Origin of the sequence: Arthrobacter sp. SAFR-044, assembly GCF_051965175.1 — a bacterium.
GTDB lineage: Bacteria > Actinomycetota > Actinomycetes > Actinomycetales > Micrococcaceae > Arthrobacter.
In genome coordinates this window covers 68,572-286,823 of record NZ_JBQCMK010000002.1, presented here as the reverse complement: position 1 = coordinate 286,823, position 218,252 = coordinate 68,572, and the positions used below count along the sequence as shown (strand labels likewise).

Annotated in this window: 200 protein-coding genes, 3 tRNA genes and 1 riboswitch; of the genes, 123 read left to right on the top strand and 80 right to left on the bottom strand. The window is 65.5% G+C overall.

Going from position 1 to position 218,252, the window contains the following annotated elements:
* Positions 1-831 precede the first annotated feature (831 nt).
* The 12 genes from rplN to map all read left to right on the top strand — a co-directional run bounded on the left by rplN (position 832) and on the right by map (position 7,975).
* Positions 832-1,200, top strand: a complete 369-nt coding sequence (gene rplN, locus ACTHQS_RS04055) for a 50S ribosomal protein L14 (RefSeq protein ID WP_003803789.1) — start codon at positions 832-834, stop codon at positions 1,198-1,200.
* 3 nt (positions 1,201-1,203) lie between these two features.
* On the top strand, positions 1,204-1,566 hold the full coding sequence (rplX, locus tag ACTHQS_RS04050) for a 50S ribosomal protein L24 (RefSeq protein WP_440166294.1): 363 nt from the start codon (positions 1,204-1,206) through the stop codon (positions 1,564-1,566).
* Positions 1,566-2,147: a 50S ribosomal protein L5 gene (gene rplE, locus ACTHQS_RS04045; protein WP_018769138.1), complete on the top strand. Its 582-nt coding sequence runs from the start codon at positions 1,566-1,568 to the stop codon at positions 2,145-2,147. The genes rplX and rplE overlap by 1 nt, the downstream gene beginning before the upstream one ends.
* An 82-nt stretch (positions 2,148-2,229) precedes the next feature.
* Positions 2,230-2,628 (top strand): 30S ribosomal protein S8, encoded by a 399-nt coding sequence (gene rpsH / locus ACTHQS_RS04040; protein ID WP_440166290.1) that lies wholly within the window; start codon positions 2,230-2,232, stop codon positions 2,626-2,628.
* Positions 2,629-2,646: 18 nt separating this feature from the next.
* Positions 2,647-3,183, top strand: a complete 537-nt coding sequence (gene rplF / locus ACTHQS_RS04035) for a 50S ribosomal protein L6 (RefSeq protein ID WP_440166287.1) — start codon at positions 2,647-2,649, stop codon at positions 3,181-3,183.
* A 2-nt stretch (positions 3,184-3,185) separates the two neighbouring features.
* Positions 3,186-3,569 carry a 50S ribosomal protein L18 gene (gene rplR / locus ACTHQS_RS04030; RefSeq protein WP_236799106.1) on the top strand — a complete coding sequence of 128 codons (384 nt, stop codon included), beginning with the start codon at positions 3,186-3,188 and terminating at the stop codon, positions 3,567-3,569.
* Positions 3,566-4,282 (top strand): 30S ribosomal protein S5, encoded by a 717-nt coding sequence (rpsE, locus tag ACTHQS_RS04025; RefSeq protein ID WP_141159772.1) that lies wholly within the window; start codon positions 3,566-3,568, stop codon positions 4,280-4,282. The genes rplR and rpsE overlap by 4 nt, the downstream gene beginning before the upstream one ends.
* A 2-nt stretch (positions 4,283-4,284) precedes the next feature.
* Positions 4,285-4,491, top strand: coding sequence for a 50S ribosomal protein L30 (rpmD, locus tag ACTHQS_RS04020; RefSeq protein WP_009358731.1), 207 nt, complete (start codon positions 4,285-4,287; stop codon positions 4,489-4,491).
* Entirely contained in the window at positions 4,492-4,977 is a 486-nt protein-coding gene (gene rplO, locus ACTHQS_RS04015) for a 50S ribosomal protein L15 (protein WP_013601817.1), read from the top strand.
* A gap of 211 nt (positions 4,978-5,188) precedes the next feature.
* The gene (gene secY, locus ACTHQS_RS04010; protein WP_440166282.1) at positions 5,189-6,499 is read left to right on the top strand and encodes a preprotein translocase subunit SecY; all 1,311 of its coding nucleotides are present in this window, start codon (positions 5,189-5,191) and stop codon (positions 6,497-6,499) included.
* 5 nt (positions 6,500-6,504) lie between these two features.
* A complete protein-coding gene (locus tag ACTHQS_RS04005; protein WP_201302397.1) occupies positions 6,505-7,074 on the top strand; it encodes an adenylate kinase in 570 nt (189 codons plus the stop codon).
* A 73-nt stretch (positions 7,075-7,147) separates the two neighbouring features.
* The gene (gene map, locus ACTHQS_RS04000; protein WP_440166281.1) at positions 7,148-7,975 is read left to right on the top strand and encodes a type I methionyl aminopeptidase; all 828 of its coding nucleotides are present in this window, start codon (positions 7,148-7,150) and stop codon (positions 7,973-7,975) included.
* An 86-nt stretch (positions 7,976-8,061) separates the two neighbouring features.
* Here the strand turns inward: map and ACTHQS_RS03995 are convergent, their stop codons facing one another.
* The 3 genes from ACTHQS_RS03995 to ACTHQS_RS03985 form a co-directional block, all read right to left on the bottom strand.
* Positions 8,062-9,411: an ABC transporter substrate-binding protein gene (locus tag ACTHQS_RS03995; RefSeq protein WP_440166279.1), complete on the bottom strand. Its 1,350-nt coding sequence runs from the start codon at positions 9,409-9,411 to the stop codon at positions 8,062-8,064.
* A gap of 73 nt (positions 9,412-9,484) precedes the next feature.
* The gene (locus ACTHQS_RS03990) at positions 9,485-10,405 is read right to left on the bottom strand and encodes a carbohydrate ABC transporter permease (protein WP_440166278.1); all 921 of its coding nucleotides are present in this window, start codon (positions 10,403-10,405) and stop codon (positions 9,485-9,487) included.
* Complete coding sequence (locus ACTHQS_RS03985) at positions 10,402-11,361, bottom strand: carbohydrate ABC transporter permease (RefSeq protein ID WP_440166277.1); 960 nt, start codon at positions 11,359-11,361, stop codon at positions 10,402-10,404. Before ACTHQS_RS03985 ends, ACTHQS_RS03990 begins: the two co-directional genes overlap by 4 nt.
* Positions 11,362-11,576: 215 nt before the next feature.
* Between ACTHQS_RS03985 and ACTHQS_RS03980 the strand changes: the two genes are divergently transcribed.
* From ACTHQS_RS03980 to ACTHQS_RS03945, 8 genes are all read left to right on the top strand, one after another.
* Positions 11,577-12,569: a P1 family peptidase gene (locus ACTHQS_RS03980; protein WP_440166276.1), complete on the top strand. Its 993-nt coding sequence runs from the start codon at positions 11,577-11,579 to the stop codon at positions 12,567-12,569.
* A 171-nt stretch (positions 12,570-12,740) separates the two neighbouring features.
* Positions 12,741-12,962: a translation initiation factor IF-1 gene (gene infA / locus ACTHQS_RS03975; protein ID WP_009358723.1), complete on the top strand. Its 222-nt coding sequence runs from the start codon at positions 12,741-12,743 to the stop codon at positions 12,960-12,962.
* Positions 12,963-13,033: 71 nt separating this feature from the next.
* Positions 13,034-13,147 carry a 50S ribosomal protein L36 gene (gene rpmJ, locus ACTHQS_RS03970; protein ID WP_009358722.1) on the top strand — a complete coding sequence of 38 codons (114 nt, stop codon included), beginning with the start codon at positions 13,034-13,036 and terminating at the stop codon, positions 13,145-13,147.
* Between the two features lie 184 nt (positions 13,148-13,331).
* Complete coding sequence (gene rpsM / locus ACTHQS_RS03965) at positions 13,332-13,706, top strand: 30S ribosomal protein S13 (protein ID WP_028275004.1); 375 nt, start codon at positions 13,332-13,334, stop codon at positions 13,704-13,706.
* Between the two features lie 54 nt (positions 13,707-13,760).
* Entirely contained in the window at positions 13,761-14,162 is a 402-nt protein-coding gene (gene rpsK, locus ACTHQS_RS03960; RefSeq protein ID WP_018760435.1) for a 30S ribosomal protein S11, read from the top strand.
* A gap of 130 nt (positions 14,163-14,292) precedes the next feature.
* The gene (locus ACTHQS_RS03955) at positions 14,293-15,303 is read left to right on the top strand and encodes a DNA-directed RNA polymerase subunit alpha (protein ID WP_013601812.1); all 1,011 of its coding nucleotides are present in this window, start codon (positions 14,293-14,295) and stop codon (positions 15,301-15,303) included.
* Positions 15,304-15,371: 68 nt separating this feature from the next.
* Positions 15,372-15,932: a 50S ribosomal protein L17 gene (rplQ, locus tag ACTHQS_RS03950; RefSeq protein WP_440166274.1), complete on the top strand. Its 561-nt coding sequence runs from the start codon at positions 15,372-15,374 to the stop codon at positions 15,930-15,932.
* Between the two features lie 32 nt (positions 15,933-15,964).
* Positions 15,965-16,858: a tRNA pseudouridine synthase A gene (locus tag ACTHQS_RS03945; RefSeq protein WP_440166273.1), complete on the top strand. Its 894-nt coding sequence runs from the start codon at positions 15,965-15,967 to the stop codon at positions 16,856-16,858.
* A gap of 122 nt (positions 16,859-16,980) precedes the next feature.
* On the opposite strand, the gene ACTHQS_RS03940 is transcribed toward ACTHQS_RS03945, so the two are convergent.
* Entirely contained in the window at positions 16,981-18,648 is a 1,668-nt protein-coding gene (locus ACTHQS_RS03940) for a sensor histidine kinase (RefSeq protein WP_440166271.1), read from the bottom strand.
* 251 nt (positions 18,649-18,899) lie between these two features.
* On the opposite strand from ACTHQS_RS03940, the gene ACTHQS_RS03935 reads away from it, so the two are divergent.
* Positions 18,900-19,685: a response regulator transcription factor gene (locus ACTHQS_RS03935; protein WP_440166269.1), complete on the top strand. Its 786-nt coding sequence runs from the start codon at positions 18,900-18,902 to the stop codon at positions 19,683-19,685.
* Positions 19,686-19,693: 8 nt separating this feature from the next.
* Here ACTHQS_RS03935 and ACTHQS_RS03930 read toward each other — a convergent pair whose 3' ends face one another.
* The 20 genes from ACTHQS_RS03930 to ACTHQS_RS03835 form a co-directional block, all read right to left on the bottom strand.
* Positions 19,694-20,176, bottom strand: coding sequence for an Hpt domain-containing protein (locus ACTHQS_RS03930; RefSeq protein ID WP_440166268.1), 483 nt, complete (start codon positions 20,174-20,176; stop codon positions 19,694-19,696).
* 94 nt (positions 20,177-20,270) lie between these two features.
* On the bottom strand, positions 20,271-21,155 hold the full coding sequence (locus tag ACTHQS_RS03925; protein WP_440166266.1) for a type II secretion system F family protein: 885 nt from the start codon (positions 21,153-21,155) through the stop codon (positions 20,271-20,273).
* Positions 21,156-21,162: 7 nt separating this feature from the next.
* Positions 21,163-22,095, bottom strand: coding sequence for a type II secretion system F family protein (locus ACTHQS_RS03920; protein WP_440166264.1), 933 nt, complete (start codon positions 22,093-22,095; stop codon positions 21,163-21,165).
* 10 nt (positions 22,096-22,105) lie between these two features.
* Complete coding sequence (locus ACTHQS_RS03915) at positions 22,106-23,587, bottom strand: CpaF family protein (RefSeq protein WP_440166262.1); 1,482 nt, start codon at positions 23,585-23,587, stop codon at positions 22,106-22,108.
* Positions 23,587-24,780, bottom strand: coding sequence for an AAA family ATPase (locus ACTHQS_RS03910; protein ID WP_440166260.1), 1,194 nt, complete (start codon positions 24,778-24,780; stop codon positions 23,587-23,589). Before ACTHQS_RS03910 ends, ACTHQS_RS03915 begins: the two co-directional genes overlap by 1 nt.
* Positions 24,777-25,526 carry a Flp pilus assembly protein CpaB gene (cpaB, locus tag ACTHQS_RS03905; protein WP_440166258.1) on the bottom strand — a complete coding sequence of 250 codons (750 nt, stop codon included), beginning with the start codon at positions 25,524-25,526 and terminating at the stop codon, positions 24,777-24,779. Before cpaB (ACTHQS_RS03905) ends, ACTHQS_RS03910 begins: the two co-directional genes overlap by 4 nt.
* A gap of 28 nt (positions 25,527-25,554) precedes the next feature.
* Entirely contained in the window at positions 25,555-26,508 is a 954-nt protein-coding gene (locus ACTHQS_RS03900) for a pilus assembly protein TadG-related protein (protein ID WP_440166256.1), read from the bottom strand.
* Positions 26,505-26,894 carry a TadE/TadG family type IV pilus assembly protein gene (locus ACTHQS_RS03895; RefSeq protein WP_440166254.1) on the bottom strand — a complete coding sequence of 130 codons (390 nt, stop codon included), beginning with the start codon at positions 26,892-26,894 and terminating at the stop codon, positions 26,505-26,507. Before ACTHQS_RS03895 ends, ACTHQS_RS03900 begins: the two co-directional genes overlap by 4 nt.
* 135 nt (positions 26,895-27,029) lie before the next feature.
* Complete coding sequence (locus ACTHQS_RS03890) at positions 27,030-27,221, bottom strand: Flp family type IVb pilin (RefSeq protein WP_440166252.1); 192 nt, start codon at positions 27,219-27,221, stop codon at positions 27,030-27,032.
* Positions 27,222-27,479: 258 nt separating this feature from the next.
* Complete coding sequence (locus tag ACTHQS_RS03885) at positions 27,480-27,671, bottom strand: Flp family type IVb pilin (protein ID WP_440166250.1); 192 nt, start codon at positions 27,669-27,671, stop codon at positions 27,480-27,482.
* 262 nt (positions 27,672-27,933) lie between these two features.
* Positions 27,934-28,812 carry a type II secretion system F family protein gene (locus ACTHQS_RS03880; RefSeq protein WP_440166248.1) on the bottom strand — a complete coding sequence of 293 codons (879 nt, stop codon included), beginning with the start codon at positions 28,810-28,812 and terminating at the stop codon, positions 27,934-27,936.
* Between the two features lie 8 nt (positions 28,813-28,820).
* Positions 28,821-29,750: a type II secretion system F family protein gene (locus ACTHQS_RS03875; RefSeq protein WP_440166246.1), complete on the bottom strand. Its 930-nt coding sequence runs from the start codon at positions 29,748-29,750 to the stop codon at positions 28,821-28,823.
* A gap of 14 nt (positions 29,751-29,764) precedes the next feature.
* Complete coding sequence (locus ACTHQS_RS03870) at positions 29,765-31,225, bottom strand: CpaF family protein (RefSeq protein ID WP_440166244.1); 1,461 nt, start codon at positions 31,223-31,225, stop codon at positions 29,765-29,767.
* Positions 31,222-32,421 (bottom strand): AAA family ATPase, encoded by a 1,200-nt coding sequence (locus ACTHQS_RS03865; RefSeq protein ID WP_440166242.1) that lies wholly within the window; start codon positions 32,419-32,421, stop codon positions 31,222-31,224. Before ACTHQS_RS03865 ends, ACTHQS_RS03870 begins: the two co-directional genes overlap by 4 nt.
* Complete coding sequence (cpaB, locus tag ACTHQS_RS03860) at positions 32,418-33,146, bottom strand: Flp pilus assembly protein CpaB (RefSeq protein WP_440166240.1); 729 nt, start codon at positions 33,144-33,146, stop codon at positions 32,418-32,420. The genes ACTHQS_RS03865 and cpaB (ACTHQS_RS03860) overlap by 4 nt, the downstream gene beginning before the upstream one ends.
* Before the next feature lie 46 nt (positions 33,147-33,192).
* Entirely contained in the window at positions 33,193-34,248 is a 1,056-nt protein-coding gene (locus tag ACTHQS_RS03855) for a pilus assembly protein TadG-related protein (protein WP_440166238.1), read from the bottom strand.
* On the bottom strand, positions 34,236-34,643 hold the full coding sequence (locus tag ACTHQS_RS03850; RefSeq protein ID WP_440166236.1) for a TadE/TadG family type IV pilus assembly protein: 408 nt from the start codon (positions 34,641-34,643) through the stop codon (positions 34,236-34,238). The genes ACTHQS_RS03855 and ACTHQS_RS03850 overlap by 13 nt, the downstream gene beginning before the upstream one ends.
* Positions 34,644-34,726: 83 nt before the next feature.
* Positions 34,727-34,921 carry a Flp family type IVb pilin gene (locus ACTHQS_RS03845; protein ID WP_440166234.1) on the bottom strand — a complete coding sequence of 65 codons (195 nt, stop codon included), beginning with the start codon at positions 34,919-34,921 and terminating at the stop codon, positions 34,727-34,729.
* Between the two features lie 107 nt (positions 34,922-35,028).
* On the bottom strand, positions 35,029-35,211 hold the full coding sequence (locus ACTHQS_RS03840) for a Flp family type IVb pilin (protein ID WP_440166662.1): 183 nt from the start codon (positions 35,209-35,211) through the stop codon (positions 35,029-35,031).
* Between the two features lie 290 nt (positions 35,212-35,501).
* Entirely contained in the window at positions 35,502-36,167 is a 666-nt protein-coding gene (locus ACTHQS_RS03835; protein ID WP_440166232.1) for a prepilin peptidase, read from the bottom strand.
* A gap of 294 nt (positions 36,168-36,461) precedes the next feature.
* Here ACTHQS_RS03835 and rplM point away from each other — a divergent pair, with 294 nt between their 5' ends.
* Positions 36,462-36,905 (top strand): 50S ribosomal protein L13, encoded by a 444-nt coding sequence (rplM, locus tag ACTHQS_RS03830; protein WP_440166230.1) that lies wholly within the window; start codon positions 36,462-36,464, stop codon positions 36,903-36,905.
* Positions 36,906-36,943: 38 nt separating this feature from the next.
* A complete protein-coding gene (rpsI, locus tag ACTHQS_RS03825) occupies positions 36,944-37,447 on the top strand; it encodes a 30S ribosomal protein S9 (RefSeq protein WP_141159801.1) in 504 nt (167 codons plus the stop codon).
* Positions 37,448-37,796: 349 nt separating this feature from the next.
* On the opposite strand, the gene ACTHQS_RS03820 is transcribed toward rpsI, so the two are convergent.
* Complete coding sequence (locus ACTHQS_RS03820; RefSeq protein WP_440166228.1) at positions 37,797-39,518, bottom strand: glycosyltransferase family 39 protein; 1,722 nt, start codon at positions 39,516-39,518, stop codon at positions 37,797-37,799.
* A gap of 209 nt (positions 39,519-39,727) precedes the next feature.
* Positions 39,728-40,966 (bottom strand): glycosyltransferase, encoded by a 1,239-nt coding sequence (locus ACTHQS_RS03815; RefSeq protein ID WP_440166226.1) that lies wholly within the window; start codon positions 40,964-40,966, stop codon positions 39,728-39,730.
* A gap of 89 nt (positions 40,967-41,055) precedes the next feature.
* On the opposite strand from ACTHQS_RS03815, the gene ACTHQS_RS03810 reads away from it, so the two are divergent.
* A complete protein-coding gene (locus ACTHQS_RS03810) occupies positions 41,056-42,996 on the top strand; it encodes a DUF6541 family protein (protein WP_440166224.1) in 1,941 nt (646 codons plus the stop codon).
* A gap of 39 nt (positions 42,997-43,035) precedes the next feature.
* Complete coding sequence (gene glmM / locus ACTHQS_RS03805) at positions 43,036-44,397, top strand: phosphoglucosamine mutase (RefSeq protein WP_440166222.1); 1,362 nt, start codon at positions 43,036-43,038, stop codon at positions 44,395-44,397.
* Positions 44,398-44,459: 62 nt separating this feature from the next.
* On the opposite strand, the gene mscL is transcribed toward glmM, so the two are convergent.
* Genes mscL through coaA form a run of 3 tightly spaced genes read right to left on the bottom strand, consistent with a single transcriptional unit; the run spans position 44,460 to position 46,765 of the window.
* Positions 44,460-44,864, bottom strand: coding sequence for a large conductance mechanosensitive channel protein MscL (gene mscL, locus ACTHQS_RS03800; protein ID WP_440166220.1), 405 nt, complete (start codon positions 44,862-44,864; stop codon positions 44,460-44,462).
* Between the two features lie 24 nt (positions 44,865-44,888).
* The gene (locus tag ACTHQS_RS03795; RefSeq protein WP_440166218.1) at positions 44,889-45,764 is read right to left on the bottom strand and encodes a M15 family metallopeptidase; all 876 of its coding nucleotides are present in this window, start codon (positions 45,762-45,764) and stop codon (positions 44,889-44,891) included.
* A gap of 5 nt (positions 45,765-45,769) precedes the next feature.
* On the bottom strand, positions 45,770-46,765 hold the full coding sequence (gene coaA, locus ACTHQS_RS03790; protein ID WP_440166660.1) for a type I pantothenate kinase: 996 nt from the start codon (positions 46,763-46,765) through the stop codon (positions 45,770-45,772).
* A 105-nt stretch (positions 46,766-46,870) separates the two neighbouring features.
* On the opposite strand from coaA, the gene glmS reads away from it, so the two are divergent.
* Positions 46,871-48,763 carry a glutamine--fructose-6-phosphate transaminase (isomerizing) gene (gene glmS / locus ACTHQS_RS03785; protein WP_440166216.1) on the top strand — a complete coding sequence of 631 codons (1,893 nt, stop codon included), beginning with the start codon at positions 46,871-46,873 and terminating at the stop codon, positions 48,761-48,763.
* A 72-nt stretch (positions 48,764-48,835) separates the two neighbouring features.
* On the opposite strand, the gene ACTHQS_RS03780 is transcribed toward glmS, so the two are convergent.
* Positions 48,836-49,261, bottom strand: a complete 426-nt coding sequence (locus ACTHQS_RS03780; RefSeq protein ID WP_440166214.1) for a hypothetical protein — start codon at positions 49,259-49,261, stop codon at positions 48,836-48,838.
* A 298-nt stretch (positions 49,262-49,559) separates the two neighbouring features.
* On the opposite strand from ACTHQS_RS03780, the gene ACTHQS_RS03775 reads away from it, so the two are divergent.
* The 7 genes from ACTHQS_RS03775 to ACTHQS_RS03745 all read left to right on the top strand — a co-directional run bounded on the left by ACTHQS_RS03775 (position 49,560) and on the right by ACTHQS_RS03745 (position 60,228).
* On the top strand, positions 49,560-49,907 hold the full coding sequence (locus tag ACTHQS_RS03775) for a holo-ACP synthase (RefSeq protein WP_159631405.1): 348 nt from the start codon (positions 49,560-49,562) through the stop codon (positions 49,905-49,907).
* A 16-nt stretch (positions 49,908-49,923) separates the two neighbouring features.
* Positions 49,924-51,507 carry an NAD(P)H-hydrate epimerase gene (locus ACTHQS_RS03770; RefSeq protein WP_440166212.1) on the top strand — a complete coding sequence of 528 codons (1,584 nt, stop codon included), beginning with the start codon at positions 49,924-49,926 and terminating at the stop codon, positions 51,505-51,507.
* A gap of 69 nt (positions 51,508-51,576) precedes the next feature.
* Positions 51,577-53,835, top strand: coding sequence for a glycogen debranching protein GlgX (glgX, locus tag ACTHQS_RS03765; RefSeq protein WP_440166211.1), 2,259 nt, complete (start codon positions 51,577-51,579; stop codon positions 53,833-53,835).
* Positions 53,832-56,159, top strand: coding sequence for a malto-oligosyltrehalose synthase (gene treY, locus ACTHQS_RS03760; protein ID WP_440166209.1), 2,328 nt, complete (start codon positions 53,832-53,834; stop codon positions 56,157-56,159). The genes glgX and treY overlap by 4 nt, the downstream gene beginning before the upstream one ends.
* On the top strand, positions 56,156-57,946 hold the full coding sequence (gene treZ / locus ACTHQS_RS03755; RefSeq protein ID WP_440166207.1) for a malto-oligosyltrehalose trehalohydrolase: 1,791 nt from the start codon (positions 56,156-56,158) through the stop codon (positions 57,944-57,946). The genes treY and treZ overlap by 4 nt, the downstream gene beginning before the upstream one ends.
* Positions 57,943-58,983 carry an L-glyceraldehyde 3-phosphate reductase gene (gene mgrA / locus ACTHQS_RS03750; RefSeq protein ID WP_440166205.1) on the top strand — a complete coding sequence of 347 codons (1,041 nt, stop codon included), beginning with the start codon at positions 57,943-57,945 and terminating at the stop codon, positions 58,981-58,983. The genes treZ and mgrA overlap by 4 nt, the downstream gene beginning before the upstream one ends.
* 159 nt (positions 58,984-59,142) lie before the next feature.
* Positions 59,143-60,228, top strand: coding sequence for an inositol-3-phosphate synthase (locus tag ACTHQS_RS03745; protein ID WP_440166203.1), 1,086 nt, complete (start codon positions 59,143-59,145; stop codon positions 60,226-60,228).
* A 223-nt stretch (positions 60,229-60,451) separates the two neighbouring features.
* On the opposite strand, the gene ACTHQS_RS03740 is transcribed toward ACTHQS_RS03745, so the two are convergent.
* The 4 genes from ACTHQS_RS03740 to ACTHQS_RS03725 all read right to left on the bottom strand — a co-directional run bounded on the left by ACTHQS_RS03740 (position 60,452) and on the right by ACTHQS_RS03725 (position 66,097).
* Complete coding sequence (locus ACTHQS_RS03740) at positions 60,452-61,069, bottom strand: endonuclease domain-containing protein (protein ID WP_440166201.1); 618 nt, start codon at positions 61,067-61,069, stop codon at positions 60,452-60,454.
* Positions 61,070-61,558: 489 nt separating this feature from the next.
* Positions 61,559-63,235, bottom strand: a complete 1,677-nt coding sequence (locus tag ACTHQS_RS03735) for a formate--tetrahydrofolate ligase (RefSeq protein ID WP_440166200.1) — start codon at positions 63,233-63,235, stop codon at positions 61,559-61,561.
* Between the two features lie 107 nt (positions 63,236-63,342).
* Complete coding sequence (mshA, locus tag ACTHQS_RS03730) at positions 63,343-64,608, bottom strand: D-inositol-3-phosphate glycosyltransferase (RefSeq protein ID WP_440166199.1); 1,266 nt, start codon at positions 64,606-64,608, stop codon at positions 63,343-63,345.
* 76 nt (positions 64,609-64,684) lie between these two features.
* Positions 64,685-66,097 (bottom strand): family 4 glycosyl hydrolase, encoded by a 1,413-nt coding sequence (locus ACTHQS_RS03725; protein WP_440166197.1) that lies wholly within the window; start codon positions 66,095-66,097, stop codon positions 64,685-64,687.
* 90 nt (positions 66,098-66,187) lie between these two features.
* On the opposite strand from ACTHQS_RS03725, the gene ACTHQS_RS03720 reads away from it, so the two are divergent.
* Genes ACTHQS_RS03720 through tsaD form a run of 6 tightly spaced genes read left to right on the top strand, consistent with a single transcriptional unit; the run spans position 66,188 to position 71,426 of the window.
* Positions 66,188-67,279, top strand: a complete 1,092-nt coding sequence (locus tag ACTHQS_RS03720) for a carbohydrate kinase family protein (RefSeq protein ID WP_440166195.1) — start codon at positions 66,188-66,190, stop codon at positions 67,277-67,279.
* 56 nt (positions 67,280-67,335) lie between these two features.
* Positions 67,336-68,574 carry an alanine racemase gene (alr, locus tag ACTHQS_RS03715; RefSeq protein WP_440166193.1) on the top strand — a complete coding sequence of 413 codons (1,239 nt, stop codon included), beginning with the start codon at positions 67,336-67,338 and terminating at the stop codon, positions 68,572-68,574.
* Positions 68,571-69,158: a tRNA (adenosine(37)-N6)-threonylcarbamoyltransferase complex ATPase subunit type 1 TsaE gene (tsaE, locus tag ACTHQS_RS03710; RefSeq protein WP_440166191.1), complete on the top strand. Its 588-nt coding sequence runs from the start codon at positions 68,571-68,573 to the stop codon at positions 69,156-69,158. The genes alr and tsaE overlap by 4 nt, the downstream gene beginning before the upstream one ends.
* Entirely contained in the window at positions 69,152-69,823 is a 672-nt protein-coding gene (gene tsaB, locus ACTHQS_RS03705; protein ID WP_440166189.1) for a tRNA (adenosine(37)-N6)-threonylcarbamoyltransferase complex dimerization subunit type 1 TsaB, read from the top strand. Before tsaE ends, tsaB begins: the two co-directional genes overlap by 7 nt.
* 44 nt (positions 69,824-69,867) lie before the next feature.
* On the top strand, positions 69,868-70,338 hold the full coding sequence (gene rimI / locus ACTHQS_RS03700) for a ribosomal protein S18-alanine N-acetyltransferase (RefSeq protein ID WP_440166658.1): 471 nt from the start codon (positions 69,868-69,870) through the stop codon (positions 70,336-70,338).
* Entirely contained in the window at positions 70,335-71,426 is a 1,092-nt protein-coding gene (tsaD, locus tag ACTHQS_RS03695; RefSeq protein ID WP_440166187.1) for a tRNA (adenosine(37)-N6)-threonylcarbamoyltransferase complex transferase subunit TsaD, read from the top strand. The genes rimI and tsaD overlap by 4 nt, the downstream gene beginning before the upstream one ends.
* 106 nt (positions 71,427-71,532) lie before the next feature.
* On the opposite strand, the gene ACTHQS_RS03690 is transcribed toward tsaD, so the two are convergent.
* Complete coding sequence (locus ACTHQS_RS03690) at positions 71,533-72,684, bottom strand: glutamate--cysteine ligase (protein WP_440166185.1); 1,152 nt, start codon at positions 72,682-72,684, stop codon at positions 71,533-71,535.
* 374 nt (positions 72,685-73,058) lie between these two features.
* Between ACTHQS_RS03690 and ACTHQS_RS03685 the strand changes: the two genes are divergently transcribed.
* Complete coding sequence (locus ACTHQS_RS03685) at positions 73,059-74,507, top strand: glycoside hydrolase family 3 N-terminal domain-containing protein (RefSeq protein ID WP_440166656.1); 1,449 nt, start codon at positions 73,059-73,061, stop codon at positions 74,505-74,507.
* Positions 74,508-74,552: 45 nt separating this feature from the next.
* A complete protein-coding gene (locus ACTHQS_RS03680; protein WP_440166183.1) occupies positions 74,553-75,371 on the top strand; it encodes a shikimate 5-dehydrogenase in 819 nt (272 codons plus the stop codon).
* Between the two features lie 6 nt (positions 75,372-75,377).
* Here ACTHQS_RS03680 and ACTHQS_RS03675 read toward each other — a convergent pair whose 3' ends face one another.
* Positions 75,378-76,616, bottom strand: a complete 1,239-nt coding sequence (locus ACTHQS_RS03675) for a THUMP-like domain-containing protein (protein ID WP_440166181.1) — start codon at positions 76,614-76,616, stop codon at positions 75,378-75,380.
* Between the two features lie 54 nt (positions 76,617-76,670).
* On the opposite strand from ACTHQS_RS03675, the gene ACTHQS_RS03670 reads away from it, so the two are divergent.
* The 3 genes from ACTHQS_RS03670 (at position 76,671) to groL (ending at position 79,326) form a co-directional block, all read left to right on the top strand.
* Positions 76,671-77,051: a hypothetical protein gene (locus tag ACTHQS_RS03670; protein WP_440166180.1), complete on the top strand. Its 381-nt coding sequence runs from the start codon at positions 76,671-76,673 to the stop codon at positions 77,049-77,051.
* Between the two features lie 292 nt (positions 77,052-77,343).
* Positions 77,344-77,637 (top strand): co-chaperone GroES, encoded by a 294-nt coding sequence (gene groES / locus ACTHQS_RS03665; RefSeq protein ID WP_003805290.1) that lies wholly within the window; start codon positions 77,344-77,346, stop codon positions 77,635-77,637.
* Between the two features lie 78 nt (positions 77,638-77,715).
* Entirely contained in the window at positions 77,716-79,326 is a 1,611-nt protein-coding gene (gene groL, locus ACTHQS_RS03660) for a chaperonin GroEL (protein ID WP_255172786.1), read from the top strand.
* Between the two features lie 88 nt (positions 79,327-79,414).
* On the opposite strand, the gene ACTHQS_RS03655 is transcribed toward groL, so the two are convergent.
* Positions 79,415-80,017 carry a dihydrofolate reductase family protein gene (locus tag ACTHQS_RS03655; RefSeq protein WP_440166654.1) on the bottom strand — a complete coding sequence of 201 codons (603 nt, stop codon included), beginning with the start codon at positions 80,015-80,017 and terminating at the stop codon, positions 79,415-79,417.
* 70 nt (positions 80,018-80,087) lie between these two features.
* Between ACTHQS_RS03655 and ACTHQS_RS03650 the strand changes: the two genes are divergently transcribed.
* Positions 80,088-81,611, top strand: a complete 1,524-nt coding sequence (locus ACTHQS_RS03650) for an ATP-dependent DNA ligase (protein ID WP_440166177.1) — start codon at positions 80,088-80,090, stop codon at positions 81,609-81,611.
* A 14-nt stretch (positions 81,612-81,625) separates the two neighbouring features.
* Here ACTHQS_RS03650 and ACTHQS_RS03645 read toward each other — a convergent pair whose 3' ends face one another.
* Positions 81,626-82,600, bottom strand: coding sequence for a DUF389 domain-containing protein (locus tag ACTHQS_RS03645; protein ID WP_440166175.1), 975 nt, complete (start codon positions 82,598-82,600; stop codon positions 81,626-81,628).
* A 117-nt stretch (positions 82,601-82,717) separates the two neighbouring features.
* Here ACTHQS_RS03645 and ACTHQS_RS03640 point away from each other — a divergent pair, with 117 nt between their 5' ends.
* From ACTHQS_RS03640 to ACTHQS_RS03625, 4 genes are all read left to right on the top strand, one after another.
* A complete protein-coding gene (locus ACTHQS_RS03640; protein ID WP_440166174.1) occupies positions 82,718-84,796 on the top strand; it encodes an acyltransferase family protein in 2,079 nt (692 codons plus the stop codon).
* Positions 84,797-85,018: 222 nt separating this feature from the next.
* Positions 85,019-86,530, top strand: coding sequence for an IMP dehydrogenase (gene guaB, locus ACTHQS_RS03635; RefSeq protein ID WP_440166172.1), 1,512 nt, complete (start codon positions 85,019-85,021; stop codon positions 86,528-86,530).
* A gap of 126 nt (positions 86,531-86,656) precedes the next feature.
* Positions 86,657-88,156: a DUF222 domain-containing protein gene (locus tag ACTHQS_RS03630; RefSeq protein ID WP_440166170.1), complete on the top strand. Its 1,500-nt coding sequence runs from the start codon at positions 86,657-86,659 to the stop codon at positions 88,154-88,156.
* A gap of 27 nt (positions 88,157-88,183) precedes the next feature.
* The gene (locus ACTHQS_RS03625) at positions 88,184-90,094 is read left to right on the top strand and encodes an ABC transporter ATP-binding protein (RefSeq protein WP_440166168.1); all 1,911 of its coding nucleotides are present in this window, start codon (positions 88,184-88,186) and stop codon (positions 90,092-90,094) included.
* On the opposite strand, the gene ACTHQS_RS03620 is transcribed toward ACTHQS_RS03625, so the two are convergent.
* The gene (locus ACTHQS_RS03620) at positions 90,091-90,696 is read right to left on the bottom strand and encodes a hypothetical protein (protein WP_440166166.1); all 606 of its coding nucleotides are present in this window, start codon (positions 90,694-90,696) and stop codon (positions 90,091-90,093) included. The genes ACTHQS_RS03625 and ACTHQS_RS03620 overlap by 4 nt on opposite strands.
* Positions 90,697-90,745: 49 nt before the next feature.
* Between ACTHQS_RS03620 and ACTHQS_RS03615 the strand changes: the two genes are divergently transcribed.
* The 7 genes from ACTHQS_RS03615 to ACTHQS_RS03585 all read left to right on the top strand — a co-directional run bounded on the left by ACTHQS_RS03615 (position 90,746) and on the right by ACTHQS_RS03585 (position 101,768).
* Complete coding sequence (locus tag ACTHQS_RS03615; protein WP_440166164.1) at positions 90,746-91,882, top strand: GuaB3 family IMP dehydrogenase-related protein; 1,137 nt, start codon at positions 90,746-90,748, stop codon at positions 91,880-91,882.
* 108 nt (positions 91,883-91,990) lie between these two features.
* Positions 91,991-93,730, top strand: coding sequence for a glycerol-3-phosphate dehydrogenase/oxidase (locus ACTHQS_RS03610; protein WP_440166161.1), 1,740 nt, complete (start codon positions 91,991-91,993; stop codon positions 93,728-93,730).
* A 38-nt stretch (positions 93,731-93,768) separates the two neighbouring features.
* On the top strand, positions 93,769-94,257 hold the full coding sequence (locus ACTHQS_RS03605) for a PTS sugar transporter subunit IIA (RefSeq protein ID WP_440166159.1): 489 nt from the start codon (positions 93,769-93,771) through the stop codon (positions 94,255-94,257).
* Positions 94,258-94,337: 80 nt separating this feature from the next.
* Positions 94,338-95,228: an SURF1 family protein gene (locus ACTHQS_RS03600; RefSeq protein WP_440166157.1), complete on the top strand. Its 891-nt coding sequence runs from the start codon at positions 94,338-94,340 to the stop codon at positions 95,226-95,228.
* Positions 95,225-95,731, top strand: a complete 507-nt coding sequence (locus tag ACTHQS_RS03595) for a DUF3817 domain-containing protein (protein ID WP_440166154.1) — start codon at positions 95,225-95,227, stop codon at positions 95,729-95,731. Before ACTHQS_RS03600 ends, ACTHQS_RS03595 begins: the two co-directional genes overlap by 4 nt.
* 112 nt (positions 95,732-95,843) lie before the next feature.
* Complete coding sequence (gene guaA, locus ACTHQS_RS03590; protein WP_440166152.1) at positions 95,844-97,439, top strand: glutamine-hydrolyzing GMP synthase; 1,596 nt, start codon at positions 95,844-95,846, stop codon at positions 97,437-97,439.
* A gap of 129 nt (positions 97,440-97,568) precedes the next feature.
* Positions 97,569-101,768, top strand: coding sequence for an AAA family ATPase (locus ACTHQS_RS03585; protein ID WP_440166151.1), 4,200 nt, complete (start codon positions 97,569-97,571; stop codon positions 101,766-101,768).
* A gap of 11 nt (positions 101,769-101,779) precedes the next feature.
* Here the strand turns inward: ACTHQS_RS03585 and ACTHQS_RS03580 are convergent, their stop codons facing one another.
* From ACTHQS_RS03580 to ACTHQS_RS03570, 3 genes are all read right to left on the bottom strand, one after another.
* Positions 101,780-102,508 (bottom strand): RcpC/CpaB family pilus assembly protein, encoded by a 729-nt coding sequence (locus ACTHQS_RS03580; protein WP_440166149.1) that lies wholly within the window; start codon positions 102,506-102,508, stop codon positions 101,780-101,782.
* 128 nt (positions 102,509-102,636) lie between these two features.
* A complete protein-coding gene (locus ACTHQS_RS03575; protein ID WP_387557323.1) occupies positions 102,637-102,909 on the bottom strand; it encodes an FmdB family zinc ribbon protein in 273 nt (90 codons plus the stop codon).
* A 111-nt stretch (positions 102,910-103,020) separates the two neighbouring features.
* Entirely contained in the window at positions 103,021-103,641 is a 621-nt protein-coding gene (locus ACTHQS_RS03570; protein WP_440166147.1) for a 5-formyltetrahydrofolate cyclo-ligase, read from the bottom strand.
* Positions 103,642-103,745: 104 nt separating this feature from the next.
* On the opposite strand from ACTHQS_RS03570, the gene galU reads away from it, so the two are divergent.
* The 4 genes from galU to ACTHQS_RS03550 all read left to right on the top strand — a co-directional run bounded on the left by galU (position 103,746) and on the right by ACTHQS_RS03550 (position 106,505).
* On the top strand, positions 103,746-104,651 hold the full coding sequence (gene galU / locus ACTHQS_RS03565; protein WP_440166145.1) for a UTP--glucose-1-phosphate uridylyltransferase GalU: 906 nt from the start codon (positions 103,746-103,748) through the stop codon (positions 104,649-104,651).
* 4 nt (positions 104,652-104,655) lie between these two features.
* A complete protein-coding gene (locus ACTHQS_RS03560; protein WP_440166143.1) occupies positions 104,656-105,276 on the top strand; it encodes a GNAT family N-acetyltransferase in 621 nt (206 codons plus the stop codon).
* A 105-nt stretch (positions 105,277-105,381) separates the two neighbouring features.
* A complete protein-coding gene (locus tag ACTHQS_RS03555) occupies positions 105,382-106,299 on the top strand; it encodes a hypothetical protein (protein ID WP_440166652.1) in 918 nt (305 codons plus the stop codon).
* A 133-nt stretch (positions 106,300-106,432) separates the two neighbouring features.
* Positions 106,433-106,505, top strand: a tRNA-Ala gene (locus tag ACTHQS_RS03550).
* Positions 106,506-106,552: 47 nt separating this feature from the next.
* Here ACTHQS_RS03550 and ACTHQS_RS03545 read toward each other — a convergent pair.
* A complete protein-coding gene (locus ACTHQS_RS03545; RefSeq protein ID WP_440166142.1) occupies positions 106,553-107,629 on the bottom strand; it encodes a DUF2235 domain-containing protein in 1,077 nt (358 codons plus the stop codon).
* A gap of 191 nt (positions 107,630-107,820) precedes the next feature.
* Between ACTHQS_RS03545 and ACTHQS_RS03540 the strand changes: the two genes are divergently transcribed.
* From ACTHQS_RS03540 to ACTHQS_RS03530, 3 genes are all read left to right on the top strand, one after another.
* Positions 107,821-110,295, top strand: a complete 2,475-nt coding sequence (locus ACTHQS_RS03540) for a PEP/pyruvate-binding domain-containing protein (RefSeq protein WP_440166140.1) — start codon at positions 107,821-107,823, stop codon at positions 110,293-110,295.
* Positions 110,296-110,417: 122 nt separating this feature from the next.
* Positions 110,418-110,570 carry an LPXTG cell wall anchor domain-containing protein gene (locus ACTHQS_RS03535; RefSeq protein ID WP_440166138.1) on the top strand — a complete coding sequence of 51 codons (153 nt, stop codon included), beginning with the start codon at positions 110,418-110,420 and terminating at the stop codon, positions 110,568-110,570.
* A 108-nt stretch (positions 110,571-110,678) separates the two neighbouring features.
* Entirely contained in the window at positions 110,679-111,440 is a 762-nt protein-coding gene (locus tag ACTHQS_RS03530; RefSeq protein ID WP_440166136.1) for a Pr6Pr family membrane protein, read from the top strand.
* Positions 111,441-111,488: 48 nt separating this feature from the next.
* On the opposite strand, the gene corA is transcribed toward ACTHQS_RS03530, so the two are convergent.
* A complete protein-coding gene (corA, locus tag ACTHQS_RS03525) occupies positions 111,489-112,484 on the bottom strand; it encodes a magnesium/cobalt transporter CorA (RefSeq protein WP_440166134.1) in 996 nt (331 codons plus the stop codon).
* Positions 112,485-112,976: an Lrp/AsnC family transcriptional regulator gene (locus ACTHQS_RS03520; protein WP_440166132.1), complete on the bottom strand. Its 492-nt coding sequence runs from the start codon at positions 112,974-112,976 to the stop codon at positions 112,485-112,487.
* 170 nt (positions 112,977-113,146) lie between these two features.
* On the opposite strand from ACTHQS_RS03520, the gene ACTHQS_RS03515 reads away from it, so the two are divergent.
* Positions 113,147-114,394, top strand: coding sequence for an MFS transporter (locus ACTHQS_RS03515; protein WP_440166130.1), 1,248 nt, complete (start codon positions 113,147-113,149; stop codon positions 114,392-114,394).
* A gap of 20 nt (positions 114,395-114,414) precedes the next feature.
* Here ACTHQS_RS03515 and ACTHQS_RS03510 read toward each other — a convergent pair whose 3' ends face one another.
* Positions 114,415-114,918, bottom strand: coding sequence for an Lrp/AsnC family transcriptional regulator (locus ACTHQS_RS03510; protein WP_440166128.1), 504 nt, complete (start codon positions 114,916-114,918; stop codon positions 114,415-114,417).
* A 131-nt stretch (positions 114,919-115,049) separates the two neighbouring features.
* Positions 115,050-116,285 carry an MFS transporter gene (locus ACTHQS_RS03505; protein ID WP_440166126.1) on the bottom strand — a complete coding sequence of 412 codons (1,236 nt, stop codon included), beginning with the start codon at positions 116,283-116,285 and terminating at the stop codon, positions 115,050-115,052.
* Between the two features lie 98 nt (positions 116,286-116,383).
* Here ACTHQS_RS03505 and ACTHQS_RS03500 point away from each other — a divergent pair, with 98 nt between their 5' ends.
* A complete protein-coding gene (locus ACTHQS_RS03500) occupies positions 116,384-117,358 on the top strand; it encodes a LysR family transcriptional regulator (RefSeq protein WP_440166124.1) in 975 nt (324 codons plus the stop codon).
* An 87-nt stretch (positions 117,359-117,445) separates the two neighbouring features.
* Positions 117,446-118,396, top strand: a complete 951-nt coding sequence (locus tag ACTHQS_RS03495) for an N-acetylglucosamine kinase (RefSeq protein WP_440166122.1) — start codon at positions 117,446-117,448, stop codon at positions 118,394-118,396.
* On the opposite strand, the gene ACTHQS_RS03490 is transcribed toward ACTHQS_RS03495, so the two are convergent.
* Entirely contained in the window at positions 118,393-119,412 is a 1,020-nt protein-coding gene (locus ACTHQS_RS03490) for a pirin family protein (protein WP_440166120.1), read from the bottom strand. The two genes, ACTHQS_RS03495 and ACTHQS_RS03490, sit on opposite strands and share 4 nt — an antisense overlap.
* 239 nt (positions 119,413-119,651) lie before the next feature.
* Here ACTHQS_RS03490 and ACTHQS_RS03485 point away from each other — a divergent pair, with 239 nt between their 5' ends.
* The 6 genes from ACTHQS_RS03485 to ACTHQS_RS03460 all read left to right on the top strand — a co-directional run bounded on the left by ACTHQS_RS03485 (position 119,652) and on the right by ACTHQS_RS03460 (position 125,452).
* Positions 119,652-120,752 (top strand): ABC transporter ATP-binding protein, encoded by a 1,101-nt coding sequence (locus ACTHQS_RS03485; protein ID WP_440166118.1) that lies wholly within the window; start codon positions 119,652-119,654, stop codon positions 120,750-120,752.
* On the top strand, positions 120,752-121,480 hold the full coding sequence (locus ACTHQS_RS03480) for an ABC transporter permease (RefSeq protein WP_440166116.1): 729 nt from the start codon (positions 120,752-120,754) through the stop codon (positions 121,478-121,480). Before ACTHQS_RS03485 ends, ACTHQS_RS03480 begins: the two co-directional genes overlap by 1 nt.
* Entirely contained in the window at positions 121,477-122,223 is a 747-nt protein-coding gene (locus ACTHQS_RS03475) for an ABC transporter permease (RefSeq protein ID WP_440166114.1), read from the top strand. The genes ACTHQS_RS03480 and ACTHQS_RS03475 overlap by 4 nt, the downstream gene beginning before the upstream one ends.
* Entirely contained in the window at positions 122,220-123,182 is a 963-nt protein-coding gene (locus ACTHQS_RS03470; RefSeq protein WP_440166112.1) for an ABC transporter substrate-binding protein, read from the top strand. The genes ACTHQS_RS03475 and ACTHQS_RS03470 overlap by 4 nt, the downstream gene beginning before the upstream one ends.
* A 143-nt stretch (positions 123,183-123,325) precedes the next feature.
* Positions 123,326-124,546, top strand: coding sequence for a pyridoxal phosphate-dependent aminotransferase (locus tag ACTHQS_RS03465; protein ID WP_440166110.1), 1,221 nt, complete (start codon positions 123,326-123,328; stop codon positions 124,544-124,546).
* Between the two features lie 51 nt (positions 124,547-124,597).
* Entirely contained in the window at positions 124,598-125,452 is an 855-nt protein-coding gene (locus ACTHQS_RS03460) for a polyphosphate kinase 2 family protein (protein ID WP_440166108.1), read from the top strand.
* Between the two features lie 60 nt (positions 125,453-125,512).
* Here ACTHQS_RS03460 and ACTHQS_RS03455 read toward each other — a convergent pair whose 3' ends face one another.
* Both ACTHQS_RS03455 and xseA read right to left on the bottom strand, forming a co-directional pair.
* Positions 125,513-125,731: an exodeoxyribonuclease VII small subunit gene (locus ACTHQS_RS03455; protein WP_056334565.1), complete on the bottom strand. Its 219-nt coding sequence runs from the start codon at positions 125,729-125,731 to the stop codon at positions 125,513-125,515.
* A complete protein-coding gene (xseA, locus tag ACTHQS_RS03450) occupies positions 125,728-127,080 on the bottom strand; it encodes an exodeoxyribonuclease VII large subunit (RefSeq protein ID WP_440166106.1) in 1,353 nt (450 codons plus the stop codon). The genes ACTHQS_RS03455 and xseA overlap by 4 nt, the downstream gene beginning before the upstream one ends.
* A gap of 161 nt (positions 127,081-127,241) precedes the next feature.
* Between xseA and ACTHQS_RS03445 the strand changes: the two genes are divergently transcribed.
* From ACTHQS_RS03445 to ACTHQS_RS03435, 3 genes are all read left to right on the top strand, one after another.
* Positions 127,242-128,093 (top strand): hypothetical protein, encoded by an 852-nt coding sequence (locus ACTHQS_RS03445; RefSeq protein ID WP_440166104.1) that lies wholly within the window; start codon positions 127,242-127,244, stop codon positions 128,091-128,093.
* 9 nt (positions 128,094-128,102) lie between these two features.
* Complete coding sequence (locus ACTHQS_RS03440) at positions 128,103-129,182, top strand: 4-hydroxy-3-methylbut-2-enyl diphosphate reductase (RefSeq protein ID WP_440166103.1); 1,080 nt, start codon at positions 128,103-128,105, stop codon at positions 129,180-129,182.
* Positions 129,183-129,326: 144 nt separating this feature from the next.
* The gene (locus ACTHQS_RS03435) at positions 129,327-130,361 is read left to right on the top strand and encodes an AAA family ATPase (RefSeq protein WP_440166101.1); all 1,035 of its coding nucleotides are present in this window, start codon (positions 129,327-129,329) and stop codon (positions 130,359-130,361) included.
* A gap of 72 nt (positions 130,362-130,433) precedes the next feature.
* Here ACTHQS_RS03435 and ACTHQS_RS03430 read toward each other — a convergent pair whose 3' ends face one another.
* Positions 130,434-131,663, bottom strand: coding sequence for a DNA recombination protein RmuC (locus tag ACTHQS_RS03430; protein WP_440166099.1), 1,230 nt, complete (start codon positions 131,661-131,663; stop codon positions 130,434-130,436).
* Between the two features lie 90 nt (positions 131,664-131,753).
* On the opposite strand from ACTHQS_RS03430, the gene ychF reads away from it, so the two are divergent.
* Positions 131,754-132,839: a redox-regulated ATPase YchF gene (gene ychF, locus ACTHQS_RS03425; RefSeq protein WP_440166097.1), complete on the top strand. Its 1,086-nt coding sequence runs from the start codon at positions 131,754-131,756 to the stop codon at positions 132,837-132,839.
* 65 nt (positions 132,840-132,904) lie between these two features.
* Here the strand turns inward: ychF and ACTHQS_RS03420 are convergent, their stop codons facing one another.
* A complete protein-coding gene (locus ACTHQS_RS03420) occupies positions 132,905-133,429 on the bottom strand; it encodes a DUF805 domain-containing protein (protein ID WP_440166096.1) in 525 nt (174 codons plus the stop codon).
* A 220-nt stretch (positions 133,430-133,649) separates the two neighbouring features.
* On the opposite strand from ACTHQS_RS03420, the gene ACTHQS_RS03415 reads away from it, so the two are divergent.
* The 5 genes from ACTHQS_RS03415 (at position 133,650) to ACTHQS_RS03395 (ending at position 141,081) form a co-directional block, all read left to right on the top strand.
* Positions 133,650-135,410, top strand: a complete 1,761-nt coding sequence (locus tag ACTHQS_RS03415; RefSeq protein WP_440166094.1) for an ABC transporter family substrate-binding protein — start codon at positions 133,650-133,652, stop codon at positions 135,408-135,410.
* A gap of 278 nt (positions 135,411-135,688) precedes the next feature.
* On the top strand, positions 135,689-137,374 hold the full coding sequence (locus ACTHQS_RS03410) for a peptide ABC transporter substrate-binding protein (RefSeq protein ID WP_440166092.1): 1,686 nt from the start codon (positions 135,689-135,691) through the stop codon (positions 137,372-137,374).
* A gap of 125 nt (positions 137,375-137,499) precedes the next feature.
* A complete protein-coding gene (locus ACTHQS_RS03405) occupies positions 137,500-138,429 on the top strand; it encodes an ABC transporter permease (RefSeq protein WP_440166090.1) in 930 nt (309 codons plus the stop codon).
* Positions 138,419-139,363 carry an ABC transporter permease gene (locus ACTHQS_RS03400; RefSeq protein WP_440166088.1) on the top strand — a complete coding sequence of 315 codons (945 nt, stop codon included), beginning with the start codon at positions 138,419-138,421 and terminating at the stop codon, positions 139,361-139,363. The genes ACTHQS_RS03405 and ACTHQS_RS03400 overlap by 11 nt, the downstream gene beginning before the upstream one ends.
* Before the next feature lie 11 nt (positions 139,364-139,374).
* Positions 139,375-141,081, top strand: a complete 1,707-nt coding sequence (locus ACTHQS_RS03395; protein ID WP_440166087.1) for a dipeptide ABC transporter ATP-binding protein — start codon at positions 139,375-139,377, stop codon at positions 141,079-141,081.
* A 112-nt stretch (positions 141,082-141,193) separates the two neighbouring features.
* On the opposite strand, the gene ACTHQS_RS03390 is transcribed toward ACTHQS_RS03395, so the two are convergent.
* A complete protein-coding gene (locus ACTHQS_RS03390; RefSeq protein ID WP_440166085.1) occupies positions 141,194-142,096 on the bottom strand; it encodes an SGNH/GDSL hydrolase family protein in 903 nt (300 codons plus the stop codon).
* 262 nt (positions 142,097-142,358) lie between these two features.
* Here ACTHQS_RS03390 and typA point away from each other — a divergent pair, with 262 nt between their 5' ends.
* On the top strand, positions 142,359-144,287 hold the full coding sequence (gene typA, locus ACTHQS_RS03385; RefSeq protein WP_440166082.1) for a translational GTPase TypA: 1,929 nt from the start codon (positions 142,359-142,361) through the stop codon (positions 144,285-144,287).
* A gap of 201 nt (positions 144,288-144,488) precedes the next feature.
* A complete protein-coding gene (locus ACTHQS_RS03380) occupies positions 144,489-145,298 on the top strand; it encodes an endonuclease domain-containing protein (RefSeq protein WP_440166079.1) in 810 nt (269 codons plus the stop codon).
* 49 nt (positions 145,299-145,347) lie between these two features.
* Here the strand turns inward: ACTHQS_RS03380 and ACTHQS_RS03375 are convergent, their stop codons facing one another.
* Positions 145,348-145,587 (bottom strand): putative acetyltransferase, encoded by a 240-nt coding sequence (locus tag ACTHQS_RS03375; RefSeq protein ID WP_440166077.1) that lies wholly within the window; start codon positions 145,585-145,587, stop codon positions 145,348-145,350.
* 138 nt (positions 145,588-145,725) lie between these two features.
* Here ACTHQS_RS03375 and fdxA point away from each other — a divergent pair, with 138 nt between their 5' ends.
* From fdxA to ACTHQS_RS03360, 3 genes are all read left to right on the top strand, one after another.
* On the top strand, positions 145,726-146,052 hold the full coding sequence (fdxA, locus tag ACTHQS_RS03370) for a ferredoxin (RefSeq protein WP_013601705.1): 327 nt from the start codon (positions 145,726-145,728) through the stop codon (positions 146,050-146,052).
* 13 nt (positions 146,053-146,065) lie between these two features.
* A complete protein-coding gene (gene dapC, locus ACTHQS_RS03365) occupies positions 146,066-147,217 on the top strand; it encodes a succinyldiaminopimelate transaminase (protein ID WP_440166075.1) in 1,152 nt (383 codons plus the stop codon).
* 239 nt (positions 147,218-147,456) lie between these two features.
* Positions 147,457-148,743, top strand: a complete 1,287-nt coding sequence (locus ACTHQS_RS03360; protein ID WP_056334606.1) for a citrate synthase — start codon at positions 147,457-147,459, stop codon at positions 148,741-148,743.
* A 140-nt stretch (positions 148,744-148,883) separates the two neighbouring features.
* Here ACTHQS_RS03360 and galE read toward each other — a convergent pair whose 3' ends face one another.
* Entirely contained in the window at positions 148,884-149,897 is a 1,014-nt protein-coding gene (galE, locus tag ACTHQS_RS03355) for a UDP-glucose 4-epimerase GalE (protein WP_440166073.1), read from the bottom strand.
* A gap of 197 nt (positions 149,898-150,094) precedes the next feature.
* Here galE and ACTHQS_RS03350 point away from each other — a divergent pair, with 197 nt between their 5' ends.
* The 3 genes from ACTHQS_RS03350 to ACTHQS_RS03340 all read left to right on the top strand — a co-directional run bounded on the left by ACTHQS_RS03350 (position 150,095) and on the right by ACTHQS_RS03340 (position 153,122).
* Positions 150,095-151,705, top strand: a complete 1,611-nt coding sequence (locus tag ACTHQS_RS03350) for a hypothetical protein (protein ID WP_440166071.1) — start codon at positions 150,095-150,097, stop codon at positions 151,703-151,705.
* An 81-nt stretch (positions 151,706-151,786) separates the two neighbouring features.
* The gene (locus tag ACTHQS_RS03345; RefSeq protein ID WP_440166069.1) at positions 151,787-152,395 is read left to right on the top strand and encodes a TetR/AcrR family transcriptional regulator; all 609 of its coding nucleotides are present in this window, start codon (positions 151,787-151,789) and stop codon (positions 152,393-152,395) included.
* A gap of 115 nt (positions 152,396-152,510) precedes the next feature.
* The gene (locus ACTHQS_RS03340) at positions 152,511-153,122 is read left to right on the top strand and encodes a hypothetical protein (RefSeq protein ID WP_440166067.1); all 612 of its coding nucleotides are present in this window, start codon (positions 152,511-152,513) and stop codon (positions 153,120-153,122) included.
* Between the two features lie 27 nt (positions 153,123-153,149).
* Here ACTHQS_RS03340 and ACTHQS_RS03335 read toward each other — a convergent pair whose 3' ends face one another.
* Positions 153,150-154,007 (bottom strand): hypothetical protein, encoded by an 858-nt coding sequence (locus ACTHQS_RS03335; protein WP_440166649.1) that lies wholly within the window; start codon positions 154,005-154,007, stop codon positions 153,150-153,152.
* A gap of 22 nt (positions 154,008-154,029) precedes the next feature.
* Positions 154,030-155,052, bottom strand: coding sequence for a 2,3,4,5-tetrahydropyridine-2,6-dicarboxylate N-succinyltransferase (gene dapD, locus ACTHQS_RS03330; RefSeq protein WP_440166065.1), 1,023 nt, complete (start codon positions 155,050-155,052; stop codon positions 154,030-154,032).
* A gap of 51 nt (positions 155,053-155,103) precedes the next feature.
* On the opposite strand from dapD, the gene dapE reads away from it, so the two are divergent.
* Positions 155,104-156,240 carry a succinyl-diaminopimelate desuccinylase gene (gene dapE, locus ACTHQS_RS03325; RefSeq protein WP_440166063.1) on the top strand — a complete coding sequence of 379 codons (1,137 nt, stop codon included), beginning with the start codon at positions 155,104-155,106 and terminating at the stop codon, positions 156,238-156,240.
* An 83-nt stretch (positions 156,241-156,323) separates the two neighbouring features.
* On the opposite strand, the gene ACTHQS_RS03320 is transcribed toward dapE, so the two are convergent.
* The 4 genes from ACTHQS_RS03320 to ACTHQS_RS03305 form a co-directional block, all read right to left on the bottom strand.
* Positions 156,324-157,163, bottom strand: coding sequence for an amino acid ABC transporter permease (locus ACTHQS_RS03320; RefSeq protein ID WP_440166061.1), 840 nt, complete (start codon positions 157,161-157,163; stop codon positions 156,324-156,326).
* Positions 157,160-157,810, bottom strand: a complete 651-nt coding sequence (locus ACTHQS_RS03315; RefSeq protein WP_440166059.1) for an amino acid ABC transporter permease — start codon at positions 157,808-157,810, stop codon at positions 157,160-157,162. The genes ACTHQS_RS03320 and ACTHQS_RS03315 overlap by 4 nt, the downstream gene beginning before the upstream one ends.
* Before the next feature lie 85 nt (positions 157,811-157,895).
* Entirely contained in the window at positions 157,896-158,783 is an 888-nt protein-coding gene (locus ACTHQS_RS03310) for a glutamate ABC transporter substrate-binding protein (RefSeq protein ID WP_440166057.1), read from the bottom strand.
* Between the two features lie 69 nt (positions 158,784-158,852).
* Complete coding sequence (locus ACTHQS_RS03305; protein ID WP_026265670.1) at positions 158,853-159,608, bottom strand: amino acid ABC transporter ATP-binding protein; 756 nt, start codon at positions 159,606-159,608, stop codon at positions 158,853-158,855.
* A 104-nt stretch (positions 159,609-159,712) separates the two neighbouring features.
* Between ACTHQS_RS03305 and ACTHQS_RS03300 the strand changes: the two genes are divergently transcribed.
* The 4 genes from ACTHQS_RS03300 (at position 159,713) to ACTHQS_RS03285 (ending at position 162,653) form a co-directional block, all read left to right on the top strand.
* On the top strand, positions 159,713-160,495 hold the full coding sequence (locus tag ACTHQS_RS03300; RefSeq protein ID WP_440166054.1) for a TIGR00730 family Rossman fold protein: 783 nt from the start codon (positions 159,713-159,715) through the stop codon (positions 160,493-160,495).
* Between the two features lie 43 nt (positions 160,496-160,538).
* Positions 160,539-161,000 carry a DivIVA domain-containing protein gene (locus ACTHQS_RS03295; protein WP_440166053.1) on the top strand — a complete coding sequence of 154 codons (462 nt, stop codon included), beginning with the start codon at positions 160,539-160,541 and terminating at the stop codon, positions 160,998-161,000.
* Positions 160,997-162,253 carry a hypothetical protein gene (locus tag ACTHQS_RS03290; protein ID WP_440166051.1) on the top strand — a complete coding sequence of 419 codons (1,257 nt, stop codon included), beginning with the start codon at positions 160,997-160,999 and terminating at the stop codon, positions 162,251-162,253. The genes ACTHQS_RS03295 and ACTHQS_RS03290 overlap by 4 nt, the downstream gene beginning before the upstream one ends.
* Positions 162,254-162,485: 232 nt before the next feature.
* The gene (locus ACTHQS_RS03285) at positions 162,486-162,653 is read left to right on the top strand and encodes a DUF3117 domain-containing protein (RefSeq protein WP_009357720.1); all 168 of its coding nucleotides are present in this window, start codon (positions 162,486-162,488) and stop codon (positions 162,651-162,653) included.
* Positions 162,654-162,723: 70 nt separating this feature from the next.
* On the opposite strand, the gene ACTHQS_RS03280 is transcribed toward ACTHQS_RS03285, so the two are convergent.
* The gene (locus ACTHQS_RS03280) at positions 162,724-163,356 is read right to left on the bottom strand and encodes an O-methyltransferase (protein WP_440166049.1); all 633 of its coding nucleotides are present in this window, start codon (positions 163,354-163,356) and stop codon (positions 162,724-162,726) included.
* A gap of 227 nt (positions 163,357-163,583) precedes the next feature.
* On the opposite strand from ACTHQS_RS03280, the gene sigE reads away from it, so the two are divergent.
* The 3 genes from sigE to ACTHQS_RS03265 all read left to right on the top strand — a co-directional run bounded on the left by sigE (position 163,584) and on the right by ACTHQS_RS03265 (position 165,549).
* On the top strand, positions 163,584-164,198 hold the full coding sequence (gene sigE, locus ACTHQS_RS03275) for an RNA polymerase sigma factor SigE (RefSeq protein WP_159631489.1): 615 nt from the start codon (positions 163,584-163,586) through the stop codon (positions 164,196-164,198).
* Positions 164,199-164,205: 7 nt separating this feature from the next.
* On the top strand, positions 164,206-165,075 hold the full coding sequence (locus ACTHQS_RS03270) for an anti-sigma factor (RefSeq protein ID WP_440166047.1): 870 nt from the start codon (positions 164,206-164,208) through the stop codon (positions 165,073-165,075).
* 69 nt (positions 165,076-165,144) lie between these two features.
* Positions 165,145-165,549 carry a Sec-independent protein translocase TatB gene (locus tag ACTHQS_RS03265; RefSeq protein ID WP_440166045.1) on the top strand — a complete coding sequence of 135 codons (405 nt, stop codon included), beginning with the start codon at positions 165,145-165,147 and terminating at the stop codon, positions 165,547-165,549.
* Between the two features lie 5 nt (positions 165,550-165,554).
* Here ACTHQS_RS03265 and ACTHQS_RS03260 read toward each other — a convergent pair whose 3' ends face one another.
* From ACTHQS_RS03260 to ACTHQS_RS03250, 3 genes are all read right to left on the bottom strand, one after another.
* Entirely contained in the window at positions 165,555-166,712 is a 1,158-nt protein-coding gene (locus ACTHQS_RS03260) for an Mrp/NBP35 family ATP-binding protein (protein ID WP_440166043.1), read from the bottom strand.
* Between the two features lie 64 nt (positions 166,713-166,776).
* A complete protein-coding gene (locus ACTHQS_RS03255; RefSeq protein ID WP_440166041.1) occupies positions 166,777-167,469 on the bottom strand; it encodes a DUF1003 domain-containing protein in 693 nt (230 codons plus the stop codon).
* Positions 167,453-168,736 carry a magnesium transporter MgtE N-terminal domain-containing protein gene (locus ACTHQS_RS03250; RefSeq protein ID WP_026265667.1) on the bottom strand — a complete coding sequence of 428 codons (1,284 nt, stop codon included), beginning with the start codon at positions 168,734-168,736 and terminating at the stop codon, positions 167,453-167,455. The genes ACTHQS_RS03255 and ACTHQS_RS03250 overlap by 17 nt, the downstream gene beginning before the upstream one ends.
* Positions 168,737-168,813: 77 nt before the next feature.
* On the opposite strand from ACTHQS_RS03250, the gene ACTHQS_RS03245 reads away from it, so the two are divergent.
* Entirely contained in the window at positions 168,814-169,827 is a 1,014-nt protein-coding gene (locus tag ACTHQS_RS03245; RefSeq protein WP_440166038.1) for a general stress protein, read from the top strand.
* A gap of 116 nt (positions 169,828-169,943) precedes the next feature.
* Here ACTHQS_RS03245 and ACTHQS_RS03240 read toward each other — a convergent pair whose 3' ends face one another.
* Positions 169,944-171,518: an aminopeptidase P family protein gene (locus ACTHQS_RS03240; protein ID WP_440166036.1), complete on the bottom strand. Its 1,575-nt coding sequence runs from the start codon at positions 171,516-171,518 to the stop codon at positions 169,944-169,946.
* Between the two features lie 80 nt (positions 171,519-171,598).
* Here ACTHQS_RS03240 and ACTHQS_RS03235 point away from each other — a divergent pair, with 80 nt between their 5' ends.
* Complete coding sequence (locus ACTHQS_RS03235; RefSeq protein ID WP_440166034.1) at positions 171,599-172,447, top strand: PHP domain-containing protein; 849 nt, start codon at positions 171,599-171,601, stop codon at positions 172,445-172,447.
* 22 nt (positions 172,448-172,469) lie between these two features.
* Here ACTHQS_RS03235 and ACTHQS_RS03230 read toward each other — a convergent pair whose 3' ends face one another.
* The 4 genes from ACTHQS_RS03230 to thiE all read right to left on the bottom strand — a co-directional run bounded on the left by ACTHQS_RS03230 (position 172,470) and on the right by thiE (position 177,611).
* Positions 172,470-173,342, bottom strand: coding sequence for a DNA-methyltransferase (locus ACTHQS_RS03230; RefSeq protein WP_440151251.1), 873 nt, complete (start codon positions 173,340-173,342; stop codon positions 172,470-172,472).
* A gap of 8 nt (positions 173,343-173,350) precedes the next feature.
* Entirely contained in the window at positions 173,351-175,027 is a 1,677-nt protein-coding gene (locus ACTHQS_RS03225) for a DEAD/DEAH box helicase (RefSeq protein WP_440166032.1), read from the bottom strand.
* A gap of 292 nt (positions 175,028-175,319) precedes the next feature.
* Positions 175,320-176,825: an RNB domain-containing ribonuclease gene (locus ACTHQS_RS03220; protein ID WP_440166030.1), complete on the bottom strand. Its 1,506-nt coding sequence runs from the start codon at positions 176,823-176,825 to the stop codon at positions 175,320-175,322.
* Between the two features lie 39 nt (positions 176,826-176,864).
* Entirely contained in the window at positions 176,865-177,611 is a 747-nt protein-coding gene (gene thiE / locus ACTHQS_RS03215) for a thiamine phosphate synthase (RefSeq protein WP_440166029.1), read from the bottom strand.
* A 27-nt stretch (positions 177,612-177,638) separates the two neighbouring features.
* A riboswitch (TPP riboswitch) is annotated at positions 177,639-177,757 on the top strand.
* Between thiE and thiO the strand changes: the two genes are divergently transcribed.
* The 3 genes from thiO (at position 177,750) to ACTHQS_RS03200 (ending at position 180,116) form a co-directional block, all read left to right on the top strand.
* Positions 177,750-179,063: a glycine oxidase ThiO gene (thiO, locus tag ACTHQS_RS03210; protein ID WP_440166027.1), complete on the top strand. Its 1,314-nt coding sequence runs from the start codon at positions 177,750-177,752 to the stop codon at positions 179,061-179,063. (Overlaps the previous riboswitch by 8 nt.)
* Entirely contained in the window at positions 179,060-179,296 is a 237-nt protein-coding gene (thiS, locus tag ACTHQS_RS03205) for a sulfur carrier protein ThiS (RefSeq protein WP_440166025.1), read from the top strand. The genes thiO and thiS overlap by 4 nt, the downstream gene beginning before the upstream one ends.
* Before the next feature lie 4 nt (positions 179,297-179,300).
* A complete protein-coding gene (locus tag ACTHQS_RS03200; protein WP_440166023.1) occupies positions 179,301-180,116 on the top strand; it encodes a thiazole synthase in 816 nt (271 codons plus the stop codon).
* Between the two features lie 74 nt (positions 180,117-180,190).
* On the opposite strand, the gene ACTHQS_RS03195 is transcribed toward ACTHQS_RS03200, so the two are convergent.
* From ACTHQS_RS03195 to ACTHQS_RS03185, 3 genes are all read right to left on the bottom strand, one after another.
* Entirely contained in the window at positions 180,191-180,493 is a 303-nt protein-coding gene (locus tag ACTHQS_RS03195; protein WP_440166021.1) for a hypothetical protein, read from the bottom strand.
* Positions 180,494-180,569: 76 nt separating this feature from the next.
* Positions 180,570-180,794 carry a DUF3107 domain-containing protein gene (locus ACTHQS_RS03190; protein ID WP_440166019.1) on the bottom strand — a complete coding sequence of 75 codons (225 nt, stop codon included), beginning with the start codon at positions 180,792-180,794 and terminating at the stop codon, positions 180,570-180,572.
* A 62-nt stretch (positions 180,795-180,856) separates the two neighbouring features.
* Positions 180,857-181,522, bottom strand: coding sequence for a TetR/AcrR family transcriptional regulator (locus tag ACTHQS_RS03185; RefSeq protein ID WP_440166017.1), 666 nt, complete (start codon positions 181,520-181,522; stop codon positions 180,857-180,859).
* A gap of 85 nt (positions 181,523-181,607) precedes the next feature.
* Here ACTHQS_RS03185 and moeB point away from each other — a divergent pair, with 85 nt between their 5' ends.
* Entirely contained in the window at positions 181,608-182,807 is a 1,200-nt protein-coding gene (gene moeB / locus ACTHQS_RS03180) for a molybdopterin-synthase adenylyltransferase MoeB (protein ID WP_440166016.1), read from the top strand.
* A gap of 120 nt (positions 182,808-182,927) precedes the next feature.
* Here the strand turns inward: moeB and ACTHQS_RS03175 are convergent, their stop codons facing one another.
* Positions 182,928-184,253 (bottom strand): glutamyl-tRNA reductase, encoded by a 1,326-nt coding sequence (locus ACTHQS_RS03175; protein ID WP_440166015.1) that lies wholly within the window; start codon positions 184,251-184,253, stop codon positions 182,928-182,930.
* A gap of 158 nt (positions 184,254-184,411) precedes the next feature.
* On the opposite strand from ACTHQS_RS03175, the gene hemE reads away from it, so the two are divergent.
* The 10 genes from hemE (at position 184,412) to hemL (ending at position 195,488) form a co-directional block, all read left to right on the top strand.
* Positions 184,412-185,506, top strand: coding sequence for a uroporphyrinogen decarboxylase (hemE, locus tag ACTHQS_RS03170; RefSeq protein WP_440166013.1), 1,095 nt, complete (start codon positions 184,412-184,414; stop codon positions 185,504-185,506).
* A gap of 3 nt (positions 185,507-185,509) precedes the next feature.
* On the top strand, positions 185,510-186,958 hold the full coding sequence (hemG, locus tag ACTHQS_RS03165) for a protoporphyrinogen oxidase (RefSeq protein ID WP_440166011.1): 1,449 nt from the start codon (positions 185,510-185,512) through the stop codon (positions 186,956-186,958).
* A 287-nt stretch (positions 186,959-187,245) separates the two neighbouring features.
* Positions 187,246-188,082, top strand: a complete 837-nt coding sequence (locus ACTHQS_RS03160) for a hypothetical protein (RefSeq protein WP_440166009.1) — start codon at positions 187,246-187,248, stop codon at positions 188,080-188,082.
* Positions 188,083-188,190: 108 nt separating this feature from the next.
* Positions 188,191-188,892: a hydrogen peroxide-dependent heme synthase gene (gene hemQ, locus ACTHQS_RS03155; protein ID WP_440166007.1), complete on the top strand. Its 702-nt coding sequence runs from the start codon at positions 188,191-188,193 to the stop codon at positions 188,890-188,892.
* Positions 188,889-190,133, top strand: a complete 1,245-nt coding sequence (locus ACTHQS_RS03150; protein WP_440166005.1) for a ferrochelatase — start codon at positions 188,889-188,891, stop codon at positions 190,131-190,133. Before hemQ ends, ACTHQS_RS03150 begins: the two co-directional genes overlap by 4 nt.
* Positions 190,130-191,128, top strand: coding sequence for a hydroxymethylbilane synthase (gene hemC, locus ACTHQS_RS03145; protein WP_440166003.1), 999 nt, complete (start codon positions 190,130-190,132; stop codon positions 191,126-191,128). The genes ACTHQS_RS03150 and hemC overlap by 4 nt, the downstream gene beginning before the upstream one ends.
* 8 nt (positions 191,129-191,136) lie before the next feature.
* Complete coding sequence (locus ACTHQS_RS03140; protein ID WP_440166001.1) at positions 191,137-192,015, top strand: uroporphyrinogen-III synthase; 879 nt, start codon at positions 191,137-191,139, stop codon at positions 192,013-192,015.
* Between the two features lie 53 nt (positions 192,016-192,068).
* Positions 192,069-193,052 carry a porphobilinogen synthase gene (gene hemB, locus ACTHQS_RS03135; RefSeq protein WP_440165999.1) on the top strand — a complete coding sequence of 328 codons (984 nt, stop codon included), beginning with the start codon at positions 192,069-192,071 and terminating at the stop codon, positions 193,050-193,052.
* Positions 193,049-194,122: an LLM class flavin-dependent oxidoreductase gene (locus ACTHQS_RS03130; protein WP_440165997.1), complete on the top strand. Its 1,074-nt coding sequence runs from the start codon at positions 193,049-193,051 to the stop codon at positions 194,120-194,122. The genes hemB and ACTHQS_RS03130 overlap by 4 nt, the downstream gene beginning before the upstream one ends.
* Positions 194,123-194,156: 34 nt before the next feature.
* Positions 194,157-195,488: a glutamate-1-semialdehyde 2,1-aminomutase gene (gene hemL, locus ACTHQS_RS03125; RefSeq protein ID WP_440165995.1), complete on the top strand. Its 1,332-nt coding sequence runs from the start codon at positions 194,157-194,159 to the stop codon at positions 195,486-195,488.
* A gap of 143 nt (positions 195,489-195,631) precedes the next feature.
* Here hemL and ACTHQS_RS03120 read toward each other — a convergent pair whose 3' ends face one another.
* From ACTHQS_RS03120 to ACTHQS_RS03105, 4 genes are all read right to left on the bottom strand, one after another.
* Complete coding sequence (locus tag ACTHQS_RS03120) at positions 195,632-196,369, bottom strand: amino acid ABC transporter ATP-binding protein (protein WP_440165993.1); 738 nt, start codon at positions 196,367-196,369, stop codon at positions 195,632-195,634.
* Complete coding sequence (locus ACTHQS_RS03115) at positions 196,366-197,130, bottom strand: amino acid ABC transporter permease (RefSeq protein WP_440165991.1); 765 nt, start codon at positions 197,128-197,130, stop codon at positions 196,366-196,368. The genes ACTHQS_RS03120 and ACTHQS_RS03115 overlap by 4 nt, the downstream gene beginning before the upstream one ends.
* A gap of 33 nt (positions 197,131-197,163) precedes the next feature.
* Positions 197,164-198,114 carry a substrate-binding periplasmic protein gene (locus ACTHQS_RS03110; protein WP_440165989.1) on the bottom strand — a complete coding sequence of 317 codons (951 nt, stop codon included), beginning with the start codon at positions 198,112-198,114 and terminating at the stop codon, positions 197,164-197,166.
* 327 nt (positions 198,115-198,441) lie between these two features.
* Positions 198,442-199,152, bottom strand: a complete 711-nt coding sequence (locus ACTHQS_RS03105) for a 3'-5' exonuclease (protein ID WP_440165988.1) — start codon at positions 199,150-199,152, stop codon at positions 198,442-198,444.
* Between the two features lie 63 nt (positions 199,153-199,215).
* On the opposite strand from ACTHQS_RS03105, the gene ACTHQS_RS03100 reads away from it, so the two are divergent.
* The 3 genes from ACTHQS_RS03100 to ACTHQS_RS03090 all read left to right on the top strand — a co-directional run bounded on the left by ACTHQS_RS03100 (position 199,216) and on the right by ACTHQS_RS03090 (position 206,491).
* Positions 199,216-199,632, top strand: a complete 417-nt coding sequence (locus ACTHQS_RS03100; RefSeq protein WP_440165986.1) for an MGMT family protein — start codon at positions 199,216-199,218, stop codon at positions 199,630-199,632.
* A gap of 107 nt (positions 199,633-199,739) precedes the next feature.
* Positions 199,740-202,961: an ATP-dependent helicase gene (locus ACTHQS_RS03095; RefSeq protein ID WP_440166647.1), complete on the top strand. Its 3,222-nt coding sequence runs from the start codon at positions 199,740-199,742 to the stop codon at positions 202,959-202,961.
* Entirely contained in the window at positions 202,958-206,491 is a 3,534-nt protein-coding gene (locus ACTHQS_RS03090) for a UvrD-helicase domain-containing protein (protein ID WP_440165984.1), read from the top strand. Before ACTHQS_RS03095 ends, ACTHQS_RS03090 begins: the two co-directional genes overlap by 4 nt.
* A gap of 59 nt (positions 206,492-206,550) precedes the next feature.
* Here ACTHQS_RS03090 and ACTHQS_RS03085 read toward each other — a convergent pair whose 3' ends face one another.
* Positions 206,551-207,834: a macrolide 2'-phosphotransferase gene (locus tag ACTHQS_RS03085; RefSeq protein ID WP_440165982.1), complete on the bottom strand. Its 1,284-nt coding sequence runs from the start codon at positions 207,832-207,834 to the stop codon at positions 206,551-206,553.
* Between the two features lie 143 nt (positions 207,835-207,977).
* Here ACTHQS_RS03085 and nudC point away from each other — a divergent pair, with 143 nt between their 5' ends.
* The 3 genes from nudC to ACTHQS_RS03070 are packed head-to-tail and all read left to right on the top strand — an operon-like array spanning position 207,978 to position 211,802.
* Positions 207,978-209,000: an NAD(+) diphosphatase gene (nudC, locus tag ACTHQS_RS03080; protein ID WP_440165980.1), complete on the top strand. Its 1,023-nt coding sequence runs from the start codon at positions 207,978-207,980 to the stop codon at positions 208,998-209,000.
* 55 nt (positions 209,001-209,055) lie between these two features.
* A complete protein-coding gene (locus ACTHQS_RS03075; RefSeq protein ID WP_440165978.1) occupies positions 209,056-211,191 on the top strand; it encodes an ATP-dependent DNA helicase UvrD2 in 2,136 nt (711 codons plus the stop codon).
* Positions 211,188-211,802: a M48 metallopeptidase family protein gene (locus tag ACTHQS_RS03070; protein ID WP_440165976.1), complete on the top strand. Its 615-nt coding sequence runs from the start codon at positions 211,188-211,190 to the stop codon at positions 211,800-211,802. Before ACTHQS_RS03075 ends, ACTHQS_RS03070 begins: the two co-directional genes overlap by 4 nt.
* 87 nt (positions 211,803-211,889) lie before the next feature.
* On the opposite strand, the gene ACTHQS_RS03065 is transcribed toward ACTHQS_RS03070, so the two are convergent.
* Positions 211,890-213,335, bottom strand: coding sequence for a zinc-dependent metalloprotease (locus ACTHQS_RS03065; protein ID WP_440165974.1), 1,446 nt, complete (start codon positions 213,333-213,335; stop codon positions 211,890-211,892).
* A gap of 136 nt (positions 213,336-213,471) precedes the next feature.
* Between ACTHQS_RS03065 and ACTHQS_RS03060 the strand changes: the two genes are divergently transcribed.
* The 4 genes from ACTHQS_RS03060 to ACTHQS_RS03045 all read left to right on the top strand — a co-directional run bounded on the left by ACTHQS_RS03060 (position 213,472) and on the right by ACTHQS_RS03045 (position 218,252).
* Positions 213,472-214,683, top strand: coding sequence for a YlbL family protein (locus ACTHQS_RS03060; RefSeq protein ID WP_440165972.1), 1,212 nt, complete (start codon positions 213,472-213,474; stop codon positions 214,681-214,683).
* 140 nt (positions 214,684-214,823) lie between these two features.
* A complete protein-coding gene (locus ACTHQS_RS03055; protein ID WP_440165970.1) occupies positions 214,824-217,835 on the top strand; it encodes a UPF0182 family membrane protein in 3,012 nt (1,003 codons plus the stop codon).
* Positions 217,836-217,953: 118 nt separating this feature from the next.
* Positions 217,954-218,027 (top strand) — tRNA-Met (locus ACTHQS_RS03050).
* A 152-nt stretch (positions 218,028-218,179) separates the two neighbouring features.
* A tRNA-Met gene (locus tag ACTHQS_RS03045) sits at positions 218,180-218,252 on the top strand.

Below are 218,252 nucleotides of genomic sequence, written 5' to 3'. Positions count from 1 at the left end.
GTCATAGGTGAGCGGGCGTCGGGGTCGAGGGGCGACGGCGATGCGTGGCCTGGCGGGGGAGCGGCACCCTGGGCGGGCCGAAAGGCTGCCCTGCGTGACGCCGTCGTCCGTCCCGCCTAAGCGCCCCATCACTTATCACCGCTTTTCGGCGACGCCCCATCACTGTTTTCAAGAGAGTGAGCGGGCGTTGGCGGAACAGGGGCCATATGTGAGCGGGGGTGGGGAATATTGCTGTCATAGGTGAGCGGGCGTCGGGGTCGAGGGGCGACGGCGATGCGTGGCCTGGCGGGGGAGCGGCACCCTGGGCGGGTCGAAAGGCTGCCCTGCGTGACGCCGTCGTCCGTCCCGCCCAAACCCGTTATCACTTATCATCGCTTTTTTAGCGACGCCCCATCACTTCCTGTCGCCGGTACGCCTGGAGGTGATGGGGCGTTGGCTGTTTTGCTGCAGGAGGTGATGGCGCGTGGCCTGCGGGGGAGTGGCGCCCTGGGTGGGTCGAAAGGCTGCCCTGCGTGACGCCGTCGTCTGCCTTGCAGGGCAGGGGGAGGTGGTGATATGGGGGCCGGCGGAAAACGTGCTAGGATATTGAGTTTGTATGGCGCCTTTCGCGCGCCGTCATCAACCTCGTAAACAAGCGTGCCACAGCATAGTGCCCCTGTGCGCCCGGGATTCGTCCCGGACCGGGTGGGAGCAACTGCTTGCGGCACGGGCGTTTAGGCCTGGTCTGGCAAAATCCAGGCAGGTCAAGAGACACCCCGATCAACCGTTCCGCAAGGCTCATTCCGTAGCAAGACCACGGCCTGAGAACCGGCGCGACGCAAGGAGTAAATAGTGATTCAGCAGGAGTCGCGACTGAAGGTCGCCGACAACACGGGTGCTAAGGAAATCCTTACCATTCGCGTTCTCGGTGGATCCGGCCGTCGCTACGCAGGCATCGGTGACGTCATTGTCGCCACCGTCAAGGATGCAATCCCGGGCGGCAACGTAAAGAAGGGCGATGTGGTTAAGGCCGTCATCGTCCGTACCAAGAAGGAACGCCGCCGTGCGGATGGTTCCTACATCAAGTTTGACGAGAACGCAGCTGTGATCCTGAAGAACGACGGTGACCCCCGCGGTACCCGTATCTTCGGACCGGTTGGTCGTGAACTGCGTGACAAGAAGTTCATGAAGATCGTTTCTCTGGCTCCGGAGGTGCTCTAGTCCATGGCTGCAAAGATCAAGAAGGGTGACCTGGTTCAGGTCATCACTGGCGCCAAGGCTGAGCGCGGCGGCGACCGCGGCAAGCAGGGCAAGGTTCTGCGCGTATTCACCGACACCAACCGCGTGCTGGTTGAGGGTATCAACCGCGTCACCAAGCACACCCGTGTTGGACAGTCGCAGCGCGGCACCAAGACCGGCGGCATCGAGGTTGTAGAGGCCCCGATCCACATTTCCAACGTGGCCGTGGTTGACCCGTCGACCAAGAAGCCGACCCGCGTGGGCTTCCGCCTCGACACTGTGGAGAAGAACGGTGTCCAGAAGACCGTCCGCATCCGCGTGTCCAAGAGCTCCGGGAAGGACATCTAATGACTGAGACTCTCGAGACTCCGGCAACGAAGATCGTTCCTCGTCTGAAGACCAAGTACGCAGAATCCATCAAGGCAACGCTCCAGGATGAATTCAAGTACGAGAACGTGAACCAGGTACCCCGTCTGGTGAAGGTTGTTGTGAACATGGGTGTTGGAGATGCCGCCAAGGACTCCAAGCTGATCGACGGCGCTGTCCGCGACCTCACCCAGATCACCGGCCAGAAGCCGCAGGTTACCAAGGCCCGCAAGTCGATCGCACAGTTCAAGCTGCGCGAAGGCATGCCCATCGGTGCACACGCAACCCTGCGTGGCGACCGCATGTGGGAATTCGTGGACCGCCTGGTCACCCTCGCACTGCCCCGTATCCGCGACTTCCGCGGCCTCAGCGGCAAGCAGTTCGATGGCAACGGCAACTACACCTTCGGTCTGACCGAGCAGGTTATGTTCCACGAAATCGACCAGGACAAGATCGACCGCGTCCGCGGTATGGACATCACGGTTGTCACCACTGCCAAGACCGATGACGAAGGCCGTGCGCTGCTCAAGGCGCTGGGTTTCCCGTTCAAAACCGAAGCTTAATTAACTACATAAAAGGTCCGGCCGCTCCGCTCCCTGGAGGACGGAACGGCGGAAACCGTTATGAGGAAGGGCATGAGCCCACATGACAATGACAGATCCTGTCGCAGATATGCTTACGCGCCTGCGTAACGCAAACTCGGCATACCACGACTCCGTGTCTATGCCTTACAGCAAGCTCAAGGCACGCGTTGCCGACATCCTCAAGGCCGAAGGTTTCATCGCCGGCTGGAAGGAAGAGGAAGCTGAGGTTGGCAAGAAGCTGACCCTGGACCTCAAGTTCGGTCCGAACCGCGAGCGTTCCATCGCCGGTGTACGCCGCATCTCCAAGCCGGGTCTCCGCGTTTACGCGAAGTCCACCAACCTGCCTCACGTGCTCGGTGGCCTGGGTATCGCAATCCTGTCCACCTCTTCCGGCCTCCTGACTGACAAGCAGGCCGGCAAGAAGGGCGTGGGCGGCGAAGTCCTCGCGTACGTCTGGTAACGGGAAAGGAAGAGAATAATGTCACGTATTGGACGTCTCCCCATCACCGTTCCTGCCGGCGTTGAGGTCAAGGTTGACGGCTCTGTCGTCAGCGTCAAGGGTTCCAAGGGGGAGCTGACCCACACTGTGGCCAGCCCCATCGAGGTTGCCCTGGAAGACAGCACCCTGACCGTAACCCGCCCGAACGACGAGCGCGCCTCCCGTTCGCTCCACGGCCTGACCCGCACCCTGATCGCCAACATGATCCAGGGCGTCACCGCAGGCTACGAGAAGAAGCTTGAAATCGTTGGTACCGGTTACCGCGTTCAGGCCAAGGGATCTGACCTTGAGTTCGCTCTTGGCTACAGCCACCCGGTCAACGTTTCGGCTCCGGCCGGCATTACCTTTGCAGTAGAGGGACCGACCAAGCTCTCTGTCTCAGGTATCAACAAGCAGCAGGTCGGCGAAGTTGCTGCCAACATTCGCAAGCTGCGGAAGCCCGACCCGTATAAGGGCAAGGGCATCCGTTACGCCGGCGAAGTCATCCGCCGCAAGGTCGGAAAGGCTGGTAAGTAACCATGGCCATCTCCATTAACAAGAAGCGTACGAACAAGAGCAAGGCTGCTGGCCGCAGCCGTCGCCAGCTTCGTATCCGCAAGCGCATTTCCGGTACGGCTGTCCGCCCCCGCATGGTGGTCAACCGCTCCGCACGCCACGTATTTGTCCAGGTTGTCGATGACACCATTGGCCAGACCGTAGCAAGCGCGTCCACCCTGGAAGCTGACCTTCGTGCATTCGACGGTGACAAGACTGCCAAGGCCAAGCGCGTCGGCGAGCTCGTTGCCGAACGTGCCAAGGCTGCCGGCGTCGAGGCTGTTGTCTTCGACCGTGGTGGTAACAAGTACCACGGCCGGATTGCCGCCGTCGCTGACGGTGCACGCGAAGGTGGGCTGTCACTGTGACCGAAGCAAACAAGGAAAAGGACACTGTGTCTGCAGATCAGAAGGCGCCCGAAGCCGCAGCTGCTGAGACCACTGCCCCCGCTGCCGAGGACCGCCGTGGTGGCGCCCGTCGCGGCGAGCGTGGCGACCGTGGCCAGGGCCGCGGCGACCGCGGTGGCCGTGGCGGCCGCGACGGTGGCCGTGAAGCCGAAAAGAACCAGTTCGTAGAGCGCGTTGTCACCATCAACCGCGTTTCCAAGGTCGTCAAGGGTGGTCGTCGCTTCAGCTTCACCGCACTGGTCGTCGTTGGTGACGGTAACGGCATGGTCGGCGTGGGCTACGGCAAGGCCAAGGAAGTACCCGCTGCTATCGCCAAGGGCGTTGAAGAGGCCAAGAAGTCTTTCTTCCGCGTTCCCCGCGTTGGCAACACCATCCCGCACCGCGTTCAGGGTGAGGCCGCTGCCGGCGTCGTCATGCTGCGTCCGGCTTCCGCCGGTACCGGTGTTATCGCCGGTGGTCCGGTCCGTGCAGTACTGGAGTGCGTGGGCATCCACGACATCCTCTCCAAGTCGCTCGGTTCCTCCAACGCCATCAACATCGTGCACGCGACCGTTGATGCCCTGAAGCGCCTCGAAGAGCCGGCAGCAGTGGCAGCACGCCGCGGCCTGCCGCTGGACGAGATCGCTCCGGCAGCGCTGGTGAAGGCCCTCCTGGCTCCGAAGGCAGGTGTTTAGTCTTGGCTAAGAACCTGGTCCCCTCCGACGCTCAGTTGGAGATCACTCAGATCAAGTCCGCCATTGGCGGCAAGCAGAACCAGCGCGACACCCTGCGGTCCCTCGGCCTGAAGCGGATCGGACACACCGTTGTCCGCACCGCCGACGCCGTGACCGTTGGAATGCTGAACACGGTTCCGCACCTGGTAAAGGTAGAGGAGGCGAAGTAAATGGCAGAGAACACTGCTGATAAGGCGCAGGCTGCTGAGAAGCAGAACGCCCTGAAGGTTCACCACCTGCGTCCCGCGCCGGGTGCCAAGACCGCCAAGACCCGTGTTGGTCGTGGTGAGGCATCCAAGGGTAAGACCGCCGGCCGTGGTACCAAGGGTACGGCTGCCCGCTACCAGGTGAAGGCTGGCTTTGCCGGTGGCCAGTTGCCGCTGCACATGCGCCTGCCGAAGCTGCGTGGCTTCAAGAACCCGTTCCGGGTTGAGTTCCAGGTTGTAAACCTGGACAAGCTCAACGAGCTGTTCCCGGAAGGTGGCGCAGTCACCGTGGAGAACCTGGTCGAAAAGGGTGCCGTTCGCAAGAACCAGCCCGTCAAGGTGCTGGGCACCGGCGACATCACCGTCAAGGTTGACGTCACGGCCCACGCATTCTCGGCCAGCGCTGCTGAAAAGATTGCTGCAGCAGGCGGAAGCACCACCGCCCTGTAAGGGACGGCGCCAGCTGTTGAACTCCCGGTATCCGTGGGCTTATGCCCCGGATACCGGGAGTTTTTCTTATCCGCCGGGCGAACAATTCCCGCCATCCGGCGCATGCACGGCGGCCCGGATTGTTCGCCCGGCGCATAGACCCGTTAGACTCGGATGTCGGGATTTATCAAATTCCGTCACCCCACCCCTTATTGACACCACAGGAGGACGCTTGCTTAGCGCATTTGGCCGGGCCTTTCGCACGCCTGATCTGCGACGCAAGTTGTTGTTCACGCTGGGAATCATCACCATCTTCCGCTTGGGTGCTTTCATTCCCTCGCCAGGTGTGAACTACCAGAATGTCCAGCAATGCTTGCATAACGGTCAGACCGCCGGCGGGCTGTACCAGCTCGTCAACCTCTTCAGCGGCGGCGCGTTGCTCCAGGTGTCCATCTTCGCCCTGGGCATCATGCCCTACATCACGGCCAGCATCATCGTCCAGCTGCTCCGGGTGGTTATTCCCCGGTTCCAGCAGCTCTACGACGAGGGCGCGTCGGGCCAGTCCAAGCTGACCCAGTACACCCGCTACCTCACCATTGCGCTTGGCCTGCTCAACGCCACCACCCTGGTCTCCCTGGCCCGCTCCGGCCAGCTGCTTCCCGGGTGCCAGCTGCCAGTCATTCCCGACACCAGCATCATCACCACCGTGCTGATCATCATCACGCTGACGGCCGGCACCGGCCTGATCATGTGGATGGGCGAGCTCGTCACGGAGAAGGGCGTGGGCAACGGCATGTCGCTGCTCATCTTCACCTCCATCGCCGCACAGTTCCCCACCTCGCTTGGTGCCATCTGGACCTCGCAGGGCCCGGGAACCTTCTTCCTCGTCCTGGTGGTGGGCCTCCTGACGGTCGCCCTGGTGGTCTTCGTCGAGCAGTCACAGCGCCGCGTCCCGGTCCAGTACGCCAAGCGCATGATCGGCCGGCGCACCGTGGGCGGCACCAGCACCTACATTCCCATCAAGGTGAACATGGCCGGTGTCATTCCGGTGATCTTCGCTTCCTCCATGCTCTACATTCCCGGGCTGATCGCACAGTTCAACCAGCCCCGGAACGGCGAGCCAATGCAACCGTGGGTTGAGTGGATCAACAACAACCTCACCCGCGGGGACCACCCGATCTACATGGCGGTTTATTTCGTCCTGATCGTGTTCTTTACCTACTTCTATGTCGCGATTACCTTCAACCCTGAAGAAGTCTCAGACAACATGAAGAAGTACGGCGGCTTCATTCCAGGTATCCGCGCCGGCCGGCCGACCGCTGACTACCTGCAGTACGTGCTTTCACGGATCACCCTGCCCGGCGCCCTCTACCTGGGCTTCGTGGCATTGATCCCGCTGGTGGCACTCGTGCTGATCAACGCAAACCAGAACTTCCCGTTCGGTGGCACCTCGATCCTGATCATGGTGGGCGTTGGCTTGGAGACCGTAAAGCAGATTGATGCGCAGCTACAACAACGTCACTACGAAGGGCTTTTGCGATGACGAGAATGCTGATTATTGGACCTCCCGGTTCCGGAAAAGGAACGCAGGCGGAGCGGATTTCAGAACGCCTCGGCGTTGTGGCCATCTCCACCGGCGACATCTTCCGTGCCAACGTGAAGGGCGAAACCCCCCTCGGCGTCGAGGCCAAGAAGTACATGGACAACGGTGACTTCGTTCCGGACAGCGTGACCAACAAGATGGTCCGTGACCGCCTGAACGAATCCGATGTCGAGAACGGCTTCCTGCTGGACGGCTACCCGCGCACCACCGCGCAGGTTGATTACCTGGACGAGATCCTCGCCGACGGCGACGAGAAGCTCGACGTGGTCCTGCAGCTGACTGCCGACGACGAGGAGCTGGTACACCGCCTCCTGGGCCGGGCCAAGGAAACGGGCCGGAGCGACGACAACGAAGCCGTCATCCGCCACCGCCTGGACCTCTACCACGAGCAGACCGAAGCCGTGGTGGCCAAGTACGCCGACCGCGGTATCCTCACCAAGGTTGACGGGATCGGTCCCATCGACGAAGTCACCAACCGCGTGATGCAGGCCATCAAGGCCGCACAGGCAGCCTGACCCAAGGCGCCCGGTTTTATCGAGGCTCCTCCCGGCATCCGGGAGGAGCCTCAGCCATTTGAAAGGACACATCATGGCCTTCGGCCAGCCCCGCATCGAATTCAAGAACAACGCCCAGATGCGCACCATGCACGAGGCCGGCCTGGTCCTCAGCCGTGCACTGGATGCCGCCGTTGCCGCCGCGGTGCCGGGGGTCACCACCAAGCACCTGGACGACGTGTTCGCCGCCGTCCTCAACGAGGCAGGCGCGAAGTCCAACTTCCTGGGCTACCACGGTTTCCCGGCCACCATCTGCACGTCCGTCAACGAGGAAGTGGTGCACGGCATCCCGGGCAGCCGCGTCCTGCAGGAGGGCGATATCATCTCCATCGACGGCGGCGCGATCGTGGACGGCTGGCACTCGGATTCCGCGCGCACGGTGATCGTGGGAACAGCGGATCCCGAGGACCAGCGGCTCTCCGACGTGACGCAGGCTGCCATGTGGCGCGGGATCGCTGCACTGGCCAACGGCACGCACGTGGGCGACATCGGCGCCGCCATTGACGATTACGTCTCCTCAGTCCCCGGCAAGCCGCTGGGCATCCTGGAGGACTACGTGGGACACGGCATCGGCTCCGAAATGCACATGGCCCCGGACGTCCTGAACTACCGCACCAACCACCGCGGCCCCAAGATCAAGCCCGGCCTGTGCCTTGCGATTGAACCCATGCTGGTCAGGGGCAGCATTGACACCGCAGTCCTGGAGGACGACTGGACCGTGGTGACCACCGATGGCAAGCGATCCTGCCAGTGGGAGCACTCGGTGGCAGTGCACGAGAAGGGCATCTGGGTGCTTTCAGCGCCCGACGGCGGTGCGGAGCACCTGGTGCCCCTTGGCGTCACTCCCGTGCCGATCCCGTAAGGACGCCGGAAGGCAAAAGTAGGTCGCAGTAACTGTCGTTGTGGCGGTTCAAAACGACAGTTACTGCGACCCAGTTGGGGGAGTGCCTAGGACTTCAGCTTCGGCTTTACGTCCTTGTCGTAGATGCCCTGAAGGGTGGTCTTCAGGTCCGTCATGGTGGACTTGACGTCGCCCTGCTGGGTGAGGATCTTCGCGGCGGACTTCGCCATTTCCTGGTCGGCGCCCGGCAGGAACACCCGGGCGTTGTCCTGGACCTTGGTGACCGCGAGCTGGTCCATGGCGGTCTTGATCTGGGGTGTCTTGGCCAGCACTGCCGTCATGTCAGCCGATTTGCGGGTGGGCATGTAGCCGGTGGCGGCGGAGAACTCCGCAGTGCTCTCCGGCTGGGTGACGAAGTCCAGGAACATGCCGGCAGCGAGCTGTTCCTCCTTGGTGATGCCGCTGGGGATGCCCAGGCCTGCGCCGCCGGTGGGGCACACGTTGGTGGTCGCCTTCGGGCCGCCGGGCAGGAAGCCAACGCCCACGTTGAACTTTGCCGACTTCAGGATCCCCAGCAGCGAACCGGTGGACGAAATGGTGGTCGAGGTCAGGCCCGCGGAGAAATCGTCCGCGGCTTCCTTGGAGGAAACTCCGGCCCACTTGTCCTTGTAGATCGAGTCCTGGGCCCACTGCAGGGCCGCAACTGATTCAGGGGAGTCGCAGGTGATGTCCCATTCCTTGGACCAGCCACCGCCCCAGCCCCACAGCATGTTTTGCAGCGTCCAGCCTGCATACCCTGCCAGCGCGGGGTAGATGTAGGCGTACTGGGCGCCGGAGCTTGCCTTCAGCTTGGGAGCCCACTCAGCGAACTCCTGCCACGTCTTGGGCGCACGGTCCGGAAGGCCGGCCGCCGCGAAGTGGTCCTTGTTGTAGTAGAACAGCGGGGTTGACCGGCCGTAGGGAAGGGCCCACTGCTTGCCGTCGTACTTGTAGTCATTGACCAGTGACTGCTGGAAGTCGTCCATCTTCATGTTCAGCTGCTTGGTCAGGCTGTCCACCGGAATGATGCTGCCGTTGGTGTAGTAGCGGAACCACCAGACATCCGAGAGGACAACCACACCGGGGAGGCCGGACTTGGCTGCCTGCGCAGTCTGGAACTTCTGGGCGATTTCCTCGTAGTTGGCCCCGGCGGTGACCAGGTTGACGGCAATGCCCGGGTTCTTGGCCTGGAATTTCTCGATCAGGCTCTTCTCCACGTCCTGTGACTGTCCGGGGTGGCTGGACCAGAAGTCGATCTTTGCCGCCGGCTTCACGCCGCTGAAGTCGATATCGGCGGCCTGGGACGTGGCCTGGCCACCGCCGCTTGTAGAAGGTCCGCCGCATGCGGCCAGGGCAGCGGCAGAGGCGGTGGCCCCTGCCAGGCCCAGGAAGTGCCTCCGGTCCAGGTGAAGTGTCATGACAGTTCCTTTCGGTTGTTGCCTGCGGAATGGTGGAAGTACTTAGGGTGGAAGTACGACGGCGGCCGGCGGGTCAGCCGGTCACGCTGCCTTGGGTGAGGCCCGCCACTATGTAGCGCTGCAGCGCGGCGAAGATGATGAGGATGGGGACGATGACCAGGACAGCCCCGGCCATGAGGACGCCCCACCCGGCGGCGTTGCTCTCGTTGTTCTGCAGCAGCGTGAGGCCCACGGGCAGGGTCATGGTTTCCGGCCTGTCCGTGATGATGAGTGGCCAGATGTAGTCGTTCCATTCAGTCACGATGGTCACCAGGGCAACGGTGGCGATGGAGGGCACCGATACCGGGACCACGATCTGCCAGAGCCGGCGCCAGTGGCCGGCGCCGTCCATCTCGGCCGATTCAAGGATCGAGGCGGGCAGGGTGCGGAAGTGTTGGCGCAGCAGGAACGTGCCGAATGCGGTGCCAAGGCCGGGCAGGATGATGCCCCAGAGGGTGTTCTTTCCGCCGATCCCCGCTATCAGGATGAAGTTGGGCAGGATGGACACCTGCGGCGGCACCATGAGGGCCACCAGGATCAGCAGGAAGATGAAGTTCCGGAACGGGAAGCGGACAAAGACCAGGGCGTACGCCGTCAGGATGGCCAGCAGCACCTTGATGGTGGCCCCGGCCAGGGTGACGATGGTGCTGTTCAGGAAGAACCGGCCGAACGGAACCGTGGTCATGGCCGTCCGGTAGTTCTCCAGGTTCAGGCTTTCCGGAAGGATCTTCAGGTCCGTGGTGACGATTTCCCCCGACTGCTTGAAGGAGCTGAGCACCATCCACAGCAGGGGAAGGAACACCACCAGCGTGGCCACGATCAGTGGCAGGTAACCGCCCACCACGGTCTGGATAAGGTTCCGGCGGGAGAACGGCCGGTCGCGGCGAAGGCCTGGATCCGGTGGGGAGAGGGCCGGTGCGGCGGGGTCCGGGCTTACCGGTGATAGGGAGGTCACGAGTAATGCACCTTTCGTTCCACGAACCTCAGCTGGAGCACGGTGATCACCAGGAGGATGGCGAACAGGACCACCGAAATGGCCGCCGAGTAGCCGGCCCTGTTGTAGGCGCCGAAGGCCTGGAGGTATGCCTCGTAGATCAGGGTGCTGGTGCCGGCGCCCAGCGGCGTCATGATCCGGATGAGGTCGAAGGCCTGCAGGGAGCTCAGCATCGTGGTGATGAGGAGGAAGAAGGTGGTGGGGGACAGCAGCGGCAGCGAAATGCTGACGAAGCGCCTGAACCCGTTGGCACCGTCAAGGGACGCCGCCTCCATGACATCCTGGGGCAGGGACTGGAGCCCGGCGAGGTACACCACCGCGCAGTAGCCCAGGTTCTTCCAGACGTAGACCAGGATCACCATGACCAGCGACAGCTGGGGATCGTTGATCCACTGCGGGCTCTGCTGGCCGATGCCCCGGAGCAGCCAGGCCAGGACGCCATAGCCGGGATCGAAAATGAACAGCCACACCAGGCCAACGCCGACGCCGGAGAGGACATACGGGGCGAAGACGGCGGAGCGGGCGAACGTGGTGCCGCGGACCTTCGCGTTCAAGGCCAGCGCCACCAGAAGACCGAGGATCATTGAGCCGCCCACCGTGACCAGGGTGAACACTGCCGTCGTGCCCAGGACCTTCGGGGCATCGTTGCTGGTGAAGAAGGTGGCGTAGTTGGCGAGGCCCACCACCGTGGCGGTCGGGGAACCCAACGTCCAGTCCAGCGTGGAGTAGTACATGTTGCTGAACAGTGGGCGGTAGGTGAACACCGCGATGAGCACCAGGTTGGGCAGTGCCATGGCAAGGAAAACGAAGAAGTCGCGCCGGGTCCGGGCAGTCCACCGCCGTCGTGGAACCTTTGCTGAACGCCCCGGAGGCCTTTTCGGTTTGGTGGACGGGTGCGGGGCGAGTTGACGGGTCATGCGTTTCTCTCCCGGGTCGGGAGCCTGCTCGTGGCGGGCCCTGGCTTGATCTAGGGACTACTACACCAGACCGTCAGGGGCCTGAAACCCGCATATGCCCTTGTCAGGGGGCTGTTATCCAAGGCTTCGTCGCCCGTTAACGCTGTGTTGCATGCAGTCTCGCATAAAGTTCGCCCCTGCGGCAGGGGCGCGCCACCAGAGGGGAGAATAGGGGCATGGGAACCATTACCGATGTCCCGGGCATCCGCGTGGGCCAGGTCCAGAAGGACACCGCCGGCTGGCTGACGGGCGTCACCGTCGTCCTGCCGCCGCCAGGCACCGTGGGTTCGGTGGATGTCCAGGGCGGCGGCCCGGCCACGCATGAAACCGACGCCCTCGACCCGACCACCCTGGTCAGCACCGTGGACGCGGTGGTCCTCACGGGCGGAAGTGCGTACGGGCTCGCGTCCGCTGCCGGCGTCCAGCGCTGGTGCGAGGAAAACGGCCGCGGCTTCGCCGTTCCCGGGGGAGTGGTGCCCATCGTGCCCGCCGCCGCCATCTTCGACCTGGGCAGGGGAGGGAACTTCTCCGCACGGCCGACGCCGGACATGGGCTACGCGGCAACGGCCGCGGCGGCAGCGCAAAAGGAAGGGCACGACGTCGGCCGCGGCAACGTGGGTGCCGGCACCGGTGCCCTCATCGGCCGGGCGTACAAAGGCGGGGTAGGCACTGCTTCGGCCACGCTCGAGAACGGGGTGGTAGTCGGAGCAATCGCAATCGTGAATGCCCTTGGTCTGCCATTTTCCCTGTCGGGGAATCACGAACCCTCCGCGCGCTCGGTCGTTCCTCCCTTAGACGCGCGCTTCCGGGTTCCTGATTCCCCGTCACCGGGTGCCGCCAGGCCGCCCTTCAACACCACTCTTGTAGTCGTCGCTACCAACGCCGTTCTGGATGTTGCCGAATGTAAACGGACTGCCTCGGCTGCGCATGCCGGGATTGCCCGGGCTTTGAGTCCGAGCCATACCCTCGCCGATGGGGATACTGTTTTTTGTTTGTCTACGCAGGCCGTGGCACTTGACCGGTCGGACGACGCTGCGCGGCAGGTCAGTCTCATCACGCTCCAAAGTGCGGCAGCCGACGTCGTCCGTTTGGCGATCCTTGATGGCGTGGCCAGCGCGGAAGGCATCAGCACTCCCGCCGGCGAATATGGTGCGTACCCCGCACCGTAGGCTACTATGGCCGATTTAACTTTTACCGGCCAACAGGGTAGTGTTGCTTGTTGGTTGTCTGGACTGCCACGCCCTTTTGGGCCTGGAGACGGCAATCGATCCAACAAAAACGTTCGTGGTCATGCCCGGTGCTATCCGGCAGGACTGCGGCAACAACAGTTAGCGGAGGGTATGGCCAAGAAGGACGGGGTCATTGAGATCGAAGGCGTTGTGACCGAGGCGCTGCCTAACGCGATGTTTCGCGTTGAGCTCACCAACAAGCACATCGTTCTGGCACACATCTCTGGAAAGATGCGCCAGCACTACATCCGGATTCTCCCTGAGGACCGCGTAGTGGTGGAGCTGAGCCCGTACGACCTCACCCGTGGTCGTATCGTCTACCGCTACAAGTAAATTGCTGGGCAGCGGCAGTGCAAGCTGACTGCTGCTCCAGTTGACCAACTGCTACACGCAAAGGGAATGCCATGAAGGTCAAGCCGAGCGTCAAGCAGATCTGCGAAAAGTGCAAAGTGATCCGCCGTAATGGCCGGGTCATGGTGATCTGCGAGAACCCGCGCCACAAGCAGCGCCAGGGCTAATTTCCTTCCCTGAAGGAAATCCTGGGTTGCTAACCCACGCAAGTAAATAAAGGCAGCACAAGCTGATCTGGAACATTGAGCTCGAAAGAGTCCGGACAGCTAACCCCCGGTCGGAGGCTGGGGCCGCACGGAACGTGCGGGTGTACTGCCTACGACCTCCGGTTTATCAAGGAGTACTGCCACTATGGCTCGTCTCGCTGGCGTAGACATTCCCCGCGAAAAGCGGCTGGAAATTGCGCTTACTTACATCTACGGCGTGGGCAAGACCCGTGCACACGAAACCCTGGCTGCCACTGGCATCAGCGCTGACGTCCGCGTCAAGGACCTGACTGACGCCCAGTTGGTTGAGCTGCGTGACTACATCGAAGGCAACTACAAGGTTGAGGGTGACCTTCGCCGCGAAGTAGCAGCTGATATCCGCCGCAAGGTTGAAATCGGCAGCTACGAAGGTATTCGCCACCGTAAGGGCCTCCCGGTCCGCGGGCAGCGTACCAAGACCAACGCCCGTACCCGCAAGGGCCCGAAGCGCACGGTCGCAGGCAAGAAGAAGGCCCGTTAAAATCCCGGCCGGGATTTACGGAACTTTCCCCAATAACTTTCTGTAGGAGAAAAAATGCCCCCGAAGACTCGTGGCGCGGTTCGCAAGCCGCGTAAGAAGGACAAGAAGAATATCGCGCTTGGCCAGGCGCACATCAAGAGCACCTTTAACAACACCATCGTTTCCATCACGGATCCGAGCGGCGCTGTTATTTCCTGGGCTTCCTCCGGTGAGGTTGGCTTCAAGGGCTCGCGCAAGTCCACCCCGTTCGCTGCCCAGATGGCTGCCGAAGCCGCTGCCAAGCGTGCGCAGGAGCACGGCATGCGCAAGGTAGACGTTTTCGTCAAGGGACCGGGTTCCGGACGCGAGACCGCCATCCGTTCGCTGCAGGCCGCAGGCCTCGAGGTTGGCTCCATCCAGGACGTCACCCCCGCAGCGCACAACGGCTGCCGCCCGCCGAAGCGCCGCCGCGTCTAATTCTTTTCCGCAGCAGGAGCTTGCCCGCACCAGCGATGGTGCGGGCAAGCCCAGCGCGTTAAGTCTTCAGACCGAATTTCCACCACCTGTGTTGCGTCATATAGCGGATGCTCGCCGAAAGGAAACCTAAGTGCTCATTGCACAGCGCCCCACCCTCTCCGAAGAGGTCGTCTCCGAAAACCGTTCGCGTTTCATCATTGAACCGCTGGAACCGGGCTTCGGCTACACCCTCGGAAACTCCCTCCGCCGTACCCTGCTCTCCTCCATCCCCGGTGCTGCCGTAACCAGCATCCGGATCGATGGTGTGCTGCACGAGTTCACCACGGTTCCGGGTGTCAAGGAAGATGTCACCGAGATCATCCTTAACATCAAGAGCCTGTCGGTTTCCTCCGAGCACGACGAGCCTGTCGTGGCTTACCTGCGCAAGCAGGGCCCCGGAGTCGTCACCGCCGCGGACATCGCTCCGCCGGCCGGCGTCGAATTCCACAACCCGGATCTGCACATTGCCACGCTGAACTCGAAGGGCAAGTTCGAGCTCGAACTGACCATCGAGCGCGGCCGCGGCTACGTTTCGGCAGCTCAGAACAAGTCCGGCGACGCAGAGATCGGCCGTATCCCGGTTGACTCCATCTACTCGCCGGTGCTGAAGGTTACTTTCCGCGTGGAAGCAACCCGTGTTGAGCAGCGCACCGACTTCGACAAGCTGATTGTCGACGTCGAGACCAAGCAGGCAATCGCCCCGCGCGATGCCGTTGCTTCCGCAGGCACCACCCTGGTGGAACTGTTCGGTCTGGCCCGTGAGCTGAACACCGCAGCTGAAGGTATCGAGATCGGCCCGTCGCCCACCGACGCTGCCCTGGCAGCCGACATGGCACTGCCGATCGAGGATCTGGACCTCACCGTCCGTTCCTACAACTGCCTCAAGCGTGAGGGCATCCACACCGTGGGTGAACTCGTTGCCCGCTCCGAGGCTGACCTGATGGACATCCGGAACTTCGGTGCCAAGTCCATTGACGAGGTCAAGGCAAAGCTGGTTGAACTGGGCCTGTCCCTCAAGGACTCGCCTCCCGGTTTTGACCTCGCAGCACGCGCCGCAGCAATCGAAGAGGACGACGCCGCCTTCGGCGACGACGAACTCTAAACCAGACCTTGGCCGGCGGGCAGCACCATGGTGTGCCGCCCACGGCTTCCACATGAGGAGAAACAATTATGCCTACCCCCACTAAGGGTCCGCGCCTCGGCGGCGGCCCGGCTCACGAGCGTCTCATGCTCGCGAACCTGGCCTCATCCCTGTTCGAGCACAAGCGGATCACCACCACGGTGACCAAGGCCAAGCGCCTGAAGCCGTACGCAGAGCGCCTGGTGACCTTCGCCAAGCGTGGCGACCTGGCTTCCCGCCGCCGCGTCCTGGGCCTGATCAGCAACAAGGGCGTCGTCCACGAGCTGTTCACGGACATCGCGCAGGCTGTGGAGAACCGCGACGGCGGCTACACCCGCATCACCAAGATCGGCAACCGCAAGGGCGACAACGCTCCCATGGCTGTCATCGAACTGGTCCTCGAGCCGGTTTCCGCCAAGCAGGCCGTCGTAGCCGAGGCTACCCAGGCTGCCGCCAAGGCTGCTCCGGCCGCCGAGGAAGCTCCCGAGGCTGAGGTCGCCGAGACCGAAGCTGCTGAGGCTCCTGCTGCTGAAGAAGCTGCAACCGAAGAGGCTCCGGCCGCTGAGGAAGCTCCTGAGGCTCCCGCTGCCGAGGAGAAGGACGCGAAGTAATTCGCTGATTCTCTTCGCATAGACTTAGGTCTGTGAACCACCAAAAACCCGCGGCCCCCGTTCCAGGGGGCGGCGGGTTTTTGCGTATCCGGCTTGATCTTTCGTACGACGGCGGCCCGTTCAGCGGGTGGGCCCTGCAGCCTGGGCGCCGCACCGTCCAGGGCGTCCTGGAGGAAGCGATCCAGCTTCTGGTCCGGCGCCAGGTGCGCGTCACCGTTGCTGGGCGGACTGACGCCGGCGTGCACGCCCGCGGCCAGGTGCTCCACCTGGACCTGACCGAAGCCGAGTGGCTGGGACTGCCGCGCGGGCACGAACTGGATCCCGCCGTCGCTATGTTGCGCCGCCTCCGCGGTGCCCTGAACCGTGCCCTCGGCGACCTGCACGGGGCGGTGGAGGTGCACGACGTCGCGCTGGCACCCCAGGGCTTTGACGCGCGCTTCTCGGCCTTGTGGCGGAGGTACAGCTACCGGATCGGCGACGGGCCTGCCCTCTGGGATCCGCTGGAACGCTACTTCACGCTCTGGCACAAGAACCCGCTGGACGTGGACCTGCTCAACGCGGGCGCATCACAGTTGCTGGGCTTGCAGAACTTCCTGTCGTTCTGCAAGCCGCGTGAAGGGGCCACCACCATCCGGGAGTTGCAGCGGTTTGAGTTCCGGCGCGGCGAGGATGGCGTCATCGTGGCCACCGTCCAGGCCGACGCGTTCTGCCACAACATGGTACGCGCACTGATCGGGTCCGCCCTGTACGTGGGGGAGGGCACTGTGGAACCGGGCTGGCTGTACGAGCGGCTGCTGCTGCAGAAACGGGATGCAAAGTCTGTCCTTGCGGCCCCGCACCCCTTGGTGCTGGAGGAAGTGGCGTATCCGTCCGACAGCGAGCTCCTGGCCCGCGCCGAGCAGACCAGGGCCGTCCGGGAGTACTAACCCCAATCGACTGCTCCGTACCTGTCGTTTTCGGGCGTCAAAACGGCAGTGGGGCCCACGCCGGCGAGGGCCCCGGCCCGAGCTTGCGAGGGCTGGGAGCCGGTGGGGAGCAATCGATGGTTCTAAAACGAGGGCGGGGGACCCTCGGCGGGGAGCGTCACGATGAAGGTGCTGCCCTGGCCCTCGCCGCTCTCGCACACGATGCTGCCGCCGTGGCGCTCCACGATCATCCGCGTGATGGAGAGGCCCAGTCCGGCGCCGGGGATGGCCGCTTTTTGCGCCGACTCGGCCCGGAAGAAGCGGTTGAAGACCTTGGCCGCGTCGTCGTGGGATATGCCCATCCCGGTGTCGGTGACGCTCAGCCGCACCCACTGCCTGTCTGCTGTGGCGCTGATGCTGATCTTCCCGCCGTCGGGGGAGTATTTGATGGCGTTGGACACCAGGTTGTCCAGCACCTGCCCGATCCGGAGCGGGTCAGCATAAGCCCACAGGGGCGAGGGAACGTCTGCGGACATCTCCACATGGGACCGCTGCGCCGAGGCCTGCGCCGAGCTGAGGCTGGTTTCCACCAGGCTGGCCAGGTCGGTTCGTTTGGGGTGGACATTCAGGGTCGTGGAGGCCGAGGCGCTCAGGTCAGCGACCAGGTCCAGGAGTCGCTCCGCGTTGCGCTGGACCACCAGCAGGCGCTGGGCCAGGTGCGGCGGGAGGCTGTCCGCCTCGTCCAGCACCAGATCGACGTTGCCAACGATCGAGTTCAGCGGGTTCTTGAACTCGTGCGAGACATTGGAGATCAGTTCCTGGTTTGCGGCCAGGGACTCCACCCAGCCGGTGACATCGGTGTACACCACCACCGCCCCGGTGAGCCGGCCGTCCTCGCTTACCAGCGGACGTGCCGCGGTGGACACGGCGCGCTGCTCCGGGCCCTCGCCCGCCCAGACCAGGTAGTCGGCGAACGACTCGCCGGCCATGGCGCGGCTGATGGGCCGGCGGTCAGGGGGAAGCAGGGTGCGCCGGTCCTGGCCAAAGACCAGCTGGTGCCCTTGGCCGGGAATTGCTTCGTCGGCGCCGGTGGACCGGCGGAAGTTGCGCTGGCGGCTGTTGGACACCAGGAAGTGGCCGGAACGGTCGACGGCGGCAATACCGACGTCGGTGGCGTCCAGGACGGTTTCGAGCAGCTTCTCCCGTTCCCGGGTTGCGCGCAGCAGGTCCCGGAGCTCGCGGTCCTTGGCCGCGAGTTCGGCCTGCTGCTGCCGGAGGCTGACGCTCGCGAAGCGGATGGCCAGCGACACTGAAAGCATCATCACGGGGAAGAGGCCGGCGCTGGTGATGTCCGCCGCTGTAAGTGCCGGTAAATGTGCCCCCGCCGTGGGGAGCATGATCAGGAGCGGCCCAGCGAAGCTCAGTACCAGGCTGCTGCGTGCCAGCATGCCGGAGGCGGAGAGCCAGATCACGGGATATACCGCCAGCACCGCCAGGCCGGGCAGGAGCGGTGCCGCACCGTTCCGGAGGAGGCCAATGGCAGCGAAATCCAGGACGGGGATCAGGAGGTAGGGGCGGTGCGCCAGGCGTTCCCAGGGGACCAGGAGGCAGCCAAGGAACAGGATGGCGTGGAGGAGGATCCCGGCGACGTACAGCGGGCTGTGCATGAGCGAGGGCCAGGCGAAGGGCGTGGCCACCGCAATGACAACCACGATGAGGGTAAGGGGGAGCTGGCACAGTGCTACTTGCGTGCGGGTACCCAACCGGCGGAAGATGCGGCCCGGTGCACGGTGGAGCAGTGGCGCAACCATGTTTCTGACTCGTACCCCTTTACGTCCGGAAAGCAGGTGCCGTCGCGGTCCTTCAATTGCCCAGTTATCCGGCTCTTACCCAGTCCCACCAATATTGCACATGTCTTGTCATAATAATTGACTTTTCAATTTCCGGTGCGGATTCGGATGTTATCAGCACGGCTTACTAGTAGCGTATAAATGGTTGGAGCGGGATTGGCATTGGCGCTGGGCCGATGGGGGGCCATTCTTCGCCTGGCACAGGGATAGCAATGGACGATCTTGGTATAGCTGTAGTAATCGAAGATGACGCAGACGTGCGTAACCTCCTTGAAGGTGTATTGACCCAGGCGGGCTTCGAAGTGCATACGGCAGTTGATGGGCGGGCCGGGGTTGAGGTGGTCCGCAGCAAGCAGGCCAACGTTGTGACGCTTGATATTGGCCTGCCGGATATTGACGGTTTCGAGGTTTTGCGGCGGATACGGAATTTCAGCAATGCCTATGTGGTGATGCTGACGGGCCGGACCGACGAACCCGACCTTCTTTCCGCACTGAATGCAGGGGCGGATGACTATATCGCCAAACCTTTCCGGCCCAGGGAACTCCGGGCCCGGGTGGCAGCCATGCTGCGCAGGCCACGCCACGAGGTGACGGGGCACGGGTTGTCTCCCTCGCATGGAGGACAAGTACAGGCTGCTGCCTCCGCGCAACGGGAGCCGGGGGTCCTGCAGCACAACGGGCTCCTGCTGAACCACCGGACGCGCACTGTGGAAATCAAAGGTGAGCCGCTGGGACTGACCCGCAGTGAATTCGACCTGCTCCACGTGCTGCTGAAGGGCGGCGGTGCCGTGTGTACCAGGGCTGATCTGGTGCGGGCGGTGCGGGGTGAGTTCTACGACCGGGAAACGTACATCAGCGAGGCTGATGAGCGCGCCGTGGAGGTCCATGTGGGAAACCTGCGGCGCAAGCTCAAGGAGGACCAGTTGTCGCCGCGCTGGCTGCAGACAGTCCGCGGGGTGGGGTACCGGCTGGCGCCGCGGCGGCCGGACGACGCCTAACGGTTGCCTTAGCCCTTTTCCAGGATGTAAGTGGACTGGAGTTCGGACACGGTGCGTGCCCCGTCCCGGGCCACGCCGACCATCACGGCCTGGCCCTGGACAAAGTCGCCCCGCCGGATCAGGCCTTCGAGGAGTTCGGCGAGCTTGGCAAGCCGGATCCCTCCCACCATGGCGGAGCTGATCTTCAGGCTGATCACTGCGTCCAGGGCGGAGTCCTCATCCTGGCTGTCCACGGCTGTCCCCAGGCGGGCCAGGCGCAGGTCCCACATGGCGGCATAGTCACGGGCGAAGCGCTGGGCCAGCCCGGATCCTGCCAGTTCGTCTTCCAGTTCGTCCAGAACTGCTGCATCAATCAGTGGCAAGAGACCGGCCGCTTCCAGTGAGGGGCCCATGCCGGCCGACGGAATGGGAGCGGCAGGCAACGCGACCCCGGACAGCGGGGAGTCCGCAGCGGGGCTCTTTCCGCTGGAACCGGGATCTTGAGTCTGCATTGTTCAAGGCTACTTCCTGGAAAACCTTCGGCGTCCAATTTCTTATCATTCTGTGTAAACCTTGAGGCAACCTTGCCGCCGCCCTGAGTATCGTTTATTGTCCGCTGAAGGTCATTACGGTATTGATGACGGCCGGTCCCAAAATGGCGATGAAGAGGACCGGAAAGATGAAGAACAGCAGCGGGAAAAGGATCATCACGGGCAGTTTCATGGCCTTTTCCTCGGCCCGCTGGCGCCGCTTGACCCGCATGACCTTGGCCTGCACGCGGAGCACCCGGCTGATGGCGATGCCGTAGGTGTCGGCCTGCACCACGGCCTGCACAAAGCTCCGCAGTTCCGGGATGTTGGTCCGTTCCGCCAGCGCGACGTAGGACTCGCGGCGGCTGCGCCCAACCTGCATGTCCTGCAGGGTGCGGACCAGTTCCTCGGCCAGCGGGCCCTTGCCGTTGTCGCCGGCCCGGGCCATGGCGCCTTCGAAGCCGAGCCCTGCCTCCACGGAGATCAGCATCTGGTCCAGCGTGTTGGCCAGCTCGAGCTGCATCGCCTTCTGCCGCTCCTGGCCTTTGCTGTACAGCAGGAGGTCCGGGATGAAGTAGCCGAGGACCAGGACGAAGATCCCGGCGAGTTTCATGATCGGCGAGCTGCCGATGGAGGTCAGGTAGAGGCCAACGGCCGCACCTGCCAGGCCAAGACCGAGCTTGGACCCCAGCACCTTTCCCAGGGGCATCGAGGCGGGCCTGCCGGCCAGGGACAACAGCCGGTCCAGGAACGCAACGTACGCAGGGGGAGTGAGACGCCGTCCCAGGGCCTCGAGCCGCGGCGGCGCTCCGATGGGAGCAACCGTTACCGCGGGTGCGCCGCGCGAGAGCAGTTCGGAGACAGCCACGCGCCCCTGTTTTTCCACGGTCAGGACGGACCATGCCAGTGCCGCCACCGGGACACAGACCAGCAGGACGGAGAGGAGAACGATCAGGTTCATGGGGTCCTCAGAACTTCAGGTCGATGATCTTGCGCATCCAGAGGGCGCCGATGGTCATCAGGACAAAGGAGGCGCCGATCATCACCCAGCCCAGGGGATGGGTGAACATCGAGTTCATGTAGTTCGGGCTTACGGACAGGAGCATGGCCACGATGCCGAACGGCATGGCAATCAGGATGTAGGCGGAGAACTTGCCTTCGGCCGCAAGGGCCTTGATGTGCCCCTTAATCTCCGCCCGCTCGCGGATGGTCTCGTTGACCTGGTCCAGCACTTCCGCCAGGTTGCCGCCCACCTCGCGGTTGATCTGGATGGCTTGCGAAATCCAGATGAAGTCTTCGTTCTTCATCCGGTCGGCAGTGTCATTAAGGGCCGCGAGCAGGTCACGGCCCAGGCTGGTTTCGGTGATTACCCGCCGCATTTCCTCCGACGTCGGCTTCTGCGACTCAGCGGCTGCGGCGTCGATGGCGCGTAGAATGCTGTGACCGGCGCGCAGGCTGCCCGAGAGCAACTGCAGGGTGTCGCCAAGCTGACCATCGAAAGCGGTGCGGCGCTTGCCGGCCAGGAATCCGAGGACCAGCTTGCCCACGAAGGGTGCCAGCAGGGCGAGCAGCAGTCCCACCAGGGGCCCCACGGTTACGGTACCCACCAGCATTCCGACGCAGGCGCCGATGCCGACCAGCAGGAAGAATTCGGCCTGGCTGAGGCGCAGGCCGGCGTTCTCCAGTTCCGCGCGGGAGAACAGTTTGACGTTCCGGCCGGCGAGCAGCCGTTCGAAGGACCTGACGCTGGACAGTGCCAGGCGTGAGAGCGAGGACGGCGGCTCCGGTTCAAACGGACGACGGCGGTCCAGCGGCACTGAAGGTGCGCTCGGCAGGAGTACGGCTACTCCGAGCAGGCAGATGGCTGCCAGCAGGATGACGCTTCCGATGGCGATGATCATGGCCGCACTCCTACTTCGCGCCCGAAGACAACGGCCCGGCGAACACAGCCGGCGACACGTGGATGCCCAGGTCCTCGAAGCGGTCGATGAACCGCGGCCGGATGCCGGTGGCCACCGGCCTGCCCAGGAACCGCCCCTGCGCGTCCACGCCTGCGGAGTAGTCGAAGACAAAGGCGTCCTGGAGGGTGACGATGTCCCCTTCCATCCCCTGCACCTCGGTGACGTGGGTGATGCGGCGCGAGCCGTCGCGGAGCCTTGAGATCTGGACGATGAGGTTCACGGCGGAGGCGATCTGCTCGCGGATGGCGCGCAGAGGCAAGTCCATGCCGGCCATCAGCACCAGCGTTTCGAGGCGGGCCACCGCGTCCCGGGGGGAGTTGGAGTGCACGGTGGAGAGGGAGCCGTCGTGGCCGGTGTTCATGGCCTGCAGCATGTCCAGGGACTCGCCGCCACGGACCTCACCCACCACGATCCGGTCAGGGCGCATACGGAGGGAGTTGCGGAGGAGCTCGCGAATGGTTACTTCGCCCTTGCCTTCGGTGTTGGGCGGGCGGCTTTCGAGCCGGACCACGTGTTCCTGCTGGATCTGCAGTTCCACGGCATCCTCGATGGTGACGATGCGTTCGTCGTGCGGAAGGAATGAGGACAGTACATTCAGCAGCGTGGTCTTGCCCGTGCCAGTACCGCCGGAGACGATGATATTCAGCTTTGCCTTGACGCACGCGTTCAGCAGCTCCGCCATCTCCGGCGTGAGCGTGCCAAAGTCGATGAGGTTGCGTACCGTCAGCGGGGTCTTGCTGAATTTACGGATGGTCAGCGAGGATCCACCCACGGCCAGCGGGGGGATGACCGCGTTGACGCGGGAGCCGTCCTCCAGTCGCGCGTCCACCAGCGGGGAGGATTCGTCGATGCGGCGGCCCACCTTGGACACGATGCGTTCGATGACCTTGCGCAGGTGTTCCTCGGAGCTGAAACGGGACTCGGTGAGCGTCAGCTTGCCCTTCCGTTCCACATAAATCTGGTCCATGCGGTTGACCATGATTTCGGTGACGGCGGGATCGTCCAACAGGCGCTGGAGGGGCCCGTAGCCCAGCACGTCGTCGGCAACGTCCTGGACCAGGCGGGTGCGCTCTTCCGGCGTCAGTGGCACCTGTTCGGCGTCGACAATCCGGGTGAGCTCCTTCTTGGCGGTGCTCCGCAGTTCCTGCTCGGTGACGGCGGCGTCGTTGAAGCGCGTGCCCATGCGTTCGAACAGCGCGGTGGCCGCCCTGTCCTTCATGGCTGCGAAGACGTCCACCTTGGGTGCGGTGGGCACCTGCGGTGTGCCGGCGCCGTGCGTTGAAGGCACGACGGGGGCATGCGCCGGAAGGTGCCGCTCCGTGCTTTCCGCGGGGGACGGCGAAGGTTCCGGCGCCGGGCGCGGGGGCTCGAGCAGCGCGGTGCCGGATGACTGGCGGCTTTGGGCCGCGTTGATGCGTTCGGAGAGTTTCATCAGATGACCACCCTTCGGTGAAGCTTCCGCTGTGCCTGGGCGCGCCAAGCGGGGTTGAAGCGCTCCACGAGTTGGCGGAGGCTTTTGACGGCGGGGTCTTTTTTTGATTCCTGGAGGACGGGGATGCCGCGGTTGGTGGACAGTGCCACGGCGCGGGAGCGGGGGACGCTGACGTCCACGGGCGCGCCGATGGTGGATTCGACGTCCTGGACGTTCAGGCCGGCCTTGGCGTCGGCCATGTTCAGGACCACGTGGCGGGATTCGGGCATGATGTCCAGCTGGCGGAGGACTTCCAGGCCGGAGCGGAGGCCGCGCAGGCTGGGAATGTCCATGGCGCTGACCCAGACCACGTCGGTGCACTGTTCCATGGCGGCAAGGCCGATTTCCGGCATGCCCGGTGCGGTGTCGATGACCACGTACTGGAACTCCTGGGCCAGCTGCTCCAGCAGGTGGCTGATTTGTTCCGGGGTGATGTGGTCCGCGTCCACCGGGTTGGGCGGGGCGCACAGGGCGTAGATGCCAGCCGGGTGGACCGTCAGGAAGGCCTTGAGGACCAGCGAGTCCTGGGCGGCGGCGGGGGTGACGGCGTCAGTGACGGTGTGCTGCGGGTTGAGGTAGAGACCGGAGGCGACGTCCCCGAACTGCAGGTCAAGGTCAACGATGACCACGCTCATGGGCGCGATCTGGCCCAGGCCGATGGCGATGTTGGTGGCCAGGGTGGTTTTGCCCACGCCGCCCTTGGGGGAGAAGACGCCGATGACCAGGCCCCTGCCGTTTTCTGCCTGCTGCTGTTCGGGACCGCGGTGGCGGGTGGCGAAGGACTGGCATGCGCGTTCCAGCAGCACCCTGATTTCCGCTGCGTCGGCCTGTGGGCTGAGGATGTCCCGGATGCCGGCGCGCATGGCGTGCAGCAGGAAGTCCGGGTCCACGTCGCTGACCAGGACCAGGCTGAGGCCGGGGAGCTGGACGTCGAAGACCTTGGCGAACCGCAACGCCTCTTCGTAAGGAACGTCCGGGCCGATGATGAGGACTTCGGGCTGCTCCTGGTTGAGGAGGGCGAACAGCTCCCCGGGGCCTGCGGGGAGGATGTCACTGGCGATGGTCTGCACGGATCCGCGCAGGCCGTGGGCGACGGCGCTGCGCAGCTTCTGGTCGAACTCGGCGTTGGGGGAGAGGAGGACGAAACGGCTCACTTGTACACGTTGTCCTTCCTGGCGATGAAGCCGCCGTTGTCCTGCGCGTCGAGGGGTTCCTTGGTGAGCCAGAGGCTGCCATTGATTGTGGTGAAGATGATTTTGTTGGCGTCCACGTCATTTACCGCCACAGTCACCATGAAGGAGCCTTGGGGGAGCGTGGTGTCCTGGGGGTTGGTGCCGTCAGTCGGTTTTGCAGTTGGCTGAGCGGCACGCTGGACGGCCGTGACCAGGACTTTGCGGAGGGCGAGCTGGCTGCTGGGCTCACCAGGCTTGCTCTTGTCCGCACCGGCAGGGAAGCTGAATCCAATGGCAACGTGATCGCCTGCCTCGAGGCGGCCGCCGACAACCATCTTCGGTTCCAGCTCGAAGGTCACTTCCTGCAGTCCTGCCGGCACCTTTGCGGCGCCGCTGCTTTTGGCATCCTTGGGAGCTACGAGACGTTCGGCGAGGAGCTGTTCGCCGGGAACGAGGTCCACGGCGGCCACTGTTCCGGCCTCGTTGTCCAGCGTATTCAACGCTGTCTTTGCAATGGCTGTGCCCGGCAACTGCTGAAGTGTCACCGAAGCCTTCACCACGTCAATCGAGGACCCGGCCGGTACGGCTTTGGTGACCACGAGCACGCCCGTGGGATTCATGTCGGCGACTGCTCGCTGCTCGGCGCCGTTTGCGTAGGTGACGATAATTATCGCTCCGATGATGGCCAGCACTACGGCTGCTGCACCGGCCAACATGCGTGACTTCACTGACGGCTCCTGTGGATGTTGCTGATTCTTACGGGGTGAGACGGACGATTGAGGCCCCGTAATTGGGGACGTTGCCAAGTTCGAAAGCCTGGGCGAGCGAAACGAATTTCACGAAGTAGCCAGAAATCGTCTTGTTCTGGACACTGCCGCCGGTGCTCCATGAAATGTCGGCGAAGTGGTAGCCCGTCACGTGAAAGGCCGCAAAGCCTTTGACGTAGTATTGGCCAGAAGAACCTGTTCCCGTGGCTACATCGTAGAGTGGTAGGAGGACAGTCTGGTCGTTCATTTGGCTGAAGTCGGAAGCGGTACAGATGGTTGGTGCACTGGCACCCGGGTCGCTCGCAAACCAGATTCCTGAATTGTCGGATTGCCCCGCGGCCATGGTGACCGAGCACTGAGTTCCCGCGGTTGTGATCCACCCAAATCCGCCTGGAAGACCACTACACCCATTCACCGATTGCTCTAGCACCTGAACTGCTCCTGCTGTTCCGCCGGCGGGAATGTCCAGCTTGCAGAAGGCAATGGCCAGGGGCAGAATCGCCGGGCCTTTTGAAGGCGTCCCCCATACAGCTGTGGAGTTGGCGTTGACTTCAGCAGAGGAGAAACCAAGTGCCCGGGCGAAGAACAGGGACACTTGATTAGCAGCGCTGCCTGCTTCCTGTGAACCGGCGGTAACAGCCACGGTTCTTCCTGTCGTATCAATTGCAGCCGACTTCAAATTGCTGAGCCCGTCGTTCGCGTTCCTGTTTGCGAGGCCTGCAGCAAGTGATGATGTGCTTGTGCAATCAGGGTCAGTTGCACTTTTGGCGCACTTTTGGGCGATTGCAAGGGCGGCGGCATCGGCCCCGTTCCGAAGTTGGGCGCGCTCCGCATACATCATGCTGACATCGACTGCCATGGCCGCGAAGCCAAGCAGAACCACCAGCATAATGGCGACGATTACGCTCACTGCGCCGTGTTCGCCGCTGCTAATCAACTTCACCCGCCGCACAGCATGGCTCCCTGGCCAGTCATCGACAAAGGTCCCGCTATCCCGGTGAGTGTGGACAACGTGTATGTGATGGTTACTGACATACGGTTCCCTGTCGCGCAGGACGTCGCGCCCGTGTCGAGGTTTTTAAAGGTGATGTTTGAATCAGCGAGAACGGGATTTAGGGCGGCAGCCGTGTTTTTGGCTGCCGCCCGAGACGCCGCAGGATCATTGGTGATGGCCATTACCCGGACCCCCTCACGGGCCGCAGCCGACAGCGATGCTTGGGCGTTGTAGGCCCGGCTGAATTCCATGATGCCAAGGAGCAGCGTGATGAGGACAGGCACGACCATGGCGAACTCAACGGCCGCCGCCCCGCGTTCTGATGGCCTCAGCATGTGCTGGGTTCCTCTCGAGCTTCTGCTGCGATGCGCAGATTTGTACACGTGAAACAGTTTGTGCGGTGCAGTTGAGCTGCACCGCACAAACAGGCGGCGTGGTGAGCCTCGGGCTCTTGCTTTTGGGGCCGGGCCTTAGAGATTGGCGGTCACACCTGTAAACATCGAGTTGAGCTGGCCGCCCAAGGTGGTTACAGCGACGATGATGACGACTGCGATGAGTCCGACCATGATGCCGTATTCGACAGCTGTTGCGCCCTTTTCGTTGCTAAGGCGGCCCTTGAGGCTGAAGCCGAGGGTTTTAAGGGTGGCGATGAGAGACAGCATTATGAACTCCTGAGCGAGTGGGTTTGGCCGGCCCTGCACCAGCACTAAGACGAGGTTGGCAAGGCCTGATGCGATGTCGACCGGGTCTAGCAGGATGAGCAGCCGTCGGACCGTGCTCGTCGCCGGAACTGAGCTTGTTTCCTTGGTGAAAGTCCTGCGAAAGTACAGGTACTCAACACAAGAGATTCACCGCTTGGTTCACTTCGACGGCGTGGCTTCGGACATGTCGAGCAGACAGTCCCAGCCCGTTCGTCCCCGCTAGAGCTTGGCCGTGACGCTGGTGAACATGGTGTTCAACTGGCCGCCGAGAGTGGTCACGGCGACGATGATGACGACTGCGATGAGGCCGACCATGATGCCGTATTCGACGGCGGTCGCGCCCTTTTCGTTGCTGAGGCGGTTCTTGAGGTTGAAACCAAGGGTCTGAAGCGTGGCGATGAGCGAAAGCATTTTGTACTCCTGAGCGAGACGGATGGCTGGCCCTTCACCAGCTCTGCAATGAAGTTAGCAAGCAGACTTGGACTAAACTCCGGATCTTGGCACATCCTGCGCAAACGCTTTTACTCCCGTACTCTTCCTGCGCTTTTGCTTGGGTTTTGTTGCGGAGACGCTGCGCTTCAATGCCCCGGGCACAGCAGAGGACCCTCTCGGTTCTGGGTGCCGAGAGGGTCCGGTCTGTTGGGCGCTGCCTAGTGGGCGCGATGGGGGACGTCTAGGTGAAAGCCTCGACAATCTTGATGGCTGCTGGCCCAAGGAGAACGATGAACAGCACAGGGAATATGCAAAGCAAGAGCGGGAAGAGTACCTTGACAGGAAGTTTCATTGCCTTTTCTTCAGCCCTTTGCCGGCGTTTCACCCTGGCCTGCTTGGCTTGGGTCCGAAGAACCTTTGCGATGCCGATGCCATACTTGTCTGCCTGAATGACGGCACGGACGAAGCTTCGCAGGTCTTGAACAGACGATCTATCAGCTAACGCCTGATACGCCTCCTGCCGCGGGCGCCCCACCTGGATATCCTGTAGGGTTCGCATCAGCTCTTGGGCTATAGGCCCGCCTCCGTATCCGCCAGCTCGTGCCATTGCAGCTTCAAAGCCAAGTCCGGCTTCCACTGAAATGAGCAGCTGGTCCAATGTGTTTGGCAGCTCAAGTTCAATTTCCTGCTGTCGCTTAGTTCCCTTGTTGTAAATCAAGAGGTCGGGGAGGAAGTAGAGCAGCGCGGACAGGAATAGCCCCAGGGCGACTATTTGAGGCGAAGGAGACCGGCCAAACATCAAAAGTCCAAGAACTGCTCCCGCCAAGGCCAGCAAAGGCTTGGCGATGATCAACCTTTCCAGGGGCAGTGAAGCTGGGCGGCCTGCGAGAGAGAGCCAGCGGTCGAGCTTTGCTTCATAACCAGTCGGAGTCAGGCGCCTTGAAAGATCTAAAAGGGCGGGCGGCCGCTGAATGGCTTGGCCACCCTCCTGGGTGAATCCCTGCGTCAAGTTCGCTTGAACGGCAATCGCCGCTTTGCGGTCAGAGGTTGCCAAGGCCCATACGAAATAGGCCAAGGGGAGCACAATCAGTGAAATGTAAAGCCACGCGATCGGTGTCATGGTTCCCCCTAAAACTTGATCTTTACGACACGGCTCATCCAGAAACCGCCAACTGTGAACATGACCGCGGCACTGACGAGCATCAGCAGCCCAAGCGGTTTCTCCACGAACACGTTGAGATACCCGGGGTTGATGAAAGCGAGGACAAAGGCCACTCCCACTGGCATTGCCATCAGCACATAGGCGGACATTCTTCCTTCTGCGCTGAGGGACCTGATTTGGCCTTTGATCTCGCTCCGCTCGCGAATTGTCCCAGCGACCTGTTCGAGGACTTCTGCCAAATCGCCGCCGACTTCACGATTGATTTGGATCGCCTGTGAGATCCACCGGAAGTCCTCGCTGTCCATACGGTCGGCTACATCCTCGAAGGCAATGCGTGAGTCCTTGCCAATCCTCGTTTCATTTACGATGCGAAGCAGCTCTTCGGACGTTGGGGCATCGGCTTCCTGGGCGGCGGCTTCAACCGAGCGTAGGACGCTGTGGCCAACCCTCAGTCCACCAATAAACATTTGAATCGTGTCAGTCAGCTGTTCCTCAAACTTTGCACGGCGCCTGTCCCGAAGGAAGACCAGAACGACCTTGGCAAGAAACGGTGTAGCAACTCCCGCGATCAGGCCAAGCAAAGGGTGTGTCAGTAGGGCCACAAAAGCCCCCGCCAGGATGGAAACCACCGCTACAGCGACCGTGAAATCTGCGGGCGCCATTTTGACTCCCGCGTTGTAGAGGACTTCGCGGTTATAAGGTCCACCAGAATCACCAATGAGGCTTTCAACTGCGTTCACCGCTGGCTGCGACACTCGTGCAACTGCTGACTTGTTGTCTTGGGTGCCTAGTCGGCGGCGTTCCATAGGGATCGACCCGAAACGAGGCTTGAAGACAACAAAGATCACCAGAACCATGGCGGACAAGCAGAGGGCTACGGCAAGAACGAAGACCATGGGGGAATCCATGACTACCGCCTTCCCACTGGTGCCAGTCCGGCGCCGAAGACTCCAGGGGATACGGAAATGCCAAGTTCGGCGAACCGATCCAGGAAGCGTGGCCGTATGCCTGTGGCTACTGGCTTGCCGAGGAAACGTCCCTGGGCATCCACTCCGGCTGCGTAGTCGAAGAGGAAGGCATCCTGCAGCGTAACGATGTCCCCTTCCATGCCTTGAACCTCTGTTACATGGGTTACACGGCGGCTGCCGTCGCGCAGGCGCGTCACCTGAATGATGAGGTCGACCGCGGACGAGACTTGTTCGCGGATCGCCCGAAGTGGCAGGTCCATGCCTGCCATGAGGACCAGGGTTTCGAGGCGAGCGATGGCGTCCCGCGGGGAATTTGCGTGCACGGTGGACAAAGAACCATCGTGGCCAGTGTTCATTGCTTGCAACATGTCGAGGGATTCTCCGCTTCGAACTTCGCCCACAATGATGCGATCTGGCCTCATGCGCAGGGAGTTACGGACGAGTTCGCGGATAGTCACTGCCCCCTTGCCCTCGATGTTCGCAGGACGGCTTTCCAACCGGACCACATGTTCCTGCTGGAGTTGGAGCTCGACAGCATCCTCGATGGTGACAATGCGGTCATCCCGCGGAATGAATGAGGACAGCACGTTGAGCAGCGTGGTTTTGCCTGTGCCGGTGCCGCCAGAAACGATGATGTTCAAGCGGGCTCGAACGCAGGCGCTCAATAATTCAGCCATCTCCGGAGTCAGTGAACCCCAGTCGATGAGGTTCTGCACCGTAAGGGGCACATGGCTGAATTTGCGGATCGTCAGGGATGGCCCGTTCACCGCCAACGGCGGAATAATGGCGTTCACTCTGGACCCGTCCTCCAGTCGAGCATCCACAAGGGGGGAAGATTCATCGATGCGCCGCCCGACCTTGGAGACAATCCGTTCAATAACTGTTCGCAAATGATCGTCCGAGCTGAATCTTGTGCCCGTTAGTGACAAGTGCCCATGGCGTTCAATGTAGATCTGGTCAAAGCGGTTAACCATGATCTCTGTCACGGACGGGTCCTCGAGCAAGCGCTGTAAGGGGCCATAGCCCATGACCTCGTCAGCGATTTCACGAATCAGCCGGCGGCGCTCTTCCGGGGACAGAGGAACCTGCTCCTGGTCGATGACCGTGGACAGTTCATCCACTGCAGAGGTCCGAAGGGCTTCTTCGGAAGACGTGGTTTCGCCGAAGCGGGTACCCATCCGCTCAAAGAGTGCCTGGGCCGCCCTTTGTTTGAGGCCTGCCAGTGCGTCTATGGTAGGGCTCGCGGTTGGCGCCGGGGCGGACGTAGAGGCGGAAAGAAGTGCGGCTGGGGGAGGCACCTGAGCCGGGGAATTCAGGTCAGGTGCAACGCCAGTGTCTCCGGCAACTTGTTCTGGGACAGCTGGATTTCCGTTCGACCTTGAAAGCCGATCTGACAATTTCATGAGACAACCACCCGTCGGTGAAGCTTGGTCTGTGAGGAAGCTTTCCACTCAGGATCAAAGCGGTCTACGAGCTTCTTCAGCCCCTTGGACGCTGAGTCCCTGGCATTGCTTTGTAGGATCGGAATACCGCGATTGGTCGAGTAGGGCAGGGTTTTGGAGCGGGGAACGACGGTATCAACGGGGACTCCGATGGTCGCTTCCACATCCTGTACTGAGATTCCGCTTTTACGGTCGGCAAAGTTGAGTACCGTGTGCCGGCCCTGGGGAAGTAACTGGAGGTCCCGAAGCACGGCGAAGCACTTGTGAAGCCCTCGAATGCTCGGCACGTCCATACCACATACCCAGACCCCATCAGTTGCCTGTTCCAGCGTGGCCAACACATGCTCGCCGAGCCCCGGAGCGGTATCCACGACGACGTATTTGAATTCGCTCGCAAGCTGGTCGATCAGCCTGCTGACATGCTCGGCCGTGATGAAATCTGATTCTGCCGGGGTTCTCGGTCCGCAAAGGGCATAAATGCCGGCTGGATGCACCGTTAGAAATGCCTTTAGTACCATAGAATCCTGCGAAGCGACTCCGTGGACAGCATCACTAATCGAATGTTCCGGCTCAAGCAGGAGACCGGACGCAACATCGCCAAACTGCAGGTCAAGGTCAACAAGCACCACACTCATCGGTGCAACCTTGGCCAGTCCAATGGCCAGGTTCGTTGCCACAGTAGTCTTGCCCACGCCTCCCTTCGGCGACATGACGGCAATAACTCTGCCACGATCACGAGCTCCTTCCGCCGCTGGAGCCATGCCCCGCCTGCGGCTTGCGGCAGCCAGACATGCGCGCTCGAGCAGGACCCTGAGCTCGCTTAGACCGATTTCGGATGTGACGACGTCCCGAACGCCCGAGTGCATTGCCCTAAGCACCAGGTCCGGATTTGGCTCCGCAACCAGGATCAGGCTGACCTCGGGGTACTGGAGGTCGAAGACCGTGGCGAGCTTGAGCGCATCGTCCGGTGCGACTCCTGGACCGAGGATAAGAACCTCCGGTGGAGCACCGTTCAGCTGTCTGAAGACGTCATCTGGGCCGCCGTCGAGCACTTGAGGCGACAACGTCTGAAGTTCTCCGTGAAGTGCACCAGCGATGGCCTGACGAATGCGGCCCTCGAAATCACGCACTGCGGTGATGGCTACAAAGCGGCTCATTGGTACAGCCCACCAAGTTTGGTGACGGGAGGTGTGCTCTTTACTGTTGAGTCCGTTTGCTTGGCCAGCCACAGCTTTCCGAACTCCGCGCTGTACACAAGTTTTGCAGCATCTGCGTCACTTCTGGCGAAGGTGATGAAAGCCGAACCGCTTGGCATTGCAACGGCCGAGTCCGACGAACCAGAACCTGCGCTGTTCTTTGGATCGGACGGTGCTTTCTGTACTGCGGTGATGAGGACGTCGTGGAAAAGCAAACCCGTTTGCCCATCATCCTTGCCAAACGAGGAATAGACCGTCACGGTGTCACCGGCCTCAAGCCGGCCACCCAGGATGCGTTCGGGCGTCAGCAGGAGAGTGACTTCCTCGAGACCATTTGGCACCGGGACCGTACCAGGAACCAAGTCGCGCGGGCCCACCATACGGGCCGCAAGCAGTTGCTCGCCGGGCTGGAGGGCGACTGCTGTAACCTTCCCGTCCTGCTGGTCCAGCGAGGTCAACGCTCCTTCCGGAACCGCGGATTTAGGAATGGACTCCGCACGAACCTTGCCGGCGAGGTCAGAAGACTTGGTGCCGGCCGGAACCTGTTCTGTAACGACCAAGACATTTACAGGTTCCAGGCCCGCTTGTGCGCGTGCCGATGCACCCTGTACGTAAACAAAAAGGAGAATGGCGCCAACTACTGCCAGCAGTAGTGCAGCTAAGCCTCCCAGTAGGCGTGATTTCACTTCAGTTGCTCCTTAGATGTGATCTGGCAAAGTACTGGCAGCGCAGCTAGTTAGTAAGTTCGGCTACCGTTCCTCCGTAGTTAGATTCCGTGTGGGATATAGTGAGCCCCTCTTGCAGCGAGACAAAGCGGGTAAAGTACCCCTGGATTCCACGGCAGTTACCGCCATCGCAAGCGGGAGCCAGCGGGTCGAGATCTGTGAGACCGGGGCCGCCACCAAACTTAAAGCCTGTTACTTGAAAAGCGAGGAAGCCTGCGAGCGTGTATTGCGTCTTCTGACCGTTCTGCACTGCGTTGGTGAAGATCGGAATCAGAACGGGCGAGTCCTTGATGGTGGCCGGCATACTCTGGCAGACGCTCGGCAAGTCATTCCCTGGGTTGCTGCCAACTTCTGCGGTCCCAACGTTGATGTTCGTAGAGCAGCCGCTGTCAGTGTCCAACCAGCCAAAACCTCCAGGCGCGTATCCGTTATCAGCCGCGCAACCAGGAAAGGTCGGGACGTTCTGGTCGTAGCGAAGAAGGATGCGAGTAGGATCCGGATTACCCGTGAACGTCCCTGTCGAGTTCAACTCCGCAAGCTGGCTAGGGGTCAGAAAACTTTCGAAAACGCACATGCTGATGGTCCACGGAAGCGTTTTGCCCCCGGACGGAGGGCCCCAGGAAGCCTCGGCTGTGGCTGTGATCTGGCTCGTGTCGATGCCCAGGACTCGCGCGAAAAACAGTGAAAAAAAGTTGTTGCCGGAAGTGTCGCGTGAGTTGGTAACTACCCGAACCGTGTTGGGGTTGGGTTGGGTTACTGACTGCACACCTGTGGAGCCGTCGTTCGCGTTGTTGTCGGCCAACCTATTCGACGAGGCCGCCATTGCGGTGGTGCAGTTGACTCCCTTGGCACAGTCGGCTGCTATCGCTAAGGCGGTTGCGTCGGCACCATTTTGTACTTGCGCTTTTTCTGCGTACATTGCCCCGACGTCGACCGCGATAGCTGCGAACCCAAGTACTGCCACCATGAGCACTGCAACAATGATGGCTGCGGCGCCGCGTTCCGAGTCATGCTGTCCAGCTGCCCTTGACTTGATAGGAGCCAACAGTGCTACCCGCCGCATCTCATTACCCCTACTCCTGTCATAGACAATGGAAAAATGCGCGGCGCTCCGAAGAAGCCGGCATCGAGAAAGCCTGTCAGTGACGGCAATGAAACCTTAGTCGTCACTTGTACGTTGGACCCTGATGAGCAACTGCTGGCATTGTCGGTGACGTTTACTGTCAGTCCCGATAGTGATGGTGCAGCTGCGAGGGCAGCTGCTTGAACGTTTAGTCCAGGGTCGGCGTGATGAATGGCTGCATAACGCGCACCCTCACGGGCTGCTTGTGTAAGGGACACCTGGACGTTATAGGCCCTGCCGAACTCGATAATTCCTAGAAGAATGAGCAACAGCAGCGGGAGGACGATTGCCATCTCGACTGCTACGGCGCCTTTTTCCTTCCTAACTGACTTCATGACCTCTCCTGGTGTCCCAGAAATCTTTATAGGTTTGTAAGTTGCAGCGACTGGCGCAAGTGCCGCCGCTGCAACTATTGGAGTTAGAGAGCGTTCGAAACAGAGGTGAAGAGGGCCGCGATCTGTGGACCCAGGATGACGACTGCTGCGAGGACAAGGACTGCGATAAAGGCGACCATGATGCCGTACTCGACCATGGTGGCGCCCTTTTCTTCGTTGACGAAGCGCGCCTTTGCGGTGTAAAGAAGGGAGCCGATCGTCGCGATAAATGCGTTCATTTCTGTTATATTCCTTCCGGGTATTTGGGCGAAAATGTACGTATACAAGCCCTTAGCCGACGACAGGCGAGGACCTCGTTGAGTTCCTCGCCTGTCATCAGCTAGACCTACAGGGCGTTGGAGACCCGGGTGAACAGGCCGGCGATCTGCGGCCCGAGGATGATGACGGCTGCCATAACAAGAACAGCGATAAAGGCGACCATGATGCCGTACTCAACCATCGTGGCGCCCTTTTCTTCGCGAGTGAAGCGATCCTTGACGCCAGCGATGAAAGCAGTCATTGAGACCATCAGAGAAGTCATTGTAATTTCCTTTAATTCGGTGAAATGGATTATTGGATTTCAACGAATTTCCAGCTGCCCCCATAAATCTTTAGCGGCTGGACTTCGCTAAGAAGAGATTGTCACTGGGGGGTATGAGTCAACAATGCGTAGTGGTACTCGACTTTTTCGGGCAACGCCAAAAGTACGTACTCGAAGATCTGGGCTGGTACTCAGTCGCCGTTTGCAGGTACCCGGCGGACTACTTGCTGCCGCTGATGCGCTGGCGCCGCCTTGGGACAGGGATGAGGCAGGTTTTGCTAGGCGATGAAGAATGTGACGGCTGCGACGGCGCCGAGCATCGAGGGGCCATGGGGTACTTCTGTGGCTCTATTCCGGCCTTTTCGGCTGAGCACAAGCGCGGTGACGATGCCGTTCAAGATGAACCCGAGGAGCCCCCCATAAAGGAGCTGGCTCCAGCCTAGGTACCCCAGGTAAAGGCCAACGGGCGCGGCGAGCTTCACGTCGCCCATCCCGATGCCGCCGGGCGAAATAAGTCCCAAAATCAGGTAGCCAGCAAACAAAATGAGGGCTCCGAGGGCGGCCCGGAGCAAATCGCCAGACTGCTTACTGATTATTCCAGGCACTAAAAGCAGTAAAAGACCGCCGGCAAGCAGCATTAACACGAGAGGGTTGGGCAGCAAGTGGAGTGCAACATCGATCCGCGCCAGCTGCACGCCTATTACCGCAAGGAACAGGAAGGCGGGGAGGGTGGAAGTAATTCCAAAATGGAGGGCAAAGGCGACGCACGCAAGGCCGGTGAGTGCCGCCGTCGTAATTCGTGCCTGCAGGCGAGGCGCTTCGCCGAGCCTGGGAAGCAGTTTTGCGATCAGCGCCTCGGCGACGGGGGAGAGGACGCATCCCAGGAGTCCGGCCCCAAGGACGATCAGCCAAATGGTGGGGTCGCCGTTCGCCGCTGACAACACTGCCTCCCCCTTGTGTAAATGGGCCGGCATGGCCCCAGCGGCCTCCGGCTACCTCATTTTGACCCCGAACCACCTGACGCGCTAATCTTGGTAGTCGTTGTGCGTGTCCTATTCCGATGGTGCGTGCCCGCTTGAGGATCCGGTTGCAGGATAACTACTCAACGTGCACATTCGGAACTTCAGGATGACTGGTTACATGGAGCCCTCACCTCTGTTCCGGTAGCGCGCAGACAGTAGGTGCGCGAGCTAGCGACACCTAAACAAGAACGCCAGAACAAGAACGAGGCAAACACCGTGCGTACGTACACCCCGAAGCCCGGCGATATCAACCGCCAGTGGCACGTCATTGACGCCACCGACGTTGTCCTTGGTCGTCTTGCAAGCCAGACCGCAATCCTGCTGCGCGGCAAGCACAAGGCCACTTTCGCATCCCACATGGACATGGGCGACTTTGTCATCATCCTCAACGCTGAAAAGGTAGCCCTAACCGGCGCCAAGCTGGAGCAGAAGCGCGCATACCGCCACTCCGGCTACCCGGGCGGCCTGACCTCCGTCAACTACGCGGAACTGCTGGAATCCAACCCGGTCCGCGCCGTTGAGAAGGCCATCAAGGGCATGCTCCCCAAGAACTCCCTCGCTGCCCAGCAGCTCGGCAAGCTGAAGGTGTACCGCGGTGCTGAGCACCCCCACGCCGCCCAGCAGCCCAAGACGTTCGAAATCACCCAGGTCGCCCAGTAGTCCTGGCCACCAAACAACTTATCTATACAAGGAGAATCGTGGCTCAGAACGAAGAGACCACCGAGGCCGTCGAGGCCGAGGAAAACCTGACCAGCTACACCTCTGAAAGCTCAGCTGCCGAAGCTGCGCCCAAGAAGGAGCGCCCGGCCCTGACCGTTGCCGGCGCAGCTGTTGGCCGCCGCAAGGAAGCCGTTGCACGCGTCCGCGTTGTGCCCGGCTCCGGCAAGTGGACCATCAACGGCCGCGCGCTGGACAACTACTTCCCCAACAAGCTGCACCAGCAGGACGTCAACGAGCCCTTCAAGATCCTCGATCTCGAAGGCGCCTACGACGTCATCGCCCGCATCCACGGCGGCGGCATCTCCGGCCAGGCCGGCGCCCTGCGCCTCGGCATCGCCCGTTCGCTGAACGAGATCGACGTCGAGAACAACCGTCCCACCCTGAAGAAGGCCGGTTACCTGTCCCGCGACGCTCGTGTCATCGAGCGTAAGAAGGCCGGCCTCAAGAAGGCCCGTAAGGCCCAGCAGTACTCCAAGCGCTAAAACCGCTTGCACAGAAGCCCGTCCCACCGCTTGGTGGGGCGGGCTTTTGCATTTCCGCCGCTAAGCGGGTCTCCCAAATCGAGATTTCGGCGTTCGGGATGCTCGAGGTGTCGCCTACTCTTTTGACTGACCGGCCGTGTTCCCGCGTCTATAGCGGCGATGGAAGGCGGGACAGCACCCTGGTGGCAATGCGGTGGACCGGTCGGTGTCGGACCACGGTCAACGGTACCTACCAACACTGCATCAACCTTTCCTACGCCACACGGGGTCTGCTCGAATTGGCTGACTCATTCCCCTTGGCCATGGGCACGGGCGGATGGGCACCAAGATCTACGCCCTGGTTGGAGATTTATGGTTGATGCGGCAAAAAGTTGTAGTAGGTGGCGCCTTCGATTTGTTCGGCGGTGAAATTGTCGCTAACCCACTCAACTATTCTTGCTGATTCACCCCGCCCCTCCAACGTCAAAGGGGGCAAATTTTGGATCACGAGCGAACCCAGCTTTCCGTCACTAACCATCGCCCGGAATTCCTCCAGAGTTGGAAAAGGATCAGTTCCATCGAAGCCGCCGATCGGAAGCACCGGTCGCCCGCTTTCAAGCTGGTAGTTGGCTGCTGTCTCCGATCCCACCATTGCGGAGGGCCATAGCACCGATGCTGGAGCCGCGCGGAGCCGGGAGACTACTTCTTCCTCGGGGACGTCCCCGAACATCACTGCGATAAAGCTTGGCGGGACGTTAGACCCCACCTGCTTCCGATCAGGATGGTCTGTGCGCAGGCCGAGAATGCTGGGTCCGGCTACAACACCAGCCCCTATGTGGGGACTCAACACCGTGTTTACCGACCACACGACAGGGCCGAGAATAAGCGCCACCGCGAGCGACCCTGTAGAGATTGACCGCATGATTTCCGTCGGCGGAGGAAGAAGCTGAAGGGCTATTGCGATGGACCACAAGCCAAGGGCAACGACAGGACCTTCGGGGAAGTCCGCAGTTGATCGCGCGGTCGTGATGAATCCAAGGATCATAGTTACGAGGAAAACGCCGGCAAGTGCCAGGCGAATGGGCCGGCGATTACGAAGCCGATACATGTGAACCAGGCATATAGATGCTAGGGAGCACAGTGGAGGAACAAGTGTCAGCGAATAGTAGGGGTGCACAATTCCTGACATGAAGGCCAGTACTGCGGCCGCGCAGGAGAACCAGACGCTGGACAAGAGTAAAAGAGCTCGGTATTGCACAGTGCCGCTACGTCGTTTCAGGTGCCAGATGGCAAGAATGAGCCCTCCAATGGCAAGGGGCAGGAACCATCCGAACTGCCCCGAGAATTGCGGCTGGAGAAAACGCTGAAATCCAGGGTCAAGTTTGTCGGCTAAGTCTGCGGCTGCCGGGGACAGCGTGCGGCTGGCATCCTCGCCGGTGAGTCTATCCACCCCGTTGTAGCCGAGAGTCAACTCCACTGCGCTGTTGTGACGCGACCCACCGACAAAGGGACGATTGGACGCGGGGGTCAGTTGCACGACAACGAACCACCATCCCCCCACAACCGCTGCTGTAAGTAGGGCGGCTGCAAGATGCAGCAGGCGCTTTGCCAACGGTCCGGTGGCGAAGGCAAGGTAGGTCCCAGCAATGGCAGGCAGTATGAGCGCGATTTGGAGCTGTTTCGTTAGGAGGGCTGCCCCAGTTAATACGCCCGCCACCAGGAGCCACCGAAGGGAACCGTGACGAATAGACTCCAGCGTTGCATAGGCAGCACCGATCATCAGCAAGGTGAGCAGTGCATCGGGATTGTTGTAACGAAACATCACCGTCGCGACAGGAGTTATTGCTAGAGCTGCAGCAGCAAGAATGCCGGCGGCTGAGCTGGCATGAGTCCTGACCATGCGGTACAGCAAATAGACACTTGCTACACCCATCAGCGCCTGTGGAACCAGGATGCTCCAAGGATTTAGGCCGAACGCCCGAACAGAGGCTGCCATGACCCAAAGACTAAGTGGAGGCTTGTCGACGCTTATGGCGTTGCCCGGGTCCGACGACGAGAAAAAGAAAGCCGTCCAATCGCGTGAACCTGCCATCGCGGCTGCCGAATAATACGAGTTCGCCCAGCCGTTCCGGTCTAAGCCCCAACTGTATAGAAGGCTTGTTAGTGCTAGCAGCGCCCAGACGGCCCAGCTTTCGGTCCTACGTCCAATGATTCGGCCGGACCGCGTCGCCACACGCCTTAAAGGCAAAGCTATCTGACTTGTAGATTCAGGGGACTCCAGGGGGCCGTCGGTCGCTGCCTTCAAACGGCGCGCGCCAATCTCATACGGGAAAGTTCGGCTTGTGCCGCGCTCTCTGACTTACGGACTCGGAATACCCAGATCCGCAGCAGGACAAACCGCATGAGCGTGGCAAGGATGTTCGCAGCAGTCAGGGTCATGAGCTCCATCGTAGAGGAAGAGTCCGGAGCTAAGGCATGCAGGACCAGTAGTGACGATGATGTGATCGACCAAGCCAATCCAAACACAACGAGCCCTTGAAATTGCTGGGTGAACAGCCTTTCAGGGCCGTTGATACCAAAGGTGAAGCGCCGGTTTGCAGCGGTATTAGCTACAGCTGTTACGAGCAGGGCCAAGAAGTTTGCTTGCTGAGCTCCGAACGGCCCCTGCAAGAGTAGATAAAGCAGGGCGAAGGCCACAGTGGAAATTCCTCCCACCATGCCGAACCGGATAACCTGGCCGAAGAAGCTTGGCCGCGATTGCGGGACAATGGGACGACGTCCAAGTTCTGCGTATATCGCTTGGAGGGGTATCGAGCCCCTAACTAAGGATCTTGCGACGCGCATCAATCCGCGGATATCGTCGATAGCTGTCTGTCGGATGTCCACTGTGCTGTCCGGGTCATCGACCCAGTCAACTGGTATCTCATGAATCCGCAGACCCGAGCGTTCCGCGATAATCAGCAATTCGGTATCAAAAAACCAGCCATTGTCCTCGACGTGCGGGAGGAGCCTTTTGGCCACCTCTGCGCGGATGGCTTTAAACCCGCATTGCGCGTCGGAGAAGCGAACCTGCATTGTGCGCTTCAACAAGAAATTATAGGAACGCGAAATGAACTCCCGCTTCGGGCCTCGGCTGACACGGGAACTTTGTCCAAGTCTTGTGCCGATGGAGATGTCCGAGTGACCGGACAGAAGGGGTGCCACCAACGGCGGCAAGGCGGCAAGATCCGTCGAGAGGTCGACGTCAACGTACGCCAAGACTTCTGCTTTCGAGGAGTTCCACGCATCACGAAGGGCACGACCTCGACCCTTAACCTCCAGGCGTCTATATGCAACGTGAGTCATTGTCTCGGCCAAGCGCGTGGCGATAGCCCGTGTGTTGTCTGTACTGGCGTTGTCAGCAATGGTTATTTGCCAAGATGCCGGCATTTCCGCTTTTAGGTAATTCGCAAGCTCTGTGATGCTCTTTTCGAGTACTGATTCCTCATTGAAAACCGGTACAACAATTTCAAGCGCCAGGCCCCCATGGCTAAGTTCCATGCTGTGTATGCTATAGACGCGTGTGGCAGACTCGCTAGCGCGGGGCCGGATCTTAGGCAATTACTGAGGGAAAACTTGGGGAATCCTTGATGGAGTGGTTTATTGCACTGCCAGGCCTTGCGTGGGCGGTCGCTGTCTTAGTAGCTCCGGGGCTCCTCTTGGCATGGGTGCTGGGCTTTCGGCATATCTGGCTGGTTTCACTCGCGCCCGTTCTGACGACGACTCTTGTTGCAGGATCGACATTGGTCCTCAAGTGGTTGGGAATCCCTTGGAACTTGGGAACCTTCACAGCCTCGGCCGCGGTGACGGCTGGAATCCTTTTCGTTGTGGTCCGGATGGCGCGCAAGCGGTGGCCAGACAGGTTCGGTTGGCGGCCAGAGGGACAAACTCTCGGCGGCCCTTACGTTGCGGCGCTCCTGGCGGGCGCGCTGCTGCTGACAGCTCGTTATATCCAAATTGTGGAACACCCTGGCAACATAAATCAGGGCATTGATACCCCGTTCCATGTCAATTTTGTTCAACAGATCCTCGATTCAGGCGACGGCTCGCCCTTCTCAGTTCAGGCGCTGATGGGTGAGTCGTCCGGGTTCTATCCCCAGATTTGGCATGCATTGGCGGCTCTGACCGCACAAGCGGCCTCGTTGCCGGTGGTTCAAGCAGCCAATGCCCTTAATCTCGCGATTGTCGCCGTTGCTTGGCCGCTCGGGGTTCTCCTCTTTGTCTACATGGTCATCGGGCCGAAGCCCGTAGCACTCCTGGCTGCTGCCATATCCAGCGCGGGCTTCTTCGCGTTTCCGTTCACCGTGATGCAGAGCCAGAAAAGCGATTTCGGTCCCCTGTTTCCCTACATGCTTGCTCTGACTCTTCTTCCGCCCGTTGTTGCGGTGTTGGCAACAACATGGAGATTCGGAAAAAATACGCCAATGCCGTGGCCCCTGGCTTCGGTCACGCTGGCCCTGGCGCTTCCCGGACTCGTTTGCACACATATGTCAGGGTTGGTGGCACTCGTCGGACTGTCAGCCTTCTTCGCCGCTATGGCTGCCGGGCGCTCTTTTGTTCAGCTCCGAAGGAGACACTCCGACGCCTTTGGCTACCTCCGGTGGACTGCGCTTTGGCTTACTGCGTTTGCGGCCGGTCTTATCATTTGGGCTGCAGTCCGTCCCTGGACTACAACCTGGGATCCAATCGATACGCTGCCGGCTGGCGTAGGGAGTGTTCTTCTGACCGCGCCCACCCACGGGCAGGTGGCGTGGGCCCTAGCTGCTCTAACCCTGGTAGGAACGGTTCTGTTCGTATTCAGGCGGAGTGACCGCTGGTTCTTGGCATCGTATTTAGGTGCCGTTGTCCTTTACCTCGTCGCAGCGGTGGTTCCAATTCCTCTAGTGCGTGAAATCATCATCGGAGCGTGGTATGGCGATCCACCACGTCTTGCTGCCCTCTTGCCAATGTTTTGGGCCGTGTTTGTTGGGGCAACCTGTGCGTCGATCTTCGAAGGTCTGGTTAAGTTCAGGATCAGGTGGATCGTTCCCGTCGGTGTAGCAGCCTTAGGGGTATCCCTCGTCATATGGCCAACAAACTCTGAGACCGCGCCTGGCCGGGAACGCACCTACTCCTTTGGTGTCACCTCGCCGCTGCTGAGTCCCGATGAGCTTGAGTTAATGAACCGACTAAGGCTGAACGTCCCCCAAGATGCAGTCATCGCCAACAACCCATGGGATGGAAGTTCAACTGCCTACGCTATTGCCGACCGACGCGTGCTCTTCGCACACGCTTACACGGGTTCTAATCCTGATCGCTTACTGGCGGCGCGGGAGCTGAATCAGGCAAAGCCAGGGTCCGAAGTGTGCCAGGCAGCCGAAAGGGAACACATTCAATTCCTCTTGGATCTGGGCGGACAGTACATTGACCCGAAACGCAAGGAAGTCGATGATTTTCCGGGACTAAAAGTCCCCGATGGCTCGAAGGAATTTGTTAAAGTCGACCAGCAAGGGCCCGCGGTGCTGTACAGGTTCGTCGGATGCGACTCATAGTCGCGGACCGGAGTCGGAGCTATCCTCTACACTTGACCGGTGTCTAGATTATTTGGAACTGATGGTGTCCGGGGGCTGGCCAACGGCCTGCTGACAGCAGAACTGGCCCTGCAGCTGGCCCAGGCGGCCGCCGTCGTGCTTGGCCACGACCGCAACTCCAACGGCTCCCGGCCACGCGCTGTGCTGGCCCGTGACCCGCGCGCCAGCGGTGAATTCATTGCCGCCGCCGTGGAGGCCGGGCTCTCCAGCTCCGGCATCGACGTCTATGACGCCGGCGTCCTCCCCACCCCCGCCGCCGCCTACCTGGTCGCGGACCTCGACGCCGACTTCGGCGTCATGATCTCCGCCTCCCACAACCCGGCGCCGGACAACGGCATCAAGTTCTTCGCCCGCGGCGGCCAGAAGCTGCCGGACGACGTCGAGGACGCCATTGAAGCCCAGATGGGCAAGGAAGCCGTCCGCCCCACCGGGCCCGACGTCGGACGCATCCAGCGCTTCTCCGACGCGGAGGACCGCTACATCGTCCACCTGCTCCGCACCCTCCCGCACCGCCTGGACGGCCTCCGGGTGGTACTGGACTGCGCCAACGGTGCCGCCAGCGGCTGCTCGCCCCAGCTTTTCAAGGACGCCGGCGCCGACGTCATCGTCATCGGCGCCGACCCTGACGGCCTGAACATCAACGACGGCGTGGGCTCCACTCATCTGGGCCCCCTCAAGGAAGCAGTGGTCAAGTACGGCGCCAACCTGGGCATCGCCCACGACGGGGACGCTGACCGCTGCCTGGCCGTGGACCATGAGGGCACCGAGGTGGACGGCGACCAGATCATGGCCATCCTTGCCGTAGCACTCAAGAAGTCCGGCAGACTCAAGGACGACGTCCTGGTGGCCACCGTCATGAGCAACCTGGGACTCAAGATCGCCCTCCGCGATGCCGGCATCACCATCGTGGAGACCGCCGTGGGGGACAGGTACGTCCTTGAAGGCATGCGCGACGGCGGCTACAACCTGGGCGGCGAGCAGTCAGGCCACGTGATCTTTTCCGACCACGCCACCACCGGCGACGGCCTCCTCACCGGACTCCAGCTTGCCGCTCAGGTGGCCCTGACCGGCAAGCCGCTCAAGGAGCTCGCCACCGTCATGACCAAGCTCCCGCAGGTGCTAATCAACGTCAAAGGCGTGGACCGCAGCCGCGTGAGCAGCAGCGATGTCCTGGCCCAGGCCGTGGCCGCGGCGGAAGCCGCCCTCGGCGACACCGGCCGCGTCCTGCTCCGTCCCTCCGGCACCGAGCCCGTGGTCCGAGTGATGGTAGAGGCCGCCGACGAAGAGACTGCCCAGTCCATCGCCGAACACCTGGCCCAAGTGGTCCGGACCGAGCTCGCACTGGAACTCGCCTCAAACTAGGCACAGCAAGAAAAGTGGCCCGCCTCCCAACAGGGAGACGGGCCACTTGCATTTGGAAAAACTCAGATAGCGCGGTCCTTCAGCGCGTCCCGGATCTCGGTCAGCAGCGCAACCTGCGGGTCCTCGGCAGCGTCCTTCTTGACATCCTTGTTGATCCCCAGGCGTCGGTTGCGGCGCTCGATCATGATGTTCATCGGCATCACCACCACAAAGTAGATGGCTGCTGCGATCAGCAGGAAGTTCACCAGGGCGGTCAGCAGCACCCCGAATTCGATGGCGTTCCCGTTCAGTTCCACGCGGGCGAAGCTGTCAAAGTTAGGAGCCCCCACCAGGCCTGAGACGAAGGGCATCAGCACCTTGTTCACCAGCGCCGTGACCACTGCTCCGAACGCGGTACCCATGACGACAGCCACGGCAAGGTCAACAACATTGCCCTTCATAATGAAGTTCTTGAATCCACTAAGCATGGGAACCAACCTAGCGCACCCGGATTACAGGTACGCCGGTGCCGCTTCCAGGCCGAAGTATTCCTCCAGCGTGCCGATGCCGCGGTTCAGCATGTCCGTGGCCGCCTCCACCCCCACGTACCGCAGGTGCCACGGCTCGTAGTAGTACCCCGTGATGGGGTGCAGCATCCACGGATACCGCACCACGAACCCGAACCGGTGCCCGTTCTCCTTTGCCCAGGTGGCAGCTGGCTGCTCCGCGAAGCACGGCTGGAAGCTGCACGCACCCCCGCCGTCGCCGATGTCGAACGCCCACCCGGTCTGGTGCTCTGAGTGGCCGGGCCGCGCGCTGGCCGTGTCGGCGTCGGCCTGTCCGCGCGCCGCGACGTAGCCGTTGTAGGTGGTTACCTGCGTGTTGTACGAGCGGTAGCCGCTGGCCAGCACCATCGCCACACCGTCCCGCGCGGCCGCCGCGAACATCGCCTCAGCAGCCGCCGCCGTCGTGCTGTTCAGCAGCGCCGCCTCACCTGCGGCGGAGATGGCGACGGCGGGACGCGCCAGATCGGCCGGCACATAGTCCGCCGGCTTCAGCGGCCGGTGCTTGTTCACGATGACCCAGGGGCTTGCCGGATCATCGAGCGAAAACTGCCGCGCCAACGTTGCCGATGCCGACGGCGTGGGGGACGGCGCCGCCGGCGACCCGGCCGCCGTGGCCGTTTCCGCCGTCGGGACCGTTTCCGCCGTCGGGACCGCTGACGCCGTGACGGCTGCCGGTGAGGGGGAAGGGGAAGGAACAGCGGACGACGGCGCCGCCGCCTTGGGTGCCTCAGGTGTGCAGGCAGCCAGGACGGTCAGTCCGGCCCCCGCCGCGAGGAAGCGCGTGAAGCTGCGCCGGCTGGTGGAACCGCAATCGTAGCACACCTGTGCTACACCTTCCGGAGCAGCATGCGGCGGATGGAGTGGTCCGCCTCTTTGGTCAGCACCAGCTGGGCACGGCCGCGCGTGGGCAGCACGTTCTCCTCCAAGTTGGGCTCGTTGATCCGCTTCCAGATGTCCCTGGCGGTACTCTCGGCCTCCTCGTCGGACAGGGTGGCGTAGCGGTGGAAGTAGGACTCCGGCTGCGCGAACGCCGTGCTCCGCAGCTTCCGGAACCGGTCCACGTACCACTCCTCGATGTAGGAGGTCTTGGCGTCCACGTAGATGGAGAAGTCAAAGAAGTCGCTCAGTGCCAGGCCCTGGCGGCCGTCGTGCCGGGGGCGGGCGGGGGCCAGCACGTTCAGGCCCTCCACGATGAGCACATCCGGGCGGCGGACCACCACTTCCTTGCCGGGCACGATGTCGTAGGTGACGTGGGAGTACCACGGCGCGCGCACTTCCTCGGCGCCGCCCTTGATCTCGCTCACGAAGCGCAGCAGCGCCCGCCGGTCGTAGGACTCCGGGAAACCCTTCCGGTCCAGCAGTTGCCGGCGCTTGAGCTCAGCCAGGGGGTAGAGGAACCCGTCCGTGGTGATCAGCTCAACGTTGGGGGTGCCCGGCCAGCGGCGCAGCATCTCACGGAGCACGCGGGCGATGGTGGACTTTCCCACGGCAACCGAGCCCGCCACGCCGATCACGAAGGGGGTGCGCTGGGTCTGCTCGCCCAGGAACGTGGTGGTGGCCGCGTGCAGCTGCCCGGCAGCTTCCACATACAGGTGCAGGAGCCGTGACAACGGCAGGTAGACATCCCGGACTTCAATAATGTCCAGGGGGTCGCCGAGCCCGCGAAGGCGCAGCACATCCTCTTCATTAAGGGGCTGTTCCATCTGGGCTGCGAGCCGGGACCAGGTTTGCCTGTCCAGCTCCACGAACGGCGAGGCACCCTCCCCGTTCGCTTCATTGCGTTGCGAAGTCACGGTAAAGATTCTGCCCCGCGCCCGGCCCATCGCGAAATGACGCCCCTGCTCAGTGCGGCGGCGCCCGTCACGGAGGCACTGCCCGGCAGCCCTCCGGTTTAATGCAAGTGGCACGCTGCCGATAGTCTTGTGCCTATGTGTGGAATCGTGGGTTACGTAGGCCGTTCGGTTGACGGTGCAATTAATGGTCACAGTGCGTTGGATGTTGTCCTTGAGGGGCTGCGGCGTCTGGAGTACCGCGGTTATGACTCTGCCGGTGTGGCTGTGGTGTCCCAGGGGGCTATTGAGTCGCGGAAGAAGTCCGGGAAGCTGAGCAACCTGATCGGTGAGTTGGAAGCCCACCCGCTGCCGGAGACCCTGACCGGTATTGGCCACACGCGGTGGGCCACGCACGGCGGCCCGACGGACCGCAACGCGCACCCGCACCTGGCCGACGGCGGCAAGCTCGCCGTGATCCACAACGGCATCATTGAAAACTTCGCCGAGCTCAAGCTCGAGCTGCTGGAAAAGGGCGTGACGTTCCTGTCCGAAACGGACACGGAGGTCGCCGCGGCGCTGCTGGCTGACATCCTGCGCAACCAGCTGGGCGGGGACCCGGCCAACGGGGGCCTGACCCGGGCCATGGAGCTGGCGTGCCAGCGCCTTGAGGGTGCCTTCACGCTGCTGGCCGTGCACGCGGACCAGCCCGACGTCGTCGTCGCTGCCCGGCGTAACTCACCGCTGGTGGTGGGCCTGGGCGAGGGGGAGAACTTCCTGGGCTCGGACGTGTCCGGGTTCATTGATTACACCCGCCGCGCGGTGGAGCTGGGCCAGGACCAGATCGTCACGATCACCGCTGACAGCGTGACCATCACCGATTTTTACGGCAACCCGGCCCAGGGCAAGGAATACCACGTGGACTGGGACCCGGCGTCGGCGGAAAAGGGCGGGTTCTCCTCGTTCATGGAGAAGGAAATCAATGACCAGCCCGATGCCGTGGCGCAGACCCTGCTGGGCCGGTCGGACCTGGACGGCAAGCTGACCCTGGATGAGCTGCGGATCGACCCGGAGTTGCTGAAGCAGGTCAACAAGATCATCGTGCTGGCCTGCGGCACGGCCGCGTATGCGGGCATGGTGGCGAAGTACGCGATCGAGAACTGGTGCCGGATCCCCACCGAGGTGGAGCTCGCGCATGAGTTCCGTTACCGGGATCCGATCCTGGACGAGAAGACCCTGGTGGTGTCCATCTCCCAGTCCGGTGAGACCATGGACACCCTGATGGCTGTCCGGTACGCCCGGGAACAGGGTGCGAAGACCATCTCGATCTGCAACACCAACGGCTCCACCATCCCGCGCGAATCCGACGCCGTGCTGTACACGCACGCCGGCCCGGAGATCGCGGTGGCCTCCACCAAGGCGTTCCTGGCCCAGATCACCGCCGCGTACCTGCTGGGCCTGTACCTGGCGCAGCTGCGCGGGAACATCTTCTCGGGCCAGATCAAGGACGTCCTGGCGGACCTGAACAAGATCCCCGCGAAGATCCAGACCATCCTGGACAACGCCGGTCCGCTGCGCGAGCTGGCCCGGTCCATGGCCAACGAGAAGTCGGTGCTGTTCCTGGGCCGGCACGTGGGTTATCCCGTGGCGCTCGAGGGCGCGTTGAAGCTCAAGGAAATCGCGTACATCCACGCCGAAGGGTTCGCCGCCGGTGAGCTCAAGCACGGCCCCATCGCCCTGATCGATGAAGGCCAGCCCGTGTTCGTCGTCGTCCCGTCCCCGAGGGGGCGTGACTCGCTGCACGCCAAGGTGGTCTCCAACATCCAGGAAGTCCGTGCCCGCGGCGCCCGGACCCTGGTCATCGCCGAGGAAGGCGACGAAGCAGTGAAGGCCTACGCCGAGTACGTCTTCTACGTCCCCGAGACGCCCACCCTGCTGATGCCCCTGCTGACCACCGTCCCGCTGCAGATCTTCGCCGCGGAACTCGCCGCAGCCAAGGGCTACGACGTGGACCAGCCCCGCAACCTCGCCAAGAGCGTCACCGTCGAATAGCCGGCACACATAACCGGCGCACCGCAGGACAGCTGAAGCCCCGGGCCCCACGGCCTGGGGCTTCTGTTTTGCCTAGCGGTTTTTGATGCTGCTGAGTCGGAACTGGATGATCCGTTCCGGGTCGTTCTCTGCCAACTTCAGCACCCGGACCTCAACGTCGTAGCCGTCCAGCACTCCGGTTGCGCTGCAGGCCACATACATTCCGGTGACATTCGACGGAAGAGGGGACGTTTCACAGTCCCCGGCCACCTTCCCGCCCAACCCTGCTTCAACGCTTATTCTGCGAATATCGGCGGGCCCAGGCGGCTGCTGCGTCCTGTACTGGCGCCACATGCTGTCACAGGGAACAGCGACGGGGGTGCAGAAGATGCCGCCGCTGACGTTTTCACCATCCGGTTCCCACCCGGCCAACGGGTGGAGCTTGTCGGCGAGGGACACCATCCGGGCCGTTCCCAGCACGTAGGAGGCTTGGAACAGAAGAAGCGGAGTGGCGATCACAGCCAGTGCGATCAGTATTCCTTTAAGAGCCGTTCGCCAAGGTCTTCTCCTCCGTGGCGGCTGGGAGCCCGTAGAGTTGTCCATAGGGCATTATCTCCAGCGAATGGAAAAACGTTAACGCCTCGGGGTGAGCGGGTTTGCGTAACTTTTGGCCCTCCCCGGCCACTGAGGCCCTGGGCTTTCAAGGCTCGCTCTGTGCGATCAGCCTGTAAGTGACGCTTTTCCGCTCATGGCGGACAGGGCGAATGACCGGCGTGCGTCGCCTTCCCGCCGGGAGTGCCGCCGTAGAATGGCACCCATGATCGTTGGCATTGGGGTAGACGTAGTAGACATCGAGCGGTTCGGCCGCCAGCTGGAACGGACGCCGGGCCTGAGGGACCGCCTGTTCGTGCCCGCGGAGCGGGAGCTGAACACCCGCTCCCTGGCCGCCCGGTTCGCCGCGAAGGAAGCGGTGGCCAAGGTCCTCGGTGCGCCCGCCGGCATGAACTGGCAGGACTGCTGGATCGGCCTCGACCGGAACGGGCCCACCGTGCAGGTGAAGGGGACCGTCCTTGCAGTTGCCGAGGCCAAGGGCGTCAAGCGCTGGCACCTTTCCATCAGCCACGACGGCGGCATCGCCACGGCCACGGTCCTGGCCGAGGGCTGACCCAGGCTTCCGCCGCATGATCAGCGCCTACACCGGAACGCAGGTCCGGGCCGCAGAGGAACCCCTCCTGGCCGCCGGACAGGGGGACGCGCTCATGCAGCGCGCCGCGCACGGACTGGCCAACGCCGTCGTCAATGAACTCAAGTCCCGCGGCACGCGGCTGAACGGTTCGCGGGTGCTGGTGCTGGCCGGCAAGGGCAACAACGGCGGCGACGGCCTGTTCGCCGGTGCCTTCCTGGCGGCCCGCGGAATGCGTACGACGGCGGTCCTCACCGGGGATGCGGCCCATCCGGCCGGCCTGGCCGCGTTTGAGCGCGCGGGCGGCCGGGTGCAGCGGCTCACTGAAGCGGCACTTCAGGAACTGGGTGCAGAAGCCGCCCGGGCCGACGTCGTCATTGATGCGGTACTGGGGACCGGCGCCAAGGGCGGGCTGCGGGGGATTGCCGCGGACCTGGTCAAGGCTGTCGCGGACGCAGACCGTCACGGCCTTGTGGTGGCCTGCGATCTTCCCAGCGGCGTCGATGCGGACACCGGTGAGGCCGCCGCCCCCGTCCTGCCGGCTGACCTGACCGTGACGTTCGGGGGAGCGAAGAACGGGCTGCTGGCCGACCCCGGCGCAGACTTTGCCGGCCGGGTGCTGGTGGTGCCTATCGGGATTGAGGAGCACCTGCCGCAGCCGTCCCTGCGCCGCCTCGAGGATGCAGACATGGCGCGGCTCCTGCCGCACCCGGCCCGGCGGGCGCAGAAGTACTCCCGCGGCGTGCTGGGCGTGGTGGCCGGCTCCGAGGACTACCCCGGCGCTGCCGTCCTCGCATGCCGCGGCGCACTGGCCGCCGGAGTGGGCATGGTCAGGTACCTCGGGCCGCCGTCGGTGGCCCGCCTGGTCCGCCAGTCCTGCCCCGAGGTTGTCTGCAGCACGGGAACCGTTTCGGAAAACCGCGTGCAGGCCTGGCTGGTGGGCTCGGGCATGGGGCCACGGGATCATGAGCAGCTGACCCGGGCACGGGACGCGATTGCGTCGGACCTTCCGGTCGTGGCCGACGCCGGCGCGCTGCCCGCGCTGCCGGCCATCCTCGCCCCGCACGTGGTGCTGACGCCGCACGCCGGGGAGCTCGCCTCCCTGTTCCAGCGGCTCGGCCGCGGTGAGGACCGGGAAGCTGTGGAAGCGGGCACGCTCGCTGCCGTCCGCCACGCGGCTGACCGCACCGGCGCCACCGTCCTGCTCAAGGGTGCCACCACCCTCGTCGCCGTACCCTGGGGCGCCACCTTCAGCCAGGCCGACGGCACGCCCTGGCTCGCCACTGCCGGCAGCGGGGACGTGCTGGCCGGCGTCATTGGTGCGCTGCTTGCCCAGGCGGGGTCCGACGTCGGCCGCTTCAGTAATCTGGGCGTCGATGCAGACGGGCGGTGGGGCGCCATCGCCGCGCTGGGTGCTGCACTGCACGGCCAGGCGGGGCGGGCGGCCTCGGAGGCTGTGTCCGGCGGCCCGATCGCCGCTGGCGGAATCGCGGACGCCCTACCCGAAATCTGGGGTAAAGTCAGCATGCTTAGTAACTATGGAGCCTGGAAACGTAATAGTCACAGCCAACCACTACGGTAGGCATTAGTTCGCACCAGCAGTAGGGGCGTTCCAATGCCGTCTGCTGCTGACAAAATAATGAGGAGCACGATGGAAGTCTGGCCTGGAAACGCCTACCCGCTGGGAGCTACCTTTGACGGCACCGGCACCAACTTCGCCCTGTTCAGCGAACGGGCGGAACGGGTCGAACTCTGCCTCCTGGCCGACGACTTGACCGAGACCCGGATCGAGCTCACTGAAGTGGACGGCTACGTGTGGCACTGCTACCTGCCCCACATCCAGCCAGGCCAGAAGTACGGTTACCGGGTGCACGGGCCCTACGACCCCGCAAGCGGCAACCGCTTCAACCCGAACAAGCTGCTGATGGACCCCTACGCCAAGGCCATCCAGGGCCAGATCGACTGGGACCCTGCCCTGTTCTCCTACGAGTTCGGCGACCCCGATTCCCGCAACGATGCCGACTCCGCGCCGCACACTATGCACGGCGTGGTCATCAACCCGTTCTTCGAATGGGACGGCGACCGCCAGCTGAAGATCCCGTACCACCAGTCGGTCATCTACGAAGCCCACGTCAAGGGCCTCACCGAGCTGCACCCGGAGATCCCCGAAGAGCAGCGCGGCACCTATGCCGGCGTGGCGCACCCGGCGGTCATCGAGCATATGAAGAAGCTTGGCGTCACCGCCATCGAGCTCATGCCCGTCCACCAGTTCGTCAACGACGGCACCCTGGAGGAGAAGGGGCTCAACAACTACTGGGGCTACAACACCATCGGTTTCTTCGCGCCGCAGAACAGCTACAGCGCAACAGGCGATGTGGGGCACCAGGTGCAGGAATTCAAGGCCATGGTCCGCGACCTGCACCGCGCCGGCATTGAAGTGATCCTCGACGTCGTCTACAACCACACCGCGGAGGGCAACCACCTGGGCCCCACGCTGTCCTTCAAGGGCATCGACAACCAGGCCTACTACCGCCTGGTGGACAACGACCTCAAGCACTACATGGACTACACGGGTACCGGCAACTCGCTGAACGTCCGCCACCCGCACTCCCTGCAGTTGCTCATGGATTCCCTGCGCTACTGGGTTACCGAGATGCACGTGGACGGCTTCCGCTTCGACCTTGCCTCCACCCTGGCCCGTGAGTTCTACGATGTGGACAAGCTCTCCACCTTCTTCGAACTCATCCAGCAGGACCCGGTAGTGTCCCAGGTCAAGCTGATCGCCGAGCCGTGGGATGTTGGTCCCGGCGGCTACCAGGTGGGCAACTTCCCGCCGCAGTGGACGGAATGGAACGGCAAGTACCGCGACACCGTCCGCGATTTCTGGCGTGGCGAGCCCTCCACCCTGGGCGAGTTCGCGTCACGCCTCACCGGCTCCGCCGACCTGTACGAAAGCTCGGCCCGCCGCCCGGTCGCGTCCATCAACTTCGTCACCGCCCACGACGGCTTCACCATGCGGGACCTGGTCTCCTACAACGAGAAGCACAATGAGGCCAACGGCGAAGGCAACAACGACGGCGAATCGCACAACCGGTCCTGGAACTGCGGCGTGGAGGGTGACACCGATGACGACACCGTCCTGACCCTGCGGGCCCGCCAGCAGCGGAACTTCATCGCCACGCTGCTGCTCTCCCAGGGCGTCCCCATGCTGCTGCACGGCGACGAGCTGGGCCGCACCCAGCAGGGCAACAACAACACCTACTGCCAGGACTCCGAGCTCAGCTGGATCCACTGGGAAGCCATGGACCAGCCGCTGGTGGAGTTCACTGCCTTCGTCAACAAGCTCCGGCACGACCACCCCACGTTCCGCCGCAGCCGCTTCTTCGACGGCCGCCCAGTGCGCCGTGGCGAAGGCGAAAAGCTGCCGGACATTGTCTGGCTGAAGACTGACGGCACCGAAATGCTGCCGGAAGACTGGGGGAGCGGCTTCGGCCGGACCATCGGCGTGTTCTACAACGGTGACGGCATCCAGGAACAGGATTCACGCGGCCGCCGGATCACCGATGACAGCTTCATCATGGCGTTCAACGCGCACGACGACGTGGTTGACTTCTGCCTTCCCTCCGACGAGTACTCGCAGTACTGGGAGGTGCTCATCGATACGGCCAAGCAGGCCGACGCCTACGAGCCCCTCAAGGCGAAAGCGACACTGACCCTGGAGGCGAAGTCAATGGTGGTGCTGCGCGCCTACTCCGGCCCCGAGGAAGAAGTGGACCTGTCCGCCGCGGCCTCGCTGGCCTCCATGGCCGAGCATGAGGAAGCCCAGGAGGAAATGGTGGACGCCCAGACCAAGGCGGCCGAAGCCAGCGAGGCAAGGGCAACGGGCGCCGAAGCGGACACGAAAGCATGAGGGCCCCGGTCTCCACTTACCGGCTGCAGATCCGCAGCAGCTTCACCCTGTTTGACGCCGCCGCCACGGTTCCGTACCTGAAGGACCTTGGCGTGGACTGGGTGTACCTGTCGCCCATCCTCACTGCGGAGAAGGGCTCGGACCACGGCTACGACGTGACCGACCCCTCCGCCGTGGATCCGGACCGCGGCGGTCCGGGAGGCCTGTTGGCCCTCTCCAAGGCAGCCCGCGAGCACGGCATGGGCGTCCTGGTGGACATCGTGCCCAACCACGTGGGCGTGGCCACCCCGATCCAGAACCCCTGGTGGTGCTCCCTGCTTAAGGAAGGCCGCGAATCGCCCTACGCCGAAGCGTTCGACGTCGACTGGGACCTGGGCGGCGGAAAGGTCCGGCTGCCCATGCTGGGCTCGGATGCCGACCTGGACAAGCTGGAGATCAAGGACGGCGAACTCCGGTACTACGACCACCGCTTCCCGCTGGCCGAGGGTACGTACAGCGAGGGCGACTCCCCGCAGGACGTGCACAGCCGCCAGCACTACCAGCTGATGGACTGGCGCCGCGCGGATGCCGAACTGAACTACCGGCGCTTCTTCGCGGTCACCACGCTCGCCGGCATCCGCGTGGAGGAGCCCTCCGTCTTCGAGAAGGCCCATGCCGAGGTGGGCCGCTGGTTCACCGAGGGCCTGGTGGACGGGCTCCGCGTGGACCACCCGGACGGGCTGGCTGATCCCGCCGGCTACCTCCGCTGGCTCAAGGACCTCAGCGGCGGGGCCTACGTCCTGGTGGAGAAGATCCTTGAACCCGGCGAGGTGCTGCCGCAGGACTTTGCCTGCGAAGGAACCACCGGCTATGACGCACTGGCGGACGTGGACCGGCTCTTCGTTGACCCGGCAGGACAGCAGGGCCTGGACGCCCTGGACGCCTCGCTGCGGGGAACGCCTGAGCCGGCCGACTACGCAGAGATGATCCGCGGCACCAAGCGCATGATCGCCGACGGCATCCTGCGCTCCGAGGTGCTGCGCCTGGCCCGGCTGGTTCCCGAGTCCTACGGCATCACCGTGGACCAAGCCGCCGACGCCATCGCGGAGATCATCGCGTCCTTCCCCGTCTACCGGTCCTATCTGCCCATCGGCGCGGATGTCCTCAAGGAGGCCTGTGAGTCGGCCGCCGCGCACCGGCCGGACCTGGAAGTACCCGTGGGAACCCTCCTGCCGCTGCTGCTGGACCCTGCCAATCCCATCGCCATCCGGTTCCAGCAGACCTCCGGCATGGTGATGGCCAAGGGCGTGGAGGACACCGCGTTCTACCGCTACACCCGGCTGGGCACCCTGACCGAGGTGGGCGCCGAGCCCACCGAGTTCGCCGTGGCGCCGGAGGAATTCCACCGGCGGATGCAGCGGCGCCAGCAGGAGCTGCCGCTGTCCATGACCACCCTGTCCACCCACGACACCAAACGCAGCGAGGATGCCCGGGCGCGGATCTCGGTCATGGCCGAGCTGCCGGAAGAGTGGGCGGAAACGTTGGCGACGCTCCGCGGGCTGGCGCCGATTCCGGACGGACCCTACGAGAACCTGCTGTGGCAGGCGATCGTCGGAGCCTGGCCGGCAAGCCGGGAACGGCTCCAGGGCTACGCGGAAAAAGCGGCCCGGGAGGCCGGCAATTCCACCAAGTGGACCGATCCCAACGAGGACTTCGAGTCCAAGGTCAAAGCTGCCGTGGATGCGGTCTTCGACGACGCCAGGGTCGCCAAGGTGGTTGAGGGTTTCGTCGCCCGCATCGACGATTTTGCCGCCGCCAACTCCGTCTCCGCCAAGCTGGTCCAGCTGACCATGCCCGGCGTGCCGGACGTTTACCAGGGCAGCGAGTTCTGGGAACGCTCACTCACCGACCCGGACAACCGCCGGCCCGTGGACTTCGGTGCACGGCAAGCGGAGCTGGCAAAGCTCGACGCCGGCACGTTGCCGGACGCGGGCACAGAGGCCAGCAAGCTGCTGGTCACCTCTCGGGCCCTGCGCCTGCGCCGCGACCGTCCGGACCTGTTCCAGGGCTACACCCCGGTGGCAGCAACCGGCGCAGCCGCCGGACACCTGCTCGCGTTCAGCCGCGGAACCGACGCTTCCTCCGGCGCCCTCACGCTGGCCACCCGGCTGCCCGCCGGACTGCAGGCCGACGGCGGATGGCGGGACACCGCCGTCGACCTTTCCACTGCCATGCGTGACGAACTCACGGGAGCCGGCTACGGACCCGGCCAGGTTTTGGTGGCGGACGTCCTGGGTACCTACCCGGTGGCCCTGCTGGTACCCGTGGATGGAGAAAAGGCATGACCCTGGTCAACGTAGGACCCGAGCGCTTCGATGTGTGGGCGCCGGACGTTTCATCGGTGGTTTTGCTGGCTGGCGGCCGGCAATACCCCATGCAGAAGAAGGACACGGCGCCCGGCTCCGAAGGGTGGTGGACAGCACCTGACGCCCCGGCGGACGGGGACGTGGACTACGGCTACCTGCTGGACGGGGACACCACCCCTGTCCCGGACCCCCGGTCCCGCCGCCTGCCCGCCGGCGTCCACGAAAAGTCCCGCACCTACGATCCCGCCGCCTATGCCTGGCAGGATTCCGGCTGGCGCGGCAAGGACCTGCAGGGGGCCGTCATCTACGAGCTCCACGTGGGCACCTGCACCCCTGAAGGAACCCTGGACGCTGCGGTGGACAAGCTGGGCTACCTGGTGGACCTGGGCATCGATTTCGTGGAACTGCTGCCGGTCAACGGCTTCAACGGAACGCACAACTGGGGCTACGACGGCGTCCAGTGGTACACCGTGCACGAAGGGTACGGCGGGCCGGCCGCGTACCAGCGGTTCGTCGACGCTGCCCATGCCGCAGGCCTTGGCGTCATCCAGGACGTGGTCTACAACCACCTGGGACCAAGCGGCAATTACCTCCCCAAGTTCGGCCCGTACCTGAAGCAGGGCGACGCCAACACCTGGGGCGACTCGGTGAACCTGGACGGGCCCGGCTCCGATGTGGTGCGTGAATACATCCTGGACAACGCCGCCCTGTGGCTGCGCGATTACCACGTGGACGGGCTCCGGCTCGACGCCGTGCACGCGCTGCGGGACGAGCGGGCCGTGCACATCCTGGAGGACCTTGGCGCCCTGGGCGATGCCGTTGCGGCGGAAACCGGGCTGCCCAAGACCCTCATCGCGGAGTCGGACCTGAACAACCCCCGCCTGATCTATCCCCGGGACGTCAACGGGTACGGCTTGGCAGGGCAGTGGAGCGACGACTTCCATCACGCCGTGCACGTCAGCGTCAGCGGCGAAACCACGGGCTACTACTCGGACTTCGAGTCCCTGGCCGTGCTGGCCAAGGTCCTGAAGGACGGGTTCCTGCACGACGGCAGCTACTCCAGCTTCCGCGGCCGGCACCATGGCAGGCCCATCAACGCCTCGCTGGCCCAGCCGGCGGCGCTGGTGGTGTGCAACCAGAACCACGACCAGATCGGCAACCGAGCCACGGGGGACAGGCTCTCGCAGTCGCTGTCCTACGGGCAGTTGGCCGTGGCCGCGGTCCTCACGCTGACCTCCCCGTTCACGCCCATGCTGTTCATGGGCGAGGAATACGGGGCCTCCACGCCCTGGCAGTTCTTCACCTCCCACCCGGAACCCGAGCTCGGGAAGGCCACCGCGGAAGGCCGCATCAAGGAATTTGAGCGCATGGGGTGGGATCCCGCCGTCGTACCCGACCCGCAGGACCCGGAAACCTTCCGCCGGTCCAAGCTGGACTGGGCCGAGGCCGCCACGGGCGACCACGCGCGGCTCCTGGAGCTGTACCGGTCGCTGACAGCGCTCCGCCGCTCGCATCCTGACCTGGCGGGGCTTGGGTTCGGCGAGACAGAGGTGTCGTTCGACGACGACGCCGGCTGGCTGCGCTTCCGGCGCGGTTCCGTCGAGGTGCTGGTGAACTTCTCCGACTCGAAGGTCCGGCTGGACGATGCCTCCGGCAGCGTCCTGCTCGCTACGGACGACGGGACCGGGCTGGACGGCGGGGCCCTGGCCATGGCGCCCTGGAGTGCCGCGATCATTGAAAGCGATCAAGAGGGACAGAACGCATGACCTATACAGCAGCGGACAACCGCTACGAAACCATGCCCTACCGCCGTGTAGGCCGCAGCGGGCTCAAACTCCCGGCCATCTCCCTGGGCCTGTGGCACAACTTCGGCGACGACAAGCGCTTCGATGAACAGCGGGACATCCTCCGCCGGGCCTTCGACCTTGGCGTCAACCACTTTGACCTCGCCAACAACTACGGCCCGCCGGACGGATCCGCGGAAACGAACTTCGGCCGGCACCTGCGGGACGACTTCAAGCCCTACCGCGACGAACTGGTCATCTCCACAAAGGCCGGCTACTACATGTGGCCCGGCCCGTACGGCGAATGGGGTTCCCGCAAGTACCTGATCTCCAGCCTGGACCAGTCGCTGCAGCGGATGGGCCTGGATTACGTGGACATCTTCTACAGCCACCGCCCGGACCCCGAGACGCCCATGGAGGAAACCATGGGCGCCCTGGACTACGCCGTGCGATCCGGGAAGGCCCTGTACGCGGGGATCTCCTCCTACACCCCGGAGCAGACCCTCGAGGCCGCCCGGATCCTCAAGGAACTCGGGACGCCGCTGCTGATCCACCAGCCCAGCTATTCCATGCTCAACCGCTGGACCGAGGACGGCCCGCCGAACCTGTACGAGGTGCTTGACCAGGTGGGCGCCGGGTCCATTGCCTTCTCGCCCCTGGCGCAGGGGATGCTCACGGACCGCTACCTCCATGGCATCCCTGAGGACTCCCGTGCAGCCAAGGCGCGGTTCCTCTCCGAGGACTCCATTACGGAGGAGAAGCTGGACCGGGTGCGCGGACTGCGGAAGATCGCCGAGGGCCGCGGACAGTCCCTGGCCCAGATGGCCATCGCCTGGATCCTGCGGGACCAGCCCAAGGGTTCACCTGTCACCTCGGCGCTGGTGGGAGCCTCCAGCGTCCGGCAGTTGGAGGACACACTGTCCGCCATCAACAACCTCAACTTCACGGATGAGGAGCTCACGGCAATCGACGAATTCGCCGTGGAATCAGACATCAACCTGTGGAAGCAGAACGTCTGAGCTGGCTTTCTTTACGGGGCGGGACCGGGCGTGACAGCGCCCGGTCCCGCTCCTTCGGTAGTATGAAAAAGCGCCGTGTGGCGCAATGCCAGCCGGCCGCCGTCGTCCGTTCTTCGGAGGCCAACCAGGCCGGCTGACGTTTGTCCCCAAAGGAGTTCTGTGTCTTCACATCCCATCCGTGTTGCAATCGTGGGCGTCGGCAACTGCGCCGCCTCGCTGGTGCAGGGCGTCCAGTACTACAAGGATGCCGACCCCAACGAGACCATCCCCGGCCTGATGCATGTTGAGTTCGGCCAGTACCACGTCGGTGACGTTGAGTTCGTTGCTGCGTTCGATGTTGATGGCAAGAAGGTCGGCGTTGACCTTTCCGATGCCATCCTTGCCAGCGAGAACAACACCATCAAGATCGCCGACGTTCCGCCCACCGGCGTCACCGTCCAGCGCGGCCACACCCTGGACGGCCTGGGCAAGTACTACCTCGAGACCATCGAGCAGTCCACCGAAGAGCCCGTGGACGTTGTCCAGGCGCTCAAGGACGCCCGCGTGGACGTCATGGTCTGCTACCTGCCGGTCGGCTCACAGGAGGCTGCCGAGTTCTACGCCCAGGCTGCGATCGATGCCGGCGTCGCGTTCGTCAACGCCCTGCCCGTGTTCATTGCCGGCACCAAGGAATGGGCCGACAAGTTCACCGCCGCTGGTGTTCCGATCGTTGGGGACGACATCAAGAGCCAGATCGGCGCCACCATCACCCACCGCGTCATGGCCAAGCTGTTCGAAGACCGGGGTGTGACCCTGGACCGGACCTACCAGTTGAACGTCGGCGGCAACATGGACTTCAAGAACATGCTGGAGCGTGACCGGCTGGAGTCCAAGAAGATCTCCAAGACCCAGGCCGTGACCTCCAACGTGGAGGCCGAACTGGCTGCCAAGGACGTGCACATCGGCCCGTCCGATTACGTCCAGTGGCTCGATGACCGCAAGTGGGCGTTTGTCCGCCTGGAGGGCCGCAACTTCGGTGACGCCCCGGTGTCGCTGGAGTACAAGCTGGAAGTTTGGGATTCCCCGAACTCCGCAGGTGTGATCATCGACGCGATCCGCGCCGCCAAGATCGGCCTGGACCGCGGCATCGGCGGCCCGCTGCTCTCCGCCTCCAGCTACTTCATGAAGTCCCCGCCGGAGCAGTTCAACGACGACCTCGCCCGCGAAAAGGTCGAAGCCTTCATCCGCGGCGACGTAGAGCGCTAAATCCGGCACGCTCCCTCACCCGCCCGGGTGGGGGAGCGTCCCGCGTTAACACGCCCGCTCACTTTTGACCTGCCTTTCGCAATCCCCCGCTCACCTTTGGCATGTTTTTCCGGATCGCCCGCTCACCTTTGGCATGTTTTTCCGGATCGCCCGCTCACCTTTGGCATGTTTTTCCGGATCGCCCGCTCACCTTGGGCGGGCACGCAGGGCCTTCCCTACTGGGTCAGTGCTCCTCTGCGAACCCAGAAGCCACCGTGGAGGCGGCCACCGACGTCCTGAAAGCTCTTTTGATTTTCTTGATCGCGGCAGCGAAACCATCTTCCTGATCCGAGTTGTCGACAATGATGACTGTCCAACCGGCCGCCTCAAAGGCCTTGTCCCTGCGCCGATCACTCAGCCGCTGCGGTTCCAACAGGTGATGGCCGCCGTCGTACTGGACAGCAACTTTTCGCTGTCTGAAGCCGAGGTCAGCGGACGGCGCACGTGGATCCCCGGGGCGAAGCCCGACCTGCAACTCGGGTTCGGGAAGGCCGGCGTCCAGCATGGCTAATCGAAGGAACGTCTCTGGCGCAGAGTCCGATCCGACCCGCATCAGGTCCAGTGCTTGCCTGGCACGAACAACGCCTTGAAGATTTGGATGTCGGGCGACCAAACCCCGCAGGTCCTCAACTGTTGAGTATGCGCCCTCCCTGCCCTCAAGTTCCGGGCGGGGTATGCGGATGAGTTCGTCTCCCATAGCGACCAAGTCGTTCAAAGGCAGTTGCCGTGCCATGTCCAACCACGTTCGTGCCTTGGTGCTGATCCATATCCCCTCGACGAACTCGACCTCACCAGGCTTCACTATGACTCGATGGCCGTAGATTCCTCTTCTCCGGGCTCCGGGAAAGGCAGTGGGTTTGCTGATATGCAGCTCGTTGGAGTCGGAGAGCCAAGGGGGCAGGCGAGAGCCTCGGAGCCTCGCTGCTGTCACGTGTGAAATCCAGGCTCCGGGCGTAGCTTCCGACAAGGCCGGGCGGCCTCCGCCAGACAGAAATCCCAGCCTGCCGGACGGTAGAGTCCGCGGCTGACGTGCTGAACATCTGTGCGTCGCAAGCGGCTGCGCTGGACTCCTGCGCTCCTCGAATTCTCAAGCGTAAAAGGACTGCTGGCGAGGCGGTCAGGTAGAGGCGGGCGGGATCGCATACTGCATTCTCATACAAGCAGTGGGCGTCCGTCGGAAGTTATCCACAGGCGCTCATTAAGCGGTCCAGAGGTGAGCGGGGGTTGCTGGAAGGGCTGCCAGAGGTGAGCGGGGGTTGCTGGAAGGGCTGCCAGAGGTGAGCGGGGGTTGCTAAGTGAGGCCGATGGGGTTGCCGTCCGCGTCCACGTCCATTCGCAGCGCAGCCGGGACCGGGGGCAGGCCCGGCATGGTCATCACCGCCCCCGTCAGGGCCACGATGAAGCCCGCGCCGGTTTTGGGCAGCAGGTCGCGGACATGGATGGTGAAGCCCTTGGGGGCGCCCAGCCGGGAGGCGTCGTCCGTGAAGGAGTACTGCGTCTTGGCCATGCACACTGGCAGCGAACTCCATCCGTTCCGCTCAATATCGGCGAGCCGCTTCAGGGCCGGGACGGAGAAGTCCACACCGTCCGCGCCGTAAATTTCCTGCACAATCGTCCGGATCTTGTCCTCTATTGAGAGGCCCAGCGAGTAGAGGTGCCGGAAGCTGTTCGGCCCGGCCACCGCCTCGGCAACCAAAGCCGCGAGTTCGTCACCGCCGTCCCCGCCGCCGCCCCGGCCCCACACATCCGCCACGGCCGCCGGCACACCCTCAGCCGCACACCAGGCAAGCAGCCAGTCCAGTTCCTCGGGCGAATCGGAGGAGAACTTGTTGATGGCCACCACGGGGATCACGCCGAACTTCTCCACGTTGCGGATGTGCCGGCGCAGGTTCTCCACCCCTGCTTCCAGCGCGGCCAGGTCCGGCCGGGTCAGCTCGGCCTTGGCCAGCCCGCCCTGCATCTTCAGCGCGCGCACCGTGGCCACCACCACCACAGCGGAGGGTGCCAGGCCGCCGACCCGGGCCTTGATGTCCATGAACTTCTCCGCCCCCAGGTCGGCGCCGAAGCCCGCCTCGGTCACCACAATGTCTGCCAGCCGCCGGGCGGTCTGGGTGGCGATCAAGGAGTTGCAGCCGTGGGCTATGTTGGCAAACGGGCCGCCGTGGACCAGGGCGGGGGTGCCCGCGATGGTCTGCACGAGGTTCGGTTTGATGGCTTCCTTCAGCAGCAGGGTCAGGGCACCCTGCACTCCCAGGTCCGCCACCGTGACGGGTGTGCGGTCGTAGGTGTAGCCGAAGGTGATCCGGCCCAGGCGCTCCCTAAGGTCGGCAATATCCGTCGCAAGGCAGAAAACGGCCATGATTTCGGATGCCACGGTGATGTCGAACCCGTCCTGGCGCGGGACACCCTGGGAAGGGCCGCCCAGGCCGATCACCACTTCCCGCAGGGCACGGTCATTCATGTCCAGCACCCGCTTGAAGGTCATCCGCCGCGGGTCGATATTCAGGGCGTTCCCCTGGTAGATGTGGTTGTCCACCAGGGCCATCAGGGCATTGTTGGCCGACGTAATCGCATGGAAGTCACCGGTGAAGTGCAGGTTGATCTCATCCATGGGGAGCACCTGGGAATAGCCGCCGCCGGTGGCACCACCCTTCATGCCCAGCACCGGGCCAAGCGACGGCTCCCGCAGGGCGATCATGACCTTGTGGCCGGCGCGGGCCAGTGAGTCTGCCAGCCCTACCGTGGTGGTGGATTTGCCTTCGCCGGCCGGTGTTGGGGACATGGCCGATACCAGCACCACCTTCCCGGCCGGAGGCGGGGCGTCCAGGCGTGCGGGGTCGATCTTGGCCTTGTAACGCCCGTACAGCTCCAAGGCGTCGGGGTTGATTCCCGCGGCTGCCGCGATATCCGCGATCGGTTGGATCCGTGCAGCACGGGCTATCTGAAGATCAGATGGGAGAGCAGACATCCTTGTCCTTTCCTGCACGGGCCAGCGCCGGCATCTGTCCCTAAGCTAACAGCACGCGGGCTGGGCACGAAGGGTTGGGGACGAAGGAAAAGGCAGGCGGAGGAGTGTCAGGAAGCTGGAACTGCCGGTGCCAGGCGTCGGCCTACGAAGTTGTCGACGGCGGCGTGGTAGCTTTCCAGCGTGATGGCGGCAGTGCGCTGCCAGCCGGAGTTCTGGGCCCGGATGGCGGCGGCGCGGCCAAGGTCTTCGCGGGTGGCGGGGTCGTCGTACAGGGCCTCCAGGGCATCGGCCCAGTCGGCAGCATGGTGGCCGTCCACCAGGAGCCCGGTCCGGCCGTGGAAGATGGCGCGGGAAAGTCCTCCCACGCGGGTGGCCACCACGGGCGTGCCGCAGGCCTGGGCCTCTAGTGCCACGAGCCCGAAGGATTCGCTGAAGGAGGGCATCACCACGACGTCGGCCGCGCGGAACCAGGAGGCAAGCTCCGGCGCCTTCACGGGCGGAAGCTGCGTGACGACGTCGTCCATTCCCGCCTCTGCCACCAGGCAGCGGAGGTTGAATTCCTTGTTGCCGCTCAACGCACCAAGGATGGTGACGCGCAGGTCGATGTCCGGGCGGCGTTTCCGCAGCAGCGCCGCGGCTTTGACCAGGACCTGGGGGCCTTTCAGCCGCTGGATGCGGCCGGCGAACACCAGGTGGAACGTGTCCGGGCTGACGTCGTGCCCGGCCCTGGACCGTGCCCGGAAAGCCGGGGTGAACGTGGCCAGGTCCACGCCCGGCGGTGCGATGTCGATCCGGTCGTAGGTGGCGCCGTAGTGGGACACGAGTTCGGCGGCCTCGGAGCTGGTGTTGGCGATCAGGCGGGCAGCGCCGTCGACGATTCGGTGCTCGCCCAGTTCGCGGCGCCGGGGCTCGGGCTGCTCACCGGACTCCAGCAGCAGGTTCTTGACCTTGGCCATGGTGTGCATGGTGTGCACCAGCGGCACGCCCCACAGCTCGGACAGCTCCAGCCCCGCGATCCCGGACACCCAATAGTGCGAATGGATGACGTCGTACCGGCCGTGCGGCTGGCGGCGGCGGATCTGCTCGATTTCGGCGACCATGGCGTGCAGCAGCCCGGGAAGTTCCTCTTTGGGGATCTTCCTGGGCGGACCCGCCAGGACGTTGTGCACGCACACGCCGGGATCGGGATGCTCGACGACGGGCTGGTCGGCGGAGGTGGCGCGCGTGAAGATCTCTACCTCAACGCCTGCCTCCGCCAGCGCCGAGGCCAGCTCGCGGATGTAAACGTTCATTCCGCCCGCGTCACCGGAACCTGGCTGTTCCATGGGGGAGGTGTGGAGGGAGAGCAAAGCGACCCTGCGGATCAGTGCCACGGGACCTCCTTCCGGCCGCCGGCGCGTGTCAGGGGAGCCGGCTCAGTGCGCATTCGATAAAACACTACTCCTTCCGCTAACGCTCACCGCCCTCCCACATCTTCCCTAAAGCCGGGAACGCCTGCTCATAACCGGCCATCAGCTTCGCGGCCAGGTCCGCCGAATCCACGAGCGGGTGCCGGGCGAAGGCTTGGACGGCGGCGTCACGGTTGCCGGTGGCCGCGGCCAGGACAACGAACCGCTCCACCTCCTTGACCCGCCGGAGCAGCCCCAACTGCGGTTCCGACGGCGCCTGCTGGGGCAGTGCCACGGCGCCGGTTTGGGTGACGGTGCAGGGGACCTCGACGACGGCGTCCGCCGGCAGGCCGGGAATGGCGGGTTGGAGAGGGGCAGGGGCAACGTCGGTTGGCCCGGGTGCCGGCGGCACCGGCAGCGCGTTCCGGGTGTTGAGGATCAGTTGGGTACCGCCGCTGCCGGCCAGGGCCTGCATGGCGGCCAGCGCCACCCGTTCGTAGCCACCCCCGGCCAGGTCCTCCTCGTTCCGGCGCTCGCCCTCGCCCCGGGCCTCGGCCAGGTACCCCTCCTCCCTCGACAACCGGGCCTCCTCCCACAGCCGGTATGCTTCGCGGCCGGCGGCGGCCAGCCGTGGATACAGCTCCTGCTGCTGGCTGTGGATGGTTTCCCCCCGCGTCTGTGCCATGGCCCGCATCGCCCGGCGGGCGGCGTCGCGCTGGTAGTAGTAATAGAGGTACTCATTGGGCAGCAGGCCCAGCGTGGCCAGGAATGGCTGCGGGAAGAGCCTGCCCTCCTCGAATGACTGCAGGGCGCCGGCGTCCGCCAAAAGGCCGGGCAGCGCGTCCCGTCCGCCGGACTCCAGCCGGTACACCCAGCCCAGGTGGTTCAGCCCGTAGTAGCCCACGCCGTCGAGCCTTCCCTCCGGCAAGGGCACGCCCGCAGCACGCGCTGCCCGCTGCACCAGCCCGCCCGCGGAATCGCAGATCCCGATGACCCGGTCTCCCAGGACGGGAAGCAATGCCTCGGTGACCATCCCGGCCGGATTGGTGAAGTTGATCAGCCACGCGTCCGGGCAGCATTCGCGCATCAGCCGGGCAAGGTGCAGCATGTGCGGAATGGTCCGCAAAGCGTATGAAATTCCGCCGGCCCCGGTGGTTTCCTGTCCCAGCAGCCCGAGGTCCTGCGCCACCTTCTCATCCGCAACCCGGCCCGCGGTGCCTCCGGGCCGGATGGCGGCGAAGACCATGGAGGCGCCGGACAGGGCTGCGGAGAGATCTGAGGTGGCGTGCACCGGAAGGTGCGCTCCCGCGCCGGCAGGCATACTGCGCAGCACGGCGGTGACGGCATCAAGGCGGGCGGGATCGACGTCGTGCAGAACCAGTTCGCTGACCAGCCCGGAGAAGCGGCCGGACACCAATGCCCGGTATATGAGCGGCACCCGGAAACCCCCGCCGCCGGCAATCAGAAGCCGCATGCATGCAGTCTAGGACCAGCCGCCGACAGCTTGTCTATACAATTCCAACGCCCCTACCGGAGTCCTGTCCCGCGGCGTATCGTGCGCACTATGGACGCGATGCCAGCCCGCCCCTTCGATCCGCTGTCCGCCGTCCGATCTCCGGTGGAACCTGGATTCGATCTCCTGCTGGCCGGCACCGTTTTCCAGGACATCATCTTCACCGGCCTGCCGCACGGGCCCGAACCCGGCACTGAAATCTGGAGCGACGGCATGGGCAGCTGCCCCGGCGGGGTAGCCAACCAGGCCATTGCCGCCGCCAGGCTGGGGCTGCGCACCGGGCTGGCCGCAGCTTTCGGGGACGACGGCTACGGTGACTTCAACTGGAAGATCCTCTCCGGCCAGGAACATGTGGACCTCAGCCTCTCCCGCCGCGTCCCGGGCTGGCACTCTCCGGTGACCGTGTCCCTCTGCGTGGACCAGGACCGCTCAATGGTCACCCATGGGCATGCAGCGCCGGTGACCAACTCCGAGCTGATCGGAAATCCGCCCAGGACGCTCGCCGGCATCACAGAGGTGGGCCTGGAGATGGAACCATGGGCCCGGGCTGCGCACGCTGCCGGCGTCAAACTGTTCGGGGACGTGGGGTGGGATCCCAGCGGGGAGTGGGCGCCGGTGCGGCTCGAAAACCTGCAGTACTTCTACGCCTTCCTGCCCAACCAGCGAGAGGCCATGGCGTTTACCGGCAAGGACAATCCGTGGAGTGCCCTTTACGCATTGGCGGACCGCGTGCCGGTGGCCGTGGTGACCCTCGGGGCGCAGGGGGCCATGGCAGTGGACTCGGAAACAGGGGAGGAAGAGTGGGTGCCGTCGCTTCCGGTGAAGGCACATGACCCCACGGGAGCCGGTGACTGCTTCGACGCGGCGTTCATCGTGGGTACCCTGGCCGGCTGGCCGCTGGGGGACAGGCTGCGGTTCGCCAACCTGTGCGCGTCCCTGGCCGTGCAGGAGGTTGGCGGCTCTTTGGCGGCCCCTGGCTGGGGGGACATCGCCGACTGGTGGAAGCGCGCCAACGCCCGCCCGGAACGGCAGATGAGCCAGTGGCTGCGGCGCTTCGGGTTCCTCGCTGACATCATCGAGGACGTGCCGCTGGCCGCCCAGCGCCGGGCGGCAGCCACCATCGCGCACCTGTCCGACGCGTGAGGAACACCCGGTGCCCCGATTATTCGGCGCGAAGTGCCCGCACTAGAATCAATTAGGTGACCTACCCCGCAACAACCGGTGAATTCAGCGCTGCCCCCGGGCCGGACCCCCGCCATGAGCGGTCCGCCGTGATCGACCTGGAGGCGATCCGGCACAACGTCCGCCGGCTTGCCGCCGCTGCTTCCCCCGCGAAAGTCATGGCCGTGGTCAAGGCCGACGCGTACGGACACGGCGCCGTTCCCGTGGCCCGTGCCGCCCTGCAGGCCGGCGCGTCCTGGCTCGGCGTGGCGCACATTTCCGAAGCCCTCTCGCTCCGCGCCGCCGGCATCGATGCACCCCTCCTCGCCTGGCTCCACACCACCGACAGCAACTTCGGCGCCGCCGTGGCTGCCGGCGTCGATATCGGCTGCTCGGGCTGGGAACTGGAACGCATCGTGGCTGCGGCCCGCGAACAGGAACGCCCCGCACGGATACACCTCAAGGTGGACACCGGGCTGGGCCGCAACGGCGCCACTCCCGAAGCCTGGGACCGCCTGGTGGGGGAGGCCGTGGAGTACCAGGACCAGGGACTGCTGCGCGTGGTGGGCATCTTCTCGCACCTGGCCGTGGCGGACGAGCCGGAGCGGCCCGAAACGGACCAGCAGGTGGCCGCTTTCCGGGAGGCCCTGGCTATCGCCGAGGACGCGGGCGTGGATCCTGAGGTCCGGCACCTTGCCAACACCCCTGCCACCCTTTCCCGCCCGGACACCCACTTTGACATGGTCCGCGTGGGCCTGGGTATCTACGGGCTTTCCCCGTTCGAGGGGCAGACATCCGCAGAGCTGGGCCTCCGCCCCGCGATGACGCTGCGCACGCTGGTGTCGCAGTGCAAGGAGGTCCCCGAGGGCCAGGGCGTCTCCTACGGGCTGCACTACCGGACCAGGGAAGCGAGCACGCTGGCGCTCATTCCGCTCGGCTATGCCGACGGCGTCCCCCGCGTTGCCACCGGCGGTCCCGTCCGCGTTGCCGGGAAGACCTATCCCGTGGTGGGGCGGATCGCCATGGACCAGATGGTCATCGACCTGGGTCCGGAGGCATCCGGCGCGGCGCTGCAGGGGGCAGAGGCGGAGCTGTTCGGTAACGGGGCCGATGGCGGACCCACAGCTGACGACTGGGCACACGCCGCCGGGACCATCAACTACGAGGTCGTGACCAGGATCAGCCCCCGCGTTCCCCGCTGCTTCATCAACGAAGACGAGCCGGCGGACACCAGCCAGGGCCTGGTGGGCGTGCCCCGGAAGGCGGGAGCCGCATGAGCGCGCCCGAAGAACTGCCCGCCAACTGGGAAAAAACCTTCAGCGCGACGACGGCGGAGCAGACCCACGCTATCGGCGCACGCGTGGCGGAGGTGCTGCAGGCCGGGGACCTGCTGGTGCTGTCCGGCGAGCTGGGTGCCGGGAAAACCACCTTCACCCAGGGGCTGGGCGAGGGCCTGGGCGTCCGCCCGGGCATCATCTCGCCCACGTTCGTCCTGGTCCGGATCCATCCCAACCTGCCGGACGGTCCGCGTCCGGGCGGCCCGGACCTGGTGCACGTGGACGCCTACCGGCTGGGCTCGGCGGCGGAGATTGACGACATCGACCTCGAAAACACCATGGATTCGTCGGTGACGGTGGTGGAGTGGGGCCACGAGCGCGTGGAGCACCTGAGCGACAGCCGGCTGGAAATCGACCTGCACCGTGCAATCGGCCTGTCCGGCACCCCGACGGGCACCTCCGGGAGCCTGGACTTCGATGGCGAAGACACCGACGAGCCCCGCTCCATCGTGATGCGCGGCTACGGGCCCCGGTGGACAACCGTTCCCGAACTCGCGGGCCCGGACGGGGGAGCGGCGTGCTGATCCTCGCTATCGACACCTCTGCCGTCGCCAGCGCAGCGCTGGTCACCGATGATGCCCCGGAAAGCGTGCTGGCCAGCTTCGCCACCGAGGACACCCGCAGCCACGCGGAGGTGCTCGCCCCGGGGATCCACTCCATGCTGTCGTCGGCGGGGGTGACAGGGCAGGACATCGATGCCCTGGTGGTGGGCGTTGGTCCCGGCCCGTTCACCGGGCTGCGCTCCGGCATCGCCACCGCCCGCACCCTGGCATTCGTGTGGGGCAAGCCGCTGCACGGGGTAGTCAGCCTGGACGCGATGGCCCTGGAAGTTGCCGAGTCCACCGCCGCCGTCTCCGAATTCCTGGTGGTGACGGACGCCCGCCGCAAGGAGGTCTACTGGGCCCGCTACAGCTTGGCGGATGGTCAGCTGCCCGTGCTGGAGGACGGCCCCCACGTCACGTTCGCCTCAGACCTCCCCGGCCTGCCTGCGTTCGGCGCCGGTGCGGGACTCTACGCCGGCGTGCTCCAGACCCACCCGGATTTCGCCGGGGAGCAGCCGGACGCCCTGTACCTTGGCCAGTTCGCCCTGGCACGGCTGGCATCCGGAAACACCCTGCTGGACTCCACCCCCCTGTACCTGCGCGAATCCGACGCCCAGGTCCCCGGACCACGGAAGCGGGCATTGTGAGCAGCACCCCGGGCCCACACGCGGCGGACGTCACCGTTCGCGACATGACACTGGACGATGTGCCGGCCGTCGGCGCACTGGAACACCAGCTCTTCCCCATTGATGCTTGGCCCGTGCAGATGTTCCTGGACGAGCTCTCCCAGCCGGAGACCCGCCGCTACCTGGTGGCGGAGACCCGCGATGGCATCGTGGGCTACGCCGGCCTGATGTGCATCGAGCCCATCGCTGACGTCCAGACCATCGCCGTCGTCCCCCACTACGAGGGCCGCGGCATCGGCAGCAGGCTCCTCACCCAGCTGATCGACGAGGCCCGGCGCCGCGGCGCCGCCGACGTCCTGCTCGAGGTCCGCGCCGACAACCCGCGGGCGCAACAGCTCTACGTCCGGTTTGGCTTCGAACAGATTCACATCCGTCCCCGCTACTACCGGGACGGCGTGGACGCCCTGATCATGCGGCTCCAGCTGCCCGCGCCACACCCCGAAGGACACGAAGCAACGGAAGCAGGCCAGGCATGAACCGTACGCAGCCCCTGGTGCTGGGGATTGAATCATCCTGCGACGAAACCGGCGTCGGTCTCGTCCGCGGCACCACCCTCCTGACCAACACCGTCTCGTCCTCCATGGACGCGCACGTCCGCTTCGGCGGGGTCATTCCCGAGATCGCTTCCCGCGCCCACCTCGATGCGTTCGTCCCCACCCTTGAACAGGCACTGGCGGACGCCGGCGTGACCCTGGACGAGGTGGATGCCATCGCCGTCACCTCCGGGCCCGGACTGGCCGGCGCGCTGATGGTGGGGGTGTGTGCTGCCAAGGCGCTCGCCGTCGCCACCGGAAAACCGCTGTACGCCATCAACCACCTGGTGGCCCATGTGGGTGTGGGGCTCCTGGACGACCGCGCCACCAGCCGCAGGCGGGAACTGCCGGAGAACCTGGGCGCCCTGCTGGTCTCCGGCGGCCACACAGAGATTCTCCGGATCAACAGCATCACCAGCGACGTGGAACTGCTGGGCTCCACCATCGATGACGCCGCGGGCGAGGCCTACGACAAGGTGGCCCGTATCCTGGGGCTCGGCTACCCGGGCGGACCGGCCATCGACAGGATGGCCCGCACCGGCAACCCCAAGGCGATCCGCTTCCCTCGCGGCCTCAGCCAGCCCAAATACATGGGCACGGCCGACGAACCCGGCCCGCACCGGTACGACTGGTCCTTCAGCGGGCTGAAGACGGCGGTGGCCCGGTGCGTGGAGCAGTTCGAGGCCCGTGGGGAAGAGATCCCGGTGGCCGATATCGCCGCAGCCTTCCAGGAAGCTGTGGTGGACGTGATCTCGTCCAAGGCGGTCCTGGCCTGCCGCGAGCACGGCATCAAGGATGTCCTGCTGGGCGGCGGCGTGGCGGCAAACTCCCGCCTGCGTGAACTGACGGGTCAGCGCTGCGCCTCGGCCGGCATCCGGCTGCACGTTCCGCCGCTGGACCTGTGCACCGACAATGGTGCCATGGTGGCCGCCCTCGGCGCCCAGCTGGTGATGGCCGGTGCGGAGCCAAGCGGGATTGGCTTCGCCCCGGACTCCTCACTGCCCGTCACCTCGGTGTCGCTCCCGGCCTGACGGCCGGCAGCCCGGCGAGCCGTCTCACTTGCGGGCATCGCCGTCGTAAATTACGACGGCGGGCGGCGTGTCCGCGTGGATGTGCCCCCTTTCGGCACGGGGCACCTCAGGCGGTGGGGCCGTTGCGCATCTGCTTGACCAGGTCCAGCACCACGGCCTGCAGGTTTCCGCCGTTTTCCTCAGCGACGCGGCGCTGGCGCTGGTACCCGGCACCGCGGCGGATGATCTTCTCGACGTCTGCCAGCTCGTCGGAGCAGCGAAGATTGGCCGCCACGGGCTCAATCCGGTTCAGGGTCTCCAGCAGGTGGTCCGTGACCAGCTGCTCCTTGCCCGCGGCGTCCAGGATGATGATGGCGTCCAGGCCGTACCGGGCAGCACGCCACTTGTTCTCCTGCACATGCCACGGGGGCATGGTGGGGATGGTGCCGCCGTTGTCCAAGGTGGTGGAGAACTCATCCACCAGGCATTGGGTGAGGGCCGCGATGGCACCCACTTCCTCCAGGGTGGCCAGCCCGTCGCAGATGCGCATCTCGATGGTGCCCAGGGCGGGCACGGGCCGGATGTCCCACCGGATTTCCGAGATCGTGTCGATGACGCCCGTGGTGAACATGTCCTGCACGTAGGACTCGTACTCTTCCCAGGACGTGAACTGGAAGGGCAGCCCCGCCGTGGGAAGCTGCTGGAACATCAGGGCCCGCTGCGAGGCGTACCCGGTATCCTCGCCGCCCCAGAACGGGCTGGACGCGGAGAGCGCCTGGAAGTGCGGGAAGTAGTTGACCAGGCCGTCCAGGACCGGCAGGGCTTTCTCCCGGCGGTCCAGGCCCACATGGACATGGACGCCGTAAATGACCATTTGCCGGCCCCACCACTGGGTCCGGTCGATGAGCTTTGCGTAACGGGCCTTGTCCGTCACCGGCTGCAGCTGCGGCGGGCTGAACGGGTGGCTGCCGGCGCAGAACAGTTCCACGCCCATGGGGTCGGTGATCTCCCGGACGGCAGCGACGGACCTGCTGAGGTCCTCCTTGGCCTCGGCTGCCGTTTCGCAGATCCCGGTGACCAGCTCAACCGTGTTCAGCAGCAGTTCCTGCTTGATGTGCGGATGTTCGTCGTCTTCGTTGAGTTCCGGGTGGCGGGATGCCACGCCGCGGAGCACCTGGTTGGCCACGGAAGCGAGCTCGCCCGTCTTCCCGTCCACCAGTGCAAGCTCCCACTCAACACCGAGGGTGGATTGCCTCGATGACGCGAAGTCGATCTTCACACGTTTCCTTACTGTCCGGTTTGCCGCTGGCTGATGCCGCTCACAGGCTGGTGCCGGCAGGCGAACGGGTGGTTCAAGTCTAGTGCAGGGGTAGCATCGTATTGATGGCACCGTTCCCCCTGCGTCACAGTCCTGCCAAATCCTTCCCCCTCCTCCTGGCCCTGTCTGTCCTGGCCCTGGCCTCCTGTTCTGCGTCGCCAAGTGCCGCCCCGCCATCGTCCTCCACGACGCCCACCGGGGCGTCCCCGTCCGCATCAGCACGTACGACGCCGGCACCTCCTCCGGCTACCCCGTCACCTGACCCGGGGTCCCGGCCTTTGGGGTGGGGACCGGAGCAGCGCGACCAGGACGCCGCCGCAGCGGCCGTGGCGGCGATGTCGCCGGAGCAGAAGGCCGGGCAGGTCCTGCTCCCGTTCTTCAAGGGCAACCAGGTGGAAGCCCACGCCGCGCTCATCCAGCGCCTGCACCTGGCCGGGTCCATCATCATGGGCGACAACGTCCCACGCGACCCGCAGGGGAAGGTGGACGTGGCCGCCATGGGCGCCGTGAACCAGCGGCTGCAGCAGGCCGTGGCCGCCGACGGCAGGCACTGGCCAGGAATCATGAGCGTGGACCAGGAGGGCGGCGCCGTGGCGCGCCTGGGGCCGCCGCTTACAGAGTGGCCCACCCCCATGAGCTACGGTGCCGCCGGCAACCCCGACCTGACGCGCAAGGCAGGCAAGAGCTTGGCGGGTGAGCTGGTGCCACTGGGCTTCGACCTCGACTTCGCGCCGGACACGGACGTGACCATCGGCCCAGCGGACCCCACCATCGGCGCGCGCTCCATGTCTGCAGACCCCGCCGCCGCGGCCGTCCAGGGGACCGCCTTCTCCCAGGGCATGCTGGACGCCGGCATTCTCCCCACTGTCAAGCACTTTCCCGGGCACGGCTCGGTGACGGCGGATTCCCACCTCAGCCTCCCCGTCCAGCCGGCAGGCATCGACGTGCTCCGGGGCCGGGACTGGAAACCCTTCGAGGCTGCCGTCGCTGCGGGCCTCCCGGTCGTCATGACCGGGCACATTGCCGTGCCCGCGCTGGAACCCGGTGTCCCGGCGTCGCTCTCCGCCCCGAGCTACGCAGCGCTCAGGGGCCTGGGCTTCAAAGGCGTTGCCGTGACGGACGCCCTCAACATGGGCGCCGTGGACAAGCAGTACCCGGCCGGCGCCGCCGCGGTGAAGGCGCTGGCCGCAGGCGCCGACCTGCTGCTGATGCCTGCCGATGTGGAGCAGGCACACGCCGCCATCGTCCAGGCCCTGGCCGCCGGCACCCTTCCCGCAGCACGCCTGGATGAGGCAGCGCAGCGCGTGGCCACCATGATGGTCTGGCATGCCCGGACCACCCCGCCAGCCGGAACAGCCGGCGCAGGTGCGCCGGCAGGAAGCGGCACGGCCCTGTCGGCCCAGGTCTCGGCGTCGGCCGTTACGGTTGTGGCCGGCCCCTGCAGCGGGCCGCTGGTGCCCGGGTCGGTGCGCGTGGCCGGCGGGGGACCGGGGGACCGGGAGCGGTTCGAAGCCGCCGCAGCCCGTGCCGGGCTCGTGGTGGGATCAGGGCCGCTGGTCAACCTCATTGGGTTCGGCGGAAAGCCCGGGGGCGGGGACATTGCTGTTGCCCTCGACGCTCCCTGGCTGCTCCAGGGCTCCGGCGCGCCGGTGAAAGTGGCACTGTACGGCCGTACAGACGCCGCCTTCGACGCACTGGCCGCCGTGCTGGCAGGAAAGGCGCCTGCCCCGGGGAAGCTGCCCGCCGCCGTCGGCCCTTTTCCGGCGGGAACCGGCTGCCCCTGATTCCCCGGGCGCCCACGCCGGCTGGAACGCGGGTTTAATAGTCTGGTGCCCATTCTGAATAAAGACATGACCCTCTGCATCTCGCTCTCGGCCCGTCCCAGCAACAACGGGACCCGGTTCCACAACCACCTTTACGGGCAGCTGGACCTGAACTGGATCTACAAGGCGTTCGCGCCCACCAACCTGGAACAGGCCATCGCAGGCGTGCGCGGGCTGGGCATCCGTGGCTGTGCCATCTCCATGCCGTACAAAGAAGACGTTATCGCGCTGGTGGACGAGATGGACCCGTCCGCCAAGGCCATCGACTCCGTAAACACCATCGTGAACACCGACGGCCACCTCAAGGCCTACAACACCGACTACACGGCCATCGAACAGCTCCTGGCGTCCAACAACGTGCCCACCGGCTATTCGGTGCTGGTCCAGGGCGCCGGCGGCATGGCCAAGGCCACGGTGGCCGCCCTCCGGGATGCCGGCTTCAAGAACGTTACGGTCATCGCCCGGAACGAGGCCGCAGGGCGCGCGCTCGCGGACCAGTATGGGTTCCAGTGGCGTGCGGCGCTCGACGGCGGGCCGGCTGACCTGATCATCAACGTCACCCCCATCGGCATGGCGGGAGGTGCGGAAGCTGACAGCCTGTCTTTTCCTGCCGGGGCCATCGACGCGGCCCGCCTGGTGTTCGATGTGGTGGCGCTGCCCGCCGAGACGCCGCTGATCCGCGCTGCCCGTGCTGGGGGCAAACCGGTGATCACCGGGGCCGAGGTGGCCACCATCCAGGCCCTCGAGCAGTTTGTTTTGTACACGGGGGTCCGGCCCACCGCGGACCAGGTGCGGGCGGCCGAGGAGTTCATGCGCGCCCAGTAGGTACTGCTAGACGGGTTCCACCACGATGGCCACCCGGTCCTCGCCGATGCGGGTCAGGACCAGGGTGGCCGTTTTGCCGCCCTTCCTGGCATTCTTTCCGCCGGGCAGCAGCTGCTTCCGCAGCTCTTCCGGAGTGACTGCAGTGCCGCGCTTCTTGATGTCCAGCACGGTGATGCCCTCCTGCTTCACCCATGCCTTGAGCGCCTTGACGTTGTAGGGCATGACCTGCAGGACCTTGTAGGCCCTGGCGAACGGGGTGTCCAGGAGGTCCGGAGCGCAGATGTAGGCAATGTGTTCATCCACCAGATGGCCGCCGAGCTGCAGCGCCACGTCCGCCACCAGCCCGGCACGGATCACGGCGCCGTCGGGTTCGTACAGGTACCCCTCCACGGGTCCCACCGGCGCGGATGGGCCGGCGCCGAAGTCCTCGGTGCTGGTCAGCTCCGCGGGGGCCTGTGGTCCCAGGACCAAGGCAGCGCGGCGAACCCCCGGCCGCCGCACGGCGTTGAACCACAGGGTCACCTCTGTGACGTCCCCGGCCACCGACACCCACTGGGCCTCGCAATCCGCGGGCACGGACTCATGCGGCATGCCCGGGCCCATTTTCACGCCCACTGCCTTGCCCGCCGCCGCGAGCGATTCCACGAAGGACAACGGCGGCGAAAACGCCTCGGGATCCCAGATCCGCTTGGTGCCGGAGGTGGAGGTGACCCGCCGGGCAGGATCCAGCCAGACCCCGTCCACCCCGTCCAGCGGAACGGAAGCTGCGTCAGCGTGGACCACGGTGGCGTTGGGGAACGGGATCAGGTTCACCGTGGCGCAGGCGGCGGTGGTTTCGTCCATTTCGACGGCGGTGACATTGATGTCGAGGGAGGCCATGGCAAGGGAATCCGCGCCGAGGCCGCAGCCCAGGTCTGCCACGTGGCTGATCCCGGCAGCGGCGAACCGCTGGGCGTGGTGCGCGGCGACGTTCAGGCGCGTGGCCTGTTCCAGGCCGGCCTGGGTAAACAGCATCTGGCGGGCGAACTCGCCGAATTTGGCCTGCGCTTTGGTGCGCAGCCGCGATTGGGTCAGGACGGCGGACACCAGCGTTGCGGGATGTCCGGCCTTCCGGAGCGCGGAGTTGAGCTCGAAGGAGTCTTCGTCCCGGTAGGGGCCCAGGGATGCCAGCAGATCCCAGCCTTCCGGGGTCAACAGCGGTGCGATCTGGTCCTGTGCTATTTGGTCCTGGGGAGCGTGAGCCATGGGTTCCAGCCTAGTGGAGCAGCGCGTCGCCGGGATGCGGATAGTGTTGAATCCATGGATGAGAGCGCAGCCCCCCGCGAGCCCGATGACCACGAATCGAGGGACCGCGGTCCGGCCAGGTTCGCCCGTCCCGTCCTGATCGGCGCCGCGGTGGTGGCCGTGGTCTGCATCGCACTGCTGGTCATCATCTTCCTGCTGGACACGTTCAACGCCACCGTTTATTCGGTGGGCGGCAACGACATCCAGGACAACACCCAGGAGTCCAGGGACATCCGCGGGCTGTACGACGGCGCGCGGGCGGGAAGCATTGTCTTCCTCGTTGCTGCGCTGCTCGCCGCAGCCGTGTCCGGCTGGGTTCTCTACCGGGGCCGGAGGCAGGGCGGCAGCGACGCCGACGGCGGCGAGGACGTGGACTTCGACGACCTGGGCCGTTAGCGACTGGGCTGCCAGGGGCGGTGCTTCTTCCGCCCGGCTGCCAGGGGCCCTGCTTGCCCGGCCGCGCGCCGTCGTCCAGCCCGAAACGGCGTACGCCCATGACGAAACGTTGGCACTCACCTTGACCGAGTGCTAACCCGCACATAGAGTCTTCATTAGCACTCTCCCTAGGAGGGTGCTAATACATGAAGAGCTGCCAGCCAGGCTGCTGCCGGCACCGCGACGACGGTTTGCCAGCTATGGCGGAAAGCTTTCCAGTCCACGAATTTGCTGACGAAAAGGAGAGGTCCGAGTGTCGGTCTCTATTAAGCCTCTTGAGGATCGTATTGTTGTCCGCCCGCTCGAAGCCGAGCAGACCACGGCTTCCGGCCTGGTCATCCCGGACTCCGCACAGGAGAAGCCGCAGGAAGGCGAAGTTGTCGCCGTAGGCCCCGGCCGCTTCGAAGATGGCAACCGCGTTCCCGTTGACGTAGCCGTTGGCGACGTCGTCATCTACTCCAAGTACGGCGGAACCGAAGTCAAGACCGGCGGCACCGAGTACCTCGTGCTGTCCGCCCGCGACGTCCTGGCAATCGTCGTCAAGTAACTCTTCCGGATCCCCGTGCTGCCGGCCATGCTCACGCTGGCCGGCGGTGCGGGGTTCTGTCTTTGAAAGGACAAAACCATGGCAAAGCAGCTTGCGTTTAACGACGCTGCCCGCCGGTCCCTTGAGGCCGGCATCGATAAGCTCGCGAACACCGTCAAGGTGACGCTCGGCCCCCGCGGCCGCAACGTCGTCCTGGACAAGAAGTGGGGTGCCCCCACCATCACGAACGACGGCGTCACCATCGCCCGCGAGGTCGAGCTGGACGATCCCTACGAGAACCTTGGCGCCCAGCTGGCCAAGGAAGTAGCCACCAAGACCAACGACGTTGCCGGCGACGGCACCACCACCGCCACGGTCCTGGCACAGGCCCTGGTCAAGGAAGGCCTGCGCAACGTTGCAGCCGGCGCTGCCCCCGGCCAGATCAAGCGTGGCATCGAGGTTGCGGTTGAGGCCGTGGCTGCCCGCCTGCTGGAAAACGCCCGCCCGGTCGAGGGTACCCAGGTGGCCAACGTTGCCGCGATTTCGGCGCAGAGCGACGAAATCGGCGAGCTGCTCGCCGAGGCCTTCGGCAAGGTTGGCAAGGATGGCGTCATCACCATCGAAGAGTCCTCCACCACCCAGACCGAACTGGTCCTCACCGAGGGCATGCAGTTCGACAAGGGCTACCTGTCCCCGTACTTCGTCACCGACGCGGAGCGCCAGGAAGCAGTCCTCGAGGACGCGCTCATCCTGATCAACCAGGGCAAGATCTCCTCGATCCAGGAATTCCTGCCGCTGCTCGAGAAGGCACTGCAGAGCTCCAAGCCGCTGTTCATCATCGCCGAGGACGTTGAGGGCGAGGCCCTGTCCACGCTGATCGTCAACCGCATCCGCGGCACCCTGAACGTTGTAGCCGTCAAGGCTCCCGGCTTCGGCGACCGCCGCAAGGCCATGCTGCAGGACATCGCCACCCTCACCGGTGCGCAGGTTGTCTCCCCGGAACTGGGCCTCAGCCTGGACTCCGTGGGCCTGGAGGTGCTGGGTACCGCCCGCCGCATCACCGTCACCAAGGACAACACCACCATTGTTGACGGCGCCGGTTCGGCCGAGGACGTAGCTGCACGCGTTGCCCAGCTGCGCGCCGAGCTGACCCGCACCGATTCCGACTGGGACCGTGAAAAGCTCCAGGAGCGCCTGGCCAAGTTGGCCGGCGGCATCGGCGTGATCAAGGTTGGCGCTGCCACCGAGGTTGAGCTGAAGGAAAAGAAGCACCGCATCGAGGACGCCGTATCCTCCACCCGCGCTGCCCTCGAAGAAGGCATCGTTGCCGGCGGCGGCTCCGCCCTGATCCACGCCCTCAAGGCACTCGATGAGGACGCATCCGTCAAGGCACTCGAAGGCGACGCCGCCGCAGCTGTGGGCATCGTCCGCCGCGCACTGGTGCAGCCGCTGCGCTGGATCGCCCAGAACGCTGGTTTCGACGGCTACGTCGTCACCTCCAAGGTTGCAGACCTCGAGACCAACAACGGGTTTAACGCCAAGTCCGGCGAGTACGAGGACCTGATCGGCGCGGGCGTCATCGACCCCGTCAAGGTCACCCGTGCAGCCCTCCGCAACGCGGCTTCCATCGCCGCCCTGGTTCTCACCACCGAGACCCTGGTCGTGGAGAAGCCGGCCGAAGAGGACGAGCACGCAGGCCACAGCCACTAACGCTGCGCCCTGGCGGCTTGCCGCTGAAAAGGCTGGTCCGGCATCTGCCGGGCCAGCCTTTTGCGTTGCTGCCTGTGTCAGGGGGCAATCAGCCGGCGGGCATCTCCTGCGTCTCCACGCCTCCCGCGCGCTCGTACACCAGCGACACCGCGCCCTTGGGAAAACTGCGGGCCGGTTCGGCCAGCGTGAAGGTGGAGGGCACCGTTCCGGCGTCGAACAGGCGCTTTCCCTGGCCCAGGACCACCGGGTACAGCCAGAGGTGAAGCCGGTCCAGCACTCCTGCCGCCATGAGGGACCGGATCAGGACCCCGCTGCCAAACATGTGCATCTGCCCGTACTCTTCCCGGAGGCCGCCCGCCGCCGCGGCGTCCGGCAGCACAGTGGTGCCTGCCCAAACGGGGTTAGCGAGCGTGCCGGAGACAACGAATTTGGGGACCCGGTTGAGGGCGTCGGCGATCTCACCGGACTGGTGGGGCCAGTACGCCGCAAAGATCTCATAGGTCTTCCGGCCGAGCAGCAGGGCATCCATCCGGCTGATCTCGGCCGCTATCGAGGCGCCGGCTTCGTCGTCGGATACCGGTGCCTGCCAGCCGCCGAAAGCGAATTCGCCTTCCGGGTCTTCTTCACGGCCGCCGGGCGCCTGGTAGACGCCGTCGAGGGTGATGAACAGGTTCGCAACGATGATCCCCACGCGCCCATTGTGGAGCAGCACCGGGGCGCTGTCCAGTGTCCCGTCCAGTGCCCGTGGCAGGATGGGTGCCATGCTGCTCCTTGAGCTCGTGGAAACCACCAAAGAGGTCGCATCAACCCGGTCCCGGCTGGCAAAAGTTGATGCCCTGGCCCACCTTCTGCGCCGCCTCGAGCCAGCGGAGATCCCGACGGCGGTGGGCTTGCTCAGTGCCAAACCCCGGCAGGGACGTGTTGGCGTGGGGTGGAGCGCTGTGGCGGCGGCCAAGGAAGAACCAGCCGCGGAGCCCAGCCTCACTGTGGCAGATTTTGATGAAGCGCTGGACCGGCTGCTGGCAACAGCGGGCAGCGGGTCGGGCGCGGAACGGGCCGCCATCCTCGGGACGCTCATGGCCGCCGCCACCGAACCGGAGCAGTCCTTCATCGCCGGCGTCCTGCTTGGGGAATTGCGCACCGGTGCCCTGGAAGGAGTGCTGACGGACGCCGTCGCCCGCGCCTCCGACCGGCCCGTCGCCGCCGTGCGGCGGGCAGCGATGCTTTCCGGCGACCTCGGCGGGACCGCCCTCTTGGCGCTCACCGGCACTCCGGCCGAGCTTGACGCCGTCGGCCTCGTGGTGGGCCGTCCGGTGCAGCCGATGCTCGCTGCTACCGTCGGCAGCACCGCGGCAGCTTTGGAAGCCACAGGGGAGGCCTCGGTGGAGTACAAGCTCGACGGCGCCCGCATCCAGGTGCACCGCTCCGGCAATGACGTGCGCATCTACACCCGCAACCTTGCGGAGGTGACCCATCGGCTTCCCGAGGTGGTTGACCTGGTCCGGGGGCTGCCCGTGCAGGACGTGATCCTCGACGGCGAAACCCTCGCACTGGATGAGGACGGAGCGCCCCGCCCCTTCCAGGAGACCATGTCCCGCTTCGGCGCCGACGCGGTACGGGAAACGCTGCTGCATCCCTGGTTTTTCGACGTGCTGCACATCGACGGACGTGACCTGCTGGACGAACCGCTGGCCACCCGCATCGATGTCCTGGAGCGCGTGGCACCCGCACGCCGGATCCCGGGGGAGGTCACTGCCGATCCCGCAGTTGCCGAGCGCGTGTCGCAGGATGCACTCGCCGCGGGCCACGAGGGCGTAGTGGTGAAGGCCATCGGATCCGCCTATGCCGCGGGCAGGCGCGGATCCAACTGGGTCAAGGTGAAACCGGTCCACACGTATGACCTGGTGGTGCTCGCCTGCGAATGGGGCTCCGGACGCCGCACGGGAATGCTCTCCAACCTGCACCTGGGTGCCCTTGACCCCACCGGGGAGTTCGGCGAACCCGGCGGCTACGTCATGGTGGGCAAGACCTTCAAGGGCCTCACCGACGAACTGCTGCGCTGGCAGACGGCGAGGTTCCAGGAGCTTGAGGTGCGGCGCACGGCCGGCACCGTCTGGGTTGAGCCGGTCACCGTCGTCGAAATAGCCATCGACGGCGTGCAGCAGTCCCCGCGGTACCCCGGCGGGATCGCCCTGAGGTTCGCCCGCGTCAAGCGCTACCGGGACGATAAGGCCCCAGCGGAAGCGGACACCATCCAGGCCCTGCGCGCCCTGCTGCGACCGTAGCCCCGAGGCGTGGATCAGGCGCGGCCCCGGGTTCCGCTCCGCTGGCGTTTCAGGCTCCGTGCCACCCGGTCCGGCAGGCGCCTGGTCACCATCCGGTAAAAAAGCAGAACCGCGACGGCGGCCACCACGATGCCCACGAGGTTGAGCAGCAGTTGAAGCGCTGATCCGGCCGCCTTCTGGTATTCCCCCAGCACCAAAGCCACGGCCACATATCCTGCGGCCGGCACCGTGGTTACGGAGATGAAGACGCCGATCAGTGCTGCGGAACGCCTGCCGATGATGGACAGCATGCCGGCGATCCCCGCCAGCACGGCAACAATCAATGAATACGGCCCGGGGTGGTAGATGAACTCCACGGCCGAGCCTTTGTCCAGGGCATCGCGCGGAAAAAGTCCGAGCGGAACCGAAAGCCATGCCGTCAGTGCCGCCAGCAGCATGGCGAGGGGGAAGCCGATGCCCAGGGCAACTGCGGCGCGGCGTCCAAGCTTCCACTTCCGTGTAACAAGCGAGACGGCGAGGGCGGCCAGCGGACCGAACTCAGGCCCCACCGCCATGGCACCGACAATCGCAATGGGGGAATCTGTCACGATGCCGATGCCGGCGAGCTGGGTTGCGAGCACCAGGAAAGCAAGGAAGTTCCAGGTCAGCCGGGAGTCTTCGCCGGTCTGCCGCGTCACGTCGTCCCAGATCACCGCGTCCGCGCCGTCCCCGGGGGCGGCCCGTTCCGCGCGATCGGCATTCCTGGAAAGGACGAATTCCGGTGCGCTCATGGCTATGGAGCCCACGTCGGAGACCTTCAGGACTTCCAGCTTTTCAAGCAGTTCCTCCACTGCCTCCCGTGCGATCAGCACCTCAATGACATCGCCCGGCGGAACAACGGCCGCGCCCGGAACCAGCACAACTTCCGCCGTTCCCCGCTGGTCGCGGCAGGTCTGCACGGTGACGGCGGACAGCTCCCCGGGCACGCAAATCCGCAGCTGGACAACCACGTCCGCTCCCTTCCACGACTGGGGCCAGCATAGTCTGAACAGGAGCGTTGATTAGCCGATGCAGACGGCGTTGGTTAGGCTTGATGCTTTGGTTGGCGGGCGTTGTGAGAGGTTCTAGTGTCGGTAACGGAAACCCCGAAGGCACCCGAACCGGGCACAGGCACCGCACCCCGCCCACGTAAGCCCACCTTCCGGCCCGAAGTCCAGGGGCTCCGGGCCCTCGCTGTCCTGATGGTGGTGGCATACCACGTCTGGCTGGGCCGAGTCTCCGGCGGAGTGGACATCTTCCTGCTCGTTTCGGCTTTCCTGCTCACTTTGTCCTTTGTCCGCAAAGCTGAGTCAGGCAACCCCTTCCGGCTCCTGGCGCACTGGCTGCACCTGTTCAAGCGCCTGCTGCCCGCCGCCGTCGTAGTGATCCTCGGAGTGCTGGCCGGCACCTGGCTAATCCTGCCGCAGGGGCGGTGGCCGCAGGTGCTCGACCAGGCCTGGGCATCACTGCTGTACCGCCAGAACTGGCTCCTTGCCGACTTGTCCGTGGACTACTACGCGCAGGACCACGCCGGTGCCAGCCCCCTGCAGCACTTCTGGTCCTTGTCCATCCAGGGGCAGGTCTTCATCCTGTGGCCCCTGGTATTTGCCGCCGCCGCTGCGGTGCTGGCCGTGCTGCACCGCGTCCCCCGCCTGCAGGGGCTGACGTACCGCGGCCTGCTGGCAGTGGTTTTCGGGCTGGTTTTCGCGGCGTCCCTGGCCTACTCCGTTGACCAGACCGCCTCCGACCAGGCCTATGCCTACTTCGACACCCGCGCCCGGCTCTGGGAGTTTGCATTGGGGTCCCTGCTGGCTTTGGCGCTGCCGTACCTGCGGCCCGGTCGCGTGCTGCGCATCGCCCTGGGCTGGGCCGGACTGGCAGCAATGATCTCCTGCGGGCTGGTCCTGACCGTTGACCGTTCCTTCCCGGGGTACGTGGCCCTGTGGCCCACGCTGGCGGCAGCCGCGATCATCGTGGCGGGGCAGACCGGAAGCCGCTTCGGGGTGGACCGCCTCCTCAGCAGCCGGCCCGCCGTCGCGCTGGGTGACAACTCCTACGCCCTTTACCTGTGGCACTGGCCGGTCCTGGTGCTGGCGCTCGCGGCCACCGGCGTGGAAACCCCGAACCTCAAGCAGGGCCTTGGCATTGTTGCAGCCGCGATCGTCCTCGCCGTCCTGACCACGCGCTTCGTGGAAAAGCCCCTGCGCGACTGGCACTGGCCCAAACTGCGCGCCTGGCGGACCGCCGTCGTCATTGTTGCCTGCGGCGCCGTCCTGGCCGGGCCCGTCGCGGTCTGGCAGACGTCGCTCACCGCAGAGGAAAGCGCGACGGCGGCACAACCGCGGGAGCTTACGCCCGGTGCGTTGGCGCTCACCCCGGAGAACGAAAACTCGCCGGCACCGCGGGCCCGGACCATCCCCGGACCCACTGCACTGGACAACGACTGGGCCGGCATCGACTCGCCCTGTACGGGTGCCAATGCCACCGACGATCCCATCCTGGAGGGCTGCCGACAGGAGCTCCCCGACGAGCCGGCCAGCAAGCGCATCGTAGTCCTGGGGGACTCCCACGCCCAGCAGTACCTTGCCGCCCTGGCGCCGGTGGCGGCCGCACGCGGCTGGGAACTGGTGACGCTGCTCATGCCCGCCTGCCGTTTCGGGGCCGAATCGGAAACCCGGAACGCCGAATGCAACGCCTACAACAGGGCAAGTTCCGCCTATGTCCTGGAGCACCGGCCGGACGCTGTGTTTACGGTGGCGTCACTGACCCACGAGGATGCCCCGTTCGAAACCGAAGTGCCGGGATACCTCGAAGGTGTGAAGCCGTTTGCGGACGCGGGGATCGAGACGGTGGGAATCCGTGACAATCCCCGTTTCACCTTCAACATGCCCCAGTGCGCCCAACGGAACGGCGCCAACGCGCCGGCCTGCAACCCGTCGCTGGCCGAGTCCCTGGCGGAGCCATCGCCGCTGGAAAATTACCGCGGCAAGCTGCCGGGGCTGCACCTGATGGACATGAGCGACTTCATCTGCGCGCGCGGCGTCTGCCCGGCCGTTGTGGGGAACGTGTACGTCTACAAGGACGACAACCACCTCACCAGGACCTATGTGGAAACCATGATCCCCATGTTCGAGCAGCGGCTGCTGGCGGCCACCGGCTGGAGCTGAACCAGTCTGCCTGCCCGGCCGTGGGGTTCCTCACATTGGCGGCGTGGAATAGGGGGATCGGCGCCGAGGTTCTAATATTTACTCAACACTTTCTGCCCCCGGAACGCCGTGCTGCACGGTGCTCCTGCAGGATCGTCTGCACAGGCCAGTTCCGTAATCACGGGCTGGTCATCGGCTGCAACCCCTACCCGTGACCCAGCAACCAAGGTAAGAGGCGCACTCATGACCGAGCCCGAACACAACCCCTTTGGCTTCATCGGCCTGACCTACGACGACGTCCTTCTCCTTCCGGGCCACACCGACGTCATCCCGTCCGAGGCAGACACGTCCTCACGAATTTCCAAGCGCATCACCGTTCAGACCCCGCTGCTCTCCGCGGCGATGGACACGGTCACCGAGTCCCGCATGGCCATCGCCATGGCCCGCCAGGGCGGCCTGGGCGTCGTGCACCGCAACCTGTCCATCGCCGACCAGGCGGACCAGGTGGACCGGGTCAAGCGGAGCGAGTCCGGGATGATCACCAACCCGCTGACCATCCGCCCCGAGGCAACGCTGCGCGAACTCGATGATCTCTGCGCCCACTACCGCGTCTCCGGCCTCCCCGTGGTGGATGAGGACAACCGCCTTCTGGGCATCGTCACCAACCGCGACACCCGTTTTGTGCCGGAGTCCGATTTCCCGCTGCGGCTGGTCAGCGACGTCATGACCAAGATGCCCCTGGTCACCGGACACGTGGGGATCAGCCGCGAGGAAGCCTCCCACAAGCTGGCCACCAACAAGATCGAAAAGCTCCCGCTCGTGGACGAGCAGGGCCGGCTGAAGGGCCTGATCACCACCAAGGACTTCACCAAGGCCGAGCAGTACCCCCTGGCCACCAAGGACGATGAAGGCCGCCTCCGGGTGGGTGCCGCCATCGGCTTCTTCGGCGACGGCTGGGAGCGCGCCATGACCCTGGTGGACGCCGGCGTGGACGCACTGTTCGTGGACACCGCCAACGGCCACTCCCAAGGGGTCCTGGACATGATCCGCCGGCTGAAGTCCGATCCCGTCGCCGCGCACGTGGACATCATCGGCGGCCAGGCTGCCACCCGGGAAGGCGCCCAGGCTCTGATTGACGCCGGCGCCGACGGCATCAAGGTGGGCGTTGGTCCCGGATCCATCTGCACCACCCGTGTGGTTGCCGGCGTTGGGGTCCCGCAGATCACGGCCATCTACGAATCCGCCAAGGCCGCCATTCCGGCCGGCGTGCCGCTGATCGCCGACGGCGGCCTCCAGTACTCGGGCGACATCGGCAAGGCCCTGGTGGCCGGCGCCGACACGGTCATGCTGGGCTCCCTCCTGGCAGGCTGCGACGAGTCCCCGGGCGACCTGATCTTCGTCAACGGCAAGCAGTTCAAGTCCTACCGTGGCATGGGCTCTTTGGGCGCCATGCAGTCCCGCGGCAAGAACACGTCCTACTCCAAGGACCGCTACTTCCAGGCCGACGTTTCCGGCGACGACAAGCTGATCCCAGAAGGCATCGAAGGCCGCGTGGCCTACCGCGGGCCGTTGTCCTCCGTGGCGTACCAGCTGGTCGGCGGCCTGCGCCAGACCATGTTCTACACCGGCGCGCCCACCATTCCCGAGCTGAAGATCCGTGGCAAGTTTGTCCGGATCACCTCCGCCGGCCTGAAGGAATCGCACCCGCACGATATCCAGATGACGGTCGAGGCGCCGAACTACGGTTCCCGGTAATCGGCGAACGGTTTTATTCACGCCCACATGCGTGAAAGAGGAGGCGGGTTATCCCGCCTCCTCTTGTTTTGGGCCCCGGATGGCGCTCCCGGTCTGAATGTCGGACCCCCGCTGCATGATGTTCTTATGGGAATCGGCGGTGGTGCTGGGGTGGCTTTGGAGGGTGTCCTTGCCTCTGCTGCTGCCCTGGACGCCCTGGGAAAAGAGGACGTTTTCCTGGCTTCCGGGGCTCATGTTGGTGCCGGCGTGGATGTGATGCAGCGGCGGTACGAGATCCGGCTGGAACGGCTGGAAGCCGCGTCCCGCCTGGAAGCGCAGCTTGCCGCGGTGAAGGCACGGGACGCCGCTGAGGCCATCGATTTCCAGCAGGCCATGACCCCGCCGAATGCCCCGGTCCAGGAGCGCACGTACGCGGGGATATCCGTGGTCGAGGAGATCGCGGGGGTCCTGACCATCAGTTCCGCGGCCGCGGGCGCCCTGGTGGACCAGTCCCGCCGGGTCTGCTCCCTGCCACACTTGTTTCAGGCGCTGTCCGCGGGCGCGATGTCGTGGCAGCACGCGAGGATCTTCGTCGACGAAACCGAAGGCCTCGATGCCGTCGGTGCCGCCGGGTTGGTGACGCATTTCTTCGACCCCGACGCACCCAATGCTTCACGGGGTGCCGCGCCGGGGGACCTCATTCCGTCCCGGTTCCGGGCCAAGGTCCGTGGCTGGCGGGAACGCCATCATCCGGAATCGATCGAGAAGCGACACGCCAAAGGGGTCGCTGATCGACGGATGGAATACGCCCCGGACCGGGATGGCATGGCCTGGGTTTCGCTTTACCTTCCCGGGGACACCGCGTGCGCGATCTGGAACGGCACCACCGCTACCGCCCGCGGACTCCAAGGCCCCGACGAAACCCGCACCCTCACCCAACTCCGCCCCGACATCGCAGCCTCACTGCTGCTGGGGGCTGGAACCGCGACTGAACTCAGTAAAGTCCCCACCCCGCGGGCTGATGTCCTGGTGATGGTGCCGGTGTTCTCCCTGTTCGGCCAAACCGACGAACCCGCAATACTGGATGGTTTCGGACCCATCCCGGCATCCATGGCCAGGAAGTTGGTCGCCGACGGGGCGGACTCCTTCTATCGGGTCCTGGTCGACCCAAGGGACGGGGCACCATTGGAGATCGGGCGCAAAAACTACCGGCTCACCGAGGCCATCAAACGCTGGATCAGGATGCGCGATGGCAAGTGCACGTTCCCCGGCTGCAGCAACAGGACCAGCGACAACGAAGCCGACCACCTCATCGCCAGGGAACACGGCGGCACCACCAACGCCAGCAACCTGGCACAGCTCTGCCCCAAACACCATCGACTCAAGCACCGCAGCAGGTGGACACCCGACCCGGCCAACAGGAATGAACCACCCGGCTGGACCTCACCCGCTGGACGCCGCTACAAACCCGAGCACCCCGACCCCGAACCAACCCACTGGCCGCAATGGCTTTGCCCGGAGTGGATGAGAGCGGCGTACCCCAGCGGGCGGGCAGATCGATTGGCAGGCGGGCGCCCGGACTTCCACTACATGGCACGCTCTCCAGGCGAGGATGCCCTGGTGCGTTATCTCCACTCCACATCATGACGGCCTGCCCAGCACTAGGCTGATTCCATGTCCCAACCGCGCCATCCGGCGGAACTGACCCCTAAACGCGACCCGCAAAAGCGGCTTGCCCTGCGCCCGTATGCCAAGGCCGTGGCCCAGGTACTCCGGGTGAGCTTCCGTGCCTCCCCGGGCGCCGTGGTCATGAAGGTCCTCGGATCCCTGATCTCCGCTGTGTTGCCGCTGGTCACCACCTTCTACGCGTCCCTCACCACCACAGCATTGGCGGCAGCGTACGCGGGCGACGGCGGAGCGGGGCGCCTTGCCATCGTCTACGTCATCGTCACTGCCGCGCTGGGTCTGTTCTGGGGCGCCTTCAACAGCGTGGACCGCTACATCCAGCAGCTGATGAGTTTCAAAGTGGGCGCCATCGTGGGGGACCAGATGTATGAGCGCTTCCTGTCACTGGAGTTCTGGCGCTACGACGACAAAGAGACGGTGGACCTTTACGACCGCGCCAAACGGTTCTCCGACTCCTACGCCCGCGTCCTGGACCGGATAGCCGCCATCTTCACCCAGCTCGTCTCGGTCATCCTGGCTGTGGGCGCCCTGCTGCTGGTCAGCTGGTGGATCGCAGTCATCGTCCTGGTAGCCATCGTGCCCAGCGTGTACCTGCAGTTCAAGCTGTCCAGGGAACAGATTGCGCACTGGAACACGCAGGTGGACTCGCGGCGCCAGCGCCGCATGATTGAAACCAACCTCCTCCGCCCCCAGCACATCGCGGAAATGAGGCTCTACGGCATTGTCGGTTTCCTCATGGACCTTCGGTCCCGGCTTCGGGACGCCGATGAACGGCGACGCCTCGATTACCAGCGGCGCTACATTCCCAGGCAACTCGCCGCAGACGCTCTCCAGTACGGCGCGGAAGTGGTGTCGCTGATCTGGGTGGTGGGCCAGATCATTGCCCGCGCAGCCCCGGTCGGGCAGTTCCTCTACGTCCAGCAGATCGTCAGCCGTGCTCTGTCCACCGCAAACAACCTGGTGTCCTCGCTCAGCTCCATTGATGAAGACCTGGCAAACCTGAAGGATTACGAGCTGTTCATGGCCATGCCCGTGCACTCGGAACATTCCCCACCCCTCCTGGAGGCGCCCAGGGAAGTGGAGCTGAAGGATATCCGGTTCACGTACACAGGAAGCGACATCGAGGTGATCAAGGGCATCAGCCTCACCGTCCGCCGGGGCCAGCACATCGCCATCGTGGGGGAGAACGGTGCAGGGAAGTCCACACTGATCCGGATCCTCGCCGGGCTCTACCGTCCCGACGCAGGTCAGGTACTGCTCGACGGCGTGGACCTCGCCGCAGTCGATGTCACCTCCTGGCACCGCCACCTCGCCGTGCTCAGCCAGGAGTTCCTGAAGTACGAGTTCGCCACCGCGGCGGACAATATCTACTTCGGCGACGTCCGGAATCCGCGCGACGATGACCGCGTCCGCAAAGCTGGCGCCGATGCCGAGGCGCTCGACTTCATCAACAAGCTGCCTAACGGCCTGGACAACCACGTCAGCAACTGGATGGAGGATCCGCGCGGCCGGAAGGGGAGCGGCCTGTCCGGAGGCCAGTGGCAGCGCCTTGCCATGGCCCGGAACTTCTACCGGGACGCATCCTTCATGGTGATGGATGAGCCCACGTCGGCCATCGATGCCCTCGCTGAGCACCGCATCTTCACCCGGCTCTTCGCGGATCGGAGCAGCACCATCATCGCCATCAGCCACCGCCTCGCCACCATCGAGAAGGCGGACATTGTGTACATGCTGGAGGATGGCCGCATCGTGGAGCAGGGAACCCATGCGGAACTGGTGGCGCTGCGCGGCCGCTACTTCCGCATGTTCGAATCCCAGATCCCCGCCAGCCCCCTAACCTCGCAGGCCCTGCCGGGGAATCCTGCTGGCGCGGGCCCTGGGGAACCGACAGGAACCTAGGCCTCCACCACGGTGGTGCGCACCCGGGCCAGGCTGGGTTGCGGTGGAACACTGCTGAAGCCGAATGTCACTGGCGGCGTGATGGGCGCCAGCGCTCCGGCGTCGCCGTCTTCCCACGTGACGGTGGCGGAAGTTAAGTGGTGCAGGTCGCTGACCCCGTAGTACTCCGCCCGGCCGCTGCCGGCACTTCCAAAGGTGCGGGCGCCCGGGGCCGCGAAGGCGGCGATCGGATTGACCGCAGCCAGCCAGCGGGGATGGGCTGCAAGGCGCCGGGGTACTGTGCGAAGCGCCGAACCCAGGAGGGTCCTGGCTCCTATGGCGGCCCTGACCGCCAGCGGGCCTGCATCAACCTTGATCGTCCCGCCGGCCAAGGCAGCGCGGACCTCCACCACCTGCACTTCATCGAAGCTGTAGGTTTCGGAAATAAAGCAGGCGACTTCGGGTGTGGGTGCCAGCAGCAGCCGGTGCCCTGAAGGCTGCTGCACCATGACGTCAGAGAAGGACCCAAAGGGGGAGTCATGCCAAACGCCCACCACCGTACGCAGCCCGGAGACGGTACCTATGCCGGCGATGTGCCCGTCGAAAATCCAGCGTCTGCCCATCACGCCACTGTAGCGAAGGACAGTGCAGTCACTGGGATAACCTAGAGCAGTGACTTATGAGATCGAGATCGGCCGTGGCAAGCGTGGGCGTCGTGCCTACTCCCTGGATGACATAGCAATCGTCCCCAACCGTCGTACCCGTGACCCAAAGGATGTCTCCGTCTCCTGGCAGATCGACGCTTACCAGTTCGACATGCCGGTGATCGCAGCCCCGATGGACTCAGCCATGTCCCCGCAGACGGCCATCGCGCTGGGTAAGCTGGGCGGCCTGGGTGTGCTGGACCTCGAAGGTCTCTGGACCCGGTATGAGGATCCGCAGGCTGTCCTTGATGAGATTGCGGCGCTGCAGGACGAGACCAACAGCCCCGCAGTAACCGGGCGCATGCAGGAGCTGTACCAGGCACCCATCCAGCCCGAGCTCATCACGTCCCGCTTGGCCGAAATCCGCGAGGCCGGCGTCACCGTTGCCGGGTCCCTGACCCCGCAGCGCACCCAGGAGCACTACAAGACGGTCCTCGCGGCCGGCGTCGACATCTTTGTCATCCGCGGAACCACCGTGTCCGCCGAGCACGTCTCCAAAGACCATGAGCCGCTGAACCTCAAGCAGTTCATCTACGAACTCGACGTCCCCGTCATCGTCGGCGGCGCGGCGGGCTACACCCCGGCACTGCACCTCATGCGCACCGGCGCGGCAGGCGTGCTGGTCGGCTTCGGCGGCGGCGCAACCACCACCACGCGCCGCGCGCTGGGCATCCACTCGCCCATGGCCTCGGCCATCTCCGACGTCACCGCCGCCCGCCGCGACTACATGGACGAGTCCGGCGGCCGCTACGTGCACGTTATTGCCGACGGCGGCATGGGCACCTCCGGTGACATCGTCAAGGCGATCGCCATGGGCGCCGACGCCGTCATGCTGGGCAGTGCCCTGGCCAGGGCAGAGGAAGCGCCGGGCAAGGGCTGGCACTGGGGCCAGGAGGCACACCACCTGGAGCTGCCGCGCGGCGATCGCGCCAACGTGGGCACTGTGGGCCCACTGGAGGAGGTCCTTTTCGGACCTGGCCACCACACCAACGGCACGTCCAACCTCATTGGCGCCCTGCGGCGCTCCATGGCGACCACCGGCTATTCGGACCTGAAGGAATTCCAGCGGGTTGACGTCGTCGTGTCGCCGTATGCAGGGAACTGACACGCTGGGGCAGGGCGGCAGGGCAGGCGCCCTCCCGCCCTGCCCAAAGCATGCCACCAGCAAGTAGTGTGGGTTTACTACCGGCACTAGAGGCACTGGAGGCGTTCAATGAAGAGTGTTCCTGCAAACGGCGGGGTTCTTGGCCCGGAAGCCAGGGAAGCATCCATCCAGCGGCTGCGCGCCACCACGGAGCCCGGCAAGGAACTGGACATCCTGATCGTCGGGGGCGGCATCGTTGGCACGGGCGCGGCGCTTGACGCTGTGACCCGCGGGTTGAGCGTTGGCATCGTCGAGGCAAGTGATTGGGCGGCAGGCACGTCCTCGCGGTCTTCCAAACTTATCCACGGTGGTTTGCGCTACCTGGAAATGCTGGACTTCGCCCTGGTTAAGGAGGCCCTGCAGGAACGCGGGCTGCTGCTCTCCGAGATTGCACCCCACCTGGCCCGGCCGGTGCCGTTCCTGTATCCGTTGACCAAACCCTTTATTGAGCGTCCCTACGTTGGGGCCGGCATCGCCCTCTATGACGCGATGTCGGTTTCGGCCGGCCACAGCCGGGGTGTGCCGTTCCACAAGCACCTGAGCCGCCGGGGAACCCTCCGGGCCGCCCCCAGCCTGAAAGACGATGCCTTCATAGGGTCCATCCGGTATTACGACGGCCAGGTGGATGACGCCAAATACTGCGCCAACCTGGTCCGCACGGCTGCCTACTACGGCGCCCATGCCGTGAACCAGATGAAGGTGGTGGACTTCCTCCGCGAAGGCGAACGCGTTGTCGGGGCGAAGGTGGAAAACCGTGAGGACGGGACACAGTTCAGCATCCGCGCCAAGCAGGTCATCAACGCCACGGGTGTCTGGACCGACGAAACCCAGGCGATGGTGACCGACCGCGGCCAGTTGAAGGTCCGCGCCTCCAAGGGCATCCACCTGGTGGTTCCCCGCGACCGCTTCCAGTCCACAGTGGGACTGATCCTGCGCACCGAGAAATCGGTACTGTTCGTTATTCCGTGGGGACGGCACTGGATCATCGGCACCACTGACACTGACTGGCACCTGGACAAGGCCCACCCGGCCGCGTCCAGCAAGGACATCGACTACGTCCTGGAGCACGTCAACAAGGTGCTCAAACGGCCTCTCACCAGGGAGGACGTCGAAGGGGTCTATGCCGGCCTGCGGCCGCTGCTGGCCGGCGAAAACGACTCCACCGCCAAGCTGTCCCGCGAGCACGTGGTGGCGCACCCTGTTCCCGGCCTGGTGGTGGTGGCCGGTGGAAAGTGGACCACCTACCGGGTCATGGCCAAGGATGCCGTCGACGAGGCCACCCGCACCATGGACGAACGGGTCCCGCCCAGCTGCACCGAGACCATCCCGCTCCTGGGTGCCAGCGGCTTCCGGGCCGCCTGGAACCGCCGGAACCGCACCGCAGAGGAATCCGGTGTCCACGTGGCACGGATCGAGCACCTGCTCAACCGGTACGGATCCATGACGCCCGAGGTGCTGGCCATTATTGAGCAGAACCCGGAGCTGGCGGAGCCACTGCCTGGTGCTGATGACTACCTCCAGGCCGAGGCGGTCTACGCCGCAAGCCATGAAGGCGCCCGCCATGTGCAGGACGTCCTGACCCGTCGCACGAGGATCTCCATCGAGGCGTGGGACCGTGGAGTGTCTGCCGCCCCCGTTGTCGCTAAACTGATGGGTGACGTCCTTGGCTGGAGTGACACGCAGCGTGAAAATGAAGTCCGCCACTACCTAGCGCGCGTGGAGGCCGAACGCCTTAGCCAGCAACAGCCGGACGACGAATCCGCAGACGCTGCCCGCCTGGGCGCGGAAGATATCGTGCCCTTGCGTTGAGGGGCCGTTTGCCCCACTGCTGACCGAAGGGATACGCCTTGGCGGAACCACTGGACCCGTATGACGCCCACCTGACCACCGCCGACATGGTGATCCTGGAAATGGAGGCGAAGGACAAGACTGACGCCACCAACCAACTGGCAGAGCGGCTCCATGCCGCCGGGCGGATCTCGGATCTGGACGGGTTCCTCAAGAACGTCAATGCCCGGGAGCACCAGCTGGCCACCGGGCTTCCGGGCGGCATTGGGTTGCCGCACGCCCGCAGCGAATTCGTCTCCCAAACATCCATCGCCGTGGGGATCACCAAGTACGGCCACGCGCTGGACTTCGGAGCCACCGACGGCCCTGCCACGGTCATCCTGCTGATTGCCACCCCGGCCAGTTCTTTCTCCGACCACCTGGAGGTGCTGGCCACCCTGGCCCGGTCCCTCTCCAAGGAGTCATTCCGGGAATCGCTGCGGCGTGCCTATGACGCCGAAGTCATTGCCGAGCTGATTAACTCCAGCCTGGTGTTCTTCGACCACTAGGCACATTCCCGGTCCCGCGTCCGGGCCCGGACGCCCTTGGCGTTTAGTTGTTCTACAGAAGTACGAAGTACGGTTAAGACGTGTGGAAAACAGCCCTTAAGCCCCGATGGATCGCAGGCTTTATTTTCGCGATCGCTCTCTCCGGGGTCTTCGTGCTGCTGAGCCAGTGGCAGTTCGGCCGCTCCACCCAGCCCGAGGTGCCGGTCAATCCGGCCACGGAACAGGTCCGGCCGCTCACCGGCACGCTGCAGCCGGGCGAATTCTTCCACGGCAGCGTGGCTGACCAGATGATCACCGCCCAAGGCACCTACAGTCCCGACAAGCAGGTCCTGGTTCCGGGGCGGCTCCATGACGGAAAGAGCGGCTACTGGGTTGTTTCGGCCTTTGCCGTCAACGGTGCCCCCGCCCTCACTGGTGCAGGCGCCTCGCCACAAACGTGGATCCCGGTTGCACGCGGGTGGGTTGCGGAGCCCGGGGACGCGGCAGCACCGCCGTCGGGCGTTGTTGAACTGACCGGGCGGCTGCTGCCGTCCGAAGCGCCGGTGGCGGGGAAAGCTCCGAAACCGGGGGAGGCCTCGGCCGTTTCCGTGGCGGAGCTCATCAACTACTGGGAGGTCAGCAGCTACCCCGGTTTCGTGTCGGCCACCGCAGAGGTGGTGGGCGGCCAGGACGTCAGTGCTGCTGCAGTACCAGGGAAGCTCCTCCCGCTGGACATCGGCCCGCAGCCGCCGGCGCAGCACATCAACTGGCTCAACCTCTTCTACTCCATCGAGTGGGTTGTCTTCGCCGGGTTCGCCCTCTTCATCTGGTGGCGCCTGGTCAAGGACGACTACCACCGGGACCTTGAGGAGGCCCTCGACGATGCCCAGGATGCCGCCAATGACGGGCAGCACAAACCGCACCAGCTTCCACAGCAGCAGCCTGACCAGCACCAGCAGCCTGACCAGCACCAGCAGAAGGTACAGCCATGATTGATCCGAAACCGGCCACCCCCTCGTCGCAGGCATCCGGGAAGACATCCGGAAAGAAGCGCCGTTTCGGCGGTACCGAGGCCCAGATCCGGTCCGCCCTGAAGTTCTACAAGGTCATGGCCTACCTCACCGGCACCATGCTGCTCCTGCTGTGTGCGGAACTGGTGGCCCGGTACGGCTTTGGTCAGTATCTGTTCGCCGGCGGCACCAGCGCGCTCACCGGCCAGCCGTTCGGCTTCGGATTCGCCGACGCCGAACCGCCGGGCGTGCTCAACGGCATGAACGTCTCCGTCACCGTGCTGATCGTGCACGGCTGGATGTACGTGGTGTACCTGATCTCCAACTTCCGCTTGTGGTCCCTGATGCGCTGGCCGTTCCTGAAACTGGTCCTGCTGGCACTCGGCGGCGTGGTGCCGTTCCTGTCCTTCATCGTGGAGAAGAAGTTCCACGCAGAGGTGGAGGCCGAGCTGGCCGCCAACCCGCAGGCTCCGCAGCGCTACTGAACCGGGCCTGACACGGGAGCTTGGCCCTGGGGCCGGCCACCCGCCGTCGGACGTCTGCTCCGTCACAGCGCGGCTTCTCAAGGTGCGCCGGTGCAAGGGCGCAAAGTAGGCTATGACGGTGACTACTCCCACTGCATCCCAGACTTCCCAGAAGCCGGTGCTGGTTGTTGATTACGGTGCCCAGTACGCGCAGCTGATTGCCCGCCGCGTCAGGGAAGCGAATGTGTATTCGGAAGTGGTTCCGCATACCTACTCCACCGAGCAGCTTCTGGCCAAGAACCCCGCCGCCATCATCCTGTCCGGCGGACCCTCCAGCGTCTATGCCGACGGCGCCCCCAGCGTGGGTGCCGACCTCTTCGAAGCCGGCGTCCCCGTCTTTGGTATCTGCTACGGGTTCCAGGCCATGGCCAACGCCCTGGGCGGCACGGTGGACAAGACCGGGCTGCGGGAGTACGGATCCACGGAGACCACCATCCTGGGCGACGGCCGCTCTGTGCTTGAAGGCATGCCCCAGCACCAGAAGACCTGGATGAGCCACGGCGACTCCGTGCACGAAGCCCCTGCAGGCTTCGATGTCCTGGCCACCACGGCAGGCGCTGAGGTAGCAGCCTTCGCCAACGAGGAGAAGGGCCTCTTCGGCGTGCAGTGGCACCCTGAGGTCAAGCACTCCGCGTATGGGCAGCAGGTGCTGGAGAACTTCCTGTTCAAGGGCGCCAAGCTGGAGCCCAACTGGACCACCGGCAACATCCTCGAAGAACAGGTGGAGCGCATCCGCCAGCAGGTAGGGGACGCCCGCGTCATCTGCGGCCTCTCCGGCGGCGTCGATTCCGCCGTGGCGGCAGCCCTGGTCCAGCGCGCCGTGGGCGATCAGCTCACCTGCGTGTTCGTGGACCACGGACTGCTGCGTGAAGGCGAAGCGGAGCAGGTTGAACGCGACTTCGTGGCCGCCACCGGTGTGAAGCTGTACGTGGCCAACGAACAGGAACGTTTCCTCTCGGCCCTGGCCGGCGTCAGCGATCCCGAAACCAAGCGCAAGATCATCGGCCGGGAGTTCATCCGCGCCTTCGAAGAAGCCGAACTGGCCATCATCGCCGAGGCCGCAGCCCACGGCGAGAAGATCAAGTTCCTGGTCCAGGGCACCCTGTACCCGGACGTCGTCGAATCCGGCGGCGGCGAAGGTGCAGCCAACATCAAGAGCCACCACAACGTGGGCGGCCTCCCCGAGGACCTGCAGTTCGAGCTCGTTGAGCCGCTCCGCGCCCTGTTCAAGGACGAGGTCCGGGCCGTGGGCGCCCAGCTGGGCCTGCCGCAGGAAATCGTTGGCCGCCAGCCGTTCCCCGGCCCCGGCCTCGGCATCCGGATCGTTGGCGAGGTCACCAAGGAGCGGCTGGACCTGCTGCGCAAGGCGGACGCCATCGCGCGTGCCGAGCTGACCGCAGCCGGACTGGACAACGAAGTATGGCAGATGCCCGTGGTCCTGCTCGCGGACGTCCGCAGCGTCGGCGTAATGGGCGACGGCCGCACCTACGGCCACCCCATCGTGCTCCGTCCGGTGTCCTCCGAGGACGCCATGACCGCCGACTGGTCGCGCCTGCCGTACGCCCTGCTGGCACGCATCTCAAGCCGGATCACCAACGAGGTGGACGGCGTCAACCGCGTCGTGCTGGACGTCACCAGCAAGCCGCCGGGAACCATCGAGTGGGAATAGCATCCTAGTGGCCGGCCTCCGTCAGCGGGGGCCGGCCATTGCTTTTTCCCAGCGAATTCCGCCGCAATTTCCCGTGCCCCAGTGTTGCGGTCTCTCAAGTCCGGCACTGAAGCGGCTACTCTCGAATCTATGCCGGTATGGTCCAGGGCGTCACGTGCAAACGCAGAAAAGAAGGCAGAAGTGTCAGTTGGTCAAGGCCACCCGGAAGGCTCGGAAGAGCTTCGTAAATGGCTGTCAGGGCTCAAACCCGTCACCGGCGCGGACACGATGCTGCGCTTCACCAAGACGCCGGAAGGTTCCATCGACCTGACGTCGGCACACCCTTCGGGACTGGCCCAGCTCATGGCAGGGCGCCGCACACGCCTGTCCACCCTGATCCGTGACCGGCAGCAGTATGTGGTGGCCGCCAGGGCGTCGCGCAACATCCGGTCCAAGATCTTCGAACTCGCCAACGACCGCGGCATCGACGCGGGATACCTGTCCGCCGGCACCGTGGTGTGGACCTCCGCCGTTGGAGGCAAACCCCAGCGCGTATCCGCTCCGGTCATGCTGACCGCCATCTCCCTCACGGTGCGGCCGGGGGAGGATGACTTCGAACTGCAGCTCACCGAACAGGCGCAGATCAACCCCGCCCTGGTGCGGCACCTGAAGAACATCCACGGGATCGTGTTCGACGTCAACGCCGTGACACGTCTGGCCTACAGCACCGCGCGGTTCGACCCCCAGCCCGTACTGGACCGGCTGGCCACCCTGATCCGGCCCATCCACGGCGCTGAAACCCAGCACAACCTGCTGGTCTCCACGTTTGCAGACCTCTCCGGCAACCTCGACGACCCCTGGATCAACGATTCCCACCCCATCGTCTCCTCGCTGGCCACCGCCGCGGGAGGCGAAGTGGTGGATGTCCAGGAGCCGGACCCGTCCCGCTTCCCGCACCTGGATGACAGGCACCCCAAGGACGAGTTGCTGCTGCTGGATGCTGACACGGACCAGCAGTACGTGGTGGATGCTGCCCGGGCCGGGGACTCCCTGGTGGTCAGCGCCCCGCCGGGCACCGGCCAGACCCAGACCGCCATCAACACCATCGGCGCCCTGGTGGATGCCGGCAAGACAGTGCTGGTGGTGGGCGATCGCCGCGCCAGCCTTAACGAGGTTTCGGGACACCTGGAGACGTTGGGGCTGGAGTCCATCCTGTTCCAGCTGACCGGGAACGTCACAGCCCAACAGCTGAAGGGGCAGCTGGTCCGGGCAATCGTCCGCAATGAGAAGTCCTTGGAACCGCAGCTGGGGAACCTGCACACCACCCTGACGGAGCACCGGCACGCCCTGATGGACCACGTGGCATCGCTCCACAATGTCCGCGAGCGTTGGGGCTGCTCGCCGTACCAGGCCATGCAGTCACTCGCCGAGCTCACGTCCATCCACCCCGCCCCGGCCACCACCGTCCGGCTCAAGCGCAGCGTCCTGGACAGCATCCGGGACCGTGAGGAGCTGGCCGGCAGGCTCCGGCGCGCCGCCGAGCTGGGCAGCTTCAGCAAGGCTGCCACCACCAGCCCGTGGCACGGTGCCAGGCTGCTGACCCGCAAGGAAACCGAGGAAGCCCAGGACCTGGTCCGTTCCGTGGCCAAGAGCCTTCCCGTCCTGTGCAACCGCATGGACGCCGTCGCGGAGCATGCCGAAATCCGCCTGGGCGAATCCTTCGCGGAGTGGGGCGAGCAACTGGAGCTGCTGGTTGCCGTCCGCGGCAGCCTGGACAAGTTCACCCCCGACATCTTTGACCGGCCCGTCACTGACCTGATCTCCGCCACGGCACCCTCCGCCTGGCGGCGGGAACGCGGCATCGAGCTGACGGCCATGCAGCGCTCCAGGCTGCGCCGGGTGGCCAAGGAATACGTGCGGCCGGGTGTCCACATCGCTGACCTGCACTCGTCCCTGGTGCTGGTCCAGGAACAGCGTGCCCTCTGGGCGGATTACGCCACTACGCAGCGCCATCCCGCCGTTCCGTCCGGCCTGGCCGAAATGAACGAAATGTACCGGTCCCTGGACCAGGAGCTGGCACAGTTGGGCGAGGCGCTGCGGCACACGGAGGATGGCGGGGCCCTGTCCACCGTTCCCTACGCGCAGCTGATGGACCGGCTGGAACGCCTGGTGGCGGACACCGACACGCTCAAAACCCTGCCTGAACGCACCCTCCTGATCGAAAACATGCGCGAACACGGCCTGGGCGAGCTCCTGGCCGACCTCGCCGAACGGGAAGTGCCGGAAGGATCAGTTACCGCGGAGCTGGAGCTTGCCTGGTGGCAGTCCGCGCTCGAAGCCATGATCAGCGGCGATGACTACCTGGCAATGTCCGACGGCGACGCCCTGCGCCAACTGGAAGCGGAGTACCGGCTGGCGGACAATGCCCACGTCGCCAGCGGTGCCGCCCGGCTGCGGTGGGACCTCGCGGAGCGGTGGCGCACGGCCATCACTGCCCAGCCGCGCCAGGCAGACCTCCTGCGCAGCCTGCTCAAAGACGGCCGGGTCTCCCTGCCCTCCCTGACCGCGCAGGCACCCGAGCTGATCGGCACACTTGTCCCGGTCTGGTCGGTCAGCCCGTACCTGATGACGGGCCTGCTTCCGGCCGAACAGCACTTTGACGCCGTCGTCATCCTCGACGCGGAGGCCACCTCCCTGCAGGCCGTCCTGCCGTCGATTGCCCGGGCACGCCAGGTGATCGCCTTCGGTGACCCGCGCATCGCCACGCCGCGGACGTTCACCGTGGGTGTGGAGCGGCTTGCGCCGGGGGAGTCGGCCCACCACCGCGTCGAGAGTGCCTTCACCGCCCTCTCCGCGGTACTGCCGGTCTGGCGGCTTAACGTGGTGTACCGCGCGGTGGATGAGGACCTGGTCCTGCAGCTCAGCAAGAATTTCTACGACGGTGGCCTGCGCCGGCTTCCGGAAGGCCAGTCGGCCACGGGCCTGGACCGGTCCCTGCTGGTTGAATACCTGCCGGACGGCACCGGCCTTCCCAGCGCCGATCACGAGGGCGTTGAGTCCGTGGTCGCCGAGGTCAACCGGGTGGTGGAACTGGTCTTCGAACACGCCCGCCTGCGTCCGCGGACCTCCCTCGCGGTGGTCACCGCCAGCCTGCGGCACGCCGCCAGGATCGGCGAGTCGATCAGGCTCCAGCTGTCCAACCAGCCGGGCCTGGCCGGATTTTTCGGCGCCGGCCCGGAGTCCTTCCGCGTGGTGGACCTGGAACGCGCGCAGGGCCTGGTCCGCGACCATGTCATTTTCTCGCCTGGGTTCGGGCGGACTCCACACGGCCGTGCGCTCCACAACTTCGGGCCGCTCTCCGCGGAAGGCGGCCGGGAAAAGTTCGCCCTGGCCATGACCCGGGCACGCCGTTCCCTGCACGTGCTCACCTGCTTCCGGCCCGAGGACCTGGACCACACCCGGCTCACCCACGGGGCAGTGGACCTCTACGCTCTGCTTGACCGGGAAATTTCCGGGAACACGGACCTTGGCACCCCCGCGTCCCGTGCCGCCGCCAGCGAACAGGCACTCGGCGCGGACCCCTTGGTGGCGGACCTGGGCGACCGGCTGCGTGCCCGCGGCGCCAGGGTGTGGCACCAATACGACGGTGCCATCGACGTGGTTGCAGCTGCCGACCCCCTGAATACCATGGGGCAGGATGACTCCGACATCCCGCGGCCGGTGGCCATCGAGTCCGACGGCACTGCGCAGTACCGCACCATGAGCGTCCGTGAACGCAGCAGGCTGCGCCCGCAGCTGCTGGAACGCCTGGGCTGGCGGTACATGCCGCTGTGGACTATTGAGGTGTTCACGGACCCCTCCTCCTGCGCAGACCGCATTGCCGGCTACCTGGGCCTGGAAAAGATAGTGCTGCCGGGCAGGGCCAGCCACTCCGCCGGCTTCCTTGACGACGACGTTGACCAGGCGCTCAATGGAATTGGCGCCGCGCCGTCCGCCGGTGTTTCCTACCTGCACGCGCAATCGGGCGAAGGCCGGAACGGTGACGCTGGAAACCGGGAGACGGATTACATGACTGAGGAAGAGAAGCCTGCAGACGGCAGGCCTGAGGAAGACGGCCGCGAGGAAGACATGCGCCAGGACGAGAACGGAACCGGGCAGACGGAAACAGGAATGGACGGGGACGCGCCTGGCGGCCCGGCCACACCTGCCCCGGCGTCCCGGACGGCTAAGGGCGGCACCGGGGAGATCCTTCCGAGCAAGGCCGCCGAGGATGACGCCCGCAGCTGGGGTGACCGGGAAGACGACCACGACACGTGGCTGAAGGAACAGAAGCCACCGCACTGGGGCTGACCGCCACAAGGTCACTGCGGGCCAACCAGGACGAAGAACAGCCTGCCCTGGGTGGAGGCTCCGGCCAGGCGCGATGATTGTTCGGCGGTGGCTGCCACCACGATGAGTCCGTCTGTTTCCGTGGTGCCCAGCCATTGTCCGCTCTGGCCGCCCTTGTTGGAGGTCCACAGTACGGGGACGGCGGACGCCAGCACCTCGGACGGACCCTGTTGATCGAACCCGTTGGCTGATGTGAGCACGACGTTGACCAACTGGCCGGGGGAGACCAGCTGGATGGATGAGGCGTCCGCCATCCGCAGGGGGACCGCGGCTGAACCGGGCGGTGTACCTGCCAGGAGTCCTGGGCCCACGAGCTGGGCATCGGTGAGGAGCTGGCCCTTTCGCAGAGGCGCGGCGAGCTGCTTGCCGGTGGCGGCGGCATCATCCTTGAGGAAGCCTTCGGCCACCATGCCCGGCGGCACCTGGACGCGGACCACGTCCGCTTCCGCCACGGTGGTCCCGGCAGGAAGATCCCGGGCAGCGGCCAGTGCGGTGGCGGTGGAGAGCGGGGCAGGAGTGAGCTGCTGGACGGCGAGGGCGGCAGCTGCACAAAACAGCAGCGCAGCGCTGAGCCGGCGGTTGCGGCTCAACCAAGCGGCCACACGGGCGGGCAGGGGACGGTTCCTGGGGCTGCGGCCTATGCCGGCGGCGCTGGTTGGATATCGGAGGCCGGCGCGGCGACGGCGGGAAAGAATGGGCATGCGCCCACGCTAATTGCGGACCAGGGCGCAAGGGAGCCGGGAATGCGGCTATGTGGACAAAAGCGGCGTGGACAAAAGCGGCCGGACGCTGGAAGGCGCCGGCCGCCGTCGTAAAGGCTGTGCCGAAATTAGCTTGCGGCGGCCGCCGGTGCCGCAGCGGCGGGGGCGGCCGCGGGCGCGGCTGGAGCTGCGGCGGGCGCGGGCGAGACGGAGCTGCCCTTGGAGTCACGGGAGTCCGTGCGGTAGAAACCCGAGCCCTTGAAGACAACGCCGACGCTGTTGAACTTCTTGCGCAACGTTCCCTGGCATTCAGGGCAGGACGTCAGGCTGCTGTCCGAGAACGACTGGACGATGTCGAAGGCGTGGCCGCAATCCTTGCAGGCGTAAGCATATGTGGGCACTGGTGCTCCTCCTCATGGGCAAACGAGAGGTCCCGTGCTGCCAGCTGGTAAACCATTAGCAGTCGCAGGGCCTGAGTGCTAATTCTATCATTGCCCCCGGACGGCCCGGGGTCAGGCGCCGCCCGTGAGTGGCTGGTACCCGGACGGCGCAAGGACCGCAGGGACCGGCCGGTCGAACTCCTCCGCAGGAATCCGGCCCGCAGGCAGCAATTCATCGTCGTAGATAACAGCGGCCAACGGTATTTCCTTCCCGGCCGTTGCAAGGTGTCCCAGGAATTTGTCGTAGTACCCGCCGCCCTGGCCGATCCTGTTGCCGGCACGGTCCACCGCAGTGGCGGGAATGAAAAGCACGGCTGCATCACCGGCAGTTTCGGGCCCGTGCCGGGGCCCGGCGGGTTCCAGGATGGGCGCGTATTTGCTGCGTTCGTAGCCGGTATCCGGAGTCCAGAACACCCAGCTCAACTCCCGTGCCGGCTCGCACACCGGAAGCAGCACCTGGTGGCCGCTGTGATGCAGGGCGTTGATCAGCGGCAGGGTGGGCGGTTCCTGTCCCACGCCAAGGTATACGCAGGCTATGCCGGGGCGGCCCTGCGTCACCGATCCAGCCCAGGCTTCCCCGTGGGTGGCCAGGGCCAGGCCGGCAGCCTCCAGTTGCGCCGGCGTCAGGCCCGCCCGCCGGCGCCGGTGGGCCGTCCGGATACCGTCCTTGACGGCGTTCGTCTCTTGCAGCATGCTGTCCTCCCTGCATCGCCCAACGGACCGCAGCCTTGGGCCCGGTGCCGGCCTGCCGTACCGGTGGTTACTGAAATACTTGACGCTGACGTTAGATTAGTCCGGTGAACACCAGTAAACCCAGAGTCCGCAAAGCCGTCATTCCCGCCGCGGGCCTGGGCACCAGGTTCCTGCCTGCCACCAAGGCCATGCCCAAGGAAATGCTGCCCGTTGTGGACAAGCCTGCCATCCAGTATGTGGTGGAGGAGGCCGTCCACGTGGGCCTCAACGACGTCCTGATGATTACCGGCCGCAACAAACGTGCGCTCGAAGACCACTTTGATAGGGTGCCGTCCCTCGAATCCGCCCTTGAGGACAAGGGCGATACGGAAAAGCTTGCATCCATCCAGGCAGCAAGCCAGCTGGGTGACATCCACTACGTCCGGCAGGGCGATCCCCACGGCCTGGGGCACGCCGTGCTCCGGGCAAAGCAGCACGTGGGCGACGAAGCCTTCGCAGTCCTGCTGGGCGACGATCTCATCGATGCCCGCGACGAACTCCTCAGCATCATGATTGACGTTCAGGCGAAAACCGGCGGGTCCGTCGTCGCGCTCATCGAGGTCGAACCCTCCCAGATCAGCGCCTACGGCTGCGCCGACGTCCAGGAGATCGACGGCGAAGATTACGTCCGCGTCAACCGGCTCGTCGAGAAGCCCTCGCCGGAGGAAGCGCCATCCAACCTGGCGCTGATCGGGCGTTACGTCCTGCACCCCGCTGTGTTTGACGTCCTCGAGCACACCGAACCGGGCCGCGGCGGCGAAATCCAGCTGACGGATGCCCTGCAGGAACTTGCAACAGGCGACGGCGAGGGACACGGCGTGTACGGCGTGGTGTTCCGTGGCCGCCGGTACGACACCGGCGACAAGCTCAGCTACCTCAAGGCCTGCGTCCAGCTGGCCATCGACAGTGATGACCTGGGACCGGGGCTGCGGGAATGGCTGCCGGGCTTCACCGCCGGCCTCTCCGGGTAGCGCCGTGCCTACAGGTCCCATCTGGCCGGCCACCCTCGAGTGCGGCGACCTGGTCCTGCGGCCCATCCGGTACCGCGACAAAAAAGAGTGGACTGAAGTACGGTCGCGGAACAGTGAGTGGCTGGCGCCGTGGGAGGCCTCCAACCCGGACCCAACCGGCGGACTTCCCGACTACCGGCACATGGTCCGTTCCCTCAATGTGCAGGCGGCACAGGCTACCGCGCTGCCTTTCCTCATCACCGAGTGGCAGCCGGGCCTGCGGAACCCGGCCATCGTAGGCCAGCTGACCGTGTCGTCAATCGTCTGGGGTTCGGCCATGATGGCCACCTTGGGGTACTGGGTGGACCAATCCCGGGCGGGACGGGGAATAGCCCCGACATCGGTGGCACTGGTAACGGACCACTGCTTCCGGACGCTTGGCCTGCACCGGATGGAAATCAACATCCGGCCCGAGAACGGACCCAGCCTGCGGGTCGTGGAAAAGCTGGGTTTCCGGGACGAGGGATACCGCCCCCGTTTCCTGCACATCAACGGCAAATGGGCGGACCACCGGTCCTTCGCCCTGACCTCCGAAGAGGTCCCTGACGGCCTCCTGGGTCCGTGGCTGGCGTCGCGCCGGTCATAAATCCAACGGTTTGCCAGTGGGGGCACGACACACCGAAGCTAATGCGGCCTGAGCAGGCATGATGCTCATACGGTTTTGAGTGTGGACTTCCCCCTTAGCAGCTCAGTGATCCTTGTGGTTGCCGTCGCGCTCTGGATTGTATGGGTTGCCCCTTACGTCCTCCGGAACCGCCGGCACCAGTTCCAGCCCGCCGTCGACTTCCTGGCAGACGCCCCCGCCGATGACAGGCCGGATCCGCATGCCGGCCTGGTCCTGAACGTCGCCGCCCAGCAGGAGAAAGCCATGGAACCCAGGAAGAGTGCCGCATCCATTGCCGGCACTGCAAGCACCCCACCTGCGGCGCCGTTCCGCATTCGCTACGGCCGGACCGCCCTGGCACTCGCGGGACTGCTGTCCCTGGTCACCGCTTTTATCTCGGGTGTGCTGCTTCCCTTCGGCATCGGTTCGCCGGCCCTGCCGCTCGGCTGCACCCTGGTGACCGTCGCCTCGGTGGCACTGCTGCGCTGGCTCGCCGTCCGCGACCGCAAGGCCAAGGTGGACGCTGCCTTCCGTTCGGCCATGAGTGCGCCGGCACGCCGGCCGGAAGACGCCGTCGTACTGCCTTCGAAGCCCGCAGCGGCCCCCGCGCGGCCGGACAGCCCGCTTTTCGACGCCGAGGCAGGTGCGCCCAAAGTTAAGCCGCTGACCGCCGTGGAGCTTCGTGAAGCAGCCCTCGCCGTCGCTGTAGCTGCAGGGGACACCAGTGTGGCAGCGCCCGCTCCTTCTGCCCCTGCAAGCACCCCGTGGGAGCCGGTGGAGGTCCCCAAGCCTGTCTATGTGGAAGCCCCGAAGGCGGAGCGTCCGGAGCCGAAGCCGCTTGAGCTTCCGGAAGCGCCGAAGGCAGTGGGCAAGCCGTCACTGAAGCAGGGCGCCACTTCTACGCCGGCGGTGGAGGCGGCTGCCGCAGCGGAAGCACAGCAGCTGTCCAAGGCCCAAAGCGCCCTCAGCAACCTCGACGACGTCCTCCAGCGCCGGCGCGCATAGGACCCAGGAAGCGCCTTGCGTTCCTCCATGGCGTACCGCGCGGTTCGATTGGCATTGGGCCGGGAAAATTTGTAGCCTAGGGACACCGGTTCCGCACCGGCGGGCAGCAGCCCGTGAGGGCGCGGATACGTCCGGGGCTATAGCTCAGTTGGTAGAGCGCTTCGTTCGCATCGAAGAGGTCAGGAGTTCGAATCTCCTTAGCTCCACAATTTGCAGGCCCCCGGCCGGTCCCGGCGGGTGGCCGGGCCGCTCCTCAGGACAACAGTGGATTGCCAGGCCTTTCCCCTAAATAGCGGACCAAGTTGGGTGGCCGGTAGGTTGGATCGGCACCCTGCCGCCTCATCACCGAATCTGCCACCCGTTCGTGCGCGGGATCGGTTGAACCTATGGGCCTGACGTAGGCAGGAAGCATTCTCCATAAACCAACGCGGGATTCCTGGATCGGCGGCCACGGGTCGGAGGGCTCCACGGGCTCACCTGTCGCAGCCCCGAAGGCCTCGGGGCGGAAGGCAAGCCCTGCGCTCCGGGTGCGTTCAACGATCCATGCCAAGGCGACGTCGGAGAGCAGGGTGCTCCGGTTCCCGCCGCCCACGTCACCGTGGGTTCCGGTGAACCATACCTGTTCCAGTCTCTGGCCGTCCGCTTCTGCCTGCGGCTGCCAGAGTGCCGGTGCGAACGGTTTACGTTTTTCGTCTATTGCCAGGGCCTGGAATGCGTTGTCGACGCTTATGGACAGCGCAGTGTCGTGGAAGGCAAATCTGCGGTTGAACCTGTCGACGACAGGTACCCCGGTGAGCGGGATGCCGAGCGCGCCCACCGTGTCCCAGACCGCGATGCAATGGATCCGGGCCTCGTGGGAGAAGGACCGGCGGAAGAGCGTGGCTTCAACGGAACGCGGATTGGTGGTGGCAGTCCGGTCCCTGTAGAGGCTGTAGGCGTCGCCCAGCCTTCCCCGGAAACGCCGGCGCAGGATACCCGCGTTCCTGATCAATCCCGCGGTACTGCGGGCTGTGTAGGCTCCCCGGCTGAAGCCCAGCAGGAACAACTCGTCCCCCGGCTGGAAGTTCCCCATAATGAAGCGGTAGGCGGCGAGGATGTCGTAGGAGAGGCCTGCGCCGAAAGCGCCTCCACCGAGACGGTCGTGGCGTCCGGCGCCCACCCCGCGATGATAGAAGACCCTCTGCTCAATGTCAGTGCCGTTCCTGTCCTTGCCGGCAGAGGCGATCCCCAGGGCGAGTTTTGTGACATTGGTAGGGCACGGCTGCCCGTCTTCAGCCTGGTCGGGGGTTGCCCACGTTCCGTCGCAGCAAACTACTATGCGCTTGGCCATTTCGTCTTCCTGGGAATCCCGCCCCTCGACCCGGCCGCGGTCACGGCTGCCCGGGTCCCATCGGTATACACCCGGACGGGCTTCCCGTCCACAGACCACGCAACGCCGTCGGTGGGGGCGTTGTTGTGTGCCCGCTCCGGGTGGCTTAGCTTGGAGGCAGCAGCGGGCGGAACAGTGTCAGGAGCCGCGGGATGAATGGAACGACGGTCGGTAACCTGCGGGATTTCGGAGCCCACGACGTTGCCCTGGCCGGTGGAAAGGGAGCCAACCTTGGCGAACTGGTGCGGGCCGGCTTTCCGGTTCCGCCCGGGTTCGTGGTGACCACCACGGCATACCTCGCCATGCTCGAGGAATCCGGGGTGGGCGGCGAGCTTGGCCGGTTGCTTGAGGCTGGCGCGCCGCCGGCGGAGATCCGTACCCTTTTCACGGAGGCAAAGATGCCGGACCGTGTCCGCAAGGACATTGCCGCGGCTTATGCAAGCATGGGCCGGAGCCCGGTGGCGGTCCGTTCCAGCGCAACCGCCGAAGACCTGCCAGGTGCCACCTTCGCCGGGCAGCAGGACACCTACCTGAATGTCCATGGGGAAACGGCAGTGGTCCAGGCGGTGGCGGATTGCTGGGCGTCGCTGTGGACGGACCGGGCCATTTCCTACCGCCGCAGGCAGGGCGTCGATCCCGCCGGCGCAGCCATGGCCGTCGTCGTCCAGGAAATGGTGCGTGCCGACGCAGCAGGCGTTATGTTCACCGCCAACCCGGTAACGGGTGAGGGCAACGAAGTCCTCATCGATGCAAGCCCCGGCCTGGGTGAGGCGGTGGTTGCAGGCGAGGTCATCCCTGAACGGTATGTCCTTGACCGGGCGGGTGGAATACGCGCCTTTAGCCGGGGCTGGCATGAGGTGGTCATCCGGGCAGGGGCGGAAGGCGGTACCGAGAGATCCGTTGGGACGGGAGATTCCGTCCCCGGTATCGGGAGCGGCCAGGCCGCTGAGCTGGCACGGTTGGCGGTGAGCGTGCAGGACCACTTCGGCCGCCCCCAGGACATCGAATGGGCCATTGCGGGCAACCGCGTTTTCCTGGTGCAATCCAGGCCCATAACTGCCCTGCCCCCGCAGCCATTGCGGCTCAACCCGATCCAGCGCCTGCTGGCGCCCTTTTTGCTGGAGATGTTCCAGGTCCGCCCCTATCCCCTGGACGTCTCCGGGTGGATGCAGCGCGGGATCCTGGTCATGCTCCACGGCATAGCCGGCAGCGTGGGTGTTTCATTCCCGCCCTTGGAGAAGCTGTTGCCCGAAGAAGACGGCGTGGTTGTGCGGCTGATCCCGCCAGTACCCAGGCCCACCCTGCGGACGCTGCTCGCGCCTCTGTCCCTCGTCCGCCGGGCCAGGCGCTACGACCCTGCCCGGTGGACCCTCGACAGCAGGTTCCAAACCTTTCTGGACAACGTCAGCAGGCTTGCCGCCCACGACCCGCGCGCCCTCTCCTGGCAGGGAGTCATTGCGCTTGCCAACGAGGCCTTCACCACCATGCGGGGGATCACCGAGCTGAGGATCTCCTACTTTCCGGGGATACTCCTTCCCCAACTGGAACTGCGCCTGATGCTCCTGACGCTGGGCAAGCTGAAGCTTGCGCCGGCTCTCATCGCCGGTGCGGAAACCCGCACCAGCCAGGCCAACAAGGCGCTGGAGAATCTGGCTGGCCAGGTCAGGTCCAGTCCGGCCCTGAACCGGATCTTCAGCACCCTCCCACCGGATGAATTACTGGCAGCACTGGAGCAGGGAGGGGAATTCGCCGGGTTCCGGTCCTCCTTCGAAGGTTTCCTGGCCGAGTACGGCCACCGCGAAACGGTAAGTGTGGTGCTCAGCAGCGCACCTACATGGTCGGGCGCTCCCGAGGTGGTGCTCGGGCTCATTACGTCGATGATGGGTGGTCGCCCGCCCGTCCGGGACCAGACCGGCGAGGCGCTCGCGGACCTGATGCGGCATCCTGCCCTCCGCGTGCCCGTCCTCCGCCGCCACGCCTTGTCAGTGGTCCAAGCAGCCAAGGCCGGGATGGCGTTCCGGGAGGACAGCCACTTCCATGCCACGAAAGTGCTGCCGCCCCTGCGCAGGGCGCTGCTGGAGTTGGGGCGCCGCCTGGCCGTGGCCGGCGTTTTGGCGGACCCAGGGGACGTCAACCACCTGCGTTTCGAGGAACTGGCCGCAATGCCCGACGGCGGGGCGTTGCCGGCGGACGACCGGGAACGGTACCGCCGCCTGGTGCTGGCAAGGGCTGCCAAGCGCAGGGAGCTTGAGGGTATCCCGCTGCTGGACCCCGTTTCGTTGTTCGCCGGCTCCCGGCGGCCGCGCGGGGTCCTGGCCAGCGGCACGCCTGCCAGCCGGGGCCAGGCGACGGGGGCAGTGCGGATCATCCGCAGCCCGGATGAATTCGGGTTGCTGAGGAGCGGTGAAATCCTGGTCTGCCCCTACACCAACCCATCCTGGACCCCACTGTTCCAGCGGGCTGCTGCGGTGGTGGTGGATTTGGGCGGCGTCGGCTCCCATGCCGCGATCGTCGCCCGGGAGTACGGCATCCCGGCTGTCATGGGCACGGGGAACGGTACCAGCACCCTGGCTGACGGGCAGGCCGTGACGGTGGACGGAAGCACGGGTCGGGTCACCGCGGCCTGAACCAAAGCCAACGGCTGGATCGGAGGCAGACGCTGCGGGTGGTCAACGAGACGAAGCGCCGCTGGGCAAAACGCGGGCCCGATGGGCGCCCCGATCGAATTTCGGGGGCCTAGAGTGGGCCCATGGGAATCATCATCGGCCTTCTGGTCATCTGGCTCATCCTGTCCATCGTCGGCTTCGTCGTCAAAGGCCTCATCTGGCTCGCCATCATCGGCCTGGTCCTGTTTGTCGCCACCGGCGTCTGGGGCTGGCTGAAGCGCAAAACAAACGTCTGACCCACATCCGCCTGCCGGACCAATGGCTACAGGTCCGGCAGGGGCCGAAACCCCTGACGGCCAAAAGACCCTAGCCGCCCAGCGGCAGTCCGCACCATGCTTCTCTGCATGAGCCGCAGAGAGCCAGCCGTCGGTCCTGAGCCGGCGCTTCCGCCTATCCGGAAGAACACCCCCGCCAACCGCGCACTGCACCCTGACCGCCCCTGGATCCGCACTGTCCGGATCCTTGTCGGGTTGTTCGTGCTCGCCGCGCTCGTCCAAAAGACGTTTGACGCCACCCTCCCCGGTAACGATGTGGACATTCCGCAGCTTTACTCGGAGTTCACCATCCATGGGAACCTTGTCTTGGGGCTCGTTTTGATTGTTTCGGGTGTCCGGCAGCGCAGCCGGCTGCCGCTGTGGTGGGACCACCTTTTCGGTGCGCTGGTCCTGTATCTGGTGATGACGGGGATTATCTACGTGGTGCTGGTGGCTCCGCCGGGGGAGCCCTGGTGGAGCTGGGACCTGTATTGGCCCCAGATGGTCCACCACCGACTCGCTCCGCTGGTAACCGCGCTTGACTGGCTGCTGGTCACCAGGACGGTCCGCGGGACGTGGTGGCGGCCCCTTGCCTGGTTGGGCTACCCGGTGGCGTTCCTGGCGTTCTCCTGGATCCGCGGGGGTCTGGACGGGTGGTATGTCTACGATTTCCTGGATCCAACGCTCGACGGCGGGTGGGCAGGAGTGTTCGTTGCCACAGCGCAGGTCCTGGTTGCGTTCCTGGTTGTTTCGGCCATTGTCCATGCGGCGGGCAATGCGCGGGTGGCGCTGGCTGCGGGACGGCCGGCCCGGCCAGAGAGCATCCGGGGCACCACGGGAGTGGCCGCCTGAGCGCTGCCGCCTGAGGTCCGGGCCTGCGGTGCCCGAACCCTGGGATCCCTAAATCCAGCCCTTCTTTTTGAAGATCCCGTACATGGCGGCCCCGGCAGCCACCATGAGGACCAGGGCAAAGGGATAGCCGAGGGTCCAGTGGAGCTCGGGCATACTGTCGAAGTTCATGCCGTAGATGCCAGCCACAAACGACGGCGCGAAGAGGATTGCTGCCCAGGACGAGATCTTCTTGACCTGTTCGTTCTGCTCGGCGCTGGCCTCGTTCTGCCGGTTGGCAGTCAGTGTTCCGTCCAGGGTCAGGGCGTTCTGCAGCAAGTCCCGGAACGAGTCGGCCCGGGAAATCACCCGCTCGACGTGGTCTTCCACGTCGCGCAGGTTGTGCCGCAGTTCAGTTTCCACCTGGTACTTCTCGAAGCCCCGCTTCAGCTGGTCCAGCATTTCCGGCAGGGGGTGGATGGCGCGCTGGAACTGGATCACTTCGCGGGCCAGCTCATAAATCCGGCGTGAGACCGAGGAGTCGCCGCTGAACAGCTGGTCCTCAATCTCGTCAATGTCGTTCTCCAGCCCGGCCACCACCGGCGCGTAGTCATCCACCACCCGGTCCAGCAGGGCGTAGAGCACAGCCTCGGGGCCGTGCTGGAGGAGGTCCGGCCGGGCCTCCAGCCGCTGCCGCACGCGGGCCACGCCGGCCGTTTCCGCATGCCGCACCGTCACTACAAAGTTCTTCCCGGTGAAGACGTGGAGCTCACCGAACTCCACGCTCTCGTCCGCATCCAGGTACCGGGCAGGCCGCAGGACCGTGAAGAGGTTGTCGTCATACCGCTCAAGCTTGGGCCGTTGGTGGGCCGAAACGGCATCCTCCACTGCAAGCGCGTGGAGCCCGAACTCGTTGGCGACCGCGCTCATTTCTTCCGCAGTGGGCCGGTAGAGCCCGATCCATGCCATGCCGCCGTGCCGGGCCAGCGTCTCAAAGGTCTGCTCAAGGCTTTCGGGCTCGGCGTGGCGGACGCCGTTGACGTAGACGGCGTTATCGATGATGGTCATTCAGGAAATCCTAGCCGTGGCTGCGGCACTGCTGAGGCCGCTGATGAGGGGTTCGGTGCGGTAGGGGATATGGGTGTGCAGGGCCAGGACGGTCTCTGTCCGGATAACTCCCTTGATCCTCAGGACCTGCCGCAGGGATGACTGGAGGTTGTGGGTGTCGGTGGCAACCACCCGGCACCAGACGTCGCCCCGGCCGGAGATTTCATGGACTTCCAGGACCTGCGGGATGAGGCGCAGCGCCGCCACCACGCCGTCGAGCTCGCGGTGGGAGACTTCAATCGTTACGAACGCCACCACGTCATAGCCCACCGCCTCCAGGTCCACCTCGCGGCCGCCCGGGCGCAGCACGCCGGCGCGGAGCAGGCGGCGCACGCGCGACTGCGCCGTGTTGCGGGCGATGCCCAGCGAGTCGCTGAGCTCACCGATCTGGATCCGGGGATCCCTGATGAGGGCCAGGAGGATCTTCAGGTCTGTAGGGTCCAACTTGTTCACGATCGTCACTCTCCATCACGCCAGCACCCATATGTTGATGATTTTGCTCAATTATCCGCCAGATATCGGATGGATAGTGCAGCCGTGCCGCACTCTTGAACCAACACAGTTGTATCCGCGCCGGGCTCCCACAAGGACCACCCGCCGCGGCGGACCCCTAAGGCGGCACAATGACGGTCTTCAGCGAACTGCGCATGCGTCCGGTAACGGCCACGCCCAGCGGGTGGAATGCGTCCACCACGGCACGGCTGGTGATTTCCGGGGCGGCCATCTTCATGCTCCTGGTGGGCGCCAACCTCGCCACGCCGCTGTACCCCTTGCTGCAGGCCAACCTGGGACTGTCCAGCCTGGAGGTAACCGCAGCCTTCGCCAGCTATGTCCTGGCGCTGGTGGGAACGCTGCTCCTGGCCGGGCACTGGTCGGACCATATCGGCCGGCGGGCGGCCCTCCTGGTCGCCGTGCTGACCGGACTTGCGGGCGGCTGGATCTTTGCCGGGGCCCAGACGCTCGCGGCCCTGTGCGCCGGCCGGGCCCTGCAGGGGATGGCAGTTGCGCTCGCCACGGGAGCCAGCGCGGCGGCCCTGCGTGAACTGCTTCCGTCCCGGCCGGAGTGGGCATCGCGCTTTACCCTGCTGGCATCCTCAGGGGGAGTTGCGGCAGGCCCCGTCATCGGCGGCCTGCTGTCCCAGCTTCCGGGCGCCACCACGGCTCCCTACGCTGTCCATTCCGTGCTGCTCGCCGGGCTCCTGGTGCCGCTTTACCTGATCCGCGCCCGCCCGGCCATCGTGGTGCCTGCGGTGTCCCGGCCGCTGCATGCCCTTGCACCGCGCCGGCCTTCCGTGTCCAGCCAGGCGAGGGGCCCTTTCTGGCTGGCATCCGGCGTCGGCTTCCTCAGCTTTGCCGTGTTTGGCTTCTCCCTGTCGCTGGCCCCGGGCTACTTCGCCCAGGTCCTGGGCACGGACTCCCGGCCGCTGATCGGCGTGCTGGCGGGCCTGCCGCTTGGTGCGTCGGCCCTGAGCCAGCTGGTGACGGTCCGCGGGCGCCTGACCGTGCCAGTGGGCCTGGCCGTCCTCGGCATTTCCGTCATGCTGCTGGGGGCCGCCGGTGCCTGGCGCAGTCCCCTGATGCTGGTGGGGGCCGCCGTTGCCGCGGGGGTGGGGCAAGGGCTGGCGTTCCGGACAGTCTTCAACGACGTGGCGGCCCGGGTGGAACCGGCACGCCACGCGCAGATCATCAGCACCGTCTACGTCATCACCTACCTGGGAAGCGCCGTGCCGGTGCTGGGCCTGGGCTGGGCCAGTGCGGCGTTCGGGATGGCAGCTGCCGTGCAGGGCTTCGTCCTGCTGTGCGGCACAGCGGCCCTCGTTCTTGCCGCCGCAACGGTGCTCCAGCCGGCAAGGCGGCAGGCCGCCGCCTGAGCAGTCGCCGTGGTCCGGTGCTAGTCCGGAAGCGGGCCGTGGTTGCCCTGGATGTGTTCGAAGACGAGGGTGGTTTCGGTGTGGCCCACCACGGGGTCGGTGGCCAGGTTGTCCAGTACCCAGTCGCGCAGGTCTTCGGTGCTTCCGACGGCGATGTGCAGCAGGTAGTCGACCGAACCTGAGGTGTGGAAGGTGGAAAGCACGGCAGGCAGGTGCGGCACGCGTGCGGTGAAACGGTCGATCTGGTCCCTGTCGTGGGCGCGGAGCCGTACAGCCACCAGCGCCTGCACGGACCTGCCGATCGCGGACAGGCTCAGCTTCGCCTCGTAGCCCTGGACGATGCCACGCTCCGAAAGAGCCCGTGTCCGCATCAGGGCGGTGGAGGGTGCAATTCCCACCATCTCGGCGAGCTGTTTATTGGAGATCCTGGCATCCGCCACCAGGGCCGCGAGGAGACGCTCGTCGATGGCGTCCAGCGCCTCCAGGGGCGCCCCGGGCCTGCTGTTCCTGGCATTCGTACTCACTGCGGTTCCTTCCAAGCGGTCCTAGTTCATCCTAGACCGCAGAATCACCGCTACCCGCGCAGCAGCGGCGCGCCCTGCCGAACATCCAAACCATAATGCGGCCGCGTGGGCCCGGTTAATTCGCCCATACCTCAGGAGGCGGGTTCCGCCCCGGGATGGACGACGGCGACAGTTGCGGCAGTCAGGCACGCCAGGACCATGACGCCTCCCGCAAGGGCGCTCCAGCCCCACGCCTGGAAGACCAGGCCGCCGGCCCAGCCCAGCAGGCTGGAACCCAGGTAGTAGGCAAGGTTGTACAGCGACGCCGCCTGCGCCCGTCGGGTCCTGGCGATGGCGCCGGTCCAGCCCGAGCCGATGCTGTGGGCTGCAAAGAAGCCGCCGGTAAACACCACCAGCCCGGCCAGGATCAGGACCAGGGACTGGACGAGGGTCAAGGCCAGTCCTGCCAGGGACAGCGCAAGTCCTGCCAGCAGCACGTTCCGGCGGCCGTACCGCATGGTCATCCCGGCGGCCCAGCGCGAGGAAAACGTACCGGACAGGTAGGCCAGGAAGATCAGGCTGATCACCGTGGCCGGGAGCCCGAACGGGGCACCGGAGAGCCGGAAGCCCAGATAGTTGTAAACCGCCACGAACCCGCCCATCATCAGGAACGCCTGGGCGTACAGGGCCAACAACCTGATGTTCCCCAGGTGGCCGCCGAGGGTCCGGACGGCATTGCGGAGGCCGGAGGCCCGGGCAGGGATGAAACCCCTGGCCCGTGGCACCAGGACAAGGAATGCGACGGCGGCAACGGTCGCCAGCAGGGACACAGCCAGGGCTGCCGACCGCCATCCCCAGAGCTCCCCAACGGGCCCCGCCACCAGCCGGCCGGACAGTCCTCCCAGCGTGGTGCCGGCAACGTAGCTGCCAGCGGCCAGGGCGGCATGGGCCTTGCTGACTTCCTCGTTGAGGTAGGCAATCGCGATGGCGGGAATGCCGCCCAGCGCCATTCCCTCCAGCAGCCGCAGGACCAGCAGCATGGTGAAGCTGGTGGACATCGGCACCAGCAGCCCCAGGACGGTGGCAGCGGTGATGCCCCACATCATGGCCTTCACCCGGCCGATCCTGTCGGCCAGGAACGACCAGGGAATCACTGTGGCGGCCAGGCCCACGGTGGCAAGGGAGATGGTGAGGGCGGCCTCGGCAGCGGTGATGCGCAGGTCGGCTGCCAGGAGGGGAAGGACAGCCTGGGTGGAGTAGAGCTGGGCGAAGGTGGCCACACCCGCGCAGGACAGGCCGGCCAGGATCCGCCCGTAGGCCCTGGATCCTTTGGCATGGCCGGTCCAGAGGGGGGAAGCGTCAGTGCCGGCGCCTGCATTCTGTGGCATCCAACCAGCGTAGTCCGCCCACAATAAATGCTTCCAATGCATGTTTTGTGTAAAGCTGATAGCCAAAGCGGATCATTCAGGGTGCGAAAGGGGCTGTCATGGAACCGGACCGGAAGCAGTTGGCCCAGCTGTTGCCACTCCTGCCGGTGCTCGCCGAACTGGGCCGGACAGAGCACGTGACAGAGACGGCGGAACTCCTTGGAGTACCCCAGTCAACGGTGAGCCGGGCACTTGCGCGGGCCAGCGCCGCCGTCGGCACCGAACTCCTGGTCCGGGACGGCCGGGGAGTCCGCCTGACTCCTGCCGCCCGGACCCTGCTGCCCTTCATTGAGCAGGCGCTGGCGGAGTTCCAGGCCGGTCTGGACCTGGTGCGCAATGAGTCCGACGTGGCCAGGGGCACCGTCTCCGTGTCCTTCCAGCACACCTTCGGCGAAGCCACCCTTCCGCTGCTGATCAGTGCCTTCCGTGCCCGGCACCCCGGCACGGGCTTCCGGCTCAGCCAGGGCGCCCGCAGTACCTGCCTGGAAGAGTTGTCATCGGGGGAGGCTGACCTTGCCCTCACCGCACCCGTCGCTCCACCCGGCAAAAACCTTGATTCGGCGCCGCTGTACCGCGAGCCGCTGCGCCTGGTGGTGCATCATGCCCATCCGCTCGCGCGGCAGCGCATGGCCCGGATGGCCGACATCCGGACGGAACCGGTGGTGGTGATGAGGCCCGGCTACGGGCTGCGTTCCCTCACCGACGCGCTCTTCCGGGAGGCCGGATACCGCCCGCGGATCGCCTTCGAAAGCCAGGATTCCCATACCGTCCGTGGCCTGGTCTCTGCCGGCCTTGGCGTCAGCATCCTGCCGCCGGGCGGCGACGCTCCCGGCCGGACGCCGCGTCCTGAAACGGGAGACCTCGGGTGGGTGGAGGTTCCCCTGGACTCGGCGCTCGCCTTCCGGGAAGTCGGCCTGAGCTGGCGGCGCCGGAAGACCGAAAGCGAGCCGGTTCCGGCCAGGCTTTTCCGTGAGCTGGTGGTGGGGCAGGGGCCCTCCTTGCTGGCCGGGCTGGTCACCGGCCCAGGCGGTTGAGCCGGGGAAAATGTCCGACGGCGGCGGCTGGCTTCCGGTGCCGGGGCGGCGGGGTGCCAAACACCATGGGGCAAGTACCCTTGTGACGTGACAAACACCCAGAACCCCTCTGCCACTCCTTTTGATCAAGCGGCAGGCTCCGCGCCGAGTCCTTTGCACGGCATCACGATCGGGCTGGACATCGGCGGCACCAAGACGCATGGCATCCGTTTCGAGGACGGCCTCCCCGTGGCCGATGAGTCGGCCGGAAGCTCCAACGTCCAGAATGTGAGCCGTGAACAGGCGGCACGCAACCTTGCGGACCTGTTCGCCAGGATCGGCGGAGGACGGGTGGACCGGGTGTACGCGGGATCGGGCGGAATCGATACCGATGAAGACGCGTCCGCCCTGGCTGCGCTGATCCAGCCCCTGGCCCCCGAAGCACGCGTCACCGTTGTCCATGACTCCCGCCTCCTGCTGGCCGCGGGCCGCGCCGCCACCGGCGTAGCGGTCATTGCGGGCACCGGATCTGCCGCGTGGGGACGCAATGCCGGCGGCGGCGAGGCCAGGGCCGGCGGTTGGGGATACCTGCTGGGGGATGAAGGCAGCGGCTACTGGCTGGGCCGGGAAGCGGTGCGGCACAGCCTCCGCAGGATGAACCAGGGCCTGCCCGTCGACCAGCTCACGGCGGCGCTCCTGGCGTCCTGCGGGCTGGACCATCCCAACAAGCTCATCGCCTTGTTCCACTCCCCGGACACCGGGAGGCGCTTCTGGGCGCAGCAGGCAAGGCACGTCGTGGAAGCCGCGGCCTCCGGGCACCAGGACAGCGCAGCCCTGCTGGACCAGGCCGGGCAGGACCTCGCGGCCCTGGCCGGCCAGGTGCTGGGCCAGCTGAAAATTGCGGGTCCAGTGATCCTGGGCGGAGGGCTTGGCATGAACGTGGCGCCCCTGCAGGAGTCCTTCCGCCGGAACCTCGCCGAAACCGGCGTTACGGACGTCAGGGTGCTGGACCAGGAACCGGTGTTCGGCGTCCTGCAGTTGGTGGCGGAACCCGCTTAGCCCACGGAACGCTTCCGGGGTGTCAGCCGGACGCCGGGGAGCGGGGGAGCGGGAATGCGGCCGGCCTCCGCCCCGGCGTCCGGGCCGTGGCCGGGCACCAGGCCGTAGCGGGCTGCCGCCGTTTCAGCGTCCGCCAGCCCGGCCTGCGCTTCCCAGTCCTCCCTGGCCTGTTCCACTTCGTCATGGGTGCGGCCCACGAAGTTCCACCACATCAGCAGTTCCTCACCAAAGGGCTCGCCGCCGATCAGCAGGAACCTCGTGTCGGGCAGGGCCTCCACTCGAAGTTCGCTGCGGCCGGTGCCCAGGTAGCCCAGCGGCCCCGCCGGCAGGTCCTGTCCGTCCACCGCCAGGCCGCCGTCGAGCACCAGGATGCCGTGCTCAAAGCCGGGGTTCAACGGCAGCACCGCGTCCCCTTCGCAGGAAACGTCCGCGCCGACGATCGGCGAAAACATGGTTGCGGGGGAGACCACCCCTGCCAGTTCTCCCACCATGACCGTCGCCGTGAAGCCCCGGCCGGCGGCGCGCGGCAGTTCCCGGTGCTGTTCGAACGCCGGTTCCCTGTGCCGGTCGGCGTCCGGAAGGGCAACCCAAAGCTGCAGGCCCCGCTGCAGCGGCAACTCCCCGCCGTCGGCAGGAAGTACTGCAAATTCGGAGTGCGATACGCCGTGGCCTGCTGTCATGATGTTCAGCTCTCCGGGGCGCACCACCACGTCGCTGCCCACGCTGTCCCGGTGGTGGATGTGCCCCGCCAGCGGCCAGGTCACCGTCTGCAGCCCGATGTGGGGATGGGGAAGGACGGACATCGCGGTCCGGTCCGGACCGAAACTGTCCAGGAAGCACCAGGCCCCGATGGTGGGGAGGCCGCGCTGGGGCAACGTGCGTTTGACGTTCATGGCGCGGACCCCACCCAGCGGCACCTCACGTTCAGGCCACAGCTGCAGGCAGGGGCCGGACGTCCCTCCTGCGGGGGCGGGCGGGCAAACTTCCTGCTGGGGCGAAACTTCCAAGTTGGTCACGCCTCCACTTTAGGCCCGGCTGCGGCGGCCGGACAGGAAGCCACTGTCCGCCCGGATCCCGGGAAACCCATCCACCGCAACCGGGGTTCCGAATGGTTACAGTAGGGATTCCTTTGCGCGGATTAGGGCCTCAGCTGCTGAAGCCTGCCATCGTTTGGGCTACCGTAACTAACAGCGTGCTTATGGCAATTTCGCGGTGCTGGGAACAGCCCGTCCAAGAGAACAGGTAAGTCCGCACCATGGACCAGGCGATGATCGAGTTCCAGAGTGTTACCAAGCAGTATCCTGGCGGCCAGCCGGCTGTGGACGGACTGTCCATGTCCATCGCCAAAGGTTCCGTCACCGTCTTCGTGGGCCCTTCAGGCTGCGGAAAGACAACGTCCCTCAGGATGATCAACCGCATGGTGGAACCCACGTCCGGGACCATCACCGTGGACGGCCGCGACGTCACCACGGTACCGGCGGCGGAACTGCGCAGGTCCATGGGCTACGTCATGCAGTCGGCCGGGCTGCTGCCGCACCGCTCCGTCCTGGACAACATCGCCACCGTTCCGCGGCTGAACGGTGTGTCGAAGGCGAACGCCCGCAGGCGGGCGGAGGAGCTCCTGGACGTGGTGGGCCTGGCGCATTCCCTGGGCGCGCGCTATCCGTCGCAGCTGTCCGGCGGCCAGCAGCAGCGCGTCGGCGTGGCCCGCGCCCTCGCTGCAGATCCGCCCGTGCTCCTCATGGATGAGCCCTTCAGCGCAGTGGATCCCGTGGTCCGCGACGAGCTCCAGCATGAGCTGCTGCGGCTGCAAAAGGACCTGGCCAAGACCATCGTTTTCGTGACCCACGATATCGATGAAGCCACCATCCTGGGCGACAAGGTGGCTGTCTTCGCTACCGGCGGCAAGCTGGCCCAGTACGCCTCGCCTGAGGAGATCCTGCGGGCGCCCGCCAACAACTTCGTGGCTTCCTTCGTGGGGCGGGACCGCGGCTTCCGCCACCTCGGTTTTTCCCCCTCGGACGGCGTGGCGATCCATCCGGTGCCCACGATTATCCGGGCTTCCGGCGGGTACGAATCGGACTCCAGTGCTGCCGGCGGCTGGCAGCTCGTGGTGGATGCGGACAAGCGCCCGCTGGGCTGGTCGGCACCCGGCACGGAGACGGAACTCGTTCCCGGCGGTTCGCTGTTCCGCCCGGGAGAGAGCCTGCGCCGCGCCCTGGATGCTGCCCTGTCCTCGCCGTCGGGCCTTGGCGTCGCCGTCGATGCCGAAGGCGTGGTCCTGGGCGTGGTCCGCGGCGGTGAAGTGCTGGCATTGATCGAAGAAGCCCGGCAGATGCGGCAGGCTGCCCTCTGATGGAATGGTTCCTGGCCAACACCGGCATGATCCTGGAACGGGGCGGCCAGCACCTGGTGCTGGCCATCGTTCCCATGGTCCTGGGCCTGTTCATCTCCATCCCGCTGGCACAGTTGGCCCGGAAAAACAGTGCCCTCCGCTCCGTGGTCCTGACGGCCTCCTCACTCCTCTACACCATCCCGTCGCTGGCGCTGTTCATCATCCTCCCCACCATCCTGGGCACCCGGATCCTGGATCCGCTCAATGTGGTGGTGGCACTGACCATTTATGCCGTGGCACTCCTGGTCCGCGCGGCCCTGGATGCCTTCGACTCCGTGGACGCGGATGTCAGCCAGGCCGCGCAGGCCATGGGCTTCAAGCCGCTGGCCCGGTTCCTGCAGGTTGACCTGCCGCTCTCCCTCCCGGTCCTGTTCGCCGGCCTCCGGGTAGTGTCCGTCAGTAACATCTCGCTGGTCAGCGTCGCGGCGCTCTTGGGAGTTGGCAACCTGGGCATGCTCTTCACAGACGGGCTCCAGCGCGACTTCGTCACCGAGGTGGTGGTGGGCATCATCGCCATCCTGGTCCTGGCGCTGCTGATGGATGCCGTCCTGGTCCTGCTGGAACGCATCCTCACACCATGGGAGCGGACGGGCAGCCGGCGGGACCCCAGCGCCGGGCCTCTCTCATCGGAAGCACCTGCCGCAGCGGAGCGCTTTGCCCGGCCGAAGACCGGGGGTGGCAACGCATGAGCAACGTCTTCGCCGACACGTTCGCCTGGCTCGCCAACCCGCTGCACTGGTCCGGAAGCATGGGCATCCCCGTCCGGCTGGGGGAGCACCTGCAGTACACCGCACTGGTGATGGTGATCGCCACCGCCATCGCAGTACCCGTCGGGCTGTTCGTCGGCCACACGGGAAGGGGCCGGGTGGCCGTGGTGGCCCTGGCCGGCGCCCTCCGCGCCCTGCCCACCCTTGGCCTGCTGATCCTGTTCGTGCTGCTGGCGGGTATCGGGCTGATGCCCCCCGTCTGGGCCCTGGTGATCCTCACAGTGCCCCCGCTCCTTGCAGGGACCTACGCGGGCATCTCCAGCGTCGACCGGAACGTGGTGGACGCTGCCCGGGCCATGGGCATGACGGAGCTGCAGGTCCTGTTCCGGGCCGAGCTGCCCAACGCCCTCACCGTCATGTTCGGTGGCTTCCGGACCGGCGTGCTGCAGGTGATCGCCACCGTCTCGGTGGTTGCGTACATCAACCTCGGCGGCCTGGGCCGGTATCTCTTCGATGGACTTGTCCTCAGCGACTTCCCCCAGATGCTGGGAGGTTCCCTCCTCATCGCAGTGCTGGCCATCGCCGTCGACCTGGTCCTGTCCCTGTTCCAGAGGCTGTTCCTGACACCAGGGGCATCGAAGCTGTCCTTCCGCAGCCAGGAGGCTGCGGTTGATCTCACAGACCCCGTTGTTGCGGAGACTGTTGTACAAGGAGGTAAGTCATGAAAGAAAGCCGTCCCCAGCGCCTCGGCAGGCGGGCGTTCAGCGGCCTGGCCGCCGGGCTTGGCCTGGCAGTGGCGCTGTCCGCCTGCGGCGGTTCGTCCGATCCGCTGAAGAACGCGCCCGCATCCAGTGCCGCCGCTTCCGGTGGTGCTACTTCTTTGGTGGTGGGCTCCGCGGACTTCCCGGAAAGCCAGATCATCGCCGAGCTGTACGCCGGCGCGCTGAACGCCAACGGCATCACCGCCACCACCAAACCGAACATCGGCTCCCGCGAGGTCTACTTCAAGGCCGTCCAGGACGGTTCGGTGGATGTGGTGCCGGACTACAGCGGCAACCTGCTGCTGTACGTGGACAAGGAAGCCACGGAAGTCTCCGCAGGGGACATCGCCAAGGCGCTGCCGGGCAAGCTGCCGGACGGGCTCGGCGTCCTGGACGTTTCCAAGGCCGAAGACAAGGACGCCATGGTGGTCACCAAGGCAACGGCGGAGAAGTACCAGCTGAAGTCCATTGAGGACCTGGCCAAGGTCTGCAGCGAGATCGTCGTGGGGGCTCCGGCCACCTTCGCCGAGCGTGCCTACGGCCTGCCCGGGCTGAAGAAGAACTACAACTGCGTGCCCAAGAAGCTGGAGCCCTTCAGCGATGGCGGTGGCCCGGTGACGCTTAAGGCGCTGCTTGAGGACCAGGTGCAGGTGGCCGATATCTACACCACCACGCCGTCCATCGCGGACAACGACCTTGTGGTGCTGGAGGATCCCAAGAACAACTTCATTGCCCAGCAGGTCCTGCCCCTGTACAACAAAGCCAAGATGACGGACAAGGCCAAGCAGGCGCTGAATTCGGTGTCCAGCACCCTCACCACGGATGACCTGATCAACCTCAACCGGGCGGTCAGCGGCAGCCAGAAGCAGGACGCCAAGACGGCAGCAAACAACTGGCTCAAGGAGAAGGGAATCGTTAAGTAGCGTCCCGTTCCCTGCCCCTGCGGGCAGCAACACCCTGGTGATTAACGACGGCGGCTGCCGGGCTTTCGAAGGTCCGGCAGCCGCCGTCGGCATGTGGCGGATGTCTCAACGGCCGTGCATCCTTCCTGTGGCATATTTGAGGGATGGCAGAATTCAGGCAGTCCACGAAGCTCAACAACGTTCTTTATGACATCCGTGGACCGATCCTTGAGGCCGCCCAGCAGATGGAGGCCGAGGGCCACCGCATCCTCAAGCTGAACATCGGCAACCCGGCGCCGTTCGGCTTCGAGGCGCCGGACGCCATCCTGGTGGACATGATCCGCCACCTGCCCCACGCCCAGGGCTACAGCGATTCCCGCGGCATCTTTTCGGCCCGCACCGCCGTTTCGCAGTACTACCAGACCCGCGGTATCCAGAACATCCACGTTGACGACATCTACCTGGGCAACGGCGTCAGCGAGCTCATCACCATGTCCCTGATGGCGCTGCTCGATTCAGGCGACGAGGTGCTCATCCCGACGCCGGACTACCCGCTCTGGACGGCGTCTGTGGCGCTCGCCGGCGGCAAGCCGGTGCACTACCTCTGCGATGAAGAGTCCGGCTGGCAGCCTGACCTGGAGGACATGGAAGCCAAGATCACGCCCCGCACCAAGGGCATCGTGGTCATCAACCCGAACAACCCCACCGGCGCTGTATACCCGGAAGAGACCCTGAAGCGCATCGTGGCCCTCGCCGAAAAGCACGGCCTGGTGGTTTTCGCCGACGAGATCTACGAAAAGATCCTGTACGAGGACGCCGTCCATGTGAATCTGGCCGGCCTCACCGGCGACCACGTCCTGTGCCTGACCTTCAGCGGATTGTCCAAGGCGTACCGTGTCTGCGGATACCGGGCCGGCTGGATGGCGATCTCAGGACCCAAGAAGGATGCCGCGGACTACCTCGAAGGCATCAACCTCCTGGCGAACATGCGCCTGTGCGCGAACGTCCCGGCCCAGCATGCCATCCAGACGGCGCTGGGCGGTTACCAGAGCATCAATGACCTCATCCTGCCGGGCGGCCGGCTGCTGGAACAGCGCAACAAGGCCTACGACATGTTGAACGCCATTCCCGGCGTCAGCACCCAGCAGGCCAAAGGCGCCCTGTACCTCTTCCCCCGGCTTGACCCTGAGGTCTACCACATCCGGGACGATGAGAAGTTCGTCCTCGACCTCCTGAGGGAACAGAAGATCCTGGTGTCCCATGGCCGGGCCTTCAACTGGGTGCGCCCGGACCACTTCCGCATGGTGACGCTGCCCAACGTGAAGGACATCGAAGAAGCCATCGGGCGCATGGGGGACTTCCTAAGCAGGTACCAGGGGAACTAGCCTGTGCTCACGGGCCGCCGGGCCCGTGCACCCTTTGCGGAAAGGAACCCCATGGCCCGCGTCGTTGGCTTCGACCAGCATCCGTCCCAGACCCTCAGGGCAGGGGAGGGGTTCTCCCTTGCGGCAGTAGACCCGGGCTCGACGCCCGGCTACAGCGGAAACAAGGACAACGGCAAGCTGCTGCTGGCCGAGATGGACGACGAACTCGCTGGGCTGCAGGAAAAGCTGTTCGCCGAGTCCCGCTTTGGGGGGACCCAACGCATCCTGCTGATCTTGCAGGCAATGGACACCGCCGGCAAGGGCGGGATCGTCAGCCATGTCATGGCAGCCATGAACCCCCAAGGTGTCCAGTTCAAGGCGTTCAAGGCCCCCACCGACGAGGAAAAGTCCTATGACTTCCTGTGGCGGATCGAGAAGGAAGTGCCGGCTGCCGGCATGGTGGGTGTCTTTGACCGCTCCCACTACGAGGACGTCCTCATCCATAAGGTCCACAATTGGGCCAGCCCGGACGAGATTAAGCGGCGGTACGTTGCCATCAACGAATTCGAGGCCAGGCTGACGGATTCCGGGACTAAGGTGGTCAAGGTGATGCTGCACATCAGCGGGGATGAGCAAAAGGAACGGCTGCTGGCCCGGCTGGACAACCCCGCAAAGCATTGGAAATACAGCCACGGCGACCTTGACGAGCGCGCGTTCTGGGACGACTACATGAGCGCCTACCAGGCGGCGATCGACGAAACAAGTACGCCGGACGCACCGTGGCACGTTGTTCCGGCCAACAAGAAGTGGTTCGCCCGCATCGCCGTCCAGCAGCTGCTGCTCGGCGCCCTGTCCGGCATGAACCTGAAGTGGCCCAAGGCGGATTTCGATGTCGCCGCCGAACGGGAGCTCGTGGCCCGCTCCTGACCCCGACGCCTGGTGCGGCGCGCTGGCCGCCCCAGGGGGTTTTGGCTGTTCCGGCCCTACTTACAGTGGCTGGTCGCGGGCAGCGGCCAACCGTTTCCGTGCGCCTTCCAGCCACTCTTCGCAGCGCGCGGCCAAGGCCTCACCGCGCTCCCATAGGGCCAGGGATTCCTCCAGGCTTGCCCCTCCTGCCTCCAGCCTGCCCACCACTGCGATGAGCTGTTCCCTGGCTTCCTCGTAGCTCAGGGCTGCGACATCGGACTCTGGTTTCTGCTCGGTCATGCCTTCCCTTCCACTTCCTGGTGCTGGTCTTGGTTTCCTCGGTGCGGTGCCCCGGTGGACTCTGCGGAACCGGTGGAGGTGGCTCCGAAGCGGCCCTCCGCCACCCGGATGGACAGGGCGGCGCCCGCGGGCGCCTCGGCCGGCCTGCGGACGACGGCGTGGCCGGCTTCAGCGATCCGTGCGGCCTGGTCTCCCGCCAGTTCGACGACGGCGTACCCCCGGTCCAGGGTCTTCTGCGGTGAGAGCGCGCGCACCTGGGCTTTCAGGTGCTGGAGCTGGTCTGCTGCCCGTACCACCGTTGAGCTCACTGCAGCGGAGGAGCGCCGCAGGAGCCGCTCGATTTCCTCGCCGCGGACCGAGACCATGCCTTCGGGCGCCGCCATGACAGGACGGGAATGCAGTGCCGCCAGCCGGTCCGACTCCCGGTCCACCAACCGCTCCATGCAGCGCCGCACCTGTTCCCGCGCCTGGCGGACGCCGGCAAGCTCCTCGGATACCTCCGGCACGATCCGCTTGGCGGCGTCGGTGGGGGTGGAGGCCCGCAGATCGGCGACATCATCAAGCAGCGGGCGGTCCGCCTCATGGCCAATGGCACTCACTATTGGCGTGTTGGCGGCGGCCACGGCACGGATCAGCTCCTCGCTGTTAAAGGGCAAAAGATCCTCAAGTGCCCCGCCGCCCCGGGCGATGACGATGACATCCACCTCCGGCCGCCCATCAAGTTCACGCAGGGCACGGATCACCTGGGCCACGGCCGTGTTCCCCTGGACGGCAACCTCGCGGATCTCGAACTCCACCGCAGGCCACCGCAGGGCCGCGTTGCGAAGGATGTCCTTCTTGGCGTCCGAGTCCCGTCCCGTGATCAGGCCGATGCGGTGCGGGAGCAGGGGCAACCGCTTCTTCCGGGAGTCGGCAAAGAGTCCCTCGGTCGCGAGGGCCTGCCGCAGCCGTTCAATCCGGGCCAGCAGGTCACCCAGTCCGACCGGACGGATGTCCCGGACCAGCATGTTCAGCCTGCCTGTCTTCAGCCAGAATTCCGGTTTCAGCAGGGCTACCACCCGTGAACCGCGTTCCAGCGGAAGGTTCTGCCGCTCCAGGACCTTGGTCCACACCGAAGCGGGAAGTGACACCTCAGCATCCACATCGCGAAGGGTGATGTAGGCGTTGGTGCCGCGGCGGTTCAGCTCAATGACCTGCCCTTCCACCCACGCCGACGGGGTGCGGTCGATGTGGGCCTTCAGCTTCTGCGACAGCAGCTGCAGCGGCCACGGGTTGTCCGGGCTGGTTTCCGCTGCCGTGGCAGGCAGGGTAGTGGGTGCAGTGCCTGGAAGGGAGGCCTGGTCAGACATGCGGACGCCGGTGGGAGGCTGGTGCTGCGGGCATGCGGTCCTTTATCTGTTGTGGGCGGTCAATCAACCTTATCCATAAGGTGTAGCACCGGGGACTGACAGGGGCAGCCTCCCGACCCTGCCTAGGATGGGTAAAGGCCCCCAACCCCGAAGGACCTGTTGTGCGCACTTTTGTCTCTGCCCTCGCCACCGTGCTGGGCATCCTCCTTGCCGCCGTTGCCATTCCCGCCATATGGGTGGACCGGAACATTGTCCAGGAAGACGGGTTTGTCCGTCTGGCGGCCCCGCTTGGCAAGGACCCGGAATTCCAAAGGAAGCTGGCTGCGGCGGCGGTGGGAACGATTGACACCGGATCGGTTCCCGGGTTTCTGTCGGACCTGGTGGAGCCGATGCTCGAGAAGGCCGCAGAGTCGCTGACCGGGCTGCCCGGCTATCCGGCAGCCTGGGAGGAGACCCTTCGCAGAAGCCACCGCCTCAGCTTCGCCGACCCGGCCGTGGCGCCCCAGGGTGGAGCGCCTGCATCGTCGCTGACCCTCGACGTCGCCCCACTGGTCGCCCTGGGCTCGGAGGAGATCTCCCGCACCACCAGGCTCCCCCTCGACCCGCCCGAGCAGACGCTGATCAATGTAGGCCAGCCTGCGCAAAGGGAATGGACTGAACGGCTCGCCACCTACGCCCCCATGGGCTACCTGCTGGCCATCGGCTCGGCCGTGGCGTTCCTGCTTGCGCTCGTGGCGGCACGCCGCCGCGGTACCGTGCTGCTGGCCGCCGGCCTGGGCGGACTGGCATTGGCCGGGCTGTGGGGACTGGGCCTGCAGCTGGGCTCATCCCGTGCCCAGGCCACGGACACCGGCAACGCGGTGGCCAACATGTTCCGCGACGAATTCCTCGCCGCCGCGGGCGCGGACTTCCACACGTGGATCGCCACCGCCGCGGTTGCCGGCGGCGTCCTGGTGGCAGCGGGCATTGTGACGTTGTTCGCATCCCGGAAACGGGCGGGGACCAGCCGGTAGCATGGTGGGATGACCACCTCGGCTGTATCCCTTTCGATGCCAACCATTCCGCGCAGGCGCCGCTCGCCTGAGGAGGTAGCAGCTGCAGCCCCCGTGAACGGCACCAAGAAGGTGCTGCTGGCTGCTCCGCGCGGTTACTGCGCGGGCGTTGACCGGGCCGTGATCGCCGTCGAAAAGGCGCTGGAACACTACGGGCCGCCCGTGTATGTCCGCAAACAGATTGTCCACAACGTCCACGTGGTCAGCTCGCTGGAGGAAAAGGGTGCCATCTTCGTGGATGAAACAGACGAAGTTCCTGAAGGCGCCCTGGTGATTTTCTCCGCCCACGGCGTTTCGCCGGCAGTTGTCGAATCCGCCGAAAACCGGGGCCTGCGCACCATCGATGCCACGTGTCCCCTGGTTACAAAGGTGCATAAGGAAGCCGTCCGCTTCGCCAAGGACGATTTCGATATCCTCCTGATCGGCCACGACGGCCATGAGGAAGTGGAAGGCACTTCAGGTGAGGCGCCGGAGCACATCCAGATCATCAACGGCCCGCATGAAGTGGACAAGGTGACCGTCCGCGACCCCGAAAAGGTCATCTGGCTTTCCCAGACCACGTTGAGTGTGGACGAGACCATGGAGACCGTCCGGCTGCTCAAGGAACGGTTCCCCACCCTGCAGGATCCGCCCAGCGACGACATCTGCTACGCCACCACCAACCGCCAAGTGGCCATCAAGAAAATTGCGCCCAAGGCAGACCTGGTGATCGTGGTGGGTTCGGCCAACTCGTCCAACTCCGTCCGGCTGGTGGAGGTCGCGCTCGAATACGGTGCCAAGGCCTCGTACCGGGTGGACTTCGCCAACGAGGTTGACGAGGCGTGGTTCGAAGGCGTCGCCACCGTGGGCGTTACGTCCGGGGCCTCCGTGCCCGAGGTTCTGGTGCAGGACGTGCTGCGGCTGCTGGCTGATTACGGCTACGGCGCCGTGGAGGAAGTCGTCACGGCTGAGGAAGACCTCCTCTTCTCGCTGCCCAAGGAGCTCCGGGCCACCCTGAAGCAGGCCGGCGATGTCAGCCGGGCCCTGGGGGGACGACGGCCCCGCAACTGAACCACAACCCGCGAACGGTGTAAGCAGGGACACCGCCGATGTACCAGGCAGCTCACGCAGTCTTTCGTCCCGCCGCAACCAGTAATTTCGTGGGTGACCGGTTGCCAACCCCACTGGGTCGGCATCGGGTATTACAGTGGATGCATGGCTCCCAGCCGCCATCCGCTCGACGACCTGCGCGAAACCATCGGCCATCTGGCCGATCAGCTCAAGCTGCCCGGTTCCGAGCGCGTGGACGACCTGGTCGGCGATCTCATCGGTCCCAGGCCCGGGCCGGCCCGGCCGCTGTCTGAGGTGCAGGCCGAGCTCGACGCCCTGGTCGGACTGGAGACCGTGAAGGAACAGGTTCGGGCCCTCGTCGCACTCCTTCAGGTCCAGGCGCGCCGTAAGGCGCACGGCCTCCCGGAAGTGGCCACATCACAGCATCTGGTGTTCCTCGGAAACCCGGGCACAGGCAAGACCACCGTGGCGCGGCTCCTGGCCGAGATGTACCGCGCGGTCGGTCTGCTGCAGAAGGGCCACCTGGTCGAGGTGGACCGTTCGGGCCTGGTGGGGCAGTACGTCGGGCAGACCGCCATCAAGACGGACCGGGTGATCCGGCGTGCGCTGGACGGCGTCCTGTTCATCGACGAGGCCTATGCGCTGGCCCCGGAGGACGGTCGGATGGACTTCGGCCCCGAGGCAATCGAGGTCCTGCTCAAGCGGATGGAGGACCACCGCCACCGCCTGGTCGTGATCGTGGCCGGGTACCCGCGGCTCATGGAGTCCTTCCTGCTCTCCAATCCGGGCCTGCGCTCCAGGTTTGCCCGCGAAATCACCTTCCCGGACTACTCTGTTGACGCACTCCAGACGATCTTCAACCAGATGCTGGCCCAGCACGAGTACACCCTCGAGCCGGGGGCGGACCAGACGCTGCGCCGCATCCTCACCGGCCTCCATGCGGGCGAGGACTCCGGTAACGCGCGGTTTGCCCGGACGCTGTTCGAGCAGGCACTCAACCGCCAGGCGCTGCGGCTGTCGCTCGACGGGGAACAAAGCCTCGACGCACTTGACCGTGAGGCCGTCATGACGCTTACTGCCGACGACATCGTCCAGGCCGCGCTGGCCTTGGGCGAGGAGCCGGAACCGGACCCGGCGCCGGAACCGGAGCAGCCACGCTGGTGGCGCTGGCTGGTCTGACGGATCTGCGGCGGCTGGTCAGGCGTGTGCCCGGCCTATGACGGTCCGGCCCCTTCCTGCATCCCGCCCTTCTCAGGCTGCTTCGTCGTCGCCCTGAAGTTCGGGTGCCATCAGCACCCGAGGCGTCGCCTCCACAACCGGAGGTGCGGTAAGACCGGACTCCTCGAGGCTGTTGAGTTTCCGTGCCGTGGGCAGGACCCGGGCTTCCAGGGTGCCCACCATGGCGTTGTAACGGTCTACCGAGGTTTTCAGTGACGAGCCAAGCTTGGTCACGTTCTCGCCAAGGGTGCCCATCCGGTCGTAGAGCTGCCGCGCGAGCTCGAAGAGTTCGCGGGCACTGTCCGTCAGGACGTCCTGGCGCCAGGTGAATGCCACGGACTTCAGCACCGCCAAGAGGGTGCTCGGTGACGCAAGGACAACGTTGCGGGACAACGCGTGGTCAAGGAGTCCGGCGTCAGCCGTCAGTGCCGCCGCCAGGATGGATTCGGCCGGGATGAAGCAGACCACCAGTTCGGGGGAGTTCCCCGGGATGTCCCAGTATTTTTTGGTACCCAGGGCGTCGACGTGGGCACGCAGCGCCTTGGCGTGTGCCGCCAGCAGGGCTTGCCGGTTCCGGCCGTCATTCGCCGACTGCGGTCCGGCCGGCCGTGCCAGGCGCGGATCCACCGCGTCCAGTTCCTGTGCCTCGAGGTAGGAAGACAATGGGACTTTGGCGTCCACCACCAGCTGCTTTTCACCAGGCAACTGCACCACCAGGTCCGGCCGCACAGCAGAGTCGTGACCCGCGCTGTGGACCTGCTCGACGAAGTCGACGTGGCGGAGCATGCCCGCGGCCTCCACCACGCGCCGGAGCTGCACCTCGCCCCACTGGCCCCTGGCGCTGTTGGAGCGGAGCGCCGATTCAAGGGCATGCGTGGAGCGGATGAGCTGTTCGTCGGAGAGCCGGGCCTCCTGCAGTTGCTGGGCCAGTTGGCCGTACTGCTCCACCCTGTCCCGCTCGAGCAGTGCCACCTGCTGCTGGACCGCGGAAAGCTTCTCGGCGACGGGAGCCAGGGCACGCAGTACGCTGCCGTCCTGTGTCCTGGCCTCGCCCAGCTCACGGTTCTGTGCAGCCAAAAGCCGCCGCTCGGCGTCGGCCGCTGCCAGCTGTGCCGTGACCTCGGAAAGGCGGGACGACACCTGGTCAAAGTCCGACTCCAGGGCATGCGAATTCCTGCGCAAGGAAAAATAGGTGGCCGCAGCGCCGGCAAGCGCACCAAGCAGCAGCATGAAGAGGGCCAGAATCAAGGCAAAAGCATCCATGGCTTCACTGTTGCACGGGGCTCTGACAATCATGGGCAGTGACATTCCCGGGTACTGGCTGACGGGGTCCGGCGGGTAGAATCAATGCTCGTGGCTCTTACTATTGGCATCGTCGGACTGCCTAACGTCGGCAAATCAACCCTCTTCAACGCGCTCACCCGCAACCAGGTCCTGGCCGCGAACTACCCGTTCGCCACCATCGAACCGAATGTCGGCGTCGTGAACCTGCCCGACCCCAGGCTGGAAAAGCTCGCCGGCATCTTCGGTTCGGCCCGGCTGCTGCCCGCTCCCGTGTCCTTCGTGGACATCGCCGGCATCGTGAAAGGCGCGTCCGAGGGTGAGGGCCTGGGAAACAAGTTCCTCGCCAACATCCGTGAAGCCCAGGCGATCGCCCAGGTTGTCCGCGTGTTCGATGATCCCGACGTGATCCACGTCGACGGCAAGGTCGATCCCCGCTCGGACATGGAGACCATCAACACCGAGCTGATCCTGGCCGACCTCCAGACGATCGAAAACGCCATTCCGCGGATCGAAAAAGAGGTCAAAATCAAGAAGCGCGACGCCGCCGAGCTCGCCGCCATCAAGGCGGCGCAGGCGGTGCTGGAGCGCGGCGATACCATCTTCTCCTCGATCAAGAGCGACAAGCTGGAGATGGAGCACCTCAAGGAGCTTGGCCTCCTGACGGCCAAGCCCTTCATTTATGTCTTCAACGCTGACGAGTCGATCCTCGGCAGCCCGGAAAAGCAGGAGGAACTGCGGGCCCTGGTGGCTCCCGCGGACGCCGTCTTCCTCGATGCCAAGCTCGAATCCGACCTTGTTGAACTGGACGAGGAGGAAGCCCGCGAGATGCTCGAAATGAACGGGCAGGACGAATCCGGCCTCGACCAGCTGGCGCGCGTCGGGTTCCACACTCTGGGACTCCAGACCTACCTCACGGCAGGACCGAAGGAAACCCGCGCGTGGACCATCCACCAGGGGGACACCGCCCCGCAGGCTGCCGGCGTCATCCACTCCGATTTCCAGCGCGGTTTCATCAAGGCTGAAGTGGTCTCCTTCGATGACCTGATCGAAGCAGGCTCCATGGCCGAGGCCAAAGCCCGCGGCAAGGTCAGGATCGAAGGCAAGGAATACGTCATGGCCGACGGCGACGTGGTGGAGTTCCGCTTCAACGTCTGATTTGCATGAACGGGCCAGGGCCCTTACAGGATCATGCCGGCAGACCGTGCGAGACCTGCCGTGGCCTATGACCCGGAGGGGCCGGCGGGACCCGGCGGGTAGGGAGGCTGCTGCTGGGTCCAGTATGGGGGCGTGGCTGTTGCCTGCCCGTACCGGGGTGCCGGGTACTTGTCGAAGCGCTGGCCATACGGGTTCTCCCGCTGCGCGAGCAGCACGATGAGCGCGATCCACCCGAGCACTGGGATGAGAGCGAGCAGCAGCATCCAGGCGCTGAGGTTCACGTCATGAAGGCGCCTGGCCGCCACCGCGAGTGACGGAACCACGGTGGCGAGAAACCACAGGCCGCCCAGGGCGCTGGATCCCGTGACCTGGCCGTTGACGACGGTGGGGCTGATCGAATTCAGCACCGCGGAGGCGAGGCCGGAAGCGAGGAACCACCACCAGTATTCGCTTCGGCTGGCACGCCCCGAGAAGACAGCGTACTTCTGGAAGATGCGCTTAACCGCGTCCACCGGCGGGGCGCCGTAGTACGGCAGTTCCAGGGGCGGGACGGCGCTGCCGGGCACATTCGATGCTTGGGGGATGCTCATCGAGCTTTTCCTTCCGAAGGTTTCCTTGCCAGCATGCTACGGAACGGACCGAGCCCGGGCTTGGGCCGTAGGTCCCGTCCGGCGGCCCGGACTACCTCGCCAATTCGCAGGGGGATCCGATTCGGTTACCGGCCAGCAGCACCAAGTATCCTGAGTTTGTAGGGCGTGATCGCAGCGGCCACCAGTCCCCTCCGGAGAGGGAAAACCACAAGGAGACGGCATGCCGGTCCGGCGTCTGATGCAGTTGCTCATCGCCGCGTTGGCGGCTGCCCTGGTTCTTTCGGGGTGTTCGGGTGGCAGCGCCCCGTCCGTGGTGGTGGGGGAGGCAAAGCGCGGCGGCAGCGTCACCGTGGCCGAGGTCAACGCGTTCTCCTCATTCAACCCCTACAGCGCCAACGGGAACACCGACATCAACTCGAAGATCGGCGCCATCACCCACTCCGGCTTTTTCTACCTGGACGACAATTCAACCGTGGTCCGCAACGACAAGTTCGGGCATTTCGAGAAGGTCTCGGACCAGCCTCTCAAGGTCAAGTACACGGTCAATGAGGGCGTGAAGTGGTCAGACGGCGCGCCGATCGGAGCTGCCGACCTCCTGCTGAGCTGGGCGGCCGGGTCGGGTTACTTCGACGACGTGGACCCCGCCGCCGGGAAGGGCACCAAGTACTTCGCGGTTGCCTCAGACACCACAGGCCTGGCAGGTACTTTGTTTCCCGAGATCGGGGCGGACGGACGTTCCATCACTATCGAGTACGCCGCGCCGTACGCTGACTGGGAAGTGGCGTTCGACGTCGGACTCCCGGCCCAGGTCGTCGCTGCCAAGAGCGGGCTCAACGACGAGGAAGACCTGGTCAAGCTCCTCAAGGACACGCCACGCGGCAACCCGGACAAGCCGGCGCCGCACCCTGCCCTCAAGAAGGTCAGTGACTTCTGGAACACCGGGTTCGATACAAAATCCGTTCCGGACGACCCGGCGCTCTACCTGTCCAGCGGTCCCTACATTGTCCGCGACATCGTGCCGGAAGTTTCCATGAAACTGGTCCGCAACCGCGACTATGTGTGGGGTGCGGAACCTTGGCTTGATGAGATCAACGTCAGGTTCACGGGGGCCGTGCCCGCGGCAGTCGATGCCCTGCGCAGCGGCCAGGCGGATATCATCTCGCCCCAGCCCTCTGCTGCCACAGACAGTCTCCTCACCGGCCTGTCGGCGCAGGGCATCACGGTTGAACGGTACAAACAGTCCGGCTACGACCACCTGGATCTCAATTTTTCGGGGCCGTTCGCCGACAAGGATGTCAGGGAAGCCTTCCTCAAAACGGTGCCGCGGCAGGCGATCGTGGACGCCGTCGTGGGAACCCAGGTGCCGGACAACAAGCCGCTGGATTCGCACGTATTCCTGCCCGGCCAGCCAAAATACGACGACACCGTGAAGAACAACGGTTCGTCCGATTACGCCAAGGTGGACATTGACGGGGCTAAGAAGCTCCTGAAGGACGCCACCCCCAGCATCCGCATCCTCTACAACCGTGATAATCCAAACCGCGCCAAAGCGTTCGCTTTGATCCGCGATTCAGCAGGCCTCGCGGGATTCCGGGTTGTCGACGGAGGACAGGGAAGCGCGGACTGGGCTGCTGCGCTCAGCAGGGGTGGCTATGACGCTGCCGTGTCAGGTTGGATCGGGACAGAGGCAGGCGTCAGCCGGGTGCCGCAGATTTTCCGTACCGGGGCGGGCAGCAACTTCACCGGATATTCCGACGGCGACGCGGACAAGATCATGGAGCAACTGGCCGTGACAACTGATCTGGGCAAGCAGGACGAGCTCCTGGCCGGGATCGACAAGCACATCTGGGAAGACGCGTACGGCCTCCCGCTCTACCAAACCCTGGGAACGACCGCCTTCAGTTCCAGAGTGGCGGGCGTCAAGACCAGCCCCGGCCCCCTCGGCGTGTGGTGGAACGTTTCTGACTGGCGGCTGTCCTAGCCGCAGGCTGGCCCCGTTTAGGGTCTTTTGGCTCTGGCGGCTCCGATTCGCCGTACAGCTTACCGGCGAGTAGCATGTGACGTGCCTAACTAATCACCTCCGAATCGGGCATTGCACTGCCCCGGTCACGGTTTGGCAACGGAGTACCAGTATCTGGACTTCGTGCGGTTAGGCTAACTCGTATTGTGTAGGTTTCGTCACAGCGGCAAGCTGCGTCTGGCCTGCGGGGAAGCACAAGATTCCCCTATATCTCTCTCCCACAACTCATAGGAGGCGGAATGCGTTTTACGCGCACTTCCAAAGCACTGGGCGTCGTGGCAATCGCCGCGCTCGCCCTGACCGGGTGCGGCGCCGGCGGCGGCAGCACCGAGGGGTCCAGCAATGCAGCTGGGGACCCGAATAAGGTCATCACCGCCTACAGCAACGAGCCACAAAACCCGTTGCTGCCGGCTAATACAGGAGAGGTCTACGGCGGCCGTGTTGTTAACCTGCTCTTCGAGGGTCTGCGCACGTACGATGCCAACGGCAAAGCGGTTAACTCTCTGGCCGAATCCATCGAGTCGCCCGACGCCCAGAACTGGACCATCAAGGTCAAGCAGGGCCAGAAATTCACCAACGGTGAAGCCATCACGGCCAAGACCTTCGTTGACTCCTGGAACTTCGCCGCTAATTCAAAGAACCTCCAGCAGAACGGCTTCTTCTTCGAGTCCATCGAGGGCTATCCGGAAGTTTCCGCAGTGACTTCCTCAACAGGCGCCGATGGCAAGAAGACCACCACTCCTGCCCCGACCGCAGAAACGATGTCCGGGCTCAAGGCGACCGATGACTCGACCATCACGGTGAAGCTCGCTCAGCCGGAGGCCGACTGGTCACTGCGCCTTGGCTACTCCGCCTTCTATCCGATGCCTTCCGCCGCACTGGCAGATCCCAAAGCCTACGGTGAGAACCCGGTGGGCAACGGACCCTATAAGTTCCCGAAGCAGGGCTCTTGGGTCCACGACCAGTCAATTTCGCTGGTGAAGAACGCCGATTACAAAGGCAACCGCGAGGCCAAGAACGGTGGCGTGACCTTCAAGTTCTACACGGATCCGGGTCCCGCGTACACCGACCTGCAGTCCGACAACCTGGACATCACCGACGTCCTGCCGTCCAACGCGTTGAAGACCTACGTCTCCGACTTCCCGGACCGGAATGCAACGAAGGCCGTTGCCACGGATTCCACGCTCAACATCCCGGGCTACAACCCGAACTTCCAGGGTGAAGCCGGCAAGCTGCGCCGCCAGGCACTGTCCTACGCCATCAACCGCGAAGAAATCGCCAAAGTGGTCTTCAACGGCACCCGCACCCCGGCCAAGGCATTCGCTCCTCCTGTCATTGACGGGTTCAAGGAAGGCCTTAAGGGCAGCGAGGTCCTGAAGTTCGACGCCGCCAAGGCCAAGGACCTGTGGACCCAGGCCGACAAGATCCAGCCGTACGACAACTCCAAGCCCCTCCAGATTGCCTCCAACACCGACGGCGGCAACAAGGAATGGATCGACGCCGTAGCCAACGGCTTCAAGAACAACCTCGGCATCCAGGCTGAAATCCAGCCCTTCGCCAAGTTCGCGGAAGTCCTCAACCTGCGTAAATCCGGCGAGCTGCCCGGCCTGACCCGCTCCGGCTGGCAGGGTGACTACCCGTCGCTCTACAACTTCCTCGGACCGGTGTGGGCTACGGGTGCTCCGTCCAACTACGAGAAGTACTCGAACCCTGAGTTCGACAAGCTGCTCAAGGAAGGGCTTGCAAGCAAGACCACGGACGAGGCAAACGCCAAGTTCAACCAGGCGCAGGAGATCCTGTTCCAGGACCTGCCCGGACTGCCGCTCTGGGATCAGGCACGCCCGATCGTATGGAGCAACAACGTCACGAAGGCCGAGACCGGCTGGAACGGCGAAATTCTCTACTACGGCATCACGGCCAAGTAGTCCCAGATCTAACTTGCCGTCAGGCTGATGGGGGTTCCGGTCATGTCCGGGCCCCCATTGGCCTGCAAGCGGCAGGAAGGCATTCATGAACGCGTTCTCCCCCGTCCCGGAAGGCAGGTGATCCTGTGATCCGGTTCATCCTGCGCCGACTCCTTCAGGTGATCCCTGTTTTCATCGGCACCACCCTTCTGGTGTATTACATGGTGTTCGCCCTGCCCGGCGATCCTATCGCCGCGCTGTTCGGCGACCGCCAGCCCCCGCAGGCAGTCATTGACACCCTGCGCACCCAGTACAACCTGGACCAGCCGTTCTGGGTCCAGTACGGCCTGTTCCTCAAAAACCTCTTTACCTTCAACCTGGGCAACGACTTCACCGGCCAGCCCATCGCGGCGAGCCTGACCCGCGTCTTCCCGGTAACCGCGATGCTCGCCATCGAGGCGCTGGCCATCCAGGCCATTTTTGGCGTTGCGTTCGGTGTTTTCGCCGGCCTGCGCCGCGGCGGCTGGTTCGACTCCACGGTCCTGGTGGCCTCGCTGGTGGTGATCGCAGTCCCCACCTTCGTCCTGGGCTTCGTTTTCCAGCTCGTCTTCGGCGTTCAGCTGGGCTGGGCCAAACCCACGGTTGGCGCCAACGCCAACTGGGGGACCCTGTTGCTGCCGGCAGTGGTTTTGGGACTTGTTTCCTTCGCCTATGTCCTCCGACTGACCCGTGCGTCTGTCAGTGAAAACATGAACGCCGACTACGTGCGGACCGCTACCGCGAAGGGCTTGTCCCGCCCCCGCGTGGTCATGGCACACATCCTGCGCAACTCGCTGATCCCGGTGGTGACCTACCTGGGCGCCAACCTCGGCGGCCTGATGGGCGGTGCCATCGTTACAGAGGGCATCTTCAACGTCCCCGGAGTCGGCAACAAGCTCTACCAGGCTGTCCTCCGCAGTGAAGGCCCCACGATCGTCTCCATCGTCAGCGTGCTGGTGCTGGTGTTCGTGGTGGCCAACCTGCTTGTCGATCTCCTGTACGCCTGGCTTGACCCGAGGATCCGCTATGACCAGTAATAACAGCCACTTCGTGGCACCCATCGACGAGACACCGCTGCAGGCAACGGACGCCGTCAAGACGGACCAAGCCCCGCTTAGCCTGTGGGCAGACGCCTGGCGCAAGCTCCGCCGTCGTCCGCTGTTCATCATCTCGGCACTGCTGATCCTTGCCCTGATCGTGATTGCGCTGTTCCCGGGACTCTTCACCTCCACGCCGCCCAATGCCGGCTGCGAGCTCTCCAATTCCGAGGGCGGCCCTACCGCCGGGCACCCATTCGGCTTCACCTTCCAGGGCTGCGACGTCTACTCCAGGGTCATCCATGGCACCCAGGCCTCACTGTCCGTAGGCCTGCTTTCGGTACTGTGCGTGCTGGTCATCGGCGTAACGCTTGGCGCCCTCGCCGGGTACTACGGCGGCTGGATCGATGCCGTGCTGGCCCGCCTGGGTGACATCTTCTTCGCCCTGCCGCTGGTCCTCGGCGCGCTGGTAATCACGCAGCTGCCCCTGTTCCGGGAGAACAAGAGCGTGTGGACGGTGGTGTTCGTGATCTCGCTCCTGGCCTGGCCGCAAATGGCGCGCATTACCCGTGGCGCGGTCATCGAGGTGCGCAACGCTGACTTCGTCACTGCCGCCCGTGCCCTTGGCGTGTCCAAGTTCGGTGCGTTGGTGCGCCACGTCCTGCCGAACGCGCTGGCTCCGATCATTGTCCTGGCGACGCTGGAACTTGGCGTGTTCATCGTGGCCGAAGCCACACTGTCCTTCCTGGGCATCGGCTTGCCCCAGAGCATCATGTCCTGGGGCAACGACATCGCAGGCGCACAGGCATCGATCAGGACCCGGCCGGAAATCATGCTCTACCCGGCCGCGGCGCTGTCCATCACAGTGTTGAGCTTCATCATGCTGGGTGACGCCGTGCGTGACGCCCTGGACCCGAAGAGCCGTCAGCGATGAGAGATAAAGAGATGACAAGTCCAGACGTCCGCATTGATGAAGCCGGTGCCACCGGCGTCAGGCCACTGCTCGAGATCCGCGACCTCGCCATTACCTTCAAGACCGGCGGCGGTGAGGTCCACGCGGTGCGGAATGCGCACCTGACCATCATGCCCGGTGAAACGGTGGCCATCGTGGGGGAGTCCGGTTCGGGCAAGTCCACCACTGCCCTGGCAGCCATCGGCCTTCTGCCCAACAACGGCAGGGTGTCTGGCGGCCAGATCCTGCTCGACGGCGAGGACATCGCCCACGCCAGCGAGCAGCGCATGATCGAACTGCGCGGCAACACCATCGGCATGGTTCCGCAGGACCCCATGTCCAACCTGAACCCGGTGTGGAAGATCGGCTACCAGGTCCGCGAGACGTTGCGGGCCAACGGCAGGCCCAGCGGGCCGGATGATATTGCCAAGGTGCTGTCCCAGGCGGGACTGCCCGACGCCAAGCGCCGGGCCAACCAGTACCCGCACGAGTTCTCGGGCGGTATGCGCCAGCGCGCTCTGATCGCCATTGGCCTCTCCTGCCAGCCGCGCCTGCTGATTGCGGACGAACCGACCTCGGCCCTCGACGTCACGGTCCAGCGACAGATCCTGGACCACCTGGAGACCATGACCAAGGACCTGGGCACCTCTGTCCTGCTGATCACCCACGACCTTGGCCTTGCAGCCGAGCGTGCAGACAAAGTGGTGGTCATGTACCAGGGCCGCGTCGTTGAAGCAGGGCCGTCGCTCGAACTGCTCCGCAGCCCGCAGCACCCGTACACCAAGCGGCTCGTGGAGTCCGCTCCGTCCTTGGCCAGCCGCCGCATCCAGGTGGCCAAGGAGCAGGGCGTGGAGACCACGGACCTGCTGGCTCCCGCGGCTGAGGCTGTGAAGCCGGACACCTTCCTGCAGATCCAGGACCTGCGGAAGGTGTACAAGCTCCGCCAGGGCCTGGGCAAGGCGACGGACTTCGCAGCCGTCGACGGCGTCAGCTTCGACGTCCGGCGGGGAACTACGACGGCGATCGTGGGGGAGTCGGGTTCCGGCAAGTCCACGGTGGCCAAGATGGTGCTCCAGCTGGAGAAGCCGACCGAGGGCAAGATCCTGTTCGACGGCGTGGACACTTCGGGCCTGAAGCCTGCCGAACTGTTCAAGTTCCGCCGGCGCGTCCAGCCGATCTTCCAGGACCCTTACGGCTCCCTCGACCCGATGTACAACATCTACCGCACGATCGAAGAACCGCTGCGGGTCCACAAGATCGGGGACCAGGCCAGCCGCGAAAAGAAGGTCCGGACCCTGCTGGACCAGGTGGCACTGCCCCAGTCCGCCATGCAGCGGTATCCCAATGAGCTGTCCGGCGGGCAGCGGCAGCGTGTAGCTATTGCCCGCGCACTGGCGCTGGACCCGGAAGTCATCATCTGTGATGAGGCAGTTTCCGCCCTGGATGTCCTGGTGCAGGCGCAGGTGCTGAACCTGCTCGCCGACCTGCAGGCCAACCTTGGGCTGACGTACCTGTTCATCACGCATGACCTGGCCGTGGTGCGGCAGATCGCGGACCACGTATGCGTCATGGAGAAGGGCCGCCTGGTGGAGACCGGATCCACGGACGAGGTCTTCGAATCGCCCCAGCAGGAGTACACCAAGGCACTGCTCAATGCCATCCCCGGCGCCAAGCTGATGCTTCCCCCCGAGGTGGCATAGCGGGGAGTTTGTTGTAAACGGTTGGAGCCGGGACCTTCTAGGTCCCGGCTCCAGTCGTTTGACGACCGGGGCAACCGTTTGGTTCACCGGTGGAACCGGCAGGCTTTGGCTGTCAGTCCTGGAACGTGCTGTCGCTGCCAGGCACTGCGGCGAGGGCGTCCTGCCCCGCTGCAGGGTTCCGGTCCAGGCCAAGTTCACGCAGCCTGCGCCCAAGAATCCCGCCCAGGGCCACCCGGCCTTCGGGGTTCATGTGGACTGCATCAGCGAGGTCCTTTGCCAGTCCATACCTGGTGAGCCAGTCTCCCGTGGAGATAAAGGGCATTCCATTCGCTGCCGCCACGGCACCCAGCAAAGCGTCCACCTCGCTCCGGCGGCCGCCGCCGTCGTTCGCTCCCCGTGCCAGGGTGCCAATGATCGCCAGGCGGGTGCCGGGATAACGGCCCCGCAGTTCAGTGATAAGCCGTTCGGCGTTCCGTGCGATCTGCGCGTTGCTTGCGCCGCCGGCGGCGTCGTTGCCGCCGCCCTCGATCACAATCAGCGCGGGAGTGCCGGAGGGAAGCAGCCAGTCCCCGCGCTGCAGGGCGTCAACATAATTACCCGTGGCGCCGTTCGCCGCGACGTAGCCGGTGCCGCCCCGGCCGCAGAAGTAGACGTTGTACCCGGCCGCGGCGAGGCCCAAGCGGGGCCAGCCGTCGACGGGTTCCGACTGTGAATCCCCGATCAGCAGGACGGTCTTCCCGATGTCCGGCAGTACCGCTTCAAGCCTGCCGTTGCCCGCATTCCGGACGTGGGCACTGGCTGCCACTGCTGGATTCGCGCTGCCCGGTTTCAAAGCTGCCGCCTTGCCGCTGGCTGCTTGCCCTGAGGCTGCCCGCGACAGGCTGCTGTCCGGAGAGCCAGTGGAAAATGCGTTGCCGGCGGGTCCCATGACACCCGAGACCGCGACGATCCCGGTGACCACTGCGGCGGCAGCCCACGCTGCACCACGCATGGTGGTGGCTTTGGCAGGGGGCATCGTTGTCTCCGGCGTGCTCAAAGGATGGGCGCTGTGTCACAGACATCATGCCATGCACGCAGTGAACTTGGTCACACCGTGTACGGCTACGGCCTGAACAGGCAACTCCCGCAGCCGCAAAGCCTGCCGGAATTTAGGCCAACAAATGGCTCAGCGGCTAGAATAGAGGAAGGCGCCCTGTGCCAAGGGCCTTGTCCGTCGTGCGTTCCAGTTGGAAATGTCGCGATACAACAGCTGACTCCACTGAATCGAGCCTTTACGCATGTCTGAAACCACCACCAACACCGCGGTAGCCACTGCATCGCGCAGTGACCTGCGCAACGTCGCGATCGTGGCCCACGTTGACCACGGCAAGACCACCTTGGTCGACGCCATGCTCAAGCAGACCAACTCTTTTGCCGAGCACAACCACCTCGAAGACCGCGTGATGGACTCCGGTGACCTGGAGCGCGAAAAGGGCATCACCATCCTGGCCAAGAACACCACGGTTGCCTATAACGGTCCGTCCTCCAACGGTGAGACCATCACTATCAACGTGATCGACACCCCCGGCCACGCCGACTTCGGTGGCGAGGTGGAGCGCGGCCTGTCCATGGTGGACGGCGTCGTTCTCCTGGTGGACGCTTCTGAAGGTCCGCTTCCGCAGACCCGCTTCGTGCTGCGCAAGGCCCTCGCCGCGCACCTGCCCGTCATCCTGCTGGTCAACAAGACCGACCGCCCCGACGCCCGCATCGAGGAAGTTGTCCACGAGTCCATGGACCTGCTCCTGGGCCTGGCCTCCGACCTCGCCGATGAAGTTCCGGACCTGGACCTGGACAAGATCCTCGAAGTCCCCGTTGTCTACGCCGCCGCCAAGGTTGGCCGTGCGTCCCTGGAGCAGCCGGCCGACGGCACCGCGCCGGAAAACGAGGACCTGGAGCCGCTGTTCAAGACCATCATCGAGCACATCCCCGCTCCCACCTACAACCCGGAAGGTGTCCTGCAGGCGCACGTCACCAACCTGGATGCCTCCCCGTTCCTGGGCCGCCTGGCACTGCTGCGCATCTACAACGGCACCCTGCGCAAGGGTCAGACCGTTGCCTGGGCACGCGCCAACGGTGAGCTGAAGAACGTCAAGATCACCGAACTGCTGGCCACCAAGGCCCTGGACCGCGTGCCGGCCGAGTCCGCAGGCCCCGGCGAGATCGTCGCCGTCGCCGGTATCGAGGACATCACCATCGGCGAGACCCTGACCGACGCTGAAAACCCGCAGCCCCTACCGCTGATCACCGTGGACGATCCTGCGATCTCCATGACCATCGGTATCAACACCTCGCCGCTGGCCGGCAAGGTCAAGGGCGCGAAGGTCACCGCGCGCCAGGTCAAGGACCGCCTGGACAAGGAACTGATCGGTAACGTCTCCATCAAGGTTCTGCCCACCGAGCGTCCCGACGCCTGGGAGGTCCAGGGCCGTGGCGAGCTGGCGCTGGCCATCCTGGTGGAGCAGATGCGCCGTGAAGGCTTCGAACTGACCGTGGGCAAGCCGCAGGTTGTCACCAGGATCGTCGACGGCAAGGTACACGAGCCGATGGAGCACATGACCATCGACGTGCCGGAGGAATACCTTGGCGCGGTGACTCAGCTGATGGCCGCGCGCAAGGGCCGGATGACCAACATGGCCAACCACGGCACTGGCTGGTGCCGCATGGAGTTCATCGTTCCGGCCCGTGGCCTGATCGGTTTCCGCACGCGGTTCCTCACGGATACCCGCGGTGCCGGCATTGCTGCTTCCATCTCCGAGGGCTACGAGCCGTGGGCCGGCCCCATCGAGTACCGCACCAACGGTTCGATGATTGCTGACCGCGCCGGTGTTGTTACCCCGTTCGCCATGATCAACCTGCAGGAACGCGGCTCCTTCTTCGTCAAGCCCACCTCTGAGGTCTACGAGGGCATGATCGTAGGCGAGAACTCCCGCGCTGACGACATGGACGTCAACATCACCAAGGAAAAGAAGCTCACCAACATGCGTGCGGCTTCCTCGGACACCTTCGAGAACCTGACCCCGCCGCGCGAGCTGACCCTCGAGGAATCGCTGGAATTCGCCCGCGAGGACGAGTGCGTCGAGGTAACCCCGGAATCCATCCGCATCCGGAAGGTCATCCTGGACACCAACGAGCGTGCCAAGGCCAACCGCGCCCGCGCGAAGGTCTAACTACATCGCAGTAAAACGAATGCCACCGGCACATGCCGGTGGCATTCTGCGTTTAGGCTCCTGGCAGCGCAACGAATCGGAGGCTCATTGTGCAGGGACAGCCCCTGCGCAACGAGCCGCGCTGTCACAGCGCACGGAAGCTTTTCCACATAGCGGTTCCCAGGCCCTGCGTCCCGCTCCGCAAAGGGCGAGCATGCAGTTATGCCAACTGTTTCGGAAGCCCTGGCTGCCCTGGGTGGCGTTGCCAGCATCCACTCACTGTCAACGGCCGGAGTTTCGCGCCGAAGCCTGGAGTCGGGAGTGGCCGGGGGCTCGGTCCAGAGGATTGCCCGCGGCGTCTATGCCCACGCGCAGGCGGATCCTGTACTCATTCACGCGGGGCGCCACCACGCGGTCCTGGGGTGCGTGTCGGCTGCCAGTGCCGCTGGCCTGTGGGTAGTGAGGCACCCGGACAGGCCGCATCTGGCCGCGCCGCACGGGCGGCCGGTCCCTGGTTGTATCGTCCACCGCAGCAAGATTCCGCTGACATCTTTGGACGTCGTGTGCCAGTCGCTGCGCTGCCTGGCGCCCCTGGAGGGACTGACGATTGCTGAATCCGCGGTCAAGAACGGGCTCATCCAACTTCCGGCACTGCGGGACCGGTTTCCGGCCGTCCGCGAAAAGGGCCTAAGGGAGCTGGTGGGACGGATCCGCCCCCAATCCGGGTCCATCATCGAAACGATGGCGCGGTACCTGTTGGAGGAAGCCGGGCACACGGTTGAGCTGCAGGTCAGGATCCCCGGGATGGGACACCTGGACCTATTCGTTGACGGCCTGCTCGGTATTGAAACCGACGGCCATGCCCACCACAGCAGCCGGGAGGCCTACCGCGAGGACCGGCGCCGGTGGAACGTCACCGTTGTCCAGGGTGTTCCAACCCTGCGGGTGACGTTTGAGATGCTGCTTAACGAGCCGGACGGGTTCGTGCAGATGGTGCAGCAGGCTCTGGCAATGTACCGCACCGCGCAATGACGGCGGGAGTGGGTGTGCATGGACAGCCCCTGCGCAGTGAGAGCTGCGCTCAGCGTGCGTTCGAGCGCCGCGGGGGAGCGGGCGGAACTTGCTTCGCTGCCACCACCAGCTCAAGGGGGACGACGACGTCGGCCTGCCGGGTGCGGATGGTGCAGGAACCAGCGTCGCACGCCAGCAGGTGGCCCAGGGCGTCTGTGAGGCCACCTTCGATCCGGTAGCGCACCACCACCCGGGTGCCGGGCTCGGCCGCGGCAAGGAAGCGGGCGGGTGCAGGTACTGGCTGACTCACCAGTTCATACTAGGGCGCCCGGCTAGGTTCGCGGGAACGGGCTGGGGGATAATAGGCTCAGATGTCAATGGTCCGGCCCTGCTGCCGGACGCAAGAGCCGGCGGGGAAGCCGGAACCCAACGTGGAGAGGCCAGGGACGTGACGTACGTAATCGCGCAGCCGTGTGTGGACGTTAAGGACAAGGCATGCATTGAGGAATGCCCGGTCGACTGCATCTATGAGGGCGAGCGTTCGCTGTACATCCATCCGGACGAGTGCGTCGACTGTGGCGCCTGCGAGCCGGTGTGCCCGGTGGAGGCCATCTACTACGAAGATGACACCCCGGAAGAATGGGCTGACTACTACAAGGCCAACGTTGAATTCTTCGACGACCTCGGCTCCCCGGGCGGAGCGGCCAAGATCGGCAACACGGGCAAGGACCACCCGATGATCGCCGCCCTGCCGCCGCAGAACCAAGACCACTGACTCGGACGGAAACGTGACCGCAGCAGTGAATTCCTTTGGCCTGGACCTGCCCGACTATCCCTGGGAGGCCATGGCCCCCTACGTGGCCAAGGCCGCGGAGCACCCGGGCGGCGCAGTCAACCTGTCCATCGGCACCCCTGTGGATCCCACCCCGCAGCTGGTGCAGGACGCCCTGAAGGCGGCCGCCAATGCTCCCGGCTATCCCACAGTCCACGGCACGCCGGCACTTCGGGAGGCCATTGCCGGCTGGTTCGAACGCCGCCGGGGCGTATCGGGCATCGACCCCCGGAACATCATGCCCACAGTGGGCTCCAAGGAACTCGTTGCGTGGCTGCCGCTGCTGCTGGGCCTCAAGCCCGGAGACGTCGTCGTACGGCCCAAGGTGGCCTACCCCACGTACGATATCGGCGCGACCCTTGCCGGGGTCACGTCCGTTGCAACGGACAACCTGGACGAGCTCGATGACGCCACCCGTGCACGCGTGCGCCTCATTTGGGTCAATTCGCCGGGCAACCCCACGGGTAGCGTCCGCGACGCGGAGTCACTGAAGGCGCTGGTGGACCAGGCCCGTGAACTGGGCGCTGTGGTGGCCTCTGACGAATGCTACGCAGAGCTCGGCTGGGGCGACTGGGACGTCCAGCGCGGTGGCCGGCGCGTCCCCAGCATCCTTGATCCCCGCGTGGCCGGCGGCTCGCACCAGGGCCTGCTCGCTGTGTACTCGCTCAGCAAGCAGTCCAACCTGGCGGGCTACCGGGCGGCCTTCGTTGCCGGTGATCCTGACCTGATGCCCAACCTCGTCAACAGCCGCAAGCATGCGGGCATGATCGTGCCGTACCCGGTCCAGGAGGCCATGCGGGTGGCGCTGGGCGACGACGCGCACGTCGAGGCCCAGAAAGACCTGTACCGCGGCCGGCGTGAACGGCTGGTGCCCGCGCTGCTGGACTTCGGCCTGGAGATCAAGGAGTCCGACGCCGGGCTGTACCTGTGGTCGACGGCAGGGGAGGGCACATGGGACACCGTGGCCCGCCTCGCCGACCGCGGCATCGTGGTAGGGCCGGGCGTCTTCTACGGAGAGGCAGGCAACGGCTATGTCCGCGTGGCCTTGACCGGATCCGACGAGCGGATCGACGCCGCCGTGGAACGGCTGGCCGGATCCGGCTCCTAAGGCTGCGTAATATTCGTGTGACTCGCCCCACATCCCGGGCATTTCAGGCCGTCGGGGAAGCCTGCGGATTAGTGACACCCGCCAAGGAGCGGTACTTTTTAAGTTGACGATCAATGGTGGCTTTCTACAAGAAGGCAGCCCGGGTGTTGGAACCTGTCTTCTCAGGCTCAGTGCACGGCTCACCTGATATTGGATCAAGCTTTCGACAGAGGCCAAAGACGCCTCATGAAGGGGACTCCATGACTGAGACCAACAATGCTGCGACCCTGCTCCACGCAGGTGGCGAGCTGAAGCTCCCGCGCATCCAGGTTGTTGAAGGGAACGAAGGTTACGACGTCTCCAAACTGCTGAAGCAGACCGGCGCCGTGACGTTCGACCCCGGCTTCATGAACACCGCAGCAACCACTTCCGCCATCACCTACATCGACGGCGATGCGGGCATCCTGCGCTACCGCGGATACCCCATCGAGCAGCTGGCGCAGCATTCCAGCTTCCTCGAGGTGTCCTACCTGCTGATCTACGGCAACCTGCCCACTCCCACTGAGCTGGACGAGTTCGACCAGAAGATCCGGCGCCACACCCTGCTGCACGAGGAGCTCAAGGGCTTCTTCGGCGGCTTCCCCCGCGACGCGCACCCCATGCCGGTGCTGTCCTCGGCCGTGTCCGCGCTGTCCACCTTCTACCAGGACTCGCTGGACCCGTTCAATGCCGAGCAGGTGGAGGTTTCCACCATCCGCCTGATGGCCAAGCTGCCGGTCATCGCCGCCTACGCGCACAAGAAGTCCATTGGCCAGCCCATGCTGTACCCGGACAACTCCATGAACCTGGTGGAGAACTTCCTGCGCCTCAGCTTCGGCCTCCCCGCCGAGCAGTACGAGCTGGACCCGGTTATCGTCAAGGCCCTGGACCTGCTCCTCATCCTGCACGCGGACCACGAGCAGAACTGCTCCACCTCCACGGTGCGCTTGGTGGGCTCCTCCAACGCCAACCTCTTCGCCTCCGTTTCGGCCGGCATAAACGCCCTCTTCGGCCCTGCCCACGGCGGAGCCAACGAGGCCGTGCTGAAGATGCTCCGCCAGATCCAGGCCGAGGGCCTCAAGCCCGAGGACTACATGGAGAAGGTCAAGAACAAGGAAGACGGCGTCCGCCTGATGGGCTTCGGACACCGCGTCTACAAGAACTACGATCCGCGCGCCAAGATCGTCAAGGCCACGGCCCACGAGATCCTGAGCAAGCTCGGCGGCAACGACGAACTGCTGGACATCGCCATGCGCCTGGAAGAGAAGGCGCTCAGCGATGACTACTTCATCCAGCGGAAGCTCTACCCGAACGTGGACTTCTACACCGGCCTGATCTACAAGGCCATGGGCTTCCCCGAGAAGATGTTCACCGTCCTGTTCGCCATCGGCCGCCTGCCGGGCTGGATTGCCCAGTGGCGCGAAATGATCAGCGACCCGAACACCAAGATCGGCCGCCCGCGCCAGCTGTACATCGGCGAGCCGGAGCGGGACTACCCCGCCCGGTAATCCCAACAGGCAGTACGACGACGGCCGCCCACCTTCCAAGGTGGGCGGCCGTTTCGCTTTCATCACCATCCATTGCTGCGTACTTGTCGTTCTGGGGCTCCATAACGACAAGTACGGAGCAATCGATGGGGAGGGCGGGGTCAGGAAGCGTAGCCCTGGGGATTGTTCTTCTGCCAGCGCCAGTGGTCCTCGCACATCTGGTCCACGGTTTTGGTGGTGGACCAGCTCAGGTCTGCCAGGGCCGAGGTGGCGTCGGCCCAGAAGGCTGGAAGGTCTCCCGCCCGGCGGCCAGTGATCTCGTAGGGGATGGGCTGGCCCACTGCCTTCTCGAAGGAGCGCAGGACCTCCAGGACAGAGGAGCCCTTGCCGGAGCCGAGGTTCCAGCGGAACACGCCGGTGCGGTCCGCGATGTGGTTCAGCGCTGCGACGTGTCCTTCGGCCAGGTCCACCACGTGGATGTAGTCGCGCAGGCAGGTGCCGTCCGGAGTGTCGTAGTCGCCGCCGAAGACCATGAGCTTCTCGCGGCGGCCCACTGCCACCTGGGCGATGAACGGGACAAGGTTGTTGGGGATGCCCTGCGGGTCTTCGCCGATGCGTCCCGACGGGTGGGCGCCTACCGGGTTGAAGTAGCGCAGCAGTGCTATGTGCCAGCGGGAGTCGGCGGCGCCGACGTCGGAGAGGATGTCCTCGATCTGTTCCTTCGTGCGCCCGTAAGGGTTATTCGCGCCGATTTCCATCTTTTCCACGTACGGGATGGGGTTGTGTTCGCCGTAGACGGTGGCCGAGGAGCTGAAGACAATGGACCGGACGTCATGCCTGTCCATGACGCGGACCAGGTTCAGCGTGCCCACGAGGTTGTTGTAGTAGTACTTCAGTGGCTCCTGCACCGATTCACCCACGGCTTTGAGCCCTGCGAAGTGGATGACCGCCTCAATGCCACTTCCGGCGAAAACCGACTCGACGGCGGCCTCGTCCACCAGATCAACGTTGTGGAACTCCGCGGTCTTGCCGCTGAGTTCGGCCACGCGGCGCAGCGACTCCTCGCTGGAGTTGACCAGGTTGTCGATGACGACCACATCGTGACCGGCTTCCTGCAGGGAAAGAACAGTGTGGGAACCGATGTAGCCGGTGCCCCCTGTGACCAAGATTTTCATGCCTCAACGCTATCCCACGAAAACTGCCTGCCGCCGCTGTTGTCATGTAAGGCGTCATCTTCCAGGAATGTCAGAAGCCGTCTGCACGCCTTGAACCAGGGCGGTGAATTGAGGGTAGAGCCTGCCATCCCCGTAGCTGGCGATGAAGGTGGGCGGGTGGGATAATTTTGGTCATCCTTCGACAAGGAGGGGCCACCATGGCCGGTCTTCGTGCTCTTCGACCTGGCCGCTGCTGCGGGGCATCCGCGCCCCGCATCCTGGCGGTTTTGCTGGTGCTCGCACTCGGTGTGCTGTTCGCTCCACCCGCCGGAGCTGTCGACTACGGACATGACGTTTCGTGGCCCCAGTGTCCGGGCGGTCTTCCGATGCCGCCGGAAGACACGGAGTTCGTGGTCGTTGGGCTGACACACGGACTTGCCTTCACCGAGAACCCCTGCCTGGAGCAGCAGTTCCAGTGGGTGGTCGACCGGGGTGTCCGGGCCCAGGCCTACACCATGAGTACCTTCCCTACCGCCGCGCAATACGACACGTATGGCGACGACGGCCCGTGGCCCGCAAGCACCGGACCGGACCGGCTGCGCAACGTCGGGTACGCCGAGGGCCGCGCGGCTCTCGCGTCTCTCGCTGAGGTTGGATGGCGGCCGGAGAGAATCTGGGTCGACGTGGAACCCCGCCCGCAACAGCCCTGGCCCAGTTCGACGGCAACCCAGCGGCAGGAGAACCGGTTCGTTATCTACGGCCTCTTGGCCGCCCTGGCGGACGCCGGCTACCCGTCCGGGATCTATTCCTATTCGAGCGCTTGGGAGGCTATCACCGGATCATGGCAGCTTCCCGACGTGCCCGTCTGGTCACCGGCAGGGCGCCTCGACTTCGCCAGTGAAGCGTCCGACCTCTGTGTGAATCCCAGCTTCTCCGGTGGCACCGTCCACCTCGCGCAATGGACTGACGGCACTTACGACTACGACATGACGTGCATCGGGGTCTACCAGGCCCACGTGGCGACGATCGGCTGGCAGCCGAGCGTCTCGGACGGCGCCACCGCAGGAACGACCGGCCGGTCGCTGCCGGTGGAGGCGTTGCGCCTGTCGATGGCTGGAGACCGGCTGTCGGGGGACATTCTGTGGAGAGGGCATGTGCAGAACATTGGCTGGCAGCCATGGACGACGGCGGCGTCCCCGATTGGAACGACAGGGCTTGGCCTGCGACTGGAAGCGTTCGAGCTGCGGCTGACGGGGGATCTGGCCTCGCAGTACAGCATCAGGTATCGAGCGCATGTGCAGAACGTTGGCTGGCAGCCTTACCGGATCGACGGAGCCACGGCCGGCACCGTCGGGCAGGGTCTTCGGATGGAGGCTGTGACGATCGAGTTGGTTCCGAAGGTTGCGCCGGCTTTCACTGCCGTGTATGCCGCCCACGTTCAGGACCGTGGCTGGATGGCGAACGTTTCGGATGGGACCGTCGCCGGGACAACCGGACTGGCACTCCGGCTCGAGGCGTTGCGCCTCAATGTGTCAAGCACGGCATATACCGGGGACATCGAGTGGCGGGGGCATGTGCAAAACATCGGCTGGCAGCCGTGGACATCTTCGGCCAATCCCATCGGCACGGTCGGGCAAGGGCTACGTTTGGAAGCGTTCGAAATCAGGCTGACCGGCGAGATGGCCAGCCATTACAGGATCTACTACCGCGCGCATGTACAGGATATCGGCTGGCAATCATGGGTTGCCGATGGCGCGACGGCAGGCACGTCCGGGGTGGGCAAACGGATTGAGGCCGTGCAAATCCTCCTCGCACCCAAGACCGTCTAGGCCGGCACCGGCGCGAGCAGATTACTTGCGAGCCGTAACCCCGGATCCGCCAGTTAAAGCACAAGTGTGCTAGTAAGAATGGTGCCCAAAATAGTAGATGCCGGCGTCCGGCGGCAGGACGTGGTCCAGGCGGTTCTCCGCATCATTGCCGTGGACGGGCTTGAGCGTGCCTCGCTTCGGGAAGTGGCGGACGAAGCCGGACTGGCAGTCGGTTCTGTCCGGCACTACTTTCAGGGCAGCGAGGAGCTCCTGGTGTTTAGCTTCGGCACAGTGGTGGACGGGGTGGTCAGCCGGCTGCAGTCCCTGCTGCCCGCCGTGCTTGATGCTGGTGCAGCAAGCCCGGAACAGCGGGAGGCTGTTTTAACCCTTCTGGGCGGCATGCTTCCGCTGGATGAGGAAACAGCTGTGGAGGCTTGCGCATGGCTGGCTTTCAAGAACGCTGCACGCATCAGGCCGTTCCTTGCGGCGGAAGCGGACCGCAGCCACCGTGAAGTCGCGGCCATTGTGGGCACACTTGTCTCAACCCTGCTCCCGGACGATGAACCCCAGGAGAACCTGGTGGTGGAAGCGGAACGGCTCTTGGCAATGCTGGACGGGCTGTGCATGCACGCCTTGCTCCAGCCGGGATGGATGACGGCGCAGATGTGCCGCGACGTGCTCGAACGGCACCTGGACGGGATCGCCCGGTGAGCCATCAAAAGCCTGTCCTGCACTTCCGCGGAGTGGCTGCGGGAATAGACTGATAGCCGGGTAGGCCGGGCCGGATCATGACGCTCGGCACCGGGAGGCCAGGAAAGGACTTTGGATGCAGCACGCAAACGGTTCAGGGTGGCAGATCACCACCGACACATCCGGGCCGATGATGATTGCTCTTTACGTCCGGGACTCGGCCGGCCTGAACGGAGTGGGGCGTCCCATGCTGTCCCACGCATCACCCAAAGTCCGCTCAGCGGACCACACCCACCTGACCTCGGACGTGGGGGGCTTCAGCGCGCTGAAAACTGAGTGGGAGGCCTGGTGGGAGCAGCTGCTCAAGGCGCACCCGCACACGTCGCCGGAACTCTCCCCGCCGGATTTTGAAGCATTTGGTAACTCCCCGGCCCTCCAACGGGTCCTGCAGGCCCACTTCGGCGCCGCACTCACCTGGGCCAGGGAGCGCAGAAGCGAATATGCGGAGCTTGAAGCCCAACGCGTGGCCAGCGGAACGGACCAGCTGCTGGGGGAAATGGTGGATGACAGGCTGATGGAGGTGGGACGGGACTCCCGGGATTTCAAGCTGACCATTATTGAGTTGCCGCTGGACGAGCAGCGGGCGTGGTACCTGGAACCAGACAAGATCATCATGAGCCAGGAGCTGATGGGCCAGGCTGAGCTGTTCCGCAGCTACGTCCAGCCGGTGCTGGAAATCCTGGTCTAGTCCTCGCCGGCTGGACGACGGCGGACGTCAGGCGCCGCCGTCGTCCTGCCGTACGGTGATGCGCACCTGCCCGTCGGCGGCCCCGGACGCCTGCCAGCCGTCCCCGTCGGGCCGGTCCCAGCTGCGGCCGGCCACTTCCACCTTTGTTACGGCCAGGTCCTTGGCGTTGGCCACCGCCCACTGGGCAACCGACCACGCAAGCGCTCCGTCCGCGTCCACCACCAGCGTGGAGCCGTCCACCTGCGCATCCACGCCCCCGTACGCCTGCTCCAGTTCCGTAACCACCGCAGCCGACTTTCCACCGGCGGTGGGGGAGCGCAGGGTGCATTGGACTGCCGCAGGTGCCTGTCCGGTAAGCCCGGAAGCGAAAGCGCGTCCCATCTCCTCGTGCTGGGCGTATGCCTTGGGGTAGGCGGACCGCTGGACCTGCTGGGCCGCGTCCGTAATGTCCAGCGTCTCGTATCCGGGGATCTTCACCAGGGCGTCGTAGAAGGCGTTGACGGCATAGTAGGGATCCATGATCTGGGCCTCGGTGCCCCAGCCCTGGGACGGCCGCTGCTGGAAAAGACCCCGCGAGTCCGGTCCTGCCTGGTCACCGTGTCCGATGTTGCGCAGCTTGGACTCCTGCATGGCGGTGGCCAGCGCAATGGTGGCGGCCCGGGGCGGGAGGCCGCGCCGGACAGCTGCCGCGGTGATCAGCGCTGCGTTTGCCGCCTGGTCCGGCGCCAGTTCCCCGGTCCGGTTGCCGGCCGTGGCCGTGCAGCGTTCCGAAACGAGGGTCTCGGAACGCTGCACAAAGTACAATGCCGTGTAAATGCCTCCCACTGCCAGTGCCAGGGTGAGGAGCAGCACCGCCAGGCGGCGCAGGCCGCGTCGACGCGCCACAGACAGAGGTGCCACGAAGGGATTAGTTGGCGTGCAGGGCGTCGTTCAGTTCCACCGTCTGGCCCTTGCGGGGGAGGGCCTCCACCGCGCCCGTGGTGGAGTTGCGGCGGAACAGCAGGTTGGGCACGCCGGAGAGCTCGGCCGCCTTGACGATCCTGGTGGTGTCCTCGCCCACCTCGTCCTTGGGGCCCGGCACGCGGACGCGGGTTCCCGCCGTCACGTAAAGGCCTGCCTCGACTACCGAGTCGTCACCGATGCTGATGCCCACGCCGGAGTTCGCCCCGAGCAGGACCCGCTCGCCGATGGTGATCTTTTCCTTGCCGCCGCCGGACAGGGTGCCCATGATGGAGGCGCCGCCGCCAACGTCGCTGCCGTCACCGGTCACGACGCCCGCGGAGATGCGGCCCTCCACCATCGACGTGCCCAGGGTCCCGGCGTTGAAGTTCACGAAGCCCTCGTGCATGACGGTGGTCCCGGCGGCGAGGTGCGCGCCCAGGCGGACTCGGTCGGCGTCGGCGATCCTGACACCGCTGGGAACCACGTAGTCCACCATGCGCGGGAACTTGTCGATGCCGTAGACGGTGACGGCGCCCCGGCGGCGCAGCTTGGCGCGCGTCAGCTCGAAACCCTCGACGGCGGCGGGGCCGAAGTTGGTCCACACGACGTTGGGGAGCTTGCCGAAGATGCCGTCCAAATTGATGGTGTTGGGCTGGACCAGGCGGTGCGACAGCAGGTGCAGCCGGAGGTAGGCGTCCGCGGTGTCGGCGGGGGCCTCGTCAAGGTTGATCTGGACAAAGACCACCTTCTGCTCCGTGCCGCGGTCCTGGTCTGCGCCGTTCTCAGCGATGGCGGTCAGGGCTTCGTCGGCGTTTTCCACGGAGCGGAGGTCCTCGGCTGCAACACCGAGTGCCGGTGCGGGGAACCAGACGTCCAGGACCGTGGCATCGCCGGCGGCGATGGTTGCTACACCAAAGCCATAGGCGGAACGGTCATCAGTGGTGGAGGTCAGGGTTTCGGGCACGGCGGAAGAAGCGGTCTCAGTCATGTGCTCCAGTCTATCGAGGGCCGGGCGGGCGGTTCGAACTAGACTGGCTTCGTGACTGCTGAAACCGCCCCCGAATCTTCCGTGTCCACCCTTGACGTGCACCAGGACGTCGCGCTGTTGACGGCGGCACTCATGGACATCAACAGCGTGTCGGGCAATGAGAAGCAGCTCGCGGACGCCGTCGAAGCCGCCCTGCGGGAGATTCCCCAACTCACCGTGGTGCGCGACGGTGACGCCATCATCGCCCGCACCGAACTTGGCCGCAGCGAACGCGTCATCCTCGCCGGCCATCTGGACACGGTCCCGCTTCCGCTGACTGAAGGTTCCAGGGGCACCGTCCCCTCCAGTTGGGACTCCGGAGTTCCGGGCGAGGGTATCCTCTACGGCCGGGGCGCCACAGACATGAAGGGCGGGGTGGCCGTCCAGCTCGCGCTGGCTGCAGGAATGTCCGACGGCGGCGCGCAGCCCAAGCGGGACGTCACCTTTGTGTTTTACGACCACGAGGAAGTGGAAGCGGTCAAGAGCGGCCTGGGACGCCTGGTCCGCAACCATGGAAACCTGCTGCAGGGAGACTTCGCCATCCTGCTGGAGCCAACGGACGGCACAGTGGAGGGCGGCTGCAACGGAACCAGCCGGTTCGAGGCCAGCACGTCAGGGGAGGCCGCACACTCGGCCCGCGCGTGGATGGGCAGCAACGCCATCCACGCCGCAGCCCCCATCCTGGCCCGCCTGGCAGCCTATGAACCACGCACCATCAACGTTGACGGGCTTGACTACCGGGAAAGCCTCAACGCTGTGAAAATCAACGGCGGCACCGCCGGCAATGTCATCCCGGACCGCTGCGTGGTGGAAATCAACTACCGTTTCGCCCCGGACAAGACACCGGACCAGGCCGAAGCCCACGTCCGGGAACTGCTGGAGGGCTTTGACGTGGTCCGCACCGATGCCGCCGCCGGTGCGCGGCCCGGTCTGCAGCACCCGGCAGCCGCTTCCTTCGTGGCCGCCGTGGGAGCCGAACCCAAGCCCAAATACGGCTGGACCGACGTCGCGCGTTTCAGCGAGCTGGGCATCCCGGCGGTGAACTTCGGTCCGGGCGACGCGCTGCTGGCGCACAAGGACAACGAGCACGTCCACGCCGATGCCATCCGCAAATGCCTCGCCGCGCTGCAAAGCTGGCTCGCTGCCTGACCGTTCTCAACCGAAAAGGTCCGGAACTCCCAAAGGGAATTCCGGACCTTTTTTCTTGGAGCGTCGGGTTGCAGCTTCGAAGCCTAGGGGGCCGCGGCTTCCAGGACATCGGGTTCCGCCTTCGCCGTACCGCCCGCAGCCTTCTTGGAGCCGCGGCGCTCGATCCATACGGCAAGCCGTGACACCGAGATGTTGATGGCGATGTAGATGGCCGCTGCCACGAAGAAGATGGGGAACAGGTACTGCGTGCCCAGGAAGTCCGCCATGACCTGGACGGCCCGCAGCAGTTCGCCGTAGGCCACGATGTAGCCCAGCGAGGTGTCCTTGAGCAGCACCACCATCTGTGCGACGAGCGAGGGCATCATGCGCCGGATTGCCTGCGGCAATTCGATGAGCATGCGCGATTTGTAGCTGGTCAGGCCGATGGCCAGGCCTGCTTCGCGTTGCCCCTTGGGCAGTGACTGGATGCCTGCACGGATGATTTCGGCGAAGACGGCCGCGTTGTACAGCACCAGGCCGGCCACGACGGCTACGAACGCGGAGGTGCCGAAGCCCAGGAGGATGAAGAGCATCATCAGGACCACCGGCATGCCGCGCAGGAATTCCAGGATGACCCGCATGGGTACCCGGATCGCTGCGGCGTCCGAAATGCGCAGGAGGCACAGCAGCAGGCCAAGGGGGAAGGCGATGACTGCCGCGAGTGCCGCAGCGGACAGGGTGGATCCGAGTCCGTTGCCGAGGAGGCGCCACACGTCGGCTCGGGTGAAGATCTGCCAGCGGCGGGCCTCGAAGATGCCCTGCTGGGCGAGGATCATGACAACCCAGGCCAGCAGGCCAAGAATCAGCAGGCCGCCGATGATGGAGGCAATGAGGGAAACCCGGCGCGCTTTGGGGCCGGGGACGTCGTAGAGAACGGAGCTCATCGGGCAATCGCCACCTTTCGTTCCACCGTGTTGGCGAGGATTCCCAGCGGAACGGTGAGGAGCAGATAGAAGAACGCCGTGCCCAGCAGGACAGTGATCACGGCGTCACCGTTGGCGTTGGCCAGCTGTCGGCCGTAGCCGAACAGCTCCAGGACGAAGAAGGCGCCGGCCACCGAGGAGTTCTTGACCAGGGCGATCAGGATGTTGATCAGTGGCGGGATCACCGTCCGAAGTGCCTGGGGGAGGATGATGAGCGAAAGAACCTGGCCGAACTTCATGCCGATGCTGCGTGCTGCCTCGGCCTGGCCCACAGGCACGCTGTTGACACCTGAGCGGACAGCTTCGGCGATGAACGCGGCGGTGTAGGTGCTGAGGGCGATGATGGCGGCGATCTCGAACTGCTCAAATTTGACCCCGATCCGGGGGAGCACTACCGCTGCGAAGAAGAAAGCGATGGTCAGCGGGGTATTGCGGAGGACTTCCACGTACACGGTGCTGAAACCGCGCAGCGCCGCTACCGGGGAGACGCGTGCCGCGGCCAGCAAGGTGCCAAGGATCAACGCGAAGATGCCGGAGACGGCGGAGAGAAAGAGAGTGCGGAGAAAACCTTCCCAGTACAGGGGCAGGTTTTCAAAGATGACGTCCATAAGATCCTTCGGCTGTAAGCGTGGACGGATTAAAGGCTGTGCCGCCGGGGCTGCTGAGCAGCCCCGGCGGCGCGGCGGACGCTACTTAGTAACGGTTGATGGCCGGGAGGCTGGGAGCGGTCTTGATGACCGAACCTGCAGTGGCTTCCCAGGCCTTCTTGTAGGAGCCGTCCTTTTCGAAGGATTCGAGCTGGTCATTGATCCAGTTGCGGAACTCGGTGTCGCCCTTCTTCAGGCCGATGCCGTAAGGCTCCTTGGTGAAGGTTTCTTCGGAGGCGAGCTTGAAGGCGTCCGGTTCCTTGTCAACGAAGCCGGCGAGGATCACGTTGTCGGTGGTCACGGCTTCAACCTGCTTGTTGCGCAGCGGCTCCAGGCATGCGGAGTAGGTGGCGGCCGGGACGAGCTCGGCGCCGTACTTGTCCACGATCGTGGCGGCCGGGGTGGAGCCCGTGACGGAGCAGACCTTCTTGCCCTTGACGTCCTCAGGCTTCTTGATGGTGTCGTTGTCCTTGTTCACCATGAGGGCCTGGCCGGCTTCGTAGTACGGGCCGGCAAAGTCGACAACCTGCTTGCGCTTGTCGCTGATGGTGTAGGTGGCGATGACCAGGTCAACCTTGCCCTGCTCGATGAAGGGCTCGCGGTTGGCGGACACGGTTTCGGACCATTCGATCTTGTCCGCAGGGATGCCCAGCTTGGCGGCGATCAGCTTGCCGATTTCGACGTCGAAACCTACGGGCTTGCCGTCCAGGCCCACCTGGCCGAACAGCGGCTGGTCGAACTTGGTGCCGATCTTGATGGTGCCGGCGGAGGACAGCTTCGCCATGGTGGTTCCGGCAGCGAAAGACGGCTTTTCAACCGGGCTCGGGTTGCTGGAGCCGCCGGAGTCTCCACCGCCGCAGGCGCTGAGCGAGAGTGCGAGGGCAGCGGTAGCCGCCACGACGAAGGACTTCCGCCGGGACATAAATGCCTTCATGACATTCCTTTCATTGATGGCCGCGGGTTTCCGGCCTGGATGCGAACTGACGTGTGGTTGTTCGGTAGCTCAGTGGGTGAGGAGCTTGGACAGGAAGTCCTTGGCCCGGTCACTCTTCGGGTTGGTGAAGAACTCCTCCGGGGTGGCGTCCTCCACGATCTGGCCGTCCGCCATGAAGACCACCCGGTCGGCGGCCTTGCGGGCGAAGCCCATCTCGTGCGTGACCACGATCATGGTCATGCCTTCCTTGGCGAGCTGGACCATGACGTCCAGGACCTCGTTGATCATTTCGGGGTCCAGCGCAGACGTGGGCTCGTCGAACAGCATGACCTTCGGCTTCATCGCCAAGGCCCGGGCAATCGCAACGCGCTGCTGCTGGCCGCCCGAGAGCTGGGCCGGGAGCTTGGGAGCCTGATGGCCCACGCCCACCCGTTCCAGGAGTGCCATGGCATCCTTTTCGGCTGCCGCCTTGGAAACGCCCTTGACCTTAATCGGCCCCAGGGTCACGTTTTCAAGGATGGTTTTGTGGGCGAACAGATTGAACGATTGGAAAACCATTCCGACGTCGGCGCGGAGCTGGGCGAGTTCCTTGCCTTCCTCGGGGAGGACCTTCCCGTCGATGCTGATAGTTCCGCCCTCGATGGTCTCCAGGCGGTTGATGGCCCGGCAGAGGGTGGACTTACCGGAGCCCGAGGGCCCGATGACCACAACAACCTCGCCCTTGCGGACCTGCAGGTTGATGTCCTTCAAAACGTGCAGCTGGCCGTAATGCTTGTTAACGGCGTTCAGGGAGACGAGAGCATCGCCGGGCACATGAGTAGTCATAGGAAAGAATCTAGCGAACAACGGTGCGTTATGACGCCAATCACCCCAAGTTCATGCCGATCGTGATTCAAGAGATACCTGGAGTTGGAGGTTAGCCTAGGGGAATGAGCATCAATGCAGATCCGGCCAAGAATTCCCAGCCGCGCCGTAAAGGCCCCCTCGAGCTGCGCCGCAAGCAGGCGGCCGTGGAAATGTCGGACCAGCACCTGCTTGATACCAAGGGCCCCGGCCAGTTTGTCCACACCGACCCGTGGCGGGTCCTGCGGATCCAGAGCGAATTCGTCGAGGGTTTCGGTGCGCTGGCGGACATCGGAAAAGCGGTAAGCGTCTTTGGTTCGGCCCGCACGAAGCCGGGAAGCCTGTACTACGAGATGGGCGTGGAGGTGGGGCGCAAGCTCGCCGAAGCCGGAGTCGCCGTGATCACCGGCGGAGGCCCGGGCTCCATGGAGGCGGCCAACCGGGGAACGGTGGAGGGCAACGGCGTGTCGGTGGGCCTTGGCATCGAACTGCCGTTCGAGCAGGGGCTCAACCAATGGGTGGACCTGGGGATCAACTTCCGCTATTTTTTCGCCCGCAAGACCATGTTCGTCAAATACGCGCAGGGCTTCATTGTGCTGCCCGGCGGACTGGGCACGCTGGATGAGCTCTTCGAAGCCATGGTGCTGGTGCAGACGCGCAAGGTGACGTCTTTTCCCATCGTGCTTCTCGGCGTCGAATTCTGGGGGCCGATGATCGACTGGATCAGGGGCACCCTGGTGGCTGAAGGCATGGTCTCAGAAAAGGATCTGGACCTCATCCAGCTCGTGGACGATCCCGCCGAAGCCGTTGACCGGGTCCTGCAGGCAGGAGTGACACCATCCCTTAACGGGGAGCAGCGGCCGGAGTAGCTGCGCGCCGCTGTTCGGGCTGCCGGTCTGGCACGATGGGACCGTGAGCTTCTTTCTGGTTTTCCTCGCCGTCGTTCTCGTGGCGGCGGTCCTTTGGGCCGGCCTGGGCCGGCGCTCCCGCAACCAGGGCGGGCCCGCCCTGCCCGCCCTGCTGGACGGATTCGAAGAGCCGCCGGCCAACCTTCCGCCGGTGCTGCTGCCGGAGCGGGCTGTCCCGGAGGATGTGACCCGCCTGCGCTTCTCGCTGGGCCTGCGCGGCTACCGGATGGACCAGGTGGACCAGGTCCTGGATGAACTGCGGGACCAGTTGGCGGCCCGGGATGCGGAACTGGCGGAGCTGCGGGGCCGGCTGGCGGCCACTGAAGGGCACGCCAGCGCCGGCACGGAGCAGCCTTCCGACGGCGGCGCGCCGGTCCGCGGCATGGTTCCGGAAGATACGGGCGCGGGCAAGGGCGGGAACCGGGCGGTCCATGAGGACGCTGCCCCGGGGAAGGGCGGGTTGTGAGCACGGTGGCCCGCCGCAGCCCGCTGGCCTCAGCCGGCACCCTGGCCCACCGGGCTGCTTCGGCTGTCCGGGGCTGGCCGTGGTGGCTCCAGGTCAGCGCACTGTACGGGGGTTCACGGCTGGTCTCAGCCTGCATCTTCATGGCCGCGGCGCTCCACCAGGACGCCAACCCCTGGTTCCCGCCGAAGCCGGATTACTGGAACTTTATCAATATCTGGGATGCCCGCTGGTATGGCCAGGTCATCGCGAATGGCTACCCGTCCGTCCTTCCCACGGACGCGGCCGGCAACGTGCAGGAGAACACCTGGGCCTTCTACCCGCTCTTCCCCGCACTGGCAGGCGGGCTCAGCCGCCTCACCGGCCTGAGCCCCGCCGCCTCGCTCACCCTTGTGGCAATGCTGGCCGGCTGGGGCGCTGCCCTGGCGGTCTACGCACTCTTCCGGCATAAGGCCCCACATTCCCCTGCCATGTGGGGTGTTGCATTCTTCTCGGCCTTTCCCGTCTCGGCTGTGCTGCAGGTGCCCTACGCCGAACCGCTGTCCCTCCTGCTGCTGGCAGGGGCCCTGCTGCTGGTGGTGCGCCGGCGGTACCTGTGGGCCGCCCCCGTGGTGGTCCTCCTGTGCCTGTCCCGGCCCGTCGGCGTTCCCTTCGCCGCCATGCTCGGGCTGCTGCTGGTCTTCCGCGCCACCGCACACGTGCGCCGTGCACGGCAACGCGGTCCGGAGGAAGACGCCCCTTCGGTCAAGGACCTGGCGGCCCTCACCGGGCTTACCGCCGTGGCCGGCCTGTCTGCCCTCGCGTGGCCGGCTGCCGCGTGGGTGGCCACCGGGGACCCGCAGGCGTACACCAAAACCGAAACCGTCTGGCGGGGCCAGGATCTGGTGCCTTTCAAGCCGTGGTTCGACACCGGCGTCGACCTCTTTGGTCCTGTGCTGGGCATCCTTGCACCCCTGGTGTTCGTGGCGCTGTTCGCCGTGATGCTGTTCCTGCCGCCGGTGGTGCGGCTCGGCGTGGAACTGCGGCTCTGGTGCGCGTGCTACATGGGTTACCTGCTGGCATTCCTCCACCCCCAGACCAGCACGTTCAGGATGCTGCTGCCGCTGTTTCCGCTGGCGCTGGGCGCGGTGTTCGTGTCCCGGTCTAGGGCGTACCGGGGGACAGTGGTGGCCATGTTCCTGCTGCTGCAGGTCGTCTGGATCGTGTGGCTGTGGGCGTGGGCGCAGCTGCCCGGCGGTGGCGATTATCCGCCGTAGCAAAACCGGCTTTCGCGCAGGTCAGGGCGGGAATGACACGTGCAGGGAAATGTCCATCGATTAGCTACGTGCGGGTAATTCCGCGATAATGATAGGTAAGCAAGGACAAAAGCATTCAGAAAACGCGCAGCCTTGGCGGTGGGGGAACCACCCCGCCATAGCGGCCTGATCGACATGCGGACACAGCCCGCCGGGCTGATTAGTCCTGGGACAAAATGGAGGGGAATTCCTCATGGCGGCTATGAAACCACGCACCGGCGACGGCCCAATGGAAGTCACCAAGGAGGGCCGCAGCCTGATCATGCGTGTCCCGCTCGAAGGCGGCGGGCGCCTGGTGGTCGAACTGAACGCTGCCGAAGCAGCCAACCTCAAGGAATGCCTGGTGGGCGTTACCGAATAGTCGTAAAGGTCAGGGTGCGCAGCCCGCGGGCTGCGCACCCTGACCTTTTGTGCTGCACTGTGTGCCGTGCCTATTTCTTGACGGCCACCAGCAGGCCGTCCCCGCTGGGAAGCATCGCCGAAGCCAGCCTGTCGTCGTCGCGAATGGCCTTGCCCACCTGCCGCAGGGTCACCGTGTTGGGCTCCCGGCCGGCAGGGTTGGCCACCTTGTCCTTGTCCAGCGCGTCGTTGATGACCAGCAGTCCCGAACGCTTAAGCAGCCGGATGGCCTGTTCCACGTAGCCAGGGAGTCCGGGTTTGTCCGCATCGATGAACACAAGGTCGTACGCGCCGTCGGTGAGCCGCGGCAGGACGTCGCCCGCACGGCCGGAAATGGTGCGTGTCCGGTTGGCGGGACTGCCGGCCTCGGCGAACGCTTCGCGGGCAGCCCGCAAGTGCTCCACGTCCACGTCGATGGTGGTCAGGACAGCGTGCGCCGCGAGGCCACGCAGGAGGCAGACGCCGGAGACGCCGGCGCCGGTGCCGATCTCCACCGCGGTCTGCGCCTTGGAGGCTGCAGCCAGTACGGTCAGGGCTGCGCCCACACCGGGACTGATGGCGCTTACCCCTAATTCAAAGGAACGCTCCCGGGCCCGAAGCATGACCTCATCCTCAGCGGGCAGATCTTCTGCATAGGACCAGCTGCTGGACTTGTCGGCGCTCATGAATAATCGCTTTCTGGGCGTAAAGGGGGAATGTCTCCTCAAGCCTACTGCGTCCCGCCGGGCCGGAAGGGAAAGCAGGCGTTGCGCCGAGGGCGGAAGTTTTCGGCTAATCAGGAAATTCCCAGCCAAATTTGAAATGATTGGTATCCGCTCATCCAAAAGGTGACCGGCGCCGAATCAGAGATGTCAACAGTATCCGGGCGTTAGCATTCCGAGGGGAGTGGACGATGTCATCTTCAGTTGTGGCACCTGTCCCTGCAGTAAACAATCCCGATGATGAGTGGGTCCGTCCCACCTGGGAAGAAGTGGTCACCAACCACTCCGCGAAGGTTTACCGGCTGGCCTACCGCCTGACCGGTAACAAGTTCGACGCCGAGGACCTCACCCAGGAGGTCTTTGTCCGCGTGTTCCGGTCGCTGGAAAACTTTAAGCCCGGAACCCTCGATGGCTGGCTGCACCGCATCACCACCAACCTGTTCCTTGACCAGGCCCGGCGCAAGACCCGCATCCGTTTCGACGCACTGGCAGAAGATGCCGAGTCCCGGCTGCCGGGCCGGGAGCCGGGACCGGAGCAAAGCTTCGAGCTGAACAACCTTGACCTGGACGTGCAGGCCGCGCTGGAGGAACTGCCGCCGGACTTCCGTGCCGCCGTGGTCCTGTGCGATCTTGAGGGGCTCTCCTACGACGAAGTCGCCGAGGCGTTGGGCGTCAAACTGGGTACCGTCCGTTCGCGCATCCACCGCGGCCGGACCATGCTCCGCGAAAAGCTGGCCCACCGCGACCCGCGCCCGCAGCAGTCCCGCCGCAAGCTTTCGATGCCGCGCATCGCCGGCATCCTCTGAACGGCACATGAGGTCCCAGATTCCTTTCGGCGGCAGGCATCAGCGCTCCGGCAGCCACCTTGAGGCCTGCCAGGAGTGTGCTGCCGCCGTACGCCGGGAACGGCAGTACCTTGAGCGCCTCCGGGATGCCCCCATTCCGCCCGCCAGCCAGGACCTGACGGCCCGGCTGCTGACCCGCACCTCCGAACTGGCGGCCCAGGTGCCCGCCCCGGTCCAGGCGCAGCAGGGCGCCACCTCCCGCATGGCCGCACGGGCCCTTGCGCTCACCGCCGGAGGAACCGTCGCAGCGGCCGGAGTGCTGGCTGTGGGGGCCTTCACGGCAGCGGGAGACCCAGGGGGCGGCGAAGCGGCGGGAACCCAGGCTGCTTTTTCCCACGTCTCGTCGCAGACCCCCGCTGACGGCAGGAGCCTGAGCACCGCGCAACTGGCCACCCTGCGGTCCGAGGGATGGGCGTGCCCCGACCTTCAGGCCATGGGATTCCACGTCGAGGCGGCCCGGGCGCTTGTGGTTGATGGGGAGCCCGCAGTGGAGCTGCGGCTTACGGACGGCGTGCACCACGCCACTGTCACGGAACAGCACCTCGTCACGCAAGAGCCAGCAGGCCAGGCGCCTGTGGTTCCGGGGAGTGCAGCCGTGTCGGGTACCAGTCCGTGGTCCGCAACCTACCGGGCTGCGGGGCTCACCATCACATACCGCTCCGACCTGCCTGCCGAACAGGCCGACGATGCGATGCCCATCCTCAAGCGGCTTGCCGATTCCGCCGCAGAGGGGGTCGCAGCCGCCGTCCCGGAACGGCCGGAAGGGCAGGCCGCGGAACCCCTGGATGCCCGGCTGGAGCGCGGAATCAACAAGATCGCGGCCCTGTTCACCCAATGACACGGACTGTCGACCCGTCCGGCGGATGGGAATCGTCACCTGCAGCCCGGAGAGGGTAATCTTCCTAAAGTGTTTGGAATCAACGGCCCGGAGTTCATTCTTCTGCTGATCATTGGCGTGCTGGTGATCGGCCCCCAGCGGCTGCCGGAATATACCCAGAAGCTGGCGAACCTGGTCAAGGAAGTCCGCCGGATGGCCAACGGTGCCCGCGAACAAATCAAGGAAGAAGTGGGCATCGACATCGATGATGTCGACTGGAAGAAGTACGATCCCCGCCAGTACGATCCGCGGCGCATCATCAAGGAAGCGCTGCTCGACGACGACACCAAGCCCGTCAGCGGAGGCGCCCCCGCCGCCGTGGCTGCAGTTTCCGGCGCCGCAGCGGCAGCGGAAGCGGCACCCAAGCGGCCCGAAAGGGTAGTCCAGCGACTGGCCCCCGGCGAGACCGCCCCGTTCGACACCGAGGCCACCTAGGCTGGTCAGCGGGGCTGCAGCCCCAGCTTCATCCCGGCAAGGCCGCGCGGTTTCGCCGCCAGGTGCCCGGCGATGCCGGCCAGAGCGGCAGCCGCTGCGGCCCCGGGCCTGCCCAGGACAATCGGAACCCCTGCGTCCCCGCCTTCGCGCAGCTGGATGTCCAAGGGAATCTGGCCCAGCAGGGGAACGTCCGCCCCCACTGTGGCGCTAAGCCGTTCCGTGAGCACGGTCCCGCCGCCGCTTCCGAAGAGCTCCATCCGGCCGCCGTCGGGCATCTCCAGATAGGACATGTTCTCGATGACGCCCGCGATCGTCTGTCCCGTCTGGGTGGCGATGGCACCGGCGCGTTCGGCGACGTCGGCTGCGGCCGCCTGCGGCGTGGTGACCACCAGGATTTCGGCCTTGGGCAGCAGCTGCGCAACGGAGATGGCGATGTCACCGGTACCCGGCGGAAGGTCCAGGAACAGGGCATCCAGGTCGCCGAAGTAGACGTCCGTGAGGAACTGTTCCAGCGCCCGGTGCAGCATTGGTCCCCGCCACGCAACCGGCTTGTTGCCGGTCACGAACATGCCGATGGAGATTACTTTCACCCCATACGCAACCGGGGGAAGGATCATGTCGTCCACCTGGGTGGGCTTTTGCGTGATGCCCATCAGCGCAGGTACGGAGAAGCCGTACACGTCAGCGTCCACGATTCCTACCCGGAGGCCCTGGGCGGCCAGGGCGGTGGCAAGGTTGACCGTCACCGAGGACTTGCCCACACCGCCCTTGCCGCTGGCGACAGCGTAGACCTTGGTCAGGGAATCCGGCTCGTTGAAGGGGATCCTGCGCTGGCCGCCCGGACCGCGCAGCTTCTCCTTGAGGGCGTCGCGCTGCGCCTGGTCCATCACCTTCAGCTCCACGTCGACGGCGGTGATCCCGGGTACCGCGGAAAGCGCCTTCTGCGAATCGGCGGTGATGGTGTCCCGCAACGGGCAGCCCGCAATCGTGAGCAGGACCGCTACGGTGACCTTGCCGTCGTCGGACACGTGGACGGCGTCCACCATGCCCAGCTCCGTAATGGGACGGCGGAGTTCCGGATCGATGACCGTGGCCAGGGCATCGTTGACGGCCTGGAGCAGTGGTCCCTGTCCGGGGCTGGCGGGATCGCTGGTGGCGCTCATGGAAGGGGCCTCGGCTTTCGTGCGGTGGCGGCGACGGGCCCGCTGATGACGGCGGCCCGGGTGGTCATTGGGCAGAGTGGCCCGGTTTGACCCGGGGGATCTGCTGGGTCCTCGGGTTGCGCTGCCGGTCCCGCTGTTCGCGCAGCTTGTCCTTGACCTTGTCGCGCGGGGATTCGTGCGAGCCGGGCCCGGAGTCCTCATGGGTCCGCATTTCCTCCTGCGCTTCCAGGAGGTCTTCGAGGAGCGAGCGCAGTTCGGCCCGGACATAGTCACGGGTGGCGACCTCCCGGAGCGCGATCCGCAGGGAGGCCAGCTCCCGAGTCAGGTATTCGGTGTCGGACAGGTTGCGCTCTGCCCGCTGCCGGTCCTGCTGCAGCGAGACCCGGTCCCGGTCATCCTGCCGGTTCTGCGCCAGCAGCAGCAGAGGCGCTGCGTAGGAGGCCTGCAGCGACAGCATCAGGGTCAGCAGGGTGAACCCAAGGTCCCTCGAGTCGAACTGCCACTCGACGGGGGCCCACGTGTTCCAGCCCAGCCAGAAAATGCAGAATACGGTCATGTAGACCAGGAACTGGGGCGTGCCCATGAACCGGGCAAAGCCCTCGGTGGCATGGCCGAACGCGTCCGGATCCGGGGAGAACTTGGGCAGGATCCGCTGGCGCGCGCTCAACGGTGTGTCGAGGCTGCCCTTTGACTCCGCATTGACCACGTTCCGCTGGTTGGGGTTCTTCGGAGCGCTGTTATCAGCCAATGCGGCCACCGAGCTTTCTTATCGGGGCTTCGCCATCGTGGGCGCGCCAGTCGTCCGGCAACAAGTGATCCAATACGTCATCAACAGTCACCGCCCCCACAAGCCGGCCGGCGTCATTGACCACCGGGAGGGAATTCAGGTTGTAGGTGGCCAGGGTCCGTGCCACTTCGCTGATGTGGGCCTGGTCGGACAGCGGCTCAAGGTTCTTGTCCACCAGGTTTCCCAGTGCCTCGAACGGCGGGAAACGCAGCAGTTGCTGGATATGCACCACGCCCAGGAAGCGGCCCGTGGGCGTTTCCAGCGGCGGCCGGGCAATGAAGATCGACGACGCCAGGGCGGGGGAGAGCTCCTCGCGCCGGACGTGGGCAAGGGCTTCGGCGACGGTGGCCTCCGGGGGCAGGATGACAGGCACCGGGGTCATCAGGCCGCCGGCGGTGTCCTCGTCGTACTCAAGCAGGCGCCGGACGTCCTCGGCGCCCTCAGGCTCCATGAGTTGGAGCAGTTCCTCTGCCTGGGCGGAGGGGAGTTCGCCGAGGAGGTCGGCGGCGTCGTCGGGATCCATTTCCTCCAGGACGTCCGCGGCGCGCTGGACATCGAGGGCGGAGAGGATCTCCACCTGGTCGTCCTCCGGCAGTTCCTGGAGGACGTCCGCCAGCCGTTCGTCCTGCAGTTCGCTGGCCACTTCGAAGCGGCGCTTGTCGCTCATCTCCTGCAGGGCCTCGGCGAAGTCGGCGGGCTTGAGGTCCTCGTGGTTGGCCACGAACTGGGTGGCAGCCTGCGGTTCGGTACGCGGCCCTTGCTGCGCGTCCGCCCAGTCGATGATCAGTGTTTCGTTGCGGCGCAGGCGGCTCAAGGGGGACAAGGAATGGCCACGCCGGACAAAGAGCTTGCTGACGAACCAGTCGCGGGACCGGTGCTGGTCGATGGCGATGTCTTCGATGGTGGCGTCTCCGCTGCCGTCGCGGAGGGTGACGCGGCGGTCGAACATCTCGGCCACCACCAAGGTTTCCGCGCCGCGCTGTTCGAACCGGCGAAGGTTGACCAGGCCGGTGCAGATGATTTGCGTCTGGTCGATGGACGTAATGCGGGTCATGGGTACAAAGACACGCTTCTTGCCCGGAACTTCCACCACGATGCCCACTACGTGGGGGGCTCCCTGGGTTCCGCGGGACAGCACAACAACGTCGCGCAACCGGCCCAGCCGGTCGCCCAGCGGGTCGAAGACGTCGAGGCCCAGGAGGCGTGCCACGAAGACGCGTGTAGGTGTTGTGCTCACCACTACAGGCTACCGAGTCTGCTCTCTTTTAGCTGAATTTACAGGCGGCACCCACCTTGATGGGCAAGAATGGGTTTATGTCGAACATTTTTGGTGCTCCCAAGGCCGGCGCCCCGAACGGACCGGACGATGCCCGGGCTGTTCCCACCGGCGACACCGTTGGCTCCTACACTTCATACCTCGATGCCCAGAAAGCGGTCGACTACCTGGCGGACCAGCAGTTCCCGGTCCACATGGTGTCCATCGTGGGCAACGAACTGAAGATGGTGGAGCGGGTTACGGGGCGCCTGAGCTACCCGCGGGTGGCGTTGTCGGGGGCGCTGAGCGGCATGTGGTTCGGCCTGTTCGTGGGCGTCATGCTGTCCTTCTTCGCTCCGTCGCCCGGGTACTTCTCCATCATGACGTCGGTGCTGATGGGCGCAGCGTTCTTCATGCTCTTCGGCATCGTCACTTACGCCATGCAGCGGGGCAAGCGGGACTTCACGTCCACCAGCCAGGTGGTGGCCACAAGCTACGACGTGATTGTGGCACCGGAGGCAGCCCACGAGGCCCGGCGCCTCCTGCAGCAGCTGCCCATGTCCCGTTCAGACGCCGCCGCATCCGGCCACGGCCCGTATACGCAGCACGACAACTACAACCAGCCGTACCAGCAGCACCACCAGCAGGGCGGGCAGCAGCAAGGGCAGGGCCCGGCCCGCCCCGCCGGCTGGAATGATCCCTACGGCCAGCGGTCCTGCGGCCCGGCCGCCAACAATGGACCTGTCCAGGACGGCCACGCCTACCCCGACGACGCCGGCCAGCAGCACAGCGGTCAGCAGTACGACGGCGGCCAGCAGCACGGTGCCCCGCAGCACACCCCCCAGCAGCCGGCCCAGCCGGTCCGCTCTGTCCGTTACCCGGACCTGCCCGATGGCCGGCCGCAGTACGGCGTCCGCGTCCCCCAGGGGCCGGCCGCGGATGCGGGTCAGCCCGGCATGGAACCGCATGCAGAACACCGGGCAGAAGAGCACGCACAGGATGGCGCCGAACACCCGGTTGACAACCAGTACGGTCCGGAGGGGGACCAGCACCGGGGCGAACACCGCCAGTAACAGCGCAGGTGCGTCCAGGTCCGGCAGCCTGGAGCCACCAGGGACAGTGCCACAAACAAAGAGCGGGGCCGCTGGAATGAATCCAGCGGCCCCGCTCTTTGTCGCTACGGCCGGTGTCAGGCTTCTTCGGTCCGGTAGATGCCGGCCATCCAGTCCTCCACGTCTTCCGCATTGCGCGGCAGGGCGGCGCTGAGGTTGACGGGGCCGTCAGCGGTCATGAGGATGTCGTCCTCGATCCTGACTCCGATGCCGCGGTATTCCTCGGGGATGGCCAGGTCTTCCTTCTTGAAGTACAGGCCCGGCTCGATGGTGAACACCATGCCTTCGGTGAGGACGCCGTCCAGGTAGAGTTCCCGCTTGGCTTGGGCGCAGTCATGGACGTCCAGGCCCAGGTGGTGGCTGGTGCCGTGCGGCATCCAGCGGCGGTGCTGCTGGCCCTCGGGGCTGATTGCTTCCTCCACGCTGACCGGCAGGATTCCCCACTCGGCCAGGCGCTCGGCCAATACGGTGGTGGCTGCGGTATGGATGTCGCGGAACTTGGTTCCCGGCTGGGCGGCTGCGAATCCGGCGTCGGCAGCATCCAGGACCGCCTGGTAGACCTTGCGCTGGATGCCGCTGAAGGTGCCGCTGGCCGGCAGGGTCCGGGTGATGTCCGCCGTGTAGAGCGAGTCCGCCTCGACACCGGCGTCCACGAGCAGGAGCTCACCGGCGTGGATTCGGCCGGTGTTGCGGGTCCAGTGCAGCACGGTGGCGTTGTTGCCTGAGGCCGCGATGGTGTCGTAGCCCAGTTCGTTGCCCACCTCGCGGGCGCGGGCGAAGAACGCCCCCTCCACCACGCGTTCGCCGCGGGCGTGCGTGAGGGCCCGCGGCAGGGCCTTGACCACCTCTTCGAATCCTTCCACGGTGGCCGATACCGCGATTTTCATCTGTTCGATTTCCCACTCATCCTTGAGCAGGCGCAGTTCGGAGAGTGCCTCGCTGAGCTTTTCGTCCAGCGCGTCCAACACGCCGAGGTCCAGGTTCTCGGGGTCCTTGGCTGTGTTGTACCGGGCCGTGTCCACCAGGGCGTCAATGTTGTCGTCAACCTTGCGGACCAGCCGGATGGAGATGCCGCCGATTTCCGGGGCACCCACGTCCTTGGTGATGGCCGTTTCCAGCTGGTCGATGTGCGCGGTGGCCAATCCAAGCCGGGCCTCGAATTCTTCCAGCGTGGGACGGGCGCCGATCCAGAACTCGCCGGAGCGGGAGTCGGCGTAGAACTGCTCGGTGTCCCTGCCGGCCAGCGGGCGGAAGTACAGCGTGGCCCGGTGGTCCCCGCCGTCGTCGCCCGTTCCCTCATTCACCGGTTCCAGGATCAGGACCGCATCCGGCTCGTGGTCCAGGCCAAGCCCCGTCAGGTGCGCGAAGCCCGAGTGCGGGCGGAAGCGGTAGTCGCAGTCGTTGGAGCGGACCTTCAGCGGTCCCGCCGGGATGACCAGGCGTTCGCCCTTGAACTGGACGGAGATCGCCTTGCGCCGGGTTGCGGCGTAGCCGGCTACCTCGTCCCGCGGGGGCAGTTCCTGGCTGGACGGCGCCCAGTTGCTGGCCATGAAGGCCTTGAAGGCGTTGGAACTGGGCCGCTGGGAGCGGTTGTTGACGCGCTCCTCCAGCGGCTGGGAAGCAGAGTTTTGGGTGTTTTCGGCATCGTTCACGGCACCATCGTCTCACTGGCGTCCCGGCTAAGCGAACAGGCCTCCCCGGTCTCTTGTTCCCGGTCCACTACGCTGGATAAGTGAGGATTGACCTGCATGCCCACTCCAACGTCTCGGACGGCACCGAGACCCCTGCCGACGTCATGGCGTCTGCTGCCCGCGCGGGACTGGACGTGGTGGCCCTGACCGACCACGATTCAACGGCGGGTTGGGCGGAGGCCGCCGCGGCCGCCGCCACGTACGGGGTGGCCCTGGTGCCGGGCATGGAGGTCTCCTGCCGGACGGAGGAGGGCATCAGCGTCCATCTCCTGAGCTACCTGCATGACCCCACCCATCCCGGGCTCCTGGAGGAAATCACCAAGGCCAAGGATTCCCGCCTGACCCGCGCCGAGCGAATGGTGACCATCCTTGCCGAGGACTACCCGCTCACCTGGGACGACGTGATCCACCATGTGGCGCCCGGCGCCACCCTTGGCCGGCCGCACATCGCCGACGCCCTCGTCGCCGCGGGTGTCGTGGAGGACCGTTCCGAGGCCTTCGCCTCCATCCTCACTTCCCGCTCGCGGTACTTCATCCCGCACTACGCCCCCGACCCCGCCACCGCCGTCGAACTCGTCCGGGCCGCCGGCGGGGTGCCCGTGTTTGCCCACCCCGTGGCGTCTGGCCGGGGGCGGATCGTGGGGGAACGGACCTACCGGGAGATGATCGACGCCGGCCTGGCCGGCGTGGAGATCGACCACCGCGACAACCCGGAAGAGGGCCGGGACTTCCTGCGCAAGCTCGCGGCGAAGCATGGCCTGCTGGTCACCGGCTCCTCTGACTACCACGGCACCGGCAAGCCCAACCTGCTCGGCGAAAACGTGACGACCCCCGAGATGCTGGCACGGATCGAGGCACTGGGCACGGGAGCCGCCGTCGTCCGTCCCTAAGGGGTAGTCCGTCCGCGGACCGCTAGTTGGGCTGGAACGATGCCAGGGTGGCGTGAGCACCCAGGCGCTTGGCCATGATGTCGATGGCAGGCTGGTTCTGGTCCACGCACACGAACTTCCGGCCAAGCTTGGCGGCAACGGCACCCAAAGTGCCGGAGCCGGCGAAGAAGTCCAGGCACCAGTCACCGGGGCGGGATGACGCGGCGACCACGCGGCGGACCAGGCCCTCCGGCTTCTGCGTGGGGTAGCCGGTCTTTTCCTTGCCGGTGGGCGAGACGATGGTGTGCCACCAAACGTCCGTGGGCAGCTTGCCCAGTTCCCGTTTGGCGGGGGTCACCAGCCCGGGGGCCATGTACGGCTCGCGGTCCACCTCCGCGCTGTCGAAGTGGTACTTCGCCGGGTTCTTGACGTACACCAGGATGTTGTCGTGCTTGGTGGGCCACCGGTTTTTCGCCCGGGCGCCGTAGTCGTACGCCCAGATGATCTCGTTCAGGAAGCATTCCCGGCCAAAGATGGCGTCCAGCATCACCTTGGCGTAGTGCACTTCCCGGTAGTCCAGGTGCAGGTACAGGGTGCCGTCGTCGGCCAGCAGGCGCCAGGCCTCCACGAGCCGGGGTTCCAGGAAGGACCAGTAGTCGCTGAACGCGTCGTCGTAACGGTGCAGGGCACCCTTGATGGTGTCGTAGGAGCGGCCCTTGAAGCCCACCCGGTCCCCGCTGCCGCCGGCGTTCACCACCATCCTGGTTTCCTGGCGCTGCTGCGGCCGGCCCGTGTTGAAAGGCGGGTCCACATAAATCAGTGTGAAGGCGCCGTCCGGCAGCGTGGGGAGGTACTCCGCGTTGTCCGCGTGCACCACCAGGCTGCCGCCGTCCGGCGCCCAAACAGTGTCAGTCATCAGGGGAGTTAGGCCTCGGAGTTGCCCGGCTGGGTGCCGTTGTCGCCGCCTGCGACCACTTCGCCGTTGCGGCGGCGGGTGCGGGTACGGCTGCGGCGGGCGCGCGAGGGCTGGTCGCCGTCGGCTGTGGGGGCTGCAGCTTCAGCGGCAGGTGCGGCGGAGTCAGAAGGACGACGACGGCGCTCACCTGAGCGGCCCGCGGAGTCGCTGCTGCGGCCAGCGTCACGGCCACTGCCGGCCCCACGGCCCCGTCCGTCCCGCTCCCGCGTGCGGCCTGAGTCCCGGGGACCGCGGCTGTTCTTCTTGCCGGTTTCCCCGAGGTCCTCGAGGACCTCGGCGTCAACGCCGGCCAGGGTCCGCTTGTCGCGCGGAAGGCGGCCCTTGGTGCCCTCGGGGATGTCCAGGTCAGTGTAGAGGTGCGGCGAGGAGGAGTAGGTTTCCACCGGTTCCGGGACGCTCAGGCCCAGGGCTTTGTTGATCAGCGCCCAGCGCGGCATGTCGTCCCAGTCGACAAAGGTGACGGCGGTGCCCTTGTTGCCGGCGCGGCCGGTACGGCCCACCCGGTGCAGGTAGATCTTCTCGTCTTCCACGCACTGGTAGTTGATGACGTGGGTGACGTCCTCGACGTCGATGCCGCGGGCCGCGACGTCGGTGGCCACCAGGACATCCACCTTGTTGTTGCGGAAGGCCCGCAGCGCCTGCTCGCGGGCGCCCTGGCCCAGGTCGCCGTGGATGGCCGCGGCCGCGAACCCACGGTCCACCAGTTCTTCGGCCACCTTGGCGGCGGTGCGCTTGGTCTTGGTGAAGATGATGGTCCGCCCACGGCCGCGGGCCTGCAGGATGCGGGCCACCACTTCGGTCTTGTCCATGCTGTGTGCACGGTAGATCAGCTGGCGGATGTCCCGCTTGGTCAGGCCCTCATCCTCCGGATCCGCTGCGCGGATGTGCGTGGGCTGGGTCATGTACCGGCGTGCCATGGCGATGACGGGGCCGGGCATCGTGGCCGAGAACAGCAGCGTCTGGCGGACGGCGGGGGTTGCCGCGATGAGGGTCTCCACGTCCGGCAGGAAGCCCAGGTCCAGCATCTCGTCGGCTTCGTCCAGCACCACGATCTTGACGTTCTTCAGGCTCAGGTGCTTCTGCTTGAAGAGGTCGATCAGCCGTCCGGGGGTACCGACCACTACCTCGACGCCCTGTTTGAGGGCCTCCACCTGGGGTTCGTATGCGCGGCCGCCGTAGATGGTGGCGATCCTGGCGTTGCGCTTGCGGGACGCCGTCTGAAGATCGTTGGCAACCTGCACGGCCAGTTCACGGGTGGGAACGATGACCAGGGCCTGCGGGGCTCCCGGCACGGCCAGCTTGGCGTAGCCGGGGTCGTCCTGGCCGATCACGCGCTGCAGTGCCGGGATGCCGAAGCCCAGCGTCTTGCCGGTGCCGGTCTTGGCCTGGCCGATGATGTCGTGGCCGCCCAGGGCCACCGGAAGGGTCATGGCCTGGATGGGGAACGGGTGGGTGATCCCGGCGTCGGCCAGGGATTCGACGATGTCCGCGCGGACGTTGTAGTCGGCAAAGGACTTCTCCGCGATCTCGTGCGGCGTCTCGTCGGAGATGATCGTTTCTTCCGGCTCAATGGTTTCCGTGCCGGACTCATCGCTCAGAAGCTGGTGGGTATGCAATTCACTCACAGGGGAGTTTCCTTATTCATTTGGGCAATGGCGCTGCCTGCTCAACGGGCCGGCCAAGGCTGGCCGCTCCGGAGCACGCTCAGGCGCGCAAGCGATTCCAGTGGAAGCCGATCGCGGGCTATCTAATGCTGGCACTGGTGACCAGCGGGTACATCTCAAGATCGCGTAGGGGCGGGCTTGTTGGTTTCAAATCGAGGAAATCAACGACCGGGCATCCAGTTCTACCCCTCCAGTCTAGCCGCACGGGTGTAGAAACACTGTTTCGGCCCGCCTGCGGCGTACGCCGCGGCCCTCAGGAAACCAGTTCGAAGTGGATCTGCCGCGTGGTGATATTCGAAGAAATCAGCCGGACACGGACCTTGGTGCCGGACTCCAGCTCACCCGCGCAGCGGGCGGTCACCGCGGGTTCGGCGATCTGGATGATCCCAGAACTTCCGTTCCCGTTCCCGTTGCCGTTCTTCGCATTGCCGTTCTTGCCGTTCCCGTTGCCATTGCCGTTCCCGTTCTGCGGCTTGGATCCGGAAATCACGATCGCATCGAACTCCTGCCCGACGTGGTTGAGCAGCAGTGCCGCCTCCACCGTATCCAGGGCCAGGCGTTCCATCCGTGAGGCCAGCTGGTCCGATCCGGCCATGATGCCGGGAAGCAGCGGCAGGGCCTCCCGCGCCCAGCCCGGAACATCGCCGCCGTTACTCAGGGCCTCGCAGATGACCAGCACGAAGCGGTCCACCAGGCGGCGCAGCGGCGCGGTGGTGTGGGCGTAGGCGGCGCCGATGGCGGACTGGATGCCGTCTTCCGGGACCGTCCCGTCGAAGGCGGTATAGGACGCGCCGCGGAACAGCATGCCGGCCGAGTGCATGATGGCCAGCTGCCGAGGGTCGGTGGGATCGAGTGACCGAAGGTACTCGCCGTAGCTGACCTCCCCGTCCCACGGCCTGCCCAGCGCCTCAGTCTGCAGCCGGAAATGCCGCAGCGACCGTTCGTCCGGAGCGGGCATGGTGCGCAGGATGCCCACTTTGCCTTCCAGCATCAGCTGTGCGGCCGCCATTCCGGTCATCAACGAAATCTGCGCGTTCCAGTCCTCCACGGGAAGCTGCGGAACGGCGTCAATCCGGTAGCCGCCGTCGGGCAGCTGGACGATCTCCTGCTCAGGCATGTTCAGGCTTGCCCCCTCGCGCGCCCGTTCCAGCGCCACCCGCTTCAGTCCCACCTCCCGGAGCAGCCGCAGCACGGGAGAGGCGGTCCCGGCGTCGAGGTCGGCCTGGGCGCCTTTGTAGCTGAGCTTGTCGCGGCTGCGGACCCGCGCCCTCCGGACGCCCACGGACAGCACTGACGCGTCGCCGTCGAGCGTAAAGTCCCAGACGAAAGCCGAACACTCCTGGCCGGGCAGCAGGCTCCCCGCCCCCTCGCTGATCACCTCGGGGTGCAGCGGGATCCGGCCGTCCGGTGCGTAGAACGTCTGTCCGCGGCGGCGGGTTTCGGCGTCCAGGGGGCCGCTCGGTGCAACGAACGCCGGAACGTCGGCGATGGCGTACATGACCCGGTAGCCGAGCCCGTCCGGTTCAATGAATACTGCCTGGTCAAGGTCCGTGGAGGACGCCGGATCGATGGTCACGAATTCGACGGCGGTCAGGTCATAGGGGGGCAGCTGCAGCGCGGCTACCGCGGCCAGGGCGTCTTCCACCGCCTCAGCAGGGTACGGCCCCGGCAGTTCAAGTTCCGTCCGCAGCAGCCCCAACGCCTCTTCCAGGGCGTTCTTGTGGTCATGGACGTTGGGGGCCAACCGATGATGTGACACAAAAATCAGCGTAGCCCCAAGTCCCGCGATTAAGCAGGCTCAGGAGCCGGCGCCGTCCAGCGCGTCGAGGAGGGAGGCAGCCGCGGCAGCCGGGTCGGGTGCCTCGGTGATGGCACGGACCACCACGATCCTGCGGGCACCCGCCTCCGCCACCTTGTGGACGTTTCCGTGGTCGATGCCGCCGATCGCAAACCAGGGCACAGGGTCCGCTGCCTGCCGCGAGGCTTCGGCAGCGTATTTCACCAGCTCAGGGCCGACGGCGGTCCTGCCTGGCTTGGTGGGTGTGGCCCAGACAGGGCCGACGCAGAAGTAGTCCAGCCCGGAGGGGCCTGCCGTTGCCGCCAAGGCAGCGTCCACCTGGCCGGTGGTGTGGCTGGAGAGCCCAATGGCCGCGTTTCCGTTGACCAGTGTCCTCGCTGCAGCCAGCGGAAGGTCCTTCTGGCCGACATGGAACACCGGCGCCCCGGACAGCACGGCGATGTCCGCACGGTCATTGACGGCCCACAGTTTCCCATGCCGCACCGCGGCCTCCTTCAGCACCGCCAGCAGCTCCAGTTCCTCTGCAGCCTCGATGGCCTTGTCGCGGAGCTGGATGATGTCCACGCCGCCGGCAAATGCGGCGTCCACGAACCCGGCAAAGTCGCCGCGGGCACGCCGCGCGTCGGTGCAGAGGTACAGGCGGGCCGCCTTGAGGGCGTCGCTGTGACCGGCATTGGCAACTTCGGCACTAACAGCCGTGGCTGGAGCGGGGGAGCCGGCGGACAAGGATGAGGTGGACACATTCATGCCTGCAAGCCTAGTTCCTCTAAACTGGGCTGGTACTGCGGGAGCCCGCGGCAGCTGTCACAAAGCGCCGGGCTGAGAGGGCGTCAGAGCCGACCGCTTGACCTGATCCGGTTAATGCCGGCGTAGGGAAGGAACCACATGCGCACCCCTATCGACCATCGCCCCGGGTCCGCCGGGGCCGCCCGTGCCACGGTGCGTGCCGACGTCGCCGTCATCGGCGGTGGAGTGATCGGACACGGAATCGCCTATGAGGCGCAGCGCTCCGGCCGCTCCGTTGCCCTGATCGATGACGCTCCCGGGAACGGCGCCAGCTGGGCCGCCGCCGGCATGCTTGCCCCCGTCAGCGAGTTGCACTACCAGGAGGAGGACCTCCTGGAACTGATGCTTGAGGCATCGTCGCGGTGGCCGGGTTTCGCCGCCGGCATCGCCGGCGCAACGGAAACGGATTGCGGATACCTGACGACGCCGACCCTCGCCGTGGGTGCCGACGCCGCGGACCGGCGCACATTGATGGACCTTCGCACGGTACAGCAGGCCAACGGCCTGGCGGTGGAGCCCCTGACAGTCCGGGAAGCCCGCAAGCGTGAGCCGCTCCTTAGCCCCGCCATCGCCTGTGCCTTGGATACGCCGGCCGACCACCAGGTGGATCCCCGGCGCCTGGTGGCAGCCCTGCGGCTGGCCCTCGCCCGCGCGGCGCTTAATACCCCCGACCTGGCCGTCGCCGGGGCGGTGGAGGGGTATGCAGTACCGGACCGGGCCACGGGCCTGCTGTGGGAGGGCGGAACAGTTGCCGGCGCAAGCCTCGCCGGCGGCGGCACCGTCCTGGCAACGGAAACCATCGTGGCCAACGGCCTGCAGGCAGGGACCCTTGGCGGCCTGCCGGCCGGCCTCGACCTGCCCCTTCGCCCAGTGCACGGGGACATCCTCCGCCTCGCCGTTCCACGGCACCTCCAGCCCCTGGTGACCTCCACGGTGCGCGGCCTGGTGCACGGCGTCCCCGTGTACATCGTCCCCCGGCAGGACGGGACGGTGGTGATCGGAGCCACCCAGCGGGAGGACGCCCTCTCCGATGCCGTCAGCGCCGGGGGTGTGTACCAGCTCCTCCGCGACGCGCAGGCGCTGGTGCCCGCCGTCGCTGAACTGGAACTCCTGGAATGCACCGCCCGTGCCCGCCCGGGAACGCCTGACAACGCCCCGCTGCTGGGCCGCGTGCCGGTGAACCAGACTTCACCAGGCGAAGGGTCCGCTGCAACCGGGCCCGGGCACGTGCCGGGGCTCATCATCGCCACCGGATTCTTCCGGCACGGGGTGCTGCTCACCCCCGCTGCCGCAGCCATCTGCACCGCCCTGCTGGACGGGAAAGCCGATCCCCGGTGGGCGCCCTTCCGCCCGGAGCGGTTCTCCAGCCCGGCGGCGGCCAACCAACGCACCCACATCAAGGAGACAGCGTGAACATCACCCTGAACGGAAACACCCAAACGGTGGCCGACGGCGCCTCCATCACCACGCTCGTCACCCAGGTCACCGGACGCCCGCTGGGGCCCAATGGCCACGCGACGGACGGCGGGAAACTGGGCGTCGCCGTCGCGCATAATGCCCAGGTGGTGCCGCGCAGCCAATGGTTCGCCACGGCGCTCGCCGAGGGCGACGACATCGAACTCGTCACGGCAGTACAGGGAGGCTGACACCATGACCGAAACCAGCACCATCAACCCCGCCGGGAATTCCGGCGCCGCCGACGCCCTGGTGATTGACGGCGTCGCCCTCGGATCCCGGCTCATCATGGGCACGGGCGGGGCGCCGAGCCTGGGCGGCCTGGGCACTGCGCTCCTCGCGTCCGGCACCGCCCTGACCACCGTTGCCATGCGCCGCTACTCCACCGCGGAAACCGGTTCGCTGTTCCAGCTGCTGGTGGACCACGGAATCCGTGTGCTGCCCAACACCGCCGGCTGCTTCACTGCCAGGGACGCGGTCCTCACGGCGGAACTTGCCCGGGAGGCGCTGGAGACCGACTGGGTGAAACTGGAGGTCATCGCGGACGAACAGACCCTTTTGCCGGACGCCGTGGAGCTGGTGGAGGCCACGGAGCAGCTGGTCAACCGCGGATTCAAGGTCTTCGCCTACACCAATGACGATCCCGTGCTTGCGCTGCGGCTGGAGAACCTCGGCGCCACAGCGGTCATGCCGCTCGGCGCCCCGATTGGTACCGGACTGGGAATCCTGAATCCGCACAACATCGAGCTCATCGTGTCCCGCGCTTCTGTGCCGGTGGTTTTGGACGCGGGCATCGGTACGGCCTCGGACGCTGCCCTGGCCATGGAGCTGGGCTGCGACGCCGTCCTGCTGGCCACGGCGGTGACGCGGGCCCAGAACCCGGCGCTCATGGGCGAAGCGTTCAAACACGCAGTAATCGCCGGCAGGATGGCCAGGGCTGCAGGGCGCATCCCGCGCCGGGAGCATGCACTTGCGTCGTCGGCGATGGAGGGCCGGGCGGAGTTCCTCTGACCCAGGTGATACACGTGTGGCCACCGCCCTGATGGGTGGTGGCCACACGTGTATGGCAGCTGGCAGTCGGTTCGTCAGCGGCGCAGAATGACGGTCAGCCGCTCCGTGTCGCGGCGCGCCCGGGTGCGGCCCAGGTAGACGACGGCGGCGATGGCTGCGGCGACGCCGAGCACCGTGGGCAGGACCCACGGAAGCCAGGTGGTCCCCGGCAGGTAGCCGAAGCCTGCCGCCATCAGGATGATCCACGCCAGCGCCGCAACAACCACGCCGACGCCGGCGGGCAATGCCGCGCCATACTTGGCATGCCGCTTGTCATTGGCCCAGACGACGAAGCCGGCGGCGATGGTTGCCAGCACCACGATGGTCAGCGAAAGCATGGATCTCCTTGGAAGACAGCGGCAGGCCCGGACCGTGTGGAAATAGAACGGGCCGGAACTGGACCTGGGCCGGAAACTAGAACTGGCCGAAACCTACGCGCCGAACCTCTTCGGCACCTATTTCCACGTACGCCAAGGCGTTGCCCGGAATAATGATCAGGCGTCCTTTGTCATCCTTCAGGCGCAATTCGCCGCCTGCGGTAATGGCTTCGCCAACAACCTTGGCCACCGTCTCCGCGTCCTGGGTCGATTCCAGCACGATTTCGCGGCCAACGTTCTGAACGCCGATCTTAATCTCCAAGGGGGCCTCCCAGCCTGTGAAAAGTACTCGTGTTTTCTACGAGGTGTTGTCTTATTTGTAGTCTAGGACTCTTTGGGGAAGCGAGAGATTCCGCGCCAAGCTAAACGGTAGATGAGGTCGCTGGCCACATCGAGGTCCAGGTTGCCGTCCGTTTCCAGCCAATACCGGGCGCTGACATGCGCCATTCCGGCCAGGCCGCGCCCCAGCAGTTCCGCTTCCAGGTGGGGGAGCTTGGTGTCCTCAGCGATGACCCGGGCAATGGCGTCGGCGAAGGTCCGGTTGAAGGTCTCAAGCCTCGAGCTGACGTCGGGGTCGTTGATGAGGTCGGACTCGAACACCAGGCGGTGGGCCTGATCGTCATTGGCGATGAAATGGAAGTAGGCGCGCATGACGGCCTGGACGCGTTCATCGTTGTCCGTGGTGGAGTTCAGGGCGCCCAGCATCAGTTCGGTCAGCGAGGCCAGGTGGCTTTCCAGCAAGGCGAGGTACAGGTCGCGCTTGGACGGAAAGTGCTGGTAGAGCACAGGTTTGCTCACATGCGCGGTTTCTGCGATCTCGTCCATCGCCGCGCCGTGGTAGCCGTTGGCCACAAACACCTCCTGGGCCGCGGCAAGGAGTTGTGCGCGGCGCTCATCCCGGGGCATCCGGGCGGACCGCTGGCCTGCGGGGCGGGAGGCAGTTTGCGGTTCGGCTGCGGTCGGGCGGTCAGCCCGTGCTTCAGGGACCACAGTTGTCCTTCTTTCCATTGCAGTTACCCTTCACTTTACTGCGGGGTAATATGACCGGGCGGTATCCCGGGGCATACATTGAAGTATGGCTTCGTCTTTCACCGCAAATGTTTCGACCCCTTCCCTGGATCCGCTGGTGGAACCGGCCGCTGACCTCACTCCTGCCGAGGTTGAACGGTACTCCCGGCACCTGATCATTCCCGAGATCGGCGCGCTGGGGCAGCGGCGGCTCAAGAACGCCAAGGTACTGGTGATCGGCGCGGGCGGCCTGGGTGCCCCGGCCTTGCTGTATCTCGCAGCGGCTGGCGTGGGGACGATCGGAATCATCGACGACGACGTCGTGGACCTCAGCAACCTGCAGCGCCAGGTAATCCACGGCGTCAGTGATGTGGGACGGCCCAAGATCGAATCGGCACGCGATGCCATCGCGGAGCTGAACCCGCTGGTGGAGGTGCGGTTGCACAACGTGCGCCTGGACGCATCCAATGCCCTGGAGCTGTTCAGCGGATACGACCTCATCCTTGACGGTGCCGATAACTTCGCCACCCGGTATCTGGTGAACGATGCCGCCGCCATCCTGGGCAAGCCCTACGTGTGGGGGTCCATCTTCCGTTTCGACGGACAGGTGAGCGTGTTCTGGGAGCAGCACGGACCCACCTACCGGGACCTGTATCCCGAGGCTCCGCCTGCCGGTTCCGTCCCCTCCTGTGGTGAGGGCGGCGTGTTTGGAATGCTGTGCGCCGCCGTGGGATCGCTTATGGTGACCGAAGCGGTCAAGCTGATTACCGGCGTCGGACGTTCCCTGCTGGGCCGCGTGGCCCTGTTCGACGCTTTGGGCGGCAGCTGGCGCGAGATCAGGGTATCGAAGGACCCAGCGGCGCAGCCCATCACTGAACTTACCGACTACGAGGCCTTCTGCGGCATCGCTCCGGTTTCCGAATCGGACACGGAACACACCGTTACCGCCACGCAGCTGGCCACCATGCTGGCCTCGAGGAAAGCCGGGCTTAAGGACTTTGAACTTGTGGATGTCCGGGAATCGGGGGAGTACGACATCGTGCGGATCGATGGGGCCAGGCTCATCCCGCAGGGACGGATCCTGGCCGGCGAGGCGTGGGATGAACTTCCGCAGGACCGGGACATCGTGTTCCACTGCAAGGCCGGCACACGCTCCGCCAACGTGCTGGCGGCGGCCCGCGAGGCCGGTTACCAGCGGGTCAGCCATCTCGACGGCGGGATCCTGGCCTGGGTGCGCGACGTGGAACCCCAGAAACCCGTCTACTGACCCGGACGCCCCATCACCTTTAGCTGCTTTTTGAGAAACGCCCCATCACTTCCCCCAGGATAGTGATGGGGCGTTGCCGAATATGGGGCTAAAGCTGATGGGGCGTTGGGAAGGGAAACCTCAGGCGGTTTCGCGGCCCGTGTGGTCCACCGGGCACTCGGCCTCCACCACTGCAGGCGCAGCGGTGCCGGGCTGTTCGACAGTGATGCCGTACAGGGCTTCCAGCGCCGCAACGTAGTCATCCTGCTGGCCGTTTGCCGCGAGTTCGCGGGCGCGGACCGTGGGGACATGCAGCAACTGCTTGACCATGCGGCGGAGTGCGAACTCGACCTCTTCGGCGGCAGCGGTGCAACCGTGGCGGGCACGGACCTTTTCCATCTCCGCGTCCAGCACGTTCATGGTGTGGCGCCGCAGGGCAACGATGGCGGAGTCCACTGAGCGCGCTTCGCGCTCCTGCTCGAACGCCTTGGCGGCACCCTTGACGATTCCGCTGGCCTGCGCCAGTGATTCCGCCTGCTCCTGCGGGGCGGCCAGGCGCACCGATTCCAGGGTCAGCAGTTCCACGCCGTCCAGCTCGCCGACGGCGGGATCGAAGTCGTGGGTGAGGGCCAGGTCGATGGCGATCAAGGGCTGCGGCGAATCCGCGCGGACCTGGGCCAGCTCGTCAGCTTCAACCCGGGTGTCCGAGCCGCTGCAGCCGATCATGACGTCGGCGGCGGCAACGGCGGCCCGCAGCGATTCCGCATCGAGGGCGGCACCGCCGCGCGAGGCCACGAACCCCTCGGCCCTGCCGGAGGAAGAGTAGACGGAGATGTCCGTGCAGCCGCGTTCCCGCAGCAGTGCCATGGTGGCGCCGGCGTACGCGCCGGTCCCGAAGAGGACAACCTTCTTGGCTGACCAGTCGGGGTTTTCGGAAAGATCAGAGGCAAGGTCCAGCGCCACGGAGACGATGGAAAGCCCCCGGGAACCGAGGGCCGTCTGCGCACCTACATCCTTGGCAGTCTTCGAGGCCGCCTGGAACAGCCGGACAAGTCCCGCGCTGGCAGTGCCGTCATGCTGGGCGGTGATCAGGGCCCGCCGCACCTGGCCGGCGATCTCGCGCTCGCCCACGACGGCGGAGTCGAGTCCGGCGCTGACGGCGAACAGGTGCTGGGTCACCTCGGGTCCGGTACGGGTGCTGAAGGAGCGTGACACGAGGGGCTCGGAGAGTCCGCTGGCCTCGCTGATCCGGGAGACGAGTGCCGCGCGGGCTGCCTCGACGTCGTTGGGGTTGGGGGCCTCGCCGTAGATTTCGTAGCGGTTGCAGGTGGCGAGGACCACCGCTCCGGCCACGGCAGGGGATTCGGTGAGCGCGGATGCGGCAATCCCGGAGGAACCGTTGCTCAACTGAGCAACGGTTTCAAGATCGATGTCGGCGTGTGTAGCCACCAATGAGAAAAGAACCACAGCAGACCAATCATAGCTTTTTCGTTGCCCGGTAGAACAACCATCGGAAAGGATAGTCCCCACACTGGGGCGTGATCCGCGCCACGTATGGAATTCCCGTGCCGTCGGCGACAGGTTGTCGTTATCTTTTGCAGCTCTTTTTGGGCACAATCAAAAGCATGACTCCTAGCCCTGCCGTCTCCGCTGCCGGCACCCTCGCCGCAGACCATCCACTGATGGACGGCCGCACAGCGGACTCCCCGCTGATCACGGCCTACCGGGGCGGCAAGCCCTCCCGCCGTCCCGTCTGGTTCATGCGGCAAGCGGGCCGGTCGCTGCCCGAGTACCTCAAGGTGCGCGAGGGAATCGCCATGCTGGACTCCTGCCTCCGGCCGGAGCTTGCCTCTGAAATCACGCTCCAGCCCGTCCGCCGCCATGACGTGGACGCCGGCATCTTCTTCTCCGACATCGTCATCCCGCTGAAGCTTGCCGGGGTGGGCGTGGACATCGTTCCCGGGGTGGGGCCGGTCCTTGACAAGCCTGTGCGCACCGCGGCCGATGTTGCCGCCCTGCCGCAGCTCACATGGGAGGCCCTGGAACCCATCCGCGAAGCCGTCCGGCTCACGGTGGCCGAACTGGGCAAAACGCCCCTGATCGGTTTTGCCGGTGCGCCGTTCACCCTGGCCGCCTACATGGTGGAAGGAAAGCCGTCCCGCGACCACCTGGGCCCCCGGACCATGATGCACGCGGACCCGGAAACATGGAACGCACTGGCTAACTGGGCTGCCGACGCCTCCGGCATGTTCCTCCAGGCCCAGCTGGAGGCCGGCGCCTCCGCCGCGCAGCTCTTCGACTCCTGGGCCGGCTCGCTGGGACTGGCGGACTACACCAAATATGTTGCCCCGGCGTCGGCCCGTGCCCTGGACCATGTCCGCCACCTGGGTGCCCCGCTGATCCACTTCGGAACAGGCACGTCCGAACTCCTCGTTGCCATGCGCGACGTGGGCGTGGACGTGGTGGGCGTTGACTACCGGCTGCCGCTGGACGAGGCAAACCGCCGGCTGGGGGGCACCGTTCCGTTGCAGGGAAACATTGATCCCGCGCTGCTGGCAGCACCCTGGGACATCCTGGAGGCACACGTGCGCGAGGTCATCGCCGCCGGTTCCACCGCCCCGGGCCACGTCCTGAACCTGGGGCATGGAGTACCGCCCGAAACGGACCCTGGCGTCCTGACCCGGGTAGTGGAGCTCATCCACTCCATCTCGCCGGAGTAACCCGTGGGCAGCTCCCCGGCACAGCACGGCACGGCGCTGGTGGTGGGCGGCGGAATCTCCGGGCTGCTCTCCGCCCGGGAACTCTCCGCCGCCGGTTATGAGGTGACCGTCCTGGAGGCCGGGACGGCTTGGGGTGGCTGTGTTGGCAGCCATACAGTGGCCGGACTCACCCTGGACAGCGGGGCCGAGTCCTTCGCCACCAGGTCCGACGCCGTAGCCCGGCTCTGCACGGAACTCGGGCTCGGGGGGAAGATCGTTCCTCCGCGGTCCGGGGGTGCATGGGTGCAGCTACCGGACGGGCCCCGCGAGCTGCCCAGAACCGGAGTCCTGGGCATCCCCGCCAACCCCTGGGACCCTGAGGTCCGGCGCACCCTGGGCACATTCGGCTCGCTGCGTGCCTCCCTGGACCGGCTGCTGCCCGCCTCCATAGGTGCCGGCGCCGGCGTCACCAGCGTCTCCGCGCTGGTGAGGGCGCGCATGGGTTCGCGCGTGCTGGAACGGCTGGTCTCCCCGGTGGTGGGCGGCGTCCATTCCGCCGACCCCGGCCTGCTCGACGTCGACATGGTGGCTCCCGGCCTCCGTGCCGGCCTGCGCAGGCACGGTTCCCTCGCTGCCGCGGTTTCGGCACAGCGGCGCGGCGCCGGCATGGCTGCCAAAGCCAAGGCGCCCCAACCTGCAAAGGCCGGGTCCGCCGTCGCGGGTCTCGAAGGCGGCATGCACATCCTCGTGGATGCCCTGGTGGCGGACCTCCAGCGCCGGGGCGTCACCCTTGTGTTGGACGCTGCCGCCACCTCGGTTTCCCGCACCCCGGACGGATGGCGCGTCGAGGCGTCCAGGGCCGCCTTTCACGCGGCTCTGCTGGTCATGGCCGTGGAGGGCCCGGCCGCCGTCGAACTCCTGGAAGGTGCTGTCCCTGCCATCGCAGGGAAAAAGCCGGCGTCCGGGCCCGACGTCAAGCTGGTCACGCTGGTCCTGGACAAACCTGACCTGGACCGGCGGCCGCGTGGAACGGGAGTCCTGGTGGCCCCGCAAACGCCGGGGATCCAGGCCAAGGCGCTGACGCATGCCACGGGTAAATGGGATTGGCTGACTGAGGCTGCCGGTCCGGGGCGCCATGTGGTGCGTCTTTCCTACGGCCGGGTGGACGGTGCTTCGGCCCAGGGTACCGGCCCCGAAACGGATGATGAGCTGTTCGCCGCCGCGCTGCGCGATGCGTCTTCGCTGTTGGGCGTGCAGATCACGGCGGAGGACGTGCGGGGCTGGGACGTGGTTCGCTGGCGCGGAGCCCTGCCGTTCGCCGCCGTGGGTCACCGGGCACGGGCAGCGGAGATCCGGCAGGCCTGCAGTGCTGCGGGCGGCCTGGCCGTGGTGGGCGGATGGGTCGCCGGGAACGGGTTGGCCGCTGTGGTGGCCGACACACGTGAGCAAATCGGCCAACTGACTCCTGCCTGAGCATTGCTGCTGGTCAGCGCGGTTTTAACTGGTGCGCAGCCGTGTATGGAACACGCCCGCGCCGTGCTTTCCGGTTTTCAATCGGACAACCGTTCTGGTTAGGGTCGATGACTATGGTTCAACACAGGTCCGAGCTTTCACTTTCCCGGACCGGTATCCATGGGGGACTCCGGCGCGGCACCGCAGCAGCGGCCGTCGGAGCGATACTGGTTCTTTCCACCGGCGTCCAGGCGTCCTTGGCTGACGACACGGTCCCCCCTCCGCAGGATCCACCAGCACAAGGATCCGTGGCCGCAAGCGCCGCGGCATTTGGACTGTCCACGGCCGCCCGCCAGAGCGCTCCCGAACCGCACGGTGCCAAGGGGAACGGTGGATCCGGACGTGAGGGGGATGGCGGCCAGGGGGCCGACGAACCTCCTGCCGGCCCTGCGGCCACCCGTGCCCCGCGCACGCCGTGGTCAGTTCTTCCGGTGCCTGGTTCCTTGCTTCCGGCCATCGATGCTTCCGCGTCGGCGGGGACCACGTCCACTCCCGCGCCCTCTCCGACGTCCTCCGGGACGCCACTGGCACCTGGCCCGCGAACCACAGCCGCCGCTACTCCGGTCGGCTCCCCGTCCACGGACCGGCCAGAGCCTCCCACTGCGTCCGGGCCCTCCACGGCCTCAGCCACTGCCCCCGCCGGCACTTCGACGGCGGCAGGCACGCCGGCGGCGGCCAGCGTCCCCTCCGCCGGTGGGATGGCAGTAGCAGCCCCGGAAGGTTCTGCTCCAACCTCCGCCCCAACGCAGGTGGCCATGCCAGGGTCCGGCCCCGCGGGCGGAGCCATCGATCCGGGCAGCACGGAATCCGGCGGCAATGCGGGCGGCGCGGCGGCCCCGTGGCCGGCGAGCGGTGCGGACGCCGCGCCGGCCCCCGTCCTGCCAACGTCACTGTCCATCAATGCGCGGCAGTCCCTGCCCACCCGCGCACCGCAGGCCGCCGGCGCCCCGGCAGGCCCCGGACGGGCTGTGTCCTCCACCGAACCACTGCCGGACGTGCCCGATGCCATGATCTGGCTGGGCGCAGGCCTGGTTGGCGTGGGTGCCGCTGCCGGGCTGGTGTTCCTGCGCCTGCGCCGCCCGTAGGGGGCGCACGGTGGCCTGCTGCACGAAAAACGTGACTTTGCTCACTTCTACGGCTTGTAGAACTCTTCGGTTTCGCCTTGGGGGCAGGGAAGGGGCAAACTTGTAACCATGAGCCACACTTCTGCCGAATCTGTCACTAAAACCGAAGAATCAGCCGAGCAGTTCTTTACCCTCTGGACGGTTTTCAAGCGGTCAGAGTCAGTGGTCCGCAGTGCGGATGCCGCCGCCGACTTCGAAGCGCTGCTGGAGCGGCTCGCCGCCGCCGGCGTCACCCACCGGGGCAGCTACGACGTCTCAGCCATGCGCGCCGACGCCGACGTCATGGTGTGGCTCCACGGACCCAAGCCGGAAGCGCTGCAGCAGGCCATCCGCGACATCCGCCGCAGCACCCTTTTTGCCGGCACCGAGATCGTCTGGTCCGCCATGGGTGTCCACCGCGAGGCCGAGTTCGCCAAGAACCACACCCCCGCCTACTCCCGTGGTGTCGCTCCGGCGGAGTGGCTCTGCGTGTACCCGTTCGTGCGCTCCTACGAGTGGTACCTCCTGCCGGACGCCGAGCGCGGCAAGATGCTCCGCGACCACGGCCTGCTGGGACGTGACTTCCCGCAGGTCATTTCCAACACCGTTTCCTCCTTCGCCCTTGGCGACTGGGAGTGGATCCTGGGCCTGGAAGCGCCGGAACTGGTGGACCTCGTGGACCTGATGCGGCACCTCCGCTCAACCGAGGCGCGCAACCACGTGCGCGAGGAAATCCCGTTCTACACCGGACGCCGTATCTCCGCAGACGAGGTTGCCGAGGTCCTCGCGTGAGCCCGGAGCAGCAGGCCGCCACGGCCGTCAACCCGGTAACCGAAGCCGGACGCCTGGCGCCCAAGAATTACGACGCCGTCCTGCTGGCCTCCTTCGGCGGCCCGGAAGGCCAGGAGGACGTCATCCCGTTCCTCCGCAACGTGACCCGGGGCCGGGGGATCCCGGACGAGCGGCTTGAGGAAGTCTCCCACCACTACCGCGCCAATGGCGGCGTCAGCCCCATCAACCAGCAGAACCGCGAGCTGAAGGCTGCGCTGGAAGCCGAATTGGCTGCCCGCGGCATTGAGCTGCCCGTGCTGTGGGGCAACCGCAACTGGGCGCCGTACATCCCGCAGACCCTGCAGGAAGCGTACGACGCCGGCCACCGGCGGGTGCTGATGCTCACCACGAGTGCCTACTCCTGTTACTCCAGCTGCCGCCAGTACCGCGAGGACATCGGCATGGCGCTGACGGAGACGGGCCTGGACGGCAAACTCGAAGTGGACAAGGTCCGGCAGTACTTCGACCACCCCGGTTTCGTGGAGCCGTTCGTGGAGGGAACCGCTGCCGGCCTGTCCAACGTTCGCGCCAAGCTCGCTGAAGCGGGCAGCCCGGACGCCCCCATCCACATCCTGTTCGCCACCCACTCCATCCCCACACGCGACGCCGAGGCTGCGGGCCGGTCCGAGGGTGAACCGCGCGAGTTCGAGGAAGGCTCCGCCTACGTTGCCCAGCACCTCGCCAACGCAGCAGCCGTAATTGAGCGGGTCCAGAACGAATCCGGGCTGACCGCACCGTGGTCCCTGGTGTACCAGTCCCGTTCCGGTGCCCCGCACGTGCCGTGGCTGGAACCGGACATCAACGACGCCATCGAGGAACTGGCCGGCCAGGGCGTCAAGGGCATCGTGATCGTTCCGCTCGGCTTCGTCAGCGACCACATGGAAGTTGTCTGGGACCTGGACACCGAAGCGATGGAAACCTGCGCCAACCTGGGCCTTGCCGCCACCCGTGTCCCCACCCCCGGTACGCACCGGAAGTTCGTTGGCGGCCTGGTGGACCTCATCTGCGAGCGGACGGTGGCCAACAACATCACCGACCGCCCTGCCTTGACGGATCTTGGCCCCTGGTATGACGTCTGCCGGCCGGGATGCTGCGCCAACTTCCGCGGCGAAAAGCCCACCATCGCAGGGGCCGACACCACTGTGGGCACCGGCCATGACCCGTACCCGTCCGGCAGTGCCGGCGAAACGGCCCGGCCGTGACAGTCCGGATCGGAACGCGCGCCAGCAAGCTGGCGCTCACCCAGACCCGGCAGACCGCGGACCAGCTGGCCGCCGTCGGAGGTTTCGCGGTGGAACTGGTGCACGTCCGCACTGACGGTGACGTCCTCACGGGGTCGCTGTCGCAGATGGGCGGCACCGGCGTCTTTGTTGCCGCCCTGCGCGACGCGCTGCTGCGCAATGAGTGCGACGTTGCCGTCCACTCGCTCAAGGACCTGCCCACAGGGGCTGCAGTAGGGCTGAGCCTCGCCGCCACTCCGCGCCGCGTGGACGTCCGCGACGTCCTGTGCGCCCGCGACGGACTGAAGCTGGCCGACCTGCCGGCCGGAGCCCGCGTTGGCACCGGTTCGCCACGGCGTGCAGCCCAGTTGCGTGCCGCCCGCGCGGACCTGGACATCGTGGACATCCGCGGCAACGTGGACACCCGCCTGGGCCGCGTTCCCGGGCTGCCGGGAAACTCCACCGACCAGGTGGTGCCGGGTAAGTCCTGCGACCTGGACGCAGTGGTGCTCGCGGCCGCCGGCCTGGAGCGGATCGGCCGCCTCGACGCGGTCTCCGAATACCTGGAAACCGACGTGATGCTGCCCGCAGCAGGACAAGGGTCACTGGCCATCGAGTGCCGGACGGCAGATGCCCCGGCCAAGGCCGGCTCCGCTGACGGCTCACGTGAGGTCCTGGCGCAGGCCCTCGCCGCGCTGGACGACCCCGACACCCGCCTTGCCGTCACGGCCGAACGCGCCCTGCTGGCCCGGCTCGAGGCAGGCTGCGCAGCTCCGGTGGGTGCCTACGCCTACCGGAAGGGCAGCATGCTGCATCTTGAAGCCGTGGTGTGTGCTGTGGATGGCACCGCCACCGTGCGGGACAAGCGCGCCACGGACGGATTGACCGAGGTCGGCGCCACCCTGCTGGGCATCGAACTGGCGGAGGTCCTCCTTGCCGCCGGAGCCGCCGACATCGCGGACCTGCAGGCGTCCTGAACCTGGCAATGATGCAGCCCTCCAGCAGATCCGGATCCCAAGAACCGGCCGGTGGCATGCCGCTTGGCGGGGTCCGGGTCCTGATTACGCGCAGCCCGGAACGATCGGGAGCCCTGGTGGAGGCATTGAAGGCAGCCGGTGCCCAGCCTGTGCTGCTCCCGCTCATCGACTTCGAGAGGGCGCCGGACCAGCACGCGCTGGACGTCGCCTGCGACGCGCTGGCCGCGGGCGCCTTCGACTGGCTGGTGGTCAGCAGCGCCACAACAGTGCACGTCCTGATGGAAAAGGCTGCCGAACGCGGCCTCCGCCTGGACCAACTGGTTCCTTCGGGGACGCGGATCGCCGCCGTCGGTCCCGCGACGCGCCGGCTGCTGGAGGCGGGCGGCCTTACGGTGGAGCTGACGCCGCCCGGAGAGCAGTCGGCTGCCGGCCTGCTTGCCGTCTGGTCCTGCGGCGGCAGGATCCTGCTGCCGCAGGCGGACATCGCAGCCGGAACACTGGCGGCGGGACTGGAAGCGGCAGGCACCGTCACCGCCGTGACTGCCTACCGCACCGTCGACTACCCGGCGGCAGCGGAACGGAGGCTTGCCGTGCAGGCGGAGGACGGCGACGCCGGTCCCCAGCCGCCGTCGTACTCCCTCCTGACGCCGGAAACCGCAGCCGCGGACATCGCCGCAGGACGTATAGCCGCGGTGATCGCCGCCTCGCCCAGCGCCGCGCGGCGCATCGCTGCCCTCGGGCCGATCGCGGGCTGCCGGCTCATCGCCATTGGCCGTTCGACGGCGGACGAGGCCGCTGGCCTGGGCCTTGAGGTCGCTGAGGTGGCGGCAGAGCCCACACCGGACGGGCTGGTGGCCGCCGTCGCGAAGGCCCTCAACCCGCCCTGACGGTGACCAGCAGCGCTTCCCCAGCTTCATAATCAACGCGAAGGACAGGATCCATGACTTTCCCCAACCAACGCCCCCGCCGCCTGCGCACCACCCCCGCCATGCGCCGGCTGACCGCCGAAACCCGGTTGTCCCCGGCCGAACTCATCCTTCCGGCCTTCATCAGGGAGGGCCTCACCGAGCCCAACCCCATCACCTCCATGCCCGGCGTGGTCCAGCACACCACCGACACCCTGAAGCGGGCCGCCGCCGAGGCCGTTGAGCTCGGCCTGGGCGGCATCATGCTCTTCGGCATCCCGGAAACCCGCGACGCCGAAGGCACCGCGTCGCTGGACCCCAAGGGCGTGCTGAACAAGGCCATCCGGGACGTCCGCGCGGAAGTGGGCGATGACCTGGTGATCATGAGCGATGTCTGCCTGGACGAATTCACCGACCACGGCCACTGCGGCGTGCTCGACGCCGACGGTTACGTGGACAACGACCGCACCGTGGAGATCTACGCCAGGATGGCCGTTGCCCAGGCAGAGGCAGGTGCCCACATGCTGGGCCCTTCCGGCATGATGGACGGCCAGATCGCCGCCATCCGCTCAGCCCTGGATGAGGCCGGCCACGTCAACACCTCCGTTATCGCCTACTCCGCGAAGTACGCCTCCGCGTTCTACGGGCCGTTCCGTGAAGCGGTGGACTCCCAGCTCAGGGGCGACCGGCGGACCTACCAGATGGATGCGGGCAACCGCACCGAAGCCCTGCGCGAGGTGGAACTGGACCTTGCCGAGGGTGCAGACATCATCATGGTCAAGCCGGCCATGAGCTACCTGGACATCGTGGCGGACGTCGCCGCGATGAGCCCGGTGCCCGTATCCGCGTACCAGATCTCCGGCGAATACGCCATGATCGAAGCCGCCGCCGCCAACGGATGGATCGACCGCCGGGCCGCCATCACCGAATCCGTACTGGGCATCCGGCGGGCAGGAGCCCACACGGTGCTCACCTACTGGGCCGCCGAACTGGCCGGCTGGCTGACGGAAACACGGTGACCGACCCTTCCGCGTCACCAACCGCACCGGTGGGGGAGGACCGAATCCTCCTCGGCCTTAACACCTTCGGCGATGTTGGGGAGAACCCGGACGGCAGCCCGCAGCCGCACGCCCTGGTCCTGCGCCAGCTGCTGGAGCAGGCGGAACTGGCGGACGCCGTCGGACTCCATGCCTTTGGCGTGGGGGAGCACCACCGCAAGGACTACGCAGTGTCCGCGCCGGAGGTCTTCCTGGCTGCCGCCGCGGCGCGCACATCCCGCATCCGGCTGGGCTCCGCGGTGACGGTCCTCAGCTCCGACGATCCCATCAGGGTGTTCCAGCGCTTCTCCACCGTGGACGCCATCTCCAATGGCCGGGCCGAAGTGATGCTCGGGCGCGGATCCTTCGTGGAATCCTTCCCGCTGTTCGGGCTGGACCTTGCCGACTACGAGGTCCTGTTCGAGGAAAAACTCGAGCTGTTCAGCAAGGTCCGGGCGCAAAAGCCCGTGCACTGGGAGGGGCGCACGCGTCCCGCCCTGCACGGGTTGAGCGTCTATCCGCCCCTGGAGCACCACCTGCTGCCCACGTGGATCGGCGTGGGCGGCACGCCGGAATCCGTGCTGCGCTGCGCCGAGTACGGGTACCCGATTATTTTCGCGATCATCGGCGGCCAGCCACGGGGGTTCCGGCCCCTGGCCGACCTCTACCGGGAGGCGATGGGCAAGTACGGCCACCCCATGCAGCAGGTGGCCACACATTCGCCCGGCCATGTTGCCGACACGGATGAGCAGGCACGGGAAGAGCTGTTCCCGCACTGGCTTGCCCTGCGGAACAAGCTTGGTGCCGAGCGCGGGTGGGGTCCGGCCGGCCGGGGCGAATTCGACGCACTGTGTTCCGCCGAAGGCGCACTGTACGTGGGATCACCCGAGACCGTGGCCCGGAAAATCGTCCGGCTGAAGCGGAACCTCGGCGTGGACCGGTTCGACCTGAAATACAGCAACGGTCCGCTGCCACACTCCGCCATGATGCGCTCCATCGAACTGATGGGCACCGCGGTGGCCCCGCGCGTTGCCGAACTGCTCGCCGGCTGACTGAGCTTGCCGGCCAACTGAGAGAATAGGAACCATGACTTCCAGCAATCCTCGCAACGAGGCACTCTTCGACCGCGCCCGCCAGCTGATGCCGGGCGGCGTTAACTCGCCGGTGCGGGCCTTTGGCTCTGTGGGCGGGACGCCGCGCTTCATGGTCTCCGCCAAGGGACCGTACCTGACGGATGCCGATGGCAAAGAATACGTTGACCTGGTCTGCTCCTGGGGCCCGGCCTTGTTGGGACACGCCCACCCTGCCGTGCTGGATGCGGTCCACGCGGCCGTTGACCGTGGGCTCTCCTTTGGCGCGTCCACCCCGGACGAGGCCAACCTGGCGGAGATCGTGCAGGAGCGCGTCCCCGCCGTCGAACGCCTTCGGATGGTGTCCACGGGCACCGAGGCCACCATGACCGCCGTCCGGCTGGCCCGCGGATTCACCGGGCGCAACCTCATCATCAAGTTCGCCGGCTGCTACCACGGCCACCTGGACGGACTGCTGGCTGCGGCAGGCTCCGGCCTGGCAACCCTTGCCCTGCCCGGCTCCGCCGGTGTCACGGAAGCAACCGCCGCGGAGACCCTGGTGCTGCCCTACAACGACCTCGCTGCCGTCAAGGAAGCCTTCGCTGTGCACGGCCCCAATATCGCTGCCGTCATCACCGAGGCCGCGCCGGCGAACATGGGCGTGGTCACCCCTGCCGAGGGATTCAACCTCGGCCTCTCAAAGATCACCCGCGAGCATGGCGCGCTCCTCATCGTCGATGAGGTCCTGACCGGCTTCCGGACTGGTTACTCGGGCTACTGGGGCCTCACCGGGGGCGCGCCGGATGCCCAGGACCCGTGGACGCCTGACCTGCTGACGTTCGGCAAGGTCATCGGCGGTGGAATGCCGACGGCGGCCCTCGGCGGCCGCGCCGACGTCATGGACTACCTGGCGCCCACCGGCCCCGTCTACCAGGCGGGCACCTTGTCAGGAAACCCGGTGGCCATGGCCGCCGGCGTTGCCACCCTGACCCACGCCACCCGCGACGTCTACTCGTTCATCGACGTCCGTTCCCTGGAACTTTCCTCCGCCGTCTCCAACGCGCTGGATTCCGCAGGAGTGGACCACTCGATCCAGTTCGCCGGAAACCTCTTCTCGGTGGCCTTCGGAACCTCAGCCCACGGCGTCCACAACTACGCCGACGCCCAGGCTCAGGAGGCGTTCCGTTACGCGCCGTTCTTCCACTCGATGCTCGACTCCGGGGTCTACCTGCCGCCGTCGGTCTTCGAGGCCTGGTTCCTCTCCGCCGCGCACGACGACGACGCGATGAACCGGGTCTACGATGCACTGCCGGCCGCGGCGAAGGCGGCCGCAGCCGCCCAGGGCTAGCTCCGCCGTCGTGCTTCCCCGCGAGATGGCACTTAAGGCCAATTCCCTTCCGTGGGACTGTCCTTAAATGCCATCTCGCGGGGCTGGACGCAGAAATCCCCGGCTGCAGCTGCAGCCGGGGATTTCTTTTACTGCCTCAGGCGTCAGAGGACGTCCGAGAGGAAGTCCTTGAGCCGGTCAGTCTTTGGCGCGGTGAAGAGCTGCTCCGGCGGCCCGGACTCCACCACTACGCCGGCATCCATGAACGTCACGGCGTCGGAGACGTTGCGGGAGAAGCCCATTTCGTGGGTCACCACCACCATGGTCATGCCGCCCTTGGCGAGGTCCGTCATCAGGGCCAGGACCCCCTTGACCAATTCGGGGTCCAGGGCAGAGGTTGCCTCGTCGAAGAACATGACCTCAGGCTTCATGGCCAGCGCACGGGCGATGGCCACGCGCTGCTGCTGGCCGCCGGAAAGGTTGGCCGGGCGGGAATCGGCCTTGTGCTTCAGGCCCACCAGGTCCAGCTGTTCCAGTGCCTCGCTGCGCGCTTCCTCCTTGGAGAGCTTGCGCAGCTTACGCAGGGCCAGCGAGACGTTTTCCTCAACCGTCTTGTGGGGGAACAGGTTGAACTGCTGGAACACCATGCCGATCCGGCGGCGGAGTTCGTCGGGATTGTCCTTCAGGACGGAGCGGCCATCCAGCAGGATGTCCCCCTGCTCGGGTTCGATCAGCCGGTTCATGACCCGCAGCAGGGTGGACTTTCCCGAACCCGACGGGCCTATGACCGACGCCGTGGTGCCCTGGGGAACGTGCAGGTCGATTCCCCGCAGCACATGGTTGCTGCCGAAGGAAAGGTGGATGTTCTTGGCGCTCAGCGTTCCTGACGCGAAACCGGTCATGCCTGGGCTCCCTTTCCAACGACGGCCGCGGCGTCGTCCGGTTCTTTCTTTTCGGGCCGGCCGCTGCGCAGCCGGGCGTCGATGTAGTTGACCAGGTGAGTGAGCGGGATGGTCATGGCCAGGTAGAATATGGCAGCTGCCACGTATGGCGACAGGTTACCGCTGCGGGCGGCGGCGTCTTGGCCGATTTGGAACAGTTCCCGTTCCGTGGCCAGCAAGCCCAAGGTGAAGACCAATGAGGAATCCTTGATCAGCGCAATAAACTGGTTCATGAGGGCAGGAAGCACGCGGCGGATGCCTTGGGGAACCACCACCAAGCGCATGGACGCACCGTAGCCGAATCCCAGGGCGCGTGACGCCTCGAGCTGCCCCTTGTCTACGCTCTGAATGCCGGAACGGAAGATTTCACCCGTGTACGCGGCGGCCATGAGCGACAGAGCCGCAACGCCCATGGGGTAGGGGCTGTTGCTGCCCGTCATCTCGCGGAATATTGGTCCGAATCCAAGGCCGATGACCAGGATGGTGAGGACGGCCGGGAGTCCACGAAATACGTCTGTGTACACCCGGGCGGCCCACCGTGCCACAGGATTCCGCGAAATTCCCATGAGAGCCAGGACCAGGCCGGCGAAGGCCCCGATGAGTCCCGAAGTGATCGCAAGGACCAACGTATTGGGCAGGCCCACAGCGAACATGCTTGGCAGAACCTCAGCGATCTTCTCCCAGTCAAGGAAGGTCTCTCCGAGTCGTGTCAGGAAATCCATATGGCGTCGCTATCTTTTCTGGGTAGCCGGTGTCTACTTCGCTGGGATCTTGACGGCCTTGCTGCCCGGCTTCCAACCCTCGGGGGTCTGCTCGGCAGCCGTCGGGCGGTCCGTGTACCACTCGGCAGTCAGCTTGGACCAGGTGCCATCGGCAACGATGGCATCAAGGGCCGAATTCAGCGCTTCGAGCAGGGCAGGGTTGTCCTTGGCAACGGCGTAAGCGGTGAAATTCTGGGTGTTGAGCTTCTTCTCGGCGATTTTCGTGCCGTCACCCGGCTTGACCTGGCCGGTTGCCTGCTGGGACGGAGACACCCAGGCGTCGACTTGGCCGCTCTTCAGGCTGGCGAAAACGGTGTTGTAGTCGGGGAAGGAAACAGGCTCAATGTTCAGGGTGTTCTTGACGTAGTCTTCCTGAACACTGCCGCTAACGACGCCAATGCGGAGGCCGCTCTTCAGTTCCGCGAATGTCTGGACCTTGGCGTCTTCTTTGGTCACGAGGGCCATGTAACCGAAGTCATAACCATTGGTGAAGGCAACCGTTTCACGGCGGGCGTCCGTGGTGGAAATCGAGGAGGATCCCACATCGAACTGCTTGTTCTTTACCTGGCTGAGAAGCGCCTGGAACTTGGTGGAGGCGAACTCGACCTTGAGCCCCAGCTTGTCAGCCATCGCCCGCAGAAGCTCATTATCGTAGCCAGTGAACTTGCCCGAGGAATCAACGAAGATATTGGGCGGGGCGTCTGACAACGTTCCCACGCGCAGGGTGCCCTCGGTGATGAGGCCGAGCTTGCTCTTATCAATCTTGTCGAGGGGGGTGACGTCGGCGGTGGTGTACTTGTCCAGCGTCTGCTGGTCACTGCCCTTCAGGGCGTCCGTGGGGGAGCCGCTGGGCTGTGAAGACCCGCCACCGCAGGCTGCGAGGGAAACCGCGAGGGCCAGTGCAACGGGAGCGGTAGTGAGCCACTTCATCGCTTTGATTTTCATCAGGTTGTCACTTTCATATGAGGCATAAGTCGACCGGGCCGCAAGGCAGCGCTGTGGCGCCTGGCACCTGCCCGGCGCTGGTCCAGCTGTCCGGGGCAGGGGTGACCGCAAAACTTTATTGTCTCACTTGGGTGAATACCGGGGCTCAGGTGAAGAATCGGGACGTCATTCAGTCGCAAGGCGAAGGAAATTGCGTCAGACCGTCGTTAGGGCGGGCAGTTGGAGGTCCCACCCGCGGCTCAGGCGAATGATGCCCTTGTCGCGGCCCGGAACTTTGTTAAGCGACGTGACTGTGACATGTCTCCCAAAAGGGCGTATGCAGAAGCCCTAGAAACCAGCTGCCGTCGCGTCCTGCGGGGGCAGCACCGGCCAGTCTCCCTCGATCACGGCGGCCGGCTTCGTCTTGCGGAGGTATTCCTGGAAGTCCGATGCCTGGCTGACCGCCCAGTCCACCTGAAGCTGGTGCAGCTGGCTGGCCGGCATCATCAGCTTGGGGAACTTGCCTGCCATTGCATCCAACACCCTGAGGGTAGCCAGGGCGTCCGCTGCGGAGGTGTGCGCATTGTCCAGAACCACGCCGTACTCTTCGCACAGTGCGGTGAGCGTCCGCTTCCCCTTGCGGTAGCGGTCAACCTGCTTGTTCATGATGTAGGGATCCAGGACCGGGAAACGGGACAGCTGCGGAATCCCGTACCTTGCGGATTCGGCCGCGAGAACCGTGAAGTCGTAGCTCGCGTTAAATGCGATCACCGGGGTGCCGGAATCGAACAGTTCCTGCAGTACTGCGGCGACCTCACGCGTGACCTCATGGGCAGGGCGGCCGTCCCGCCTGGCCTGTTCTGTGGTGATGCCGTGGACGTCGCTTGCCTCCACGGGTATCTCCACGCCCGGATCGGCCAGCCACTCGTGCTCCTTGATGACCTCACCCTGGTGATCCACCACAGTAATCGAGGCCGTGACGATTCTCGCCGCGCGCGAATTGCGGCCGGTGGTTTCCAGGTCGAAGGCTGCTCGGGGGAGGGTGTTCCAGGAACTCATGCTTCAACGCTAAGGGGACCCACCGACAATTCCGTGGAGCGCCACTGACGATAGATTGGATCAATGCGGAATGAGTACGTCCAAGCCGTCCTGGCCGTCGTGAGGCTGGTGCCGGCAGGGACGGCCGTATCCTACGGTGACGTTGCCGAGCTCCTGGGTTCCGGCGGTCCACGCCAGGTAGGTTCCGTAATGAGCCATCATGGCGGCGGCGCCCCTTGGTGGCGCGTCCTGAAAGCCAATGGCCAGGCGCCCCACGGGCACGAAGCCGAGGCCCTGCTCCTTTACCTTGAGGAAGGTACTCCGCTGGTTGGCGACTACAGGTCTTACCTCCGTACCGGGGAGGGGCGGTGGCGGGTGGACTTGACCACCGCACGGTGGGCGCCGACGGAGAGTGATTTTGACGGCATCGACGCAGTCGCCGAGGAACTGGAGCGTCGGCTTCACAGGTTGTCGGTGCCTGATGATGGAATGGTTTTGTGACCGTAACAATTCCTTTGACCGGCCCCTGGGACCCGCACCGGCAAGAACCGGAAGCAGGGCGGAGGCCGGCTTCCCCCGCCACACGAGACCGGGAGGGCAACAGCGCCCTGCCGGCCGCCCCCGCCCTTCGGTTGCTCCCGCCCCGGCGGGTGCACGCGGAATCACTGCGGCTCACACCGGACCAGCAGGCAGCCGTTGACGTCGCCCAAGGCTCCGGACCAGTCCTGGTTCCAGGTGCGCCGGGCACGGGAAAGACCACCGTCCTCGTCGAGGCCGCCGTCCAGCGGGTTCTCCGCGACGGAGTGGACCCCGAACGCACCCTGATCCTTGCACCCACGCGTCTTGCCGCCGATTTCCTGCGGGACCGCTTCACTGCCCGGCTGGACAGGAGCCTCAGCACCACTCCGGCCAGGACTTGGGCGTCGTATGCATTCGACCTGATCCGCCGTGCCAAGGCCGAAGGTGTCATACCGCTGCCCAGGCCGCCGCGCCTTCTGTCAGGTCCCGAACAGGACCTCATCATCAAGGAACTCCTCGAGGGCCACAGGCTGCCGGGACTGGAACTGCCGTGGCCGTCGGATCTTGATGGCGCCCTGGAAACCAGGGGCTTCCGCCAGGAGGTGCGGCAACTCTTCGACCGCATCATCGAATCGGGCCGCACGGCTGAAGACCTTGCCCAGTTGGCGGATGCCTGCGGCCGGCCGGACTGGAAAGCCGCAGCAGCGCTCTACGCTGAATACCGGGACGTTCTGGACCTGCGGATGCCCGAAGCCTTCGACCCCGCCGGGATCATCACAGCTGCCCGGCAAATCTTCCAGGACGCACCGGAGTTCCTCGCTGCCGAACGTGCCAGGCTGGAGGTTGTCCTGGTGGACGATATCCAGGAAGCAAACCCCGCCATCTTCGAGTTGCTGGCGGATATCGCTGCCGGGCAGGACTGCTACGTGACGTCGTCCCCGGACACGGTGGTCCAGGGATTCCGGGGGGCCCGGCCCGATTTGGTGGCTGAACTGCCCCGGCTGTTGGCCGGCCGGCCGTCAGTCCTCGAGCGTCCGCTGTGGCATGCGCATGGCCTGGCGCCGGCGGTTGCAGAGGCATGGTTGAACGTCGCGGGCCGCATATCCCAGCGGGCAGGCGGGCAACTGGCCCGCCGCCTGCAACAGCCTGAACATGACGGCGGGCCCGGCAGCGTGGAGGCCCACCTGGTACCTACCCCAGTGCACGAGCTGCGGTACGTTGCCCAGCGGATCCTGGACCAGCACATAAACCACAACCGGGACCTGGCGGATATGGCCGTCATCGTGCGCAACGGCGGCCAAGTCAGTGAGCTGCAGCGCTATCTGTCCGGCCAGGGTATTCCCGTACGCGTGCCAGTGGCGGAATCCGCGGTCCGGGACGAAGTAGCTGTACGGCCGCTCCTGGATGCGTTCGCCATCGCACTGGATCCTGAGCTTCTGACTCCCGAAGCTGCGGTGTCCCTGCTCACCTCACGGATCGGGGGCGCTACCTCCATTGAGCTGCGCAGGCTCCGGCAGTCATTGCGGCGCGAGGAACTCCTCGGCGGCGGAGGCCGTGCCAGTGATGCGCTGCTGGTCCAGGCCCTGCTTGAACCCGGAGCGCTGGGTGCGTTGGGGATCGAGGGCCGCGCCGCACGGCGCACGGCGCGGATGATCCGTGCGGGGCGGGAGGCGGCCGGGCTGCCGGGCGCCAATGCCGAGTCGGTGCTCTGGGCACTCTGGGATTCAACGGGGCTGTCGTCGGCCTGGACAGAGACGGCTTTGTCAGGAGGACCCCATGGGTCCCGGGCCGACCGCGACCTGGACGCAATGATGGCGCTCTTCCATACGGCGGAACGCTATGTGGACCAGGTGCCGGGTGCTGGTCCAGAACAGTTCCTGGAGTACCTCCTTAACCAGGAGCTTCCCATGGACACCCTCGCTGCCCGAGCCCAGCTCGATGACGCTGTGGAGCTGATGACGCCGGCCAGTGCGGCGGGCCGGCAGTGGCCCGTGGTGATCATTGCGGGGCTGCAGGAGGGGGTATGGCCAAATACCAGGCTCCGCGGTGAACTGCTCGGCAGTACCCTGTACGCGGATGCGGTGGAACATGGCCCCGAGTATGCCCTCCAGCGTGATCCGCTGAGCCGGCTCCGGGATATCCGCTATGACGAACTGCGCAGCTTCTCCACGGCGGTGTCCAGGGCACGGGAACTGCTGGTCTGCACCGCGGTCTCATCGGAGGATGACCAGCCGTCGTCGTTCCTGGATTTTGTTGCACCGCTGGGGCCGGAGGATGAGGGCCGGGCTTTCACCCAGGTGGAACGGCCCATGACGCTGCGCGCCCTGGTTGCCGAGCTCCGGCAGCATGCCCAGCTCGACGGCGGCACACCGCAGGCTGCAGAAGCCGCCAGGGTTCTGGCGCATCTTGCCGCGGCCGAACCTGCCGTGGCCGGAGCACACCCCGACAGCTGGTGGGGGCTGGCCCCGTTGACCACCGCCGAGGCTGTGGTCCCGCCGGGCGGAACTGTGTCCGTGTCCCCGTCAAAGGTGGAGACGGTGCAAAAGTCGCCGTTGGACTGGTTTGTCCAGGCAGCAGGAGGGGAGCCTGCCACCGACTTCGCCCGGAGCCTGGGCACGTTGGTGCATGCGATCGCCCAGGACATGCCGGACGCCTCCGGATCCGAGTACGTGGCTGAACTCGTGCGGCGCTGGCCTGCGCTCGGCATGAAGGACAACTGGGAGGGCCGGCTGGACTTCCAGCGTGCGGAGGCAATGGTGCGGAAGCTGGCACACTATGTGCTGTCCATGAGGGGCGAAGGCCGCAGCCTGCTGGGTGTGGAGAAGGACTTCGAGGTGGCCCTTGGCCACGTGGTGGTCGATGAAGCCCCGCCGAGGGACGCGGTACTCCGCGGCCAGGTGGACCGGCTGGAAATCGATGGCGAAGGCCGGCTGGTGGTGGTGGACCTCAAGACCGGAAAAAGGCAGCCGGGCAAGGACGAGCTGTCCCGCCATCCGCAGCTTGGCGCCTACCAGGCAGCAGTGCTCGCCGGCGGGTTCGACGCCGGCTCCGGCGGCGGGCAGGGCCTGTCCGGCGGGGCGGTTCTGGCGCAGCTCGGGACCAGTGCAAAAAGCCCAGCCATCCAACAGCAGGAACCACTCGACCCGCAGGAGAACTGGGCAATGGACATGGTCAAGGAGGCCGCCGCCGTGATGGGTGGAAGTGAATTCACAGCGCGGCACGATCCCGCCAAGGGCAGCCATGGCGGCCATGGCTGCCGCCTCCCCGAGGTATGCCCGCTGTGTGTACGCGGACGTCAGGTGACCGAATGAGCGCGGCACTGCCTCTTGCTGACGCCGTCCCGGCCGTACGCTTCAGCCCGGAAGAACTCTCTGTGCTGCTCGGCGAAAAGAACACTCCCACGCCGGAGCAATCCGCCATCATCTCGTCCCCCTTGGCGCCGCGGCTGGTCATCGCCGGCGCTGGATCGGGAAAAACCGCCACAATGGCGGACCGGGTGGTATGGCTCGTGGCCAACGGATGGGTTACCCCTGAGGAAGTCCTGGGCGTGACCTTCACGCGGAAGGCTGCGGGCGAACTCGCCAGCAGGATCCGGTCAAAACTCCTGGCGCTGCAGCGTCTCGCCGCCAAGGACACCGGGCACGGCGTCTTTCCTGAGGGCCTGCCCAGCAGCGACGCCCTGGAGCCCAAGGTGTCCACCTACCACTCATTCGCCAGCGGCGTCGTTTCCGACTACGGGCTGCGGTTGGGCGTGGAGCGGGACGTGGTTCTGCTCGGCGGTGCGCAGGCCTGGCAGCTGGCCAGCGAGGTGGTTGAAGCCTACGACGGCGAATACCAGCACTTCCGCGCGGCCAAGTCCACCCTGGTGAAGGCCGTCATCCAGCTGGCCGGAGAATGCGCCGAGCACCTCCAGGAACCCGAAGATGTGGAAGCGTGGCTCATGGCGCGCCTGTCGGAATTTGAATCCCTGCCGTACCTGGTGGACAAGAAGAGGAACCCGCCGAAGGCGGCCTCGGATCTCGGCGGCATGCTGCGAACCAGGGCAAGCGTTGCCGACATGGTGGGCCGCTATGCCGCCGCCAAACGAGCCCGCGGGGCACTCGACTTCGGCGACCTTGTGGCCCTTGCTGCCAAAGTGGCGCAGGATGTTCCCCTGGCAGCCCAGATGGAGCGGCAACGGTACAAGGTGGTTCTGCTCGACGAATTCCAGGACACGTCGTATGCCCAGCTGGTGCTCTTTTCCCGCCTCTTTGGCGGCGGTCATGCCGTGACGGCGGTCGGCGACCCCAACCAGTCGATCTATGGTTTTCGGGGCGCTTCGGCAGGGCAGTTGTTCCACTTCGTTCGGGAGTTTCCCGTGCGCACCGGCGGATCGGAGGAAGGAGCCGGCTGGGCGCCCGCCCCAACCTCCTACCTGACCACTGCATGGCGGAACGGCCGGTCCATCCTCGCGGCGGCCAACGTCATGTCCCAATCCCTGGGCCGGACAGCTGCACACCATGGACCTGCCGGGAGCAGGCCAGCCGCTGCTGAAGTACCGCCGCTGCAGCCGAGCCCCTACGCAGTGGACGGAACTGTGGTGCTGGGGCGTTTCGCCAGCGACGTGGAGGAGGCTGCTGCGCTGGCTGATGATGTCCTGAAGTACCGGGTGACGGACTTTGAGCTGAAGCCGGACGGTACGGCTGAGCCCCCGGCGCTCGCCGTGCTGTGCCGCCGGCGGGCGCAGATGGAGCCGGTGCGGCGGCAGTTCGAAGCCCGGGGGATCCCCTACGAAATCGTGGGCCTTGGCGGGCTCCTGGACACCCCGGAGATCGTGGACCTGGTAGCCACATTGCGCGTCCTTGCCGATCCCGGCCGGTCTGATGCCCTCATGCGGCTTATCGCAGGAGCCCGGTGGCGGATAGGGCCGGCCGACCTCATGGCACTGCGTGACTGGTCCAGCCAGCTGGCACGAAGCCGGGGAAAGGCTGCGCAGGGGTTCGATAACGACATCGAGGACACCGACAGCGACGAAGCAGATGCCCCCATCCTCGAAGGTGACCTGACGGACGGGGCCAGCCTGGTGGAGGCCCTGGAATTCCTGCCGCGGGAAGGGTGGACCTCGTCGAATGGCCGCACGCTGGGCCCGGATGCGCGCAGCAGGCTGGCCAGGTTGTCAGCCGAGCTGCGGCAACTGCGCGGTTACCTCGGTGATGACCTCACCACGCTCCTGGGGGAGGTGGAACGGGCCATGCTGCTGGACATCGAAGTGGCAGCGCGGCCCGGAATCAGCATCCACCAGGCCCGCCGCAACCTCGATGCCTTCCAGGACGCGGCCGCAGGCTTCCTCCGTACCTCCCAGCGGGTGGACATCCTCGCTTTCCTGTCCTGGCTGGAGGCTGCGTCGGCGGAAGAAAACGGCCTGGAAGCGCCGGCCAGCGACGTAAACCGGGAAGCCGTGCAGCTGCTCACGGTGCATGCTTCGAAGGGCCTGGAGTGGGACGTTGTGTTTGTCCCGGGGATGAACGCGGGCGCTTTCCCCAGCGACCGGGACTCCCGCTGGAGCAGCGGCTCTGCTGCCCTGCCATGGCCCCTTCGCGGTGACCGGGCAGATCTGCCCCAGTGGGACCTCGACCAGCCGGACCAGAAAGGCTGGCTGGACGCGGAAAAAGATTACAAGGCCGGCGTCCAGGCCCACGGCGAGTCGGAGGAACGGAGGCTCGCTTATGTGGCCTACACCAGGGCCAAGCATGTCCTGTGGGTGTCCAGCGCAGCGTGGGTGGGATCACGCGCCGGACGCGCGGAGATGTCTCCGTTCCTTGCGGAGCTGGAAGCCCTGACGCATCCGGCCGACGGCGGAGCACCCGCGAATGCGGTGGTCCATCCGCTGTCGCTCGAGGAGGCAGCACTGCCTGACCGGAGCCCACTGACGCTGGAAATGGAGGAAGCCCGCTGGCCCTACGATCCCCTTGAAGGACCCGTGGACCCACGAACGGGTGAGCGCCTGCGGCTGGCCCCGGGGCGCAGGGGAGCCATGGAAGCGGCGGCGCAGCGGGTCCTCGGAATCCTGGGCACCGGCACTGGCACCGGCATCGGCACCGGCACTGGCCAGCTGGTCCGGGGGGAGCAGTCAGGGCCGGCAAGCAGTCCCCGGCAGGAAAGCAGTCCGTTGCCCGGCCTCACGGGGGCAGCGGCAGGCTGGGCACGCGAAGCTGCGCTGCTGCTGGAGCGAAGGGCAAGGAGGTCAAGTGGCCAGGACGTGCACCTGCCCACCCATATTTCAGCTTCCACCCTTGTTGACCTCGGAGACGACCCCCAGGCGGTGCTCGGCCGGCTGCGCCGCCCCGTGCCGCGGGAACCCGGCATGTCCGCGCGGAAGGGCACGGCTTTCCACGCCTGGGTGGAGGAGTATTTCGGCAGGGCCGGCATGCTGGACCTCGGCGAAGCCCCGGGTTCGGACGACCATATCGATGCTGCCTACGACCTGGATGAAATGGTGGCAACCTTCAAGGCTTCCCCTTGGGCTGACAGGTCACCGGCCTTCGTTGAGGTTCCAGTGGAAACCCGGGTTGGGGAAGTGGTGGTTCGCGGCCGGGTGGACGCCGTGTTCCAGGACGCCGATGGGCGATGGGACCTGGTGGACTGGAAGACCGGCCGCCGGCCATCCGCCGGGCAGCTGAAGACCCGCGCGACACAGTTGGCGGTCTACCGGCTGGCATGGGCGCGACTCAAGGATGTTCCCCTGGAGGACGTGCGGGCCGCATTCTTCTACGTTGCTGACAATGCAGTGGTCCGGCCGCACGACCTTGGGACCGCCGCCGAACTGGAAGGAATCGTTTCCGCTGCGCTTACCAGGCCTTGAGGCCGGCCCCAGATGGGGAACGGCGAACGTAGGGCCCCAAGGGGCAGGGCCTGTCCCGCTTAGCCCCGGTTCGCGTTGATGACCGAAATGGCCGCGGTGGACGTATCGTCCGGACCTTTGGCTTCAGTGGACGGCGCCTCTATGGGCTCAGCGCCCGCAGCGGGCGGCTCTGCCGGGGTAGGTGCCACGTGGACGGCGGGTTGTGACGGCCCTTCCGGTGGCACCTGCACATCCGGTATGGCAGTTGCCGCTGGTTCGGCCGGGACGGGGATGACGGTAACTGCAGGACTGACCGCAGAACTGCCGCCCGCGGACGCCGGGAGAGTCGAGGTACCGGCGGGCGCGGGTGCCGTGGCGGGTGCCGGAACCTCGACGCCCGCAGCAGGGGTGCTCTTGGCCGGCAGGGGTTCGACGCTGATTGGCTGGCCGCCGAATTCGGCGATGTCGCTGGCAAGGCTCTCCAGCATTCCCTCGGCCTCGCTGACCATTTCCTGGTCGCCGGCCGCCAGGCCCTTGACCAGGTACTGCGCCAGGGCAAATTCGGCTGACAGGGCGGCCCTGCGCAGCAGGTGCTGGTCCGGGACGTCGCGGCGGCTGGAAGTGTAAGACGCCAGGACGGCATCAATGAAGTCCTGTTCATTGGAGGCCACCAGCCAGGCAAAATCGTCTGCGGGGTCACCGATGCGCAGGTCCGTCCAACCGGTGACAGCGGTCACCCGTCCCGATTCCACCAGCAGGTTGTCCTCGTGCAGGTCGCCATGGACAACGCAGGGGTTGAACCGCCAGAGGGACACGTCTTCCATGGCATGTTCCCAGCGCCGAAGCAGTGCGGCTGGGATCTTGCCCGTTGTCGCTGCCTGGTCCAGTTCGTTCAGCCTCCGTTGGCGGAACTCGTTGGGGGTGTAGCTGGGCAGGTCGGCGTTGCTGACCAGGGACCGGGGAAGGTCGTGGACCGCGGCCAGCGCGGAACCGATTTCGCGGGCAAGGCCGGCGGGTCCGGATGTCAGCTCCTCTACGCTGCGCGTGCTCCCGGACAGGTGTGAGTAAACGAAGGTAGTGAGGCTTCCCAGGCGGACGCTGCCGGCGACCGTAGGCATCAGGAACGGCAATTCCGCGCGGACGGCGGGAGCGAAGGCGCGCAGCACCAGGAACTCCGTTTCCAGCCGCGTGCTGGCTTCGGCATGCCGCGGCGACCGGACCCGCCAGCGCTTGCCTTCGGAATCAAGGAGCAGGGCCGAGTCGAAGTCCGCGGGGTCATCCGGCGCAGAGCTAACAGCTGTCGGGGTCAGTCCGGGGACTGCCGCGGTTGCAATCGCCGCCAGTTCAATCGGTTTTCTTCTCACCGTTCCACGGTAGATTGCGCGCCGTCCCAGACGGCGGTCTGGCCGCGGCGAGTCTCCAGATAGCTGGAAATCGGGGGGTACCCCCGCACCGGACGGGCCCGGCCGAAATGTGAAATGTCGGCAGCAGTCAGTACGGTGGAAGCATGAGCCATGCGGAGTCTGTTACACCCGTCCACCAGGCCGTGCAAGCGCCCCTGCCCGCGAACCACCTGGTGGACACCCTGCTCCCGGTGAGGCCGGCGCTGGTGGACCGCGGATCCGCTGTCCGCGGCAGGCCCGGCATGGTGGATGAGCTGCTCTCCGGCCCGGACGCGGTGGCCGCAGTCCTGTCCCGGCGCCAGGGGCTGGTGCGGGGCAGCAATCTGGTCTTGGCAGGGGCCAAGGACCTTTTGGCAGAACTCACGGCAGCAGGGGTGGCGCCGGAGCTCGTCGTGTACCTGGGATCCGCATTGCCCGCCGCGGATCTTCCGGCCGGCACCGAGTTGCTGCTGTTCGTGCTGCCCGAACCACCCGAGCCCGGCACCGCCGGGATTCCCGCAGACGCAACCTGGGCCGGTTTCCGGGAGGTCGCGGCAGGATTGACCGCCACTTCCACCGCCCTTTTCGTGGAGTCCAGCGCTATCGCCAACTGGCATGCAGCCCATACCCACTGCCCGCGTTGCGGGACGCCTACGGACGTTGAGTCAGGCGGCTGGGTTCGACGGTGTCCCGCGGACAAGTCCGAGCACTTTCCGCGTACGGACCCGGCCATCATTGTCACAGTGGTCGGCCCGGACGGCCGGCTGCTCCTTGGCGGCGGTGGTCCGGTGGATGCCCGGAACTACTCCACCCTGGCCGGGTTCGTGGAGCCTGGAGAGTCGCTGGAGGAAGCCGTGGTCCGCGAGATCCAGGAAGAGGTTGGAGTGAGGGTCACAGCCTGCCAGTACCTCGGCTCCCAGTCGTGGCCGTTCCCGGCCTCGCTTATGCTTGGTTTTACCGCCGTCACCGAGGACACCCAGGCAACGCCCGACGGCGTGGAGGTCACCAGGGCCCGCTGGTTCAGCCGCGAGGAACTCCAGGAAGCGGTGCTCAGTGGTGAGATCACCATTTCCACCCGGCTCTCCATTGCGCGTTCCCTGATTGAGCACTGGTACGGCGGCCGGATCCAGGACCTGGCCGGCGCCTAAGTTATTCCATCCACCAGACTCCAGCACGCGGTAGTCGAGAAACAAAGCAGCAGAAGTGACTACAGAAAATTTTGACGGAGCAGCCTCCCTTGAGGACCGGATCCTCGGAGGGCTGGACGCAGAACAGCGTGAGGTGGCCAGTACGCTGAGCGGCCCGTTGTGCGTGCTGGCCGGCGCCGGAACCGGAAAGACCCGCGCCATCACCCACCGCATTGCCTATGGGGTTCACTCAGGCGTTTACAGCCCGCAGCGCCTGCTCGCGGTGACGTTCACGGCCCGGGCGGCGGCGGAGATGCGCAGCCGGCTGCGCGACCTCGGTGCCGGAAACGTGCAGGCCCGGACTTTCCACGCCGCAGCCCTGCGGCAGCTGCAGTTCTTTTGGCCGCAGGCCGTAGGCGGCACACTGCCCAACCTGCTGGACCACAAGGCGCAGATGCTGGCAGAAGCCGCCCGGCGGCTGCGGCTCAGCACCGACCGCGCCTCCATCCGCGATCTTGCCTCCGAGATTGAATGGGCCAAAGTGTCCATGCTGACCCCTGCGAACTACCTGGAAAACGCCCAGGGGAGGGGCGCACCCGGCGGGTTCGACCTTACTGCGGTCGCCCGGGTCTTCCAGTCCTACGAGGACGTCAAGACGGACCGCAATGTCATCGACTTTGAGGACGTCCTGCTGATCACCGTGGGCATCCTGCAGGAGGACGAGAAGGTGGCTGCCACCGTCCGGGAACAATACCGGCACTTCGTGGTGGACGAGTACCAGGACGTTTCCCCGCTGCAGCAGCGGCTCCTGGAGCTCTGGCTCGGCGGCCGTGACGAACTGTGCGTGGTGGGTGACGCCAGCCAGACCATCTACTCCTTTACCGGTGCATCGCCCAAGCACCTGCTGGATTTCAAGGCCCGTTACCCGCAGGCCAACGTGGTCAAGCTGGTCCGGGACTACCGGTCCACCCCGCAGGTGGTGAAACTGGCCAATGACCTGCTGGGCGGTCGCCGCAGCGGCGGGCCCACCGCCGACGCCGCCTGGGCTGCACCCCTCCAGCTCGTGGCGCAGCGCCCTGCCGGGCCGGCGCCCCAGTTCACCGAGTGCACGGACGACGAAGCCGAAGCTGCCACCGTGGCGCAGAAGATCAAGGCACTGCTCGACGCCGGGACTCCGGCCAGCGAAATGGCCGTCCTTTTCCGCACCAACGGCCAGTCCGAGGCCTACGAACAGGCGCTCGCAGCGGCAGGAATCGGCTACCAGTTGCGGGGCGGTGAACGCTTTTTCGCCCGCAAGGAGGTCCGGGACGCCATCCTCCAGTTGCGCGCAGCCACCAGGGCCGTATCAGAAACGGACACACCGGAACCGCTGGGCCAGCTGGTACGGGACATCGTCTCCTCCCTCGGCTACACGGATGCCGCTCCGCACAACGGCGGAGCCCTGCGCGAGCGGTGGGAGTCGCTCGCGGCGCTGGTGGCGCTTGCCGATGAACTCGTCCAAAACCGCGGTCCCCAGTTCGGCCTGTCGGATTTCGTCAACGAACTCCAGGAACGCTCCCTGGCCCAGCACGCGCCGACGGTCCAGGGCGTGACGCTGGCTTCCCTCCACGCAGCCAAGGGCCTGGAATGGGACGCAGTCTTCCTGGTGGGGCTCAGCGAAGGCCTGATGCCCATTTCCTTCGCCGATTCACCTGAGTCGGTGGATGAGGAACGCCGCCTGCTGTACGTCGGCATCACCCGGGCCCGCGAACACCTCTTCCTCTCGTGGAGCACCGCAAGGACTCCCGGGGGCCGCGCCAACCGGAAACCATCCCGGTTCCTGGACGGCCTGCGGCCTGATTCGGTGGCAAGCTCCAGTGCCCGGGGAAAAGGAACCGCTCCACGCCGCAAGGCTGCCGCGCCCGCCGTGTGCCGTGTCTGCGGCACCATGCTGGCCACCGGGGCCGAACGCAAGGTGGGCCGCTGCAACGCCTGTCCCCCCACGTACGAGGAACAGACCTTTGACGCACTCCGCAACTGGCGCCGTGAGGTGGCGCAGTCCGCGGATGTCCCCGCGTTCGTCGTGTTCACCGATGCCACCCTTACTGCCATTGCCGAGGCCAGGCCGGCGTCGCTGGAGGAGCTCGCCGGCCTCGCCGGTGTCGGCCCGTCCAAGCTGGAAAAGTACGGGGAAGACGTCCTCCGGGTCCTGGTTGAAAGCTCCGTCCTGTGAATCGCGGCACCGGTTCCGGAGCCCGCCAGGGCGCCCCGCTGACCACATCAGGCGGCGCCCCTGTGGAGGTGCGGCGCTCTGCCAGGCGTACGCGGACGGTTGCGGCGTTCTGGGAGGACGGAACAGCGGTGGTTGCCATTCCGGCCCGCTTCACTGCCGCCCAGGAACGGGAGTGGGTGCACCGCATGCTGGCGAAGCTGCACAAGCAGGGGGACCGGCGGGCTGCAGACGGCCGCCGCCGCCCCGCCACCGACGATGCCCTGGCAGCCCACGCCGCACACCTGTCGGCACAGTACCTCGGCGGCCGGTCAGCTCCCGTGTCCGTCCGCTGGGTCAGCAACCAAAACTCCCGGTGGGGCTCCGCCACGCCGGCCGACGGAACGATCCGCCTGTCGGACAAACTGCGGCCCATGCCGCAGTGGGTCATCGACTACGTCCTGCTGCACGAACTGGCCCACCTCCTGGTGGCGTCACACAACGCCGCGTTCTGGAAGCTGCTGGACGCCTACCCTGAAACCCAGCGGGCCAAGGCATTCCTCGAAGGTGTTTCGTTTGCCACGTCCCGGGGACTGGACAAGGACGGCACGGCCGGCAGCGGCGACGCCGACTAGCTCATGCCCGGAACACCGATCAGGCCTTAAAAACCTCCGGCGGGCCAGGAATCCTGGCCCGCCGAGGGTAGTCGGGGGTGCTAAGTGTCAGCCTTTGGGCTGGCCTGTTCCGCCGTCGTCGTCCTTGTCCCCGGCATCGCCGGCAGCATCGTCGGTGCCCGCCGCTCCGCCTTCATCAGTGGAGGTGCCGTCAAACCCGCCACTGAGCAGTTTCTGAAGGGCGTCATCAACTTCGCTGTCGCTGGCCTCGGCGAGCTTGCGGCGGGAGCTGAAGCCCTTGGGATCGTCCAGGTCCTCCGCCGTGGGAAGCAGGTCGGGGTGGTGCCAGATGGCGTCCCGGCCCTCGATGCCGCGCTCCTCCTTCAGCGTGGCCCACAGGGTGGCGGCGTCGCGGAGCCTGCGCGGCCGCAGCTCCAGCCCAACCAGGGACGCGAAGGCGTGCTCGGCCGGACCGCCCGTTGCCCGGCGGCGCCGCACGGTTTCCCGCAGGGCGCCGGCCGACGGCAGCACCTTCTCGGTAGCTGCCGCGGTTAGTTCGTCCACCCAGCCTTCCACCAGGGCCAGCGCCGTCTCGAGCTTCTCCAGGGCCTGTTCCTGCGCCGGTGTCCGCTGCGGCATGAACACACCCTGCGACAGGGCCTCCTGGATGCCTTCCGGATTGCTCGGGTCAAGGTCGCGGGCCAGTTCCTCGATGCGCGAGGTGTCGATGTGGATGCCGCGGGCGTAAGCCTCGATGGCGCCCAGCAGGTGTCCGCGCAGCCAGGGGACCTGCACGAAGAGCCGCGCGTGCGCGGCTTCCCGCACGGCAAGGAACAGCCGGATGTCATTCTCGGGCAGGGACAGGCCCTCGCCGAAGGCGGCAACGTTTGCCGGCAGCAGTGCCATTTCAAGGTCGGCCAGCGGAACGCCGATGTCGGTGGAGCTCACCACGTCCTTGGACAGGGCACCGATGGCCTGGCCCAGCTGCATGCCGAAGATCGCGCCGCCCATGTTCTGCAGCATGGAGGAAGCGCCACCCATCATGGACTTCATCTCCTCCGGCATCTGCTCCGTCATCGCGGAGGAGAGCGCGTTGGCGATGCTGTTGGCCACGGGTTCGGTCAGCCGCTTCCAGGTGCCGAGGGTGGCCTCCACCCATTCCGCCCGCGACCATGCCTTGCCGATCAGGCCGGTGGCGGGCAGGTCGGTGACAGGGTCCAGCCACAGCTCGGCAAGGCGGAGGGCCTCGTCCACCTCCCGGGACTGGTGCGCCGAGACCGAAGGATCGGAGCTGCCGGCGGCCACCCGCCTCGCGTTGTCGTGGGCCAGCGTCCAGTTAACGGGGCCCTCGGACGGGGCGCTCATCATCGCCTGCACCTGCGAGAACATCTGGGCCAGCAGGTTGGGGTCATCCGGCAGCCCGGCAGCCTTGGCGAGTTCGGCGGGGTCGAAGTTCTCCATCCCCTTGCCGCCCATCAGGTTCTGCAGCATTTCGGTCAACGGATCCTTTGGATTGTCGTCGCCGTTGGACGGATTGAGTGGGTTGGAGGTCATGGTCCCGCCGATCGATGGTGTGACTGTTGATCAACCTTCACGGTACCCCGGCGCCGGTCGGCTGTCTGCCGCCCGACGTCGTCGTTCGCTCTAGGCAAAGCGCCCCGGCGCGCCGCCACCGCGTAGTGTTGGTGGGGTGACTACAACCCGTGGCGGCCATCCCTCCGAGGACCACGTTCCAGAACTTTCCCCCTTCTCCACCACCGGGCCTGTGGGTGCCGGCGGCCCGCCGGAAAGGGCAGGCGGAAGCGGCACAGCGGGTGTAGTCACCAGTGCCGGCGCGGACGACGGCGGGCGCCCCGGGAGGTGCCTTTCCACCATGATGGTTGCCGGGCTGGCGGCGTTGGGGCTGGGAATTGCCGTGGGCACGCTTCCGGTGCCTTACGTCATCGAGTCGCCCGGGCCCACCTACAACACCCTGGGGGAGAGCCAGGGGCACCCGGTGATCAATGTCAGCGGCCACGAAACGTATCCCGCCGCCGGGAGCCTGGACCTGACGACGGTGTACGTCGACGGCGGCCCCACCGGTTCCGTCAGCATCCTCAACGCCTTCTCCGCCTGGCTGGACAACTCCAAAGCCGTCTACCCGGTGGAACTGATCTATCCCACGGGAACCACCAGGGAGGAGGCCCAGGAACAAAGCGCGGTGGCCATGGCCACGTCCCAGGAAAACGCGGTGGCCTCCGCCCTGAACGAACTCAAGATTCCGTTCGGCGAGCAGCTCCAGGCCGCGGGCCTGTCCAAGGATTCAGCGTCCGCGGGCAAGATCCAGCAAGGGGACATCCTCAAGTCCATCAACGGCAAGGACATCACCTCACTGAGCGTCATCCAGGATGAACTGGCGGCGGGCAAGGGGGCTCCGGCTGCCCTGACGGTGGAGCGGGCGGGCCAGCCCGTCGCCCTGGAAGTGACGCCCAAGGACAACGGCCAGGGCCGGTTCATTCTCGGCGTCATGCTGAAGTACTTGTTCAGTTTCCCCTTCCAGGTACAGATCTCCCTGGACAAGGTGGGCGGCCCCAGCGCCGGACTCATGTTCTCGCTGGGCATCATCGATACGGTGACGCCGGGCGACCTTACCGGGGGCAAGCACATTGCGGGAACCGGCACCATTTCACCTGACGGTGCGGTGGGACCCATTGGCGGCATCGGCCAAAAGATGCAAGGTGCCCGCTCGTCCGGAGCCTCACTGTTCCTGGCGCCCGCCGGTAATTGCGACGAGGTTGCCGGCCACATCCCCGACGGCCTTCAGGTGGTACGCGTGGAAAACCTTACCGAGGCGCGGCATGCTGTGGAACTGGCCGGAAGCGGGCAGGACACATCCGCACTTCCTGGGTGCACCGGCAAATAGGCCGGTCCCAACTAGACTCGACAGGAACTAAGCTTTACCGCCACTCGTGGCACTGATGACGGACGAAACCAGCCGTTTGACCGGTACCGTACGTCGCTCGCACGCTTCGAATCTCGACGACCAGCTATGAGGTACCCAGTTTGTCCCGTCCCGCCAGCACCACGTCCACAGGAAGGCCCCCATCGCGACGGGGCGCCCTGACGCCCACCCTCATCGTCGTCGCCCTGGTGGTAGTGGGCTTCATATTCTTCGCCAACGTCTGGACCGACGTCCTTTGGTACCGGCAACTGGGCTTCATCGAGGTCTTCGTCACCGAAAACCTCGCCAAGATCGCCACATTCGTGGCTGGTTTCGCCATCATGTTCGCGGCGGTTTTCTTCTCCATCCGCATCGCCTACAACGCAAGGCCGGTCTACGCCCCGGACTCCGAGATCCGGGACAACCTCAACCGGTACCAGGCGCAGCTGGAGCCTGTCCGCAGGATCGTCATGGTGGGCCTGCCGGTCCTCTTCGGCCTGTTCGCGGGCAGCGCGGCCGCCAGCCAGTGGCAGAAGGTGCTGCTCTTCTTCAACCAGGTCGGTTTCGGGCAGACGGACCCGCAGTTCAACATGGACATCAGCTTCTACCTGATGACCCTGCCGTTCCTGGGGTTCGTCACCGGGTTCCTGATCAGCGTCGTGGTGATCGCGGGCATCGCCGGCATCCTCACCCACTACCTGTACGGCAGTATCCGCCTGATGGAGCGTGGGGTGTTCACCAGCCGCGCGGCGCAGATCCATATCGCCGTCACCGGTGCAGCCTTCCTGATCCTCCTGGGCATCAACTTCTGGCTTGACCGCTACTCCTCGGTGCAAAGCAACGGCGGGCGCTGGGCCGGTGCCCTCTACACGGACGTCAACGCCGTCATCCCCACCAAGGCGATCCTCGCCGTGGCTGCCGTCCTGGTGGCCATCCTCTTCATCGTTGCCGCCGTCATCGGACGCTGGCGGCTGCCGGTCATCGGTACTGCCATGTTGATCATTACCTCCATCCTGGCGGGCGGAGTTTATCCATGGGTCATCCAGCAGTTCCAGGTCCGTCCGTCGGAGCAAACGCTGGAGCGGGAATACATCCAGCGCAACATCGACAACACCCGCAGGGCGTATGGCCTGGACGGCGTCCAGGAAACCCGGTACGACGCAACCAACACGGCAAGCACCGGCGCGCTCGCCCCGGATGCCCAGACCACCGCCAACATCCGGCTCCTGGACCCCAACCTGATCTCGGACGCTTTCGCGCAGCTGGAACAGTACCGGCCGTACTACCAGTTCCCCAAGGCCCTTAACGTGGACCGCTACGAGGTGGACGGCAAGATCCAGGACACGGTGATCGCCGTGCGGGAACTGAACCCCACGAACGTTGCCACCAACCAGCAGGGCTGGCTGAACCAGCACGTGGTCTACACGCACGGCTACGGGGTTGTGGCGGCCAAGGGCAACAAGTTCACCGTGGACGGCAAGCCCGAGTTCCTGCAGTCCGGCATCCCGTCCACTGGCGTGTTGGGCAACGACACCACCTACGAACCGCGGATCTACTTCGGTGAAACCTCGCCGGAATACTCCATCGTGGGTGCCCCGGACGGCGCCACGCCGCGCGAGCAGGACCGCCCCTCCGGCAAGGAAGGGGAGGGCGAAACCCAGTACACGTTCAAGGGGAATGGGGGCCCGAACGTTGGCTCCTTCTTCAACAAGATCCTCTACGCCATCAAGTTCCAGTCCTCGGACCTGCTGCTCTCGGACGGTGTGAACCCGGCCTCGCAGATCCTCTACGACCGCAGCCCCCGCGAACGCGTCCAGAAGGTGGCCCCCTACCTGACGGTGGACGGCGGCGCCTACCCGGCGGTGGTGGACGGCCGGGTCAAGTGGATCGTGGACGGCTACACTACCAGCCAGTACTACCCGTACTCGCAGCAGAAGTCGCTGTCGGATGCCACCGCGGATTCGCAAACGACTTCCGGCCGTGCCGTGGCCCTGCCCAACAGCACGGTGAACTACATCCGCAACTCCGTAAAAGCCACCGTGGACGCCTATGACGGCTCAGTGACCCTCTATGCATGGGACGACACCGATCCCGTCCTCAAGGCCTGGCAGAAGGTCTTCCCGTCCTCCCTGAAGCCGTACTCGGAGATGTCAGGGGCGGTGATGAGCCACGTCCGCTACCCGGAGGACCTGTTCAAGGTCCAGCGCGAGCTGCTGGGGCAGTACCACGTGACCGATCCCATCAGCTTCTACAAGAACAACGACGCATGGAGCGTGCCCGCCGATCCCACGGTGGACACCGACGTGAAGCAACCGCCGTTCTACATGTCGCTGCAGATGCCGGACCAGGAGAAGCCCGCATTCCAGCTGACGTCCTCCTTCATCCCGCAGATCGTCAACGGCAACGCGCGCAACGTCCTGTACGGCTTCCTTGCCGCGGACTCGGATGCAGGCAACGAGTCGGGAGTGAAGGCTGAGGGCTACGGAAAGTTGCGTTTGCTGCAGATCCCGCCGGAAACACAGGTGCCGGGTCCGGGGCAGGCGCAAAACAAATTCAACTCAGACCCCACCGTTTCACAGGCGCTCAACCTGCTGCGCCAGGGCGCGTCGGACGTCCTGAACGGCAACCTGCTCACCCTGCCGGTGGGCGGCGGCATCCTGTATGTGCAGCCGGTCTACCTCAAGTCAACGGGTGAGACGTCATACCCCACCCTCCAGCGCGTGCTGGTGGCTTTCGGCGACAAGGTCGGTTTCGCGCCCACACTCGATGCAGCCCTGAAGCAGCTGTTTGGAGGGGACTCCGGTGCAGCCGCGGGGGATTCCGCCAACAACGGCCAGACCCCTGCAGGACCGGCAGCGCCTGCCACCCCTGCCGAGGCGGACGCGAAGGCCCAGCTCAAGGCGGCCCTGGACGAGGCGAACGCCGCTATCCAGGCCGGCCAAACGGCGCTCGCAGCCGGCGACTTTGCTGCCTATGGCGACGCGCAGAAGAAGGTTGCGGCCGCGCTGAAGAAGGCGATGGACGCTGAGGCCAAGATTCCGGTCACTGCTCCGGAGGCCAGCCCGGCCCCCGCTGCGTCCGCGTCGCCTTCGGCCTCCCCGTCCCCTTCCTCGTCCCCGTCAGCGGGTCAGTAGTACGACGGCGGCACCCGGCACCCGATCCCCGCGGGGCCGGGTGCCGGGGCGGCGTAACGGACGTCACGCCGCTGCGATTTGGCCTGGGGTTCACCTCCCGGTAAAGTAGTTCTTGCGACGCGGGGTGGAGCAGTTCGGTAGCTCGCTGGGCTCATAACCCAGAGGTCACAGGTTCAAATCCTGTCCCCGCAACTGAGGAAAGGCCCGGACATTGGCAACAATGTCCGGGCCTTTTGCTTTCCCGGCTGATGTGGGTTCCACGGGGTAGTTGTGGGCCCACTGTGCCCGCGGTGTGCGGGCGTGGTCGGGGGCGCCGCAAAAGTAGGGTAGTGTTGATCAAGCGACGCGGGGTGGAGCAGTTCGGTAGCTCGCTGGGCTCATAACCCAGAGGTCACAGGTTCAAATCCTGTCCCCGCA

Bases quoted from the DNA above. Each gene is read 5' to 3' on its own strand.
- groL (WP_255172786.1), top strand. From the start codon at position 77,716: ATGGCAAAGCAGCTTGCGTTTAACGACGCTGCCCGCCGGTCCCTTGAG.
- treZ (WP_440166207.1), top strand. From the start codon at position 56,156: ATGACCCTGGTCAACGTAGGACCCGAGCGCTTCGATGTGTGGGCGCCG.
- ACTHQS_RS03720 (WP_440166195.1), top strand. From the start codon at position 66,188: ATGGACGCGATGCCAGCCCGCCCCTTCGATCCGCTGTCCGCCGTCCGA.
- ACTHQS_RS03920 (WP_440166264.1), bottom strand. From the start codon at position 22,095: ATGATCATCGCCATCGGAAGCGTCATCCTGCTGGCAGCCATCTGCCTG.
- rpmJ (WP_009358722.1), top strand. From the start codon at position 13,034: ATGAAGGTCAAGCCGAGCGTCAAGCAGATCTGCGAAAAGTGCAAAGTG.
- ACTHQS_RS03090 (WP_440165984.1), top strand. From the start codon at position 202,958: ATGAGCGCGGCACTGCCTCTTGCTGACGCCGTCCCGGCCGTACGCTTC.
- ACTHQS_RS03585 (WP_440166151.1), top strand. From the start codon at position 97,569: ATGCCGGTATGGTCCAGGGCGTCACGTGCAAACGCAGAAAAGAAGGCA.
- xseA (WP_440166106.1), bottom strand. From the start codon at position 127,080: ATGTCTGACCAGGCCTCCCTTCCAGGCACTGCACCCACTACCCTGCCT.
- ACTHQS_RS03110 (WP_440165989.1), bottom strand. From the start codon at position 198,114: ATGAAAATCAAAGCGATGAAGTGGCTCACTACCGCTCCCGTTGCACTG.
- ACTHQS_RS03395 (WP_440166087.1), top strand. From the start codon at position 139,375: ATGACAAGTCCAGACGTCCGCATTGATGAAGCCGGTGCCACCGGCGTC.
- rplX (WP_440166294.1), top strand. From the start codon at position 1,204: ATGGCTGCAAAGATCAAGAAGGGTGACCTGGTTCAGGTCATCACTGGC.
- ACTHQS_RS03610 (WP_440166161.1), top strand. From the start codon at position 91,991: ATGAAGAGTGTTCCTGCAAACGGCGGGGTTCTTGGCCCGGAAGCCAGG.
- ACTHQS_RS03105 (WP_440165988.1), bottom strand. From the start codon at position 199,152: ATGAGTTCCTGGAACACCCTCCCCCGAGCAGCCTTCGACCTGGAAACC.
- tsaE (WP_440166191.1), top strand. From the start codon at position 68,571: ATGAGCGCGCCCGAAGAACTGCCCGCCAACTGGGAAAAAACCTTCAGC.
- ACTHQS_RS03895 (WP_440166254.1), bottom strand. From the start codon at position 26,894: ATGCTGAGGCCATCAGAACGCGGGGCGGCGGCCGTTGAGTTCGCCATG.
- ACTHQS_RS03435 (WP_440166101.1), top strand. From the start codon at position 129,327: ATGGCTCCCAGCCGCCATCCGCTCGACGACCTGCGCGAAACCATCGGC.
- ACTHQS_RS03270 (WP_440166047.1), top strand. From the start codon at position 164,206: ATGAGGTCCCAGATTCCTTTCGGCGGCAGGCATCAGCGCTCCGGCAGC.
- ACTHQS_RS03815 (WP_440166226.1), bottom strand. From the start codon at position 40,966: ATGGAACTTAGCCATGGGGGCCTGGCGCTTGAAATTGTTGTACCGGTT.
- ACTHQS_RS03140 (WP_440166001.1), top strand. From the start codon at position 191,137: ATGATGCAGCCCTCCAGCAGATCCGGATCCCAAGAACCGGCCGGTGGC.
- ACTHQS_RS03885 (WP_440166250.1), bottom strand. From the start codon at position 27,671: ATGCTTTCGCTCATCGCCACGCTTCAGACCCTTGGTTTCAACCTCAAG.
- ACTHQS_RS03065 (WP_440165974.1), bottom strand. From the start codon at position 213,335: ATGACCTCCAACCCACTCAATCCGTCCAACGGCGACGACAATCCAAAG.
- ACTHQS_RS03115 (WP_440165991.1), bottom strand. From the start codon at position 197,130: ATGGATTTCCTGACACGACTCGGAGAGACCTTCCTTGACTGGGAGAAG.
- rplO (WP_013601817.1), top strand. From the start codon at position 4,492: ATGGCAGAGAACACTGCTGATAAGGCGCAGGCTGCTGAGAAGCAGAAC.
- ACTHQS_RS03360 (WP_056334606.1), top strand. From the start codon at position 147,457: ATGACTGAGACCAACAATGCTGCGACCCTGCTCCACGCAGGTGGCGAG.
- ACTHQS_RS03670 (WP_440166180.1), top strand. From the start codon at position 76,671: ATGGATGAGAGCGCAGCCCCCCGCGAGCCCGATGACCACGAATCGAGG.
- ACTHQS_RS03340 (WP_440166067.1), top strand. From the start codon at position 152,511: ATGCAGCACGCAAACGGTTCAGGGTGGCAGATCACCACCGACACATCC.
- ACTHQS_RS03535 (WP_440166138.1), top strand. From the start codon at position 110,418: ATGGGAATCATCATCGGCCTTCTGGTCATCTGGCTCATCCTGTCCATC.
- ACTHQS_RS03840 (WP_440166662.1), bottom strand. From the start codon at position 35,211: ATGGTCTCAATGACTGCTTTCATCGCTGGCGTCAAGGATCGCTTCACT.
- thiO (WP_440166027.1), top strand. From the start codon at position 177,750: ATGCGCACCCCTATCGACCATCGCCCCGGGTCCGCCGGGGCCGCCCGT.
- ACTHQS_RS03935 (WP_440166269.1), top strand. From the start codon at position 18,900: ATGGACGATCTTGGTATAGCTGTAGTAATCGAAGATGACGCAGACGTG.
- thiE (WP_440166029.1), bottom strand. From the start codon at position 177,611: ATGAATGTGTCCACCTCATCCTTGTCCGCCGGCTCCCCCGCTCCAGCC.
- nudC (WP_440165980.1), top strand. From the start codon at position 207,978: ATGAGCCATGCGGAGTCTGTTACACCCGTCCACCAGGCCGTGCAAGCG.
- rplQ (WP_440166274.1), top strand. From the start codon at position 15,372: ATGCCTACCCCCACTAAGGGTCCGCGCCTCGGCGGCGGCCCGGCTCAC.
- ACTHQS_RS03470 (WP_440166112.1), top strand. From the start codon at position 122,220: ATGAAAGAAAGCCGTCCCCAGCGCCTCGGCAGGCGGGCGTTCAGCGGC.
- ACTHQS_RS03515 (WP_440166130.1), top strand. From the start codon at position 113,147: ATGACGGTCTTCAGCGAACTGCGCATGCGTCCGGTAACGGCCACGCCC.
- ACTHQS_RS03915 (WP_440166262.1), bottom strand. From the start codon at position 23,587: ATGAAACTCTCCGAACGCATCAACGCGGCCCAAAGCCGCCAGTCATCC.
- ACTHQS_RS03310 (WP_440166057.1), bottom strand. From the start codon at position 158,783: ATGAAGGCATTTATGTCCCGGCGGAAGTCCTTCGTCGTGGCGGCTACC.
- ACTHQS_RS03725 (WP_440166197.1), bottom strand. From the start codon at position 66,097: ATGCGGCTTCTGATTGCCGGCGGCGGGGGTTTCCGGGTGCCGCTCATA.
- mgrA (WP_440166205.1), top strand. From the start codon at position 57,943: ATGACCTATACAGCAGCGGACAACCGCTACGAAACCATGCCCTACCGC.
- galE (WP_440166073.1), bottom strand. From the start codon at position 149,897: ATGAAAATCTTGGTCACAGGGGGCACCGGCTACATCGGTTCCCACACT.
- sigE (WP_159631489.1), top strand. From the start codon at position 163,584: ATGTCATCTTCAGTTGTGGCACCTGTCCCTGCAGTAAACAATCCCGAT.
- ACTHQS_RS03430 (WP_440166099.1), bottom strand. From the start codon at position 131,663: ATGGATGCTTTTGCCTTGATTCTGGCCCTCTTCATGCTGCTGCTTGGT.
- ACTHQS_RS03850 (WP_440166236.1), bottom strand. From the start codon at position 34,643: ATGAAGTCAGTTAGGAAGGAAAAAGGCGCCGTAGCAGTCGAGATGGCA.
- dapD (WP_440166065.1), bottom strand. From the start codon at position 155,052: ATGACTGAGACCGCTTCTTCCGCCGTGCCCGAAACCCTGACCTCCACC.
- coaA (WP_440166660.1), bottom strand. From the start codon at position 46,765: ATGGGCCGGGCGCGGGGCAGAATCTTTACCGTGACTTCGCAACGCAAT.
- ACTHQS_RS03420 (WP_440166096.1), bottom strand. From the start codon at position 133,429: ATGAGCATCCCCCAAGCATCGAATGTGCCCGGCAGCGCCGTCCCGCCC.
- ACTHQS_RS03500 (WP_440166124.1), top strand. From the start codon at position 116,384: ATGGAACCGGACCGGAAGCAGTTGGCCCAGCTGTTGCCACTCCTGCCG.
- ACTHQS_RS03570 (WP_440166147.1), bottom strand. From the start codon at position 103,641: ATGCTGCAAGAGACGAACGCCGTCAAGGACGGTATCCGGACGGCCCAC.
- ACTHQS_RS03315 (WP_440166059.1), bottom strand. From the start codon at position 157,810: ATGGACGTCATCTTTGAAAACCTGCCCCTGTACTGGGAAGGTTTTCTC.
- ACTHQS_RS03870 (WP_440166244.1), bottom strand. From the start codon at position 31,225: ATGAAATTGTCAGATCGGCTTTCAAGGTCGAACGGAAATCCAGCTGTC.
- ACTHQS_RS03440 (WP_440166103.1), top strand. From the start codon at position 128,103: ATGACCACCTCGGCTGTATCCCTTTCGATGCCAACCATTCCGCGCAGG.
- ACTHQS_RS03195 (WP_440166021.1), bottom strand. From the start codon at position 180,493: ATGCTTTCGCTGACCATCGTGGTGCTGGCAACCATCGCCGCCGGCTTC.
- ACTHQS_RS03465 (WP_440166110.1), top strand. From the start codon at position 123,326: ATGGCAGAATTCAGGCAGTCCACGAAGCTCAACAACGTTCTTTATGAC.
- mscL (WP_440166220.1), bottom strand. From the start codon at position 44,864: ATGCTTAGTGGATTCAAGAACTTCATTATGAAGGGCAATGTTGTTGAC.
- ACTHQS_RS03875 (WP_440166246.1), bottom strand. From the start codon at position 29,750: ATGGTCTTCGTTCTTGCCGTAGCCCTCTGCTTGTCCGCCATGGTTCTG.
- ACTHQS_RS03505 (WP_440166126.1), bottom strand. From the start codon at position 116,285: ATGCCACAGAATGCAGGCGCCGGCACTGACGCTTCCCCCCTCTGGACC.
- ACTHQS_RS03100 (WP_440165986.1), top strand. From the start codon at position 199,216: ATGCGGAATGAGTACGTCCAAGCCGTCCTGGCCGTCGTGAGGCTGGTG.
- ACTHQS_RS03480 (WP_440166116.1), top strand. From the start codon at position 120,752: ATGGAATGGTTCCTGGCCAACACCGGCATGATCCTGGAACGGGGCGGC.
- ACTHQS_RS03485 (WP_440166118.1), top strand. From the start codon at position 119,652: ATGGACCAGGCGATGATCGAGTTCCAGAGTGTTACCAAGCAGTATCCT.
- ACTHQS_RS03685 (WP_440166656.1), top strand. From the start codon at position 73,059: ATGTCGCCGGAGCAGAAGGCCGGGCAGGTCCTGCTCCCGTTCTTCAAG.
- ACTHQS_RS03545 (WP_440166142.1), bottom strand. From the start codon at position 107,629: ATGGCCAAGCGCATAGTAGTTTGCTGCGACGGAACGTGGGCAACCCCC.
- ACTHQS_RS03580 (WP_440166149.1), bottom strand. From the start codon at position 102,508: ATGCCCATTCTTTCCCGCCGTCGCCGCGCCGGCCTCCGATATCCAACC.
- ACTHQS_RS03995 (WP_440166279.1), bottom strand. From the start codon at position 9,411: ATGACACTTCACCTGGACCGGAGGCACTTCCTGGGCCTGGCAGGGGCC.
- rimI (WP_440166658.1), top strand. From the start codon at position 69,868: ATGACACTGGACGATGTGCCGGCCGTCGGCGCACTGGAACACCAGCTC.
- ACTHQS_RS03305 (WP_026265670.1), bottom strand. From the start codon at position 159,608: ATGACTACTCATGTGCCCGGCGATGCTCTCGTCTCCCTGAACGCCGTT.
- hemQ (WP_440166007.1), top strand. From the start codon at position 188,191: ATGAGCCACACTTCTGCCGAATCTGTCACTAAAACCGAAGAATCAGCC.
- ACTHQS_RS03540 (WP_440166140.1), top strand. From the start codon at position 107,821: ATGAATGGAACGACGGTCGGTAACCTGCGGGATTTCGGAGCCCACGAC.
- ACTHQS_RS03735 (WP_440166200.1), bottom strand. From the start codon at position 63,235: ATGTCTGCTCTCCCATCTGATCTTCAGATAGCCCGTGCTGCACGGATC.
- ACTHQS_RS03530 (WP_440166136.1), top strand. From the start codon at position 110,679: ATGAGCCGCAGAGAGCCAGCCGTCGGTCCTGAGCCGGCGCTTCCGCCT.
- ACTHQS_RS03625 (WP_440166168.1), top strand. From the start codon at position 88,184: ATGTCCCAACCGCGCCATCCGGCGGAACTGACCCCTAAACGCGACCCG.
- ACTHQS_RS03820 (WP_440166228.1), bottom strand. From the start codon at position 39,518: ATGGCAGGTTCACGCGATTGGACGGCTTTCTTTTTCTCGTCGTCGGAC.
- ACTHQS_RS03410 (WP_440166092.1), top strand. From the start codon at position 135,689: ATGCGTTTTACGCGCACTTCCAAAGCACTGGGCGTCGTGGCAATCGCC.
- ACTHQS_RS03350 (WP_440166071.1), top strand. From the start codon at position 150,095: ATGGCCGGTCTTCGTGCTCTTCGACCTGGCCGCTGCTGCGGGGCATCC.
- ACTHQS_RS03980 (WP_440166276.1), top strand. From the start codon at position 11,577: ATGGGAACCATTACCGATGTCCCGGGCATCCGCGTGGGCCAGGTCCAG.
- glgX (WP_440166211.1), top strand. From the start codon at position 51,577: ATGGAAGTCTGGCCTGGAAACGCCTACCCGCTGGGAGCTACCTTTGAC.
- ACTHQS_RS03810 (WP_440166224.1), top strand. From the start codon at position 41,056: ATGGAGTGGTTTATTGCACTGCCAGGCCTTGCGTGGGCGGTCGCTGTC.
- rplF (WP_440166287.1), top strand. From the start codon at position 2,647: ATGTCACGTATTGGACGTCTCCCCATCACCGTTCCTGCCGGCGTTGAG.
- ACTHQS_RS03855 (WP_440166238.1), bottom strand. From the start codon at position 34,248: ATGCGGCGGGTAGCACTGTTGGCTCCTATCAAGTCAAGGGCAGCTGGA.
- ACTHQS_RS03925 (WP_440166266.1), bottom strand. From the start codon at position 21,155: ATGAACCTGATCGTTCTCCTCTCCGTCCTGCTGGTCTGTGTCCCGGTG.
- ACTHQS_RS03230 (WP_440151251.1), bottom strand. From the start codon at position 173,342: ATGACTGACACTGTTTGGGCGCCGGACGGCGGCAGCCTGGTGGTGCAC.
- guaB (WP_440166172.1), top strand. From the start codon at position 85,019: ATGACCGAGCCCGAACACAACCCCTTTGGCTTCATCGGCCTGACCTAC.
- ACTHQS_RS03300 (WP_440166054.1), top strand. From the start codon at position 159,713: ATGAGCATCAATGCAGATCCGGCCAAGAATTCCCAGCCGCGCCGTAAA.
- ACTHQS_RS03775 (WP_159631405.1), top strand. From the start codon at position 49,560: ATGATCGTTGGCATTGGGGTAGACGTAGTAGACATCGAGCGGTTCGGC.
- ACTHQS_RS03630 (WP_440166170.1), top strand. From the start codon at position 86,657: ATGGGAATCGGCGGTGGTGCTGGGGTGGCTTTGGAGGGTGTCCTTGCC.
- rplE (WP_018769138.1), top strand. From the start codon at position 1,566: ATGACTGAGACTCTCGAGACTCCGGCAACGAAGATCGTTCCTCGTCTG.
- ACTHQS_RS03650 (WP_440166177.1), top strand. From the start codon at position 80,088: ATGCTGCTCCTTGAGCTCGTGGAAACCACCAAAGAGGTCGCATCAACC.
- map (WP_440166281.1), top strand. From the start codon at position 7,148: ATGGCCTTCGGCCAGCCCCGCATCGAATTCAAGAACAACGCCCAGATG.
- ACTHQS_RS03120 (WP_440165993.1), bottom strand. From the start codon at position 196,369: ATGACCGGTTTCGCGTCAGGAACGCTGAGCGCCAAGAACATCCACCTT.
- ACTHQS_RS03930 (WP_440166268.1), bottom strand. From the start codon at position 20,176: ATGCAGACTCAAGATCCCGGTTCCAGCGGAAAGAGCCCCGCTGCGGAC.
- ACTHQS_RS03475 (WP_440166114.1), top strand. From the start codon at position 121,477: ATGAGCAACGTCTTCGCCGACACGTTCGCCTGGCTCGCCAACCCGCTG.
- hemL (WP_440165995.1), top strand. From the start codon at position 194,157: ATGACTTCCAGCAATCCTCGCAACGAGGCACTCTTCGACCGCGCCCGC.
- rpsH (WP_440166290.1), top strand. From the start codon at position 2,230: ATGACAATGACAGATCCTGTCGCAGATATGCTTACGCGCCTGCGTAAC.
- ACTHQS_RS03890 (WP_440166252.1), bottom strand. From the start codon at position 27,221: ATGCTGTCTCTCATCGCCACCCTTAAAACCCTCGGCTTCAGCCTCAAG.
- rpsM (WP_028275004.1), top strand. From the start codon at position 13,332: ATGGCTCGTCTCGCTGGCGTAGACATTCCCCGCGAAAAGCGGCTGGAA.
- ACTHQS_RS03595 (WP_440166154.1), top strand. From the start codon at position 95,225: ATGATTGATCCGAAACCGGCCACCCCCTCGTCGCAGGCATCCGGGAAG.
- ACTHQS_RS03400 (WP_440166088.1), top strand. From the start codon at position 138,419: ATGACCAGTAATAACAGCCACTTCGTGGCACCCATCGACGAGACACCG.
- rplR (WP_236799106.1), top strand. From the start codon at position 3,186: ATGGCCATCTCCATTAACAAGAAGCGTACGAACAAGAGCAAGGCTGCT.
- typA (WP_440166082.1), top strand. From the start codon at position 142,359: ATGTCTGAAACCACCACCAACACCGCGGTAGCCACTGCATCGCGCAGT.
- corA (WP_440166134.1), bottom strand. From the start codon at position 112,484: ATGACCATCATCGATAACGCCGTCTACGTCAACGGCGTCCGCCACGCC.
- guaA (WP_440166152.1), top strand. From the start codon at position 95,844: ATGACGGTGACTACTCCCACTGCATCCCAGACTTCCCAGAAGCCGGTG.
- ACTHQS_RS03415 (WP_440166094.1), top strand. From the start codon at position 133,650: ATGCCGGTCCGGCGTCTGATGCAGTTGCTCATCGCCGCGTTGGCGGCT.
- ACTHQS_RS03675 (WP_440166181.1), bottom strand. From the start codon at position 76,616: ATGGCTCACGCTCCCCAGGACCAAATAGCACAGGACCAGATCGCACCG.
- ACTHQS_RS04005 (WP_201302397.1), top strand. From the start codon at position 6,505: ATGCTGATTATTGGACCTCCCGGTTCCGGAAAAGGAACGCAGGCGGAG.
- ACTHQS_RS03940 (WP_440166271.1), bottom strand. From the start codon at position 18,648: ATGGTTGCGCCACTGCTCCACCGTGCACCGGGCCGCATCTTCCGCCGG.
- tsaD (WP_440166187.1), top strand. From the start codon at position 70,335: ATGAACCGTACGCAGCCCCTGGTGCTGGGGATTGAATCATCCTGCGAC.
- glmS (WP_440166216.1), top strand. From the start codon at position 46,871: ATGTGTGGAATCGTGGGTTACGTAGGCCGTTCGGTTGACGGTGCAATT.
- ACTHQS_RS03200 (WP_440166023.1), top strand. From the start codon at position 179,301: ATGACCGAAACCAGCACCATCAACCCCGCCGGGAATTCCGGCGCCGCC.
- infA (WP_009358723.1), top strand. From the start codon at position 12,741: ATGGCCAAGAAGGACGGGGTCATTGAGATCGAAGGCGTTGTGACCGAG.
- ACTHQS_RS03620 (WP_440166166.1), bottom strand. From the start codon at position 90,696: ATGGGCAGACGCTGGATTTTCGACGGGCACATCGCCGGCATAGGTACC.
- ACTHQS_RS03770 (WP_440166212.1), top strand. From the start codon at position 49,924: ATGATCAGCGCCTACACCGGAACGCAGGTCCGGGCCGCAGAGGAACCC.
- ACTHQS_RS03845 (WP_440166234.1), bottom strand. From the start codon at position 34,921: ATGAACGCATTTATCGCGACGATCGGCTCCCTTCTTTACACCGCAAAG.
- ACTHQS_RS03460 (WP_440166108.1), top strand. From the start codon at position 124,598: ATGGCCCGCGTCGTTGGCTTCGACCAGCATCCGTCCCAGACCCTCAGG.
- ACTHQS_RS03390 (WP_440166085.1), bottom strand. From the start codon at position 142,096: ATGCCCCCTGCCAAAGCCACCACCATGCGTGGTGCAGCGTGGGCTGCC.
- ACTHQS_RS03455 (WP_056334565.1), bottom strand. From the start codon at position 125,731: ATGACCGAGCAGAAACCAGAGTCCGATGTCGCAGCCCTGAGCTACGAG.
- moeB (WP_440166016.1), top strand. From the start codon at position 181,608: ATGGCTTCGTCTTTCACCGCAAATGTTTCGACCCCTTCCCTGGATCCG.
- ACTHQS_RS03985 (WP_440166277.1), bottom strand. From the start codon at position 11,361: ATGACCCGTCAACTCGCCCCGCACCCGTCCACCAAACCGAAAAGGCCT.
- ACTHQS_RS03245 (WP_440166038.1), top strand. From the start codon at position 168,814: ATGTCGAACATTTTTGGTGCTCCCAAGGCCGGCGCCCCGAACGGACCG.
- hemB (WP_440165999.1), top strand. From the start codon at position 192,069: ATGACTTTCCCCAACCAACGCCCCCGCCGCCTGCGCACCACCCCCGCC.
- ACTHQS_RS03260 (WP_440166043.1), bottom strand. From the start codon at position 166,712: ATGAGCGCCACCAGCGATCCCGCCAGCCCCGGACAGGGACCACTGCTC.
- hemE (WP_440166013.1), top strand. From the start codon at position 184,412: ATGACTCCTAGCCCTGCCGTCTCCGCTGCCGGCACCCTCGCCGCAGAC.
- ACTHQS_RS03865 (WP_440166242.1), bottom strand. From the start codon at position 32,421: ATGAGCCGCTTTGTAGCCATCACCGCAGTGCGTGATTTCGAGGGCCGC.
- ACTHQS_RS03285 (WP_009357720.1), top strand. From the start codon at position 162,486: ATGGCGGCTATGAAACCACGCACCGGCGACGGCCCAATGGAAGTCACC.
- ACTHQS_RS03280 (WP_440166049.1), bottom strand. From the start codon at position 163,356: ATGAGCGCCGACAAGTCCAGCAGCTGGTCCTATGCAGAAGATCTGCCC.
- rpsK (WP_018760435.1), top strand. From the start codon at position 13,761: ATGCCCCCGAAGACTCGTGGCGCGGTTCGCAAGCCGCGTAAGAAGGAC.
- ACTHQS_RS03380 (WP_440166079.1), top strand. From the start codon at position 144,489: ATGCCAACTGTTTCGGAAGCCCTGGCTGCCCTGGGTGGCGTTGCCAGC.
- ACTHQS_RS03320 (WP_440166061.1), bottom strand. From the start codon at position 157,163: ATGAGCTCCGTTCTCTACGACGTCCCCGGCCCCAAAGCGCGCCGGGTT.
- ACTHQS_RS03880 (WP_440166248.1), bottom strand. From the start codon at position 28,812: ATGACACCGATCGCGTGGCTTTACATTTCACTGATTGTGCTCCCCTTG.
- treY (WP_440166209.1), top strand. From the start codon at position 53,832: ATGAGGGCCCCGGTCTCCACTTACCGGCTGCAGATCCGCAGCAGCTTC.